The 223,189-nt window shown below is 65.8% G+C and carries 210 protein-coding genes, 4 tRNA genes, 3 pseudogenes and 1 riboswitch (2 of these 218 running past the window's edge); of the genes and pseudogenes, 122 read left to right on the top strand and 95 right to left on the bottom strand.

All coding sequences use genetic code 11. The annotated features are described in order from the left end of the window. The 3 genes from CAL29_RS06410 to CAL29_RS06420 all read left to right on the top strand — a co-directional run. Positions 1-2,184, top strand: the 3' portion of a protein-coding gene (locus CAL29_RS06410; protein ID WP_094852089.1) for a DNA translocase FtsK. It extends 189 nt beyond the left edge of the window; only the last 2,184 of its 2,373 coding nucleotides appear in the window; its start codon lies off the left edge, out of view; it ends in the stop codon at positions 2,182-2,184. Beyond that, positions 2,184-2,846: an outer membrane lipoprotein chaperone LolA gene (gene lolA, locus CAL29_RS06415; protein WP_256977225.1), complete on the top strand. Its 663-nt coding sequence runs from the start codon at positions 2,184-2,186 to the stop codon at positions 2,844-2,846. Before CAL29_RS06410 ends, lolA begins: the two co-directional genes overlap by 1 nt. Positions 2,847-2,919: 73 nt before the next feature. Then, positions 2,920-4,224: a replication-associated recombination protein A gene (locus CAL29_RS06420; RefSeq protein ID WP_094852090.1), complete on the top strand. Its 1,305-nt coding sequence runs from the start codon at positions 2,920-2,922 to the stop codon at positions 4,222-4,224. 63 nt (positions 4,225-4,287) lie between these two features. Here the strand turns inward: CAL29_RS06420 and CAL29_RS06425 are convergent, their stop codons facing one another. Continuing rightward, positions 4,288-4,818, bottom strand: a complete 531-nt coding sequence (locus tag CAL29_RS06425) for a DUF4755 domain-containing protein (RefSeq protein ID WP_094852091.1) — start codon at positions 4,816-4,818, stop codon at positions 4,288-4,290. Positions 4,819-4,915: 97 nt separating this feature from the next. After that, the gene (locus CAL29_RS31245) at positions 4,916-5,455 is read right to left on the bottom strand and encodes a hypothetical protein (RefSeq protein WP_143277621.1); all 540 of its coding nucleotides are present in this window, start codon (positions 5,453-5,455) and stop codon (positions 4,916-4,918) included. 287 nt (positions 5,456-5,742) lie between these two features. On the opposite strand from CAL29_RS31245, the gene CAL29_RS06440 reads away from it, so the two are divergent. Genes CAL29_RS06440 through CAL29_RS06455 form a run of 4 tightly spaced genes read left to right on the top strand, consistent with a single transcriptional unit; the run spans position 5,743 to position 8,862 of the window. Further along, positions 5,743-6,183 carry a hypothetical protein gene (locus CAL29_RS06440; protein WP_094852094.1) on the top strand — a complete coding sequence of 147 codons (441 nt, stop codon included), beginning with the start codon at positions 5,743-5,745 and terminating at the stop codon, positions 6,181-6,183. Continuing rightward, a complete protein-coding gene (locus CAL29_RS06445) occupies positions 6,180-6,827 on the top strand; it encodes an RNA polymerase sigma factor (protein ID WP_143277622.1) in 648 nt (215 codons plus the stop codon). The genes CAL29_RS06440 and CAL29_RS06445 overlap by 4 nt, the downstream gene beginning before the upstream one ends. A 2-nt stretch (positions 6,828-6,829) precedes the next feature. Continuing rightward, positions 6,830-7,540 carry a hypothetical protein gene (locus CAL29_RS06450; protein WP_094852096.1) on the top strand — a complete coding sequence of 237 codons (711 nt, stop codon included), beginning with the start codon at positions 6,830-6,832 and terminating at the stop codon, positions 7,538-7,540. After that, complete coding sequence (locus CAL29_RS06455; protein WP_094852097.1) at positions 7,537-8,862, top strand: caspase family protein; 1,326 nt, start codon at positions 7,537-7,539, stop codon at positions 8,860-8,862. The genes CAL29_RS06450 and CAL29_RS06455 overlap by 4 nt, the downstream gene beginning before the upstream one ends. Before the next feature lie 35 nt (positions 8,863-8,897). Here the strand turns inward: CAL29_RS06455 and CAL29_RS06460 are convergent, their stop codons facing one another. Continuing rightward, positions 8,898-9,722 carry a hypothetical protein gene (locus CAL29_RS06460; protein WP_143277623.1) on the bottom strand — a complete coding sequence of 275 codons (825 nt, stop codon included), beginning with the start codon at positions 9,720-9,722 and terminating at the stop codon, positions 8,898-8,900. A 117-nt stretch (positions 9,723-9,839) separates the two neighbouring features. Between CAL29_RS06460 and CAL29_RS06465 the strand changes: the two genes are divergently transcribed. The 3 genes from CAL29_RS06465 (at position 9,840) to serS (ending at position 14,330) form a co-directional block, all read left to right on the top strand. Continuing rightward, positions 9,840-11,756, top strand: coding sequence for a hypothetical protein (locus CAL29_RS06465; RefSeq protein ID WP_094852099.1), 1,917 nt, complete (start codon positions 9,840-9,842; stop codon positions 11,754-11,756). A 20-nt stretch (positions 11,757-11,776) separates the two neighbouring features. Next, entirely contained in the window at positions 11,777-12,757 is a 981-nt protein-coding gene (locus tag CAL29_RS06470; RefSeq protein WP_143277624.1) for a DUF945 domain-containing protein, read from the top strand. A 232-nt stretch (positions 12,758-12,989) separates the two neighbouring features. After that, a complete protein-coding gene (gene serS, locus CAL29_RS06475; protein WP_094852754.1) occupies positions 12,990-14,330 on the top strand; it encodes a serine--tRNA ligase in 1,341 nt (446 codons plus the stop codon). Between the two features lie 168 nt (positions 14,331-14,498). Here serS and CAL29_RS06480 read toward each other — a convergent pair whose 3' ends face one another. Next, positions 14,499-14,843 carry a virulence factor gene (locus CAL29_RS06480; protein ID WP_094852101.1) on the bottom strand — a complete coding sequence of 115 codons (345 nt, stop codon included), beginning with the start codon at positions 14,841-14,843 and terminating at the stop codon, positions 14,499-14,501. Between the two features lie 465 nt (positions 14,844-15,308). On the opposite strand from CAL29_RS06480, the gene CAL29_RS06485 reads away from it, so the two are divergent. Further along, on the top strand, positions 15,309-15,560 hold the full coding sequence (locus CAL29_RS06485; RefSeq protein WP_094852755.1) for a hypothetical protein: 252 nt from the start codon (positions 15,309-15,311) through the stop codon (positions 15,558-15,560). 59 nt (positions 15,561-15,619) lie between these two features. Continuing rightward, positions 15,620-15,892 (top strand): hypothetical protein, encoded by a 273-nt coding sequence (locus CAL29_RS06490; RefSeq protein ID WP_256977226.1) that lies wholly within the window; start codon positions 15,620-15,622, stop codon positions 15,890-15,892. Between the two features lie 179 nt (positions 15,893-16,071). Here CAL29_RS06490 and CAL29_RS06495 read toward each other — a convergent pair whose 3' ends face one another. The 5 genes from CAL29_RS06495 to CAL29_RS06515 form a co-directional block, all read right to left on the bottom strand. Continuing rightward, positions 16,072-16,767, bottom strand: coding sequence for a molybdate ABC transporter substrate-binding protein (locus tag CAL29_RS06495; protein ID WP_094852103.1), 696 nt, complete (start codon positions 16,765-16,767; stop codon positions 16,072-16,074). Between the two features lie 182 nt (positions 16,768-16,949). Next, on the bottom strand, positions 16,950-19,229 hold the full coding sequence (locus tag CAL29_RS06500) for a xanthine dehydrogenase family protein molybdopterin-binding subunit (protein WP_094852104.1): 2,280 nt from the start codon (positions 19,227-19,229) through the stop codon (positions 16,950-16,952). Next, the gene (locus tag CAL29_RS06505; protein ID WP_094852105.1) at positions 19,213-19,803 is read right to left on the bottom strand and encodes a (2Fe-2S)-binding protein; all 591 of its coding nucleotides are present in this window, start codon (positions 19,801-19,803) and stop codon (positions 19,213-19,215) included. The genes CAL29_RS06500 and CAL29_RS06505 overlap by 17 nt, the downstream gene beginning before the upstream one ends. A gap of 37 nt (positions 19,804-19,840) precedes the next feature. Next, the gene (locus CAL29_RS06510) at positions 19,841-20,878 is read right to left on the bottom strand and encodes a Bug family tripartite tricarboxylate transporter substrate binding protein (RefSeq protein ID WP_094852106.1); all 1,038 of its coding nucleotides are present in this window, start codon (positions 20,876-20,878) and stop codon (positions 19,841-19,843) included. Between the two features lie 141 nt (positions 20,879-21,019). Then, positions 21,020-21,898 carry a fumarylacetoacetate hydrolase family protein gene (locus tag CAL29_RS06515; protein WP_094852107.1) on the bottom strand — a complete coding sequence of 293 codons (879 nt, stop codon included), beginning with the start codon at positions 21,896-21,898 and terminating at the stop codon, positions 21,020-21,022. A 185-nt stretch (positions 21,899-22,083) separates the two neighbouring features. On the opposite strand from CAL29_RS06515, the gene CAL29_RS06520 reads away from it, so the two are divergent. From CAL29_RS06520 to CAL29_RS06535, 4 genes are all read left to right on the top strand, one after another. Beyond that, the gene (locus CAL29_RS06520; protein ID WP_256977227.1) at positions 22,084-22,767 is read left to right on the top strand and encodes a FadR/GntR family transcriptional regulator; all 684 of its coding nucleotides are present in this window, start codon (positions 22,084-22,086) and stop codon (positions 22,765-22,767) included. Between the two features lie 233 nt (positions 22,768-23,000). Beyond that, entirely contained in the window at positions 23,001-23,768 is a 768-nt protein-coding gene (locus CAL29_RS06525; protein ID WP_179283932.1) for a GntR family transcriptional regulator, read from the top strand. Continuing rightward, positions 23,768-24,880 carry a tripartite tricarboxylate transporter substrate binding protein gene (locus CAL29_RS06530; RefSeq protein WP_094852109.1) on the top strand — a complete coding sequence of 371 codons (1,113 nt, stop codon included), beginning with the start codon at positions 23,768-23,770 and terminating at the stop codon, positions 24,878-24,880. The genes CAL29_RS06525 and CAL29_RS06530 overlap by 1 nt, the downstream gene beginning before the upstream one ends. A gap of 96 nt (positions 24,881-24,976) precedes the next feature. Next, a complete protein-coding gene (locus CAL29_RS06535) occupies positions 24,977-25,885 on the top strand; it encodes a polysaccharide deacetylase family protein (protein WP_094852110.1) in 909 nt (302 codons plus the stop codon). A gap of 37 nt (positions 25,886-25,922) precedes the next feature. Here the strand turns inward: CAL29_RS06535 and CAL29_RS06540 are convergent, their stop codons facing one another. The 5 genes from CAL29_RS06540 to CAL29_RS06560 form a co-directional block, all read right to left on the bottom strand. Beyond that, positions 25,923-28,313 carry a phosphoketolase family protein gene (locus CAL29_RS06540; protein ID WP_094852111.1) on the bottom strand — a complete coding sequence of 797 codons (2,391 nt, stop codon included), beginning with the start codon at positions 28,311-28,313 and terminating at the stop codon, positions 25,923-25,925. 108 nt (positions 28,314-28,421) lie between these two features. Next, on the bottom strand, positions 28,422-29,348 hold the full coding sequence (locus CAL29_RS06545; RefSeq protein ID WP_094852112.1) for a 2-deoxy-5-keto-D-gluconate 6-phosphate aldolase domain-containing protein: 927 nt from the start codon (positions 29,346-29,348) through the stop codon (positions 28,422-28,424). Positions 29,349-29,439: 91 nt separating this feature from the next. Then, entirely contained in the window at positions 29,440-30,129 is a 690-nt protein-coding gene (locus CAL29_RS06550; protein WP_256977228.1) for an HAD family hydrolase, read from the bottom strand. A 72-nt stretch (positions 30,130-30,201) separates the two neighbouring features. Next, positions 30,202-33,324 (bottom strand): ATP-binding protein, encoded by a 3,123-nt coding sequence (locus tag CAL29_RS06555; RefSeq protein ID WP_094852113.1) that lies wholly within the window; start codon positions 33,322-33,324, stop codon positions 30,202-30,204. Between the two features lie 5 nt (positions 33,325-33,329). Next, positions 33,330-33,965, bottom strand: a complete 636-nt coding sequence (locus CAL29_RS06560; protein WP_256977229.1) for a response regulator transcription factor — start codon at positions 33,963-33,965, stop codon at positions 33,330-33,332. Between the two features lie 679 nt (positions 33,966-34,644). On the opposite strand from CAL29_RS06560, the gene CAL29_RS06565 reads away from it, so the two are divergent. Next, positions 34,645-34,881: a hypothetical protein gene (locus tag CAL29_RS06565; protein WP_094852114.1), complete on the top strand. Its 237-nt coding sequence runs from the start codon at positions 34,645-34,647 to the stop codon at positions 34,879-34,881. A 37-nt stretch (positions 34,882-34,918) separates the two neighbouring features. Here the strand turns inward: CAL29_RS06565 and CAL29_RS06570 are convergent, their stop codons facing one another. After that, positions 34,919-35,986 carry an aldo/keto reductase gene (locus tag CAL29_RS06570; protein WP_094852115.1) on the bottom strand — a complete coding sequence of 356 codons (1,068 nt, stop codon included), beginning with the start codon at positions 35,984-35,986 and terminating at the stop codon, positions 34,919-34,921. 371 nt (positions 35,987-36,357) lie between these two features. On the opposite strand from CAL29_RS06570, the gene CAL29_RS06575 reads away from it, so the two are divergent. Beyond that, on the top strand, positions 36,358-37,428 hold the full coding sequence (locus tag CAL29_RS06575) for an AraC family transcriptional regulator (protein ID WP_256977230.1): 1,071 nt from the start codon (positions 36,358-36,360) through the stop codon (positions 37,426-37,428). Between the two features lie 84 nt (positions 37,429-37,512). On the opposite strand, the gene CAL29_RS06580 is transcribed toward CAL29_RS06575, so the two are convergent. The 7 genes from CAL29_RS06580 to cyoA are packed head-to-tail and all read right to left on the bottom strand — an operon-like array spanning position 37,513 to position 44,527. Continuing rightward, positions 37,513-38,073 carry a response regulator transcription factor gene (locus CAL29_RS06580; protein WP_094852117.1) on the bottom strand — a complete coding sequence of 187 codons (561 nt, stop codon included), beginning with the start codon at positions 38,071-38,073 and terminating at the stop codon, positions 37,513-37,515. After that, positions 38,063-39,484: an ATP-binding protein gene (locus CAL29_RS06585; RefSeq protein ID WP_094852118.1), complete on the bottom strand. Its 1,422-nt coding sequence runs from the start codon at positions 39,482-39,484 to the stop codon at positions 38,063-38,065. The genes CAL29_RS06580 and CAL29_RS06585 overlap by 11 nt, the downstream gene beginning before the upstream one ends. 40 nt (positions 39,485-39,524) lie before the next feature. Beyond that, on the bottom strand, positions 39,525-40,343 hold the full coding sequence (locus CAL29_RS06590) for an SURF1 family protein (protein ID WP_094852119.1): 819 nt from the start codon (positions 40,341-40,343) through the stop codon (positions 39,525-39,527). A gap of 48 nt (positions 40,344-40,391) precedes the next feature. Beyond that, a complete protein-coding gene (cyoD, locus tag CAL29_RS06595) occupies positions 40,392-40,802 on the bottom strand; it encodes a cytochrome o ubiquinol oxidase subunit IV (protein WP_094852120.1) in 411 nt (136 codons plus the stop codon). Further along, on the bottom strand, positions 40,799-41,434 hold the full coding sequence (cyoC, locus tag CAL29_RS06600; RefSeq protein ID WP_094852121.1) for a cytochrome o ubiquinol oxidase subunit III: 636 nt from the start codon (positions 41,432-41,434) through the stop codon (positions 40,799-40,801). Before cyoC ends, cyoD begins: the two co-directional genes overlap by 4 nt. Beyond that, positions 41,427-43,430 (bottom strand): cytochrome o ubiquinol oxidase subunit I, encoded by a 2,004-nt coding sequence (cyoB, locus tag CAL29_RS06605; RefSeq protein ID WP_094852122.1) that lies wholly within the window; start codon positions 43,428-43,430, stop codon positions 41,427-41,429. The genes cyoC and cyoB overlap by 8 nt, the downstream gene beginning before the upstream one ends. Before the next feature lie 53 nt (positions 43,431-43,483). Further along, positions 43,484-44,527 carry a ubiquinol oxidase subunit II gene (gene cyoA, locus CAL29_RS06610; protein ID WP_094852123.1) on the bottom strand — a complete coding sequence of 348 codons (1,044 nt, stop codon included), beginning with the start codon at positions 44,525-44,527 and terminating at the stop codon, positions 43,484-43,486. A 232-nt stretch (positions 44,528-44,759) separates the two neighbouring features. On the opposite strand from cyoA, the gene CAL29_RS06615 reads away from it, so the two are divergent. Beyond that, positions 44,760-46,040, top strand: coding sequence for an MFS transporter (locus tag CAL29_RS06615; RefSeq protein ID WP_256977300.1), 1,281 nt, complete (start codon positions 44,760-44,762; stop codon positions 46,038-46,040). Between the two features lie 111 nt (positions 46,041-46,151). On the opposite strand, the gene CAL29_RS06620 is transcribed toward CAL29_RS06615, so the two are convergent. The 4 genes from CAL29_RS06620 to CAL29_RS06635 all read right to left on the bottom strand — a co-directional run bounded on the left by CAL29_RS06620 (position 46,152) and on the right by CAL29_RS06635 (position 50,794). Then, complete coding sequence (locus tag CAL29_RS06620) at positions 46,152-46,373, bottom strand: hypothetical protein (protein ID WP_094852124.1); 222 nt, start codon at positions 46,371-46,373, stop codon at positions 46,152-46,154. 126 nt (positions 46,374-46,499) lie between these two features. After that, complete coding sequence (locus CAL29_RS06625) at positions 46,500-48,011, bottom strand: efflux transporter outer membrane subunit (protein ID WP_094852760.1); 1,512 nt, start codon at positions 48,009-48,011, stop codon at positions 46,500-46,502. 16 nt (positions 48,012-48,027) lie between these two features. Beyond that, complete coding sequence (locus CAL29_RS06630; RefSeq protein ID WP_094852125.1) at positions 48,028-49,623, bottom strand: MDR family MFS transporter; 1,596 nt, start codon at positions 49,621-49,623, stop codon at positions 48,028-48,030. Further along, positions 49,616-50,794: an HlyD family secretion protein gene (locus CAL29_RS06635; protein ID WP_094852126.1), complete on the bottom strand. Its 1,179-nt coding sequence runs from the start codon at positions 50,792-50,794 to the stop codon at positions 49,616-49,618. Before CAL29_RS06635 ends, CAL29_RS06630 begins: the two co-directional genes overlap by 8 nt. Before the next feature lie 183 nt (positions 50,795-50,977). Here CAL29_RS06635 and CAL29_RS06640 point away from each other — a divergent pair, with 183 nt between their 5' ends. From CAL29_RS06640 to CAL29_RS06650, 3 genes are all read left to right on the top strand, one after another. Then, the gene (locus tag CAL29_RS06640; RefSeq protein ID WP_256977233.1) at positions 50,978-51,637 is read left to right on the top strand and encodes a CerR family C-terminal domain-containing protein; all 660 of its coding nucleotides are present in this window, start codon (positions 50,978-50,980) and stop codon (positions 51,635-51,637) included. 141 nt (positions 51,638-51,778) lie between these two features. Beyond that, on the top strand, positions 51,779-52,528 hold the full coding sequence (locus tag CAL29_RS06645) for an alpha/beta fold hydrolase (RefSeq protein WP_094852128.1): 750 nt from the start codon (positions 51,779-51,781) through the stop codon (positions 52,526-52,528). A 62-nt stretch (positions 52,529-52,590) separates the two neighbouring features. Then, positions 52,591-53,568 carry a tripartite tricarboxylate transporter substrate binding protein gene (locus CAL29_RS06650; RefSeq protein ID WP_094852129.1) on the top strand — a complete coding sequence of 326 codons (978 nt, stop codon included), beginning with the start codon at positions 52,591-52,593 and terminating at the stop codon, positions 53,566-53,568. Positions 53,569-53,591: 23 nt separating this feature from the next. Here the strand turns inward: CAL29_RS06650 and CAL29_RS06655 are convergent, their stop codons facing one another. The 11 genes from CAL29_RS06655 to CAL29_RS06705 form a co-directional block, all read right to left on the bottom strand. After that, positions 53,592-54,767 carry an SGNH/GDSL hydrolase family protein gene (locus CAL29_RS06655; protein ID WP_094852130.1) on the bottom strand — a complete coding sequence of 392 codons (1,176 nt, stop codon included), beginning with the start codon at positions 54,765-54,767 and terminating at the stop codon, positions 53,592-53,594. A gap of 7 nt (positions 54,768-54,774) precedes the next feature. Then, a complete protein-coding gene (locus CAL29_RS06660) occupies positions 54,775-55,926 on the bottom strand; it encodes a DUF459 domain-containing protein (RefSeq protein ID WP_143277625.1) in 1,152 nt (383 codons plus the stop codon). 7 nt (positions 55,927-55,933) lie between these two features. Continuing rightward, complete coding sequence (locus CAL29_RS06665; protein WP_094852132.1) at positions 55,934-57,448, bottom strand: MBOAT family O-acyltransferase; 1,515 nt, start codon at positions 57,446-57,448, stop codon at positions 55,934-55,936. 276 nt (positions 57,449-57,724) lie between these two features. Further along, the gene (locus CAL29_RS06670) at positions 57,725-58,357 is read right to left on the bottom strand and encodes an ANTAR domain-containing response regulator (RefSeq protein ID WP_094852133.1); all 633 of its coding nucleotides are present in this window, start codon (positions 58,355-58,357) and stop codon (positions 57,725-57,727) included. A 2-nt stretch (positions 58,358-58,359) separates the two neighbouring features. Continuing rightward, the gene (locus CAL29_RS06675) at positions 58,360-59,511 is read right to left on the bottom strand and encodes a transporter substrate-binding domain-containing protein (protein ID WP_094852134.1); all 1,152 of its coding nucleotides are present in this window, start codon (positions 59,509-59,511) and stop codon (positions 58,360-58,362) included. A 102-nt stretch (positions 59,512-59,613) separates the two neighbouring features. Next, the gene (locus tag CAL29_RS06680) at positions 59,614-60,333 is read right to left on the bottom strand and encodes a branched-chain amino acid ABC transporter ATP-binding protein (RefSeq protein WP_094852135.1); all 720 of its coding nucleotides are present in this window, start codon (positions 60,331-60,333) and stop codon (positions 59,614-59,616) included. 4 nt (positions 60,334-60,337) lie between these two features. Continuing rightward, complete coding sequence (locus CAL29_RS06685; protein ID WP_094852136.1) at positions 60,338-62,245, bottom strand: ABC transporter permease subunit; 1,908 nt, start codon at positions 62,243-62,245, stop codon at positions 60,338-60,340. Beyond that, positions 62,238-63,071, bottom strand: a complete 834-nt coding sequence (locus tag CAL29_RS06690) for a branched-chain amino acid ABC transporter permease (protein WP_094852137.1) — start codon at positions 63,069-63,071, stop codon at positions 62,238-62,240. The genes CAL29_RS06685 and CAL29_RS06690 overlap by 8 nt, the downstream gene beginning before the upstream one ends. 100 nt (positions 63,072-63,171) lie before the next feature. Further along, positions 63,172-64,350 (bottom strand): substrate-binding protein, encoded by a 1,179-nt coding sequence (locus tag CAL29_RS06695; protein ID WP_179283933.1) that lies wholly within the window; start codon positions 64,348-64,350, stop codon positions 63,172-63,174. Between the two features lie 134 nt (positions 64,351-64,484). Beyond that, the gene (locus CAL29_RS06700; RefSeq protein ID WP_256977234.1) at positions 64,485-65,387 is read right to left on the bottom strand and encodes a nitrilase family protein; all 903 of its coding nucleotides are present in this window, start codon (positions 65,385-65,387) and stop codon (positions 64,485-64,487) included. A gap of 279 nt (positions 65,388-65,666) precedes the next feature. Then, positions 65,667-66,842: an MFS transporter gene (locus CAL29_RS06705; RefSeq protein WP_094852138.1), complete on the bottom strand. Its 1,176-nt coding sequence runs from the start codon at positions 66,840-66,842 to the stop codon at positions 65,667-65,669. 126 nt (positions 66,843-66,968) lie between these two features. Between CAL29_RS06705 and CAL29_RS06710 the strand changes: the two genes are divergently transcribed. Beyond that, positions 66,969-67,502 (top strand): winged helix-turn-helix transcriptional regulator, encoded by a 534-nt coding sequence (locus CAL29_RS06710; protein WP_094852139.1) that lies wholly within the window; start codon positions 66,969-66,971, stop codon positions 67,500-67,502. A 59-nt stretch (positions 67,503-67,561) separates the two neighbouring features. Beyond that, a complete protein-coding gene (locus CAL29_RS06715) occupies positions 67,562-68,137 on the top strand; it encodes a YceI family protein (protein WP_094852763.1) in 576 nt (191 codons plus the stop codon). A 72-nt stretch (positions 68,138-68,209) separates the two neighbouring features. Here the strand turns inward: CAL29_RS06715 and CAL29_RS06720 are convergent, their stop codons facing one another. Continuing rightward, a complete protein-coding gene (locus CAL29_RS06720) occupies positions 68,210-71,650 on the bottom strand; it encodes an acyl-[ACP]--phospholipid O-acyltransferase (RefSeq protein ID WP_218831816.1) in 3,441 nt (1,146 codons plus the stop codon). A 267-nt stretch (positions 71,651-71,917) separates the two neighbouring features. Between CAL29_RS06720 and CAL29_RS06725 the strand changes: the two genes are divergently transcribed. Continuing rightward, the gene (locus CAL29_RS06725; RefSeq protein ID WP_094852140.1) at positions 71,918-72,538 is read left to right on the top strand and encodes a TetR/AcrR family transcriptional regulator; all 621 of its coding nucleotides are present in this window, start codon (positions 71,918-71,920) and stop codon (positions 72,536-72,538) included. 39 nt (positions 72,539-72,577) lie between these two features. On the opposite strand, the gene CAL29_RS06730 is transcribed toward CAL29_RS06725, so the two are convergent. From CAL29_RS06730 to CAL29_RS06745, 4 genes are all read right to left on the bottom strand, one after another. Next, positions 72,578-73,744, bottom strand: coding sequence for an MFS transporter (locus CAL29_RS06730; protein WP_094852141.1), 1,167 nt, complete (start codon positions 73,742-73,744; stop codon positions 72,578-72,580). A 41-nt stretch (positions 73,745-73,785) separates the two neighbouring features. Further along, positions 73,786-74,271, bottom strand: a complete 486-nt coding sequence (locus tag CAL29_RS06735; protein WP_143277626.1) for a hypothetical protein — start codon at positions 74,269-74,271, stop codon at positions 73,786-73,788. A gap of 73 nt (positions 74,272-74,344) precedes the next feature. Further along, positions 74,345-75,418 carry a hypothetical protein gene (locus CAL29_RS06740; protein ID WP_094852143.1) on the bottom strand — a complete coding sequence of 358 codons (1,074 nt, stop codon included), beginning with the start codon at positions 75,416-75,418 and terminating at the stop codon, positions 74,345-74,347. 75 nt (positions 75,419-75,493) lie between these two features. Continuing rightward, the gene (locus CAL29_RS06745) at positions 75,494-75,889 is read right to left on the bottom strand and encodes a DUF7674 family protein (RefSeq protein ID WP_094852144.1); all 396 of its coding nucleotides are present in this window, start codon (positions 75,887-75,889) and stop codon (positions 75,494-75,496) included. Positions 75,890-76,213: 324 nt separating this feature from the next. Here CAL29_RS06745 and CAL29_RS31250 point away from each other — a divergent pair, with 324 nt between their 5' ends. Beyond that, positions 76,214-76,405 (top strand): hypothetical protein, encoded by a 192-nt coding sequence (locus tag CAL29_RS31250; RefSeq protein ID WP_143277627.1) that lies wholly within the window; start codon positions 76,214-76,216, stop codon positions 76,403-76,405. Further along, the gene (locus tag CAL29_RS06750; protein WP_143277628.1) at positions 76,380-77,108 is read left to right on the top strand and encodes an AbiU2 domain-containing protein; all 729 of its coding nucleotides are present in this window, start codon (positions 76,380-76,382) and stop codon (positions 77,106-77,108) included. The genes CAL29_RS31250 and CAL29_RS06750 overlap by 26 nt, the downstream gene beginning before the upstream one ends. A 66-nt stretch (positions 77,109-77,174) precedes the next feature. Here CAL29_RS06750 and CAL29_RS31255 read toward each other — a convergent pair whose 3' ends face one another. Beyond that, on the bottom strand, positions 77,175-77,525 hold the full coding sequence (locus tag CAL29_RS31255; RefSeq protein ID WP_143277629.1) for a hypothetical protein: 351 nt from the start codon (positions 77,523-77,525) through the stop codon (positions 77,175-77,177). Positions 77,526-78,010: 485 nt separating this feature from the next. Further along, positions 78,011-78,101: transfer RNA gene (locus CAL29_RS06755), tRNA-Ser, on the bottom strand. 737 nt (positions 78,102-78,838) lie between these two features. On the opposite strand from CAL29_RS06755, the gene CAL29_RS06760 reads away from it, so the two are divergent. Both CAL29_RS06760 and yaaA read left to right on the top strand, forming a co-directional pair. Continuing rightward, positions 78,839-79,621, top strand: a complete 783-nt coding sequence (locus tag CAL29_RS06760; protein ID WP_094852146.1) for a 3-hydroxybutyrate dehydrogenase — start codon at positions 78,839-78,841, stop codon at positions 79,619-79,621. Between the two features lie 122 nt (positions 79,622-79,743). Then, the gene (yaaA, locus tag CAL29_RS06765) at positions 79,744-80,520 is read left to right on the top strand and encodes a peroxide stress protein YaaA (RefSeq protein ID WP_094852147.1); all 777 of its coding nucleotides are present in this window, start codon (positions 79,744-79,746) and stop codon (positions 80,518-80,520) included. 10 nt (positions 80,521-80,530) lie between these two features. Here the strand turns inward: yaaA and CAL29_RS06770 are convergent, their stop codons facing one another. Continuing rightward, positions 80,531-82,759: an FUSC family protein gene (locus CAL29_RS06770; protein WP_094852148.1), complete on the bottom strand. Its 2,229-nt coding sequence runs from the start codon at positions 82,757-82,759 to the stop codon at positions 80,531-80,533. Between the two features lie 539 nt (positions 82,760-83,298). Between CAL29_RS06770 and CAL29_RS06775 the strand changes: the two genes are divergently transcribed. The 5 genes from CAL29_RS06775 to pssA all read left to right on the top strand — a co-directional run bounded on the left by CAL29_RS06775 (position 83,299) and on the right by pssA (position 88,505). Next, entirely contained in the window at positions 83,299-85,008 is a 1,710-nt protein-coding gene (locus CAL29_RS06775; RefSeq protein ID WP_094852149.1) for an acetolactate synthase 3 catalytic subunit, read from the top strand. A 9-nt stretch (positions 85,009-85,017) separates the two neighbouring features. Then, entirely contained in the window at positions 85,018-85,509 is a 492-nt protein-coding gene (gene ilvN, locus CAL29_RS06780; RefSeq protein ID WP_057655781.1) for an acetolactate synthase small subunit, read from the top strand. A 92-nt stretch (positions 85,510-85,601) separates the two neighbouring features. Continuing rightward, entirely contained in the window at positions 85,602-86,618 is a 1,017-nt protein-coding gene (gene ilvC / locus CAL29_RS06785; protein ID WP_094852150.1) for a ketol-acid reductoisomerase, read from the top strand. 374 nt (positions 86,619-86,992) lie between these two features. Next, entirely contained in the window at positions 86,993-87,667 is a 675-nt protein-coding gene (locus CAL29_RS06790; protein WP_094852151.1) for a phosphatidylserine decarboxylase, read from the top strand. Positions 87,668-87,722: 55 nt separating this feature from the next. Next, on the top strand, positions 87,723-88,505 hold the full coding sequence (gene pssA, locus CAL29_RS06795; protein WP_094852152.1) for a CDP-diacylglycerol--serine O-phosphatidyltransferase: 783 nt from the start codon (positions 87,723-87,725) through the stop codon (positions 88,503-88,505). Positions 88,506-88,528: 23 nt separating this feature from the next. On the opposite strand, the gene CAL29_RS06800 is transcribed toward pssA, so the two are convergent. Continuing rightward, positions 88,529-89,080, bottom strand: a complete 552-nt coding sequence (locus tag CAL29_RS06800; protein WP_373559700.1) for a hypothetical protein — start codon at positions 89,078-89,080, stop codon at positions 88,529-88,531. Positions 89,081-89,345: 265 nt separating this feature from the next. Between CAL29_RS06800 and rpsO the strand changes: the two genes are divergently transcribed. The 4 genes from rpsO to CAL29_RS06820 all read left to right on the top strand — a co-directional run bounded on the left by rpsO (position 89,346) and on the right by CAL29_RS06820 (position 94,123). Then, a complete protein-coding gene (gene rpsO, locus CAL29_RS06805) occupies positions 89,346-89,615 on the top strand; it encodes a 30S ribosomal protein S15 (protein WP_094852153.1) in 270 nt (89 codons plus the stop codon). 89 nt (positions 89,616-89,704) lie between these two features. Continuing rightward, on the top strand, positions 89,705-91,867 hold the full coding sequence (gene pnp / locus CAL29_RS06810) for a polyribonucleotide nucleotidyltransferase (RefSeq protein WP_094852154.1): 2,163 nt from the start codon (positions 89,705-89,707) through the stop codon (positions 91,865-91,867). Between the two features lie 259 nt (positions 91,868-92,126). Beyond that, positions 92,127-92,864 carry a hypothetical protein gene (locus tag CAL29_RS06815; RefSeq protein WP_373559719.1) on the top strand — a complete coding sequence of 246 codons (738 nt, stop codon included), beginning with the start codon at positions 92,127-92,129 and terminating at the stop codon, positions 92,862-92,864. Between the two features lie 41 nt (positions 92,865-92,905). Next, positions 92,906-94,123 (top strand): threonine ammonia-lyase, encoded by a 1,218-nt coding sequence (locus tag CAL29_RS06820; RefSeq protein ID WP_094852155.1) that lies wholly within the window; start codon positions 92,906-92,908, stop codon positions 94,121-94,123. A gap of 87 nt (positions 94,124-94,210) precedes the next feature. On the opposite strand, the gene CAL29_RS06825 is transcribed toward CAL29_RS06820, so the two are convergent. The 4 genes from CAL29_RS06825 to CAL29_RS06840 all read right to left on the bottom strand — a co-directional run bounded on the left by CAL29_RS06825 (position 94,211) and on the right by CAL29_RS06840 (position 96,915). After that, positions 94,211-94,810, bottom strand: coding sequence for a PIN domain-containing protein (locus CAL29_RS06825; RefSeq protein ID WP_094852767.1), 600 nt, complete (start codon positions 94,808-94,810; stop codon positions 94,211-94,213). A 45-nt stretch (positions 94,811-94,855) separates the two neighbouring features. Continuing rightward, positions 94,856-96,202, bottom strand: coding sequence for an NADP-specific glutamate dehydrogenase (gene gdhA, locus CAL29_RS06830; RefSeq protein WP_094852156.1), 1,347 nt, complete (start codon positions 96,200-96,202; stop codon positions 94,856-94,858). Positions 96,203-96,352: 150 nt separating this feature from the next. Next, on the bottom strand, positions 96,353-96,754 hold the full coding sequence (locus tag CAL29_RS06835) for a hypothetical protein (protein WP_143277630.1): 402 nt from the start codon (positions 96,752-96,754) through the stop codon (positions 96,353-96,355). 76 nt (positions 96,755-96,830) lie between these two features. Further along, positions 96,831-96,915 (bottom strand) — tRNA-Leu (locus CAL29_RS06840). A gap of 236 nt (positions 96,916-97,151) precedes the next feature. Between CAL29_RS06840 and CAL29_RS06845 the strand changes: the two genes are divergently transcribed. Beyond that, positions 97,152-97,239: transfer RNA gene (locus CAL29_RS06845), tRNA-Ser, on the top strand. Between the two features lie 72 nt (positions 97,240-97,311). Here CAL29_RS06845 and CAL29_RS06850 read toward each other — a convergent pair. From CAL29_RS06850 to CAL29_RS06860, 3 genes are all read right to left on the bottom strand, one after another. After that, positions 97,312-97,686: a hypothetical protein gene (locus tag CAL29_RS06850; RefSeq protein ID WP_143277631.1), complete on the bottom strand. Its 375-nt coding sequence runs from the start codon at positions 97,684-97,686 to the stop codon at positions 97,312-97,314. Beyond that, positions 97,667-99,856, bottom strand: coding sequence for a DUF4344 domain-containing metallopeptidase (locus CAL29_RS06855; protein ID WP_094852159.1), 2,190 nt, complete (start codon positions 99,854-99,856; stop codon positions 97,667-97,669). The genes CAL29_RS06850 and CAL29_RS06855 overlap by 20 nt, the downstream gene beginning before the upstream one ends. A 189-nt stretch (positions 99,857-100,045) precedes the next feature. Beyond that, positions 100,046-100,729: a TetR/AcrR family transcriptional regulator gene (locus CAL29_RS06860; RefSeq protein WP_094852160.1), complete on the bottom strand. Its 684-nt coding sequence runs from the start codon at positions 100,727-100,729 to the stop codon at positions 100,046-100,048. Between the two features lie 229 nt (positions 100,730-100,958). Here CAL29_RS06860 and CAL29_RS06865 point away from each other — a divergent pair, with 229 nt between their 5' ends. From CAL29_RS06865 to CAL29_RS06885, 5 genes are read left to right on the top strand one after another with little or no spacing between them, the layout of a single operon-like run. Next, on the top strand, positions 100,959-103,079 hold the full coding sequence (locus tag CAL29_RS06865; RefSeq protein WP_094852161.1) for a hydantoinase/oxoprolinase family protein: 2,121 nt from the start codon (positions 100,959-100,961) through the stop codon (positions 103,077-103,079). Continuing rightward, positions 103,076-104,791 carry a hydantoinase B/oxoprolinase family protein gene (locus CAL29_RS06870; RefSeq protein WP_094852162.1) on the top strand — a complete coding sequence of 572 codons (1,716 nt, stop codon included), beginning with the start codon at positions 103,076-103,078 and terminating at the stop codon, positions 104,789-104,791. Before CAL29_RS06865 ends, CAL29_RS06870 begins: the two co-directional genes overlap by 4 nt. Positions 104,792-104,823: 32 nt before the next feature. Then, on the top strand, positions 104,824-105,819 hold the full coding sequence (locus CAL29_RS06875; protein WP_256977235.1) for an ABC transporter substrate-binding protein: 996 nt from the start codon (positions 104,824-104,826) through the stop codon (positions 105,817-105,819). Between the two features lie 22 nt (positions 105,820-105,841). Next, on the top strand, positions 105,842-106,615 hold the full coding sequence (locus CAL29_RS06880) for an ABC transporter ATP-binding protein (RefSeq protein ID WP_094852164.1): 774 nt from the start codon (positions 105,842-105,844) through the stop codon (positions 106,613-106,615). Positions 106,616-106,627: 12 nt separating this feature from the next. Further along, the gene (locus CAL29_RS06885) at positions 106,628-107,416 is read left to right on the top strand and encodes an ABC transporter permease (RefSeq protein WP_256977236.1); all 789 of its coding nucleotides are present in this window, start codon (positions 106,628-106,630) and stop codon (positions 107,414-107,416) included. A 17-nt stretch (positions 107,417-107,433) separates the two neighbouring features. Here CAL29_RS06885 and CAL29_RS06890 read toward each other — a convergent pair whose 3' ends face one another. Both CAL29_RS06890 and mntP read right to left on the bottom strand, forming a co-directional pair. After that, the gene (locus tag CAL29_RS06890) at positions 107,434-108,495 is read right to left on the bottom strand and encodes an NAD(P)-dependent alcohol dehydrogenase (RefSeq protein ID WP_094852165.1); all 1,062 of its coding nucleotides are present in this window, start codon (positions 108,493-108,495) and stop codon (positions 107,434-107,436) included. A gap of 234 nt (positions 108,496-108,729) precedes the next feature. Then, complete coding sequence (gene mntP / locus CAL29_RS06895) at positions 108,730-109,302, bottom strand: manganese efflux pump MntP (RefSeq protein ID WP_094852166.1); 573 nt, start codon at positions 109,300-109,302, stop codon at positions 108,730-108,732. 50 nt (positions 109,303-109,352) lie between these two features. Next, positions 109,353-109,475: riboswitch (yybP-ykoY riboswitch) on the bottom strand. 252 nt (positions 109,476-109,727) lie between these two features. On the opposite strand from mntP, the gene tpiA reads away from it, so the two are divergent. Further along, positions 109,728-110,492, top strand: a complete 765-nt coding sequence (gene tpiA, locus CAL29_RS06900; RefSeq protein WP_094852167.1) for a triose-phosphate isomerase — start codon at positions 109,728-109,730, stop codon at positions 110,490-110,492. Positions 110,493-110,512: 20 nt separating this feature from the next. Then, entirely contained in the window at positions 110,513-110,983 is a 471-nt protein-coding gene (gene secG / locus CAL29_RS06905) for a preprotein translocase subunit SecG (RefSeq protein WP_094852168.1), read from the top strand. 65 nt (positions 110,984-111,048) lie between these two features. On the opposite strand, the gene CAL29_RS06910 is transcribed toward secG, so the two are convergent. Next, the gene (locus tag CAL29_RS06910) at positions 111,049-111,429 is read right to left on the bottom strand and encodes a carboxymuconolactone decarboxylase family protein (RefSeq protein WP_094852169.1); all 381 of its coding nucleotides are present in this window, start codon (positions 111,427-111,429) and stop codon (positions 111,049-111,051) included. A 20-nt stretch (positions 111,430-111,449) separates the two neighbouring features. Further along, positions 111,450-112,382 carry an NAD(P)-dependent oxidoreductase gene (locus tag CAL29_RS06915; RefSeq protein ID WP_094852170.1) on the bottom strand — a complete coding sequence of 311 codons (933 nt, stop codon included), beginning with the start codon at positions 112,380-112,382 and terminating at the stop codon, positions 111,450-111,452. Here CAL29_RS06915 and CAL29_RS06920 point away from each other — a divergent pair. Further along, complete coding sequence (locus CAL29_RS06920; RefSeq protein WP_094852171.1) at positions 112,381-113,151, top strand: IclR family transcriptional regulator; 771 nt, start codon at positions 112,381-112,383, stop codon at positions 113,149-113,151. The genes CAL29_RS06915 and CAL29_RS06920 overlap by 2 nt on opposite strands. Here CAL29_RS06920 and CAL29_RS06925 read toward each other — a convergent pair whose 3' ends face one another. After that, positions 113,152-114,117 (bottom strand): Bug family tripartite tricarboxylate transporter substrate binding protein, encoded by a 966-nt coding sequence (locus CAL29_RS06925; RefSeq protein ID WP_094852172.1) that lies wholly within the window; start codon positions 114,115-114,117, stop codon positions 113,152-113,154. A 541-nt stretch (positions 114,118-114,658) separates the two neighbouring features. Here CAL29_RS06925 and CAL29_RS06930 point away from each other — a divergent pair. The 7 genes from CAL29_RS06930 (at position 114,659) to CAL29_RS06960 (ending at position 121,212) form a co-directional block, all read left to right on the top strand. Further along, entirely contained in the window at positions 114,659-115,249 is a 591-nt protein-coding gene (locus CAL29_RS06930; protein WP_094852173.1) for a cysteine dioxygenase family protein, read from the top strand. Between the two features lie 14 nt (positions 115,250-115,263). Further along, positions 115,264-116,445: a cystathionine beta-lyase gene (gene metC, locus CAL29_RS06935; RefSeq protein WP_094852174.1), complete on the top strand. Its 1,182-nt coding sequence runs from the start codon at positions 115,264-115,266 to the stop codon at positions 116,443-116,445. Positions 116,446-116,493: 48 nt separating this feature from the next. Beyond that, the gene (locus tag CAL29_RS06940; RefSeq protein WP_373559701.1) at positions 116,494-118,077 is read left to right on the top strand and encodes a rhodanese-like domain-containing protein; all 1,584 of its coding nucleotides are present in this window, start codon (positions 116,494-116,496) and stop codon (positions 118,075-118,077) included. 106 nt (positions 118,078-118,183) lie between these two features. Continuing rightward, the gene (locus CAL29_RS06945; RefSeq protein ID WP_094852176.1) at positions 118,184-119,029 is read left to right on the top strand and encodes a transporter substrate-binding domain-containing protein; all 846 of its coding nucleotides are present in this window, start codon (positions 118,184-118,186) and stop codon (positions 119,027-119,029) included. 41 nt (positions 119,030-119,070) lie between these two features. Beyond that, the gene (locus CAL29_RS06950; protein ID WP_094852769.1) at positions 119,071-119,766 is read left to right on the top strand and encodes an amino acid ABC transporter permease; all 696 of its coding nucleotides are present in this window, start codon (positions 119,071-119,073) and stop codon (positions 119,764-119,766) included. A gap of 3 nt (positions 119,767-119,769) precedes the next feature. Continuing rightward, positions 119,770-120,468, top strand: coding sequence for an amino acid ABC transporter permease (locus tag CAL29_RS06955; protein ID WP_094852177.1), 699 nt, complete (start codon positions 119,770-119,772; stop codon positions 120,466-120,468). A gap of 3 nt (positions 120,469-120,471) precedes the next feature. Further along, positions 120,472-121,212 (top strand): amino acid ABC transporter ATP-binding protein, encoded by a 741-nt coding sequence (locus tag CAL29_RS06960; RefSeq protein ID WP_094852178.1) that lies wholly within the window; start codon positions 120,472-120,474, stop codon positions 121,210-121,212. Between the two features lie 111 nt (positions 121,213-121,323). Here the strand turns inward: CAL29_RS06960 and CAL29_RS06965 are convergent, their stop codons facing one another. Beyond that, positions 121,324-122,196 carry a LysR substrate-binding domain-containing protein gene (locus tag CAL29_RS06965; RefSeq protein WP_094852179.1) on the bottom strand — a complete coding sequence of 291 codons (873 nt, stop codon included), beginning with the start codon at positions 122,194-122,196 and terminating at the stop codon, positions 121,324-121,326. 261 nt (positions 122,197-122,457) lie between these two features. Here CAL29_RS06965 and CAL29_RS06970 point away from each other — a divergent pair. From CAL29_RS06970 to CAL29_RS07010, 9 genes are all read left to right on the top strand, one after another. Beyond that, positions 122,458-122,542: transfer RNA gene (locus tag CAL29_RS06970), tRNA-Leu, on the top strand. A 460-nt stretch (positions 122,543-123,002) separates the two neighbouring features. Next, entirely contained in the window at positions 123,003-123,452 is a 450-nt protein-coding gene (locus tag CAL29_RS06975) for a hypothetical protein (RefSeq protein ID WP_094852180.1), read from the top strand. A gap of 2 nt (positions 123,453-123,454) precedes the next feature. Next, positions 123,455-123,790, top strand: a complete 336-nt coding sequence (locus tag CAL29_RS06980) for a MaoC family dehydratase (protein WP_094852181.1) — start codon at positions 123,455-123,457, stop codon at positions 123,788-123,790. Between the two features lie 41 nt (positions 123,791-123,831). After that, positions 123,832-124,329 carry a MaoC family dehydratase gene (locus CAL29_RS06985; RefSeq protein ID WP_179283934.1) on the top strand — a complete coding sequence of 166 codons (498 nt, stop codon included), beginning with the start codon at positions 123,832-123,834 and terminating at the stop codon, positions 124,327-124,329. Continuing rightward, a complete protein-coding gene (locus CAL29_RS06990) occupies positions 124,313-124,714 on the top strand; it encodes a RidA family protein (RefSeq protein WP_094852183.1) in 402 nt (133 codons plus the stop codon). The genes CAL29_RS06985 and CAL29_RS06990 overlap by 17 nt, the downstream gene beginning before the upstream one ends. Positions 124,715-124,825: 111 nt before the next feature. Next, the gene (locus CAL29_RS06995) at positions 124,826-125,794 is read left to right on the top strand and encodes a Bug family tripartite tricarboxylate transporter substrate binding protein (RefSeq protein WP_256977237.1); all 969 of its coding nucleotides are present in this window, start codon (positions 124,826-124,828) and stop codon (positions 125,792-125,794) included. A gap of 28 nt (positions 125,795-125,822) precedes the next feature. After that, positions 125,823-127,952 carry an acetate--CoA ligase family protein gene (locus tag CAL29_RS07000; RefSeq protein ID WP_094852185.1) on the top strand — a complete coding sequence of 710 codons (2,130 nt, stop codon included), beginning with the start codon at positions 125,823-125,825 and terminating at the stop codon, positions 127,950-127,952. Continuing rightward, positions 127,939-128,769, top strand: coding sequence for an IclR family transcriptional regulator domain-containing protein (locus CAL29_RS07005; protein WP_094852186.1), 831 nt, complete (start codon positions 127,939-127,941; stop codon positions 128,767-128,769). Before CAL29_RS07000 ends, CAL29_RS07005 begins: the two co-directional genes overlap by 14 nt. Continuing rightward, complete coding sequence (locus tag CAL29_RS07010; RefSeq protein ID WP_094852770.1) at positions 128,759-129,814, top strand: NADH:flavin oxidoreductase; 1,056 nt, start codon at positions 128,759-128,761, stop codon at positions 129,812-129,814. Before CAL29_RS07005 ends, CAL29_RS07010 begins: the two co-directional genes overlap by 11 nt. Before the next feature lie 75 nt (positions 129,815-129,889). On the opposite strand, the gene CAL29_RS07015 is transcribed toward CAL29_RS07010, so the two are convergent. Further along, the gene (locus tag CAL29_RS07015; protein ID WP_094852187.1) at positions 129,890-130,351 is read right to left on the bottom strand and encodes a MarR family winged helix-turn-helix transcriptional regulator; all 462 of its coding nucleotides are present in this window, start codon (positions 130,349-130,351) and stop codon (positions 129,890-129,892) included. Between the two features lie 180 nt (positions 130,352-130,531). Here CAL29_RS07015 and aceE point away from each other — a divergent pair, with 180 nt between their 5' ends. Beyond that, entirely contained in the window at positions 130,532-133,219 is a 2,688-nt protein-coding gene (gene aceE, locus CAL29_RS07020) for a pyruvate dehydrogenase (acetyl-transferring), homodimeric type (protein ID WP_256977238.1), read from the top strand. Positions 133,220-133,245: 26 nt separating this feature from the next. On the opposite strand, the gene CAL29_RS07025 is transcribed toward aceE, so the two are convergent. Beyond that, positions 133,246-133,764 carry a lipocalin-like domain-containing protein gene (locus tag CAL29_RS07025; RefSeq protein ID WP_094852189.1) on the bottom strand — a complete coding sequence of 173 codons (519 nt, stop codon included), beginning with the start codon at positions 133,762-133,764 and terminating at the stop codon, positions 133,246-133,248. A gap of 192 nt (positions 133,765-133,956) precedes the next feature. On the opposite strand from CAL29_RS07025, the gene CAL29_RS07030 reads away from it, so the two are divergent. Continuing rightward, positions 133,957-134,811, top strand: coding sequence for a LysR substrate-binding domain-containing protein (locus CAL29_RS07030; RefSeq protein WP_094852190.1), 855 nt, complete (start codon positions 133,957-133,959; stop codon positions 134,809-134,811). An 11-nt stretch (positions 134,812-134,822) separates the two neighbouring features. Here the strand turns inward: CAL29_RS07030 and CAL29_RS07035 are convergent, their stop codons facing one another. Then, positions 134,823-135,527, bottom strand: coding sequence for an aspartate/glutamate racemase family protein (locus tag CAL29_RS07035; protein ID WP_094852191.1), 705 nt, complete (start codon positions 135,525-135,527; stop codon positions 134,823-134,825). A gap of 225 nt (positions 135,528-135,752) precedes the next feature. Here CAL29_RS07035 and CAL29_RS07040 point away from each other — a divergent pair, with 225 nt between their 5' ends. Continuing rightward, on the top strand, positions 135,753-136,379 hold the full coding sequence (locus tag CAL29_RS07040; protein ID WP_094852192.1) for an FMN-dependent NADH-azoreductase: 627 nt from the start codon (positions 135,753-135,755) through the stop codon (positions 136,377-136,379). A gap of 48 nt (positions 136,380-136,427) precedes the next feature. On the opposite strand, the gene CAL29_RS07045 is transcribed toward CAL29_RS07040, so the two are convergent. From CAL29_RS07045 to CAL29_RS07080, 8 genes are all read right to left on the bottom strand, one after another. Continuing rightward, entirely contained in the window at positions 136,428-137,051 is a 624-nt protein-coding gene (locus tag CAL29_RS07045) for a TetR/AcrR family transcriptional regulator (RefSeq protein WP_094852193.1), read from the bottom strand. A gap of 27 nt (positions 137,052-137,078) precedes the next feature. Then, positions 137,079-137,873 carry an SDR family NAD(P)-dependent oxidoreductase gene (locus CAL29_RS07050; RefSeq protein WP_094852194.1) on the bottom strand — a complete coding sequence of 265 codons (795 nt, stop codon included), beginning with the start codon at positions 137,871-137,873 and terminating at the stop codon, positions 137,079-137,081. Position 137,874: 1 nt separating this feature from the next. After that, positions 137,875-138,591 carry a glutathione S-transferase family protein gene (locus CAL29_RS07055; protein ID WP_094852195.1) on the bottom strand — a complete coding sequence of 239 codons (717 nt, stop codon included), beginning with the start codon at positions 138,589-138,591 and terminating at the stop codon, positions 137,875-137,877. Positions 138,592-138,897: 306 nt separating this feature from the next. After that, complete coding sequence (locus tag CAL29_RS07060; RefSeq protein ID WP_094852771.1) at positions 138,898-139,296, bottom strand: RidA family protein; 399 nt, start codon at positions 139,294-139,296, stop codon at positions 138,898-138,900. A gap of 11 nt (positions 139,297-139,307) precedes the next feature. After that, the gene (locus tag CAL29_RS07065; protein WP_094852196.1) at positions 139,308-139,523 is read right to left on the bottom strand and encodes a hypothetical protein; all 216 of its coding nucleotides are present in this window, start codon (positions 139,521-139,523) and stop codon (positions 139,308-139,310) included. A gap of 63 nt (positions 139,524-139,586) precedes the next feature. Then, positions 139,587-142,385, bottom strand: coding sequence for an ATP-dependent Clp protease ATP-binding subunit (locus CAL29_RS07070; RefSeq protein WP_094852197.1), 2,799 nt, complete (start codon positions 142,383-142,385; stop codon positions 139,587-139,589). A 76-nt stretch (positions 142,386-142,461) separates the two neighbouring features. Then, positions 142,462-143,493: a Dyp-type peroxidase gene (locus CAL29_RS07075; RefSeq protein ID WP_094852198.1), complete on the bottom strand. Its 1,032-nt coding sequence runs from the start codon at positions 143,491-143,493 to the stop codon at positions 142,462-142,464. A gap of 289 nt (positions 143,494-143,782) precedes the next feature. Then, positions 143,783-144,697, bottom strand: coding sequence for a LysR family transcriptional regulator (locus CAL29_RS07080; protein WP_094852199.1), 915 nt, complete (start codon positions 144,695-144,697; stop codon positions 143,783-143,785). 113 nt (positions 144,698-144,810) lie between these two features. On the opposite strand from CAL29_RS07080, the gene CAL29_RS07085 reads away from it, so the two are divergent. After that, positions 144,811-145,944, top strand: a complete 1,134-nt coding sequence (locus tag CAL29_RS07085) for a hypothetical protein (protein ID WP_094852200.1) — start codon at positions 144,811-144,813, stop codon at positions 145,942-145,944. Between the two features lie 15 nt (positions 145,945-145,959). Here the strand turns inward: CAL29_RS07085 and CAL29_RS07090 are convergent, their stop codons facing one another. The 4 genes from CAL29_RS07090 to CAL29_RS07105 form a co-directional block, all read right to left on the bottom strand. After that, on the bottom strand, positions 145,960-147,279 hold the full coding sequence (locus CAL29_RS07090) for an MFS transporter (RefSeq protein ID WP_094852201.1): 1,320 nt from the start codon (positions 147,277-147,279) through the stop codon (positions 145,960-145,962). A 203-nt stretch (positions 147,280-147,482) separates the two neighbouring features. Further along, on the bottom strand, positions 147,483-148,328 hold the full coding sequence (locus CAL29_RS07095) for an NAD(P)-dependent oxidoreductase (protein ID WP_094852202.1): 846 nt from the start codon (positions 148,326-148,328) through the stop codon (positions 147,483-147,485). Between the two features lie 8 nt (positions 148,329-148,336). Then, the gene (locus tag CAL29_RS07100; protein WP_094852203.1) at positions 148,337-149,350 is read right to left on the bottom strand and encodes a transketolase family protein; all 1,014 of its coding nucleotides are present in this window, start codon (positions 149,348-149,350) and stop codon (positions 148,337-148,339) included. Continuing rightward, the gene (locus tag CAL29_RS07105) at positions 149,347-150,258 is read right to left on the bottom strand and encodes a transketolase (protein ID WP_094852204.1); all 912 of its coding nucleotides are present in this window, start codon (positions 150,256-150,258) and stop codon (positions 149,347-149,349) included. Before CAL29_RS07105 ends, CAL29_RS07100 begins: the two co-directional genes overlap by 4 nt. A 218-nt stretch (positions 150,259-150,476) precedes the next feature. Here CAL29_RS07105 and CAL29_RS07110 point away from each other — a divergent pair, with 218 nt between their 5' ends. After that, positions 150,477-151,457, top strand: coding sequence for a LysR substrate-binding domain-containing protein (locus CAL29_RS07110; protein WP_094852205.1), 981 nt, complete (start codon positions 150,477-150,479; stop codon positions 151,455-151,457). Between the two features lie 43 nt (positions 151,458-151,500). On the opposite strand, the gene CAL29_RS07115 is transcribed toward CAL29_RS07110, so the two are convergent. The 6 genes from CAL29_RS07115 to CAL29_RS31260 form a co-directional block, all read right to left on the bottom strand. Further along, entirely contained in the window at positions 151,501-152,007 is a 507-nt protein-coding gene (locus CAL29_RS07115) for a YcxB family protein (RefSeq protein ID WP_094852206.1), read from the bottom strand. Between the two features lie 99 nt (positions 152,008-152,106). Then, positions 152,107-153,609 (bottom strand): efflux transporter outer membrane subunit, encoded by a 1,503-nt coding sequence (locus CAL29_RS07120; protein ID WP_094852207.1) that lies wholly within the window; start codon positions 153,607-153,609, stop codon positions 152,107-152,109. Positions 153,610-153,614: 5 nt separating this feature from the next. After that, positions 153,615-156,734, bottom strand: coding sequence for an efflux RND transporter permease subunit (locus CAL29_RS07125; protein WP_094852208.1), 3,120 nt, complete (start codon positions 156,732-156,734; stop codon positions 153,615-153,617). Further along, positions 156,731-159,985, bottom strand: coding sequence for an efflux RND transporter permease subunit (locus CAL29_RS07130; protein WP_094852209.1), 3,255 nt, complete (start codon positions 159,983-159,985; stop codon positions 156,731-156,733). The genes CAL29_RS07125 and CAL29_RS07130 overlap by 4 nt, the downstream gene beginning before the upstream one ends. Positions 159,986-159,988: 3 nt before the next feature. After that, complete coding sequence (locus tag CAL29_RS07135) at positions 159,989-161,248, bottom strand: MdtA/MuxA family multidrug efflux RND transporter periplasmic adaptor subunit (RefSeq protein ID WP_256977239.1); 1,260 nt, start codon at positions 161,246-161,248, stop codon at positions 159,989-159,991. A 494-nt stretch (positions 161,249-161,742) separates the two neighbouring features. Continuing rightward, positions 161,743-161,961: a hypothetical protein gene (locus CAL29_RS31260; RefSeq protein ID WP_143277632.1), complete on the bottom strand. Its 219-nt coding sequence runs from the start codon at positions 161,959-161,961 to the stop codon at positions 161,743-161,745. A gap of 88 nt (positions 161,962-162,049) precedes the next feature. Between CAL29_RS31260 and CAL29_RS07140 the strand changes: the two genes are divergently transcribed. Together CAL29_RS07140 and CAL29_RS07145 are read left to right on the top strand one after the other, a co-directional pair. Further along, positions 162,050-163,249, top strand: coding sequence for a tyrosine-type recombinase/integrase (locus tag CAL29_RS07140; protein WP_094852211.1), 1,200 nt, complete (start codon positions 162,050-162,052; stop codon positions 163,247-163,249). Beyond that, positions 163,246-163,491 (top strand): annotated as a pseudogene (locus CAL29_RS07145) (DUF1016 N-terminal domain-containing protein); the annotation flags it as partial. The gene CAL29_RS07140 and the pseudogene CAL29_RS07145, both read left to right, overlap by 4 nt. Before the next feature lie 1,044 nt (positions 163,492-164,535). Here the strand turns inward: CAL29_RS07145 and CAL29_RS31265 are convergent. Further along, entirely contained in the window at positions 164,536-164,796 is a 261-nt protein-coding gene (locus CAL29_RS31265) for a hypothetical protein (protein ID WP_143277634.1), read from the bottom strand. Between the two features lie 113 nt (positions 164,797-164,909). On the opposite strand from CAL29_RS31265, the gene CAL29_RS07150 reads away from it, so the two are divergent. The 13 genes from CAL29_RS07150 (at position 164,910) to CAL29_RS07205 (ending at position 174,740) form a co-directional block, all read left to right on the top strand. Further along, positions 164,910-166,412, top strand: coding sequence for a helix-turn-helix transcriptional regulator (locus tag CAL29_RS07150; RefSeq protein ID WP_094852212.1), 1,503 nt, complete (start codon positions 164,910-164,912; stop codon positions 166,410-166,412). A gap of 141 nt (positions 166,413-166,553) precedes the next feature. Continuing rightward, positions 166,554-166,742, top strand: a complete 189-nt coding sequence (locus CAL29_RS07155; RefSeq protein WP_094852213.1) for a CsbD family protein — start codon at positions 166,554-166,556, stop codon at positions 166,740-166,742. 81 nt (positions 166,743-166,823) lie between these two features. After that, positions 166,824-167,195, top strand: coding sequence for a hypothetical protein (locus tag CAL29_RS07160; protein ID WP_094852214.1), 372 nt, complete (start codon positions 166,824-166,826; stop codon positions 167,193-167,195). Between the two features lie 26 nt (positions 167,196-167,221). Then, positions 167,222-167,353: an entericidin gene (locus tag CAL29_RS07165; RefSeq protein WP_094852215.1), complete on the top strand. Its 132-nt coding sequence runs from the start codon at positions 167,222-167,224 to the stop codon at positions 167,351-167,353. Positions 167,354-167,547: 194 nt separating this feature from the next. Next, positions 167,548-167,682: a hypothetical protein gene (locus CAL29_RS31970; protein ID WP_256977240.1), complete on the top strand. Its 135-nt coding sequence runs from the start codon at positions 167,548-167,550 to the stop codon at positions 167,680-167,682. 43 nt (positions 167,683-167,725) lie between these two features. Next, positions 167,726-168,625: a hypothetical protein gene (locus CAL29_RS07170; protein WP_094852216.1), complete on the top strand. Its 900-nt coding sequence runs from the start codon at positions 167,726-167,728 to the stop codon at positions 168,623-168,625. Between the two features lie 145 nt (positions 168,626-168,770). Then, positions 168,771-169,775 carry an acyl-CoA dehydrogenase gene (locus tag CAL29_RS07175; protein ID WP_094852217.1) on the top strand — a complete coding sequence of 335 codons (1,005 nt, stop codon included), beginning with the start codon at positions 168,771-168,773 and terminating at the stop codon, positions 169,773-169,775. After that, positions 169,763-169,969, top strand: coding sequence for a PIG-L family deacetylase (locus tag CAL29_RS07180; RefSeq protein ID WP_094852218.1), 207 nt, complete (start codon positions 169,763-169,765; stop codon positions 169,967-169,969). The genes CAL29_RS07175 and CAL29_RS07180 overlap by 13 nt, the downstream gene beginning before the upstream one ends. Before the next feature lie 3 nt (positions 169,970-169,972). After that, the gene (locus CAL29_RS07185) at positions 169,973-170,521 is read left to right on the top strand and encodes a PIG-L deacetylase family protein (RefSeq protein ID WP_094852219.1); all 549 of its coding nucleotides are present in this window, start codon (positions 169,973-169,975) and stop codon (positions 170,519-170,521) included. Beyond that, complete coding sequence (locus CAL29_RS07190) at positions 170,518-171,102, top strand: class I SAM-dependent DNA methyltransferase (RefSeq protein WP_094852220.1); 585 nt, start codon at positions 170,518-170,520, stop codon at positions 171,100-171,102. Before CAL29_RS07185 ends, CAL29_RS07190 begins: the two co-directional genes overlap by 4 nt. After that, a complete protein-coding gene (locus CAL29_RS07195) occupies positions 171,099-171,803 on the top strand; it encodes a glycosyltransferase (protein WP_094852221.1) in 705 nt (234 codons plus the stop codon). The genes CAL29_RS07190 and CAL29_RS07195 overlap by 4 nt, the downstream gene beginning before the upstream one ends. A gap of 12 nt (positions 171,804-171,815) precedes the next feature. Beyond that, positions 171,816-174,209: a catalase gene (locus CAL29_RS07200; RefSeq protein WP_094852222.1), complete on the top strand. Its 2,394-nt coding sequence runs from the start codon at positions 171,816-171,818 to the stop codon at positions 174,207-174,209. A 69-nt stretch (positions 174,210-174,278) separates the two neighbouring features. Continuing rightward, entirely contained in the window at positions 174,279-174,740 is a 462-nt protein-coding gene (locus CAL29_RS07205) for a hemerythrin domain-containing protein (protein ID WP_094852223.1), read from the top strand. Between the two features lie 102 nt (positions 174,741-174,842). Here CAL29_RS07205 and CAL29_RS07210 read toward each other — a convergent pair whose 3' ends face one another. Beyond that, positions 174,843-175,046 (bottom strand): cold-shock protein, encoded by a 204-nt coding sequence (locus CAL29_RS07210; protein WP_094852224.1) that lies wholly within the window; start codon positions 175,044-175,046, stop codon positions 174,843-174,845. Positions 175,047-175,258: 212 nt separating this feature from the next. Between CAL29_RS07210 and CAL29_RS07215 the strand changes: the two genes are divergently transcribed. Both CAL29_RS07215 and CAL29_RS07220 read left to right on the top strand, forming a co-directional pair. Next, a complete protein-coding gene (locus tag CAL29_RS07215; RefSeq protein ID WP_094852225.1) occupies positions 175,259-175,483 on the top strand; it encodes a hypothetical protein in 225 nt (74 codons plus the stop codon). A 30-nt stretch (positions 175,484-175,513) separates the two neighbouring features. Beyond that, complete coding sequence (locus CAL29_RS07220; RefSeq protein WP_094852226.1) at positions 175,514-176,011, top strand: hypothetical protein; 498 nt, start codon at positions 175,514-175,516, stop codon at positions 176,009-176,011. Between the two features lie 12 nt (positions 176,012-176,023). On the opposite strand, the gene CAL29_RS31975 is transcribed toward CAL29_RS07220, so the two are convergent. Continuing rightward, on the bottom strand, positions 176,024-176,197 hold the full coding sequence (locus CAL29_RS31975; protein WP_256977241.1) for a hypothetical protein: 174 nt from the start codon (positions 176,195-176,197) through the stop codon (positions 176,024-176,026). Between the two features lie 335 nt (positions 176,198-176,532). Here CAL29_RS31975 and CAL29_RS07230 point away from each other — a divergent pair. From CAL29_RS07230 to CAL29_RS07280, 9 genes and pseudogenes are all read left to right on the top strand, one after another. After that, positions 176,533-176,879 (top strand): annotated as a pseudogene (locus CAL29_RS07230) (DUF2958 domain-containing protein). Between the two features lie 330 nt (positions 176,880-177,209). Then, positions 177,210-177,989, top strand: coding sequence for a DUF2285 domain-containing protein (locus CAL29_RS07235; RefSeq protein WP_094852227.1), 780 nt, complete (start codon positions 177,210-177,212; stop codon positions 177,987-177,989). A gap of 112 nt (positions 177,990-178,101) precedes the next feature. Continuing rightward, on the top strand, positions 178,102-178,386 hold the full coding sequence (locus tag CAL29_RS07240) for a helix-turn-helix transcriptional regulator (protein WP_094852228.1): 285 nt from the start codon (positions 178,102-178,104) through the stop codon (positions 178,384-178,386). 26 nt (positions 178,387-178,412) lie between these two features. Then, positions 178,413-179,270 (top strand): replication initiator protein A, encoded by an 858-nt coding sequence (locus tag CAL29_RS07245; protein ID WP_094852772.1) that lies wholly within the window; start codon positions 178,413-178,415, stop codon positions 179,268-179,270. A 253-nt stretch (positions 179,271-179,523) separates the two neighbouring features. After that, positions 179,524-180,162, top strand: a complete 639-nt coding sequence (gene parA / locus CAL29_RS07255; protein ID WP_094852229.1) for a ParA family partition ATPase — start codon at positions 179,524-179,526, stop codon at positions 180,160-180,162. Then, the gene (locus CAL29_RS07260; RefSeq protein WP_094852773.1) at positions 180,159-180,443 is read left to right on the top strand and encodes a chromosome partitioning protein ParB; all 285 of its coding nucleotides are present in this window, start codon (positions 180,159-180,161) and stop codon (positions 180,441-180,443) included. The genes parA and CAL29_RS07260 overlap by 4 nt, the downstream gene beginning before the upstream one ends. Beyond that, positions 180,440-180,934: a DUF2840 domain-containing protein gene (locus tag CAL29_RS07265; protein WP_094852230.1), complete on the top strand. Its 495-nt coding sequence runs from the start codon at positions 180,440-180,442 to the stop codon at positions 180,932-180,934. Before CAL29_RS07260 ends, CAL29_RS07265 begins: the two co-directional genes overlap by 4 nt. After that, positions 180,931-181,530, top strand: coding sequence for a S26 family signal peptidase (locus CAL29_RS07270; RefSeq protein ID WP_094852231.1), 600 nt, complete (start codon positions 180,931-180,933; stop codon positions 181,528-181,530). The genes CAL29_RS07265 and CAL29_RS07270 overlap by 4 nt, the downstream gene beginning before the upstream one ends. Before the next feature lie 460 nt (positions 181,531-181,990). Further along, positions 181,991-184,000: a relaxase/mobilization nuclease and DUF3363 domain-containing protein gene (locus CAL29_RS07280; RefSeq protein ID WP_094852233.1), complete on the top strand. Its 2,010-nt coding sequence runs from the start codon at positions 181,991-181,993 to the stop codon at positions 183,998-184,000. A 159-nt stretch (positions 184,001-184,159) separates the two neighbouring features. Here CAL29_RS07280 and CAL29_RS07285 read toward each other — a convergent pair whose 3' ends face one another. Further along, a complete protein-coding gene (locus CAL29_RS07285; protein WP_094852234.1) occupies positions 184,160-185,065 on the bottom strand; it encodes a LysR family transcriptional regulator in 906 nt (301 codons plus the stop codon). 126 nt (positions 185,066-185,191) lie between these two features. On the opposite strand from CAL29_RS07285, the gene CAL29_RS07290 reads away from it, so the two are divergent. From CAL29_RS07290 to CAL29_RS07305, 4 genes are all read left to right on the top strand, one after another. After that, positions 185,192-186,028 carry an SDR family oxidoreductase gene (locus tag CAL29_RS07290; RefSeq protein ID WP_094852235.1) on the top strand — a complete coding sequence of 279 codons (837 nt, stop codon included), beginning with the start codon at positions 185,192-185,194 and terminating at the stop codon, positions 186,026-186,028. A 111-nt stretch (positions 186,029-186,139) separates the two neighbouring features. Further along, positions 186,140-186,664 carry a nuclear transport factor 2 family protein gene (locus CAL29_RS07295; RefSeq protein ID WP_094852236.1) on the top strand — a complete coding sequence of 175 codons (525 nt, stop codon included), beginning with the start codon at positions 186,140-186,142 and terminating at the stop codon, positions 186,662-186,664. A 104-nt stretch (positions 186,665-186,768) separates the two neighbouring features. Then, a complete protein-coding gene (locus tag CAL29_RS07300) occupies positions 186,769-187,608 on the top strand; it encodes an SDR family oxidoreductase (protein WP_094852237.1) in 840 nt (279 codons plus the stop codon). A gap of 65 nt (positions 187,609-187,673) precedes the next feature. Next, positions 187,674-188,504, top strand: a complete 831-nt coding sequence (locus CAL29_RS07305) for an SDR family oxidoreductase (protein WP_094852238.1) — start codon at positions 187,674-187,676, stop codon at positions 188,502-188,504. A gap of 134 nt (positions 188,505-188,638) precedes the next feature. Here CAL29_RS07305 and CAL29_RS07310 read toward each other — a convergent pair whose 3' ends face one another. Further along, positions 188,639-189,544, bottom strand: a complete 906-nt coding sequence (locus CAL29_RS07310) for a LysR family transcriptional regulator (protein ID WP_094852239.1) — start codon at positions 189,542-189,544, stop codon at positions 188,639-188,641. 139 nt (positions 189,545-189,683) lie between these two features. Between CAL29_RS07310 and CAL29_RS07315 the strand changes: the two genes are divergently transcribed. The 17 genes and pseudogenes from CAL29_RS07315 (at position 189,684) to CAL29_RS07395 (ending at position 204,926) form a co-directional block, all read left to right on the top strand. Further along, complete coding sequence (locus CAL29_RS07315) at positions 189,684-190,436, top strand: SDR family oxidoreductase (RefSeq protein WP_094852240.1); 753 nt, start codon at positions 189,684-189,686, stop codon at positions 190,434-190,436. A 30-nt stretch (positions 190,437-190,466) separates the two neighbouring features. Next, positions 190,467-191,141 carry an isochorismatase family cysteine hydrolase gene (locus tag CAL29_RS07320; RefSeq protein WP_256977242.1) on the top strand — a complete coding sequence of 225 codons (675 nt, stop codon included), beginning with the start codon at positions 190,467-190,469 and terminating at the stop codon, positions 191,139-191,141. Between the two features lie 64 nt (positions 191,142-191,205). Continuing rightward, positions 191,206-192,150, top strand: coding sequence for a LysR family transcriptional regulator (locus tag CAL29_RS07325; RefSeq protein WP_094852242.1), 945 nt, complete (start codon positions 191,206-191,208; stop codon positions 192,148-192,150). Then, positions 192,147-192,410 carry an EexN family lipoprotein gene (locus tag CAL29_RS07330; protein ID WP_094852243.1) on the top strand — a complete coding sequence of 88 codons (264 nt, stop codon included), beginning with the start codon at positions 192,147-192,149 and terminating at the stop codon, positions 192,408-192,410. The genes CAL29_RS07325 and CAL29_RS07330 overlap by 4 nt, the downstream gene beginning before the upstream one ends. Before the next feature lie 235 nt (positions 192,411-192,645). Then, positions 192,646-194,643, top strand: coding sequence for a conjugal transfer protein TraG (locus CAL29_RS07335; protein WP_094852244.1), 1,998 nt, complete (start codon positions 192,646-192,648; stop codon positions 194,641-194,643). Further along, positions 194,640-195,104, top strand: a complete 465-nt coding sequence (locus CAL29_RS07340) for a CopG family transcriptional regulator (RefSeq protein WP_094852245.1) — start codon at positions 194,640-194,642, stop codon at positions 195,102-195,104. The genes CAL29_RS07335 and CAL29_RS07340 overlap by 4 nt, the downstream gene beginning before the upstream one ends. Continuing rightward, positions 195,101-196,147 carry a P-type conjugative transfer ATPase TrbB gene (gene trbB, locus CAL29_RS07345; protein WP_094852246.1) on the top strand — a complete coding sequence of 349 codons (1,047 nt, stop codon included), beginning with the start codon at positions 195,101-195,103 and terminating at the stop codon, positions 196,145-196,147. Before CAL29_RS07340 ends, trbB begins: the two co-directional genes overlap by 4 nt. Continuing rightward, a complete protein-coding gene (locus CAL29_RS07350) occupies positions 196,144-196,527 on the top strand; it encodes a TrbC/VirB2 family protein (protein WP_094852247.1) in 384 nt (127 codons plus the stop codon). Before trbB ends, CAL29_RS07350 begins: the two co-directional genes overlap by 4 nt. Next, positions 196,524-196,808 (top strand): VirB3 family type IV secretion system protein, encoded by a 285-nt coding sequence (locus tag CAL29_RS07355; RefSeq protein WP_094852248.1) that lies wholly within the window; start codon positions 196,524-196,526, stop codon positions 196,806-196,808. Before CAL29_RS07350 ends, CAL29_RS07355 begins: the two co-directional genes overlap by 4 nt. A 12-nt stretch (positions 196,809-196,820) precedes the next feature. Then, entirely contained in the window at positions 196,821-199,271 is a 2,451-nt protein-coding gene (gene trbE / locus CAL29_RS07360; RefSeq protein ID WP_094852249.1) for a conjugal transfer protein TrbE, read from the top strand. Continuing rightward, complete coding sequence (trbJ, locus tag CAL29_RS07365; RefSeq protein WP_094852250.1) at positions 199,268-200,005, top strand: P-type conjugative transfer protein TrbJ; 738 nt, start codon at positions 199,268-199,270, stop codon at positions 200,003-200,005. The genes trbE and trbJ overlap by 4 nt, the downstream gene beginning before the upstream one ends. Before the next feature lie 12 nt (positions 200,006-200,017). Next, entirely contained in the window at positions 200,018-200,308 is a 291-nt protein-coding gene (locus CAL29_RS07370) for a hypothetical protein (RefSeq protein WP_094852251.1), read from the top strand. Further along, on the top strand, positions 200,305-201,687 hold the full coding sequence (gene trbL / locus CAL29_RS07375) for a P-type conjugative transfer protein TrbL (RefSeq protein ID WP_094852252.1): 1,383 nt from the start codon (positions 200,305-200,307) through the stop codon (positions 201,685-201,687). Before CAL29_RS07370 ends, trbL begins: the two co-directional genes overlap by 4 nt. A gap of 24 nt (positions 201,688-201,711) precedes the next feature. Beyond that, a complete protein-coding gene (gene trbF / locus CAL29_RS07380) occupies positions 201,712-202,413 on the top strand; it encodes a conjugal transfer protein TrbF (protein WP_094852253.1) in 702 nt (233 codons plus the stop codon). Continuing rightward, on the top strand, positions 202,410-203,402 hold the full coding sequence (gene trbG / locus CAL29_RS07385; RefSeq protein WP_094852254.1) for a P-type conjugative transfer protein TrbG: 993 nt from the start codon (positions 202,410-202,412) through the stop codon (positions 203,400-203,402). Before trbF ends, trbG begins: the two co-directional genes overlap by 4 nt. Positions 203,403-203,404: 2 nt before the next feature. Next, complete coding sequence (locus CAL29_RS07390) at positions 203,405-204,688, top strand: TrbI/VirB10 family protein (RefSeq protein WP_094852255.1); 1,284 nt, start codon at positions 203,405-203,407, stop codon at positions 204,686-204,688. Beyond that, positions 204,685-204,926, top strand: a pseudogene (locus CAL29_RS07395) (DUF2274 domain-containing protein). The gene CAL29_RS07390 and the pseudogene CAL29_RS07395 overlap by 4 nt, the downstream one beginning before the upstream one ends. 267 nt (positions 204,927-205,193) lie before the next feature. On the opposite strand, the gene CAL29_RS07400 reads toward CAL29_RS07395, so the two are convergent. Next, on the bottom strand, positions 205,194-206,165 hold the full coding sequence (locus CAL29_RS07400; RefSeq protein WP_256977243.1) for a Bug family tripartite tricarboxylate transporter substrate binding protein: 972 nt from the start codon (positions 206,163-206,165) through the stop codon (positions 205,194-205,196). A 93-nt stretch (positions 206,166-206,258) separates the two neighbouring features. Next, positions 206,259-207,509 (bottom strand): alpha-hydroxy acid oxidase, encoded by a 1,251-nt coding sequence (locus CAL29_RS07405; protein ID WP_094852776.1) that lies wholly within the window; start codon positions 207,507-207,509, stop codon positions 206,259-206,261. A gap of 93 nt (positions 207,510-207,602) precedes the next feature. Between CAL29_RS07405 and CAL29_RS07410 the strand changes: the two genes are divergently transcribed. The 5 genes from CAL29_RS07410 to CAL29_RS07430 all read left to right on the top strand — a co-directional run bounded on the left by CAL29_RS07410 (position 207,603) and on the right by CAL29_RS07430 (position 211,901). Next, entirely contained in the window at positions 207,603-208,499 is an 897-nt protein-coding gene (locus tag CAL29_RS07410) for a LysR family transcriptional regulator (RefSeq protein WP_094852256.1), read from the top strand. Between the two features lie 192 nt (positions 208,500-208,691). Further along, positions 208,692-209,564: an SAM-dependent methyltransferase TehB gene (tehB, locus tag CAL29_RS07415; RefSeq protein ID WP_218831818.1), complete on the top strand. Its 873-nt coding sequence runs from the start codon at positions 208,692-208,694 to the stop codon at positions 209,562-209,564. Positions 209,565-209,670: 106 nt separating this feature from the next. After that, on the top strand, positions 209,671-210,132 hold the full coding sequence (locus CAL29_RS07420) for a VOC family protein (protein WP_094852257.1): 462 nt from the start codon (positions 209,671-209,673) through the stop codon (positions 210,130-210,132). Positions 210,133-210,289: 157 nt separating this feature from the next. Continuing rightward, positions 210,290-211,471, top strand: coding sequence for a thiolase family protein (locus CAL29_RS07425; RefSeq protein ID WP_256977244.1), 1,182 nt, complete (start codon positions 210,290-210,292; stop codon positions 211,469-211,471). Positions 211,472-211,484: 13 nt separating this feature from the next. Next, on the top strand, positions 211,485-211,901 hold the full coding sequence (locus tag CAL29_RS07430; protein ID WP_094852259.1) for a Zn-ribbon domain-containing OB-fold protein: 417 nt from the start codon (positions 211,485-211,487) through the stop codon (positions 211,899-211,901). A gap of 72 nt (positions 211,902-211,973) precedes the next feature. On the opposite strand, the gene CAL29_RS07435 is transcribed toward CAL29_RS07430, so the two are convergent. The 8 genes from CAL29_RS07435 to CAL29_RS07470 form a co-directional block, all read right to left on the bottom strand. Beyond that, positions 211,974-212,975, bottom strand: a complete 1,002-nt coding sequence (locus CAL29_RS07435) for a Bug family tripartite tricarboxylate transporter substrate binding protein (protein ID WP_094852260.1) — start codon at positions 212,973-212,975, stop codon at positions 211,974-211,976. Positions 212,976-213,129: 154 nt separating this feature from the next. Further along, on the bottom strand, positions 213,130-214,113 hold the full coding sequence (locus tag CAL29_RS07440) for a Bug family tripartite tricarboxylate transporter substrate binding protein (RefSeq protein WP_179283936.1): 984 nt from the start codon (positions 214,111-214,113) through the stop codon (positions 213,130-213,132). A 99-nt stretch (positions 214,114-214,212) separates the two neighbouring features. Beyond that, positions 214,213-215,211, bottom strand: coding sequence for a D-2-hydroxyacid dehydrogenase family protein (locus CAL29_RS07445; RefSeq protein WP_094852262.1), 999 nt, complete (start codon positions 215,209-215,211; stop codon positions 214,213-214,215). A gap of 5 nt (positions 215,212-215,216) precedes the next feature. Further along, a complete protein-coding gene (locus CAL29_RS07450; RefSeq protein WP_094852263.1) occupies positions 215,217-216,578 on the bottom strand; it encodes an MmgE/PrpD family protein in 1,362 nt (453 codons plus the stop codon). Positions 216,579-216,608: 30 nt separating this feature from the next. Beyond that, a complete protein-coding gene (locus CAL29_RS07455) occupies positions 216,609-217,391 on the bottom strand; it encodes an enoyl-CoA hydratase/isomerase family protein (protein ID WP_094852264.1) in 783 nt (260 codons plus the stop codon). 30 nt (positions 217,392-217,421) lie between these two features. Next, positions 217,422-218,642 carry a CaiB/BaiF CoA transferase family protein gene (locus CAL29_RS07460; RefSeq protein ID WP_094852265.1) on the bottom strand — a complete coding sequence of 407 codons (1,221 nt, stop codon included), beginning with the start codon at positions 218,640-218,642 and terminating at the stop codon, positions 217,422-217,424. Next, on the bottom strand, positions 218,639-219,898 hold the full coding sequence (locus tag CAL29_RS07465) for a CaiB/BaiF CoA transferase family protein (RefSeq protein WP_094852266.1): 1,260 nt from the start codon (positions 219,896-219,898) through the stop codon (positions 218,639-218,641). The genes CAL29_RS07460 and CAL29_RS07465 overlap by 4 nt, the downstream gene beginning before the upstream one ends. A 12-nt stretch (positions 219,899-219,910) precedes the next feature. Further along, positions 219,911-221,299: an MmgE/PrpD family protein gene (locus CAL29_RS07470; protein WP_094852267.1), complete on the bottom strand. Its 1,389-nt coding sequence runs from the start codon at positions 221,297-221,299 to the stop codon at positions 219,911-219,913. 321 nt (positions 221,300-221,620) lie between these two features. Between CAL29_RS07470 and CAL29_RS07475 the strand changes: the two genes are divergently transcribed. Then, positions 221,621-222,724, top strand: coding sequence for a mandelate racemase/muconate lactonizing enzyme family protein (locus CAL29_RS07475; RefSeq protein ID WP_179283937.1), 1,104 nt, complete (start codon positions 221,621-221,623; stop codon positions 222,722-222,724). Positions 222,725-222,778: 54 nt separating this feature from the next. Continuing rightward, on the top strand, positions 222,779-223,189 hold the beginning of the coding sequence (locus CAL29_RS07480) for a 2-methylaconitate cis-trans isomerase PrpF family protein (RefSeq protein ID WP_094852778.1). It continues 741 nt past the right edge of the window; only the first 411 of its 1,152 coding nucleotides appear in the window; it begins with the start codon at positions 222,779-222,781; its stop codon lies beyond the right edge, outside the window.

Genomic DNA, 223,189 nt, shown 5'->3' on the forward strand with positions numbered 1-223,189 from the left:
CCGGCCGGCGTCGTCCACAACAAGGGCGGCACGCTGGGCGCCTATCTGTCCGACATCCTGCTCTACCTGTTCGGCTATTCCGCCTGGTGGTGGGTGGTCCTGCTGCTGCATCGCGTGCGCGCCGGCTACCGCCGCCTGGCCAGCCACCTGCGGGTGACCGGCAACGGCGACGCCGAACTGCCGCGCGTGCACTGGGAGCAGGGCCTGGGTTTCGTCTTGTTACTTGTTGGCTCCATGGGCCTGGAAGCCCTGCGCCTTTACACGCACGGCGCGCACCTGCCGGGCGGTTCGGACGGCGGCAACGGCTCCGGCGGCGTGATCGGCCATTCCCTGGCCGGCCTGCTGGCCAATGCCATCGGTTTCACCGGCGGCACCCTGGTCTTCCTGGTGCTGGCGGCCGCCGGCCTCAGCCTGTTCTTCGCCTTCTCCTGGCTGACCGTGGCCGAGCGCCTGGGCGGCGCGATGGAGCGCCTGATCCGCCGCACGCGCGATTCGGTGGCGGCGCGCGAGGACCGCAAGCTGGGCGAAGTGGCCTATGCCGAGCGCAGCGAGCAGGTCGTCGCCAAGCAGGAAAAACTGGTGCACGAGCAGCCGGTGCGCATCGAACCGGCGATCACGGTGGTGCCCAAGTCCGACCGCGTGCAGCGCGAGAAGCAGCAATCGCTGTTCACCGCCGCCGACGTCGGCGAGGAAGGCGACCTGCCGGCCATCGGGCTGCTGGATCCGCCCGCGACCAACCAGGAAACCGTGTCGGCCGAGACCATCGAGTTCACCTCGCGCCTGATCGAGAAGAAACTGGCCGACTTCGGCGTCAGCGTCACGGTGGTGGCGGCGCAGGCGGGCCCGGTCATTACGCGCTACGAAATCGAGCCCGCCACGGGGGTCAAGGGCAGCCAGGTGGTCAACCTGGCCAAGGACCTGGCGCGCGCCCTCAGCCTGGTCAGCATCCGCGTGGTCGAGACCATTCCCGGCAAGAACCTGATGGGGCTGGAGCTGCCCAACCCGCGCCGCCAGACCGTGCGCCTGTCGGAAATCCTGGGCTCGCAGACCTATCACAGCAATTCCTCGGTCGTCACCATGGCGCTGGGCAAGGACATCGCCGGCAATCCCGTGGTGGCCGACCTGGCCAAGATGCCCCACCTGCTGGTGGCCGGGACCACCGGCTCCGGCAAATCGGTGGGGATCAACGCCATGATCCTGTCGCTGCTGTACAAGGCCGACGCCTCGCACACGCGCCTGATCCTGATCGATCCCAAGATGCTCGAAATGAGCGTCTACGAAGGCATTCCCCACCTGCTGGCGCCGGTGGTGACCGACATGCGCCATGCCGCCAACGCGCTGAACTGGTGCGTCGGCGAAATGGAAAAGCGCTACCGCCTGATGAGCAAGATGGGCGTGCGCAACCTGGCGGGCTACAACAGCAAGATCCGCGACGCCATCAAGCGCGAGGAGCCCATCCCCAACCCGTTCTCGCTGACGCCCGACCAGCCCGAGCCGCTGCAGCCGCTACCCACCATCGTGGTGGTCATCGACGAGCTGGCGGACCTGATGATGGTGGTGGGCAAGAAGATCGAAGAGCTCATCGCCCGCCTGGCGCAGAAGGCGCGCGCGGCCGGCATCCATCTGATCCTGGCGACGCAGCGGCCCAGCGTGGACGTGATCACCGGCCTGATCAAGGCCAACATCCCGACCCGCATCGCCTTCCAGGTGTCGTCCAAGATCGACTCGCGGACCATCCTGGACCAGATGGGCGCGGAAACCCTGCTGGGGCAGGGCGACATGCTGTACATGCCGCCGGGCACCGGCCTGCCGGTGCGCGTGCACGGCGCCTTCGTTTCCGATGACGAAGTGCATCGCGTGGTCGAGCACCTGAAGGCGCAGGGCGAGCCGAATTACGTGGACGGCCTGCTGGAAGGCGGCGTCGAGGGCGAGACCGGCGACGGCGGCAGCAGCGTCACCGGCTTCAACGACGCCGAGACCGATCCGATGTACGACCAGGCCTGCGAAGTGGTGCTCAAGCACCGCCGCGCCTCGATTTCGCTGGTGCAGCGCCACCTGCGCATCGGCTACAACCGCGCCGCGCGCCTGTTGGAGCAAATGGAGCACGCGGGCATGGTGTCGCCCATGCAATCCAACGGCAACCGGGAAATCCTGGTGCCGGCATCCGCCAGCGAGGAAGCCTGATGATCCCTTTTATGCAAGTCCGCGCCCGGCGCGGCATGGCGGCATTGGCCCTGGCCTTGGCGCCGGTGCTGGCGCCCGGCGCCGCCTGGGCGGCCAGCGCGCAGGAACAGTTGAAGTCCTTCGTCGCCACGGTGACGTCGGCCAGCGGCAACTTCAGCCAGGTCACCACGGGCGCCGCCGGCGCCCCGGCGGCGCGTCCCAAGCCGCCGCAGACCGGCACCTTTTCCTTCCAGCGCCCCGGCCGTTTCCGCTGGGCGGTGCAGAAGCCGTATGAACAACTGATCGTGTCCGACGGCAAGCAGGTCTACCAGTACGACCCCGACCTGGCCCAGGTCACGGTGCGCAAGGTCGACAAGGCCATCGGCACCTCGCCGGCGGCCATCCTGTTCGGCGAAGGCTCGCTGGAGCAGTCCTTCGACGTCAGCCCGCTGCCGGCCAAGGACGGCCTGGAGTGGCTGCGCGCCAAGCCGCGCAGCAGCGACGCCGGTTTCTCGCGGGTGGACATCGGCTTCAAGGACAACCTGCCCGCGCGCATCGAACTGCTCGACGCCTTCGGGCAGACCACGCGGGTCGACCTTTCCGGCATCACGCCGAATCCGCATCTGAGCGACAAGGACTTCCAGTTCGCCACGCCCAAGGGCGTGGATACGGTCCAGATGTAAGCCGGACGGCGCTGCAGAGCTGACGGAGGGGGTGCACCCCCCTTCCTCGCGCCGCATCTGGTGTAATGGCACGATGAACGATCTTTTCAAGGCCAAGCCTATTCCCCCCCTGGCCGAGGCGTTGCGGCCCAAGACGCTGGACGAGGTGGTCGGCCAGTCGCACCTGCTGGGGCCGGGCAAGCCGCTGCGGCTCTCCTTCGAATCCGGCCGTCCGCACTCGATGATCCTGTGGGGGCCGCCCGGCGTGGGCAAGACCACGCTGGCGCGCCTGACCGCGTCCGCTTTCGACTGCGAATTCATCGCCTTGTCCGCCGTGTTCTCGGGTGTGAAGGACATCCGCGCCGCCATGGACCAGGCCGAGCGCAACCTGAGCCAGCACAAGCGCACCATCCTGTTCGTCGACGAAATCCACCGCTTCAACAAATCGCAGCAGGACGCGTTGCTGCCTTATGCCGAATCGGGCCTGGTGACGCTGATCGGCGCGACCACGGAGAACCCCTCGTTCGAGGTCAACTCGGCGCTGCTGTCGCGCTCCCAGGTCTACGTGCTGAAGTCGCTGACCGAGGACGAATTGAAGCTCCTGGTCGAGAAGGCGCGCGCGCAGGTCCTGTCGCACCTGAACTTCGACGACAAGGCGATCGAGACCCTGGTCGGCTTCGCCGATGGCGACGCGCGCCGCCTGCTCAATCTGCTGGAGCAGACCAGCGCCGCCGCGCAGGCGGCCAACGTGACGGACATCGACGCCGCCTTCATCGAGAACGCGCTGACGCTGAACGCGCGCCGCTTCGACAAGGGGGGCGACAACTTCTACGACCAGATATCGGCCCTGCACAAGTCCGTGCGCGGCTCCAACCCGGACGCCGCGCTGTATTGGCTGAGCCGCATGCTGGACGGCGGCGTCGATCCCAAATACCTGTCGCGGCGCATCGTGCGCATGGCGTGGGAAGACATCGGCCTGGCCGACCCGCGCGCCATGCAGATCGCTAACGACGCGGCGCTCACCTTCGAGCGCCTGGGCAGTCCGGAAGGCGAGCTGGCGCTGGGCCAGGCGGTCATCTACCTGGCGGTGGCGGCCAAGAGCAATGCCGGCTACATGGCGTACAACCAGGCGCGCGCCTTCGTCAAGCAGGACCGCAGCCGCGAAGTGCCGGTCCACCTGCGCAACGCGCCCACCAAGCTCATGAAGGAACTGGGATACGGACACGCCTACCGTTACGCCCACGACGAGCCCAACGCCTATGCGGCCGGCGAGACCTACCTCCCCGACGGCATGCGCGAACCAGGCTGGTACCAGCCCGTGCCACGCGGCCTGGAGATCAAGATCGGCGAGAAACTGGCCTTGCTGCGAAAGTGGGACGAGGACGCGGGCAAGGAATAGGACGGCAGGGCCGCGCGCTTTCCGCGGCCCTGGCCGGGCCGGCCGCCTTGTTTCCCCAACTCATCAGTTCCCGAACACCTGGTTGAGAATTTCGAACCACTTGTCGATCTGCGGCTTTTTCTTGAACCGGATCTGCCAACTGGGATTTTCAATATCCTTGACCGACAGGAACAATCCGGTGCCGTCATCCTGCTGCCGCATTTCCTGCGCCAAGGTGGCGATGTGCTTCCGTCCGCCGATCCCCGGCTCGAAGGTGGCCCATTTGTACGACCTGACGTCCTCCAAGGGGTAGGCCCTGACGTTTGCCAGATTGCATAGGACGATCTTCCCGTTGTTCGTAATGGCGATGCCGGTCAGGTCGGCGAAATCGGCAAACTTCGCGCCGCCACATGAAGCGATCGTGTTTTCGAACCCTTGCTTGTAGCGCCCGCTCGCGACGCGTTTCAAGAGCAGGACGATGGCGAGCGGCAACATGAGCGCGAGGCCGATGGCGAGACCGGCGGCGCCGGCCGAGGCCATGACGACCAGGAGAATCAGTCCGATGAAAAAGGGAAAGAGGGAGAAGAAGAACAGCACCCTGAAGAGAGAACGCATGGTCGAATCCTTGTTTGTTCGGGAGCCGGCAACGGCAAGGCATGCCGCGACGGCCCTGGAGAGAATTACCGCGTGACGCCGTCATTGCCATGCGCGTCTACATCGACACCGCCCATCCGTCCGACCCCTTGATAAAGCGGAACTTGCTGGTGCGTTTCATCTGGCCTAGCGCGGTTTTCATGTCCACCTCCACGTCGCACAGATAAGCGCCGCCGCCTGCGTCGGCGCAGCCGAGCTTCCTTGTCGATTTCAGTTCCGTGCGCATATCGGGGGGCAATTTGCCCGCGATGCTGCTTGCAGCGGCATTGGCCGATTCGACATATCTTTCAAATGCGGCCGTGACATCGCTATCCGAAGGTTCCCCTGAGCAGCCGGCAAGCAACGCAGCCGAGAGCGCGGCGAGCATGGCGTGCGTCATGCGCCCGATTTTCTTGCCGCCGGGCCGTCCCAAGACGGAAAGCCCCCATTGGGGGGCGGCAAGCGGCGCCAGCCGTGTGGCGTGGGGGCATTTCTCGCGGTTGGACGGGAACGGAATCCGGGTGCGCATATCCATCTCTCTCTTTGATTTGTTCGGCGAGGCGGCCACGGAAATCGCCGCTCTCCCTTTGTTATAGAGAGCAGGGGGAAAAGGTTTCATTTTTTTATCTGCCTGAGGCCACGCCGGCGCAGTGCGTGTGGACACGGCTCCGGATACGCGCGGCTGCGCCATCCATGGGAGGGAATACAGAAGTCCGACCGCCGCGCGTTCAAATTTTCTTGAAACCTATGTTTGCCTCGCGACTAGGTAGGAGTACCAGGACGAAAAACGGCCTGACGTCCAGATGGACATCTCATACCGGAACGAGGAAAAAACATGCGTGGCACGATCTTGCGTAGTACCGGCCAGGGCGAAGGCTTCATCGCGGCGGAAGGCCGTCAGTCGCCATGAGCACGACATATACGAAGCGGCTCGCCGCATTCCGGCAGGAACTGCTTGCCTTCCTGGTCGCCCACGGCTATGGTTCGCCTTCCTGCAGCGGGGGGCTCGTGCAGTTCAAGGCCGACGGGCTGACCTTTTGCGTCCTGCTGGACGATGGCGATCCCGAATACGTCCGCATCAGCCTGCCCAATTTCCATTACTGCGATACGATGATCCAGACCCGGCTCGCCGAATTGGTCGCCGCCGATTGCCAGCGCCGTTACAAGCTGGGCGAGTACACCGTCGTCGGCCAATGGGTGTCCGCGCAGGTTCCCCTGTTGATCGACACGCCGGGATTCCTTACCCAGGAACGCCTGTTTCGCTTGACCCAGTCCTTGCGCACCATGGCGCAGGATTTCGTCGAACGCATGAAGGCGCCCGCGGCCGAGCGGGGGTCCCGGCAATGAGGGACCCACAGGAACAGCAACGGCACCGGATCGACAATGTCGCCGCCTTGTTGGAAACCATGCGGCGCGACGAGAAATACGCGCAGTCGCTGCACTATCTGGCTGAAACCCGGATTACCGCGCAACTGCGGCGCAAGTTCTTCAGGGTGCCGCCGGAGTTGGTCGTGGATGCGTTCAACGAGGCTTTCCTCCAATTATTGGGAAGCAAGACGTTCCATGACGATGCCTTCCGGCATAACCAGCCCAGCGCGGGCTGGACGGCGGCGGAACTGGTCACGCATGTGTTCGGCGGCTATCTTTACGTCAGCGCGAGGAACGAACTGACGCGGCTTGCCGGCCTTCTTCGCCAGGGCGACGGCGGCACGTCCGATGAAGAGCCGTTTGCCCTGGAAGAAATCGCGGATGAGACGCTGGCCGGCGATCCCGTGGGCTCGCTCGAGCAAAGCGAATTCCTGAAAAGCGTCCAGGCGTGCATGGAAAAACTCGACGGCCCCGACTATGACGCCCTGCAGATGTATCTGGACCAGGTCCCTATCGCCACTATCGCCGACCAATTGAATGAGACGAGCCCAGGCAATATGAAGACTCGACTGCATCGCATCAGAAAGCGGGTGATCGAATGCGTCCAGCGGAGGCTGCGTTGACCATGTCCGACGAACGTTTGCTAGCCTACCTGTCCGGCGAAATGACGCCGGCGCAACGAGGCGACTTCGAACGGGAGATGGCGCGCGATCCCGCGCTGCGGGCCGCCATGGAGCAGTGGCTGGCGCTGGCGGCCGCGCGTCAATTGGCGCATAACGATCGGGATCGTCCCGCGCGCTTCGAGGCGATCATGCGCCAGGTGCGCGAGCCGGCGCAAACGCAGGCGACGGATGCGGGAACAACGGCAACCGAAGCAGGGGCAACCGGATCACGCGCAAGCGGAACACAGGCAACCGGGACCCAGGCAACCGGGACCCAGGCAACCCGCGGCTGGCTGCGGCGCTTGCTGCTGGGCAGCGGATCGCCTGGACTGGGCTTGCCGCTAGGGTGGGCTACGGCCGCGGTGCTGGCGGCCGTCATGGTCCTCCCGATGTTGTCCCCGTCCGGCGACAGGCCTGGCGACCGACCGCTGACGCGCGGCGCGGAGGCGGCATGCCCGCGCTTGCGCGTCAACTTGCCGGATGACCTGGCCGCCGCGCGCTTGCGCGAAACCCTCACGCAGTATGCGGTGACGGTGGTGTCCGGCCCGGACGCGGACGGCTATTTCGTTTTCGCCGCCAAGCGCGAAAGCTCGTTGCATGACGCCGCGGTCGCGCTGGGCGCTTCGGCGTCGGCGCCGCTGGCCGCGGGCGCTTGTCCGGCGGCCGGGCAATGAGCGCTCGCCGGAATCTGTTGCGCGCCGCCGGGGCGGCGACGCTCGCCGCGTTCCTGCGGCCTCGGCGCGCCATCGCGCAGGCCGTGCGTCCGACGGCGCTGGTGATCGGCAATGCCCGTTATGGCGTTGCCGCCAATGCGCTGCGCAATCCCGCCGGCGACGCCCGCCTCGTTGCCGAGACCTTGCGCCGGCGCGGCATCGATACGACCTTGCTGACCGACCTGACCGTCGAGCAAATGCGCGAGAGCGTGCAGGATTTCGCCCGGCGCAGCCAGGGGGGCGGCATCGCCTTGTTCTATTTCGCGGGCCACGCGGCGGCGGTGGACGGCATCAACTACCTGTTCGGCGTCGATTTACCCGTTCCCCTGGACGCCCTCACGGCCTCGCTGGCGCAACAGCGCGGGTTGAGCCTGCAGAACGTCACGCTGGCGCTGCGCCGCGCCGGCGTGCGCGCGCGACTGCTCGTTATCGACGCTTGCCGCACTGCGTTGACGCGCGGTCCGGCCGCCGGCGGCCTGGCGCGCGCCGTGCCGGCGGGTGGCGAACTGGTGGCATATTCGACCCAGCCGGGCGCGACCGCGGAGGACGGATTCGGCGACGGCGGCCCGCCGCACAGCCCTTATGCGTATTACTTCGCACAGGCGCTGGACGCGGCCGACGGCGGGGCGGCGGTGGAGAATATCTTCAAGCAGTTGACCGCCGACGTGCAGGTGGCGACGTCCTACCGCCAGGTGCCCCATTACGAAAGCAGCCTGGTCGGCACCGTGCGCCTGGCGGCCCTCGAAGACGCCCACACCGTCGCGACGCCGCGGGCGGGCGGCGCGGCCTCCGGTTCGGCGGGGCGGGGCGCCGCCCCCTCGCTGGGGCCGGACCTGATCCGGCGGCGCATGACGGAATGGGAGCGCGAGATCGAATTCGGCGCGCGCTATGTCGACGAGCCCCGCTACGCGGCCTTGCAGGCCAGGGCCAAGGCGGGCGACGTGGTGGCGCTGACCACGCTGGGATTGATCGCGGAGTCCGGCACGCACGGCCAGGCCAATGAAAAGCAGGCGGTCGCCTGGTACCGGCGCGCCGTGCAGCGGGATTTCGTGCCGGCCAAGACCTATCTTGGCGAATTGGTCGCCATGGGGCGCGGCGCGCCCAGGAACTACGGCCAGGCCGAGCGCTTGTTCCAGGAGGCCGCCGGCGCCGGCCATCAACGGGCCGCCCTCGACCTGTTCGACGTGCGCGCCCGCATGGGGCAGGCCCCGGATCCTTCGGACCTGGCGTCGGTGTTCCAGCAGATCATCCGCGACCAGGGCGCGGCCTTGCCGCGCCCGTAAGGCTCGACGCCATGGGCTATATATACCCGTCCGGCCTACTCGTCCTTCATCTTCACCGGGTTGGCCTGATCGGCCTTCAGGCCGGCCGTATTGACCTTGCCGACCGGCGCCTCGATCGCGTCCAGGTCGGCGCCGCCGCCACCGCCGCCCGAGGCCACGGCCGGCGCGGCGACGGCATCCAGGTCGGCGGCGGCCGGGGCGGCCACCGCATCGAGATTGGAGGCGCTGTCGGCGGGTTTGGACGCCGGCTTGCGCGCCGTCCTGACAGGGGCCTTCTTCTTCGCCACGGCGGGCTTGGCCATCGCCAGGGTGCGGGTGTACAGATTGCCGTCCTGGTAGACCAGGATGTAGGGGTCTCCCACGCGCGGTCGGACCGTCTGGCGCGCGGTCCATTGGCCGTTGACCACATTGAAGGCCAGCGGCGCCTCGCAACTGCGATAGCTGTTCTGCCATTTGCGCGACTGGCCGCCCATGACCTGGTAGATGCTGTACACGTGGGCGCAATCGGCCTGCGGCACGTCCAGGGTGATGAGCGTGGCGCCCGCCACGTCGGCCACGTTGGCCACCGTGGGCGCGGCGTTCTTGGGCAGGCCCAGATCCATCACCTTGCGCTGCTGGTACAGCTTGATGTCATAGCTGCCGTCCACGTAGCGGCGCCGCGCCGCGCGCTCGCCGTTGACCGTGAAGGTCTGCTGGTCCTGGGCCAGCACTTCACCGAAGTCCAGGGTCATGTTGCCGTTGCCATTGCTGACGCAGCCCGCCAGGAGCGCGGTCAATCCCGCGGCCGCCGCGGCGATCAGCCGGCGCGCGGCCATGCCGATCGCGCCTCGTTGTTCTGGTACTGCTCCGGTCGTCTGCATGGCTAACCCTTAATAGCGGCGGCATGCCCGCGCACAAATATGCACGAGTGATGCGAATTACATCAAAATGTATAATTGGTGCCGAAGTTTACAAGGTTTAGCGGGGTTGGAGAGGAAATGAAAAAAGTCTGCATGGTCGCCGCCCTGGCGGCCTGCTTTGGCGCACCGGCGGTCCATGCCGAGGCTTATCGCCTGGCCTATTCCAAAGCTGAGAACATCGAGATATTCATCGACCATGCGGGCGCCGCATGGTGCAGCCCGCACCTGGCGCTGCGCGCGGTCTATGGCGGCGCGCCCGACCCGGCCGCGCTGGCCCGCCTGTTGCCCAAGGTGGGCGTGCTGCTGGGCAAGCAATGTCCCCAGGCCGTCGACCTGCGCTGGACGGCGACCGACAAGTCGGGCCGGCTGACCGGGCAGGGCGGTAGCGCCCAAGCTGCCGGTTGGACGCTGCAGGCCGACGCCGCGCCGGCTACGCAGGCGGCGCCCGTGGCCGCCGGCGCCGCGCCGGCGGCAGCCCAGTCCCCCGCCGCGGCTACCGTGCCGCCCTCTCCCGTTGCCGCCGCGCCCGCGGCTCCGGCCCTTGCGCCGGCAACCGCCGCTCAAACCGCCGCCCCGGCTACGCCCGTCGCTCCCGCGACCGCCGCTCCCCAGTCCGTCGCCGCCGCCCCGCCGCCCGCGGCGCCGGCTGCCCCGCAACCCGCGGCGGCCACCGCGCCCCAGGCCGCCGCGTCCGTTGTCCCGCAGTCCTCGGCTCCCGCGTTGGCGGCCCCATCCCCCGCCGCCGTGCCGGCCCCCGTGGCCGCCCGCATCGCCGGCTGGAATCCGCCGGCGCCCGATCAGGTGCTGGCCGGCACCAGGCTGCTCAAGGTCATGCAGGACCAGAATGGCTGCAAGGTCGTTTCCACCTTCAACTTCGGCGACATCCCGCAGAATTACGTGACGCTGAAGTCCGAAGGCCTGGCTTGCGACGCCCAGGGCTATCTCACCGGCAAGGGCAAGCTGCGCCTGGAGCGCTCTGACGGCGCCCGCCTGGGACAGACCGGCGACATCTGGCTGGTGGGCGGTTTTCCCTTCATCAACAACGTCAACGCCTCCCGATTGGCGCATGTCGCCGATAACGGCACGCTCTGGTTCGACCTGGGCGGCGACGGCACGCGTTTCCAATACCTGGCGCGCGGTTCGCGCAGGACTTACGGCAATGGCCTGGATGCGTGGGCGGTGGACCGCATCGACGTGCTGACCACCCAGTCCGATGCCTTCCGCAACGCTGCCGATATCAAGGTGGCCGTGGACCAGGCCTTGCGCGTGGCCGGCACGGTCTTGCCGCAGGGCGGCCAAGTGCGCCTCGTGTTCGCGGACAACTTTGACCGCGGCATCGTCGCCGACAACGGCGACAGCCTGGTCTACATGATCGACGCCAACCGCTCGGTGAGCTGGCGCGGCGACGTGGTCGGCGAATGGCGCTACAACCTGCAGTACGCACAGAACTTCCTGTTCCGCCGCGATGAGCTGGCCGCGCGCAAGAAGCGTGACGAACTGCGCCAGCAGGCCTATCGCGAAAGGGACAACCTGCGCCAGTACGACAACCTGGTGGAGCAGGCCAGGCAGAATGCCGGCGGCATGCTTGCGAATATGCAGCAGAGCCCGCGCTACACGCCCGTGATCGGATCGGAGTACGCCGGGATGATGGAAGGCAGGGCCCGGCCTGTCCGCCTGGTCGTGCATGTCGACGGCGACAAGGACCAGGATGCCGTGCTGGACTGGCCGTACGACATGCGCCTGGTCGGCCAGAAGAATCTGAAGAAGGGTTGGTATCTGGTCTCCGGCCAGACCCGTCTGGACACCGGGCGCAAGGACGACGACGGCCTGCCGCTGACCCTGTTGACCCTGGACAAGAATGCGCCATTTGCCTGCCAGAAGGATGGCTGCGCCGACCTCAACGATCCGCTGGTCGGCGCCCGCATGATGCTGGGCCTGCCCGACTGGACGCCCGAAAAGGCCCGCGAAATCATTCAACAGGCCGAGCAGCCCTGATACCCGACGGACAGAGATAGATGATGAAGCAGAAAAAAGCCCTGGTTGCGGGTGGTGTGGCGGTCGCGCTGGGCGTGATCTGGTTCGGCCTGGGCGCCTACGCGTCCAGCAAGGCCGAGGATCGCCTGGTGGCCTATCTGGACAAGAACGGCCAGCGCGGCAACGTCCAGTGGAAAAGCGTCTCGGCCTCGATCTTCGGTTCGGCCACGATCAAGGAGGTGACCATCGGTCCGCCGGGCAAGCCCATGGCCATGATCGAACGGGTGCGGGTTTCCGACCTGCGCGACGATCGCGACCGCCAGAGCGGCGACGTGGTGCTGGAGAACGCCACGCTGCCCGACGGCAAGAGTCCGCTGGCGCAGTTCGACGTTTTCCTGCAGGCCGGCAAGGCCGACCTGCCGGCGGCGACCTTGAACGTCCGCTGGGATTACCGGCGTGACGACGACAAGGCCGATGTCAGTATCGGATTGCAGCAGCCGCAAGCCTTCAATGTCGATCTGTCCCTGAGCCTCGAACGCCTGGGGCCGGCCACCGCCCTGGTGTCCGATCCCTCGGCGATGGGCGGCATGCTGGTGGGCATCGCTCTTGGCGGCCTGGGCCGGCCGGACCGGGGTTTCGCTGCGCTGGGAGACGTGCGCATCAAGAGCCTCGGCATCAAGTTGAAGGACGACGGCTACGTCCAGCGCAGCATCGCGCTCTACAAGCGCTATGACGTCCCGCTCGTGCCGGGCGAGGGCAGCGCCGGCAAGCAGCGCGACAAGCAGTTCTCCGATTCGGTGAAGGGGTTGCGCACGCTGTGCGAAAAGAAAAAACTGCTGGCCGGCGCCGAGGACAATGACGATGCCTGCAAGGCGCTGGCCAATTTTCTTGGCGGCGACGACAAGACGCTGAAGATCGAGACCAATGCCCGTTCGCCGGTGGCGCTCGCGGAGTTGTGGTCGGTCGACTGGCGCAATTACCAGAAACCGTTGGCCTTGTTCGCGCCGTCGTTGAGCAACTGACGCCGGGCGCGGCAGGCCGGGCGGGCTGGATAGCCGCTGTGGTTCCCGGCCGCGCACCGCCGGGCGAGTAGGGTATCCTCGCCGGGACAGTAAAATCAGCCGGATGGCGGTTTTCGGGCTGTCCCCGCCGCGCGATCCGCGCGTCCGCGCCGAGGCCGACGCCGGCCGCTGGCCAGGGCCCGCCATCGCGGGACCCGCGTCCCGCCTTTCGTTCAACTCACGCTGGATCATCATGCTAGACCCCACTCTGCTGCGCAAGGAACTGCAAACCGTCGTCGACCGGCTGAAGAGCCGTGGCGTCGACTTCGACACGGAACGTTTCAACGCGCTGGAGTCTCGCCGCAAGGCCGTCCAGACCGAGACCGAGTCCTTGCAGGCCAGGCGCAACGCGCTGGCCAAGCAGATCGGCCAGCTCAAGGCGAAGGGCGAGGATGCGTCGGCCGTGATGGCCGAATCGCAGGCCGTGCCGGTGCGCCTGAAGCAACTGGAGGAAGACCTGGCCGAGGTGCAGGGGAGCCTGAACGAATGGCTGATGGCGATTCCCAACCTGCCGCACGCCAGCGTGCCGCAGGGCGGCTCCAGCGACGACAACGTCGAAGTGCGCCGCTGGGTGCCCAAGGCCGGCGCCGACGGCAATCCGGCGCCGCTGGGTTTCGAGGCCAAGGACCACGTCACGCTGGGCGAGCCGCTGGGGCTGGATTTCGATATGGCGGCCAAGCTGTCGGGCGCGCGCTTTTCCTTCATGCGCGGCCCCATTGCCCGCCTGCACCGGGCGCTCGCGCAGTTCATGCTGGACCTGCAGACCAACACGCACGGCTACACGGAATGCTATACGCCGTACATCGTCAATGCCTCGACGCTGTACGGCACCGGCCAGTTGCCCAAGTTCAAGGACGACATGTTCGCGGTCAGCAAGGGCGGCGACGATGACGCCAAGGTCGACGAGCAGGGCAAGAGCTACGTCCGCGAGGACCAGTACCTGATTTCGACTTCCGAGATCACGCTGACCAGCGTGGCGCGCGACAGCATCCTGGCCGACCCCGACCTGCCGCTGCGCCTGACCGCCCATACGCCGTGCTTCCGTTCCGAAGCCGGCAGCGGCGGCCGCGACACCCGCGGGATGATCCGCCAGCACCAGTTCGACAAGGTCGAAATGGTGCAGATCGTCCGTCCCGATACGTCCTATGACGCGCTGGAGCAGATGGTCGGCCACGCCGAAAAGGTATTGCAGTTGCTGGGCCTGCCGTATCGCGTGGTGCTGCTGTGCACCGGCGACATGGGTTTCGGCGCCGCCAAGACCTACGACCTGGAGGTGTGGCTGCCGGCGCAGAACACCTGGCGCGAGATTTCGTCGGTGTCGAACTGCGAGAGCTTCCAGGCCCGCCGCATGCAGGCCCGCTTCCGCAACGCCCAGGGCAAGCCGGAGTTCGTGCACACCCTGAACGGCTCCGGCCTAGCCGTGGGCCGCGCCCTGGTGGCGGTGCTGGAAAACGGCCAGCAGGCCGATGGCAGCATCGTGGTGCCGGAAGTGCTGCGCCCCTATATGGGCGGCGTCGACGTCCTGGGTGGCTGAGCGCCGGCTGCGAGAAGGGGGGGCCTTGGCCTTGGCCCCTGCCCAGCGACAAAAAAAACGCTGCATGGTCGCCCATGCAGCGTTTTTTTGTCCTCTTATCGTCGTGTGCCAGGCCTCGGTGCGGAGGCCTGGCGGGCCATGCGCGGCGCACGGTACGCGCCGCCGCGCTTAGCGGTGCCAGCCCGGGCCGCCACGGTAAGGGCCGGGGCCGCCGTGGTAATAACGGGGCCCGCCACGGTAGCCACCGTGCCACCCGCCGTAGATGACGGGGCCGGGGTAGTAATAGGGACGGGGAGCCACTATCACGGGCGGGGGCGCATATACCGGCGCCGGGGCCACGTAGACGGGAGGCGGGGGCGCCACGTAAACCGGCGCGGGCGCTACATAGGCGGGCGGTCCGACCACCAGCGGCGGCACGCCGATGGCGATGCCGACATCCACTCGCGCCATGGCCGCGCTGGAAATCATCAGGGCGGCGGCCCCCATCCCTGCAATCAGCCAATGCTTTTTCATGATGTACCTACGCTTTGCCGTCTAGCGGCCAAGTTAATAATCAACGGCCTCATTGTCCGTCAAACCACCTCATCTGTACCTTGCAAACTCCACAGAAGTGGCGACAAACCACTACAATTCCCAGGAGAGATTGGGGTTTTTTGTGGTTTTGAGGCTTCTTGAGGATTTGACCGCCGAGGGACGCATCGGGTTCCGAAATCCGGTGAAACAGGTGGGCCATAAAGGGGTGGCGGGCAGTGCTTTTTCATTTTCTTACATATCGGATAATGGACGGAAAGTGGGGGGACCAGAGACGCAAGCAGCGCAGGGCGTCACTCATTTTGAAATTACTGTTCGCTTTTCCTTGCATCTACGCAATAAAGGTGTCGAATCAGGTCGGCACAATCCTGTCCTGACTGATACGCCTCAGCGCCGTCCATGGTGGGAACGGTGGAGCGGTCGGTTCTGCTCCAGGGGAATCGCATCATGAATACTCGAACGGTCAATGGTTTCCGGGTGCGTTGCGCGGTCGAGGCCGTGAATCGCAAGTACCTGATCCAGGTCTGGACGCGCAAGGTCGGCGCCAATGCGCCGGAGAAGTGCTGGCCCTTGATGGACGTGGACGGGCGCGCGTTCTCCAACCAGGACGAAGCGGAGGCGCGTTGCGCCATGCTGTTCAAGGGCATCCGCGGCGTACGCGCCAATGGCGAGCCGGAGTATTCGCGCGGCGCCGCCTGAATCGACACTCCGCATCGTCCCCCTTACACTGCACCCTCGTCCAAGGGAGGGACGGCGGCGTGCAATATGAAAACCTGTACTGGGGCATGGCCACCATCGTGGGCCTGGCCATCGTCGGCGGCGGCCTGTTCGCCGCCGTCTTCCGCAATCGGGCAAATTCCCTGGGCGCTTGCGTGGTCCTGGCCACCCTGAATGCCTGTGGCGTCCTGCATTTCGCCGGCGACGGCCCCGTCGCCGACCAGGCCGTCTTGCTTGCCTGTGCGGCTTTCATGTTCACCCTGGTGATATCCGCGGCGGCGACGCTCGCCATGCGCCGGGTATTGCGGCGTTAGCGAACATCGGAACGTTCTCGCCGGCGCCCGCGTAATGCGTGGGGCCGCGCTTGGCGTGCATGCCGGCATGATGCGCGGCGCCTGATGCGCAGAGTCGCGCTCGGTGCGTAGCCCGCATGATGCGTGGGCGGCGCTCGTTGTGCGCGCTCATGTGCCTTGCGGCGCCTGCTCTGGCACCTTCAGACGCCGAAGCCGCATTCCCTGCGCAAGGATGCCGATCCCGGTTCGCTCAAGGCGCGCACGAATTCCGTTGCCAGCGCGGGCGCGGCGGCGCGGGCGCAGACCGCGGCGGTGTAGACCGTGCTCAAGCCGCAGCCGGACGGCAGGTTGCCGACCAGCGTAACGCCCGGCGTATAGCGGATTTCCGTCACCTGGGTGCAGCCGACCAGCCCCGGCGTGCCGGCCTGGGCCATGGCCGTCATCGCCGCGTTGCCGTTGGGATATTCGTGGATGCGGTCCGCCAGGGCCGCCGTGAGCCCCAGTTTGTCCAGGACGCCGGCGATGTGGATGCCGGCGGTGGACTGGGTCAGGTGCGGGACGTAGAGGCCGGCGCAAGCCAGCAGGGACGCGCGCAGGGCATCGCCGCTGCCGACGTCCACCGGCGGGCTGCCGGCGCAGACCGCCACGCCGGTTTCGACCCGGCCCAGCGGCCGCGCGCTGCCGTCGACCAGATGGCCCTGCCCGCTCAACTGGTCGATGAGGGTCTGCGACAGGATCACCAGGTCGCATGGCGCGCCGGCCAGCAGTTTGTCGCGCATGGCGCCGACCGCGCCGAAGGTGGGCGCCAGCGTGCAGGCATGCGCGGCCTCGAAAGCCGGCCGCAGCCCGTTGACCACCGCTTGCGCGGCGCCGCCGCTGAATAAATGCAGTTCCATCTCTTTCCTTCACGTTTGCCCCGGTCTAGTGGGCGGACCGGGCAGATCTCAAAAAAAGGCCGGGCGCAAGCCTCGGTACTCATCCTGGGCGTAGCGGATCCGGCTTTGCCGGTCCGCCAACGCCGCCCCCTTGAGGGGGCCGCGCGCAGCGCGGTAGGGGGTGGGCCCATTCTGGGGTGGGCCTATCCATCGGCATTCGTTTCCTCATCGTTCATCGCCTGCATGATGCGGTCCGGCGTCAGCGGCATGTCGCGCACGCGCACGCCCAGGGCCTGGGCCACGGCGTTGGCGATGGCCGCGGCGGTGGGCCCCAGGGCCGCTTCGCCGGCGCCCAGCGGCGCGTCGGCGGGCCGGGACACGATGTCGACGCTGACGTGCGGCGCCTGGCTGAAGCGCAGGATAGGATAGCTTTCCCAATCGCCGTCGAGCAGGCGGGTGGCGTCGAAGCGCACGGCTTCCTGCAAGGTCCAGCTCGCCGCCTGCAGGGCGCCCCCTTCGATCTGCTGGCGCACCCCGTCGGGATTGATCGCCAGGCCGACGTCGACCGCGATATGCAAGGCGCGCAAGCGCACCTGGTCGTCCACCTCCACGTGCGCGACCACCGCGCAATACGCGCCGGTGCCCTTGTAGCGGGCGACGCCGCAGCCCCGGCCACGCACGCTGTCGCCGTCCGGCGAGGCGCCGTCCTGGCCCTCGGCGAGGTCGCTGGCCCGCCAGGCCGCGCGCAGCACCGCGGCCATGCGCGGGTCTTCGATGTGCGCCAGCCGATAGTCGCGCGGGTGCATGCCGGCGGCCTGCGCCAGTTCGTCCATGAAGGATTCGATGGCGAAGACGTTGGCGTGGGCGCCGAGCGCGCGCAGGGCGGACGCGCGCAAGGGCACGTCGCGCACGCGGTGGCAGGCCACGTCCACGCGGGCGAAGGCATAGCCGGGCTCGGCATTGCGGTCCATGCCGCCGCCCACGGCGCGCGGCGCGTCGACCGCGTCCAGGCGTGGAAAGGGCGTGGCCAGATGCCAGCTACCGAGCAGCGTGGGCGATGGCGCCCGCCCCGGACGCAAGCCGTGGCCGGGGCTCCAGGCCGCGTGCCTCCAGGCCAGGATGCGGCCGTCGGCGCCGACGTCGGCTTCCAGTTCGACGGCCATCGCCGGTCCCAGCGGAGACCAGTTGAGTTCGTCGGCGCGCGACCATTGCACGCGCACCGGCCGGCCGGGACAGTGGCCGGCCAGCCATGCGGCGTCGTAGGCAACGTCGTCGGCGCCGTTGTGGCCGTAGCAGCCGGCGCCCTGCACGTGCTCGACCACGATGGCGTCTTCGGAACGCCGCAGGGCCAGCGCCAGGTCGCGGCGCAGGTTGTAGATGGCCTGGCTGTGCGTCCATATCTCCAGCCGCGCGCCGTCGTCGCGCGCCAGGGCGCAGGATGGTCCGATGGACGCATGCTTGAGGAAGGGCCGCGAATAGGCGGCGCGCAAGGTGCGGACCGCGGCCGCCGCGCCGGCGCCCACGCCTGGCGCCGGCGCGGCGCCAGGCGAACGGGCTGCCTCGAGGACGGTGGGCGCGATGTCCTGGGCGGCGCGCGGGCTACGCGGCGGTGTGGCGCCGTCGCCTTCGGTCGCGGCAGCCGTGCCGCCGCGCCATTGCAGCGTGTCGCAGGGCAGTGTCTTCAGCCATGCCGGCAGGGCTGCGGCGTCCGGCAGCGTGGCGGGCTCGTCCCAGGTCGCGCCGGCGGCCAGGCGGGCCAGCGCGCGCTCCGCGAGGTCTTCCCGTGCTGCGATGACGCCGGCCAGCGTGCCGTCGCGCGGCACCGCGATCACGCCCGGCCAGGCGGCCACCTCCGTGTCGTCCAGCGCCAGGAGCCGGGCGGCGGGCGAGGGCGGGCGCAGCATGCGTCCGTGCAGCAGGCCGGGCAGCTCGATGTCGTGGATGTAGCGATAGCGGCCATAGACCTTTTCGGCGATGTCGTCGCGCGGCCGCGATCGCCCGACTTCGCGATAGGCGGCGCCGGCCTTGGGGACGACTTGCGGGTCGGCCGGGCAATCCAGCACGGCCGCATCGATTTCCCAATAGCTGCCCAGCCGGTCCGCGCCGTGCAGGAACACGCCGTCCTCCACGCGCAGCGCCCGCGCCGGCAGGCCGTGCGCCGCGGCCACGTGGGTCAGGCACAACGCGCGCGCCTGCGCGCAGACATGGCGCAGCGCCTCGCCCGAGTGCTGGATGGAAAGGCTGCCCGAGGTGACCGCCTCGTCCGGGCTGAGCGCGGTGCGCGGCGGCGCCATGTCGATCCGCGCGAACGCCACGTCCAGTTCCTCGGCGGCGATCTGCGCCAGCGCGGTGCGTATGCCCTGGCCGATTTCGACCTTGCCCGAGCGCACACGTACCCGGCCGGGCGGATCGAAACCCAGCCACGTCGACAGGCGCGGGTTGGCGCGCAGGCTGAAGGGCAGGGCGCTATTGGCGTTGTCCATCGTCGCTGCTCCTGCCCTGGACGGGGGCGTGCGAAGGCGATGCGTCCGCCGCGGCGCGGGCCACCGCGCGCAGGACGCGCGGATGCGTGCCGCACCGGCACAGATTGCGTTCCAGGCCCGCGCGGATCTGCGCCTCGGTCGGATGCGGGCAGCGCCGCAGCAGGGATGCCGCCGCGATGAGCATTCCGGAGGTGCAGTAGCCGCACTGCGCCGCCTGTTCCGCGATGAAGGCGCGCTGCACCGGATGCGGGGCGTCTGCATTGCCCAGCCCTTCGACCGTGAGCACGTCCTTGCCCGCCGCCGACCACATCGGCGTATCGCAGGCGGGGACCGCATGGCCGTCCAGCATCACCATGCAGGCGCCGCACAGGCCCGCGCCGCAGCCGAAATGGCTGGCCTTCAGTCCCAGGTCGTTGCGCAGCACGTCCAGCAGGCTGCGGCCCGCGTCCACGCGCAGGGACAGGGGCCGGCCGTTGACGGTCAACGCGATGGCGTCCGCGTCTCCGCCGGGACCGGCGTCCGAATCCAATCCCGGTCCCGCATTCCGTCCCGCATCCTTGTCCGCTTCGCCCATGATCGTTCCCGCCCGGGTTTCCCGCCGTCCGCCGCGGTCAATCGACCGTGATGTTGGCCGATTTGACGATGGCGCCCCACTTGTCGATGTCCTGCTTGAGAAAGGTCGTGAACTGGGCCGGCGTCATCTTCATCGGCGTCACGCCGCTTTGCGCCCACTCCGAACGGATGTCCGGCTGGTCGGCGATGCGCGAGATGCGTTCGTTCAGGAAGTTCACGACGTCCGGCGGGGTGCCCTTGGGCGCCAGCAGGCCCAGCCATATCGTCGCGGTGTAGCCGGGTACGCCGGCCTCGGCCATGGTGGGCGTATCGGGCAGGACGCTGGAGCGTTCCTTGCCCGTGGTCGCCAGCGCCACCACTTTCCCGGTCCGTATCAGTTCGGTCATGGTGCTGACGGCATCGAACATCATGTCGACCTGGCCGCCCAGCACGTCGGTGCGCGCGCCGCCGCTGCTTTTGTAGGGGATGTGGGCGATGTTGATGCCCGCCATGCTCTTGAACAGTTCGCCGGCCATGTGATACGGCGTGCCGGTGCCGGAGGAGGCGTAATTGAATTTGCCCGGCGACCGCTTGGCTTGCTCGATCAGCTCCTTGACCGACTTGACCGGCAGCCCCGCGCGCACCACCAGCACCAGCGGCGCCTCGTTGACCGGCGCCACGGCGGTGAAGTCCTGCATCAGGTTGTACGGCCGCCTTTTCAACAGCGTTTCGTTCACCGTTTGCGTATTCGACATCATGAGCAGGGTGTAGCCGTCCGGCGCGGCCTTGGCCACGTATTGCGTGCCGATGACCGCGCCGGCGCCGGGCCGGTTCTCCACCACGAAGGACTGGCCGGTTTCCCGGCCCAGGCGCTGCGCCAGCACGCGCGCATAGACGTCGGCGGAGCCGCCGGCGCCGAACGGCACGACGATGGTCACGGGATGGCTGGGATAGGTCTCGGCCCGGGCGGGACCGGGAACGGCGCTCCAGGCCGCGGCGATGACGAGGGCGGCCGCGACGCGGACGCGCGTCAGAGAGGCCACGCGCGCAAAGCCCGTAAAGAGTTTGATGCCCGCAAAGGACGTAAAGGCATTCATCGATTGTCTCCTCACGACCCGCCGGGGCGGCCGTGGTTGGGAACCGGGCACGCCGGTCCGCGTATCCTCGCGCTCGGCGTGCCAGCGGTCATGCGCCGCCTTTTCGGTCAGGGCGGAGCGCGATGCTCCGGATTCCGTTCGTCAGGCCACGGGGTTTTCAAGCACGCCCAGGCCTTCGATTTCGATGCGGATGACGTCGCCCGATTGCACGAAGCGCGGCGGCTTGAAGCCGATGCCCACGCCGGCCGGCGTGCCGGTGGCGATGACGTCGCCCGGCTTCAGTTCGATGCCGGCGGAGATGGTTTCGATCAGCGTGGGAATGTCGAAGATCAGGTCGGCCGTATTGGCGTTCTGGCGCAGTTCCCCATTGACCCAGCATTTCACGCCCAGGCGGGTGGCATCGACCTCGTCGCGCGTGACGAGGTACGGACCCATGGGGCAGAAGCCGTCGAGGGACTTGCCCAGGAACCATTGGCGATGCAGTTTCTGCAAGTCGCGTGCGGTGACGTCGTTGACGATGGTGTAGCCGAAGACGTGATCGAAGGCGTCGGCCTTGCGGATGCCGCGGCCGGCCTTGCCGATCACCACGGCCAGTTCGGCTTCGTAGTCGACCTGCCGCGTGACCTGCTTGTGCGGGGGAATGGCCGCGCCGGGCCCGATCACGGTGGTGGCCGGCTTGGTGAACACCACCGGCGCCTCGGGGGCGTGCTCGCCTTCCTTGGCGCTGCTGTCGAAGCCCGACTTGCTGAATTCGGCGGCGTGTTCGTGGTAGTTCTTGCCGACGCAGAAAATATTGCGGCGGGGTTGGTCGATGGGCGCCAGCAGTTTGACGCCGGACAGCGGTTTGCCCGGGCGCGTGGTGGCCAGTTGCGGGCGCAGGCGGGCGAAATCATGTACCAGTTGGACCATGTCTCCCCGGAAATCGGGCGCCAGCTCGGAGATGGGCCAGAATTGCTGGGATTGCGTGTCGACCAAGGCGATGGCGGAGAGGCCGTCGAGCGCGATGTGGGCGAATTTCATGTCTCGTTGATAATCCAATTGGTTGTGGCAGGGCGTAATTTAGAACCAAAATGGCCCTCCATCAATACAAATTTTGGGCGACAGGATGACCAATTGGTTCATGTTGGGGTAGAATCGCCCAGTCTCGGGGTGTGCGTGAAAGAGGGAGTGCGTCGAACGTGGATGAACGGGTAGCCGGAGCCGCCGTGCGGTCCGAAGGCGCCAGGGAGCTGGCGCGGTATCTGCAAGAGGAAATCGGCGCGGGCCGCTTGCGCGCGGGGGTGAAGCTGCCGCCCGAGCGCGAATTGAGCCTGCGCTTCGGCGCGTCGCGCGGTTCCGTGCGGCGCGTGCTGGCGGATCTTCGCCAGCGCGGCCTGATCCGGCAGTCCGTGGGCAGCGGCACCTTCGTGTCGGAGGAAGCCGAGTCGCTGCTGGGCGCGCCGCCGGCCGCCGTGCCCTGGTTCCACGTGCCGGTCAGCCCCGCCGAATTGATGGAGGCCCGCCGCCTGATCGAACCGCTGCTGCCCCCCATGATCGCGCGCAACGCCACCGCGGCGGACTTCGCGGCCATGCAGCACTGCATCGAGCAGTCCGAGGCCGCGAACACGATCGAAGGTTTCGAACACTGGGACGGGGAATTGCACAAGAGCTTCGCGCTGGCCACGCACAACGCTTTCTTCATGCAGATCCTGGAGCTGACCAACCGCGCGCGCGAGCAGGGCGAGTGGGGACGCCTCAAGCGCAATTCGCTGACCCCGCAGCGCCGCGCGGAATACGAACAGCAGCACCGCGCCATCGTCGATGCGCTGAGGGACCGCGACGCCGCCCAGGCCGCGGCCTTGATGACAGGACACCTGGAGCAGATCCGCCGCAATCTGTTCGGCGAGTGAACGCGCGGCCGGATATTCCACGTCGCCGCGACGCCGCGTCCCGGCCATTTGTATCGAACATCGGTCGAATGTCGACAATCGGGACGGACCCGCCATCGTCCATCTGCCTTGCGCTCGAGAGACACGCTCGACGCGCCGTTATGCCGTTGGACAAGATGCGTAAGCGGAGCTATCCGGTTAAGATTGTCCGGCGTCAAACTTGAAATATTGTAATAATCTTCATACAAATGTCCATGCACACGTTGAGCGCCGGCGTCCCGATGTACCACCAGATTGCACAGGTGTTGCGGCGACGCCTGGAAGCCGGCGATCTGGGCGCCGGCAACCAGATGGCGACGGAACAGGCGCTGTGCGAGGAATTCGGCGTCAGTCGCACCACCGTCAGGCATGCGTTGAGCTACTTGAAGCGCGAAGGCCTGCTTAGCAGCCGCCGCGGCGTCGGCACCCGGCGCGTCGAGGCGGGACCGCGCAAGAAATACGTGCGGTCCACCGGCGATCCCCTGCACGCCACCTTGTCCAGCAAGCCCCGCATCCTGTCGCTGGGCCTGGCGCCGGCGCCGGCGCAAGTGGCGCGCTTCCTGGGGCTGGAAGAGGGCGCCGAGGTTTTCAAGATCGTGCGCATGCACGATCTTGACGGCGAGCCGCTGTCGGTCGTGATCAGCTACATGCCCGCCTATCTGTCCAAGATTTCCCGCAGCGCCATGCAGCGCGAAACGCTGCACGAGATTTTCTGGCACGACTTCGGCCTCAAGGTCGAGAGAAGCGTGCACACCATACGCGTCAGCCGCGCCGATACCGATATCGCCGCGCTCCTGAAGATCGGCCTGGCCGATCCGGTGATGCATATCCAGGCGCAGACCTTCCTGCGCGGCGGCCAGCCGATCCGCTGGACGGAAAACTATTTTTGCGAAGACCGCTACGAGTACACGGCCGAGTTCATCTGGGATGCGCCCGCGCCCCGGCGCAAGACGGCGGCCGCCAAAACCGGGGAAAAAAAGTGATGTTGTCCAAGCTGTTCGGCGTTTTGTTCTCGAAGGCGAAGGCGTCCGCCGCCGCATCTGCACCCGCGTCGTCGCGCAAGTCGTCCTCCGCCTTGCTCCCGCGCGCTGCCGGCCTTTCCCTCCCCGTGCGCAAGCGGCCGCTGCTGGCCGCCTGCCTGGCCGCCGCCGCCGCGATGCCGTTCGCCGCCGGCGCGCAGGCCGCGGATGACGCCGCCGGTTATCCCGACAAGCCCATCCGCATCATCCTGGGCTTCCCCGGCGGCGGCGGCGCCGACGTGCTGCTGCGTTCGGTCACGCCCGGCCTGGCGCAGGAACTGGGCCAGCCCATCATCGTGGATAACCGCCCCGGCGCGGGCGGCAACCTGGCCATGGACGCCGTGGCGCGCGCCGCGCCCGACGGCTATACCCTGTTGATGGGATCGCCGGGCCTGGCGACCAATCCCTTCCTGTACAAGGACCTGCCCTTCGATCCGCTCAAGGACTTCGCGCCCATCGGCATGGTGGGCAGCGTGCAGAACGTGCTGATCGTGCGGCCCTCGCTGCATATCGACACCGTTGCCGACCTGGTGCGCTACGCCAAGGAGCATCCCGGCGTACTGAACGTCGCGTCCTCCGGCAACGGCACCTCCCTGCACCTGGCCGCCGAGCTGTTCAAGCGGGACACGGGCGTGAACATCGTGCACGTGCCCTATCGCGGCGGCCCGCCGGCCATGACGGACCTGCTGGGCGACCGCGTCGACATGATGTTCAACGTGCTGCCGCAGGCGCTGGCGCAGATCAAGGCCGGCAAGCTCAAGGCGCTGGCCGTCACGGCGGCGCAGCGCTCGCCGATGCTGCCGGACGTGCCCACCATGCAGGAAGCGGGCGTGAAGGGCTATACGGCGACCACCTGGAATGGCCTGCTGGCGCCCGCCGGCACGCCCCCGGCCATCGTCGACAAGATCAATGCGGCCTTGCACAAGGTGCTGGCGATGCCCGAGACGAAGAAGCGTTTCGAGGACATGGGCCAGGACGTGGTGATGGACACGCCCGCCGAATTCGGCCGCCTGATCAAGGACGAAACCGTGAAGTGGAAGGCCGTCATCGAGGAAGGCGGGATCAAGGCGCAATAGGGTCCAATGGCGCTGTAAACGCCATGCGGCCATGGCCGGGCAGTCGATGCGCAAGCACCAGGATGCCGCGCGCGATCATGTTGTCAAGGAATACTGATGGAAGCTCGTCGCTACGGTCCCTTTCCCTACATTCCCCAGCCGGCGCGTCCGCCGTTCGCGCTGCCCGGCGGCGCCCGGGTCGCGCTGTGGATCAATCCCAATGTCGAGTATTTCGGCCTCGACGACGTGATGCCGGGCGTGCTCAACGAGCGCATTCCGGCCGCGCACGCCAAGATCCCCAACGTGCGGAACTGGTCGCTGCGCGACTACGGCAACCGGGTCGGGGTCTGGCGCCTGATGGACACGCTCAGCCGCTACGGCATCCGCGCCAGCGCCGCGCTGAACAGCGAGCTGTGCGACCACCATCCCGAGATCATCGAGGAAGCCGTGCGGCGGGGCTGGGAATTCCTGGGGCACGGCATCACCAATGCCATCCGCTTGAACGAGATGCCCGCGGAACAGGAACGCGCGGCCATTTTCCAGATCGTCGAGCGGATCGAGCGCGCGTCGGGCGTGCGGCCGGTCGGCTGGCTGGGCCCGGGCCTGGCCGAGACGTGGAACACGCTGGAGTACCTGTCGGAGGCCGGCATCCGCTACGTTTGCGATTGGGTCAATGACGACCAGCCCTACACCATGACCGTAGGCCGGCCGCCCATGGTCTCGCTGCCGTATTCGGTGCAGACCAACGACGTGCCGGCGTACTTCGACATGAAGATGTCCGTGCCGGAATTCGAGGCCGCGATCAAGCGCACCTTCGACACGCTATACCGCGAGGGCGAAACGTCCGGCCGCGTCATGGCCATCGCCGTGCATCCCTTCGTCACCGGCCTGCCGCACCGCATCGGCGCGCTCGACGCGGCGCTGGAATACATCTGCAAGCACCCCGGCGTCTGGCTCGCCACCGGCCGCGAAATCGTCGAGCATTACCAGCAGAGCGATTTCGCCCAGGCCATGGCGCCCCGCTGAGCGGGGGCCGGCGCCCCTGGGGGCGCCGTTACCGCCCTTACCATACCCAATCGCGGATTTCGGGCTTGTCTATGCCCTCTTCGTGCGCATAGGCCATGTGCTCGATGATGCGGTCGCGCAGCCACTCCTTCACGTGGGCGCCGACCACGTGCAGCTTGGGCACGCGGTCGATGACGTCGATGGCCAGGTGGAAGCGGTCCACCTCGTTGATCATGGCCAGTTCGAAGGGCGTGTTGATGTTGCCGCGCTCCTGGTAGCCATGCACGTGCATGTTGTCGTGATTCGCCCGCCGGTAGGTGAGCTTGTGGACCAGCGACGAATAGGAATGGAAGTTGAAGATCACCGGCTTGTCGCGCGTGAACAGCGAGTCGAAGTCGCGGTCGCTGAGCCCGTGCGGGTGCTCCGTATCGGACACCAGGCGGTAAAGGTCCACCACGTTGACGAAGCGGATCTTCAGCTCGGGGAATTTCTCCTTCAGCAGCTTGGTGGCGGCCAGGGCCTCCATGGTCGCGATATCCCCCGCGCACGCCATCACCACGTCCGGCTCCGCGCCCTGGTCCGTGCTGGCCCATTCCCAGATGCCGATGCCCTTGGTGCAATGGATGGTGGCGCTCTCCATGTCCAGGTACTGCAGGTGCGGCTGCTTGTCGGCGACGATGACGTTGACGTAGTCGCGCGTGCGCAGGCAGTGGTCGGCCACGCTGAGCAGGCAGTTGGCGTCCGGCGGCAGGTAGATGCGCACCACCTCCGGGCTCTTGTTGGCCACCACGTCCAGAAAACCCGGATCCTGGTGGGTGAAGCCGTTATGGTCCTGGCGCCAGACCAGCGAGGTGATCAGCAGGTTGATCGACGGCACCGGCGCGCGCCAGTCCAGTTCGGTCTTGGATTTCTCCAGCCACTTCGCGTGCTGGTTGAACATCGAATCGATGACGTGGACGAAGGCCTCGTAGGTGGCGAAGAAGCCGTGGCGTCCCGTCAGCACGTAGCCTTCGAACCAGCCTTCCAGGGTGTGCTCGCTGAGGATTTCCATGACGCGGCCGTCGGGCGCCAGGTAGCCGCCATCCTCGTCCTGCGGCAGCGTCTGCGCCAGCCAGGTCTTGCCGGTCGCCTCGTACAGGGCGGTCAGCTTGTTGCTGGCGGTCTCGTCCGGGCCGAAGACGCGGAAGTTGGTCATGTTCCGCCGCATGACGTCGCGCAGGAATCCCCCCAATACTGCGGTGGGCGAGACGTAGGACGAGGCCGGCGCGCGCACCGGCACGGCGTAGTCGCGGAAGGGCGGCAGGTCCAGGTCGCGCCGCAGCAGGCCGCCGTTGGCATGGGGATTGGCGCTGATGCGGCGGTCGCCGCGCGGCGCCAGCGCGCGCAGCGCTTCGACAGGGGCGCCGTCGGCGTCGAACAACTCCTCGGGGCGATAGCCGCGCAGCCATTCCTCGACCGCCCGCAGGCTTTGCCGGTTGGTGGCGGGATCGGCCACCGGCACCTGGTGCGCGCGCCAGGAACCTTCCACCTTGTGCCCGTCCACCGTTTTCGGGCCGGTCCAGCCCTTGGGCGAACGCAGGACGATCATGGGCCAGCGCGGCCGCCCGCTCGACCCGCCTTCGCGCGCGCGCTGCTGGATGGCCCGGATTTCATCGATGCAGGCGTCCAGCGTCGCGGCCATCTGCTGGTGCATGCGCGGCGGGTCGTCGCCCTCGACGAAGTAGGGCTTGTAGCCGTAGCCGATGAACAGCGCTTCCAGCTCCTCGTGCGGGATGCGCGCCAGGATGGTGGGATTGGCGATCTTGTAGCCGTTCAGGTGCAGGATGGGTAGCACCGCGCCGTCGCTGACCGGATTGAGGAATTTGTTGGAGTGCCAGGAGGCGGCCAGCGGGCCGGTCTCGGCCTCGCCGTCGCCCACCGCGGTGGCGACGATCAGGTCCGGGTTGTCGAAGGCGGCGCCGTAGGCGTGTGAAAGGCTGTAGCCCAGTTCGCCGCCTTCATGGATGGACCCCGGGGTTTCCGGCGTGCAATGCGAGCCTATGCCGCCCGGGAACGAGAACTTCTGGAACAGCCGCTGCATGCCGGCCTCGTCCAGCGAGCGGTCGGGATAGACCTCCGAATAGCGGCCTTCCAGCCAGGAGCAGGCCAGCGAGGCGGGCGCGCCGTGGCCCGGGCCCGACACGAACAGCACGTTGAGGTCGCGCTGGCGGATCAGGCGGTCGAGGTGGACCAGCATGAAGTTCTGGCCCGGCGACGAGCCCCAGTGGCCGAGCAGGCGGTTCTTCAGGTGTTCGGGCTTGAGCGGCTCGCGCAGCAGCGGATTCGCCCGCAGGTAGATCATGCCCGCCGCCAGATAATTGGCGGCGCGCCAATAGGTGTCCATCAGGCGCAATTCTTCTTCGGACAGGGGGCCTGTCAGGGGTGCCGCTGCGTGACTTGCATCGTTCATCGGACCTACTCCCTTGCATGAGATAAGCGGATAAGCGGATAAGGGGATACGCGGACAAGCGGATATGCGGACGAGCGCATACGCGCCGCCGCGGCCGGGACGGCGGTATCAGGCGGACGCGCCGCGCGCCCGTTCGAAGATCGAGACCCAGCCCGCGTACTGGCCGGCGATGCGCCGCGCCGCATCCTCCCGCGTGGCCTTGCCGGCCTCGAAATCGGCGACGGCGTCGAAGAAACTGGTGCGGCCCACCGCGAAGCCGATGAAGCCCGGCACGCTGGCGGCCGTGGTCAGCCAGTGGCGCACCTTGGCGTCGTCCGCGCCGCGGCCCAATACGATGCAGCCGACCTTGCCGCGGCCGCCGCGGCGCGCCACCTCGACCACCGCGGCGCAGTCGGCGCGCTGGTCCAGGCCCTCGATCTTCCACACCGCGGGCTCGACGCCGGCGTCCTGCAACTCGCGCATGGCCTGCATCATCAGGCGGGGACGCAGTTGCAGGTCGTAGGCATGCTTGTCGCCGCGCACGCTGCTGAGCTGCGCCTGGGTGGCCGGGACCAGCAGTTCGAACATCAGGGGACGGCCCGTCTTCAGGCAATAGCGCGAGAGTTCGGCCAGGCGTCCGGCCTGGCGCTGGTTCATCCCGCTATCGCTGTCTTCCGGGTTGTAGCGCACCAGGACCTTGGCGAAGGCGGGATCGAAGGCTTCGATGTGCGCTGCATAGTCGTCGCCGTATTCGAAGTGGAATTCGTCCGAACCGCTGCGTTCCACCGACAGCGCCGTGACGTAGCCGCGCCGGCGCGCGTCGCGCAGGATGGCCGCGCCGTATTCCTCGTCCACCAGCACGCCCGCGTGGGCGGCGTCGACGTCGCGGTCGCGCGCGCCTTGCAGAAAGCCTTCGTAGATCAGTTGCTTGCTGTCCTCCACCTTGGCCTGCTGTTCCGCGGACAAGGGGGGGACATAGTTGAACATGCCCTTGACGTAGGAGTTGCGATGGTCGAAGGGCAGGAGATAGAGGGGGAGTTCGTAGCCGGGTTGCATGGCGCCTCCGATAGCGGTGTGGGGCGGGAAGGGAAGACCCGCCGGGTGGCCGGACGGGGCGGCAAACGTCATGCCCGTCCGGACGTGTCCGTCATGGCGAGCCTCCCGCCGCCTGGGCGGGCTGCCACCGCGCCAGGGTGCCGATGTGCTCCAGCGCGAGGTCTGGCGGCGGATAGCGCGCGTTGGTGGCCGCGTCGCGGCCGTAGTGGCCCTGCCGCACGAGTATCGTGGTGACGCGGGCGCCCCAGGCCTGCTTGACCGCGGTCAGCAGGGCCAGCTTGTCGTCCACCATGACGTAGTGCCGGGCAGGCTGGGCGCGTTCGATCTGCGACAGCATCTGCTGCTTGTGCACGTAGATGAAAACGCGTTCGTCGACGGCGGCCGCCAGCCCGGCGGCGCGGATCTTGTGCGGCTGGTAGACGGCGTCGCCGTCCGAAAGGATGACCGGCCGGCCCCAGCGCGACAGGTTGCCGATGGCCTCCAGCGCGCCTTCGAACACGGCGTCGGCGAAGGGATATTCCAGAAGGAAACGGGAAATGCCCGGCAGCAGCAGATCGTTGCGGCCCGGCTGGCGCAGCGCCTGCACCGCGCCCAGGTAGTCGGCGTAGCCGAGACGGCCGCGCAGGTCTTCGTACCGCTGCCAATAGTGCTGGTTGCCGTCGGGACCCAGGGTATCGGTCAGGTGGCGGCGCAGGTCGGCCTGCAGGCGGTCGTTGTCGAACAGGGTATTGTCGACGTCGAGCAGGAAGACACGATCGGGGACGGGATTCATCGGCGTCATCGGAGGTATTCCCGGGGTATTCCATTACCGCGCGAAGGGCCATTGTGGCAGAAGTTTCCTTGCCCAGATGTGTCAGATTGCTTGTATCGGGGGCGGACCCGCGGGGGACGCATCCGGCCGCTCGGCCGGGGGCTCCGTGCGCAGCCAGGCCTGCACCGATTCCAGCAGGGCGGCCAGTTGCCGCCGCGCGTCGTCGAGGACGTTCGCGCTGCAAGGCGCGCCGCCGGCGTCGGCCAGCGTCCGCTGGGCTTGCGCGCAGGCGGCCATCAACGCCTGGGCGTCTATCATGCGCGCCACGCCCAGCACCGCATGCACGGCGCCGTCCATGACGCGCGCGTCGCCGCTCTCGGCCGCCGCGGCCAGCGCGCGCGCATCGGCATGCCCGGAACGCAGCAATTCCTCGAACATGGCGCGGTTGCTCGATACGTTCCCGCCGCACAGGTGATCGATGGCGAGCGGATCGAACAGCAGGCCGTCGCGCCACGGCCCCCGCAGCGCCCGCGTGCGCGGAATATGGCTGCGCAGGTGGCGCCGCAAGGTCTCCAGGCCCACCGGCTTGAAGAGGCAGGCATCCATGCCGGACGCGCGGCAGCGCTGGATTTCCTCCTGCCGCGCGTTGGCCGTATAGGCGAAGATCACGCAGCGCGGCTCCTGCGCGGTTTCCGCCGCGCGGATGCGGCGCGCCAGCGCGTGGCCGTCGCCGTGGGCCATGTTGCAGTCCGTCATCACCAGGTCGTAGGCGCCGGGACGCCAGGCGCGCCAGGCCTCGTCGCCGCTGTTGGCCTGCACCACGCGATGGCCCAGGTGTTCCATCTGCTTGCGCAGCAGCAGGCGGTTGGGGGCATTGTCGTCGACGATGAGCACGTGCAGCGACGCCGCGTGCTCCGGCTCGGCGGGGAGGGCGGCGTCGTCCTGTTCCGGTGGCTCCTGGCGCGGCGCCTCCAGCGAAAATCGCACTTCCGTGCCCACGCCCGGCGTGCTGCGCAGGTGGATTTCGCCGCCCATCAATTCCACCAGCCTGCGCGTGATGCACAAGCCCATGCCGGTGCCGCCCAGCGTGCGCGCGCCTTCCCGCGTTTGCGTGAAAGGCTGGAACAGCAGGCGCTGGTCCTCCGCGCCGATGCCCATGCCGGTATCCGCCACCCGCACGTCGATCGCGCAGCGGTCCGCCGACACCAGGCGGGTGTCCAGCCGCAGCTCGACTTGTCCGGCGGCGGTGAACTTGACGGCATTGCTGACGAGATTGGAAAGAATCTGCTTGAAGCGCGTCGGATCGATCAGCACGTGGTCGGGCTGGCCGGGTGGGAGGGTCAGCTTCAGCGCGATGCCCTTGCCGCGCGCGATGCAGTCGAACATCTGCTGCACCGACTCCGCCAGTTGCGCCAGGCTGACGCGTTCGGGCAAGAGCTCCAGGCGGTCCGATTCGATTTTCTCGATATCCAGGATATTGCCCACGATGGCCAGCAGGGCCTGGGTCGATGTATAGGCCACCGTGACGTAGTCCTGCAGGGCGTGCTCGTCGCCCTTCAACGCCAGCTCCAGCATGCCGGAAATGGCGTTCATGGGCGTGCGGATCTCGTGGCTGGCGGTGACCAGGAATTCGGTCTTGGCGCGGTTGGCCGCTTCCGCGAGTTCCTTGGCCGCCTGCAACTCGTTGAGCAGGCGCACGCGGTCGGAAACGTCGATCCAGCCGCCGATGATGCCGGCGATGCCGCCCGAGGAATCGTTGTAGGGCAGCACCCAGTGATGGATGCGCCGGCGCGCCCGGCGCACCAGCCCCTCGCGGTCCGCGAAGATGGCCCGGCCTTCCCGCAGGGCTTCGCTGTAGATGGCCTGGTAGCGCCGTTCGTCCTCGGGGGTGATGAATTCGATGTTCGCTTCCTTCAGCGTCTTGTTCATGACCTGTTCGCGTTGCACCGCGAATTCCTCGAGATAGCGCTGGTTGCAGGCCACCAGCCGGCTTTCCGTGTCGCGCACGTAGATGGCGTAGGGCGTGCCGTTGATCAGCACCCGCATGAATTCGAGCTGGTCGTTGAGGGCGCGTTCGGCGCGCTTGCGCTGGCGTATCTGCCGGCGCAGATAGCCGTTCCACGCCACCAGCAGCAGGGCCAGCACGGTGGCCGCGCCCAGCAGCCGGTGCAATTGGCGGCGATGCGCGCTGGACGGGGCGATCAGCGTCTCCTGCGCCGCGCGCCAGCGCCGGATCAGGGCCGCCGTTTCCGTCGGCGTCAGGCTGGCCAGCGCCTTGTCGACGATGCCGCGCAGCAGCGGCTGGGCCTTGCTCACGGCCAGGCCCAGCCTGCTGGGGTCGCTGGGAAGATGGCCGCCGATGCGCAGCCAACTGGCGTAGCCATGCGCCAGCGCGTACTTGGCGCGCAGCTCCATCAGCACCGCGGCGTCGGCCCAGCCGTTGACGACGGCGTCCAGCGCGGCCTGGTCGCTATCCATGCGCACCAGCATGATTTCCGGGTGATGCTGGGCCAGCCAGGCTTCGCTGCTGCTGCCGGCCACGACGGCCAGGTGCTTGTTGGCCAGGCTGCCGGCGGGCACGTCGGCGCCGGGATGTTCCTGCCGCACCAGCAGCACGTTGCCGTTGGTCACGAGCGGCGCGCTGGTCGCGTAGGCGGGATCGTCGTACATGGCGAGATCGACCGGGGCGAGCAGGTCGAACCGTTGCGCGGGCCAGCGGGCCGGCGCGTTGCGGGCGCCGTCGACGCGCGTGATTTCGATGCGCAGGCCGGTGCGCCGCGCGATCGCCGCCAGGAATTCGTGGACGAGGCCGGGATCGTAGTCGAGCCCCCTGCCGTCCGGCCCCGATCCCGCGGGCTCGGCCAGGGCCGCGCTGATCGAGGGATGCGTCTCGATCCATTGCGCTTCCTCGGCCGTGAGCGGCAGGGGCGGCGCGTCCATGTCCAGCGCATGGAAAGTCCAGCAGCGCAGGTCGTCGGCGTCCGGCTCCGGCACGAACACGCGCGTGATCGACGCGTACAGGATCGAGAGCAGCGTGCCGCCGCCGGACGCCGGCGCGGCGCGCCGGCCGTGCGGCGGCGCAACGGCGCAGTAGGTGTCGTCGATGACCGCGTGGGGTGGCGCCGCGGGCGGCTGGCCGGCGCCGGCGCTACCTTCGCCATGCAGCAGCAAGGCCAGGACCAGGGCCAGGGCCTGCCACAGCCGCGGCCGGTAAGGAACGCGCATCGGCTTCAGACCAGGCCATTGCGGCGCGCCATGTCCGTGAGCTCCAGCAAGGACGTGACGTTGAGTTTCTCGAGCAGGCGCGTCTTGTAGGTGCTGACGGTCTTTTCGCTGAGCATCAGCGTGGCCGCGATGGTCTTGTTCAACGCGCCGCGCGCCAGGTGCTGCAGCACGACGAGTTCGCGGTCCGAGAGCAGGCGTATCAGCGCGGCCTCGCCGCCCGCGCCGTCGGCGGTGGCGCGCAGCGCCACGCTGGGGAAATACGTGTTGCCCTGCATGACGGCCTTGGCGGCGCCGATCAGTTCGGTGAGCTCCTTGCCTTTGTAGACGAAGCCCGCGGCGCCCGCGTGCAGGCATCGCGCGGCGAGGTGTTCGGGGTTCTGCGCGCTGAGGACCACGATGCGCGGGGCGCGTTGTTCGTCGTCGCCGCGCAGGCGCGAGATCACCATCAGTCCATCCATTTTCGGAATGCCGATGTCGAGCACGATGAGATCCGGCCGATGTTGACGGGCTGCGCTCAAGGCGTCGACGCCGGAGCCTGCTTCGGCGACGACCTTCCAGCCGTTCTGTTCGAAAAGGGTCTTGACGGCGAAGCGGATCATGGGATGGTCGTCGACGATCAAGACACTGCCTGCGTTTTGCACGGGTCGTTCCTGTCTGAGGGAAATCGCGGGGCAGTATACGGAGCCTGTCTGGCCCGGCGGATCAGACAGGGCTCATGGGCGTTGCAGAACAGATACTTATTGCGACTGCTTGAAAAATAGATAGTGTCCAAGCGTATCTGTCATGTTCTTGCGGGCATTTTTCAAAAGATAATGCACGCCGTCGCCGTGCTTTCATTCCTTGTCGCGCGCGCAAACAGAAAAGCAAAAAAAAGCCACGGAGGAATGCCTCCGTGGCCCAAACACGTGTGTATCGCCCGAGGAAAGACTTCCGCATCTCCTCCGCGATGGGCGACGGGGAAACGTAGCACCTGCCGCGTTCATGTCGGCGCAAGCGCTGTGTCCAAATGCATCATGGGCGCCGGCGTCCTGCTTTGCTTGAAACCCTGGAACGCCTTATTTGTCGGAACCAAACAAAATTCAATCGAAAAGCGACTGAATGGATGGCTTAAAAACTTGAAACCTCAATGTGGTTCTGTTGCGAAGCTTTGCGCTGTTCGCCGTTTCGTTGGAAGCGCGATGCAAGGTTCCGATTTAAATCCCGTGTCTTCACTAGTGCTACTAGTGCCAAGACCCATCGACTCATGCTATAGAGTGGCTGAGCAAAATATAAGCGGGGGGAGCGATGGAGCTATACGTAGCTGTCGCTGATGGATATCGTTTGGCGCTCGATGTCGAGCGTACGGAGAACGGCGAGTATGTTTGGTTGATTTATATCGCGATGACGCGGGAGGTCGGCAAGGGAACGCTGGTCGATCGCGGCACGCACTATCCCGCGGCGAGCGCCGCGGCGGCGGCTGGAATGCGCGCCTTGGAGCGCTTCGCCGACGAGCAGCGCATCACCGTCATGCGACCGGCGCCGCCGGTCGCGGCGAAGGCGCAACTGGGGTCCGCATGACACGCGTCGTCCTTGCCGATGAGCATGCCGTTAGCCGTTAACGTTCTGTGGTTAGCGTTCGTTCGGCCGCGGCTTTCAACTGATCGCGGCGCACGCCGCCCTGGCGTTCCAGCATCCACCCGGGGTACTCGGCGGGCAGCGCGCTGACGCGGTCCAGCATCGCCAGTTCCTCGCCGCTCAGGCGCAATTGCGTGGCGCCGACGTTGTCGTGCAATTGATCGAGCCGCTTGGCGCCGATGATGACCGTGGTCACCACTTCCTGATGCAGCAGCCACGCCAACGCGACCTGCGCCACCGAGACGTTGCGCGTCTGCGCGATCGCCCGCATGGCGTCGACGCAATCGTAGGCGCGATCGCGGTCGACGGGCGGGAAGTCGAAACTGACACGCCGGCTGCCGCTTTCGGCCTGGGTGTCGCGGCCGTACTTGCCGCTGAGCAGGCCGCCGGCCAGCGGGCTCCACACCATCAGTCCCACGCCTTCGCTCTTGAGCATGGGCACGAGTTCGCGCTCCAGGTCGCGGCCGGCGATGGTGTAGTAGGCCTGCAGGGATTCGAAGCGCGCCAGGCCCAGGCGTTGCGAGATGCCGAGGGCCTTGGCGATCTGCCAGGCGGCCCAGTTGGACACGCCGATGTAGCGGACGTGTCCGTGGCGCACCAGCGTGTCCAGGGCCTCCAGGGTTTCCTCGATGGGCGTGGCGGGATCGAAGCCATGGACCTGGTAGAGATCCAGGTGGTCCAGTTGCAGGCGTTGCAGGCTCTGCTTTACGCTGTCCAGGATGTGATAGCGGGAAAGGCCGCGTGAATTGACGCCGCGCGTGCCGCTCTCGCCGAACACCTTGGTGGCGACGACCACGTTTTCGCGCGGCACCTTGAGATTCTTCAGGGCCTGGCCGGTCAGCATTTCCGAACGGCCGTTGGCATAGACGTTCGCGGTGTCGATGAAGTTGATGCCGGCGTCCAGCGCGGCGCCGACGATGCCGTCCACGTCTTGCTGTTCGAGATTGCCGATCTGGCCCCAGATGCCGTCGGAGCCGCCGAAAGTCATGGTGCCCAGGCATAGTTCCGAAACGAACATGCCGGTGCTGCCGAATTTCCTGTAATGCATGAGTTCAACTCCTGGATGAATCGCGGCGCGGCGCGCGGCAGGGCCGGCGCCGGCGGCGATGGACGGGGGGATAGGGAAGAGGGGGAGGACGTCCAGTATGAGCCCCGCGGCGCATTCGAGGCTGCCCGATCCTGTTGAATTCTTGCCCGATTCTGCAAAGCTTCACAGACAACGCCGTCTGCGCGGTGCCGCGGCGGCGTGAAGGCGATATAGTCTGCGTTGGCGGCCAGCATCGTGGCGCACGTGGTTTCGGTATGGTTTTGCCGCGGCTTCGCTATCGTCCGCAGCGCGCGGCCGACGCCGCCGGTATCCACCGAGGATGCCTAATCCTGCACCATTGTTCGACTCAGCCGTCTTATCCGGGAATGTCCATGGGATCTCACGACCTGCCTTATTCCGCCTTGCCGCCGCTCGATAGCGAGGCGGCCGCGCGGCTGCGCGAAGACGCCGCGCGCCAGGAGCTGGTGGCGCTGGTCGCGCGCCACACCGGCGACCGCCTGGAAGGATCGATGCCGACCGCCGTGCCGGGACTGCACCTGCACCGCCTGATGTGCGAGAGCGGCCCGAGGCACAGCATCCAGAACCCCATCCTCTCGGTCATCGCCCAGGGCGGCAAGCGCCTGCTCGTGGGCGAGGATGTCTTCGAATACGATCCGTTCCACTACATGGTGTCGTCGGTGGACCTGCCGGTGGTCGGCAAGGTGCACGTGGCCAGTCCCACCGAGCCTTACCTGGGACTGCGCGTGGACCTGGACGTGGACGAGATCGGCGCCTTGATCCGCGACGAGCATCTGCCGCCGCCGGGGCCCGCCGAGGCGCCGCGCGGCGTGCACGTGCATCCGCTCGGCGCTTCCATGCTGGACGCGGTGCTGCGGCTGGCGCGCCTGCTCGACACGCCGGCCGATATCGCCATCCTGGCGCCGCTGATCAAGCGCGAGATCCTCTACCGCCTGCTGGTCAACGGGCAGGGCCTGGCCTTGCGGCAGACGGCGCTGCAGGACAGCCATACGCAGCGCATCGCGCGTTCGATCCACCAGATGCGGCAATGCTTTGACCAGCCGCTGCGGGTCGAGGACATGGCGCGCGACGCGCATATGAGCGTGTCGTCCTTCCATCACCACTTCAAGTCGGTGACGTCGATGAGCCCCTTGCAATTCCAGAAGCAGTTGCGCCTGCAGGAAGCGCGGCGCCTGATCTTCATGGGCGATGGCGACGTCGCCGTGGTGGCGCGGCAGGTGGGCTACGAAAGCCCGTCGCAGTTCAGCCGGGAATACAGCCGTCTCTTCGGCACCGCGCCGATGCGCGACAAGCGGCGCTGGCGCATGGAACCGGCGCGGGAATCAACGCGGGAATCAATGCGAGAAGCGGCCCGGGCGTCCGCGCGGGAACCGGCCGGCGAACCAGGCCGGGCGTCTTCCCGCCGGGCCGCCGCGCGCGGATGAACGGATGCGAAGGCGATACGTGAACGGATGCATGAACGGATCCACGATCCGGCCTCTCATCTCTTCACGTCCCTTCATCCCCCTTCATTTCACCCGCTGCTTCTCCAGCTTGCGGGCCAGCGTGCGGCGGTGCATGCCCAGCCGGCGCGCGGTCTCGGAGATGTTGAATCCCGTCTCCGCCAGCATCTCATGGATGCGTTCCCATTCCAGCGTCTTGATGGAAGTGGGCCGCTCCGTGACGCTGACGCCGGTGTCGCCCTCGGCGCGTTCGAAGGCCTGCTCGATGTCGTCGGTGTTCGACGGCTTGGCCAGGTAGTGGCAGGCGCCCAGCTTGATCGCTTCCACCGCGGTGGCGATGCTGGCGTAGCCCGTCAGCACCACGATGGTCATCGCGGGATCGTGGGCGTGCAGGGCCTGCACGCAGGCCAGGCCGGTGGCTTCGCCCTTGAGCTTGAGGTCGACCACGGCATAGCCCGGCGCGTGCTCGCCCAGCAGTTGCTGGACGTTCTCCAGGCTGGTGGCGTGCAGCACCGTATAGCCGCGGCGTTCGAAGGAGCGGCCCAGCGTGCGGGCGAACGCCTCGTCGTCCTCGACGATCAATAGCAGACGGTCGGCATCCGATTGCGTCAACGGCTCAGCTTGCATCGGCCTCTTCCTTGTCCTCGTCCTCGTTCTCGTCATCGTCCAGCGTCAGGGCCGCCAGCGGCAGGGTCAAGGTTACCATCGCGCCGCCCTGGGGCAGGTTGCGGGCCCATACGCGGCCGCCCAGCGTGCGCGCCACGTTGACCACCAGGAACAGGCCCAGGCCGCTGCCAGGGCGCCCCTTGCTCGACTGATAGGGCTTGCCCAGTTGCGCCAGCATGGCCGGCGGGAAGCCCGGCCCCCGATCGGTGACGACCAGGTTGAGATCGGCGCCGACGCGGCTGGCGCGCAGGCCCACCCACTCGGGAGAGGCCTCCAGCGCATTGTCCAGCACGTTGCAGATCATCTGCTTCAGCGCGGAATCGGAAATGATGCGCAGGTCCTGGCCGAAGTCGTTGTGGTAATCCAGCGTGGCGCCGGGCCGGGTGCCGCGCCATTCGGCGATGAGATCGTCCAGGAAGGTGCGCACCGTGGTTTCGACCGGCGCCTCGCCGCGCGCCTCGCCGGCCGACAGCAGGATGCCGCTGACGATGGACTTGCAGCGCAGCACCTGGGTCTGCATTTCGCTGATCTCCTGGCTCAGTTCCGGGTCGTCGGCGAAGGCCGGCATGCGGCGCCAGTCGCCGAGGATCACCGCCAGGGTCGCCAGCGGCGTGCCCAGCTCGTGCGCCGCGCCGGAGGCCAGCAGGCCCATGCGCACGATGTGCTCTTCCTCGGCCGCGCGCTGGCGCAGGTCGGCCAGGTGGGCGTCGCGCGCGCGCAGGTTGTGGCTGATGCGGCTGACGAAGACCACCAGCAGCACGGCGTTGATGGCGAAGCAGACCAGCATGCCCTGGATGTACAGGCTGGCCACGCCGTTGGCATGGTCCAGGGGCAAGGGCAGCGGGCGCGCGGCCAGCGCCAGGCCGCCGATGCAGCACAGCGCCACGGCCACCAGCGTCCACGTGCTCCACGACTTCAGCAGCATGGCGCCCAGCGTGACCTGCAGCAGGTAGAGGAAGACGAAGGGGTTGGTGGCGCCGCCGCTCAGGTACAACTGGGCGGTCAGCATGCCGACGTCCACCAGCATGGAGACGAACAGCTCGCCGTTGGTGACTTCGGGATAGACCCGCAGGCGCAGCACGCTGACGGCATTGAAGGCCACCAGGCAGCCCAGCACGGCCAGCATGTAGTTCAGCGGCAGGCGGACGTCGAAGCCCAGGTAGACGACGTAGATGGTGACCAACTGTCCCAGCGCCGCGATCCAGCGCAACTGGACCAGTTGGTGCATGTTCTTGTGGCCGGTGCTGTCGAAGCGCCGCCGGGCGGCGTCATCCGCCGGCGAGACGGCCGGCGCCGCGCAGGACGCGGGGCCGTCGTCGAGGGACGGGCCCGCCGCGGGGCGGGCGTCGGGGGAGGGATCTGCAGGGGACATCTTCGCAATCTCCATGCGCGCGAAGTTTATCCCTCCGCGCTCAGCGCTCCAAACCGCCGGCCGCGTCCGCGGACGCGCCGCGGCGCCGTTCGTCGCGCGCCACGTAGAACGCGGCGATGACGACCATCAAGGCCAGCCCATACCAGGTGATGGCGTAGACCAGGTGGCTGTTGTGGAACTGGATCACCGTCAGGCCGCCGACCGGCGCCGCGGGGGCGGCATGGGCGTCCGCGTCGGCGTCGACGAAATAGGGCGCCACCTGGCCGGCAGGCAGGCCGCGCGCGGCGGCGATGGCGGCCACGTCGCGCGAGAACCAGCGATCGGCGGCCGGATCGTTCTTGCGCAGGAAGCCGCCGCCGGTTTCGGTGATGCGCAGCAGGCCGGTGACCGGCGGGGCGGCGGGCGCGGGGCGCGCGGCCTGGCGTTGGTCGGCCGGGATATAGCCGCGGTTGACGAGCACGATGCCGCCGTCGGCCAGGCGCAGCGGCGTCAGCACCCAGTAGCCGCTGCCCAGGTCGGTGACCGCCTGGACCAGGGTGTCCTTGCCGTCCAGCCAGGCGCCGTCCAGGCGCACGCGGCGGTATTCGTCGCCGTCGGCGGAGATGCGGGGCCAGTCGGCGGGACCCGGCGCCGGCGTGGGCGCGGCGTGCACGCGCTGGTCGACGCGCGCGATCAGGTCCAGCTTCCAGGCGCGTCGATGGACTTGCCAGGTGCCGAGGGCGCAGAAGACGGAGAACAGCAGCAGGCCGATCAGGGCCAGGCAAACCAGGCCGGTGGTGCTGCGGCGGGGGCGCGGCGAGGATGCCGGCGAGGAGGAGGAGGGAGAAGCCACGGGATGAGCCAGGGGCGGAGGGCCCATATGAAAAAAGCCCCGCCGGCGAGGCCGGCGGGGCTGACAACGATGCGATCAGGACATGCCTTGCATATCGTGCATGTTCATGTGCGGCATCATGTTGACGTTCATGTGGTACATGACCCACAGGGAACCGGCCAGCGTGATGACCACCAGGACGAGGGTGAACATCAGCGCCAGCATGTTCCAGCCGCCTTCCGAACGCGCGTTCATGTGCAGGAAGTAGATCATGTGCACGACGATCTGGATCGCGCCCAGGCCGAGCAGGATCAGGGCGGTGGTGCTGGAGCTCTGGAAGACCTTGCCCATCACCAGCCAGAACGGAATCGCGGTCAGGATGACGGCCAGGACGAAGCCGGTCATGTAGCCGCCGAAGGTGCTGTGGCTGGCGCCGTCGTCGTGGTCGTCGTGGCCGTGGTCGCCATGGCCGTGGGCGTCGTGCGCGGTAGCGGAATGGTTGCTCATGGCAGCACTCCCATCAGGTAGACAAAGGTGAAGACGCCGATCCAGACGACGTCCAGGAAGTGCCAGAACATCGACAGGCACATCAGGCGACGGCGGTTTTCCGGGATCAGGCCATGCTTGCCGACCTGGATCATCAGCGTGATCAGCCAGACGATGCCGAAGGTCACGTGCAGGCCGTGCGTGGCCACCAGGGTGAAGAAGGACGACAGGAAGGCGCTGCGCTGCGGGCCGTTGCCTTCGTGGATCAGGTGGAGGAATTCATAGAGTTCCAGCCCGATGAAGATGGCGCCCAGGATGCCGGTGATCAGCAGCCAGGCCTGCACGGCGCCGATGCGCTGCTTGCGCATTTCGATCATGGCGAAGCCGTAGGTGATCGAGGACAGCAGCAGCATCGACGTGTTGACGGCCACCAGCGGCAGGTCGAACAGCTCGGCGCCGGTCGGACCGCCGGCGTAGCTGCGGCCCAGCACGCCGTAGCAGGCGAACAGGCAGGCGAAGATGAGGCAATCGCTCATCAGGTACACCCAGAAGCCCAGCAAGGTGCCGTTCTGCGGGTGATGGTCTTCGGTGAGATAGAAGTTCAGCTCGCCCGACGCGGCGCCGGGCTGCTTGATGGCGTGTGAATTAGACATGTTTGGCGAGCAGGCGAGTACGTTCGGCTTCGACTTGGGCCACTTCCTCGGCGGGGATGTGGTAGTCGCGCTTGTAGTTGAAGGTGTGGACGATCGCGCCGATGATCAGGGCGGCGAAGGACACCACGGCCAGGAGCCACATGTGCCAGATCATCGCGAAGCCGAACACGGTGCTCAGGCCGGCCAGGATGATGCCGGCGCCGGTGTTGGCGGGCATGTGGATCGGCAGGAAACCTCCCAGCGGGCGCTTGGAGCCGCGCTGCTTCATCTGCCACCAGGCGTCGCCGTCATGGATCTGCGGGGTGAAGGCGAAGTTGTAGTTGGGCGGGGGCGAGGAGGTCGACCATTCCAGCGTGCGGCCGTTCCAGGGATCGCCCGATTCGTCGCGCAGCTTTTCGCGGTTGCGGAAGCTGACGAAGAGCTGGACCAGGAAGCTGCCGATGCCCAGGGCGATCAGCAAGGCGCCGAAGGCGGCGACCTGGAACCAGATCTGCAGCGAGGGATCGTCGAAGTGGTTCAGGCGGCGCGTCACGCCCATCAGGCCCAGGACGTACAGGGGCATGAAGGCGAAGTAGAAGCCGACGAACCAGAACCAGAACGAACACTTGCCCCAGAACGGATCCAGCTTGAAGCCGAAGGCCTTGGGGAACCAGTAGGTGATGCCGGCCATCATGCCGAACAGCACGCCGCCGATGATCACGTTGTGGAAGTGGGCGATCAGGAACAGGCTGTTGTGCAGCACGAAGTCGGCGGGAGGCACGGCCAGCAGCACGCCGGTCATGCCGCCGATCACGAAGGTGACCATGAAGCCCACGGTCCACAGCATCGGCACTTCAAAGCGGATGCGGCCGCGGTACATCGTGAACAACCAGTTGAAAATCTTCGCCCCCGTCGGGATGGAGATGATCATGGTCGTGATGCCGAAGAAGGAGTTGACGCTGGCGCCCGACCCCATCGTGAAGAAGTGGTGCAGCCAGACCAGGTAGGACAGCACGGTGATCACGACCGTGGCGTACACCATGGAGGTGTAGCCGAACAGGCGCTTGCCGCTGTAGGTCGACACGACTTCGGAGAAGATGCCGAAGGCGGGCAGGACCAGGATGTACACCTCGGGGTGGCCCCAGATCCAGATCAGGTTCACGTACATCATCGGGTTGCCGCCGAGATCGTTCGTGAAGAAGTTGGTGCCGACGTAGCGGTCCAGCGACAGCAGGGCCAGCACGGCGGTCAGCACCGGGAAGGCAGCGACGATCAGGACGTTGGTGCACAGCGAGGTCCAGGTGAAGACGGGCATCTTCATCAGGGACATGCCCGGGGCGCGCATCTTGATGATGGTCACCATCAGGTTGATCCCCGATAACAATGTCCCGACCCCCGCCACCTGCAATGCCCAGATGTAGTAGTCGACCCCCACGTCCGGGCTGGCCTGGATGCCCGACAGCGGCGGCATGGCCAGCCAGCCGGTGCGCGCATATTCGCCGACGAACAGCGAAACCATGGTCAGCGCGGCGCCGCCGGTGGTCATCCAGAAGCTGAAGTTGTTGAGGAAGGGGAAGGCCACGTCGCGCGCGCCGATCTGCAGCGGCACGACGTAGTTCATCAGGCCCGTCACCAGCGGCATGGCCACGAAGAAGATCATGATCACGCCGTGGGCGGTGAAGATCTGGTCGTAGTGGTGCGGTGGCAGGTAGCCGGCGTTGTCGCCGAAGGATATGGCCTGCTGCATGCGCATCATGATGGCGTCGCCGAAGCCGCGCAGCAGCATGACGATGGCCAGGACGATGTACATGATCCCGATTTTCTTGTGGTCGATGCTGGTGAACCATTCGCGCCACAGGTAGCCCCAGACCTTGAAGTAGGTCAGGGCGGCGAGCAGCGCCAGGCCGCCCAGCGCGACAACGGCGAACGTTCCGACCAGGATGGGTTCGTGATAAGGGATCGCGTCGAGCGAAAGTCGACCGAATAACAGTTTGGTTATGTCTAGATGATCAGGCATCGTTGTTCCCATAGCGGCGCGCCGCTAGGCGAAAAATCTGTCGGATGGCCGGGTTACAGCACTTTGTTTTCGAGCACGCCGGCGCCGGTGGGGTTGCTGGCGGTGCAGATGCTGCCCAGATACTGGAGGGCGGACACGTCGTTGTTGGCGACGCTGTAACGCCCCTGCAGGCCGGTGTTGGCCCGTTGATCCATGGCCATCTGGTCCTTCAGGCAGGTCTTGCCGCTTTCCACGCACCGGTTCAGGATGGCGTCGTACAGGTCGGCCGCCACCGTGGCGTAGCGTTGCACCGGCACGCGTTCGCTGGGCTTGTCCAGTTCCAGGTAGGTGGGGCGATCCAGCGTGTTGCCGCCGTCGCGCGCCTGTTGCACCCACTTGTCGAAGTCGCCGGCGGGCATGCCGTAGAACTTGAAGTGCATGCCCGAGAAGCCGGCGCCGCTGAAGTTCGCCGACATGCCGTTATACGTGCCCGCCTTGTTGATCACGGCGTGCAGTTGCGTCTCCATGCCCGGCATCGTGTAGATCATGCCGGCCAGGGCGGGCACGAAGAATGCGTTCATCACCGTCGTCGAGGTCAGCTTGAACTGGATCGGGCGGTCGACCGGCGCGGCCAGTTCGTTGACCGTGGCGATGCCCTGCTCCGGGTAGATGAACAGCCACTTCCAGTCCATCGAGACCACTTCGACCACCAGCGGCTTGACGTTGGTGGGCAGCTCACGGCCTTCGGACAGGCGGTCCAGCGGACGGTAGGGATCCAGGCGGTGGGTGCTCACCCAGGTGATCGCGCCGAGGGCGATGATGATGATCAGCGGGGCCGACCAGACCATCAGTTCGATGCGGGTGGAGTGGTTCCATTCCGGGTCGTAATCCGGGTTATTGGCGGCCGCGCGGTAACGATACGCAAACACCAACGTAAGGATTATTACGGGGATGATGATCACCAACATCAGAATCGTGGATATGATGATCAAGTCGCGCTGCTGTACCGCTATGTCCCCTGACGGAGACAGCAGGACGGCATTACAGCCGCCCAACAGGAGGGTAACGGCAAGGAGGGGGAGCAGGAGTAATCCGCGTGGGGGCTTGTTTGGAGGCATTGCGGTGAGACGAGACAAGGGCGCAAATTATGGAAAATAACGCGAAATGTACGCTCATTGATGCGCTGCGGGAAGTGGACATTTTGTCCAACCGTGGTGCATGGCAGAGAGAGCGGTCCGTTCAAGGGCCGGTGCAGTTTAGCTCGAATCGGGAGGCAGCATGATGTCGACAGGTACGCTGGACTACAACGAAACCACACAGTCCGAATTTCAGAGGGACGCCCAGGCAGACATGGGCGGGTACCAGGGACACTCCGACGTCGCGCCGGGCGAGATCGCCATCGGGGTGATCATCGGACGCGCCTCGGAATACTTCGACTTTTTCGTCTACGGGATCGCTTCGGTCCTGGTCTTTCCCCAGGTGTTTTTCCCCTTCCTGCCGCCATTGGACGGCATGTTGGCGGCTTTTGCGCTGTTCTCCTTCGCTTTCATCGCGCGGCCCTTCGGCACGTCGCTGTTCATGGCGATCCAGCGGCGCTGGGGCCGCAGCGTCAAGCTGACCGCGGCGCTGTTCCTGCTGGGCACCGCGACGGCGGGGATTGCATTTGTCCCTAATTATTCTTCATTGGGGACACATGCCATCGTCCTGCTGGCCATCTTCCGGGTGGTGCAAGGGGTGGCGACCGGCGGCGCCTGGGACGGCCTGCCCTCGCTGCTGGCGCTGAACGCGCCCGAGCACAAGCGGGGCTGGTATTCGATGATCGGGCAGCTTGGCGCGCCCATCGGCTTCCTGCTGGCCGGCGGCCTGTTTCTGTACCTGCACAGCACCCTCTCCGCGGACGACTTCCTCGACTGGGGCTGGCGCTATCCCTTCTACGTCGCCTTCGCCATCAACGTGGTGGCGCTGTTCGCCCGCCTGCGGCTGGTGGTGACCGACGAATATACGCGCCTGCTCGAGGAGGGCGAACTGAAGCCGGTGGGCACGCTGGTCATGTTCAAGGGCCAGGGATACAACATCTTCCTGGGCGCCTTCGCCAGCCTGGCCAGCTATGCGCTCTTCCATCTTGTAACCATCTTTCCGCTTTCCTGGCTGTCCCTGCAATCGACGCAGTCGGTCAATTCCATCCTGACGGCGGAAATCATCGGCGGCTTCCTGGGGATCGTCGGTACCATCATCTCGGGCAAGCTGGCCGATAAGTTGGGGCGGCGCAACACCCTGGGCGGGCTGGCCTGCCTGATCGGCGTCTTCGCCCTGTGCACGCCGTGGCTGCTGGAAGGCGGCCCGAGCAGCCAGGATGCCTTCATCATGATCGGCTTCTTCCTGCTGGGCCTGTCCTACGGCCAGGCGGCCGGGACGGTGACGTCGAACTTCACGCGCCAGTTCCGCTACACCGGCGCGGCGTTGACTTCCGACTTCGCCTGGCTGGTGGGAGCTGCCTTCGCGCCGCTGGTGGCCCTGAGCCTGTCTTCCCATTTCGGGGTGGTGGCGGTCAGCGCCTACCTGCTGTCGGGCGTGGTTTGCACCTTGTTGGCGCTGCGCATCAACCGGGCGTTGGAAACGCGGGAAGATTGACGCGGGCTGTATGAAAAAAAGGCGTCCCGGCTTGGCCGGGGCGCCTTTTTTTGCGCTGCAATAAGAAAGCAGAAAGCCGGACAGCCGCCGGCTCGACCTTGATAAATCGTCTTAATAAATAGAGATGGGATCGAACGCCGGGCGCACCGCGCCCAGCCGTGAGAGGAAGCTTTCCCGGTCCCCGCCGGCGCGCACGCTCAGGGACACGCCGGGCGGCGGGTCCAGGCGGGTCGCGCGGGCGCACAGCCAGCCCGCCATGACGACGGCGAGCACGGCGACGCCGTGGTAAAGAATGATCTGGTACCGGAACCGGGCCTTCGACCAGCGATGCATACCGTCTCCCTTGCCCCGGCCGCGGGCCGGGGGTGCTGTGCGGTGCTGCTCTGCTGCTATATAGAAACGTCTCGGGTCCGCCGTGCTTGCGGCGGACTTCGTTTTTTGAGTGGATGACTTCTATATTTAACCCGAGTCGCGGCCGTTCGTCATCGGGGGCTGCCCGGAGGCGGCCCCTTCTTTCCAGCCCAGGCCCAGGCTCTTCTGCAGGGACACGAAGTCGTCCAGCAGCTCGGCCTGGCCGGCTACCACGTCCTGCTGGGCGGCGAATTCGCTGCGCTGGGTGTCCAGCAGGTCGATCAGGGTGGTCGTGCCGGCGCGGTAGCGCTGGCGGGTCAGGTCGGCGGCGCGCTGGGCCGACACCTCGACCTGGCGCAGCCGGTCCAGGTGCTCGCGCTGGTGGCCGTAGCGCGACAAGGCGCCATTGGCGTCCTGCAGGGCTTGCAGCACCGTGTGCGCGTACTTGGCCTCGGCTTCGTCGCGGGCCGCCTCGGCGGCGTGGATGGCGCCCCGGGTGCGGCCGAAATCCAGCAGGTTCCATTGCAGGTAGGGCACGCCCAGCCAGCTACGGTTGCTTTTGCGCAACAGATGCCCCGGCGTGTCGGCGCTGAAGCCCAGGCTGCCGAACAGCGACACCTTGGGGAAAAGATCGGCGGTCTGCTCGCCGATCTGCGCGTTGGCGGAGGCCAGCCGGCGTTCGGCGGCGCGGATGTCGGGGCGCCGCCGCAGCATGGCGGCGGGATCCTCGACCTCGACGGCGGCGGGCAGGGTGGGCAGGTCGCCGATCGGCGCCAGCGCCTGGTCCAGGTCGCCGGGCTCGCGCCCGGTGAGGACCGCCAGGCGGTCCAGCGATTCACTGATCTGCTCGTCCAGCGGGACCAGCGTGGCGCGGGTGGTCTGGACTTGCGTGGTCAGGCGCTCGACGTCCACGTCGGCGGCGGTGCCGGCCGCGCGGCGCTGCAAGGTCAGGTCCAGCATGCGCTGTTGCAGTTCCGCCGAGGCCTGGGCCAGGCGCAGGCGCTGTTGCTGGTCGCGCAGGCCGATGTAGGCCTGCGCCACTTCCGCCGCCAGCGACACCTGCGTGTCCGCGAGGTCGGCGTCCACCGCCTCGGCCTCGGCGGAGGCGGCTTCGACCGCGCGGCGTTTGCCGCCGAAGAGATCCAGTTCCCACGACGCATCGAAACCCGCCGCGTACAGCGTCAAGGGGCCGCCCGTGGTGAGGCCGCTGTCGGGCGCGCTGGTGCGCACCGCCGCGACCGTGGCGGAACTGGTCGGCATCTGGTTGGCCTGCTGCTGCCGCAGTTGCGCGCGCGATTGCCGCAGGCGCGCCTGGGCCGCGTGCACGTCGGGGTTGTGCGCCAGGGCGGCCTCGATCAAGGTATTCAATTGGGCGTCGCCGAGCGCGCGCCACCATTGCGCGGCCGCTGCGCCGGCGAGGACGCCGGCGCCCGCGTCCGGCTGGCGCACGAAGGTCCGCGCCTGCCGGGCTTCGGGCGCGGCGTCCGGCGCGCCGTGGTAATCGGGGCCGACCGCGCAGCCGGCCAGCAGCAGCGAGAGGAACAGGGAAACGGGCCGCAACGACGGCAAGGGCCGGCGGGCAGGCCCCGGCAAGGGCGCGGCGTGGCGGGAAGACTTCATGGCGTTCATTGCGGATTCAATGTCCGGCGGACGGCACCGGGCCGCGTGGGGTTTTCAGCAGCAGGGCCAGCGGGACGCAGGCCAGCAGGGCCAGGGCGAGCAGATAGAAAGTGTCGGAGTAGGTCATGACCGCGGCCTGCTGCTGGATCTGCGCGGCCAGTTGGCCCAGGGCACGCATTTTCGAATAGGCCATGTCGCCGGTCTGGGCGAACCAGTTCGCGGCGCTGGCGGCGATATGGTCCTGGCCGGCGACGGAGTTGGCCGTTAGCGATTCGCGGATGACGTCGGCGTGGTACTTGTTGCGGCGGTCGATGACCACGCCGATCAGCGCCAGGCCGACCGAGCCGCCCAGGTTGCGCGCCATGTTGTACAGGCCGGCCGCATCGCCGGATTCCTCGCGCGTCACCGCGGCCATCGACGCCTGGTTCAGGGGCATCATGCACAGCATCTGGCCGATGCCGCGCAGGAATTGCGAACCGTAGAAATCATGGCCCACCGCCTGCGCGGTCAGGTCGATGTCCAGCAGGCAACTGCCGACGAACAACAGCAGGCCGAGGATGACCAGCACGCGGAAGTCGGCCTTGCCGAGCAGGCGCGGCAGCAGCGGCATCATCAGGAAGGCCGGGATGCCGGACACCAGCATGACGGCGCCGGATTGCTGGGCGTTGTAGCCGGCGATCAGGCTGAGGAACTGCGGCACCAGGTAGGACACCCCGTACAGGCCCGCGCCCACGGCGAAGACGATCAGGATGACGCTGGCGTAGCGGGGATTGCGCAGCAGGCTCAGCCGCACGATGGGCTTGCGCGCGGTGAATTGCGCCACGCCCAGCACGATGAAGCCGATGAAGGACACGATGCTCAGGGTGGTGATCATGGTCGAGTCGAACCAGCGTTCGCGCTGGCCTTCCTCCAGCACCACGGTCAGCGAGCTCAGCGCCACCGACAGGCCGGCGATGCCCAGCCAGTCCGCCTTGATGAATTCGCCCCAGTGCGCTTTTTCCGACGGCAGGCCCAGCAGCAGCAGGGCCACCAGGCCCACGCAGACCGGCAGGTTGACGAAGAAGCACCAGCTCCAGCTTATGTTCTCGGCCAGCCAGCCGCCCGCCACCGGCCCCAGCAGCGGACCCAGCAGCACGATGAGGCCGAACATGGTCATGCCTATCGGCATCTGCTCGCGCGGCAGGCGCGTGCGGATGATGGTCTGCGCGGTGGGAATCATCGCGCCGCCGACGAAGCCCTGGCCGATGCGGCCGATGATCATCTGCGGCAAGGAACTGGACAGGCCGCACATGGCGGAAAACATGGCGAACAGCACGGCGTTGCCGAGCAGGAAGTTGCGCAGGCCGAAGACGCGCGTCAGCCAGGCCGCCAGCGGGATCATGACGATCTCGGACAGCAGGTAGCCGGTGGAAATCCAGGTGCCTTCCGTGCCGGTGGCGCCGATCGAACCCTGGATCTGCGGCAGCGCGGAATTGGTGATGGAGATGTCCAGCGTGGCCATCAGCGCGCCCAGCGCGCCGCCGGCGACGGCGATCCAATCCGCCGCGGTGGCCCGCGCCGGCGGCGGCGCGGGCTGGGATGCGGGCGCGGACAGGGCGGCGGCGTCAGCCATGGCTGTTTTCCGCCGGGGCGGTGGCGCGATTTTCCTCGCGCACCTTCTGTTCGTCGTCGCGGGCGCCGCGCGTGTCGACTTCCGCCGTCACCGACAGTCCCGGCAGCAGCAGGCTGCGCGTGGCCGGGCCCGTATCGATGCGGATGCGCACCGGCACGCGCTGGACGATCTTGGTGAAGTTGCCGGTCGCGTTCTCCGGCGGCAGCAGGGCGAACTGGGAGCCGGTGCCGGGCGCGAAGCTGTCCACCACGCCATGCAGTTCGGTGCCCGGCAAGGCGTCCACGCGCAGGGTGACCGGCTGGTTGACGCGCATGCGGCCGATCTGGGTTTCCTTGAAGTTGGCCACCAGGTAGACGTTCTGCACCGGCACCACCGTCATGGCGCGCGTGCCGGGCTGGACATACTGGCCGACGCGCACGCTGCGGTCGCCGACGCGGCCGGGCTGGGCCGCCCGCACCACGGTGTCCTGCATGTCCAGGTTGGACTGGCGCATGCTGGCGCGCGCGGCCTCGGCCTGGGCGCGGGCCTGGTCGATGCCGGCGGCGGTGACGGCCAGTTGCGCCTGGGCGGCCGCCACGGCGGCGGTGTTGGCGGCCAGGGTGGCCTGCGCCTGGTCGCGGGTGTTGACCAGGTTGGCCAGGCGCTCGCTGGTTTCGGCGCCGCTGGCGGCCAGGGGGCGGTAACGGCGCACTTCGTCCTCGGCGTGCTGGGCGTTCAGCCGCGCCACGCGCTGCTGGGCCTGGGCCTGTTCGAGGCTGGCCTGCTGCTGCCGCAATTCGGCCTGGGCGCGGGCCAGGTCGGCGTCGCGGGCGGCCAAGGTGGCCTTGGCCTGGTCCAGCGCGGCGCGGTACGTGCCGTCATCCAGGCGCAACAGCGGATCGCCGACTTTCACCGTTTGGTTGTCGGCAACGTAGACTTCAGCAACGTAGCCGCTGATCTTGGGGGCCACCGTCACGGCGTCGGCCTGGAGATAGGCGTCGTCGGTGCTTTCGAAGTAGCGTCCCACCAGCCACCAGTGTCCCAGCCAGGCGGCGCCGGCCAGGACGACCAGTCCGGCGCCCGCCAGCAATACCATGCGCTTGCGGGAGGCGCGGCGCGGTCCGGCGGCCGCGGGCGTGGCGGGAGGCACTGCGGGAGGCGCGCCGGGCAAGGTGTCAGCGTTGGTCGACATGAGGGGCGAATAGACGAAAATTTAACGACCGGAAGATTTTTATCGATCGGAAAAAATTTATCAAGTGTTATATTTTTAGAAGTTGTCTGGTTTGTTACGGTTGCGGGAGAAAACAAAATGATCGATGCCAAACGGCCCCGGCGCCCGGCCGCGGGCGGTTACGCCCGGGGGGATGAAACGCGCTTGCGCATCATCGATGCCGCCATCGAGCGCTTCGGCGAGGCGGGTTTCGACGGCGCCTCCACCCGCGATATCGCCCAGCGCGCGGGCGTCAACGCGCCCGCCTTGCAGTATTACTTCGAGAACAAGGAAGGCCTGTACCGGGCTTGCGCGGAACACATCGCGGACGAGACGCTGGCCTTTTTCGAGCCGGTCTCGACGCATGCGCGCCAGGTGCTGGCGGAGAACGGCGACGCCGAGCGCCTGATCGACGCCTTCATCCGCATCCAGGAAACCATCGCCGACAAGATGTTCACGGTCCGGCGCGACCCGGACCCCCGCATGTTCTTCGCCCGCGAGCAGGCGGGGCACGAGCCCGGCATCGCGTCGGAAGTGCTTCAGTGCCGGCTGCGCAAGCCGCTGAACGACCTCTGTGCAGCCTTGCTGGGGCGGCTCACCGGCTGCCCGCCCAACGATCCGCGGAACCTGGTGCGCATGATGAGCCTGAACGGCCAGTTGCTGGTGTTCCACATCGCCCGCCGGACCACCCTGACCTTGTTCGGCTGGAACGACATCGACGCGGAAAAGGCGGAGCTGATCAAGTCCACCGTGCGCGCCCAGACCCGCCAGTTGCTGGAAAGCTGGCACCGGGAAGCGAACAGGAAGGGCGGGGAAGCGGCTTGATGCCGCTGACGGGGATGGCGTTCATGGCGATGAAGACGGGCCGCAAGCGTTAGCTTATCGATATCTTGTATTTGTTCGCGGGGCACGCGGGCCCGAATAATCGACGCTTGTCGATTGTTTTGCCTGTAGCGGGAAGTTCGCATGCCTGTCGTGAATGTCGGTGACACAACCCTGTACTACGAGGATGCCGGCGACGCCGCGCGCCCGGCGATCCTTGCGCTGGCGCCCGGCGGCCTGGATTCGCAAGCCCGTTTCTGGGGCGTCCGCGCCGACGGCCAGCCGCGCAATTTTCCCGATCCCCGGCCGTTCCTGGCGCGGCATTTCCGGCTGATCACGCTGGATCAGCGCAATGCGGGGAATTCTCACGGTCCCTATGCGCGCCCGCTGACGTGGGACGACTATGCCGCCGATCAACTGGGACTGCTCGACCGCCTGGGCATCGAGCGGTTCCATATTCTCGGCGCGTGCATCGGCGGCCCGTTCGGCTTCAAGCTCATCGAGCGCGCCGGCGACCGCGTGGCGTCCTTCGTCGTGCAGGCGACGTCGGGCCTGGACGACCACAACCGCGCGCACTTCGAACAGTCCTTCCGCGACTGGTCGGCGGGCTTCCGGGCGCGTTGGCCCGACGCCGATCCCGACGTGCTGGCGCGGCAATATCAATTGCTGTTCGGCGGGGACTTCATCTTCTCCGTCGACCGGGACTTCGTGGCGTCGGTGACCACGCCGCTGCTGGTCTTGCGCGGCCACGATACGCCGCATCCCGGCGCGATCTCCGACGAAATCCATGCGCTGGCGCGCGATTCGCGCATCGAGGACGCCTGGGAGGGGGAGGAAAACCGCGCCCGCTATCCGGGCCTGCTGCTGGATTTCTTCCACGCGCATTCGACCTGAGGCGCGCCGCCGTTCACCGGTCCATTCCACCGGTTCATTCCCTTACCCGCCAGGAACCCGCCATGTCTTCCGCCTTCAATCGCCGCCGATTCCTCGGCGCGGCGCTGGCCGCCGCCTTGCCCTCCGGTTTTGCCATGCGTGCAGCGCGCGCCGCGTCCCCGACCCGGCTGATCGTGCCCCTGGCTCCCGGCGGCGCCATGGACCTGCTGGCGCGCAAGCTGGGAGAGGCCCTGGGCGCGGCGCTGCAGGCGCCGTTCGTGATCGAGAACCGTCCCGGCGCGGGCGGGAACATCGCCTTCGACTATGTCGCCAAGGCCGATCCCGACGGCGCCACGCTGCTTTTGTCCGGCAGCGCGCTGGTGGCCAACGTCACGCTGATGCCGGGCGTCGCGCGCTACGATCCGGTCAACAGCTTCAGCCCGGTCGGCATGGTCGCCACCAGTCCGCTGGTCATCGTCGTGGCGGGCAATTCGCCCATCGCATCCTGGGCGGATCTCGTCCGGCAGGCCAAGACGCGGGGCGTGACCGTCGGGACGCCGGGTTTCGGCAACGAGCCTCACGTGGCGATCCTCAAGGTGCGCCGGGCCGAAGGCGGCGACTGGCGCGCCATTCCGTACAAGGGCGCCGGCCCGGCGACAGTGGCGGCGATGGCGGGCGAGACCGATGCCGCCGCGGGCGCCTTGCCGGGCATGCTGCCGCATCTGGCGAGCGGCAAGCTGCGCGCCCTGGCGGTCATCCAGGCCCGGCGTTCGCCGCTGGCGCCGGCCATTCCCAGCCTGGTCGAGGCGGGCACCGTGATTCCGTTCAGTCCTTCCTGGTTCGGCTTGCTGGCGCCGGCCGGCACGCCGGCGCCCGTCCTGGATCGCCTCGGCGGCGGATTGCGCGCGCTCTCGCAACAGGACACGTTCCGGGGCCAGCTCAATACCCTGGGTTTCGAGCTGGCGGACAGCAGCGCGCAGGCGTTCGCGCGGCAATTGCGGTCCGACGGCGCGGCCTTGCCCAAGCTGTTGGCGGGGCTGGATCGCGTGCGCCAGGAATAGCGCCGGGGCGCGGCGCTTCTTTCCTATCTGGCGCCGGCCCCGCGCAGGTGCAGCAGGCCGGCCAGCAGGTCGCCGGCGGCGCGCTCATAGCCTTCCTGGCTGAAATGGACGCCGTCCTTGCGGGCGAGCTTCTGGTTGACCCATTTCCGCATCGAGCATCCGCCGCCCATGGCCTGCTGCCAATCCCAGTAGAGCGTGTGTTTCTCCCGGGCGACCGCGCGCTGCGCCTGCTGGACCAGGTTCAGGGACGGCGCGCGCTGGCCGCAGGCGCCGCCCTTGAAGGAGGACAGCGATTCGGGCGCGCCGATGATGAGGATGGCGCTGCGGGGAAATTTCGCGCGCAGGCGATCGACGGCCGTTTCCAGCGTGCGCTGGAAGTCCTGCGGATCCAGGTTGCCCTGGAAGGCTTCGTTGGTGCCGTAGGCGAGCGCGATCAGGTCGGGCTTGCCCAGGGCCAGGTCGTCCATCCAGCCGGCGCGCCAGCGGTCCCACTGCGCCAGTTCGGAGCCATTGATGCCCACCGCGGAGACGATGGCGCCCGGCCGTTCGGCGGTCATCCACCATCCGCCGATGCGGGTATTCGGGCTGCCCTCGGTGGTCACGATGAAGGGCAGGCGGGCGGTGAACGCGGCGTCGGACCAGGACCCGTCGGCGCGTTTGGCCTTGACGTCCTGGACCTCGCTGTCCGCGTCGATGATGTGCAGCGGCGGATCGCCGGCGGCCTGGCTGATCACCATGACGATGCGTTGCCGCGGGCTGTCATCGGACTTGGTCTTGATGGTCAACTGGCCGCCGACGCCGGTGCCGCGCGCGATCATGCCGCCGAAGGGATAGTCGGCCTCGCCGCCGTTGCGGCTGGTGAGCAGTTCCCAGCCTTCTTCCTCATAGCCGACCCGGGCCAGCCGCTGGCCGCTGGCGTACATCGGCATGGCCCAGCCTATGCCGCCGTCGCCCAGCCGCTGTTGCAGCTCGGTGCGCAGGTAGTCGGTGAAATAGTCTCCCGCCGTGTGGGAGTCGCCGATCTGCACCATGTGGAAACCGTCCTGGCGTCCGGCCGAAGTCGTCAGCAAGGCGGCGATGCGGGCCGCGTTCCTGTCGCCGTAGTCGTACAGCGCATGGGCGCGCGCGGCGGGCGCGAGCAGCCCCGCGCCCAGGACCAAGGCGGCAAGCAGGATGCGAGGGCGGAACGTCGAAAGCATGGGCGACTCACTGTGATGAAACCGGTGGCGGCAGGCGCAGCTTATCCAAAATCTGCCCCGCGAGGTATTTCTGTCCGGCGACGGAGAAATGGATGCCGTCGCCGCTGCGCATTTTCGTGGTCTTGCCGTCGAGCACGATGGAATCGCTGTAGCCGACGTTCTCGCCGGGCAGCAGGTGGCGCGTGTCCACGAACACCGCGCCCTGCTTTTCCACTTCGTCCTGCACGACCTGCATCAGCCACAGCATCTGGCCGTCCAGCCTGGCGGCCTTCATGCCCGGGGCGCCTATCCACAAGGTGCTGACGCCCCGGGCGGCATTGGACTGGACGATGCCGGCGATGCGCTGGCGATAGACCGCTTCCCATTCGGGCGTCTTGAAGCGGAGGAATTTGCCGCCTTTGTTGGCGGGGTCCGGCATGTCCCAGGGATCGTTGGGGCCCAGCATGATGACCAGCAGGCGGATGCCGGGATCCTTGAGCAGGGTGCGGGAGATGGTCTCCGGCCAATTGAAGGCGCTCGGATAGGACAGGCCCGTGCTTTGCTTGCTCAGGTCGACGCCCTCGATGCCGTATTGCGTCTTGAGCGTGCGCAGCAGATGGGGCGCGATGCCTTGCATCAGGGAATCGCCGGCCATGAAGACCTTGCCGGGCGGCGCGATCATGAGGTAATTGGCGCGTCTTTCTTCCTCGGCGCGGCGCCGGGCTTCCTGCGCCAGGGCGCGGCTGCGTTCGTCCTGCGCGGCCTGTTCTTCGCGCAGGCGCGCCTCGTCCGCCCGTTGCCGTGCCTCGGCTTCCTGCTTCTGCCGCGCCAGCAGTTCGGCGGCGGCCCGGCGCTGGTTTTCTTCCTCCGCCCTGGCCTCGCGCTCGCGCCGGTAGAAGTCCTCGGTCAGGACGAAATTCCGGTTGGCGTCGTCGGTCAGGCTGGCGGAGCCGGCATCCAGGGACTTGCCGGTGTCGTCGATCGCCCGGTTGAGGCTGGCCCAGATCCGCTGCCCGGATTTCCAGACCCCGCTTTGTTCGAGGACGGCGAGCGGGTAGTCGCGGTGATAGGTCTGCTGATAGTAGATGCCGATGGGCCCCTGCATCAGCCAGAGGGAGGCCAGCGCCAGGAATACCAGCGAAACCAGGGTCGACAGGGATTGTTTGCGCGGGGATGCCATGACGGATTCAGAAATTGGCATACATGAAACCGGGGATGCCGGACGGCGCCAGCAGCACGATCAGGACGAAGCCGGCGAATATCAGCGCCGGGCGCAGCAGGGCGGGAGACCGCGCCAGGCCGCCGGCGCATTGCTCGGGCAGGCGGCGCAGCCGGGGATACAGCAGCCACAGCACCAGCATGGCCATGAGCACGGGCAGCGTCCACGGGCCGATGCGGATGTCATGGACGTTGTGCAGCAGGGCATGGAATAGCGGCGCGAGTTCGCCGAGATCCTGGATGGGGAACAGGATGAAGCAGAAGCACACGAACTGCACGGTCAGGAAGATCGAGAGCGCGCGCGCCGGCAGGCCGAGGCCGGAGACGAAGTCGCGCTTGCGGCCGCCGCCGCGCCATCCCGGGATGCGCGCGAACAGGTTGTCGCCGATATTCAGCAAGACCAGGCCGAGGCCGTGCAGCAGGCCCCACAGGGCGAATTTCAGGAAAAAGCCGTTCCAGCCGTGCCAGATGCCGGACAGGACCATGGCCGCGAGCAGGTTGAATTGCGTGCGCAGGAAGCCGCCGCGGCTGCCGCCCAGCGGGATGTAGAGATAGTCCCGTATCCAGGTGGAAAGGCTGATGTGCCAGCGGTTCCAGAACTCGCGCAGGTTGTGGGCCAGCAGCGGGGCGCGGAAATTGACCGGCAGGCGCAGGCCCAGCAGCAGTCCCATCCCCACCACCAGGTCGCTATAGCCCGAGAAATCGAAGAACAACTGCAGCGTATAGCCCTGGATCGCGGCGAAGATGTCCAGCGAGTGGTATTGGGAGGGATTGGCGAATACGGGCGCCACCACGTGCGCGGCCAGCCAGCCGGATAGCCACCATTTCTTCGCCAGGCCGACCAGGATCAGGCAGAGCGCGAAGGTCGGCGCGATGATGTGCCGGGGCTCGCGCGTCTTGATCTGGTCCAGCGCGTTGCACGGGGCGTCGTCGTAGCCGGTCAGGAGCCTGGCGTCGGTGGCGCGATGGATGGGGCCGGCCGTGACGGTCAGGAACAGGCCGAAGTGGCCCAGCAGTTCCAGCAGGTCCAGCCGCCGCTCGACCTGGATCTCGCCGCGGTAGCAGCCGACCAGGTAGCTGATGCCCTGGAAGGTGTAGTACGACAGGCCCAGCGGCAGCAGCCATTGGTTTTGCAGGTCGACGTCCAGCCCATGATTGGAGAGCAGTTCGGCCAGGGGCACGCGCCAATGCTCGCCGTATTTCCAGAAAATCAGGTTCAGGGCCGCCAGGGCCACCCCCAGCAGCAGCCAGGCCTTGCGCGCGCCCGGCGCGGGGCTGGCGTGGATGGCCTTGGCCAGCAGGTAGACCAGGACGGTGAAAACGACGACGCAGGCGACCACGCGGCCGGAGCCGTAATACCCCAGCAAGGCCAGGCTGGCCAGCGTCAGGAGCGCGTTCTGGATGTCGGGCCTTGGCCGGAAGAGCCAATACAGGAGGAAAAAAACGGGGAATCCCAAGCCGAATTCGATGGATATCAGGCCCACGAAATATTTCTCTTCTTCATCCTGGTTGTGCTTGTCGCTGTCGCTGTCGCCGGCGCCGTTTTCCGGGCGGCGCGGGATTTTGCCCTGTTTTCATGCCGGGCAGCGGCGCGGCGATTGCCCGCGGGGCAAGGCGCGCGTCCGTAAACCGCGCCCGATCACGGGACGGACGGCAGTCTAGCACCGGAAGGCCCCTGTCCGGTACTGCGGGGGCTTGAGGCGGCGGGGGCGGGGCAGTCCCCGTGGTGGGGAAATTCGATAGGGCGCGCGGCGCCCCCCTCAGTCGCGCGGCGGCTTGGGTTTCGCGCCGCCCAGGCCCAGTTTCTCCATGGCCTCGCTGGCTTCCAGGATCATGGCGGCCACCTCGGCCACGCTGACCCGCAGCTTGGTGGCGCGGGCGCGCATGTGCTCGTAGGACTCGCGCTCGCCCAGGTGCTGGTTGTCCATCAGCACGCGCATGGCCTTCTCGATGACGCGCCTGGACTTGATGGTGCCTTCGAGCTTGGCGATCTTGTTCTGCTGGCGATTCTGGAACTGCTTGGCCGAGCGCGCCAGCACCAGCGTGCTCAGGATCCCGGCCGACCGGAAGGGGCGGGTCAGCACCCCATGGGCATTGGTCTTGAGCAGCAGTTTCAGCGTGGTGGGCGTTTCGTATTCGGACAAGGCGATCAGCGTGGCGTCGACCTCGCTGGCGCACCAGGCCGAACTGTTCTGCAGGATCTGGGACACCTGGAAAAAGACCACGTCGGCGCCGGCGGGCGGATGCCCCGGGAACGGCCAGCACAGATGGATGCGGCAGCCGATGCGCTGCAATTGCTCGACCAGCAGGTCGCGGTCCTCGCCGGGCGGGTACACCACGGCGACGGCCACGCTGCGCAGGTCTTCATAGAGGCGGCGAAGACTGGGATCCATGCTTACCTCAGCCAGAATTCGTCCAGACCGAAGGTGGTCAGGTAGGGATCCGGCTTGACGGGTTCGGCGCTCTGCCAGACCACGTCGAAGCGGCCGTCGGGCCGGCACACGCCGATGCGCGGGGTCAGCACGCAATGGTTGTTCTCGGCCAGGATGGACAGCGGACCCTCGGGCGAATCCAGCGTCACGCCATGCGCCGCCTGCACCAGTTTGCGCGTGTCCAGGCTGCCCACCCGTTGCAGGGCGCGCGCGAACAGGTGCACCTGGTTGTACGAGGCCTCGGCATACACGCTGGCCGGCCGGTCGCCGAACCGCGCGTGCCAGCGCTGGAGGAAATAATCGTTGCGCGGGTTCTGCAGCGTATTGAAGTAGGGCGCCGCCGTGATGTGGCCGGTGCAGACCTCGGCGCCGATTTCGCGGACCTCGGATTCGGTGACGGTCAGGCTGGCGATGGGGATGTTCCGCGCATGCAGGCCGACGTCGTGGAAGCGGCGGTAGAAGCGCAGGGCGTCGCTGCCGATCTGCGTGGAAAACACCACGTCGGGGTCCCTGGCCTGTATATCGCGGATGACCTCGTGGATATCGCTGTCGGCGCAGCCCAGCGGCAGGTAGATTTCATCCAGGATCTCGCCGCCGTGGTCCTCGACGGCCTCGCGCAGGATGCGGTTGGTTTCGCGCGGATAGATATAGTCCGCGCCGACCAGGAAAATCCGCTTGCCGCAATGCTGCATCAGGTAGGCGGCCAGTTGCATGCTGCTTTGGTTGGGCGACGCCCCGGTGTAGATGACGTTGGGGGAATACTCGAACCCTTCATACACCGAGGCGTACCACAGCAGCGCGTTGGTGCGCTCGACCGCCGGCAGCATGGCCTTGCGGCAGTGCGAGGTGCAGGCGCCGAAAATGACGTTGATCTCGTCGTCCAGCAACAGGCGGCCGGCCAGGCGCCGGTATTCGTCGGCGTCGCTGCGCGGGTCGTAGGCTATCGGGTCCAGCGCGCGGCCCAGGACGCCTCCCAGGGCGTTGATTTCCTCTATGGCCAGGACGGTGCCGAAAAAATGCTGCGATTCCGTGATGCCGGACACGCCGGTGCGCGAATACAGCACGCCCACGCGCCAGCCTGAGCTGTGGGGAGCGGTAGGAGTAGAGGACGTCATGATTCATTCCAGGGAAAAACGGGGCGGCGCGCGTGTTTCCGCAGCATACCCCGGCGCCGTGCGCTTGCGCGGGCGCGGTGTGCATCGCTGCATCGCCGCGCGTCACACCTTCAGATGCTCGAAGATGCGCGCCGCCGCGTCCGCTTCGCGCACCTGGCCCTCGTCGACGATGCTGCCCTGCTTCAATATCACGTAGCGGTCGGCCACCTTCAGCGCGAAGGCCACGTTCTGCTCGACGATCAGCATGGTGGTGCCGCGGCGTTCGCGTTCCCACAACAGGGCCTGCGCCAGGGTGTCTATGACCGACGGCTGCAATCCTTCGGTGATTTCGTCCAGCAGCAGCAAGGTCGGCTGCATCATCAGCGCGCGCGCCACCAGCAGCATTTTCTGCTCGCCGCCCGAGAGCGTGCCCGCGTGTTGCCGCAGCCGGGTGCGAAACACGGGAAAGACCGCGGTCACGCCGTCGAACCGTTCGTCGAACTGGCCGTCGCTGGCCAGGCCCAGCCGTAGGTTGTCGCGGATGCTCAGGTCCTGGAACAGCGGCTGCTCCTGCGCGGCATAGGCCACGCCGCAGCGCGCGATCTGGTACGGGGGCAGGCGGGTGGCGTCGCGGCCGCCCAGGCGCACGCTGCCGCGTTTCTTGGGCAGGTAGCCCATGATGGTTTTCAGCAGCGTGCTCTTGCCCATGCCGTTCTTGCCCAGCAGGGCGATGGATTCGCCGGGCCGGATGGACAGGGAAACGTCCTGCAGCACGATGGAGGATTTGTAGCCGCTGGCGACTTTGTCGACGTCCAGGGCGTAGGCGGATGCGGATGCGGTCATGCGTTCATGCTCCCTGCGGACGGATGGATGTCGCTGCCGATGTCGCTGCCGACGCCGGATCGGCGTCCGGCGCGTCGTGCTGCCGGGCCTGGCCTTGCAGGCTGCCGGCGTCCGCGCCCATGGCCGTCTGCGCCGTGCCGGCATAGATGGTGCGCACCAATTCCGATTCCACCACTTCCTTGAAACTGCCCTGCATGACGATGCGGCCCTGGTGCAGCACGACGATGCGCGTGGCGACTTCCTGCACGAAGTCCAGGTCGTGTTCGACCAGCAGGCAGCACAGGCCATAGGTGTGCGCCAGCGACGACAGCACCTCGCCGATCTGCGTGCGTTCGGTCTTGGTCAGGCCCGCGGTGGGCTCGTCCAGCAGGATGACGCGCGGCTCCAGCGCCAGCACCATGGCCAGTTCCAGCGCCTGCTGCTCGCCGTGGGACAGGTTGCGCGTCACGGCGTCCAGCTTGCGGTCCAGGCCCGTGGTGCCCAGCACTTCCAGCGCGTAGTCCGGCAAGGCCAGGTCCGGCGCGCGTTTCAGCCAGGATTGCCTGGCGCGCAGCGTGGAGGCGATGCGCAGGCTTTCCGCCACCGTCAGCGTGTCGAACACGTTGGCGTTCTGGAACTTGCGGCCCAGCCCGAAGCGCACGCAGCGGTCCGGGGCGTGGCGGGCGATGTCGTGGCCGCATAGCTGCACGGCGCCCGCCGAGCGCTCCTGGCCGTCGCTGATGCAGCGCATCAGCGTGGTCTTGCCGGCGCCGTTCGGCCCGATCAGGCCCAGCAGCTCGCCGCCGTCGGCGCGCAGGTCTATGCCCTCCAGCACTTTCAGGCTGCCGAAATGCTTGGCGACGCCCTGCATGGCCAAGGCCGCCGCGGCCTGGGCGCCGGCGCCGGCCGCCACCGGCCGCGAACGCAGGGCCGGGGTGGGCGCCGCCGCCGCGCGCCGGCGCAGGGGCGCCAGCAGCAGGGGCAGCAAGCCGCGTGGCAGCAGCAGGATCACGGCGATGAATGCCACGCCCAGGATCAGTTGCCAGACGAACGGCATGCTGCCGCTCAAGTACGACGCGGCGACGTTGATCGCGATGGTGCCCGCGACCGGCCCCCAGATCGTGCCGCGGCCGCCCAGCGCCACCCAGATGATCAGCTCGGTGCCGAACACGAAGCCGGCCAGCTCGGGCGCGACCACGCCGCTGAACGCGCCGTAGCCGAAGCCCGCCGCGCTGGCCACCACGCCGCACACGACCAGCAGCGCGATGCGGATCCGGGCGGTGTTCATGCCAAGGTAGGCGCAGCGCGATTCGTTGTCGCGCAGCGCCACCAGCAGGCGGCCGCCGTCGCTGCGGACCACCACCCAGGCCAGCAGGGCGACGACGGACAGCGACAACGCCGCGATCACGTACCAGGCCTCCAGCGACAGGTCGAAGGTGTCGTAGCCCGTCAGCCCCGAGGACGAGCCGGTGAACGTGCCGCCGGACAAGGCCAGTTGCGTCAGCACGATGGGCAGCACCAGCGAAATCACCGTGGCGAAGAAGGGCGAGGCGCCGCGGTAGAACGACAGCCATCCGGTAATCGCCGCGATGACGGCCGCCGCGCCCAGGGCGGCCGCGAACGCCAGCCAGGCCATGCCGGGCGAGAAACCCAGGTGCGTGAACACCAGGCCGGCGGCATACGCGCCCACGCCGAAGAACGCCGACTGGCCGAAGGTCAGGTAGCCGGTATAGCCCCACAGCAGGTCGACGGTGACGGCGGCGACCGCGAAGAACAGCGCCTTGATCAGGACGTTCAGCAGATAGGTGTCGAACAGCCAGGGGCCGGCGACGGTCAGGACCAGGCAGATCGCCGCCAGCCAGCCCAGTTCGCCGGCGCGGCGCGCGCGGCGTGTGCGGAGGACCGCCGCATCGGAATGGGCGCGTTCAGTCATGGGCGAATCCTTTGGGTCGTATGCGCAAGGTCAGCGCGGCCAGCACGGCGATGGTGACGCCGCCCAGGATGGGGCTGACGAAGGTGCTGACGGCGACCTGGGCGGCGCCGAACACCACGCAGGTCAGCAGCAGGCTGGCCATGGAATGGCCCGACACCATCACCAGCATGAAGGCGCTGATCAGCCACGGCAGGCCCATGTTCGGATCCACGCTGGACAGCGGCGTGATCAACGCGCCCGCCAGCGCGCCCAGGCCCGCGCCCAGGCTGAAGGTCAGGAAGCGGATGCGTTCGGAATGGATGCCCAGCCCCTTGGCCAGGTCCTCGTTCATGATGACGGCGCGGGTCTTCACGCCGAAGCGCGTGCCGTTCAGCAAGCCCGTCATGAGCAGGCACAGGGCCACCGCGATCGGGATCAGCAGCAGCCGGTAGGCGGAATACTCGGTGCCCAGCACCGACAGCGCGCCCCGCACCGGCGAATCCACGAACTGGACTTCGCGGCCGAAGCCGATGGTGATGACCTGGCCGATGACGATGCCCAGGCCCCAGGTGGCCAGGATGGCGTCCAGCGGACGCTTGTACAGCGGACGCACGATCAGCCACTCGACCAGCATGCCCGTGACCACCCCCACGCCCAGCGCCAGCGGCAGGCCGATCCAGGGGTCCAGGCCCAGGCGCGTCGTCACGAAGCTGGCGTAGCTGCCCAGCGTGATGATGGCGCCGTGGGCGAAATTGACGATCTTCATGACCCCGAAGATCATCATTAAGCCGGCGGTGACGATGTACAGCATCGCCGCGGTGCTGAGAATGTCCAGCAACATACCCATGGTGTTCTCCCGCGCGGCGGTTCCGCGGCGGGGCGGCCGGCGGCGCACGATGCGCCCGGCCGGCCCCGCCCGCGGTATGCCGCGTCCAGTCTGGCGATGCTTACTTCAGGTTCGGGCACTGCGCGCCCGGATCGACCTTGTCGAAGGTTTGCAGGATCTTGATCGACCCGTCGGCCTGCACCTGGCCCAGGCGCATCGACAGCGCGGCGTGGCGCTGCCGGTTCATCTGCACCGGACCGCGCGGGCCGTCGAAGGAGACCTGGCTCAGGGCGTCCACGACCTTCTGGCCGTCCACGCCGCCGGCTTTTTCCACCGCCGCCTTGTAGAGGAAAAAGCCTTCGTATTGCGGCTCGGACAGTTCGTTGGCGGTCTTGGCGTCGTTGCCGAACTTCGCCTTCAGGCCATCCAGGTATTTCTTGTTGGCGGCGTTGTCGATGCCGGTGAGGTAGGAGGCCGACATATACATGCCGGTCGCGGTGTCGCCCATGGTCTTGGCCGTGCCTTCGTCGATGGCCAGGTTGCCGTAGGGCATGGTCAGGCCCGCGGCCTTGATCTGCTTGGCCAGGCTGACGTTCGGGCCGCCGCCGGCGGTGGAGCTGATCAAGGCGTCGGGCTGGGCCGAGCGGATCTTGGAAATCACCGTGGTCCAGTCGTTGCCGTCCATGGGCAGGTATTCCTCGCCCACGACCTTGCCGCCTTGTTTTTCGATGTACTTGCGCGTGAAGTCCAGCATGCCGCGGCCGAAGGCGTAGTCGCTGCCCACCAGGAAGAAGGTCTTGGCTTTCTGTTCCTTCATGAAGTGGTCGACGATGGGCGCGACCTGCTGCTCGGGCACCCAGCCGTTGACGTGCATCCACCGGTTGCACGAACGTCCTTCGTAGAACGACGTGTAGATGTACGGCACCTTGCCGCGGTTCACGATGGGCAGCGCGGCGTTGCGGGCGGCGCTGGTTTCCATGGCGATGATGGCGTCGACCTTTTTCTGGAACACCAGCGTGTCGTAGGCTTTCTGCGCGCCCACGGCGCCCGAGCCGTCGTCGGCGATTTCCAGTTCGACCTTGCGGCCCAGGATGCCGCCGGCGGCGTTGATTTCGTCCACGGCCAGTTGCGAGGATTGCACCACCGCGGGCGCCACCACGCTGTTGGCGCCGGACAGTCCGACCGGCACGCCTATGCGTATGGGGTCGGCGGCTTGGGCGGCGGGCATTATGGCGGCATAGGCCGCGGCGAGGGCGGCGGCCGTGACGCCGGCGCGTAGTAGACGGGATACGGATTTCATGGGGTTTCTCCTTGGGGGGGCCGGCAAGGCGCCTGGTTTTGCGTTGAGGGTGGTCTGGGGACGGCGGGGCTGGAACGTGGTTGTCGTGGGTTGCGCGATTGCGGGTGTGGGTACTGGTGCTGGTGCAGGCGTGGTCAGCGCGCCAGGCGGGGGTAGCCGCTGCCCAGCATGAGGTCGTACACGTCGCCGCGGCGGTCGCGCAGCACGTGGTTGAACGCATTGAGCTGTCGTCCGTGACGGGCTTGTTTCAGGTTCACGGCGGCGATCAGGATTTCTTCCTGGTCGTGGCTGGCGGGACCGGCGACGATCCATCCCTGCGATCCCGCGATCAGGCTGCGGCCCACGAAGGGCTGCCCGCGTTCCACGCCGACGCGATCGGCGCAGGCGATGGTCAGGCCATTGCTGTGCGCTGCCGCGATGGCCAGCGAATGCGCCATGGCCGGGCCGTCCGGCGTCTGCCCGGGCATGGGCACCCAGTTCGTCGGCACGGCCACGATGTCCGCGCCCTGCATGGCCTGAAGGCGGAACACCTCGGGAAACCAGCCGTCGTAGCAGATGGCTACGGCCAGCTTGCCGATCTCGGTGTCGAACACGGGCAGGCCCAGGTTGCCGGCTTCGAAGAACAGGTTCTCGTCGCCCCACAGGTGCAGCTTGCGGTAGGTGCCCAGATAGCCCCGCGGGCCGGCGACGATGGCGGCGTTGTACAGCTTGTCGCCGTCGCGTTCGGTGATGCCGGCCACCAGGAAGATGCCCAGGCGCTGGGCCAGCGCGATCCAGGCCTGCGAGGACGGGCCCGTGGGCACGGGTTCGGCCAGCGCATGGGCTTCGTCGCGGCTGGCGAACATATAGCCGGTGTTGGCCAGCTCGGGCAGCACCACCAGCTTGGCGCCGCGCGCGGCGGCTTCTTCGATCAGCGCCGTCGAACGCGCCAGATTGGCCGCCACGTCGCCCATGACGGGGTGCATCTGCACGCAGGCAATGAGGGTGTCCGGATACGCCGGCATGCCGGCATCATGACCGGCGGAAGGATTGTTCATTCGATCTCCAAAAAACGAAAATGCCCCCACGCTGCGCGACTGACGCCGCTTGCTGCCCCCCGAGGGGGCTGTTTGCCTTGGGGCGGCCCGGCGGCAAACAAAAAGCCCTCGACCACGCATATGCGTGAAAGTCGAGGGCTTCTATAGCCAACTGAATGTGGATGCGGCAATTATTGCCGCGAACCTGGGCGCCATGCTGCGCGCAGGTCAATCATGGAGCGAAGTCTAGGGGCCTGGATTGCAAGGGGTCAATACAGGCTAACCCGAAGTTCGACCGTCCTACACCGCCGCCGGCGTGGGCCGCCGGCGGCTGACCGCGGCAATGCGCCGCGCGGCCAGCTCGGCGACGACGAGGGCCACGGCGAGCAGGGCGGCGGCGACATACTCCAGATATTGCGCGCCGGCGGCCGCGATGGTGCCCGCGCCGATGACCCCGGCGGCCGAGACGCCGATATAGGTGCAGGCGGTGTTCAAGCCCAGCAGCACGGGCGCGATGGCCGGCGCCATCGTAACCAGCCGGTGCTGCTGCGGGACCAGCACCCCCCAGCCCGCGCCGCCCCAGATCGCGATCGCCAATGCCGCCGTCCAGGGATTGCCCGTCGTCCAGGGAAACACGGCGATATCGATGACCAGCACGGTCAGCATCGACAACAGCACCTTGCGCGAACCCACGGTGTCGATCAGGCGTCCCGCCACCAGGTTCGTGGCGGTGCCGGCCGCGCCCCAGATCACCAGCAGTGTGCCCAGCATGGCGGCGCTGCCGCCGATGACCGGCTTGAAGACGACGGAGAAGTACGTATAGACCGTGAACAGCCCGCTCATCGCCAGCATCGTCGTGGCCAGGGTCAGGCCGACCCGGCGGTCGGCGAGCGGCGCCAGGCGCTGGCGCAGCGTGACGGCCGGCGGCAGCGGCAGTTCCGGCAGCAGGATCCACACGCCCACGCCGGCCACCGCGCCCAGCAGCGACACGAAGCCCATCGTCCAGCGCCAGTCGCCCAGCCCGCCTATCAGCGCGCCGATGGGCGAGCCCAGGGCCGTGGCGGCGGTAAGGCCCGCGACCACGATGGAGAGCGCCCAGCCGCGGCGCTCGGGCGGCACCAGCATCGTGCCCGCGCCAGTGGCGGTCGGCGAGAACATCGCCGCGCCCAGGCCGGCGAGCACGCGGGTCAGCAGCGCCAGGCCGAAGGTGGGCGCCCACGCCGTGCCCAGATTGGCCGCCACGAAGATGGAGAGCCCGGCCAGCATCAAGCGCTTGCGCGGAACGGCGGCCGCCAAGGCGGCGATGGTGGGCGCCAGCAATGCATAGGCGATGGCGTAGGTGGTGGTCATCTGCCCGGCGGCGCCGATGCCCACGCCGTAGGAACTGGCCAATTGGGGCAGGATGCCCGCGACGACAAAACTGTCGGTTCCCAGGGCGAACATGCCCAGGGCGAGCACGAGGAGGCGGCGATCCATGACGGAGATCCTTTGTGCGGTCGCACAATAAGTTTCGTCACGAAACTATAAACATTAGGGTTTCGTGATGCAACTGTTCTGGCATGGAAAGTTGTGTCATGAAACCTTGGGTGGTAAAAAAACGCCATGTACCGAAAACGCTTTACCGCCATGAATTGCTCGATCGCCCGCGCCCTCGAAGAGGTGGGCGAGTGGTGGAGCTTGCTCATCGTGCGGGAATGCGGCCAGGGCACCGCGCGCTTCGACGAATTCCAGAGCCACCTGGGCATCGCGCGCAACGTGCTGGCCGCGCGCCTGGACCGGCTCATCGAACTCGGCATCGTCGAGCGCTTTCCCCTGGAGGGCCGGGCCAATACGGAGGGCTACCGCCTGACGCCCAAGGGCGACGCCCTGTTTCCGGTGCTGGTGGCGCTGAAGCAGTGGGGGGACGATTGGCTGGACGGCACCTGCCGTCAGCGCCTTGAACTGGTGGAGGAAGGCACCGGGAAACCGGTGGAAAAAATCACCGTCCATGCCGCCGGGGGGCGACCGCTGTCCCGGCAGGACATCCGGTACTTGCCCGGGCCGGACGCGACGGAAGATACGCTGGAATTGATAGAGCGCCGGAACCGGCGGGTGCTGGGCGATCCGCCCGCGCGGGAGGGCGACGACCGGGCATGACGACCGTGGCGCGGAGCGGGTCCGCCGCCACGGAACACATCAATCAGACGGGAGCGAAAATGAAAAAGCTGTATGCCAGCCTTTTGGGCGCCTTTGCCCTGGCCGCGGCGGCGCAAGCCGAGCCGGTGACTTACCAACTGGATCCGGACCACACCTATCCCAGCTTCGAGACCGACCACTTCAACGGCGCCTCCATCTGGCGCGGGAAATTCAAGAAGACCAGCGGCACGGTGGTGCTCGACGCCAAGGCGGGCAAGGGCAGCATCGACGTCGCTGTCGACATGACGTCGATCGACATCGGCCACGACGAGCTGGACGAGCACCTGCGTTCCGACAAGTTCTTCGACGTCGCCCGCTTTCCGCAGGCCACCTTCAAGAGCCAGGACGTCACCTTCAAGAACGGCCGGCCGGTCAGCGCCCGCGGGCAATTCACCTTGCACGGCGTCACGCATCCGCTGACGCTGACCATCGTCTCCTTCAAGTGCTATCAGAACCCCATGCTGAAGAAGGAGGTCTGCGGCACGGAGTCCACCGCGCGTTTCGACCGCGATGCCTATGGCGTGGGCTTCGGCAAGGACTACGGTTTCAAGATGGAGACCGTGCTGCACATCCAGGCGGAAGGCATCCGCCAGTAAAGCGGGGGCAGGGCGTGGCGCCACGCCCTGCCATCGTGGGGGCCAGGTTCGGCCTTTCCGGCCTTTCTGGAATTACGCCTCCGCTTCCGCCTCCTCCTCGTCGGCCTGGGCGGGCGCCTGCGCCGCCATGGCCGTCATCGTCACGTAGTCGAGCTTGCCGGTGCCCAATACCGGCAGCCGCTCCAGTATCCGGATATCGCGCGGGATCATCAGTTCGGTCGCCCCATGCGCGCGGCCCCACTGTTGCAGCGCCTTGGCATTCGCCTCGGGCGCGGTGGTGAACAGCACCAGGGTTTCGCCCTTCTTGGGATCGGGGCGGGTGACCACGGCGTGTTCGAAGCCCGGCCAGCAGGCCGCCGCCTGGTTCTCGACGGCGGGCAGGCTGACCATTTCACCGCCGATCTTGGCGAAGCGCTTGGCCCGTCCGCGGATGGTGATGAAGCCGGCGGCGTCCAGGCTGACGATGTCGCCCGTGTCGTGCCAGCCTTCGGCCGGCGGCTGCAGCACGCCGGGCGCGTCGGCGAGCATGTAGCCGGCCATGACGTTGGGACCGCGCAGGTGGAGCCGCTGGCCGTCGGCGATGCCCGGCACGGTCTCCAGCCGCGTCTCGATCCCGGGCAGCAGGCGTCCGACGCTGCCCACCTTGAAATGCATGGGCGTGTTCACCGCGATCACCGGCGCGCATTCGGTGGCGCCGTAGCCCTCCAGGATGCGCAGGCCGAATTTCTCGGCATAGGCCTTGTGGGTTTCCTCGCGCACCTTCTCCGCGCCGGCGAAGATATAGCGCACCGAATAGAAGTCGTAGCCATGCGCCATGCGCGCGTAGCCCGCGAGAAAGGTGTCGGTGCCGAACAGCACGGTCGCGTTGGCGTCGTAGGCGAGCGCCGGCACCATGCTGTAGTGCAGGGGGCTGGGATACATCACCGTGCGGATGCCGTTGAGCAGCGGCAGCAGCGTGCCGCCGGTCAGGCCGAAGCTGTGGAAAATGGGCAGCGCGTTCAGGATAACGTCGCTGGCGTTGTAGTCGACGCGGGACGCCAACTGCGCGCAGTTCGCCAGCAGGTTGCGGTGCGTAAGCACCACGGCCTTGGGCGTGCCCTCGGAGCCGGAGGTGAACAGGATGGCCGCCGGCGCGTCGGCGCCGATCCTCAGCCTGGCATGGCGGGCGGCGGCGCGCCGGGCGGTCAGCAGCGCCCACAGTTTCTCGATGCCGCCGATGCCGGCGCCCAGGTCCTCCAGCCAGACCACGCGCACGCCATCGCCTTCCAGGGCCTCGACCGCCGCGCCCAGGTTGGCCTGTTCCACGAAGGCGCGCGCGGAAACCACGGTGCGGATGCGCGCCGTGTTGCAGGCCGAACGCATATTGGTCACGCCGGCGGTGAAGTTGAGCATGGCGGGCACGCGGCCGCTGGCCTGGCAGGCGAAGAAGGCCACGACCGCGCCGTTGACGTTGGGCAGCATCACGCCCACCGCCTCGCCGGCCTGGGTGCCGGCCGCCAGGCGCTTGCCCAGGAGCTGCGCGGCGGCGATCAGGCGGTCGTAGGTCAGCGGCTTGCGCTTGACGTCCTCCAGCACCTTCGCCTTGCCGCCGTGGATGGCGCGCGCTTCGCAGAGCGCGCCGAACAGGGTATTGCCGGTGCGCGACGTCGAAAACAGCATGTCGCTCATCTCGTCGTAGAGGCGGCGGCCGGCGGCTTCGCGGTGCTGGCGCGCGGTCAGTCCTTCCTGGATGTGGAAGCGGCGCGGGGCCAGCACGGTCAGCGTGATCTTCGGGAACCAGCGCGAGCGCACCTTCCCCTTCAGGTAGCTGAAGGGCGTGTACTGCGGACCGTCCAGGCGCACCGGAATGATGGGGGCGTCGGCCTTGTCGGCCACCATGCCGGGGCCGTCGAACACCTTCATCAGCGCGCCGGTGACGGTGATGCGTCCTTCGGGAAAGATCACCAGCGTATTGCCCTCGCGCACCGTCTTGATCATCGCCTTGGTCGACATCGGATTGGTCGGGTCGACCGGAAAGGCCTTGAACAGCTTGAGGAAGGGCTTGATCCACCAGGACTGGGCAATGGTGGTGTTGACCGCGAAGGTCGGCTTGCCCGGCAGGAACGCGCCCAGCAGCAGGCCGTCCAGCAGGGAGATATGGTTCACCACCACCACGGCGCGCTCGCCCGGGCGCGGCATGTGCTCCAGCCCCTTGACCTCCACGCGATAGAGCGCGCGCAGCAGCAGGCGGACCAGGTCCTTGAACAGGGTCTCCGGCAGCAGCCAGATCGACACGAAGGCGACCACCAGCGTGGCGCCGCCCAGCACGCCGATGATGCCCGGCACGTCGACGTTGGCGGCCAGCAGTCCCGCCACCGCCAGCACGGCCAGCACGGTGACGCCGGCGTTGACGATGTTGTTGGCGGCGACGACGCGCGAGCACTCGTCGGGCGGGCTCATGACCTGGAGGATCGCGTACAGCGGCACGACGAACATGCCGCCGGCGAAGGCGACGACGCCCAGGTCGATGAGGATGCGCAGCGAGCCTGAGTCCGCCAGGAACTGGCTTACCGACGCATTGGCGGTTTGCGGGGCAAAGCCGCTGGTCGACAGCCACAGGTCGATCAGGCCCAGCGCCATGGCGAGCGCCGAGATCGGCACGTACCGGGCGGAGACCTCGCCCTTCTGCAAGCGGTTGACGGCGATCGAGCCGGCCGCGATCGCCAGCGAGAACACGATCAGGAACAGCGTCGCGACCTCCTGCGAGCAGGCCAGCCTGTCCGAGACCAGCGGCGCGAACTGGGAGACCAGCACCGCGCCCGCCGCGAAGAGCCAACTGATGCCGAGGATGGCCAGCCACACCCCGCGGATGCGGCGGGCGATCGAGAGGATTTCCCAGGTGCTCTTGAAGACGTTCCAGTCGATATGCTGCCGCTCGCCCAACGGGGGGGCCGGCGGCACCGCGAGGCTGGCCGCCAGGCCCAGCACGGCCAGGACCATCAGCACGATGCCGGCCTGGTGGATGGAGATGACGCCGGCCAGCAACTGCCCGGCGAGGATGGCGAGGAAGGTGCCGGCCTCGACCAGCCCGGTCCCGCCCATGAGTTCGTTTTCGGCCAGTTGCTGCGGCAGGATCGAATACTTCACGGGGCCGAACAGGGTGGAGTGCAGCCCCATGCAGAACAGGGCCGTCAGCAGCAGCGGCACGGACAGCAGCCAGAAGCCGGTCAGCGCCAGGCCCATGATGGCGACTTCCGCCGTCTTGATCCAGCGTATCAGCCGCGCCTTGTCGTAGCGGTCGGCCAGTTGGCCGGCGAGGGCGGAAAACAGGAAGTAGGGGAGAATGAAAAGCCCGGTGGCGACCGTGGCGAGCATCTTGGCGCGCGCCGGATCGGCGGCATAGAGCCCGAAGTTCGCCAGGAACAGCAGGGCGTACTTCAATAGATTGTCGTTGAAGGCGCCCAGGAACTGGACCAGGAAGAGGGGGCCGAGGCGGCGCTTGGCCAGCAAGGAAAAATGGGGGGAGTGGGTCATTGTGCTCTCTTACTCAGACGACAAGAGGGGCATGCCTGTTGTTTATTGTTCGCCGGCGGTCTTCTTTCGGAGGGCCGGCTCTTGCTTGCGGAGTGGATAGTGGCACGAAATTGATCGGTGTTCAATAATATTTTGATCAGTGTTCAATAAAATATTGGACAGTGTTCAATTTTGGCCTTATCTTGTCGGCATCGCCGATGTCATCGGCCGATTGTTCCCGATTGTCCCTGATTTCCTTCTATTGCCACCGATTTCCCCCATTTGCCGATGAGCCGCCGATCCGATCACACCCGCGAACAGCTTGCCGAACTCATCGTCCGGGAGGGGCACCAGCTATTGTCCGAGGTCGGCTTCGCCCGTTTTTCGGCGCGCGAGGTGGCCAAGCGCATCGGCTATTCGGTCGGCACGCTCTACAACGTCTTCGGCAGCTACGACGCCCTGATGCTGGCCATCAACGGGCGCACGCTGGATCTCTGGCGGGCGGCCTTGCTGGAGAAACTGGAGCAGGCGAAATCCGGCCGCCTGGAGCAGGCCATCGCCGTGTATTTCGACTTTGCGGCCAGCCATCGCCACGCCTGGGCGGCGCTCTACGATTTCCGCCTGCCCAACGACGTTCCCCTGCCGGCGTCCTATGCCGAGAAACTCGCCGCCGTGACCGGCATCCTGGTGGACGAAATCACCGCCGACCTGCCTGCCCACCGCAAGGCCGAAGGCCCCGGCCTGGCCCGTTCCATATTCGCGACCGTGCACGGCCATTGTTTCTTCGCGCTGAACGGCACTTTCGATTTGCTGGGGGAAACCGATGCGCTCGGGGCCGCGATCGCGCGGGCGCGCGAGGCGATTGCCGGGGTCTCCGGTCGTGGCGATTCGCCGCGCGGGTCGGACTGACACCGCCGGCGCGCTGCCGGTAATTCGATATTTTTTGCCTCAATACGAGTGCGGGCGACGACGTTCCAGGCGCCAGCTATAAAGCGCCACCAGCAGGCCGATGGTGGTCATGCCTGCCGCCATGAGCGGCGCGGGGGACAGGCCTTCCCGGCGACCGAAGAACGGGAGGAGTAACCAGCAGCCGGCAACGCTGCCCAGGCAGGACGCCGCGACGTTGACGGTGGAAGCCAGGACGGGAGCCGCGCCGGCCTTGGCCAGTATGCGTCGCTGTTGCGACGGCGCGAAGGCATAGGCAGCGGCCCCGGACAACGCGTACATGATGGCCACGACCGTCTTGCTATGTATGGCGAGCGCCAGCAGCGCCTGCGTGATTGCTAAAACGGAAAGGCTTGCCACCAGCGTCGGCATCAGGTGCTTGTCGGCCAGTTTGCCGCCATAGAAGTTGCCGATTATCTGGAAGGCGCCGAAGGCCAGCATGACGAACAAGACGGATGAGGGCGCAAACCCGGTCGTCTTGACCAGCAATTCACCGATGGAGAGGGAGGCGATGGCGAGACCGCTGCTGAGCAGCGCCGTCATCGCGAAACTCAGGAGCACTTGCAAACGGCCCAAGGCGCGGATGTTGCCGGACAGGCCTTGGGGCTGCCCATGGCGGCAGGGAGGCACCCACTTGGCGATGGCCATGAACGACGCGGCGCCCAGCGCGGCCATTATCCACACAATGGCTATGCCGCCGTTTATTCCCATCCACCAAAGAAACAGGGGATAGGCGAGTACGCTGCCCAGTATCGGCCCGCTGAATACCAGTGCCAGGGCCGAGGCGTGCTTGCCGGGACAGGCCGATTCGGCTGCGACGATCGAACTCGCGCCGACGTAGAGTATGTAGACGGCGGCATAAAGCATGAAGCTGATGGACAGCATGTCCGCGCTACGGCTCAAGGCGAGTATTGCCAGGCCCAGGCTGAAGATGGCCGACAGTCCCAGCAACACCGTTTTTCGCGCCAGGCGGGTGGTCGATATGGCTATCAGGAGGGAAACCAGCGAGGGAAGGAGCAGATAGACGCTTTGCTCCATAATAACGGCGGGTAGCGAGGCGCCCCGCTCGATACTATTCTCCATTATCGACAAGCCGATAAACGTACCGCTGATGCCGATAATGAATCCGCCGGCGGGCAGCGCCCAAAGCGCAAGAGGCATGTCGTGCATTCCTGGTGGTTGAAAGAAGCGTCGCCGCCCGAAGCCTGCCTTCAATAGTGCCGGCCGGCAAGCCGCCAGAACATCAGGCCCGCGACCGCGCCCGCCGGCAGGAATCCCTGCCACATCTTGAACAGCGCCGCCGCGATATCCGCATTCACATACCGGGAGGGCGTGCCGGTCAGCCTGGGGAGTGCCGTGAGGAAATGCACGCACGCAAGCGCCGCCAACGCGCTGATGGCGATGCCGGCGATGAAATAAAGCAGCCAGGCGCGGATGCGGAATTTTCGAGCCAGGAATGACAGGCCGGCGCAAGGGAGCGCGGTCACCACGATTGCGCTCATCCACGCGGCGACGAAAAGCACGATAAAACCGAGTGAATCGATCCAAAGGGAATCATGCATCCCGGTTTTGGCACGGGGTACCGCGACCAGGCCTATCCAGATCGTGATTATCAAGGTCCCGACCGTTACGCTCGCCAGATAGCTGGGCGCCGTTCGTTCTATCGGCGAGGATGGGAAGGGTTTTTCTCGTCGCATTTTCCAGCAAGGCTTTTGGATCCGGGCTTGGTCAGCGACTCAATTGCGGCTTCCACGGCCCGAAAAATTAACGTTAAAGATCGGGATGCTCGATTCGCTCCCACGCGTTCCCATCGAAGCGAAAAATGTCTTTTTGGCCGACCACCCAGAGGACATCGCCCACGGACTCGGCATGGAAAATGTAGTCGCCGCGCAGCTTCGGCAGTGCAGGCGCGAAGCGGCGGAGTTCGGATGTACCGGTATCCAGCTCGTAAAGTCCGCCAGGGCGCGTGCTCGACGGCAATACGAGTTTCCCGCGATAGGGGGTGATCATATGGAAGAGATTGTGCTGTTTACGCAAGTCGACGGGTGTAAAACCACGCGCATGACTTCCATGCAGCAAAACGCCTTCACGCCCACATACCCAGACACTCTCGGCATGTTCCATGTGGATGCCCGTCAAGGCGGCCTCTTCGAGAGGAACCTCCAGTTCATGTAAGGCGCCGCCATCCCAAAAACAGAGCACGGGCTTCGTGCCTTCCACGCCGCAGACATAGATGGCATCCTCGCGTTGACCGGCGATATCGTGCAGCGACAGGTTCCGCGGTTCCTGGCGTCGGGAGTCCATCAGCCATTGCAGGAAGCCAGGGTCCGTTGTCGGAGGTGCCGTTCTACCCAGCCGTGCATGGGCCTCCGGATCGAAAAGTATCGACTTGGTCAGTAAATGCCAATTGGAGCCGGAGCGAACGTACATCTGTCCTCCATTTCCACATGCGTAAAGCTTATCCCCGATCTGGGATATGGCGGACAGACGGCCTCGGCCTTCGGCATCGTCTACCCAGCTTCCTGCCCCAGTGATTTTTTCCCTGAAGTTGCCTTTCCACCACGCGTGATAGACGTCGCCTTCGGAAGACAGGTAGGTCAGGTAATCCGTCTTCGGATCCACATCCAGGTTTCTGAAGCGCGTTATGTCCTGCAGGTGGAAATCGAAGTCGTCGAAATACCATTGCTCGCCTGGCTTGCCATCGTGCTCGTAACGGAAAAGCCGGGCTTCCGGGTGATGGACATCCCAATCGGAGAGAACGGCGCCGATTACCAGAACATCGGCGGAGCGCGCGCGGGCGCGCGTGAATTCGATCTTGCCGGCCTTGCTTCTAAGGTCTTGCATTGGCGCCTCTTATTGCATCTGCGTCGAACGCATCCAGAGCCTGTTGTGGTTGCCGTAGATATTGCACAGTGCCGCTCAAGATGATTTCCGCGGCCGCGCCGTCTTCGACCGAAAAGCCGCGTTTAGCGACTCCAGCACCTGATCGTCGGCGTGATAGGACATGATTTCGCGCCAATCATTGAACTCGCGCACGCTGATAAGTTCAGGTAGCCGCGCGCGCGTCGCCTCGTCGTCGGCAAGGTGTTCTATGAAGCCCACGGCGACAGCCGTATTCACGTCGGCATTCGGCGCCGCGAGGCAGTAGCGGGCATAGTCCATGATGCGGCGAGCGCGCTGAATGTCGCCGTTTTTCATTGCCTGCTCGAACAACGAACGCAACTCGATCCACGCCGCCATCGGCGACCAGGATTGCTCGATGCGATCGCGCAATTCAGGCACAGCTTCAATGGCCTTGCGCCGCCAGGTACTCATGTTTTTCCACCGTTAAACCTTTCCCATGTGCGCCAACTATAAAACTTCTATCAGGCTTCCCGACGCTTGGGTTCGCATCTTGTTTCAATGCTAACGCCGTCCACGACGAGTCGTCATGTCGAGATTCATCTGTAGTCCAGCGCACGCGACGCTGCAATGGCCGGTGAGCGACACCGGTGCCTCCACGGCTCGCTCAGCCATCTGACCCCAAGCGGGTTTGTCTAGAAAAGGTCAGAGCAAGCTAAATAGGCAACTGCTTTCCAAAGTTAAACCATCCAATTTCTTTGGGGGTACATCAATGTCGACATAGCCAACGAACACGGAATGCCCATCGTGAAGGAGCGGGCAGGGCGTGGAGAAGCACTACGGCACTCAAAACAGGTTGGAAAGCGTATTGCCTATTTCAATAAGCAAACGGCAAAAAAGGAAGATTTAGCTATTACCGTGTGTGGCACACTCTCGTTCAGCCAGCGCAAGCCATGGGGTAAGGATGAATATCTTCGAAATGACGTTTGACCAACGGTTGGAATGTCTGAGGAGCTTAGTGAAGGCGGCGAAAGATGAAATCCTGTTGGTAGTGACATTCCATGAAACATGGAAACCTACCGTTTATGACGAATCGCTGCTTCAGCGCATGGGGAACTCCTATGCAACCCACACCTTTCTTATTATTCGTAGTGCCCTACGTCGTGAAGTGCTACTCGGGCTAATGAGGTTGTGGGACAACAATCGGCAGGCTCTGAGCATGGCCAAGATCGTGGAAATTTTAAAGGACAGATCTTTTTTTGACGCGCTGGTCGCACAACGCGCAGCACATTTCTCCAGGGATTTTGATGCCGCGGCGATGATGAGAGAAGCCCTATTGCCGAAGAGGGACAACGTACTTGAGCTTGTCCGCAGATATCTAAAGGACGGTGGAGGTAGCACTGTACTTGAAAGGCTGAAGACACTGAGAAACCAACACCTTGCTCACAGACAGGTGAGCGAAGGGCAAGCCGAGGCGACCGCCCAAGCGGCGGATGCAGCGGACAGTGAAATCGAAGTGTTCTACGCTGACACTATTGAATTAGTGACTGCACTACTCAGCCTCGTCTTTGGAGAGGCATTCGACATTGGTACTGACACCGCTGGTCTATATCAGCATCATGGAAAATTTTTTTGGGCAGCGGTGCGAGGTGAGCGTACTGAGGGACATCCGAACTACAGGCCGTCGATGTGACGCGGCTTTCCTGCCCAAAGCCGAAACTTGTAGCCGTCAATGGATTGATAGGGCTTGATGCCTAAGTCACGTCGTATGGCGAATAAAAGAGCGGTAAGCCATTCGTCGTGCTTGTCGTCGCCTGTTCGGGTTCGACTGGGCTGTCTCATCCAAGTATCCGCGTAAAGCAAGCAAAACCGATGGCGAACCCACCAGAAAGATATTGTTTGCTGCACTTGCAAATCTGACCTTTTCTTCTGTGGTTGGTGGAGGGCCAACGATGTCGTTTAGTGCCGCCATAAATTCTTTGTAGTGGTCGAGCTTTTGCTTCCTCCACTCAGCTTCCCGCTCTTTCTGCTTCGTGAAGAAAAAAGTGAGCGCGCTGACCATGACCGTACCGGATACGGAGATGATTGCAACAACGACGCTGGCATCCATGGGCTGCTGACTCCGCAATGAGATATTGAGATGTTTTTACTTCGTGATGCCAAGGTCTTTTCGCATTGCAGTTTCCATGGCTACGTCGTGCAGCGGCTTCCTTGTGTCGCCGCAAACGCCGCTTTAACTCTATCTTCTGTTTGGTTGCGTTCATGATAGCGCTCCGAGAATATGGAATGCCCGCGAGTTCAGGAATACAAGCGTGGTGCGTAAGGGGATGGAGGGGAGTGGTGCGATTAGCGGCAGGGCTTTTGAGGTATTGGCACTCGCCGGCGTTGGTGATTGAGATTGCCCATACGACATCTATTTGCTTGATGTCTGTGGCTGCCATGATCTGGCAAAACTCGCTGATGTGGGGGGAGACTTGGGCGATGCGCGCAGCGAGTCGTACGGCGACTTCTTTTAGAGAGGAGACGCCCCTATGAGTGACCACGGAGGAGAATGCTAAGAAAAAAGCCCCTGATAAATCAGGGGCTTAGAATGCTTGGCGGAGAGGGTGGGATTCGAACCCACGGTACGGGGAAACCGTACGCCTGATTTCGAGTCAGGTACATTCGACCACTCTGCCACCTCTCCGGGGTACTGCTGGTTCCAATGACCTCGTGGTCGAGGCAAGGTCACTGTCTTGCTGTCCAAACGAAACGCTTCATAAGCGGTCGGAAAGAACCCGAGCCAGTCGATAAAACAAAATAGTCATTGCTGACTAATTTAATGTCTCGCACGTACGCTACGGATCAACCGTAAGTCCGTGTGGAGCAGCGAAGCTCGCTATTCTAGCAGAGATTTCCTGGAATTAGCTAGTCGAAACGTTCTCCTCATACGATGAGTCTGGAGAGGTGTGTTGTATTCCACCACGAAGGGTGTCTGAGGGGGATGCTGGGTACACCTCTCGCCGAGGGTGGTTACGAGACGAACGGCTCCTAGGCATCCCGGGCCCCAAAGGGTTTCTGGCCGCTTCGGTCAGCGGGCCCACCAGTGGTGCCTGGGACTTGGCGAGAATGCCCGCTCGCCTGCATGTAGGCTGTGTGTCGCCGCTTCAGTTATCCCGCTTCTTCGTCGCATCCATCCGAAATTCGTAGGCAAATTTCGGACAAACAGGATCGGCAAACATTGCTGTTTTTTATATCTCGCCGTGAAGGCCGTGCCGGGTAGCACTTCCGCCTCTGCGCACACCCGCCCGACGCGGCTAAACTCCCGAAGCGGCGGCGGGCTGCCTGTCGCGCCGCGCGACGCCGGCGGGCGGGACAGGCGCCCGGCCGGCGGTTCTTGCCCCCCCCAATCATCATCCCCCTCATGCGCTTAGGAGAATCTTCATGCTCAAAGGAAAAGTAGCGGTCGTCACCGGATCCACCAGCGGCATCGGCTTGGGGATCGCCACGGCGCTGGCCGCGCAGGGGGCGGACGTGGTGCTGAACGGGTTCGGCGACGCCGCCGAGGTCGAGAAGACCCGGGCCGGCTTGGCGCTGGCCCATGGCGTCAAGGCGCTCTACGACGGCGCCGACCTGAGCCGCGGCGAGGCCGTGCGCGGGCTGGTGGAGAACACGGTCAAGCAGCTCGGCCGCATCGACATCATCGTCAACAACGCCGGCATCCAGCACACCTCGCTGATCGAGGATTTCCCCGTCGAGCGCTGGGACGCCATCATCGCCCTGAACCTGTCGGCCGTCTTCCACGGCACGGCGGCCGCCTTGCCGCACATGAAGAAGCAGGGCTGGGGCCGCATCATCAATATCGCATCCGCCCACGGCCTGGTCGGTTCGGCCAACAAGTCGGCCTACGTCGCCGCCAAGCACGGCGTGGTCGGGTTGACCAAGGTGACGGCGCTGGAAACGGCGGGGCAGGGCATCACCGCCAACGCCATCTGCCCGGGCTGGGTGCGCACCGCCCTGGTGGAAAAGCAGATCAGCGCCATCGCCGCGCAGAAAGGCATCAGCCAGGAAGACGCCGCGCGCGAACTGCTGGGCGAGAAGCAGCCTTCGCTGCAGTTCGTCACGCCGGAACAACTGGGCGGCACCGCCGTCTACCTGGCCTCGCCCGCGGCCGAGCAGGTCACCGGGACCACGATCTCGGTCGACGGCGGCTGGACCGCCCGCTGAGGCATCGAGGATACCGAATCGAGGATACCGATCCCGGACATCCATCCGAAATACCTCTCCGCGACGCTAATCATCCAAGCCATCAAAGCTGTCAAACAAAGCAAGAAAAGGAACCCGTTTCCATGCTGTATCTGCTGTCTCCCGCCAAGAAGCTGGACTACGACTCTCCCGTCCAGGTCCAGACCCACACCCAGCCGCTGTTCGTCGACGAGGCCGCCGAGCTGATCAAGGTGCTCAAGACCAAGTCGGCCGACGATATCTCGGCGTTGATGGACCTCAGCCCGGCTTTGTCCGAGCTGAACGTGCGCCGCTACGCCGAGTGGAAGCCCAAGTTCACCCAGGCCAATTCGCGCCAGGCCATACTCGCCTTCAACGGCGACGTCTACGAAGGCCTGCAGGCCGATACGCTGACGCCGGCCCAGTTGGACTGGGCGCAGGAACACGTGGCCATCCTCAGCGGCCTGTACGGCGTGCTGCGGCCGCTGGACCTGATGCAGCCCTACCGCCTGGAAATGGGCACCCGCCTGGAGACCCGCCGCGGCAAGAGCCTGTACGACTTCTGGGGCGCCCGCATCGCCGAATACCTGAACGAACGCCAGGCCGGCGCCAAAAAGCCCATCGTCGTCAACCTGGCTTCCGAGGAATATTTCAAGTCGGTCGACCTGAAGACGCTGCAGGCGCGCGTGGTGCAGTGCGTGTTCCAGGACTGGAAGAACGGCGCTTGGAAGATCATCAGTTTCCACGCCAAGCGCGCGCGCGGCCTGATGGCGCGCTACGCCGTCACGCACAAGGCGGGCACGCCGGAGAAGCTGCAAGGCTTCGACAGCGAAGGCTACGCCTACGCGGCGGAGGCATCGACGCCGGACAAGCTGGTGTTCCGGCGCAAGCTGGAAGGCTGAGCGCCCGGCCTCAGCCCAGCGCCCCGCTTTCCTGCCGGATCATCTGCCCCGCCTTGACCATCAGCTTCAGCGGATACGCCAGGGCGGCCAGGTCTCCCTGTATGTCCAGTTGCTCCGGCAGCGGGGGCACCGGCGGCCGCGCGGGGTCGAGCATGATCACGATGTCCTGCAGCGTTTCCTGGACCGATGGCGGCGGTTCCTCGGCCAGGGTGGACAGCGTGGGCACTGCCGCGGTGGTCTGCGACGCCAGGATGTGGTTCTGTATCAGCAGGTTGTTCAGTTCCGGCACGAACTGCTGGCGCGAGCGCGGCTCGCTGATCATGCGGTAGAACGCTTCGGCGAAATTGCTGAAGGAAATGTGCACGTTCTTGCGGGCCAGGCGCCAGTTCAGGTCGGCTTCTTCTTCCTCCGGCTGGGGCGGCACTTCGGGTTGCGGCCCTTGCACCAGCGCGGCGGTGACGTCGGCCTGGGCGGCCTTGGTCATCTGCTTGTGCCGCAGGACTTCCGCATAGCGCAGGCCGGCGGTCAGGTAGTCGCGGTTGGCGTTGATCGCCGCGCGCGCCAACGGCGCCATGTAGCGCGACTCCCACCATGGGAAGGCATAGCTGCAAAGCGTGGCCACGGCGCAGCCGATCAGCGTGTCCAGGGCGCGTTCGCCGATCACCGCCATCGACACGGTCCCCGGCGAGACGAAGTGAAAGACCAGGACCACGAACAGGGTGTTGAACACCGCGCTGCCCATGTAATTGAGCAGCACCAGGCTGTTGCCCATGATGCAGGCGGCCAGCAGCGCCCCGAACAGGATGGCGGGCTTGTCCGTGAGGTGCAGCAGCACGGCCGCCAGCAGGCAGCCGATCAGGGTGCCCATCAGGCGCCAGCCGTTGCGCTGGCGGGTCAGCGCGAAGCCGGGCTTCATGACGATGACGATGGTCAGGATGATCCAGTAGTTGTGCGCCGAGAACGCCTCCGTCACCCATAGCTCGGTCAGGATCATCGCCAGCGAGGCGGCCAGCGTGACGCGCAGCGCATAACGGAAGTTGGGCGAATCCAGGCGCAGGTTGCTGGTGAGCATGCCCAGGCGGAACTCCTGGCGCGACATGAAGCGCGTCAGCGATTTGTCGATGCGCAGCGCGCTGGTCGGCTTGGCGTCGGGGCTGGCCTGGGTGTGGTCGGCCAGGCGGTCGACGATGCGGCTGGCATTGCGCAGGCGGCGCTGGATCTGCACCAGGACGGCCAGGGTTTCGGGGTCGCGCTCGGCCAGGCCCTGCTGCTTGAGCAGGTCGATCTCGTACTCCATGGCCCGCAGTTCCGCCTTGATGCTGGTGCGGCGGCGGACCTTGTCGTTGCTGGACAGCGCCAGGGCGACGCGGTTCATCTCCAGCGACATCTTGATCAGCGAGTCGTGCATGAACAGCAGGATGTCGTTGCCGGCGAGCGTGCGCCGCAGCACCGCGTAGTCGGTGTGCGTGGCGAACAGCGCGTCCACCAGTTGCAGCATGTCGACGAACATATTCCACACCATCACGCGGCGGCTGTCGCCCGCGCCGCGCCCGCGGGGCAACTGGCGCAGGACCATGTCACGCGCGGCCTGGTGCTTTTCCGTCATGGCGGACTGGCGCTGGATCACGGTGCTGTAGCAGGTGTCCAGGTCCTCGGCCTCGTCGTAGAAGGCGGCGCGCGCCTCCATGTAGTCGGCGGTGGCGAACAGGGCCACCGACATGGCCTGCTGTTCCTCGCGCAGCCAGAAGACGCGGCTGAACGTCAGGCTGAAGGCCAGGTAGAAGAGGGCGCCGCCCAGGGTGCCGGCCGCGTGCAGCAGCACCTCGTTCGGCTGCAGGGGCGAGTGCATGGTCAGGGCCATCACCAGCAGGCCGCCGAAGCCGATCAGGCCGCCGCGCTTGCCGAACACCGTCAGCATGCAATAGGCGAAGCACTGCAGCGTGACCACCGCCCACAGGATGGGGGTGCTGGTCGAGGCGAAGCCGGTGATGATCACCGTGACGGTCGCCACCAGGGCCCCGCCCAGCATCTCGTTGGTGCGGTGGCGCTGCGGGCCGCCGGGCTGGTCGATGATGGAAACGCATTGCGCGCCGAAGGTGGCGACCAGGCCCAGCGTGTACTGGCCGAACAGCACGCCGAGGATCAGGACCGGCAACAGCATCCCCGTGGCCTGCCGCACCCCGCCGAAAAAATAGTGGCTGTAGAGAAATTTGCGGAGGCTGGTGAGGCGCAAATCCATAGGGCGGGCGGGTCCGGGCTTGAGGGTGCGACAAGTATATAGAGAGTGCGGCGCAGCATGGGGCGGGTGCGTCCCCGCAATCGGCGGGGCCCCGGGGCGGCCGGATTGTGTGGCATTTTTACGGCTACGGCCGGATTTTTGCGTCCACGGGCCCCGTCGGCGCCCGATTGATTTGCCAGGGGCCATGCAAACACGGTAAAGTCGCTGGCTCGCACCGGTACGTCATCTCCGGCCGGTGTCGGATGGTCAGCAAGACCGCCGGTCCACCGACCGGCAGCAAGCGCCAGCAGTACCCTGCCATTGGCCGCGCCAAAAGCGTGTAGCCAAGGCTTCCATTTCGATCTCCGGCGTCCATGTGGGCGCATGCACTGCGTTTTAGATGAACGCGTGCCGGATCGGCAGGGCGTTCGGGTGGCGCGGTTCCGTGAACCGCAAAGCGCCGATCGTGTTGCCGCGGCCGGTATCGGGTTCCGCCGTCGCCGTATCCGGGCGAGCGGCATTCCAGGACGTAGGGCCGGAAACAGGGAAAGGAACACAATATGGAACTCAATGGCGCCGACATCGTCGTGCGCTGCCTCGCGGACGAGGGCGTGGAACACGTCTTTGGCTATCCGGGCGGCGCGGTGCTCTATATTTACGACGCAATCTTCAAGCAGGACAAGTTCCAGCACATCCTCGTTCGCCACGAACAGGCTGCCGTGCATGCGGCCGATGCCTATTCGCGTTCGTCGAACAAGACGGGTGTCTGTATCGTCACCAGCGGCCCCGGCGTGACCAACGCGGTCACCGGCATCGCCACGGCCTACATGGATTCCATCCCGATGGTGATCATCAGCGGCCAGGTGCCGACTGCCGCCATCGGCGAGGACGCCTTCCAGGAATGCGATACCGTGGGCATCACGCGTCCCTGCGTGAAGCACAACTTCCTGGTGCGCGACGTCAAGGACCTGGCCGATACGCTGCGCCGCGCCTTCTATATCGCGCGCACCGGCCGTCCCGGCCCCGTGCTGGTCGACATTCCCAAGGACATCACCCTGGCGCCGTGCAAGTACACGCCGCCCAAGGGCGATATCGCCATGCGCTCCTACGCGCCGGTGACCAAGGGCCACCAGGGCCAGATCAAGAAGGCCGTGCAGATGCTGCTGTCGGCCGAGCGTCCCATGGTCTACACCGGCGGCGGCGTCATCCTGTCGGACGCGTCGCAGGAACTGACCCAACTGGTCGACCTGCTGGGCGCGCCCTGCACCAATACCCTGATGGGCCTGGGCGGCCTGCCGGCCAGCCACCCCAGCTTCGTCGGCATGCCCGGCATGCACGGCACCTACGAAGCCAACATGGCGATGCAGCACTGCGACGTGCTGCTGGCCATCGGCGCGCGCTTCGACGACCGCGTCATCGGCAACCCCAAGCATTTCGCGCAGAACCCGCGCAAGATCATCCACATCGATATCGATCCCTCGTCGATCTCGAAGCGGGTGCGGGTGGACGTGCCCATCGTCGGCAACGTCAAGGACGTGCTGGTGGACATGCTGGCGCAGTTCCGCGCGGCCGAGGCCAAGCCGCCGTCGCTGGCCAAGTGGTGGCAGCAGGTCGACGCCTGGCGCGGCAAGGAATGCCTGAAATACGCCGGCTCGGACGAGGTCATCAAGCCGCAGTTCGTGGTCGAGAAATTGTGGGAAGTGACCGGCGGCAACGCCTTCGTCACCTCCGACGTGGGCCAGCACCAGATGTGGGCGGCCCAGTACTACCGTTTCGGCGCGCCGCGCCGCTGGATCAATTCCGGCGGCCTGGGCACCATGGGCGTGGGGTTGCCCTACGCCATGGGCGTGCAGATGGCCAACCCGGGGCAGGACGTCGCGGTGATCACCGGCGAGGCGTCCATCCAGATGAACATCCAGGAGCTGTCGACCTGCCAGCAATACCACCTGACGCCCAAGATCGTGTGCCTGAACAACCGGTTCCTGGGCATGGTGCGGCAGTGGCAGCAGATCGACTACGGCTCGCGCTATTCCGAGTCGTACATGGATTCGCTGCCCGACTTCGTCAAGGTGGCGGAGGCCTATGGCCACGTCGGGCTGCGCATCGAGCGCCCGGCCGACGTCGAACCGGCGCTGCGCGAAGCCTTCAACAAGCACAAGAAGCGGCTGGTCTTCCTGGATTTCATCACCGACCGGACCGAGAACGTGTGGCCCATGGTCAAGGCCGGCCGCGGCCTGACCGAGATGCTGCTCGGCTCGGAAGATCTGTAAGAGGGCGCCATGAAACACGTTATCTCCATCCTGCTCGAGAACGAGCCCGGCGCCTTGTCCCGCGTGGTCGGCCTGTTCTCGGCCCGCGGCTACAACATCGAAACCTTGACCGTGGCGCCCACCGAGGACGACACGCTGTCTCGCATGACCATCGTCACCACGGGGTCGGACGAAGTGATCGAACAGATCACCAAGCACCTGAACCGCCTGGTCGACGTGGTCAAGGTGGTGGACCTGACCGAAGGGGCGCACATCGAACGCGAGCTCATGCTCGTGAAGGTGCGCGCGGTCGGCAAGGAACGCGAGGAAATGAAGCGCATGGCCGACATTTTCCGCGGCCGCATCATCGACGTCACCGACAAGTCCTACACCATCGAACTGACCGGTGTGCAGGAAAAGATCTCGGCCTTCATCGAGGCGCTGGATCGCAGCGCGATTCTCGAAACCGTCCGTACCGGGGTTTCTGGCATCGGACGCGGTGAGCGGGTACTGAAGCTGTAGCACGGCGGAGGCGCCGCCCCGCCGTTGCGGCCAGCCTCCTCTGACCTTTTTGATTTGAACCAGATTTCAATAGATAAATATCGGAGCACCCCATGAAAGTTTTCTACGACAAGGATTGCGATCTCTCCCTCATCAAGGGCCGTACGGTCGCCATCATCGGCTACGGCTCCCAAGGCCACGCCCACGCCCAGAACCTGCATGACTCCGGCGTGAACGTCGTGGTCGGCCTGCGCAAGGGCGGCGCCTCGTGGAACAAGGCCGCCAACGCCGGCCTGAAGGTCCAGGAAGTGGCCGAAGCCGTCAAGGGCGCGGACGTCGTCATGATGCTGCTGCCCGACGAGAACATCGCCAAGGTCTACCGCGACGACGTGCACGCCAACATCAAGGCGGGCGCCGCGCTGGCCTTCGCCCACGGCTTCAACGTGCACTACGGCCAGGTCGTGCCGCGCGACGACATCGACGTCATCATGATCGCCCCCAAGGCCCCCGGCCACACCGTGCGCTCGACCTACGCCCAGGGCGGCGGCGTGCCCCACCTGGTGGCCGTGTACCAGGACAAGTCCGGCGCCGCCCGCGACGTGGCCCTGTCGTACGCCAGCGCCAACGGCGGCGGCCGTGCCGGCATCATCGAGACCAACTTCCGCGAAGAAACCGAAACCGACCTGTTCGGCGAACAGGCCGTGCTGTGCGGCGGCACCGTCGAACTGATCAAGGCCGGTTTCGACACGCTGGTGGAAGCCGGCTACGCGCCCGAAATGGCTTATTTCGAGTGCCTGCACGAGCTCAAGCTGATCGTCGACCTGATCTATGAAGGCGGCATCGCCAACATGAACTACTCGATCTCGAACAACGCCGAATTCGGCGAATACGAGACGGGTCCCAAGATCGTCACGGAAGACACCCGCAAGGCCATGCGCCAGGCCCTGACCGACATCCAGACCGGCGAATACGCCAAGCGCTTCATCCTGGAAAACACGGCCGGCGCCCCGACCCTGACCTCGCGCCGCCGCATCAACGCGGAATCGCAGATCGAAGTGGTCGGCGCCAAGCTGCGCGCCATGATGCCCTGGATCGCCGCCAACAAGCTGGTGGACAAGTCCAAGAACTGATGGACAGCGGGGGGAGGGTACAATCCTTTCCCCGCCACCCGGACCGCGCCTCGCGCGCGGTCCGGGTACAGAATTTGCAACAGGCGGCATGCTCAGGCATGCCGTTTTTTTGCCGCCGGGCCGCCCCCCAAGGAAAAAAACCCCTTTGGGGGGCAGCAAGCGGCGATAGCCGCGCGGCGTGGGGGCCTTTTTTGCCGTTGGGCCCGCCTCGAGGCAAAAACGCCTCTGCGCGGCGTGGGCTTTTTTGCCGTACAGCCGTCCTCGGTCGAGCCATGCGGCGTTGCCGCCGCCCGGCGCAACAGGGCTCTTTCCGTCTCGTCTTGCCAAAGCCCTTGGGGCACAAACGGGGCCATATCGGTTAACCTTCGCCTACGATGAATAAACCCCCTTATCCCCATCCCATCATTGCCCGCGAGGGCTGGCCTTTCCTCGCCGGCGCCGTGGTGATCGCCGTGCTGGTGACCTTCTGGTCGCCCGCCGTCTCGGTGATCTTCTGGATCCTGGCCCTGTTCGTGCTGCAGTTTTTCCGCGATCCGCCGCGCCTGGCGCCGGATTCGGCCAGCGCCGTGCTGTCTCCCGCCGACGGCCGCATCGTCGCGGTGGAAACCGTGCGCGATCCCTATGCCGAGCGCGACGCGCTGAAGATCAGCGTGTTCATGAACGTCTTCAACGTGCACTCCAACCGCGCGCCGGTCGACGGCGAGGTGCTGGACGTGCAATATTTCCCCGGCAAGTTCGTCAACGCCGCGCTGGCCAAGGCCTCGCTGGAGAACGAGCGCAACGCCATGGTGCTGCGCACGCCCGCCGGCCACGTGGTGACCGCCGTGCAGGTGGCCGGCCTGGTGGCCAAGCGCATCCTCTGTTATGCGCGCAAGGCCGACAAGCTCACGCGCGGCCAGCGCTACGGTTTCATCCGTTTCGGTTCGCGGGTCGACGTTTACCTGCCGCCGTCCGCGCGTCCGCGCGTGGCCCTGGGCGACAAGGTCAGCGCCACCAGTTCGGTGCTGGCCGACCTGCCGGCCGCGGTCACGGAGCCGTCCGCGGGCTGAGGCGCCCCGGGGCCCGACGCCATCGCCGTTATCACTGCCATACCAGACGCCTGCCATGCCCAAACTTTCGATGCGCGACGCCGAGAACCGCCACCGCAGCATTTACCTGCTGCCCAACGCGTTCACCACGGCTGCCCTGTTCGCCGGTTTCTACGCCGTGGTGCAGGCCATGAATAACCAGTTCGAGGCCGCCGCCATCGCGATTTTCGCGGCCATGGTCCTGGACGGCATGGACGGCCGCGTCGCGCGGCTGACCAATACCCAATCGGCCTTCGGCGAACAGTACGATTCGCTGTCCGACATGACCTCCTTCGGCGTGGCGCCGGCGCTGGTCATGTACGAATGGATGCTCAACGAGCTGGGGCGCTGGGGGTGGCTGGCCGCCTTCGTCTACGTGGCCGGGGCGGCGCTGCGGCTGGCGCGCTTCAACGCCAACATCGGCGTGGTCGACAAGCGTTTCTTCCAGGGGCTGCCCAGTCCCTCGGCGGCGGCGCTGGTGGCCGGCTTCGTCTGGCTGGCGGTCGACAACAAACTGCCCATCCATGACGCCTTCATGGCGTGGACGGCCTTCGTCGTCACCATGTATGCCGGCATCGCCATGGTCACCAACGTGCCGTTCTACAGCGGCAAGAGCTTCGCCCTGGGCCGCAGCGTGCCGTTCTGGGTGATCCTGGTGGTCGTGGCCGCCTTCGTCTTCGTCTCCAGCGATCCCCCGGTCGTGCTGTTCGGCCTGTTCGTCATCTACGGCGTATCCGGCTGGTTCCTGTTCGCCTGGCGCTGGAGCCGCGCCCGCCGCCTGCAGCGCAGCCGCCTGCGCAACGGCGGCCCGCAGGCCTGATCCCGGGGCCCTGGCCGCCCGGCCTATGGCCACCAGAACAGGCGGCGGTCCTCGTCGTACATGGGGTCCGGTCCCGGATGGTGCCGGGTGACGCGGTCGCCGTTGCGGCCCATGTACACGTACATCAGCGAATTCCAGCTATCGTTTTCACGGTAGCGGTAGGACCACACCACCTGGCGCACGCTGGGCAGGCCGACTTCGTCGATCAGGGCCGGCGGCCCGAATTCGCAGCGCACCCGCTCGGCCGGCCAGTCGCCTTCGTCCAGCAGCTTGAAATGCGCGTCGGTCAGCAGGCGCTCGACGCGGTCGATGTGGCCGTCCGGGCCGACGTTGGCGCCCCATGCATATTGGCCCATCGGCTGTTGCGTCCAGATCACGCGCTGGCGGCCGTCCGGCCGGGTGCAGGTGAAGTTGGGCCGGCCGTAGCTGGCCTCGACCTGGTCCAGCGGCGCGCCGGCGGGCACCTTGGCCGCCATGTCGGCACAGCCCGCCAGGGCCGCCGCGAGGACCAGCGGCAGGAGCCGCCAGGCCGCGGTCCGGCGGCGGGAGGGCGGCGATTCAATCGGGGACGGCATGGGCGATCGCTCGGGCATCGCGGGGCTCCTGGGACCGCAGGGCAGGGCCTGCGGGGAAATACATCGCCGGATGCGGGACAAATCCCGGCTTTCGGCTATAATCCCACGTCTTTCCGGCGTCGAAGTCCGGGAAGCGTGTATTCCAAGGCATACAGTATCTATCTGCAAGACGCATCGGAATCCCGATGCCTGGCTCGTAGTACGAATTATTTTTAACCCACGTCCGGGCGCCTCGGCCCTGACGCATGTTCGAAGAGGTCATTACATGTCCGTCGCTGACATCAAGAAGTCCGATATCGTTGCGCAATTCCAGCGCGCTCAGGGCGATACCGGCTCCCCCGAAGTCCAGGTGGCTCTGCTCACCGCCCGTATCAACGAGCTGACCGGTCACTTCAAGGAACACATGAAGGACCACCATTCGCGCCGCGGTCTGCTGCGCATGGTCAGCCGTCGTCGCAAGCTGCTCGACTACCTCAAGGGCCGCAACCCCGATGCTTATCGCGCTCTGATCGAAAAACTCGGTCTGCGCAAGTGATCGACGGGGTCGGTTCCCCATGACGCAACCGTGGTCGGTGCGACCTTGTCGCAACGGCCACGGTTTTTCATTTGTAAGGAATAACCGTCATGTTCAATAAAGTGACAAAAACGTTCCAGTACGGCCAACACACGGTCGTCCTGGAAACCGGCGAAATCGCCCGCCAGGCTTCCGGCGCCGTCGTCGTGTCGGTTGAAGACACCGTGGTGCTCGCCACGGTCGTCGCCGCCAAGAAAGCCAAGGCCGGCCAGGATTTCTTCCCGCTGACCGTCGACTACATCGAGAAGACCTACGCTGCCGGCCGCATTCCCGGCGGTTTCTTCAAGCGCGAAGGCAAGCCCTCGGAAAAAGAGACGCTAACCTCGCGCCTCATCGACCGTCCGCTGCGCCCGCTGTTCCCGGAAGGTTTCTACAACGATGTGCAGGTGGTGATCCACACCGTCTCGGTCAACCCCGAGATCGATCCTGACATCCCCGCCATGATCGGCGCTTCCGCCGCCCTGGCCATTTCCGGCATCCCCTTCAACGGCCCGATCGGCGCCGCGCGCGTCGGCTACATCGACGGCCAGTACGTGCTGAACCCGACCGCCAGCCAGACCAAGGCCTCGAAGCTGAACCTGGTCGTGGCCGGCACCGAAACCGCCGTGCTGATGGTGGAATCGGAAGCCGACCAACTGTCGGAAGACGTGATGCTGGGCGGCGTGGTCTATGGCCACGAGCAACTGCAGGCCGCCATCAACGCCATCCATGACCTGGTGCGTGACGCCGGCAAGCCCGATTGGGACTGGGCGCCCGCGCCCAAGGACGAGGCCCTGACGGCCGCCGTCGCCGCCGCCGGCCAGGAAGGCCTGGCCGCCGCCTACCAGATCCGCGAAAAGCAGGCCCGCACCGCCAAGCTGCGTGAAGTCTACGCCGACGTGCGCGCCCGCCTGGCCGCGCAAGCGCTGGAGACCGGCGCCGCCGAGCCCGACGGCGTGACCGTGGACAACATCCTGTTCGATATGGAATCGCGCATCGTGCGCAGCCAGATCCTGAACGGCGAACCGCGCATCGACGGCCGCGACACCCGCACCGTGCGTCCGATCAGCGTCCGCCTGGGCGTGCTGCCGCGCGCCCACGGCAGCGCCCTGTTCACCCGCGGTGAAACGCAGGCCCTGGTGGTCGCCACCCTGGGCACCAAGCAGGACGAGCAGATCATCGACGCGTTGATGGGCGAGTACCGCGACCGCTTCATGCTGCACTACAACATGCCGCCCTTCGCCACGGGCGAAACCGGCCGCATCGGCGTGCCCAAGCGCCGCGAAATCGGCCACGGCCGCCTGGCCAAGCGCGCCCTGGTGCCGCTGCTGCCCGAGCCCGAGGACTTCCAGTACACCATCCGCATCGTCTCGGAAATCACCGAGTCCAACGGCTCGTCGTCGATGGCGTCGGTGTGCGGCGGTTCGCTGGCCATGATGGACGCCGGCGTGCCGGTGAAGGATCACGTGGCCGGCGTGGCCATGGGCCTGATCCTGGACAATGGCAAGTTCGCCGTGCTGACCGACATCCTGGGCGACGAGGATCACCTGGGCGACATGGACTTCAAGGTCGCCGGCACCGAGAAGGGCGTCACCGCCCTGCAGATGGACATCAAGATCCAGGGCATCACCAAGGAAATCATGCAGGTCGCGCTGGCGCAGGCCCGCGAAGGCCGCCTGCACATCCTGGGCAAGATGAAGGAAGCCCTGGGCGAGTCGCGCGGCGAGCTGTCGGCGTTCGCGCCGCGCATGCTGACCATCAAGATCAACCCCGAGAAGATCCGCGACGTGATCGGCAAGGGCGGCGCCACCATCCGCGCGCTGACCGAGGAAACCGGCACGCAGATCGACATCTCGGACGACGGCACCATCGTCATCGCCAGCGTGGACGAAGGCCAGGCCAAGGAAGCCCAGCGCCGCATCGTCGAGCTGACCGCCGACGTCGAAGTGGGCCAGGTCTACGACGGCTCGGTGCTGCGCCTGCTGGACTTCGGCGCCATCGTGCAGGTGCTGCCGGGCCGCGACGGCCTGCTGCACATCTCGGAGATCGCCAACTACCGCATCGCCAACATCAACGACGTGTTGAAGGTGGGCCAGGCGGTGCGCGTGAAGGTCATCGAGGCCGACGACAAGGGCCGTCTGCGCCTGTCGATCAAGGCCATCGGCGGCATCGAGCAGCAGCAGAACCAAGCGGCCGCGGAAACGCCGGCCGCCACGGAAACCCCGGCGGGCTGAGCCGCCAGGGAAGTCGTGGACGCATCCCGCGGCCCTGGGCGGCGGGATGCCTGACAGAACGGCGCCTTCGGGCGCCGTTCTGTTTTTCGGGCGCGGCGCGCGCGTTCGCGGCCCGCCGGCTTTTTTGCGGTAAAGTTTTGTCGGCATTGGGATGGCAAGGGGGGCCGGGTGGCGGATGCAAGCATGATCGAGCGTGGGCGGGACGTTGCGCGGGCCTAGCGCCGGCCGGCCGCGCCCGCGCGTGACGGGCGCGGTGCCCCTGGTGTCCAGGACAGCCAGGGCGGCCGCGGCGCTCTCGCTGGCGCTGCTCCTGCCGCTGGCCGGCTGCGTGAGTCCCCAGGCGCCGTCGCGCGACGGCCGCGGGCCGCACGGCGAAGGCATGTCCGCCGACCAGTTCGGCCAGACCGACTTCAATCGCACGGTCACGCTGGAAATACGCGACAACCTCAATAGTCTTTACGCCCTGGCCGACAAACTCTACCGCCGCAATCCGCGCGAATGGCGTAAGTCCGGCATGGCCGACCAGGCGGCCGCCATGGCGCGCCTGCATCACCTGATCGACAACCGCATGCCGCCCGCGGGACTCAGCGGCCTGCGCGACATACAGGTGCTGGCCGTCTCCCTGGATCCCAATTACCAGGGGGACCGGGTGGCCGCCTTCATCTACGGGCTGGCCGACACCATCATCGCGGCGCACAATGGGAAGACCCGGCTCTATGTCGCCGACGTGCTGGACGGCCAGCGGGTCTACAACTCGGCGCGCAACGTCGAGGCGGCCGCCTGGCTGCTGGCCAGCCGGCGCGACGGCGCCGGCAATCCCCTGCTGCTGGCCAATGAAATGAGCGGCGCGACGGTGAACCTGAGCTTCGAGCGCGAGTTCGGCGCCATCATCGGGCGCCTGGACCTGATCGCCAACCTGCTCGGCGAAAACGGCCGCCGCATCGGGATCAATTATGCTCAGGGGCTGCTGTTCTTCAATTTCCTGCCGGTGAGATAAGCCGTTCCGCCGGGTCCTTCCTTCTTCCTCGGGATGCCATCGTGATCGATCTCTCCGATATCCAGACCGCCCGGCAGAATCTCCAGGGACAGGTGCTGAACACGCCGTTCACGCACTCGCGCACCCTGTCCGACATGCTGGGCGCGGAAATCTGGCTGAAGTTCGAGAACCTGCAATTCACCGCCTCTTTCAAGGAACGCGGCGCCTTCAACCGCATGCGCCTGCTGACCGGCGACGAGCGCGCGGCTGGCGTGATCGCCGTCTCGGCGGGCAACCATGCCCAGGGCGTGGCCTATCACGCGCAGCGCATGGGCGTGCCGGCGGTGATCGTGATGCCGCGCTTCACGCCCACGGTGAAAGTGGCGAATACCCGCCGCTACGGCGCCGAGGTGGTGCTGGCGGGAGACACCTTCGACGATGCACAGGCCCACGGCTACACGCTGGCGGCCAGCCGCGGCCTGGTGATGATCCACCCCTACGACGACGCGGCCATCGTCGCCGGGCAGGGCACCATCGCCCTGGAGATGCTGGAGGTTCGCCCGGACCTGGACATGCTGGTCGTGCCCATCGGCGGCGGCGGCCTGATCGGCGGCATCGCCACGGCGGCCAAGGCCCTGCGGCCGGAGATGCAGGTGATCGGCGTGCAGACGGAACGGTTTCCGTCCATGTACGCGGCGCGGACCGGCAAGACCTTGCCCCAGGGGCCGTACACCATCGCCGAAGGGATCGCCGTCAAGTCGCCGGGCCGGATCACGAGCGAGATCGTGGCGCGTCTGGTCGACGACATCCTGCTGGTGAGCGAGAGCGATATCGAGCATGCGATCGTGGTGCTGCTGGAAATCGAGAAAACCGTGGTCGAAGGCGCCGGCGCGGCGGGCCTGGCGGCCTTGCTGCACGCGCAGGCGAACGGGGAGACGCGCTTCATGGACAAGCGCATCGGCCTGGTGCTGACCGGCGGCAATATCGATCCGCTGATGCTGGGCGAGCTGATCGAGCGCGGCATGGTGCGCGCGGGCCGGCTTGCCCGCATCCGGGTCGACATGGGCGACCTGCCGGGCGCGCTGGCGCGGGCCACCTCGCTGATCGCCGAGGCCCAGGCCAATATCACCGAGGTGCATCACCAGCGCGCCTTCACGGCCCTGCCGGTGCGCAGCGTGGAAGTCGATTTCGTGTTGCAGACGCGCGGGCCGGAGCACATCGCCGAGGTCATCGACAGGTTGAACGCGGCGGGATTCACGGCCAGCAATCACGATCGTTGACGCGGGCTGCCGGTCGGCGGTTGTGGGTTGTGGGTTGTGGGTTGGCCGCGGGGCCGGTCGCGTGTTAGCCCGGGGTCAGGCCATCCCTCAGGCCGCCTGCGCGGCCGTCATCAGGCTGCGCAGGCGATGCAGCCGTTCGCGATTCAGCGTCACCGCCAGGGGTTCGGGCTGGCGGCCCGCCGCGACCAGTTGCTCCATGGTCTCCGCCAGGGCGGCGCGCAGCGGTTCGGGATCCTGTTCCCACCAGAAGGACAACAGCCGGTCGGGACTATGGACGTCCATGCCCAGGCGCCGCAGTTCAGAGCGGTTGAAGTCCTTCAGGTTCCACGTCAGCACGCCCGTGGCGGGCGCGACCTGCTCGCCGCAGCGCGCGCGCCACGCCAGGCCGGCGGCGATCACGTGGCGGTCCTTGGGATCGCTGTAGCGCAAGCCCGCTTCGTAGGCGCTGAACTCGCCCGCGTCGGCGTCCGGGAAGCGCGTTTGCATGGCCTGCCAGTCCTGTTCGACCAGGGCGGCCTCGACCTCCCAGATGCGCGCGGCGTTGCGCACCCATTCCTGGCCGATGCGGGCGCTCCAGACCGGCCGGTAGGCGCGCCGGTCGGCCAGCCGCAGCAGCAGCGGACGCAGCACCGAGGACATCAGCACGCAGGCGTCCAGCACCAGCAGGGGCGGGCCGCCGGCCGGCATGGCGCGGCCGGCGATGGGGATGAGGGTGTAGGGCAAAGGGGCGCCTTAGATCACGCCTTGCGCCAGCATGGCGTCGGCGACTTTCACGAAGCCGGCCACGTTGGCGCCGTCGATATAGCTGACGCTGCCGTCCTCGCGCCGGCCGTGCTTGACGCAGGCCGCGTGTATGCCCTGCATGATCAGCAGCAGGCGGGCGTCCACTTCGTCACGGGTCCAGGACAGGCGCATGGAATTCTGGCTCATTTCCAGGCCCGAGGTGGCCACGCCGCCGGCATTCGAGGCCTTGCCGGGCGCGTACAGCACGCCGGCGGCCTCGAAGGCCCGGGCCGCCTCGTTGGTCGACGGCATGTTGGCGCCCTCGGCCACGCACAGCACACCGTTGGCGATCAGGGTCCGGGCGTCGTCCTCGTGCAGTTCGTTCTGGGTGGCGCAGGGCAGCGCCACGTCCACCTTGATGGACCAGGGGCGCTCGCCCGCCAGGAACTGCACGCCGGGCGCCTTGGCGGCATAGTCGCTGACGCGGCCGTAGTGGTGGTTCTTGACGTCCATCAGGATGGCCAGCTTCTCGGCGGTGAAGCCTTCGGGATCGTAGGCGGTGCCCGAGGAGTCGGACACCGTCACGACCTTGGCGCCCAGTTCCATGGCCTTCTCCACCGCGTACTGCGCCACGTTGCCCGAACCGGAGACCGAGACGGTCTTGCCTGCGAAGGACTGGCCGCGCGTGGCCAGCATTTCCTGGGCGAAGTACACGACGCCGTAGCCCGTGGCCTCGGGGCGGATCAGCGAGCCGCCGAACGACAGGCCCTTGCCCGTGAAGACGCTGCCGGCGGTGTTGGACAACTTCTTGTACATGCCGGCCATGTAGCCCACTTCGCGGCCGCCCACCCCCATGTCGCCGGCGGGCACGTCGGTGTCCGGGCCCACGTGGCGGAACAGCTCGGTGACGAAAGCCTGGCAGAAGCGCATCACTTCCGCCGAGCTCTTGCCCTTGGGGTCGAAATCCGAGCCGCCCTTGCCGCCGCCCATGGGCAGCGTGGTCAGCGCATTCTTGAAGGTCTGCTCGAAGGCCAGGAATTTCAGCACCGACTGGTTCACCGAGGGGTGGAAGCGCATGCCGCCCTTGTAAGGGCCGATGGCCATGCTGTGCTGGACGCGGAAGCCGCGGTTGATGTGCACCTGCCCCTTGTCGTCGGTCCAGCTCACGCGGAACTGGATGATGCGCTCGGCCTCGACCAGGCGTTCGAGCAGCGCGCTCTCGGCGTACTTGGGATGCTTCTCGATGAAAGGCCAGAGACTCTCCATGACCTCGGTGACCGCTTGCAGGAATTCGGGCTGGCCGGGGTTGCGGTGCGCGACTTCTTCAAGGAATTGACCGACGGATTGGTATTTCATGGGGCGAGCTCTCCTCTCTTTTATCTAGGTCTAGGTATGCGGGCAGGCGGGAATTATGCCAAAAAGTCATACCCTCCCGCTTTTTGCGGGGTGGGGCGCCGGGCGTTGTGTGGAAGCGCGAGGGGGCATGCCTGCCCCTGGCGCCCGGGTTTATCCGGCGGGTTTGGCCGGCGCGGGGCGTGCCGGCGGGGGCGCCTGTTCAGCCGCCGGCGGCGCGGCGCGCCAGGATTCAGCGGGCCGCGCCAGCGACCCGCCCGCCTGGAACGCCGACAGCATGTTGGAGGTCAGCGAGGCGTTGAACGAAGCGACGCCGAAGATGACCGTGAGCGCCGTCGCGATGCCCGTGGCGATCATGGTCACGGTCAGCGACGAGAACTTCACGTCGAATTTCGCTTCGAGGGCTTCGTAGTTGCGCTGTATCCGCGCGCAGGTGTCTTCGATCCTGTCGACCGTCGCGTCCATATGCGCGATACGCGCGTCCATGCGCGCCTCGTGCGCGGAAAGCTTGCTGTCCAGCTCGTAGCGGCTGACGTAATTCCTCATTCGCGGCATGCGATACCTCCTCGTGGCCAGGCCCGCACGTGAGTAACGCGGGGACGCCGTGGAGTCCGCGGGGAGCGTGCCGGATTGGTGCCCGGAACCGGAATCGAACCGGTACGCCTTGCGGCGGGAGATTTTAAGTCTCCTGTGTCTACCAATTTCACCATCCGGGCGGTGAGGCAAAAGCGCCACCCTATGGGGGACGCCATGCGCGGCGCTGCTTGAGCGAAGCGGGATTGTACCTGCTGTGCGGAGGGGCGCGCCGCGCGGCCGCCAGGGGGCGTTCGTGCCGCGGTTTGCGCCTTGCGGCCAGGGCGCGCGCGGCGCGGCTGGCGGTGAAATCCGATACAATGGCCGCCCTGCAAGGACCGCGGCACGATAGACGCCCCCGCCTTGTCCGGGCGTTGCGGGAAGGATGGCAGAGTGGTCGATTGCACCGGTCTTGAAAACCGGCGACGGGAAACCGTCCGTGGGTTCGAATCCCACTCCTTCCGCCACTTCAGCCCCTGAGTGGGCCTGCGCTTACGCCACCCTACGCCCCATCGTCCTCGCCATCCCGGACCCGGGATTCAAGGAATCGATTCCACCAGGAATTCATACACGGGCATGGGCTCCTTGGCGCCATTCGGGAAAATGAAGTTGTCGCCATGGAGTTTTTCGAACGTTATTCGAAAACGCGAAGCGCGGATGCGGAATTCCCACTCTTCGCCAAGGCCGCCGAATCGCACCTCCGCGAACCGGTCATCGGTCTCGTCCAATAAGGTTCCGTAGAGATCCCACTCCTTGTCCTGGGCCTCATCGTCGTTGAGAAAAATCTCCAGCCGTGGATTGTCCTCTTTCTCGAAGGTGTAGGACAGCTTGAATACGAGTCCGAAAGCATCAGCGTGGTAGGCGTTATGAGGCCCACGCATGATGCTGATTCTCTTAATTGGACGTTCGGGCATTTTCTTTCGGCACGGGACGAAGCGGCAGGCCCGCCGCGTTCCATGCCTCGAGGCCGCCGCGATACCAGAACGTGTTGAGCTTGCCTTCCCCCGAACGCAGCGCGGCATTGTAGGAAGAGCGGTCATTGAGCCCGGTTCCGAAGAAAACGATGGGCAGCTTCGCATCGCCCTGCGCCTTCGAGGAGAGCCATTCCACGAGCCGTTCCTGCATGGTGTCCGTCAGGCTGCCGTCGCGTCCGGTCTCCGGCTCCTGGATGGCGCCGGGGATGGTCTGGTCGCTCCGGCTGGTGTCGATCAGCAGGACCTTGTCGCCCGATTTCAGGAAATCGACCAACTGCGCGGTGGTCACGACGCGCGCGCGCGGATTCGTGGTCGGCGTCGGACCCTTGTAGGGCGCCGGAAACAGGACGAGGGTCGGCGGCGTGCCGAAATCCTTGGCTTCATTGAAATTGCCGGTGGACACCGGGGCGTTCGACGCGTTCGACGGCGCCGGCGCATTCGCCGCGGGCGCCGCGGCGGGGTTCTTGGCGGGCGCGGCGCTGCCGGCCGTGGTCCAGCCGTCGACCGTCTTCATCTCGATGTCGGAAACCATGTCGATCATGGAGCCCAGCAGGTTGTAGCACATGGTGATGCTGGCGTCGTCGTGGCTATACCATGCGTTGATCTCGTCGCAATCGCGATAGACCACGGTCAGCGGCCGCGGCAGCACATAGGTTTTCGAGAGTTCTTCCGCGTTGCTGATCATGCCTTCCGAAAAGGCATCCTTGAAGAATTGGCCGAGCCGGTATTTGGACGGCTCGAATTTCATGGTGATCTTGGCGCCGGGCGCGTTCGCCGGTTGCGTGCCTTCGGGGTGCCACGGGCCTACCCGTGTGTAGGGGGCGAGGATGGTGCGCCAGGCCCGATTCTGCTTGGTGTATTCGCCCTCGCATCGGCTCAGCGTGCGCTCGTCCATGCCGGTGCCTTCGGCGAGATTCTGGAACACCGTGGGGTTGCCGCCGTAGATGACGCAGAAAAAGTTGCGATACCGCTTCAGGTCGGGCGTGTGCTCGTCCTGCCAAGGGGTTTCGCCGCGGCCGCTCGCTTCGCCCAGCTTGCCGCTGTAATACCATTGCAGCGCGCCATAGATGGCGACCTCGCGGCCTATCGTCTCGATGTCCTTGTCGTCGGTCTTGTAGATGGTCGGATCCACCAGATGCAGCGCCGAGAAGATATCGACGGCGTCTTCCTCCGGCCCGGTCGAGGGGAGATCCAGCTCGCCGATCAAGGCGTGGCCGAATTCATGCGTGAAGATGCTTTGCGCGATGCCGAGATAGGCCGCCACGCGGCGTACGGTGGTGCCGTCGAACTGGGGAATGGGGCCGATTCCCTGGTAGCGCTGCTCCATGGCGTTGAGGACCACGCCGGGCGGGTCGCCGGCCTCCTTGTTGCCGGCCTTCCTGGCGGGTTTGGGGGGATCGCCGGCATCCGCGTTGTCGGCCGCCTTCTTGGCCTCCGCCAAGGTCATGGCCTTGAAACCGGAAACGCCGAACATGCCGGTGTCGTAGGCCATGATGCCGACCTGGTCGATCGCCAGCGTGCCCGGTTCCACCGTGCCGACCTTCTTGCCGTTCAAGAAAAACGTGGCGCCGTCGTCGGCTTCGATCAACTGGGCAAAATCGTCGCCGCCGAGTTTTGCCGCCTTGGGCTGGCTGGCGATCTTGACGTTTTTCCCGCGCACGACACAGAAGAGATTCACGTCGGCGGAGGCCGTGACCTCCATCAGACAGAGATCGCCGCTGCTTGTGTTGCGGGTGAGCAGTCCGATGGACGCCGACGGCTGCTTGGAATCGACGGCAAGGCGCGCGGAGACGTAGCGGCCGGCGTCGCCCGCCGCGCCGCGCCCGAGGACCAGCGTTTGTTCGGATTGTTTCGCGTCGTCGTTCTGGAGAACGAACCAGGGGCCCTGTTCACGCGAACTCCATCCCTGGCGCAATTGGGTTTTTTCCGCGCCCCGCAGGGGGCCGAGCGGATCGGGCGTGGCCGCCGAGGCAGGATTCATGCACAGGACCGCAAGCCCCAATGCGAGCGACACCGCGCCGGCGCGCGACATCCGGAAGGCGATTCGTCCCGCGCCCGCATCCCCGTCATTCCGATTCATCGAAACTCTCCCCGGCCCCTCGACCGACATCTGGAATAGAAAAAGGCCCCCCGCGCCGCGCGGCCATGCCGCTTGCAGCCCCCCAAGAGGCTTTCTTATACGCGGGGCGGCCTGTCAGCAAAAAACAGCATATTATCCGCTGCCGGGAGAAATTGCCGCCGGCCTTTCATGCCGGGTCCGGGAAGAGCGGGCCGTGGCCGCGAACCGCCGCCAGCCGATTCACTTCTTCACGTCGCACAAATAGCTGGTGATCATGTCCGACACGTGCTTCACCCGGTTCATGACGCGCTCCTTGGCGCCCAGGTCCACGTCCAGCACATACGACAAGGTATAGCGGTTGGAGAGGGAATAAGACCCGAGGCCGGAAATCGAGACGTAGAGGTCTATCCAGTCCGCGTCCTGCCGGAATACCCCTTTTTCCTTTCCGCGTTCGAGGATGTCGTGCAGCGCGTTGCGCAGCGGATTGAACATGTCGGGAATGACCCTGGACTTCCTGATATGCGCCGCCTTGTGCAGGTTCTCGGTGGAAAGCAGTTGTATGAAGTCCGGCTGGTCGATGAAGTGCTGGACCGTCTTCACCACCAGTTCGCGCATGTCCGCCACCGGGTCCTCGCCCGACAGCGACAGCTCGTTCTGCCGCTCGCGCATCGCGCCGTAGGCCCGCTCCATGACCTCGATGAAAAGCGCTTCCTTGCTGGCGAAGTAGTGATAGACCAGGTTCTTGCTGATCTTGCAGCGGGCCACGATGGCGTCGATGCGCGCGCCGTCGTAGCCGCGGGTGGCGAACTCCTTGCTGGCGACGGCCAGGATCCGTTCGCGCGTCGCCGCGGCATTGCGCGTGCGCCGCGCGCCTTCCTTGTCCGGATTGCCTGTGGCGGCGGGTTTGGTTTTGTCTTTGTTCATCTCGGTTTCTCATGGCGAGTGTACATGCCGGGCTTGCCGAACCTGCTGTAAACCCTGATGCCGCTGTCCTTGACAGGCCCGGCGCCGATTCCATATCGTACTCCTTATTGTACTTACTGGTTAGTTAGTTAAGGCCGATCGCAGGGCCGATTCACAGGGCCGCTGACGGGCCGATCACAAGGCTGGTTCACTTGTACGCCGCGCGCCGCGCGCGTGGCACGGAGAAACGATGGACACTGCATTTCACGCCCGCGCCGGCGTGCGGGTCGGCTGCGATATCGGCGGCACCTTCACGGATATCGTGCTGGCCATGCCGGACGGCCGGCTCTACGTCAACAAGACGTCCACCACGCCCGAGAACCTGGGGCTGGCGATCACCCGGGGCCTCCAGGCCCTGATCGACCAGGCGGGGATCGCGGCGGGCGACATCGCCGAAATCGTCCACGGCACCACCACGGCGTCCAACACGATCCTGCAGAAGGTGGGCGCCCGGACGGCCGTGCTGACCACCGAGGGATTCCGCGACGTGCTGGAGATCGCGCGCATCCGCACGCCCACCATGTTCGACCTGGGCTGGTCCAAGCCGCAGCCGCTGGCGCCGCGCCGCTACCGCCGGGGCATCCGCGAACGCATCGATGCCCAGGGCCGTGTCGTCACCCCGCTCGACGAGGAGCAGCTTCTGCGGGAAGTGGGCGAACTGGCCGGCGAGGGCGTTGCCGCCATCGCCATCTGCTTCCTGAACAGCTACATCAATCCGGCGCACGAACGGCGCGCCAAGGCGCTCATCGAGGCGGCTTTCCCCAGCCTGCTGCTGAGCGTGTCCTGCGACGTGCTGCCGGAGATCAAGGAATACGAGCGCACCAGCACCACGGTGGTCAACGCCTACATACTGCCGGCCATGCGCACCTACCTGGCGCGCTTGAAGGACGACCTGGCCCGCATGGGCGTGACCGCCTCCCTCCAGGTCATGGCGTCCAACGGCGGCATGATGGGGATCGCCTCGGCGACGGAGAAACCGGTGTTCGCGGTGGCCTCCGGCCCGGCGGGCGGCGTGGCCGGCGCGGCGCAGATCGGCGCCCTGAGCGGGGATCGCGACCTGATCGTCTTCGACATGGGCGGCACCACCGCGAAGGCGTCCATCATCGCGGCCGGGACGCCGTCGCTGACCAACGAGTACGAGTTCCGCGACGGCATCAGCGCCCCCAGCCGCTTCATCAAGGGCGGCGGCTACGTGCTGAAGGTGCCGGCCATCGACATCGCCGAGGTCGGCGCCGGCGGCGGCTCCATCGCGGGCATCGACGCCGGCGGCCTGTTGTGCGTGGGGCCGGAGTCGGCGGGCGCCTATCCGGGGCCGGCCTGCTACGGCAACGGCAACGACAGGCCCACGGTGACCGACGCCAATATGGTCCTGGGATACCTGAATCCCAAGGCCCTGGCGGGCGGCAGCCTGGCGGTGAACGCCGAACTCTCCCGTGACGCCATCGCGCGGCACATCGCCGCCCCCTTGAACCTGGACGTCCTGGCGGCGGCCCATGGCATACGGCAGGTGGCCAACGTCAACATGGCGCGGGCCATCCGCGCGGTGACGGTCGAGCGGGGCAGGGATCCGCGCGACATGGCGATGATCGCGTTCGGCGGCGGCGGCCCCCTGCATGCCGTCTCGGTGGCGCGGCTGCTGGGCATCACGCGCGTCATCGCGCCCATCATGGCCGGCGTGTTCTGCTCGGCGGGCATGCTGTCCGCCGACGCGGAGCACAACTTCGTGAAGGCGGTGCTGCGGCGTCTCGACGATTGCGAGCCAGCGGCGCTGGCGGCGATCGCCGACGACCTGCGCGCCCAGGGCCGGGACATCCTGGCCTCCGAAGGGTATGCGAACGCCGCGGTGGAAACCGTCGTCTTCGCCGACGTCCGCTACCTGGGCCAGAGTTCCGAGCTGACGGTGCCCCTGGCGGCCGGCGCTCTCGATGCGAGCGCGCTGGATCGGCTGAAGGACGATTTCAACGCCGAGTATGCGCGCACCTTCGGCTATAGCAGCGACGAGCCGCTGGAGCTGGTGAACATGCGCGTGTCGGCCTACGGCCGCAGCGGCCAGCGCCTGGATTTCGGCCACTGCAAGGTGGACGCCTCCGCGCTGGCCGGCGAATCGGGCGTGCGCATGGTCAGCTTTTCCGCGGACGAGCCGCCCCGCGAGACGCGGCTGGTGCCGCGCGGCGCCTTGACGCGGCAGAAGATGGACGGGCCGCTGATCATCGAGTCCTACGACACGACCATCGTCGTGCCGCCGCGCTGCAGCGCCCACGCCGACGGCGTCGGCAACATCATCATCGACCTGCACCAGGAAACCGCATGAATCCCATCATCGACCCGATTACCTTCGCGGTAGTCAAGAACGCCATGGACGCCATCGTGGACGAAGTGGCCTATACGGTCCTGCGCACCGCCCGCTCGGAGATCGTCAAGGACGTCATGGATTATTCCGCGGCGATCTGCGACCGCCACGGCCAGATGATCGCCCAGGCCAAGACCATCGCGCTGCACCTGGGCGCGATCCCGGAGGCGATGGCTTCGGTGCAGGCCCGCTACGGCGATTCCCTGCGGCCCGGCGACGCGATCATCGTCAACGATCCCTACGACGGCGGGATGCACCTGCCGGACATCTTCATGTTCGTGCCTTTCTTCTACCGGGGCGAACTGGAGGGGTATTGCGTGGTGATCTGCCATCACACGGACGTGGGCGGCCGCGTGCCGGGATCGAACGCCAGCGATTCGACGGAAATCTACCAGGAAGGCCTGCGCATTCCCGTGGTCAAGTTCTATGAGGAAGGGCGCGTCAACGACATCATGGAGCGCGTCATCGCGCGCAATGTGCGCGTGCCCGGCCGGGTGCTGGGCGACCTGCGCGCGCAGTACGCGGCCTGCCAGGTCGGCGTGCGGGAACTGACCTCCCTGCTGGACCGCTACGGCCGCGATTCGGCGCGCGCCTATTTCGCGGAATTGCTGGATTACGCGGAGCGCCTCACCCGCGAGGAGATCCGCCGCTGGCCCAAGGGCACCTACACCTTCCTGGACCATATCGACGACGACGGGCTTTCCCCGGACCCCATCCCGATCAAGGTGGCGGTGACCGTGCACGAAGACCATGTCAGCGTGGACTACACGGGTTCCGCCCCGCAGGTGCGGGCCGCCATCAACTCCACCCTGTCCTACACCAAATCGTGCACCTACCTGAGCGTGCGCTGCGCGCTCAAGGGCGACGTGCCCAACAACGCCGGCGTATTCCGCTGCGTGGACATCTCCGTGCCGGAAGGAACGGTGCTGAATCCCCTGGAGCCGGCCGCCGTCGCGGCGCGCGCGCTGACCGGCTACCGGGTGTTCGACGCCATGCTCGGCGCGCTGGCGCAGGTGGTGCCCGACCGCGTGCCCGCGGCCGGGGAGGGCGGCAACACGGTGGTATGCCTTTCGGGCAAGAGCGACGAGGGCAAGCCCTACATCATCGTCGACATGGTCTGCGGCGCCTGGGGCGGCCGGCCGCAGGCCGACGGCATCGAAGCCATCACCAACGCGTCCCAGAATCTGTCCAATACGCCGGTGGAGACGCTGGAAGCGCAGCATCCGGTCCGCGTCGAAGCCTATGAATTGCTGCCCGATTCCTGCGGGGCGGGACGCTTCCGCGGCGGCCTGGGCATCCGCCGCAGCTATCGGGTGCTGGGCGACGACGTGCTGTTGCAGTTGCGGGCGGACCGGATGAAGTTCCCGCCCTACGGCCTGGGCGGCGGCAAGCCCGCGCGGGCGGCGGCCAATACCCTGCATAGCGGCGAGGACGATATCTCCCTGCCCAGCAAGGTGGGCATGCTGATCCAGCGCAACGACGTGGTCACGCACGACCAGCCCGGCGGCGGCGGCTTCGGCGATCCCTTGCTGCGCGAGGAGGCCGCCATCGAGCAGGATGTCTGGAACCAGAAGTTGACGGCGGAGTACGTGCGGGACCATTACCGCATGGTCGTCGACCCCCGGACCGGAAAAATCGACCGGGCCGCCACGCAGGCGCTGCGGGCGCAATGACCGGAAAGTCCAACCAATTCAAGGGGAACAAAATGAATCGTAGGAAAGCGTTGTCCATGGTGTCCGGGGCGCTTGCGCTGGCGGCGGGCCTGGCCTTGCCGCCGGCGGCGCGGGCCGCCGACAAGCTGCTGGTGCGGCTGGACTTCTCGCCCTGGGGCATGCACGGCGCCATGCACCTGGCGCTCCAGAAAGGTTGGTTCAAGGACGCGGGCCTGGACGTGGAGGTGCAGGACGGCACCGGCACGATCAACACCTTGCAACTGCTGGCGGCGGGGCAGGTGGACGTGGGCCAGGTCGCCCTGGGCACCATGGCGGTCGCCAAGGAAAACGGGCTGGACCTGATGTCCATCGCGGGTTTCGCCCGCACCGGCGACCTGGCCGTGCTGACGGACGAGAAGCTGGGCGTGAAGTCGCCCAAGGACTTGGCCGGCAAGAAAATCGTCTGTTTCACCACCAGCCCCTGGGCGCCGTTCATCGATCCCTTCCTGAAGGTCAATGGCCTGTCGCGGAGCGACGTGAGCGTGGTGATGGTGGCGCCCAGCGCCATGGTCTCCACCTACGCGTCCGGCAATAGCGACGGTCTCATGACGCAGGCGCCGTTCGGCCAGCCCATGGTGCGCAAGACGCGTCCGGCTTCCGCCCTGTTGCTGGCCGACAGCGGCATCTCCTTCCCCAGCTACGGCCTGGTTGCCACGCCCGCGACCATCAAGGGCAAGGGCGAGGCGTTGCGCAAGTTCGTCGCGGTGCAACTGCGCGCCTGGAAATACATCTATGACGGCCACGTCGAGGAGGCGGTCGCCGCCATCGTCGCCGACCGGCCCAATGCCAGGCTGGACCCCGACGTGTTGCGCGAGCAGATCCAGGCCTATCGCCCCTTCTTCGAAAGCCCCGCCAAGCCCGGCCTGGCGTTCGGCATCCAGACCGACGCGGACTGGTCCGCGGCCATCGCCACGCTGGAGAAGACCGGCCAGGTCAAGGCCGGACACGTTCCCGCCGACTACTACACCAACGCCCTGTTGCCGAACTGATATCTGAGCAAGGAGATGCGCCGTGTCCGGGTTCCTGGAAATCGCGCGATTGAACAAGATCTACCGCTCGGACAGCGGCCCCTTGCACGCCTTGCAGGACGTGGCGCTGGACATCGCCGAGGGCGAGTTCGTCAGCATCGTCGGCCCGAGCGGCTGTGGCAAAAGCACGCTGCTCAAATGCATCGCGGGCCTGGAAGGCATCAGCAGCGGCACGCTGAAGCTGCGCGGCAAGCCCATCCTGGAGCCGCCGGAAGACATGGGCGTGGTGTTCCAGCGGGATCTGCTGCTGGAGTGGCGCAACATCCTGGACAACGTGCTGCTGGCGGCGGAATTCCACGACGCGCCGCGGGCCGCGCACGAACCCCGCGCGCGCGAGCTGCTGGACCTGTTCGGGCTGTCCGCGTTCATCGACCGCTATCCGCGCGAGTTGTCCGGCGGCATGCGGCAGCGCGTGTCCATCTGCCGCGCGCTGCTGCTGGATCCGCAACTGCTGCTGATGGACGAGCCCTTCGGCGCGCTGGATCCCTTCACCCGCGACGAGCTGAACGTCGAGTTGCAGCGCGCCTGGATGGCGACCGGCAAGACCGTGGTGTTCATCACGCATTCGGTTTCCGAAGCGGTCTACCTGGGCAGCCGCGTGGTGATGATGGCGCGCGGCCCGGGACGCGTGGCGGAGGTGATCCCCATCGAGCTGGAGCGTCCGCGCGGGCTGGAGGTGCGTGAAACCGCCGGCTTCGCGGGCTACGTATCGCACATCCGGGACACTTTCCGCGGATTGGGCATCTACAAGAATTGAGCGGAGAGCGCCGTGAACCAACTGTGGAAACGCACCATGCGCAGCCGGCAGGCTTTCGCCACGATGCTGGTCCTTTTGATTGTCTGGGAGATCGCGGTGCGGACCCTGGGGATCCGGGAGTTTCTCCTGCCCGCGCCCAGCAAGGTCATCCTCGAATTCTTCAAGCAGCCGGGCTATCTGCTCATGCAGAGCCTGGATACGCTGGGCACGACGCTCGCCGGCTTCGTGCTGGCGGTCGTGCTGGGCGTGGCGGCGGCGATCGGCATCGTCTACTCGCGCTTTCTCGACCGCACCTTGTACTCGCTGCTGGTGGCGATGAACGCGGTGCCCAAGGTGGCGCTGGCGCCGCTGTTCGTGATCTGGCTGGGAACCAGCGCGGCGCCGAAGATCGCCATCGCATTGCTGATCGCCATTTTTCCCATCCTGATCGATACCGTGCTGGGGCTGCGCTCCACCGATCCCGACATGCTGGACATGGCGCGCGTCAATCGCGCGTCGCGCGCCAAGATCCTCTGGAAGATCCGCTTTCCCAACGCCATGCCCAGCCTGCTGGCGGGCATGAAAGTGGGCATCTCGTTCGCGCTGGTCGGCACCATCGTGGGGGAATTCGTCGCCGGCGAGACGGGGCTGGGCCACGTGATCCTGGTGGCGCAGGGCAGCTTCGATACGCCGACGGTCTTCGTCGCGCTGGCCCTGCTCTGCATCCTGGGCGTGCTGCTTTTCAAGGCCATCGAGCTCGCCGAAGAGCGCCTGCTGGGATGGCACGCTTCGCAGCGCGAGCGCCCGGATGCCGCGGTCTGACAGCCCCGCCGTGCCGCCTATTGCTGCTTCAGCGACGCCGAGTCGATCACGAAGCGATACTTCACGTCGCTCTTGAGCATGCGCTCATAGGCCTCGTTGATCTGTTGCACCGGGATCAGCTCGATATCCGAGGTGATGCCGTGCTCGCCGCAGAAGTCCAGCATTTCCTGGGTTTCGGCGATGCCGCCGATCAGCGAACCCGCCAGGCGGCGGCGCTTGAAGATCAGGTTGAAGACCTGGGGAGAGGGATGGTCGTGTTCGGGCACGCCCACCAGCACCATCGTGCCGTCGCGCCGCAGCAGGTTCAGGAAGGGATTGAGATCGTGCTGCGCCGCCACCGTATTGAGGATGAGGTCGAAGCTGTTCGCATGGGCGTTCATCTCGTCGGGATTCCTGGAAATAACGACTTCGCTCGCCCCCAGGCGCTTGCCGTCCTCGATCTTGGACGGCGAGGTGGTGAACAGCACCACGTGCGCGCCCATCGCGGCGGCCAGCTTCACGCCCATGTGGCCGAGGCCGCCCAGGCCCACGATGCCGACCTTCTTGCCGGGCCCCGCGCCCCAGGTGCGCAGCGGCGAATAGGTGGTGATGCCCGCGCACAGCAGCGGCGCCACGCCGGCCAGGTCCAGGTTTCGGGGGATGCTCAGGACATAGGCCTCGTCCACCACCATCTGCGACGAGTAGCCGCCGTAGGTGGTGGCGCCGGTCTGCTTGTCGATGCCGTTGTAGGTCGGCACGAAGCCCGTTTCGCCTTCGCAGTATTGCTCCAGGCCTTCCTTGCAGCTAGGGCAGGCGCGGCAGGAGTCGACCATGCAGCCCACGCCGACGATGTCGCCGATCTTGAACCTGGTGGCCTGCGAGCCGACGGCGGTCACGCGGCCGACGATTTCGTGGCCCGGCACGACGGGGTAGATGGTGTTGCGCCACTCATCGCGCGCCTGGTGCAGGTCCGAATGGCAGACGCCGCAGTACAGCACGTCCAGTTGCACGTCGAATTCGCGCAAGTCGCGGACTTGGTAGTTGAAAGGCGCGAGCGCGGCCTTGGGGCCGGTGGCGCCGAACGCATAAGTGGTGGTCATGGGGGATCTCCGGACAGCGAGAAAAATTGCGAAAACCGTGGAACAGGCGGGACGGCGATGCCGCGCGAGGGTGCGCCGGCTGGCCCGCGCCGCCGAGGTGGGCGCGGGCCGGCGCGCCGCCGTGATCCACGTCAGGGTCAATACTAGGCTGATTCGGCGGGCGGCCGCGTGCCTAAACGAAGCGGATACTTGCCTATTTCTCCGACATTTTTCTCATGGCGGGACAGGCTTTTCTCATTGCGCGTGCAAGTGCTCGAAGAGGATGGAGGCGCCCACGCCGATCAGCACCAGGCCGCCGAAGATTTCCGCGCGCTTGCCGACCAGGCTGCCCAGCACCCGGCCCAGCATCACGCCCACGGTCACCATCAGCAGGGTGGCCAGTCCGATCACCGAGGCGGTGATGAAGATGTTGTTGTCGATGAAAGCGAGGCTGACGCCGACCGCCATCGCGTCGATGCTGGTGGCGAAGCCGGTCAGGGCCAGGTTCCAGAAGGAATGCTTGCGCGGCGGCTGGCTGGCCTTGTCGTCGCGCTGGCCGCGGACGGCGTTGCGTATCATCAGGAGCCCGAGGATGGACAACATGACGAAGGCCAGCCAGTGGTCCCAGTTTTGCACGTACCTGGCGGCCGCCGAGCCGATCAGCCAGCCGATCACCGGGGTAATGGCCTCGATCGCGCCGAAGATCACGCCGGTGCGCAAGGCGTCGCTGAAGCGGGGTTTGTAGAGGCTGGTGCCCTTGCCGATGGCGGCTGCAAAGGCGTCGGTCGACATGGCGAAAGCCAGGAGGAGGGTTGCCGCGAAATTCATAGGGGACGGAGCGCTAGGCCGGGCGACGCATAGATTTCCGCGTGCGCCCGGCTTAGGCACAAGGAAACCCATGGTCTCGCCAGGCCGCTAAGGCTGCCAGCGCCATGGCCGCGGGGCCAAGAATGTTGACGCGGGCGCTTCCGGGGGCGGAAGCCGGCTACTCCCCAAAGTGAAGGGCCAGTTTAGCAGCGGCAGATGACAGCCGGGCGTAAAGATTACGGGGCGCAGGGGGATTCGGGCAAAAGGATGAAGAACGGGATAAGGGCGGGGCGCCTGAGGGACGGGAGCCCGGGGTTCGGCGGGTTCTCCCCAGCATGCCGCCGAACAGGATACAATCACGGGTTTGACCGGGATTTTTCCGGCGGTTTCGTCTTGCCCGACGGCCGTGGATCCGGCCCATTCACCGCTTTGCCTAGCCTATACCTATGACGACCACAGATCGCCAAGCCCCGTCCACCGCCGAGCGCGCGCGTTTGGTGCTGGGTAACTGGAAGATGCACGGCACGCTGGCCGAGAACGCCGCCTTGCTGGCGGCCTTGCGCCAAGGCGTCGCCGGCCATTGCGAAATGGGCGTTTGCGTGCCTTTCCCCTATCTGGCCCAGGCCCAGGCGCTGCTCCAGGGCAGCCCCATCTCCTGGGGCGCGCAGGATATCAGCGTGCATGAGAAGGGCGCCTATACGGGCGAAGTGGCGGGCGCCATGTTGCGGGATTTCGGCTGCCGCTGGGCCCTGGCCGGCCATTCGGAACGCCGCGCCATGCACGGCGAAAGCGATCAACTGGTGGCCGACAAGGCGCGCGCCGCGCTGGCCGCCGGCCTGACGCCGGTGGTCTGCGTCGGCGAGACGCTGGCCGAGCGCGAGGGCGGCAATACGCTGGGCGTCATCGAGCGCCAGCTCGAGCCGGTCCTGGCCCTGGGCGCGGACGCGCTGGCCAAGCTGATCCTGGCCTACGAGCCGGTCTGGGCGATCGGCACGGGCCGCACCGCCACGCCGGAGCAGGCGCAGGAAGTGCATGGCGCCATCCGCGTGGCGCTGCGCGGGCTGGGCGTGCCGCAGGTCCGCATTCTTTACGGCGGCAGCGTCAAGGCGGCCAATGCCGCCACGCTGTTCGCCATGCCCGACATCGACGGCGCCCTGGTGGGCGGCGCGTCGCTGGTGGCCGATGAATTTTTACGCATAGCCGCTGTTTGAACAGCGTTTCGGAGTAAGTGATGTCCTTGATTCAATCGATTTTGATGGTCGTGCAGGTGCTGTCGGCACTGGCCATCATCGTTCTGGTCCTCCTGCAGCAGGGCAAGGGCGCCGATATGGGTTCGGCTTTCGGCAGCGGTTCGGCCGGCAGCCTGTTCGGCGCCTCGGGCGCCGCGAATTTCCTGTCGCGCACCACCAAGTGGGCGGCCGTCGTTTTCTTCGCCACCACCGCGGGCCTGGCCTACGTGACCCACAAGGGCGTGAGTACGCCGGTCGATTCGGGCGTGATGCAGAACTACCAGGCGCCGGCCGATCGTTCCGTGCCGCAGGTGCCGGGCGCCCCGGCGCCCGCCGGCAGCGCGGTTCCCTCGGCCCCGGCCGGCAACGCGCCCGCCGCCCCGGCCAAGCCCGACGCCTCGATTCCGCAGGCGCCGGCTACGCCTGACGCCCCGGCCCCCAGCACGCCGGCCACGCCGGCCCCCGCCAAGTAATACGGCTGGCTCAATACGGGCCGGCTTGATAGGGGCCGCTCCATGCGGCAGGTTTATCCGCGCCACTACGCCAGCAGGCCGCGCTCCCGCAGCACCTCCTCGGCGATGCGCGTGCCTTCCACGCCCGCCGGTATGCCGCAGTAAATGGCCACCTGAAGCAGCACCGCGCGTAGCTCCTCGACGTTGCAGCCGTTATTCAGGGCGCCGCCCAGATGCGTCCTGAGTTCGTGCGTGCGGCCCATGCTGGCGAGCAGGGCCACGACCAGCATGCTGCGCAGTTTGGGCGGCAGGGCCGGATCGCCCCAGACTTCGCCGAAGCAGTATTCGTCGGTCAGGCGGCGCAAGGGCCCGTTGAAGGAATTGGTGCTGTCCACCCGGCGCTGGTAGTACGTTTCGCCCAGCGTGGCGCCGAGGATTTCACGGCCGGTTTCGATGCGAGACTTCATGCTTGCTCCTGGTTCAAGGTCTATCGATCGGCGCTGCCGAACTGGGTCTGGCCCCAGGTTTCATAAAACTGGATGACCCGGGCATAGTCGTCCGCCCCCTTGCCCTGGCCGATGGCGAAGGACAGCATCTGCCGGGCCATGTCGCTGACCCACATAGGCACGCCCATCCGCGCGCCTTCGTCCAGGCACAGCTTCACGTCCTTGTGCAGCAGGTCGGTGGTGAAGCGCATGGGGAAGTCGCGGTGCAATATGCACTGCGGTATCTTCACTTCGGTGGCGAAGCTGCGCCCGCTGGATACGTTGATGATGTCCAGCATGGTTTTCGCGTCCAGCCCCGCCTTGCTGCCCAGCACCAGGCCTTCGAAGCTGGCGAGCGTGGCGGCCGCGCATAACGTGTTGTTGATGATCTTCATCATCTGGCCCTGGCCGGCTTCCTCGCCCAGGTAGAAGATGTTCTTCCCTATGACCCGCAGCAAGGGCCGCGCGCGCTCGTAGGCGTCGGCCTGGCCCGACGCCATGACGGTGAGGGTGCCTTCCTCGGCGCCGCCGGTGCCGCCGCTGACGGGCGCATCCACCAGGCGCATGCCGCGCGCCAGCAGCTTTTCGGCGATGCGCCTGGAGGTCGACGGGCCGGTCGTGGACGTGTCGACGACTAGCCTCGCCGCCTTGCCCGCCGCGACGCCGTCGTCGCCCGTGAGCACCTGCTCGACGATGGCGGGCGTCGGCAGGCTCACCACCACGACCTCGGCCGCGTCCGCCACCGCCCGCACCGATCCGGCCCACGACGCGCCGTGCGATTCGAGCGCCTCGCGCTGGTCGTCGCGGATATCGAAGACCAGCACGTCGTGGCCCGCCTGCGCCAGGCGCCGCGCCATGTGCCGCCCCATATTGCCCAAGCCGATGAATCCTGTCTTTTCCATTTGTTCTCCCTTCCTGGTTATCATCTGCGGCATGGAAAACAAGCTAGTCTCCCTTGTCGCGCGCACACTGGACCTGTTCCAGCTTTTTTCGGACGAGGCCAGGCCTCTGTCCCTGACGGAAATCGCGCGAGGGCTGGACGCTCCCGCCTCCAGCACGCTGGCCCTGCTTCGCACCCTGATCGTCAAGGGCTACCTGTACGAAACGCGCCGGCGCAGCGGCTATTTCCCGACCAGAAAAATGCTGGCGTTATGCCATTCGATCGACAAGGTCGATCCCATCTTCGAAATGACGCATGGTTTCCTGGAAGAGCTGCGCGACGCCACCGAGGAAACCACCACGCTGGCCAAGCTGCGGGATACCGAAGTCATCTATCTCGACGTCGTCCAGTCCCGGCGCTCCATCGTCTACACCGTGGCGATCGGCGACACCCGGGCCATCCACGCGAATTCCCTGGGCAAGGCCATCTTCTCCGCGCTGGCGCCCGAGGAACAGAAATCCCTGCTCGGAAAAATGCAGTGGAACCGCCTCACGCCCGACACCATCGTCGACAAGAAAAAGTTCATGAAGGAAATGGCGGAATCCGCCGAACGGGGCTGGGCCGCCAACGTCAATGAAAGCGTCGCGGGCCTGGCCGCCATCGCGATGCCCTTCCGCCTCGTGTCCGAGTGGTACGCCATCGCGGTCGTCGGCCCCATGGATAGAATGAACCCGCGCTGGTCGGAGCACGTCGAGCATCTCGCCGCCACGCTGTCCAGGTTGAAGGCCGCCGTTTTGCTTCACGAGGGTCGCTCGCCGGGCTGATCATTGGGGCTGGATGCCCGCCACCTGGACCATGCGGCCCCAGGCGACGATTTCCTTGCCGAGAAAATCGCTGAACTCGCCCGGCGTGCTGGCGCGCGGCGTCAGGCCCTGGCTCTTGAAGCGTTCGACCAGGTCCGGGCTGGCGAGCGCCTTGTTCAAGGCCACGGACAGGCGTTGCTGCACGGGCGCGGGCAGGCCCGCGGGACCCACCAGGCCGAACCAGACGATCAACTGGAAATCGTTGGCCCCCACCTCGGCCAGGGCCGGCACGTCCGGCGCCAGCGGGAACCGTTCCTTCGTCGTCACGCCCAGCGCCTTCAGTTTGCCGCCGCGCACCATATTCATGCCGCTCGCGAAATCGGTCAGCGTGGTTTCCACCACGTTGCCGATGATGTCCGTGAGGATCTGCGGCGAGTTCTTATAGGGAATCTCGGCGAACTTCACGCCGCCGGCCCTGGCGAGCATGGCGCCGCCCACCTGCGCGCTGCCCGATGCGTAGGCGTAGGTGACCGATCCCTGGTCGGCGCGGGCCTTCGCGTACAGGTCTTTCAGCGAATTGATCTTCGAACGCGCATCGACCACCAGCACATAGGGCGACTCGGCCACCTTGCCGATGCTGCTGAAATCCTTGGCCGGATCGTAGGGCAGGCGCACGAACATCGACTTGTTGCTGGCGCCGTTCGTGACGCCGACCGACAGCAGCGTATAGCCGTCCGGCGCGGCGTTCACGGCGGCTTGCGTGCCGACGATGCCGCTGGCGCCCGGCTTGTTGTCGATGATGATGGGCTGCCGGAGCTCCTTTTGCAGCTCGACGGCGAGGTCCCGGAAAACGATGTCGGTAAGGCTGCCCGCCGCGAACGGCACCACGATGCGGATCGGCTTGTCGGGATAGGCGCCATGGGCATACAGCGGGACGAGCAGCCCGAGCAGCGCCAGGCCGCGCACCAGCCGGCGTGTGAATTTCATGATTGCACTCCTCCTTGGTGGCCTCGGATCTCTGTCCGAAAGTTTTCCTGTGCAGGAAATTTATTTCTTGCATGGGAATTCTATAGGCCGACGCCGGCATGTCAAGCACTCTCGTTGACGCGGCGCAATGCCATCCCGAGGCGCATTCGGATCCCCAACGCGACGGGCGTGAAGGGACGGATGCGCGCATGGGCTTCGTATAGGGCGGGCGTGCCGGGAAATGGAACGCCGCCCGTTCCCGGCGTTTTCCCCCGACGCGCGATGTTGGGGGATACCCTTAGCGGAAGTGATATTGGGGCGAAGAATGCGCGAATGCGCTGCGGCGCATCATTTTCTTCCCGATTCGCCTGAAAGGCGCATAAACACTGGCTTGGCGGCGGATGCACGCCCCACGGGTATGGGCCGGGCGCATCGATTTTCCCCCGAAATCCATTAGCTCCTCTTATCGAACGCCGCCAAATTTAATTGGATGGCGCGCGTCACGCTCATTAAGGTGTAGTCGATCGAATCCGAATGTCCATCACGAAAGAGGAGTGAGTTCATGACCCAGAAGTCCAAGCCGGGCGCCGCGGAAATCCGCCAAGCCATCGATGAAATCAAATCGTTGTTCGACGCCGAAGGCGAGAGCCGCGAGACGCTTGCCAAGACCATGGACAAGCTGATTTCCCTGGCTTCGCACAAGGAGTGGTGGGGCGCCGAGCACTACCCCGATCCCGCGCCGGAGGAGTTGCAGTCGCGTTACCTGATCAGCGAAAACGACGACAAGAGCTACGCGCTGTACCTGAACGTGATGCGCCCGGGCAAGAAGATCATTCCGCACAACCATACGACCTGGGCGTGTATCGCGGCGGTCGAGGGCGTGGAAACGAACTACGTCTACGAACGCCTGGACGACGGCAGCAAGCCGGGCTACGCCAAGATAGAAGTGGCGCAGACGGTGGTGGTCGAGCCCGGCACCGGCATCGCGCTCATGCCCGAGGACATCCACGCCGTCCGCATCGAAGACGACGGCGTCATCCGCCACCTGCACATGTACGGCCGCGCCCTGGAAACGCTCGACAAGCGCATCGCCTTCGAGACCAAGGACAACACCTACCGCCATATGAACATCGGCATCCAGACCCAACGGTAGGAAGGCGGCGAATCATGGAGGACACGAAAAAGACCAAGGCGGGCCTGTCGACGTCGTTGTTGCGCGCCGGCCGCCCCCATCGCGGCTGGGTGAATACGCCGGTCACGCGCGGCAGCACCTATGTCTTCGACACGGTCGCGCAGTGGAACGATACGCGCCGCAGGCGCGGGGAAGAGCGCCTGCTTTCCTACGGCTCGCGCGGCACGGACAGCACCCATGCGCTGGAAGACGCGCTGGTCGAACTCGAGGGCGGCCACCGGGCGAGGATTTTCCCGACCGGGCTGGCGGCGATCGCCGTGGTCTTCCTCGCGTACCTGAAGGCCGGCGACCACGTGCTGATCACCGACGCCGTCTATGAGCCGGTGCGCCGGCTGTGCGCGGAAAGCCTGGCCCAACTGGGAATCACGCACACCTACTACAGCCCCGACGGTTCCGACCTGGCGGACAAGATCCAGCCCAACACCACGATGATCTACGCCGAGAACCCCGGGTCGTTGACGTATGACATGGTGGATCTTCGCGCCGTCTCGGCGCTGGCGAAGAAGCACGGCTGCCTGCTCGCCGTCGACAACACCTGGGGATCGGGCATCCTGTACCAGCCGCTGGCGCTGGGGGCCGATATTTCCGTCATCGCGGCGACCAAGTATCTGAGCGGGCATTCCGACGTCATGATGGGCACCGTCGTCACCAACGAAGCCGCTTGGCCGGCCATGAACCGCGCCGCGCTCAATTATGGCCAGACGGTGGGGGCGGACGACGCCTACCTGATGCTGCGCGGCCTGCGCACGCTGCCGCTGCGGATGCGCGCGCACCAGGAGAACATGCTGGCCGTGGCGGACTGGCTGAGCCGGGACAAGCGGGTCGCCCGGGTCATGTGCCCGGCGTATGCGGAAGGCGAGGATCGAAAAATCTTCGAACGCGACTTCAAGGGCAGCAACGGGCTGCTATCGGTCGAATTTGCGCCGACGGTTTCCTTGGCGAAAATGGAGGCCATGATCGATGCGCTGGAGTACTTCGGCCTGGGGGCGTCCTGGGGCGGATACGAAAGCCTGGTCGTGCCGATGAACATGCCGGCCGCGCGCTCCCTGTCTTCCTGGAGCGAGCGTGGCGCCATGTGCCGGTTCCATTGCGGCCTGGAAGATGCCGAGGACCTGATCGCCGACCTGCAACGTGCCTTCGACGCGCATCTTTCGTAGCAAGCGCCGGCCGCGGCCGGCGTCATTCCCCTCCGTTGAAGAATGAACATGACCAACAACGTCTACATGAACGTCGAACCCGCCGTGCTCAAGGCATGGCTACACGATGGCGGCGAGATCGCCCTGCTGGACGTGCGCGAGCACGGCCGCTTCGGCGAGGCGCATCTGTTCTACGCCGCCAATACCCCCTACAGCCGCCTCGAATTCGAAGTGCGGCGGCTGGTGCCGCGGATGTCGGCGCGCGTGGTCGTCTACGGCGAGGACAGCGAGGACGCGGCCAAGGCCGCCCGGGCGCTGGCCGCCCTGGGGTACTCGAACGTGCATGTCCTGGAAGGCGGCGTCACGGCCTGGAAAGAGCAGGGCTATGCCTTGTTCGCGGGGGTCAACCTGCCCAGCAAGACGTTCGGCGAACTGGCCGAGCATGAATACCACACGCCGGCGATGAGCGCGGCCGAGCTGAAGCGGCGCATCGGCGCCGGCGAGAACCTCGTGGTCCTGGACGGCCGGCCCTATGCCGAATACCAGAAGATGAGCATTCCCACGGCGATCTGCTGCCCGAACGGCGAGCTGGCCCTGCACGTGCAGGATCTCGCGCCGGACGAAAGCACCACCATCGTGGTGAATTGCGCCGGCCGGACGCGCAGCATCATTGGCGCGCAGACCCTGATCAACCTGGGCGTGAAGAATCCGGTCTACGCGCTGGAGAACGGCACCCAGGGCTGGTTCCTGAACGACTATGCGCTGGACGCCGGCCAGACCCGGCGCCACGCCGCGTCGGCCAGCGGAGCGGCCCTGGCCAAGGCGCGCGAGCGCGCCTCCGAGCTTGCGCGCCGCCTGGGCGTCCAGACCATCGATGCCGAAGCGTGCCGCCGCATGTGCGCCGACGCGGATCGCACCACCTACCTGTTCGACGTGCGCACGCCGGAAGAATACCGGGCCGGCACCTATGCGGGCGCGCTGCATGCGCCCGGCGGCCAGTTGATCCAGGCCACCGACCAGTACGCGGCCACGCGGGGCGCCCGTCTTGTGCTGCTCGATTCCGAAGGGGTGCGCGCGCCGACGGTCGCCGGCTGGCTGTTGCAGTTGGGATGGGAGGTCTACGTGCTGGACACCGGCGGCGCCGAATTGAACGCGCATCCCGCGGCCGGCGCCCCTGCCGCTTCCGGCTTGCCGAAGATCGACGCGGCCAGGCTGCGGGAACGCCGCGACCAGGGCGCCTTGCTGATCGACGTGCGGCCCAGCATGGATTACCGCAAGCAGCATATCGAGGGCGCGCGCTGGAGCATCCGCGAGCTGGCGTCCGCGCTGGACGTCGGCGATTGCCGGCACGTCGTCCTGCTGACGGACGACGAGCGCGTGGCGGAACTCTATGCCAAGGATTTGCGCGTTCCGCAAGGCGCGACGCTTTCCATCGCCGCCGGCGACGCCGCGTCGTGGAAAGCGGCCGGCTTGCCGCTGGTAGCCACGCCGGACACGCCGTCCGACGCGGAATGCATCGATTTCCTGTTCTTCGTCCATGATCGCCACAGCGGCAACAAGGCGGCGGCCATGAAATACCTGGAATGGGAAACGAACCTGGTCAACCAGATAGACGACCGCGAGCGCGCCTCGTACCGGTTCCTGTCCCATTGATCGATATCCCTCGCACGGCCCGGTCGGCTTCTTCCCGCGCATCCCGCGCGGCGAGAGCGGCGACCGGCGCCGCCCTGCGACTCACCACCAAGCAAGGAGTAAAACGATGAAGCGATCCGGCCTTGTAGTCCTGGCTACCGTCATGTTGAGCACCGCCGCTCTCGGCCTGTCCGCCGCCGCGCAGGCCAGGGATTTGAAGACCATCCAGGCGAGCGGGAAACTGGTGTGCGGCACGCAGAACGCGAGTTCGCCCTATGCCTTCCAGGATCCCGAGTCCCGCAAGTTCGTCGGCTACGACGTGGACGTGTGCCAGGCCCTCGCCAAGGGCATGGGCCTGGCGCTGGAGCACCGCGCCATGTCCACGGAAACGCGCATCCCTGAACTGCGCTCCGGACGGGTGGACGTCATCGCCGCCTCGATGGCCTATCTGCCCGAGCGCGCCGAGCAGATCGACTACAGCCTGCAGTACCTGCAGGGGAACATCAAGGTGCTGGTGCGCAAGGACGAGAACATCACCAAGCTGTCGCAACTGGCGGGCAAGCGTGTCTGTGCCAGCAAAGGCTCCAGTTCCGCCGCGATCGCCAGCCGCGTGCTGCCGCAGGCCAAGCTCGTCAACTACCAGGACCTGAACACCTGCTACCTGGGCCTGCAGAACGACAAGGTCGACGCGATCAGCGGCGGCGAGCTGGTCCTGAAGCGATTCGTGGTGGAATCGCGCAAGGGCGGGTCCGAAGCCACCTTGATCGACGAGCCCATCTACACCGAACGCATCGGGCTGGGCGTCGCCAAGGGCAACAAGGAATTGCTCGACGCGTTGAACGATCAACTGGTCAAGCTGGACAAGAGCGGGGAGCTGGACCGGATCTATGCCAAGTGGCTGGGCAAGGATTCCATCTACGGCCTCACCCGTGAATTCAAGGTCGAGCCTGTCGCGTCGTCGTCGTCCAACTGAAGAGGGCAGCGGAAAGCCCGCCCGGGCTTTCCCCGATGCATATGAACCTGGATATTTCTTTTTTGCTGCATGGGCAGTATGCATCCATGCTGCTCGACGGGTTGCGAACGACCTTCACGCTTTTTGCCTTGTCCGCCGTGCTGGGAATGGCGGTCGCCCTCGTGATCGTGGTGTTGCGCGCCATTCCGTTCAAGCCGCTGAACGCGGTGATGGCGGTATTCGTGGAATACCATCGCGACGTGCCGACCGTCGTGCAGATACTGGTGTGGTTCTTCGGCGTGCCCCAGATCCTGCCGCCGGCGGTCAAGGCCTACGTCAACAGCGGCCCGACCGAATTGCTGTTCGCGACCATCGCGCTGGCCCTCAACGTCAGCGCCTACTGGTCGCAGGACATACGCTCCGGCCTGCGGGCCATTCCCGCGGCGCAATTCGAAGCGGCGCGCGCCATGGGATTGGGGTTCTTCTCGGCGATGCGCCACGTCATGCTGCCGCAGGCGCTGCGCATCAGCATTCCGCCCCTGCTCAACCGCTCGCTGATCCTGTTCAAGGACACCAGCCTGGCCATGGTCATCGGCGTGACGGAGCTGACGTACCAGATCAAGAGCATCGACAACCTGACGTTCAGGACGTTCGACGTGCTGGCGTTCGCGACGGTGGTCTACCTGATCTGCTCGCTGACCATCATGTTCCTGGGCCGTTGCTTCGAAAGACGGTTCCCGTCGGCATACAGGGGATAGAAAGTGCTCGAAATCATCCAGAAGTACGGAGTGATGTTCCTGGTGGGAGCCTGGCCGCACGGCCCCGTGGGCGGGCTGGCCGCCACGCTGATCCTGGCGGCGTCGGGCCTGGTGCTGGCATTTCCCCTCGCGGTGCTGCTGGGTTTCGCGCGCATCAGCGACTACAAGGCGCTGCGCTGGTTCGCGGCCGCCTGGGTGGTGGTGCTGCGCGGCGTGCCGCTGATCATGCTGATTTTCTGGGCCTATTTCCTCGTGCCGCTGGTCACCGGCATGACGGTGTCGGTATTCACCACGGCCCTGGTCGCCATCGTCCTGTATGAAAGCGCCTTCCTGGCGGAGATCGTCCGGGCCGGCCTGCAAGGCCTGCCGCGCGGCCAGACCGAAGCGGCCCGTTCGGTGGGCCTGTCCTATTGGCAGTCCATGCGCTACGTCATCCTGCCGCAGGCCCTGGTGAACATGATTCCCTCGCTGGTGAACCAGTTCGTCTCCACCGTCAAGGCGACGTCCATCGTTTACATCATCGGGATGGAAGAGCTGACCTTCGTGGCCAACCAGGTCAACAGCGTCGAATTGACGTCCGCCTTGCAGACCTACATGGTGCTGGCCGGGATCTATTTCCTGGTGTGCCTGACGCTGTCGTACGCGGCGCGCATGGTCGAGGTCCATATCAACAGGCGCCGAGCGGGCCTGGTTCAGGGGTAGAACATGATCGAACTGAAGAACGTCAACAAGTGGTATGGCTCATACCACGCGCTGAACGATGTCAACGGCGTCGTCAACAAGGGCGAGGTGCTGGTGATCTGCGGCCCGTCGGGCTCCGGCAAATCGACGACGATCCGCACGATGAATCGCCTGGAGGAAATCCAGAGCGGCGACATCCTGCTGAGCGGCCGCAGCATCTACGACCCGAAGCAGAACGTCAACGCGCTGCGCGCGTCGATCGGCTTCGTCTTCCAGCAATTCAATCTTTTTCCGCATTATTCGGTCCGGGAAAACATTACCTTGGCCGCCCGCAAGGTATGCGGGATGGGCAAGGGCGAGGCCGACGCGCTGGCCGCCGACCTGCTGGCCAAGGTGGGCCTGGAGAACAAGATCGACGCGATGCCGGGCAACCTGTCGGGCGGGCAGCAGCAGCGGGTGGCCATCGCGCGGGCGCTGGCGCAGCGGCCGCCGGTCATCCTGTTCGACGAGCCCACCAGCGCGCTGGACCCGGAAATGGTGGGCGAGGTGCTGGCCGTCATGAAGCAGCTCGCGTCGGAAGGCATGACGATGGTCGTCGTGACGCATGAAATGGACTTTGCGCGGGAAGTCGCGGACCGGGTGTGGTTCATGGATGCCGGCTGCATCCTGGAAGAGAGCACGCCCGAGGCGTTTTTCACGGCGCCCAAGCATCCGCGCGCGCGCAAGTTCCTCGAGGATGTCTTGCGCCGGTCGGTTACCGCGTGAGTTGCTTAGAGGCGGACGTGGCTGGTGGCGTGCCGGGTTTCGTCCTACTCTGTACTGTCCTGCTGATGGGTGCGAATTTCCGGGACGCGACGCCTGCGTCCTGGGCGATACCTAGGTCTGCTCGGGATGGCCGGTGAGGCCGAGATTGGTCTTGAGGATTTCGTAGACGCGCCGGGGCAGCGTAGGGGCCTTGTCGGGGCGGATCCAGAGAAAGTAATGCACCATGGGCAAGGGCGGCAGGCCTTCCTTCGCGCCCAGGACGCGCATATCGGGCCCCAGCATTTCCACGCTGCGGGCCGTGATGCCCAGCCGGGCCCGCACGGCGGCCTTGATGCCCACCAGATTGGGGGCGGCGTAATGGGCATGCCAGGGGATGCCGGCCTTTTCCAGCGCGTCCAGCGCCAGCCGGCGGAAAATGCTGCGTTCGTCGACCAGCACCAGGGGGATGGACGCGTTCGGGTTGTGGACATAATCCGCGGAACAGATCCACACCGTCGGCGACGAGCGCAGCACCACGCCCTCGAATTCCGGATCGAAGCGTGTCGAGATAATGAGATCGAGCTCGCCGTTGCGCAGCGCGGGGTTCAGGTCCGGGCTTCTGCCCACGCGGATCTCGATATTGATCTGCGGGGAGGAGTTGGCGATCTGCGTGAGGATGGTGGGCAGTATGGTGTCCGCGACATCGTGCGGCGAACCCAGCCGCAGGACGCCTTCCAATTGGGTGTCCTGCATGGCGCGCAAGGCTTCGTCATTGATGGCCAGCATGTGCCGCGCGTAGCGCACCAGCTTCTGGCCTTGGGCCGACAGCAGTTTCTTGCGGCCCTGCTTTTCGAACAGCGGAACGCCCAGCATCGTCTCGAGCCGCTGCATCTGCTGCGTGACCGCGGACTGGGTCTTGTACAGTTGCTCTGCCGCACTTCCGAAGGTCTCGTAATGAGAGATCGCGACCAATGTGCGGAGGCTATCCAGATCGAGAGTACGCAAAACCACCCGCCCAAAGATTGAAAAGTCTGCCTGCCCCTCGGCGTGCATGGCGCACTGGCGGCGCCGTGTGCACGGTGGGGGAAATTATAGTCTCGCGGAGATTGGGGGATTGTCGGTACGGCGGGGGAGGGGGCAGGGCGGCGGCCCTCCTGTGTGGGGAGATTTGAACAGATCGGCGTGCCTGCGGCGACATGACGGCCGGAACCGTGCTAGAATTTCTGACTTTCCAGCGGAAGTTCGGCTGGAAACAAGATTTACCCCGCCGACGTGGTGAAATTGGTAGACACGCTATCTTGAGGGGGTAGTGGCGAAAGCTGTGCGAGTTCGAGTCTCGCCGTCGGCACCAAGAATTTGTCCGGGAATGTCTCGGAAAGCGCAAAAAGCCCGTAAGAATCAATGTCTTACGGGCTTTTTTGTTGTCTGCTCGCTCCGAAGCCGTCCGAGCGGATCCCGCTAGATTCTTTGTTTTGGGCGCCAAGCCAAATCCAAAGCGTGAGCGTCTTCTCGACGCACATCTTGCACAGCCGGACGTTCCCGGCTTCCAGTTCCTTCATTCTCGCCATCAGCGACGCGTCCACGCCGCCGTCCCCGGATCGCAGCTCAGGCTACGCCTGCTGCCGCCCAGGGGCGGCGCTTTTAAGTCGATGGTCCGTGTAAACCCTGGTGGCGGCGGCCGCTTTTGAGTTGTCTTGCCCGGTTTTGTGCGGCTTACGCACATTCCGGGAAAAAATTGTTGAGCCAGATCAACCTACCTAAGCTTCGGTTTCCTCTCCGTCCCATAACCCGAAACTTTCGTAGGTTCTCTCATGACCCGACCCAGCGAAATCAAGCCGCGCGAAGGCTCCGTTCCTGGTACGCCTTACGCCGTGTTTGCCGAAGGCGCGCAGCTTGGCCCCGTCTCGTTCGATATCACGCCCGAGATCGTCCAGGAATACTTCAGCGCCTCCCAGGCCGACCCGTCCCTGTACGTCGTCGATGGCCGCCAGGCTGCCGCGCCGAACGTGATTCTTCCCTACATGACCGTGCCGGTCTACCAGACGTATCCGCCCATCCAGGGCATCGTCATGGCGGAACTGGAAATGAACTGGCACCGCCCCATCTGGGCCGACGAGACCACCCGTGTCACCGCGACCGGAACCATCGTCGGCAAGTTCGAGAAGCGCGGCCGCAAGTACGTGCAATGGCGCGGCGTGTTCGCCGACGACCAAGGCCGGCCGCTCGCCGAACTGCTCAACACCTTCCACGTTCCGGAGTAAGCATGGATCGCAAGCTCGAAATCACCCAGCCCATGATCGACGGCTACGGCCGCATCAACGGCGACAACGACATCATCCACTATGACCACGACTACGCGGTGGAACGCGGCTTTCGTGGCACCCTCCTGCATGGCCCGCACATGACCGCCTTCGCGGCCGATCTGGGCGCCAGGCGCTACGGCAAGGACTGGCTGACCCGCGGGAAGCTGCACACCAAATGGATCGGACCGGTCTGCCCCGGCGACACCTTCGTCGCCGACCTCACCGAAGACGGCGAACTGACCGCCACTTCCGGCGGCAAGACCGTCATGGTGGGCAGCGTGACGCTGGCCGAGTGACCGGCAATCGCCGTACTTCCATGCCCGGCTCCCACCCGCAAATGAACGCCAGCGATCTCGCTGTCGGCGACCACGTTGCCATGCGTGAGATCGCCGTCGACATGGCCGCATTCACGCAGTTCGCCGCTCTCACCGGCGACCGCCATCCTATTCATTACGATGCCGGCTACGCGATCGCCAAGGGCTTCCGCGGCCCGGTGGCGCACGGCCTGCTGCTGCTCTCGCTCAGCGCGCTGGGCGCCACCGATCTGTCGGACAGGCTGCACGAAAGCATGGTGGCGATGACCGGCGTCCAGGCCAGATTTCTCGGTCCGGTCATCGCTGGCGATGTGCTGCGGTTCGACTACACGGTCGCGGCCATACGCCCTCATGCGGACGGGTTGGCCAAGGTCAGCTTCGACGTGACGATCCGCCGTATCGATCCGGCACGGCCGAAGGCAGCGTCCGGCGAAACGCATGCCACCCGGCCCGAAGGCCTGTTCACGCTGGAATTTCTCCTGAAAGATCATCCGAGTCCTTCCCATGCATCCGAACATTGAACCCATCATCCCTGCCGGATCGAGTCCGAAATCCACGTTCTCTCCCGCAGTCCGCGCCGGCGGCTTCATCTACGTCTCTGGGATGACCGCGATGGACGAGAACCGGCAGATCGTCGGTGAAGGCGATATCGCCGCGCAGGCGCGCTTCATCTATACGAAGATCGCCAAGGTGCTGGCGGCGGCCGGCGCCGACATGGGGCACGTCGTCGAGACCGTCGATTACGTGACCACCTTCGAGGGCTACGAGAAGACCGCCGGGGTCCGGCGCGAGGTATTCGGCAATGGGCCGTTTCCCGCTGCCACCGGCGTGAAGGTCTCCGAGCTGGTCAGGCCGGCCGCATTGATCGAGATTCGCGCCATCGCCTACTTGGGCGAGCGCGGATAAGCGCGCCGGGCCTCGACGCTCAAACCGGATCCACCCGCGTGCCGTGCTGAGATCACATAAGGACCATGCACCCACGCATTCCCTGCATTTCCAACTTTCAAGGGGTTTATTGTGCGGAAATCAATATTCACGGCGCTCGCTGCCGTTTCAATCGCCGCGGCTCCCGCCGCCGCGTCAGCGGATACCTATCCCAGCAAGCCGATCACCATCGTTGTTCCGTACGGCGCGGGTGGCACCAATGACATCCTGGCGCGCGCGCTCGCGGCAGGGATTTCGCCGTTGCTGGGGCAATCGGTGATCGTCAGCAACCGCGCGGGCGCGGGCGGCAACCTGGGCGCCGCCTACGTCGCCAACTCGGCGCCCGACGGCTACACCCTGCTGCTCGCGTCCTCGGGCGTGTTCGCCATCAACAAGTGGCTGTACAAGAACCTGCCCTACGATCCCGCGACGCTGGCGCCGGTCATGCTCGCCGGCAAGGTCCCCAACGTGCTCCTGGCCAGCCCGACTTTGCCCGTGAACTCGGAAAAGGAACTGATCGCCTACGCCAAGGAGAATCCGGGAAAACTGAACTTCGCGTCCATGGGCACCGGCACCAGCGGCCACCTCATGTCCGAGCTGTTCAAGCAGCAAGCCGGCATCCAGGCGCAGCACGTTCCGTACAAGGGCAGCACCGCCGCGCTGACCGACATGCTGGGCGGACAGGTGCAGTTGATGTTCGACAACCTGCCCACGGCCCTGCCCCAGGTGAAGTCCGGCAAGCTGCGCGCTTTGGCGGTGTCCACCGAAAAGCGAACGCCCCTGTTGCCCGATGTGCCCACGGTCGCCGAAGCGGGTGTGCCCGGCTTCGAAGCGACGGCATGGTTCGGCGTCGCCGCGCCCGCCGGCACGCCCGCCGATATCATCGCCAAGCTCAACAAGGCCATGGTCAAGGTCATGGAAGACCCCAAGACCAAGGAAATGCTGGAGGCCCAGGGCGTGACATACTCGCCGAACACGGCCGCCGAGTTCGCCGCGTTCATCGCCAGCGAATCGCCCAAGTGGAAAAAGGTCGTCGAGATCTCCGGCGCGACCGCCGATTAACCAGGAATACCGCAGGAAACCCCACGATATGCAAGCCGTAATGCCCGCGCCCGCTCGCGCCCGCGAAGCATGGATAGACGCTGCCCTGAATCCCCGATCGATCGCGATCATCGGCGCGTCCGACAATCCTGACAAGATAGGCGGCCGCCCGATCAAGTACATGCTGCAGCACAAGTACGCGGGCGCGCTCTATCCGGTGAACGCCGCGCGCGAACAGGTCCAGGGCATCCGCGCCTGGCCGGACATCGCCGCGCTGCCGGAGACGCCCGACATGGCGCTGGTCTGCGTCCCGGGCGCCGCGGCGCTGGAGGCCGTCACCCAGTGCAGCCAGCGCGGTGTCAAGGTCTGCATCGTCATTTCCTCGGGCTTCGGCGAGACGGGGGCCGAAGGCCTGGCCGTGCAGCGCCGGATGGCCGAGGTGGCGGCGGCGTCCGGCATGCGTCTGGTTGGTCCCAACAGCCAGGGTCTGGCGAGCTTCGACAGCAATGCCCTGGCGACCTTCGCCACGTTGCTGGGGGAGGTGCCGCCCCAGGATGGCCCGGTAGCGATCGCCAGCCAGAGCGGCGCCATGAGCATGGTGCCCTACGCGTTGCTGCTGGCCCAGGGCATAGGCGTGCGCTACGCCTTCGCCACGGGCAACGAGGCGGATCTGACCGTGGCGGACTTCGCCTGCGCCGCGGCCGAGGATCCGGCCGTGCGACTCATTCTGCTGTATCTGGAAGACCTTGTGGATCCAGACACGCTGACCGAGGCGGCGCGCCTGGCTCGGCAGCGCGGCATCCCCATGCTCGCGCTCAAGGCCGGCGTTTCGGACCGAGGCCAGGCCGCCGCGCTGTCCCACACCGGCGCGGTGGCCACGGAGGATAAGGTGCTGGACGCCTGGTTCCGGCAGAACGGCATCCTGCGTGTCGCGGAGATGCGCAGCCTGGTGCAGGGCGCGCGCTTGCTGCTCAAGCCGCGGCGGCTGAAAGGCCGCCGCGTGGCGGTCTTGAGCAACTCGGGGGCGGCCTGCGTCATGGGGGCGGACGCCGCTGAGCGGCATGGCTTGGACGTACCACCCCTGCCGGACGACGTCAGGCAGACGATTGCGAAACTGCTGCCCAACTTCGCAAGCGCGCAGAATCCCATCGACCTGACCGCGGCGCTGCTGACGAACAACCGGTTCTTCGGCGATGTGTTGCCGCACCTGGCGGGGGATTGCTGCGACGCCCTGTTCATCAGCCTGCCGATGTCCGGCCAAGGCTACGACGCAGAGCAATTCGCCCGCGATACGGCCGCTTTCCAGGCGGATTCGGGCAAACCGGTGGTGCTTGCCTGCCCGCTGCGGCGGACGCGTGAGGTGTTCGAATCCCACGGCGTTGTCGCCTATGAGCATGACGAAGACGCCATGGCCGCTCTGGGGCAACTGGCTGCCGTGTCCGCCTTGCAATCGGAGGCGGGGCGATTGGCGGAGGCTGGGAGCCGCGCGCGCCATCCGGCCGGCGTCCCCGCCGAGACCACCCGCTTCCTCTCGGAGGCCGATAGCCTGGAGCAGCTAGAGGCCATCGGCATTCCCACGGCGCCATGGCGGCTGTGCAAGACGGACGAAGATGTGCGCCTGGCCATGCGCACCCTGGCCCTGCCCGTCGTCATCAAGGCCTGCTCCGCCGACATCCCGCACAAGTCGGAATACGGGCTGGTCAAGCTGGGCATCGGCGATGCTGACGAGGCCTGCGCCATCGCTGGAGAAATGCGCGCGACCTGCGGCAGGTTGGGCAAGTCCCTCGACGGCATCATCGTGGCGTCGATGGTGCGCGGCCGCCGCGAACTGCTGATCGGCGCGCGCTGGGACGAGAAGTTCGGCAGCGTGCTGCTGGTCGGCGATGGCGGGAAATATGTCGAGGCCATGCCGGATGCCGTTACCCTGGTGCAGCCCTTTGACCTGAGCCACGTCCTGCGGCAGCTTCGGACGCTACGCCTGGCGCCGCTGTTCAAGGAAACGCGGGGCGATCCTCCGTTGCCTGTCGAAGCACTCGCACGGCTCGCCGTCGTCGTCGGCAACTGGGTCCAGGCGGAGAATGGCCGCATAATTTCCGTCGACATCAATCCTCTGATGGCCCAGCCGCACGGCGGCCTGGTGGCCGCCGATGCACTGGTCGAGATCAATGGAAGACAGTAAGCACGACGAGTACTTCATCAACAGCCTGGCCAAAGGGCTGGCGGTGATCCAGGCCTTCAACAACGAGGCGCGCGCGCTGACGCTGTCCGAAGCGGCCGCCCGCACGGGGTTGACCCGCGCCGCGGCCAGGCGCGTGCTGCTCACCCTGGTGGAACTGGGCTTCGCATCCCGCCATGGCGACCGCCATTTCGCCTTGACGCCGCGCGTCCTGGCCCTGGGTTACGCCTATCTGTCTTCCATGCCGTTGTGGAGTTTCGCGGAGCCCGTGCTGGAAGGCCTGGTGGCCGATCTGGGCGAGACGTGCAGCATCGCCGCCATGGACGGCCACCAACTTATCTATGTCGTCCGCATTCCCGTGCACCGGACCTTGGTGCAGGATGTGTCGATAGGCTCCCGGATCCCGCTCTACTGCCACTCGGCAGGACGGGTATTGCTGTCGGGCTATACCCCTGAACAACTGGATGACTATCTGGCTCAGGCGAATCTGCTGCCGCTGACGCGCTACACCAACACGGATCGCGCCTCCCTGCGCGCCATCGTCGGCGACGTCCGCCGGCGGGGGTACGCCTGGACGTCCGGGGAAGTGGAGGAGGGGACGTGCGGACTGTCCGTGCCGATCTTCCAGCAGGGCCGGCTGATCGCCGCCCTGAACGTCAGCCGCATGAGCGCCAAGGCCGCCGAAGAAGACTGGCTCACCCGCTACCTGCCCAGCCTGAAACGTGCCGCGGCCCAACTGAGCAGCGCCCTTTCCGTGGAAAAGGCGCCCAAGATCATCCGAAAACTCGCCGACGATGCGGGGCATCAGCATGCAGAATAATTCCTTCCAGGCGCTGGCCCCCCTCTCGCTCGCCGGCCTTCCCTTGCGCAACCGCCTCGCGGTGGCGCCGATGTCCCGCATGCAAGGCTCCCCCGAGGGCCTTCCTTCCCCGGACTGCGCGGCGTATTACGCCCGCTACGCCCGGCACGGGGCTGCGCTGGTCATCACCGAGGCGTTGTACACCGATGAAATCGCGAGCCGCGCCTATTTCAACCAGCCCGGCCTGTCCGTGGACCGTCACGCCGATGCCTGGCGGCCGGTGACGGATGCCGTTCATGCCGAAGGGGCGAAGATATTCGCCCAACTGCAGCACGCAGGGCGGCTGGCCGAACCGGGGCTGAATGGCCTGGTTCTGGGCGCCACGGGCAGACCCGCCGCGGGCAATACATGGCAGACGGAAAGCCCCAACCCGGTGCCGCGCGCCGCGACGGAAGACGACTTGGAGCGGATCGTCTCGGGATTCGCCGACGCGGCCCGTCGGGCCGCCGCCGCCGGCTTCGACGGCATCGAACTGCATGGCGCGCGCGGCTATCTGATCCACGAATCCCTGAATGACGACAACGACCGCGGCGACGGGTGGGGAGGCGCGCTCGACGGACGCATGCGTCTCGCTACGCGCATTCTTGCGGCCGTCAAGGCGGCGTCCGGGGGATTGCCGGTCGGCTTCAACTACTCCATGTATTCCATGGATGATTATGGGTACAAGCCGGGCGCAGGCGTCGTGGAGCTTGAAGCGCTTTTCCGAGGTCTGCGCCGGGCTGGCGCGGACATACTGCACATCAGCACGCGCAGGACACTGCGGCCTGAGCCATGGGGCGAGACCCTGGCCCGGACCGCGGCGCGCTGCGCACCGGGTCCCTTGATTGCCGGTGGGGGGCTGACGACGCTCGACGATTGCGAACAGGTGTTCGCTTTGTCGGAGAGCACGATAGTGGCGCTGGCACGGCCTTTCCTCGCGAACCCGGACTGGATAAGGCGGTCGCTGGCGGGCGAGCCGCTCCGTGCTTATGTGCCTGGCATGGAGCGCGCTGCCCTGATGGCCTGATGCAGCGTGCTATCAAAAAAGGGGGCAAACGCTCAGTAGGTCTGTCACGGGCGGCATCGAGCATGCCGGTCCTCGTCAAGCTTGCGGCGTCCTCGACCGCAGCGACCGGACGATGCCCGCGGCCCGGTCCAGGCCATCAGCGAACTGCCGTTGTTCATCGGCGCTGAACTGGCTCAGGAATACCTCGGCAACCGTGGACTCATAGACTTTCCACATTTTCTTGCGCAGCGCTCGCCCCTCCTTGGTGATGGAGACGTACGACGCGCGCCCGTCTTCCGCCGAGCGGCTGCGCGTGACCAGGCCTTCCTGTTCCAGACGGTCGACCAGCCGCGTCAGGTTGTAGCGCTCTATGGCCAACGTATCGGCCAGCTCATGCATGCGCCGCGTTCCCTCCTGTCCACTCTCCAGCCCCCACAGCGCGTCGTACCAGGCATAAGCCGGAAGTTTTGCCGCGGCCAGACGGCTCTCTACCTCGCGAATGACCAGGCGATGGGTACGCACGAAGGAAAACCAAAGGTCCGTACCGGCAGTCGTCATGGCAAAGTCCTCTCCGTTCAAGTTGCGTTTGCAATTCTAGACCACCGCACTACAATTGCAATTACAACGATTGCAATTGCAATTCTAAAAGAGAACGATGCGTGACTGCGCCGCGCCTGACCGCCTGGATGGCTGATGACAGCCCGCTTCGACACTTCGTCTTTTGTCTGGAGAACCGCGTTGAATCACCCCTATGAATGGGTCGATGTCGATCCTCAGGAAACCCTTGAGTGGCTGGAAGCCCTGGCGGCAGTGGATGCGGTGGAGGGCCGTCCGCGCGCGCATTACCTGATCGACCAATTGGCCGAATCCGATGCCGCGCGGCATGGAGACCCGCACGTCCGGATCAACACCGCTTACGTCAACACGATCCCGCTGGCGCGCCAACCCGCCTACCCCGGCGAACTCGACATCGAGCAGCGCCTGAACGCCTACATCCGCTGGAACGCCATGGTCATGGTGCTGCGCGCGGGCAAGCACTCCAACGTCGGCGGCCACATTGCCACCTACCAATCGGCCGCGGTGCTCTACGACGTGGGGTTCAATCACTTTTTCCGCGGCCGCAGCGAGACGTTCGGCGGAGACATGGTCTATATCCAGGGCCATTCCGCGCCCGGCATCTATGCGCGCGCCTATCTGGAAGGCCGGATCACCGAATCGCAATTGGACAATTTCCGTCGGGAGGCAGGCGGCGAGGGGCTGTCGTCCTATCCTCATCCCCGCCTGATGCCGGACTTCTGGCAGTTCCCCACGGTTTCAATGGGCCTCGGCCCGCTGACCGCCGCCTATCAGGCCAGGTTCATGCGTTATCTCGAATACCGCGGGCTGCTGGAGCATCAGGGCCGCAAGGTATGGGCCTTCCTGGGCGATGGCGAGATGGACCAGCCGGAGTCGTTGGCGGCCATTTCCGTCGCCGGACGCGAGCGGCTCGACAATCTGATATTCGTCGTGAACTGCAATTTGCAACGGCTGGACGGACCGGTCCGCGGCAATGCCAAGATCGTGCAGGAACTCGAAGCCACATTCCTGGCCGCGGGCTGGAATGTCATCAAGGTGCTGTGGGCCAGCGGCTGGGACGATCTGCTGGCGCGCGATGACAGCGGTCGTTTGCGTCAGCGAATGATGGAATGCGTGGACGGCGAATACCAGACCTTCAAATCCCAGAACGGCGCCTATGTGCGGGAACACTTCTTCGGCAAGTACCCGGAATTGCTGGCGTTGGTCGCGCACCTGTCGGACGATCAGATATGGGCGCTGACACGCGGCGGCCACGATCCGGAAAAGGTCTACGCGGCTTATGCACGGGCGGTCGGCACCAAGGGCCGGCCGACGGTGATATTGGCCAAGACGGTCAAGGGGTACGGCATGGGCGAGGCCGGCGAGGGCCAGAACATCAATCACCAGTTGAAGAAGATGAGCGCCGACGCGGTGCGAGCCTTCCGCGACCGCTTCTCGTTGCCGGTCCGCGACGATCAGTTGGAGGAGATGCCCTATCTGAAACCCGAGCCCGGCAGCGAGGAAGCCCGGTATTTCGCGCGGCGCCGCGCCACGCTGGGCGGTTATGTCCCGGCCCGTTCGGGGAAAGTGGCGCCGCTGCCGATCCCGCCGTTGAGCGCCTTTTCCGCGCAGCTCAAGGACAGCGGCGAGCGCGGCGTATCGACCACCATGTCTTTCGTGCGCATCCTCGCGACGCTGCTCAAGGACCCCACCTTGGGCAAGCTGATCATCCCTATCGTGCCCGACGAATCGCGCACCTTCGGCATGGAAGGCCTGTTCCGCCAGATCGGCATCCATTCCTACCTGGGACAACTTTATACGCCCCAGGATGCAGGACAATTGAGCTATTACAAGGAAGCCAAGGACGGCCAGATATTGCAGGAAGGCATCAACGAGGCCGGCGCGATCGCCTCGTGGATCGCGGCGGGAACGGCCTACAGCAATCATGGCCTGCCGGCCATTCCCTTCTACATTTTCTATTCGATGTTCGGCTTGCAGCGGGTGGGCGATCTGGCCTGGGCCGCCGGCGACGCGCGCACACGCGGCTTCCTGCTGGGCGCCACGTCGGGCCGTACGACCCTGATGGGTGAGGGCTTGCAGCACGATGACGGCCACAGCCATGTGCTGTCCTCCGTCATCCCGAACTGCATTTCCTACGATCCCACCTATGCCTACGAGCTTGCCGTCATCATTCAGGATGGCCTGCGCCGCATGTACGCGGAACAGGAAGATATCTATTACTACATCACCCTGCTCAATGAGAATTACCCGAACCCGGCGCTCCCCGAAGGCAGCGAAGCGGGCATTCTCAAGGGGTTGTACCTGCTGCGCGATGGCGGCAAGCATCAGGAGCAACCGAGATCCGGCGACACGCCTCATGTCCAGTTGATGGGAAGCGGCGCCATCCTGCGCGAAGTGATCGCCGCGGCGGAACTGCTGGCTCAGGATTTCGGCGTCTCCAGCGATGTCTGGAGCGCGACCAGCCTCACCGAGTTGCGCCGGGACGGATTGGCCGCGGAACGCTGGAATATGCTGCATGCCGAGGACGAGCCGCGTGTGCCGTATGTGCAGCAATGCCTGGCGGGCCGGAGGGGCCCGGTCGTGGTGGCTACCGACTATATGAAGATCGTCGGCGACCAGATCCGGCCTTTCGTCGATGACCGGCGATTCTTCAGCCTGGGCACCGATGGTTACGGCCGTTCGGATACGCGCGAATCACTACGCGCCTTCTTCGAGGTGGATCGTCATTTCATCGTATTGGCAGCGCTCAAGGCGCTGGCCAGCGATGGAGAGATTCCGCGTTCCAAGGTGACGGAGGCGATCCGTCGCTATGGGATCGACACGGAGAAGCTCGATCCCACGACGGTCTAGCGCGCCGCGAATGCCGGAAAGGGGACTCAATCCAGCCGGCGCCATATCGAGATCGGCACGTCTCCGTTAGGCCGCGGCGTTACGCGGTAGCTCAGGGTCTTCCCATTCAATTCATAGCTTCTTTTCTGCTCCTCTCCCTCCCAGTTCGGAAAAGACGCGCTTTGGATGTGGAAGACCAAGGTGCCTTTGGACGAATCGACGCTGACGGTTCCAAAGTGCGTACTGGACCCCATGACGGCCGCCTTGTATTCAACCGGCGTAGCCGCCCCCTTGTCGGGCGACGCGAAACGCGGACGTTCCGACTTGAAGATCTGCAGCGAATAGCGTCCCTGGGCGTCCACGATCAATAATCCCTTGGGTGCGGCGCCGTAGTCGCGGCCCCTCGACCCGTCGGGATGCTGGACGTCCGCGGCAACCAAGGTCCACGTTCCTGCGATGGATGAGGCGGCGTTCGATGTTTTGGCGAGCGCATCTTCTGCCGATAATGAAGCCGTCGCGAGCAGGACACCGACGATACCGAGCTTGATCAATGAAGGTTGACGCATACTTTCTCCGGGAAAAGACGATGAATACGCCTGTGCACCTGACGCCGGGTTGAAGCATCGATGTGCCAGGCATGAGCGCAAGCGTTCGATGCTTGCGGCATTGAATGATAGGTATCGGGCAGGGGAGGTGGATGCGATAATTCAGCACCCTTGATTCAGAAAAACCGCATCGTGGCCTTACCGAATCTTGATATGGATGCCTTGCGCACCTTCCTGGCCGCCCACAAGACGGGCAGCCTGATCCGCGCCGCGGACCAGATCGGCCGATCCCAGTCGGCCGTCAGCCAGCAGATGCGAAAGTTGGAGACCCAGGTCGGGCAGTCGCTCTTCCAGCGGCATGGCCGCGGCTTGATCCTGACGGATGCCGGCGAGCAAGTCCTTTCCTATGCCCGCCGCATTCTTGAACTCAATGATGAAGTGATTCGGGCCTTGCGTAGCGCATCGATCGAAGGCAGCGTGCGCTTCGGTCTTCCCGGCGACTTCGCGGAGACCTGGCTGCCTGCCGCGCTGGGAGAGTTCAAGAAAGCGCACGCGGCAGTGCGCGTGGAGGTATCCGTCGAAGGGAACGGCGCCTTGCTGGAGCGATTGGACCGCGGCGAACTCGATCTCGTCCTGGCAATGGGCCACCGGACCCGTGCGGACGCCGAACACATCGCAACCTTGCCGATGACGTGGATTGGCTCGGCCGACAGCGAGATCGTGATAAAGCCAGGCCGTCCCCTGGACCTGGCACTGTACAAACCTCCCTGCTTCTTTCGCCGCGCCGGGCTGGCGGCCTTGGACGATGCCAACATCGCGTGGCGGCTGGCGTATAGCACCGCCAGCCTGAGCAGTCTTTGGTCAGGCGTGGCGGCGGGGCTGGGCATTACCTTGAGAACCGGTGCCGGTTTGCCTCCCACATTGAGGCGGCTCGACGAGCGGGACGGCCTGCCGTCTCTGCCGGTCGTCGACCTGTGTCTGCACGGCGGGGGCCGGGAGAACACGCCCGCGCTGGCACGCTTGCGAGAAGTGGTGATCGAGAGCGCCCTGGCAAATTTGCCGTCGTGATCGCCGTGAATCTATGGGCGCTGTCCCAACGCGAACGACACCGCGGCGTCCACGTGTATGTCCACGGAATCGAAACCGGGTAGCGGAAGCGCGTCGACTTGCAGGATCATGCCGATTTCGGTGCAGCCGAAGATCACGGAATCGGCGCCCCGGGCCCGCGCTTTCTCGATGAAGGCGATCAACTTGGCGCGCGAGCTATCCAGGACATTCCCCCGGCTCAGCTCGTCGAAGATGATGCCGTTCAGCACCGCTCTGTCATTCTCGTCGGGGACGAGGATCTCGATCCCGTGGGACTGCATGCGCGTTTGATAGAAACCGTCTTCCATCGTGTAGCGCGTAGCCAGGAGCAAGGGCTTTGCATAGCCCGCCGACCGCAAGGTACGCGCCGTTTCGTCGACGATGTGGATGAACGGCAGCGGCGTAGCCTGCGCAACCGTATCCGCGACCAGGTGCATGGTCACGGCGCAGATCATGACGCAATCCGCGCCGCCATCGCGCAGTTGCTCCGCCACGCGGGCCAGATAGCGCGCCGCATCGTCCCAGCGGCCCGCCTTCTGCATATCGACGATGTCCTGGAAGTTCACGGAGGCAAGCAATATGTCAGCCGAATTCAAGCCGCCGAGCGCGCGGGCAACGGCTTCGTTGATCTTGCGGTAGTAGATCGCCGAGCCTTCGAAACTCATCCCGCCGATCAAACCGATTCTCTTCAGATTCATGCTGGTTTCCTGACATCTGGACGAAGGCAATTTTATTCGCGACACGGACATCGCGATGGCGATGCTTGAGCCCGGGTTTGATTGCATATACAATCATTGTAATTGCAATCCTACGGCCGCAAGGAGGATTGCGCAAGTTTCCTTGCATGATGGCGCCATGCGCCGGTTCCGCCTCGCGCCGATCTCGCGCATGAGCACAGGCGAGGCGCTTTATGGAAGAACGGCATGCGTGTCCTGAATATCATCTCTTCTCCTCGCCGCGAGAACTCGGCGTCGATTGCCGTCGCCGATGCCTTTATCGCCGCATACCGAACTACCGATCGCACGATCGAGGTGGATACGCTGAACGTCTGGGACGAGGATCTGCCGGACTTCGACAGCGAAGCCATCGGCGCGAAATACAAGGGCGTGTCGAAAGCGCCGCTGAACGACACGGAGTCGGCGGTGTGGGGGCGGATACAGTCCCTCGTCAAGCGTTTTCAGGCAGCGGATCGGATCGTCATCGGCGTGCCGATGTGGAATTTCGGCTACCCGTACAAGCTCAAGCAACTGATCGATCTGGTGAGCCAGCGGAACATGCTGTTCACTTTCGACGGCAAGAACTACGGCTCGATGCTCGATATTCCCCGGGCCCTGGTCATTCACGTTCGGGGGCAGAGTGGCGAGTCAGGCATGGCTATCGACAATCCCGGGTTCACGTATCAGGCCGATTACATTGCGTTCTGGCTGAAGTTCATCGGCGTGGGCGAGGTTAGAACCCTGGTGATTGAACACACCTGGAACGCCGCCAGGGCGCCGGAAGCCATCGAGCGGGGAAGATCCGCGGCCATCGCCATGGCCGCGGCGTTCTGATGCTGGAAAGTGCCGGCGCCAGCATGTCAGGGGGCGGAGCAAGCGGTCCTATCGCGCCCGTCCTCTACCGTTTGGCCGGGTGGGGCCGGAGGCATCCAGCATCGCCAGCGCGGGCCGCACGAGCCCCCGCAGTAATTCAGGTTCGGGACGGGCGCGCGCGAGCACGCGCAACCCCATCAGCAGGCCCAGCAGCATGCGGGCGAGGTCTTCGGCCGGTTGCCGGTCGTTGATTTCACCGCTGTCCTGGCCCGCCCTGACGCAGCGTAGGAAGAACGCTTCCATGTCGCGCAGGACGTCCTTCAATGCGTCGCGGAACTCCGGATCGTGCGGGGCCAGTTCCAGCGCCGAATTCACGATCATGCAACCCTTGCGCTGCTCGTCGGCCAGCGACAACGCGATGATCTCGTTGAAAAAGGCGTCAATGGCCGCGCGCGGCGCGAGCTGTGTCTCGAATCGCTTGACTCGGTCGCAGAACCCGCGCTGTACGTAGTGGTCCAGCGCCTTTTTGTACAGCAGCCGCTTGTCACCGAAGGCGTTGTACAGGCTGGGCCCCGAAATGGACATGGCATCGGCCAGGTCGCGCACGGAGGTCGCTTCGTATCCCCGCGCCCAGAAACACTGGATCGCGGCGTCGAGCGCGGCGGCTTCGTCAAACTCCTTCGGGCGTGCCATCGTGGTTCCTCGTTGCGCGCGGGCGCATCACAGCGCGCTGTGATCCTTCACCGCGGCCTCGAGCGCGCTCTTGAGGCTCAGGAATCGTGCATCCACCGCGGCGGGGTCGGTGCGGTTGAGCGCGATCATCTGCGCTCGCGCCTCGCCGCCGCGGATCACCTCGAACGCATCCGTCTCGATGCCCGCGACGATGGCCGCCGCCACCGCTTCGGCCGGCTCGCGCGAGAACCCCAGTTCCGGCCCCGCGCGGTTCGAGCGCATCATCGGCGTGTCCGTCCCGCCGGGGTAGGCGGTCAGCACGTGGATGCCTTCGCCCTTGAGCTCGCGCCGCAACGCTTCGCCGAAATGCGCCAGGCCGGCTTTCACCGCGGCGTAAGTGGCATAGAACGGGGCGCTCACCAGGGCAATACCCGACGCAATGTTCACCACCATGGCGTCGCCGCTGGTCCGCAGCGCGCCCAGGGTGGATTGCGTGAGCAGGATAGGCGCGAGCAGATCGACCGCCACCATCTGCTCGATATCGGCCGGTGACGTGCGTTCCAGCCGGCCTGCCCGCACGCCGCCCGCATTGTTGACGAGGAGGTCCAGGCCTCCCAGCCATTTCAGGGCCTCTTCGAGCGTAGCGGTACGCCCTTCGGCAGTGCTCACGTCCGCGCATGCCGCGGCAGCCGATGGCAGGCGGCGCAAGGCGTCGTCGAGCGCGGCTTGACGCCGGCCAGTGATGAAGACCTTGGCGCCGCGCGCGATCAGCGCCTGCGCCAATGCGAAGCCGATGCCGCTGGATCCGCCGGTGATAAGGACGCGCTTGCCTTGCAGTTGCATGTCAGGCTCCTTTCCCGGCGGCAGGAGGATAGTTGGAGGGGAACAGCGCGCGCTTGGTCTCTTCGTCGTTGACCGTCTTGAACGCATGGCGCTTCGCAAGCGCCCGCGCACGCGCGACGGCCGGCCGGGCGTCCACGCCGGCGAACCAGCGCTGCAATTCGGGAAACGGCGCCAGTGGCGTGTCCGCGCCCTTGCGCACGCGGGAGGCGCGGTCGATCCAGCCCCAGGCCGAGATGTCGGCGATGGTGTACTGATCGCCCACGATGAAGTCATGGCCCGCCAGGTGATCGTTCAGAACCTGGTAGTGCCGATCGGCTTCGCGACGGTAGCGGTTGACCGCATAGTCCAGTCCCTCGGGCGCCGCATACTGGAAATGCACGGCTTGCCCCGAGAAGGGACCCAGTCCGGACGCGATGAAAAGCAACCAGGACAACAGTTCGGGGCGATCTTCGGGTCTGCCGAGCAACAGCCCCGACTTCTCCGCCAGGTAGATCAGGATCGCCGTCGAGTCGAACACCCTGGCCTCCCGGCCGCCGGGGCCATCGGTGTCGATGATGGCCGGTACCTTGCCGTTGGGATTGATGGCGCGAAATGCCGCCGTGTGCTGCTCGCCCTTGCTCGTGTCGACCGGTATGGCCTCATAGGGCATGCCGGTCTCTTCGAGAAAGAGCGCGACCTTTGCGGGGTTGGGCGTCGGATGGAAATAGAACTGGATCATGATGGAAGCCTCGTCGCGGGGGGAGTCGATGGAGACGATTCAGTTGCGGGCGCGGGGGATGACCTGCGGCCGACCCAGGCGAAACCGCATGGCCGCCGGAGGGGCGGGACGCGGCGGGTGACAACCATTCTATATCGATCGTTCTAAAATGGACAAGGCGCACCGGCCCGGAGGCCGGTTGGTTATTTCATCGTGGCGATGGAAGCCGCATCGGTGCGATGGGGAAGCGCTGCCGGCGCGGCAAACTGGACCGGGAGTGCCACGCCCGGAATCATTCCTTTTCTTCTTGACCGGCCGAACGCCCACTCAGTCCAGCACCGCCTCCGCCTCTATCAGGATCAGCCATTCCGGCAACGCCAGCCCGGCGACGACGATCCACGAGGATGGCGGGGGATTGGCGGGAAAGCGCCGATGCAGTTCGCCGGCGACCTGTCCCACGTCTTCACGGACCGTCTCGCACAGGTACAGCCGCAGCAGGACGAGCTGGTCCATCGTGCCGCCCGCGGCGGCCAGGACGCGTTCGACGTTGGCGAGCGCGGCCTCGGTCTGGCCTTGCAGGCCGGTGTCGACAGTGCGTCCATGGACGTCGACGGCGGCCTGGCCGGATACGATCACGCGGCGGGCGCCGGTGGCGATGCATCCCTGGCTATAGCCGTATTGCGCCGTGTCCAACACGGTGTCGGGGTTCACGAGTATCCTGCCCATGGCTTTCTCCATCAATCGCCCAGTTCCTGGAAGGCGTGGCCATTGGCCTCCAGCTCCCGGAGAATATCGGGCGGTAGTTCGCTCTGCCACACGTGGCCTGAAAACTGCCACTGTTTCGCATCCGCCAGGTCCGGCAGTCCCGCTGCCTTGCGGACGTACAGCCCGAGGGTGGGCTTGGCGAGATTGATATAGAAGTCGAATTCCTGCTGGGTTGGGCTTTGTTGCATGATGCGCCTCCTTCCGATGTCCGGGCATCCAGGCCTTCGCGCCGCTCACGCGCCAAGGTTGTCCTAAGGGTTGTGCGACGGCTCGGCGTCCTTCGCGTCCGCCGAATCCCGCGGTTTGGTCCCGCGTGCCTTCGACTTCTTTGCCTTGGCCGCATCGCCGGCGGGAGCCGGGGCCGCCTCTTCCGGCGCCGGGGGCTTTGCCACCGGCGTCAGGGTGACGCGGTTCGATGCCTTGTCGAAGGCCACGTCCACCGTATCGCCGGACTTGATCTTGTCACCCAGGATCTCCTTGGCCAACCGGGTTTCCAGCTCCTGGCGGATCTGGCGCTTGAGCTCACGCGCGCCGAATTCGGGCTGGTAGCCCACGTCCGCCAGATGATCGACCAAGCCATCCTGGATCTTGAGGGCAATGTCCTGCGCTGCCGCGGTCCGCACCACCCTTTGCAACTGGATCTGGACGATGGCGCGTATGTTTTCGCGCGACAGGCTGTGGAAGACGATCACCTCGTCGATGCGGTTCAGGAACTCGGGGCGGAAGTGTCCTTTCAGCACGCCCATGAGCTTTTCGCGGATGTCCTTTTCGGAGGCGCGATTCTTCTCGGTCTTTTCCAGGTTGTCCATGATGATGGACGCGCCGAGATTGCTGGTCGCGATGATGATGGTGTTGCTGAAGTCGACCACGCGCCCCTTGCCGTCGGTCAGCCGGCCGTCGTCGAAGACCTGCAGCAGCACGTTGTTCACGTCCGGATGCGCCTTCTCTATTTCGTCCAGCAGGATCACGCTGTAGGGGCGGCGGCGCACGCGCTCGGTCAACTGGCCGCCTTCGTCGTAGCCCACGTAGCCCGGCGGCGCGCCGATCAGCCGCGCCACGGCATGCCGCTCCATGTATTCGGACATGTCGATGCGCACGACCGCCTGTTCGTCGCCGAACACGGATTCCGCCAGCGCCTTGGCCAGTTCGGTCTTGCCCACGCCGGTCGGGCCCAGGAACAGGAAGGTGGCGATGGGCCGATTCGCCTGGCCCAGCCCCGCGCGCGACAGGCGCACCGCGTCGCTGACCGCGACGACGGCCTCGTCCTGGCCGACCACGCGCTCGCGCAGCTTGTCTTCCATCTGCACGAGCTTCTGGCGTTCTTCCTGGGTCAGTTCGGTCACGGGAATGCCGGTGAGGCGCGACACGACTTCGGCGATCGAGGCGACCGTGACTTCCAGCGTCTCCGAGCCGGTCTTGCGCTGCCAGGCCTCGGTCTGCTCGTCCAGGCGCGCCTGTTTTTCCTTGATGCGCTCTTCGAAGCCCTTGGCCTCGTCGAAGCGCTTGCGTGACGAGGCATAGTCCTGCTCGCGCTTGAGCTGGGCGATTTCCGCCTCCAGCTCCTGCATGTCCGCCGGCCGCGAGGTCGACTGGATCCTGACGCGCGCGGCCGCCTGGTCGACCAGGTCGATTGCCTTGTCGGGCAGATAGCGGGACGTGATGTAGCGGTCGGACAGCTCGGCGGCCGCGGTGAAGGCGTCGTCGGCGAAGGTGACCTGGTGGTGCGCTTCCAGTTTGTCGCGCAGGCCGCGCAGGATGACGATGGTCTGTTCCACGGTCGGCTCGGGCACCAGCACCGGCTGGAAGCGCCGTTCGAGCGCCGCGTCCTTCTCGATGTGCTTCTGGTATTCGTTGAGCGTGGTGGCGCCGATCAGGCTCAGCTCGCCGCGCGCCAGTGCGGGCTTGAGCACGTTGGCGATATCCAGGCCGCCTTCGCCGCCGCCTTGCCCCGCGCCCACGATCGTATGCAGCTCGTCGATGAAGACGATCAGCTCGCTCTGCTTGGCGGTGATCTCGTCGATCAGTTGCTTGGCGCGTTCCTCGAACTCGCCGCGGTACTTGGCCCCGGCCACCATGGAATTGATGTTGATCTCCACCAGGCGCTTGCCGCGCAGGTTCTCGGGCACGTCGTCGTTGACGATGCGCTGCGCCAGGCCTTCCACGATGGCGGTCTTGCCGACGCCGGGCTCCCCGATCAGCACCGGGTTGTTCTTCTTGCGCCGGGCCAGGACCTCGATGGTGCTTTCGATTTCCTGCGCGCGGCCCAGCACGGGATCGAGCTTGCCCTGCCGCGCCATTGCGGTCAGGTCGCGGCCGAACTTGTCTAGCGTGGGAGTGCCCGTCGGGGTGTCGACCCGGCCGTCCTCGGCGCCCTTGCCGACGACCTTGACGACCTTCTGGCGCAAGGCTTCCGGCGTGACGCCGTATTTCTTGAGCAGCGCGCCGGCGATGCTGTCGGGCACCGAGGCCAGCCCGATGAGCACGTGCTCCGGGCCGACATAGGAGTGACCCAGCTCGTTCGAGGCCTGGAAGGCATACTGGAAGGCCTTTTTCAGGCGCGGCGACACCTTCAACTGGTCCGCCGAGACTGCCTTGCCGGCATCGCCTTTCTTCGCGTGCTCGTCGATATAGGCCTTGATATCCTGCGGCGCGAGTTTCAATTCCTTGAGCAGCGCGGAGACGACGTCGGTGTCGGCGAGCACGTACAGGACGTGCTCGGTATCGAGCTCCGTGCGATGCATCTCGACGGCCTTTTCCGCCGCGCGTTGCAGCAGTTCCAGCGTCTGCTGGCTGAACGCGTCGGTCACGTCCACGGACTCCCTGGGCACGGACGCCGACAGGTCCGGCTCGGCCGCGCCGCCGAATCCGCCGAGCAGTCCCGGCAAGTTTCCGCCCAGCAAGGAATCGAATGGATTCAGCATGCTTTGGTGGCGCATCAACTGGCGGTAGTGATAGTCGCAGATGGCCATCGTCTTGCGCTCGCCATCCTGCACCACCGTCACCTGGGCCACCGCGGGCCGGGCATTACATATTTCGCAGAGAGCAGCCATGATCAGTCCGTCCTTCCAGAAGGTAAGGGGTAGGCGCCGGCCAAGCCATGCGGGATACGATTCGGGCTCGTTTCCGTCAGGGCGTCGATATTCGCGAGGCGTCCGGCGAGGATCGCGAAGGCCCCGCCCCGGTCCCGGCTTCGCCAGGGGCCGTCGCGGGGGTGGATGACGAGACGGCTTCGGGCGTCACGTCATCGAGGAACGAGGTGGTCGGTACAAAGTACAGCGATCCGGTGACGGCCCGACTGACGTCGAGCAAGCGGTCGTAGTTGCCGGGCGGGTTGCCGACGAACATGTTCTCGAGCATCCGCTCGATGCGCGCCGGAGACCGGGCATAGCCGATGAAGTAGGTGCCGGCCTCGCCCGTGCCGATATCGCCGAAAGGCATGTTGTCGCGCAGGATCTGCAATTGCTCGCCGTTCTCTTCGATATTGGTGAGCACATTGTGCGCGTAGCTGGGCTTGTCCTCTTCAGCCAGCTCGATGTCCGAGAGTTTATTCCTGCCGACGATCTTTTCCTGGTGTTCGACCGGGATCGTGTTCCATTTGGCGAGGTCGTGCAGATATTTCTGGACGATGACATAGCTGCCGCCGGTGAAGGCAGCATCTTCATCGCCGATCAGGGTGGCGTCGACGGCGGCCTGGTCCACCGGATTCTCCGTTCCGTCGACGAAGCCCAGCAGATCGCGATCGTCGAAGTACTTGAACCCCTGTACCGTGTCGGCCACCGTCGCGGCGCCGGCAAGGCGCTTCATGATGTTGGCGCCGAGTTCGTAGCACAGGTCCATGCGCGCGGCGCGGATGTGGAACATCAGGTCGCCCGGGGTGGCGGGGGCATGATGGACGCCGCGGATCTCCTTGAAGGGATGCAGGTCCTTCGGCCGCGGCGCGCCGAAGAGGCGGTCCCAGGCCGCGGAGCCGATTCCCAGCACACAGGAGAGCCTGCCGCCGGTCGCGCGAAAACCGACGCCTCGGACCAGCGAGGAGAGATCGGCACAGAGCCCGCGCACGGCGGTCTCCGCGGCCGTGCCGGCGTCGATGGTCACGACCAGGAAGATGGCGGCGCTCGTCAGTTTGGTGTCGACGGCTTGGGATGCGATGGAAGGCACTCGGGCTCCTTGAATGGACGTTACGTCGGAATGGCTTTCCGGGCAGGATATCCCGCTTTGGGCGCCGGATACAGGGGATATGGAAGCTTTGCCGGGGGGGCCTCCGTGGGGCCGCGGAAAGGTTGCGGCCCTCTTGAAAAAAGCCCCCACGCCGCGCGGCTTGCGCCGCTTGCTGCCCCCCGAGGGGGCGTTTTTACCTTGGGGCGGCCCGGCGGTAAAAAAGAAGGATGCCGCCCGCGGCCCGGCCAGGTCTAATCGTTTTCTCGAAACTCTTGATAATCTACGGTTATCAAACTTTCCGGGCCAGCGCCTGGTTGAGGATGGCCTCCAGATCCAATTGGCTTGCGATCTGCCAGGCGGCCTGGGATAGGGCGGGCTGCGCGTCGCGGCGTAGCCGGACGAGGCACACGTTCTCGGCGTGTTCGGGAGTGATCAGGTGCGCCCGGAGACCGGCGCCTTCGTACTGGGTCGGCAGGGCGCTCAAGGGCATGATGCTGAAAGCCCGGCCGCTCAGGCATTCGACCAGCAGCACGCGCAGGTCGTTGGTCTGCAGCACCACGCGCGGGGTGACCTCCAGGGCGTCGAAAAGGCCGTCCAGGGTCTGGCGGTTCTGCATGTCCGGGCTGAGCAGGCACAGCGGGAGCTGAGCGACTTCCGCCCAATCCAACTGGTGCGGCAGGGAGGCCTGCTCGCTGGCGATCAGGACATAGCGCTCCGAGAACAGCGGCATTACGTCGTAGTTGCCGTCATTGGCGACCGACCGGTCATAGAGGATGCCCAGTTGGATGTCCTGGGCTTTCAGGCGGCGAAGAATTTCCGGGGTGCTGAGGGAGGTGACCTCCAGCGTCAACTGCGGCAGGATTTCGCGGTACTCCGCGCTGAGCAGCGTGGCGGCGTGGTTGGCGGTGGGAATCACGCCGATGGCCAGGTGGCCGCGCGGCACGCTGCGCACCAGGTCGGCTTCCTGCCGCAGGCCTTCCAGGGAGGCGAGAACCTGCCGGACCCACTGGATGACGCGTTCGCCCTCCGGCGTGATCCCTTCGAAGGTCCGGTTGCGCTTGACGATGGTGATGCCGAGCTCGCGCTCCAGCTCCCGTATGCCGTTGGACAGCGCCGGCTGCGACACATGGCAGCTTTCCGCGGCACGGCCGAAGTGCCGGTGCTTGTCCAATGCAATGAGATAGGTGAGCTGGCGGATGAACATTCACGGCCTCGGCATGTCGGGTGGGCGTTCGTACTTTTTGCCGAATTCTACGGTTGCCAAAAATTATCTTAATATGGATAATTATCATAGCTTAGATAATTTTGGATGATGCGATGAAGCTCACCGACCTGTGGCATTTTCCCCGGCCCACGCTGGCGCGCTCGTATCTCGCGGCGCTGGACTCGGGGATCGTGTCTTCCCTGACGATTTTTGCCCCTCGCCGTACCGGAAAGACCGCGTTCCTGCGGCATGACCTGACGCCCGCGGCGCAGGAAGCGGGTTACCTGGTCGTCTATGTCGATCTGTGGCAGACGCGGCAAACGCCTGGCGCGGCCTTGCTGCATTCGTTGGAGACGGCCCAGGCGCCAAGCATGCTGGCCGGCAAGTTGAAATCCCGGCTGACGCCTTCGATCAAAGCCATCAAGGGCAAGGCCTCGATGGGACCCGGTGCGGTGGAAGGAAGCATCGAGTTGGGGGATGCGAAGGCCAAGGATGCTACCGAAATGGCGCTGCGGCTGGACGATCTGCTGGGTCGACTGACCGCTATCCAACCGATTTTGCTGCTGATCGATGAAGCCCAGTCCCTGGGACGAAGCGGAGAGGGCGAGGATGTGGCCCGGGCGCTGCGGACCGCCCTGACCAAATACAGCAAGAGCCTGCGCCTGGTTTTTACCGGCTCGTCCCGTACCCAGCTCGGCCATGTGTTCACGGACACCAGGGCTCCCCTGTATTCCGCGGCCCACCCATTGCAGGACTTTCCCCTGCTGGACGACGGCTTCGTCGCCTTCGTCGTCGACAAGTTCTCGGCGTCTACCGGCCGCACGCTGGATGTGGACCGCAGCCGGGTCGCATTCGAGCAATTCCACCGTCGCCCCGAGCCGCTGCTTGAAGTGGCCGTCACGCTGATGATGCAGCCGGGGATGGATTTCGATGATGCGGTCGCGCTCCAGCTAGAAAAGCTGGCGAAGGCGGAGAATCATGCGTCGACCTGGGAAAGGCTGAGCGCGTTGGAGCGACTGTTGATCAAGGAGTTCGCGCGCAACCCTGCCGCGAAACCTTTCACGCGTAGCGCGCTGGCAGCGTTCAACAAGCAATTGGGTGTTGAAACGCTCGGCACGTCCCAACTGCAAAAAGCGTTGGGACGCCTGGACGAGAAAGACATCGTCTCGAAGTCTCCTCGCGGCGTCTACGAGTTCGAGAACGAGAATTTCGCCGCATGGGTACGGAACCTGGCCGACGCGCCCTGAAATTGCCGAGCTTGGTCAGGCAGCGGCGCGGCGTTGGGTGGGGGATTTCATGGGGTCCTTGGCCACGGCGGGGGCGGTTTCGGGCATGGTCAGCGCGCAGGCCGTGGAGATTATGCCGAGTGCGGAGAACATGAGCGCGGGGCCGATCCAGCCGAACGCGCCGTAGACGGCGGTGGCGGCGATGGGCAGCAGGCCCGCGACCACGGACGCGCCGTTGTAGCCGAGGGAGATGCCGGACGAACGGACATTGGCGGGAAACTGCTCCGAGAACCAGCTCGACTCGACGGCGAAGATCGGGTCATGCGAGAGCAGCAGCGAGAGCGCCACGGCGACGATCACCATGACGCCGGCCCCCGTGTTGATCAGCATGAACATCGGGATGCCGAACAGGATCGTGAAGATCGAACCCAGCAGGAACACCGGACGGCGGCCGATCTTGTCCGACACCGCGCCATAGACGAGATGGCTGATCAGGCCGATCGCCGAGCCGATCAACGTTCCCCACAGGATCTGCTTGGTCGTGGAAACGTGCGCGAGCGCGACATACGACAGCATGAAACTGGTGGTGAGGTAGTAGCCGCCGGTTTCGGCCATGCGCAGTCCCATGATCTTCAGGATGGCGCGCCAATCGGTGCGGATCACTTCCAGCGCCGGCTGCCTCACGATCTTGTTTTCCGCCTTGACTGCCTCGAATGCCGGCGATTCCGCGACGGAGAGCCGGATGAAGATGCCGATGCCCACCATCACGATGGAGACCAGGAAGGGAACGCGCCAGATCCAGTTTCCCTCGAACAGTTCGGCCGATGCGAGGAAGGCGCCGTTGGCGAGCAGCAAGCCCAGCGGAATGCCCAGTTGAGGCACCGCGCCGAAGAAGCCGCGGCGGTTTTCCGGCGCGTGTTCGCACGCCATCAGCACCGCGCCACCCCATTCGGCGCCGAAGCCGATGCCCTGGACCATGCGCAGGATGATCAGGCCGATGGGCGCGAGAATGCCCGCCTGTTCATAGGTGGGCAGGGCGCCTATCAGCACCGTTGCGATGCCCATGGCGACGAGTGACCAGAACAGCACGGCCTTGCGGCCGAACTTGTCGCCGAAATGACCGGCCAGGTAGCCGCCGAACGGACGCATCAGGAAGCCGACGGCGAGCGTGGCGAACGAGGCCAGAATGCCGACCAGCGGGTTGTCGGTGTGGAAAAAGATCTTGCCGAAAAATGCGGCGGCGGCCGTCCCGTAGATGAAGAAGTCATAGCTTTCGACGGCCGATCCTATCATCGACGCGAACGCGACTTTCAACGGTTTGCCGTCCGCGGCGGGGGCGTGTGCTTGCGTGTTCATGAGTAAGTCTCCTTTCTTATATTTGCGCTATCCGGGATCCGGGATCCGCGATTCGCTTCGTGCGGCCCGGTTGAACCGGAGGCCGGGCGGCTTGCCCGGCGACGGTTTTCGGCCGGACGGAAAATCTCCGCCGGTGCGCGAACCGTGCAAGGCGTCGCCCCGACAAGGGGGCGACACCCATGCGATGCGATCCGGCGGATCGCTTATTTCCAGGTTTCGATGACGCGGCTGTCGTCGCGGAGACCCAGCCCCGCGTTCGCTGCCTCGTGATACCGTGCGTTGGCCAGCGCCAGCAGCGGCACGTCGGCGCCGCAACTGGCCGCGGCGCTTGCCACCAGGTCGCTGTCTTTCACGAAGATGTTGATCGCGCTGGTGACTTCGACGTCCGTGCCCTTCAGCATGCGCGGACCGCGATCCGACAGCATCCACGAGCCGGCCGCGCCTTTCTCGACCAGTTCCAGCACGTTGGCCGGATCCAGGCCGAGCGAGCGGGCGAGGTTCAGCGCTTCCGCGGCGGCCACGATGTGCACCGAGCACAAATGCTGGTTCACGACCTTGATGGCCTGGCCGTCGCCCAGGTTCTCGCCCACGATGCGGACGGCGCCCATTGCTTCTAGCACCGGGCGCACGGCTTCGATCTCGGCGCCCGCGCCGGAAGCGAAGATGACCAGTTGGCCCGTTTTCGCGCGCGCCACGCCGCCGGTGACCGGCGCGTCCACCACGACGGCGCCTGCCTTGCGCAGACGGTCGCCTTGTTCGCGGATGCTGTCCGGACCGACCGTCGACATGACGATCCAGCGCTGTCCCTTGACCGTGCCCTCCACGCTGTCCAAGAGCGAGGCAAGTTGCCCCGGCGTGGCGACCATTGCCACGACGATATCGGCGCGCGGCGCGCCGGCGAATGAGTCCGCGGCCGGCAGGTCCTGCTGTTTTGCGGCGGCGAGCGCGTTCGGCGAGAGGTCGACGCCCGTTACGATGTGACCCGCGTCCCGGATGCGCAATGCCATCGGCAGGCCGATCGCACCGATCCCAATGAAAGTGACGTTCATGTTGCGTCCTACCCGATCCATTGTTTGATGTTTTCAACCATGACCGCGCTCGAGATTCCATAGCGGTCATGCAGCGTCGGCAGCGCGCCCGCGTCGAGGAAGCGGTCGGGCAGGGCGATCTGGCGGAATTCGGGCGTCACGCGGGCGCGCATCAGCGTGCTGGCCACGGCTTCCCCGAGGCCGCCGACCGCGCTATGGTTTTCCGCGACGATCACGAGGCGGCCCGGCTTGCTGCATTGCTCGATGATCGTGGCTTCGTCGAGCGGCTTGATGGTCGGCACGTGCAGCACGCCGACGCTTGCCGAGCCGTCGTCCAGCAGCTTCGCGGTTTCCAGGGCGCGCATCGTCATGATGCCGCTCGAAATGACGAGTACGTCCTTGCCGTCGCGCAGCAGCTTCGCCTTGCCGAGCTCGAACGTGTAGTCGTAGTCGTCCAGCACCGCCGGCACCTTGCCGCGCAGCAGGCGCATGTACACCGGACCATCGTGCGCGGCGATGGCGCCCACGGCCTGTTCGGTGTCGATGGCATCGCACGGATCCACGATGGTCATGCCCGGAATGCCGCGCATCATCGCGATGTCTTCCGTGGCCTGGTGGCTGGGCCCGTAGCCGGTGGTCAGGCCCGGAAGCGCCGCGCAGATCTTCACGTTCAGATGTTCTTCGGCGATCACCTGGTGAATGAAGTCGTACGCGCGGCGCGTGGCGAACACGGCGTACGTCGTGGCGAACGGGATGAAGCCTTCCTTCGCCATGCCGCCCGCCGCGCCCATGAGCAGTTGCTCGGCCATGCCCATCTGGAAGAAGCGCTGCGGATGCGCTTGCGCGAAGATATGAAGGTCCGTGTATTTCGAAAGATCCGCCGTCATGCCGACGATATTCCGGCGCACGTCCGCTTCGGCCGCGAGCGCGTGCCCGAACGGCGCGGGTTGCGTGCGCTGGCCTTCGCCGGCGATCGACGCGATCATCGCCGAGGTCGTGAGACGCGGCTTTTTTTCCATCGTTTTTTCGATCGCGTTGCTCATCGTGCTGCTCCTTGTGTTGCTCCGTGCGCTGCGCCTTGCGCCTGCTTTTCCGCATGCAGCCGGTCGAGGACGTCGATCGCGTGCTGCCATTCGTCCGCCTCGACACGAATGAAGTGGTTCTTCTCGCGGGTTTCGAGGAAGGGCACGCCCTTGCCCATCAGCGTGTCGCACAGGATCACGCGGGGTTTGGCTTGCGCGAGACGACGGCAGCGGTCGAAGGCTTCGACCACTGTGGGCAGGTCGTTGCCGTCGACGCGTTCCACGTGCCAGCCGAACGACGCCCATTTGTCCGCGAGCGGCTCGAAACCCAGCACTTCGTGGGAGACGCCGTCGGCCTGCTGGCGGTTGATGTCGACGATGGCGATGAGGTTGCCCAGCTTGTGATGGGCGGCGGACATGGCGGCTTCCCAGGTCGCGCCTTCGTCGAGTTCGCCGTCCGACATCGAGTTGTAGACGAACGCGGGATTGTTCTTCAGGCGCAGGCCCAGCGCCACGCCGACGGCGATCGTCAGGCCCTGGCCGAGCGAACCGCCGGACATTTCCATGCCGGGCGTATAGGTGGCCATGCCGGACATCGGCAGGCGGCTGTCGTCCGAACCGTAGGTTTCCAGTTCTTCTTCGGGGATGATCTTCGCTTCGATCAGCGCGGCATAGAACGCGATGGCGTAGTGGCCGTGCGAGAGCAGGAAGCGGTCGCGGCCTTCCCATTCGGGCTCGTCCGGGCGGAAGGTCATGGCGTGGGCGTAAGCCGTGGCGAGTACGTCCGCGTAGCCTAGCGCCTGGCCGATGTAGCCCTGGCCTTGCACTTCGCCCATCCGGAGCGCGTAGCGGCGGATGCGGTATGCGGCGTCGGCGAGTTTCGCCAGTGTCGAGCCAGCCTGGGGACTGGCTTCGAGAGTCGTTGTCATGGTCGTTTCCTGGAGGGATGCGAAATCACTTCGACAACCGCTTGCATGAATCCTGTCTCCTGGCGGCCCGGGTGGGCCGCTCGAGCGTCCGCTCGCGTTCCATGCACGATTGCAGTTCAACAATCGACGGTGTGGGTTCGAAGTGGTGTTACTGTATATGCGGCTTTTTGCCCATGACAAAAGAAAATATTGCAGCAGCTCGTGAACTGAATTCATCAATGAACGATTTGAACCTGCGGAAGGTGCCGCTCCCGTTCGTGCGCATTTTCGAGGCGGCCGGGCGTTCGGCTTCCTTTGCCGTCGCGGCGCGCGAGTTGAACCTTTCCCCCAGCGCGGTCAGCCATTCCGTGCGCAAGCTCGAGGAAATGGTCGGCTTGCGGCTCTTCGAGCGCAGCACGCGCGAAGTCAGGCTGACCCGCGAGGGCGCAATCCTGCTGGAGTACGTGCAGCGCGGTATCGACGAAATCCAGCGTGGCTTCGCCATGGTGAAAAGCGAGCAGGCCATCCCATTGCGATTGCATACGGCGCCGAGCTTTGCCACGCAGTGGCTGCTTCCACGCCTGGCCGGCTTCGTTCGGGAGCATCCGAACATCGACCTGCGTTTTTCCGCCAGCACCGAATACGCCCGTTTCGACGACGATTTCGATCTCGACATCGTGTACGGCGAACCCACGCCATCGCCGCACGAAAAGATTCCGCTCGCGGTGGAGGGGCTCGCGCCGCTGTGCTCGCCCGAGCTCGCGCAGCGCATCCGCGTGCCCGAGGACCTGTATCTGCAGCCGTTGATCCAGTGCGAAGTCCAGCTTTTCCAGTGGAAAGGCTGGTTCGAGACCAACCACCTTGCGCCGCCGACGCACTACGGATTGCGGTTCGACCGCAGTTCCATGGCGATCGCGGCGGCGACCGACGGACTCGGCGTCGTGCTCGAATCCACCTTGCTGGCGGAACGGGAGCTGAATCGTGGCGCCCTGGTCCGGCCCCTTGCCGGCTGCACGCGGGAGCTGGAGTATGTCGGCCATTACCTGGTCCATCCCCGGCGCCGCCACCGCCACGAGTCGTTCGAGACCTTCAAGCGCTGGCTGCTACGCGAACTCCGGGTGGACGTCTACGCGGGAGCGTCGCCGGCGGAAGCGCCCGAAGCCGCTTCGGACAGGGGGGATCAAGACCAGGATGCGGCGAGCCTCGGTCCGGGCGGCTAGCACGGGCGGGCAAGGCGCGCTGCGCTTGTGCCGCGGATTGTCGTCAGACGGGCCGCGCGGGCGCCGCGCCGATCCTGGCGCGCACAAATGCCAGCGCATCGTCCGGAAGCGCGGCGGTCGGAAAGGTCATGAATTGACCCGGCCCCATGAAGAGTATCCAGTAGCCCGGCCTCTCCCAGATTTCCATGAACGCGGACCAGGCCAGCCGGCTCGCGCCCAGTTCGGAACGGATGTCCAGGCCATCCTCCCGTAGCGCAATCTCGGCCGTGGGTGTGGACATGCGGTGGAATTGGCCGACGGTGTTGCGATAGTGCGCCAACCACATCGTCAGGAGAAAAATCGGTGGCAACAAGGCGCCAACCGCCAGCGCGCCGACGACCCAGTCGCGATCGCCGTTGACCAGCAAAAAGGCCAATACGGCAATCATGAGAATTTCGAGGGTCCACAGCAATTTCTGTCCGGCGATCCCGCGCCTCCAGAGATAGGTGCGCACGGCATCGCGCACTATGTTCTCCGTATACCTGACTTGGTAAGTGGTGGTGGATGTCATGACTGTTCGCTAGTGAAGACGCGGAAAGAATGGACGGGGTCACACACACTTCACCGCCGGAAACGCGGCGCGCAGGGATGCGCACGCCGCGGGCCGAAATCATTTGCCTTGCGCCGTCCCCGGCGCTTCTTGCTCCACGCTTGCCGGCAGCGTGGGATTCGTGCCGTTCCAGCCCCCGCCCAGCGCCACGATCAATTGCACGCTGGTGGTCAATTGGGTCCCTTTCAACTGCCACAGGCTTTGCTGCGCGCTGAGGCTGGTGGCTTCGGTGGTTGCCACGTCCAGATAGTCGATCATGCCTTCGTCATACTGGTCGCGGGTGACGCGCGCCGATTCGATGGCAGCCTCGGCCGCTCGCTGCTGCGAGGCCAGTTCGCCATCCAGGATGCGCAGCTTGGCGAGATAGTCCTCCACCTCGCCCAAGGCGGTCAGCACGGTCTGGCGATAGCCGGCGACGGCGGCGTCGTAGCTGGCGCGCGCCTGGGCCACCTGGGCCTGCGTGGCGCCGAAGTCGAACAGGGTCTGGCTGAAGGACGGGCCGATGGACCAGAAACGGTAAGGCACGGTGAACAGCTTGTGCGCGCTGCTGTTCTCGAAGCCCCCGCTGGCGCTCAGCGTCAGGTCGGGGAAATAGGCCGCGATCGCCACGCCGATGGCGGCGTTGGCGGAAGCCACCGCGCGTTCGGCGGCCGCGATGTCCGGCCGCCGTTCCAGCAGGGTGGACGCCAGCCCCACCGGGATGTCGGGCAGGCGCAGCGCCGTGCCGGTGGCGCGCGGCAGGCTGAAGGCGGCCGGCGCCTTGCCGATCAGGATGGCGATGGCGTGCTCGTACTGCGCGCGCTGCCAGGCCAGGTCCTGCACCGATGCCTTGGCGGACTCGAGCTGGTTCCGCGCCTGCGCGACGTCCGCGCGCGAGACCTGGCTGTCGGCGTACTTGTTCTCGATGACCCGCAGGTATTGCGCATAGGCCCGTATGGTCTGCTCGTACAGATCGATGCGCTCGTCGAGAATGCGCAGCGAGAAATAGTCCTGCGCGAGAGAGGACTGCGCGCTCAGCACCGCGTTGACCAGGTCGGCCAGGCTGGCCTGGGCGCTGGCCTGTTGTTCCTCATAGGTGCGGCGCAGCTTGCCCCACAGGTCCAGTTCCCAGCTCAGGCCGAGCGAGGCGGACACTTCGTTGGAAACGCGGGCGCCCGAGGCGCTGCTGCTGGTGCCGGTGGCGTAGCTGCCGCTGCCCGAGCCGCTGCGGGTGCCGCTCACCGTCCCCGTCAAGGTCGGAAAGAAGCCGGCCCGCGCCTGGCTGACCAGCGCCTGGGCCTGCGCGTACTGCGCGGCATACTGGGCGACGTTCTGGTTGGAAATCTCCACCTGCGGCATCAGCGCGTCCAGCGTCGGATCGCCGTAGCGCGTCCACCAGGCGGCGCGCGGCTGGTCGTCGCTTGGCGTGGCGGGTTTCCAGCCCGCGGCTTCCTTGTAGGCGACGGGCATGTCGACCGTCGGACGGCGGTAGTCGGGGCCGACGGTGCAGCCGGTGGCCGCCAGGGCCAGCAGGCAGGCCAGGGCCAGCGGGCGCAGGCGGGCGGTGAGGAGGGGCGCGGGCATGGCGGTCAGTTCTCGCGGGCGGGGTCGGGGGCGCGGCGGCCGAGCCAGGAGCGCCTGGCGGCGGCGCCCAGGCGATCCAGGTACACGTAGACGACGGGCGTGGTGTAGAGCGTCAGGAGCTGGCTGAGCGCCAGGCCCCCGCAGATGGCCAGGCCCAGGGGGCGTCGCAGCCCGGCGTCGCCGCCGGTCTGCAATACCATGGGCAGCGCGCCGAAAAAGGCGGCGAGCGTGGTCATCAGGATGGGGCGCAGGCGCATGCGGCAGGCTTCCAGGATGGCCTGTTCGGGCGGCAGCTTGCGTTCGCGCTCGGCGTGCAGGGCGAAGTCGATCATCAGGATGGCGTTCTTCTTGACGATGCCGATCAGCAGCAGGATGCCGATCAGGGCGATGACCGTCAGTTGCGTGCCGGTGGCCAGCAACAGCAGCAGCGCGCCCACGCCGGCCGAGGGCAGGGTGGAAAGGATGGTGATCGGATGGATCCAGCTCTCGTAGAGCATGCCCAGGACGATGTACACCGCCAGCAGCGCCGCCGCGATCAGCCAGGGCATGCTGGCGACCAGCGACTCGTAGGCCTTGGCCGTGCCTTGCAGGCTCCCGTGCACGGTAGTGGGCAGCCCCAGGCCGACGACCGCCGCGTCGATGGCGGCCTTGGCCTGCTCCAGCGAGACGCCGTCGGCCAGGTTGAAAGCGATGGTCGAGGTGGCCATCTGGTTCTGGTGCGCCACCGACAGGGGCGCGTTGCCGCTTTCCACGCGCGCGAAGGCCGACAGCGGAACGGCGTCGCCGTCGCCATTGAGCACGAACAACTGGTCCAGCACGGCTGGCGTCTGGGTGTAGGCGGGCGCCAGGCCGAGAATGGTGTAGTACTGGTTCAGCGTCTGGTACTGGGTGGCGATCTGGCGTTGGCTGAAGGCGTTGTTGAGGAAGGTGTCGATGTCCTCCACGTTCAGGCCGTGGCGCCGCGCGGCCTGGCGGTCGATGACCAGCTTGACTTCCTGGCCGCCGCTCTGGGCGTCGCTGTCCACGCTGGTCAGTTGCGGCAGCTTGCGCAGCACGGCGTAGACCTTGGGCGTCCAGGCGCGCAGGGTGTCGAGGTCGTCGGATTGCAGGCTGTACTGATAGGCGGCGTTGGCGCTGCGGCCGCCGATGTGCAGGTCCTGGCCGGCCATGAGGAACAGCGAGGCGCCCGGCACGCCCGCGGCCTGGCGGGTGAGCCGGTTGGCGACCTGCGTGGCGGCGTCGCTGCGTTCGCTGCTGTCCTTCAGGCGCACGAAGAAGTTGCCGGTGTTGCGCGAGCCGAAGCCGCCGCCGCCGGTGGCCGACAGCACCGCCTCGACGTCCGGATCCTGCTGGATCAGCTTGCTGAAGGCCAGCAGCTTGGGATGCAGCGCCTGGAAGGACGTATTCTGGTCGGCGCGCATCTGGCCCATCAGCATGCCGGTGTCCTGGTCGGGAAAGAAGCCTTTCTGCACGACCGTGTACAGGAACAGGTTGAACGCCACCGTCAGGACCAGGCTGAAGAGCGTCAGGCGCTTGTGCCGCATCACCCAGGCCAGGCTGGCGGCGTAGCTTCGCGCCACCCATTCCAGGGTGCGCTCGATGGCGCGGTACAGGCGGTTGTCGGTGGCCGGCGGCGCGTCCGCCGGCCGCGGCCGCAGCAGGCGCGCGCACAGCATGGGCGTCAGCGTGAGCGATATCAGCATGGACAGCAGCAGCGACACCGACAACGTCACGGCGAATTCACGGAACAGGCGGCCGACGATGCTGCCCATGAGCAGCAGGGGAATGAAGACGGCGATCAGCGACACCGTCATCGACAGCACGGTGAAGCCGACTTCCTTGCTGCCTTGCAGCGTCGCCTCCATGGGGCTGGCGCCTTCCTCCAGGTGCCGGCTGATGTTCTCCAGGACGACGATGGCGTCGTCCACCACGAAGCCGGTGGAGATGATCAGCGCCATCAGCGAAAGCGTGTCCAGGCTGTAGCCCAGCAGGTACATGGCCGAGCAGGTGCCGATCAGCGAGATCGGCAGGGCCACGGCGGGGATGAGCACGGCGCGGGCATTGCGCAGGAAGGTGAACACCACGGCGATCACCAGCAGGATGGAGATCGCCAGCGTGGCCTCGGTTTCGCGCAGCGAGTCGCGGATGGTGGGCGACCGGTCCATGGCCACGCTCAGGCTGACGCCGGCGGGCAGCATTTCCTGGAGAATCGGCATCTGGGCCTTGATCGCGTCGATGGTCGCCAGCATATTGGCGCCCGACGAGCGCGTCACGCCCATGATGACGGCGGGCTGGCTGTTGTAGTAGCCGGCCACGTACAGGTCCTGCACCGAGTCGTAGACGCGCGCCACGTCCGACAGTTTCACCGCCGCGCCGTTGCGGTAGCTGATCACCAGGCCTTGGTAGTCGCTGGCCCGGGTCAACTGGCCGTTGCCGTCGATCCACCAGTGCAGGTCGTCGCCCGACAGCTCGCCCTTGGGCAGATTGGTGGTGGCGTTGGCCACGGCCGCGCGCACCGTGTCCAGCGAGATGCCGTATTGGGAGAGCTGCTGGGGCTGCAATTCGATGCGCACCGCCGGCAGCGCGCTGCCCAGCAGCGACACCTCGCCCACGCCCTGCACCTGGGCGATGCGCTGTTGCAGCTTGCTGGACGCCAGGTCGTACAGTTGGCCCTTGTCCAGCGTGTTGGAGGTGAGCGCCAGCAGCAGGATGGGCGCGTCGGACGGATTGGCCTTGCGGTAGGTGGGCAGCGTTTTCATGCTGCTGGGCAGCAGGCTGCGCGCGGCATTGATGGCGGCCTGCACGTCGCGGGCGGCGCCGTCGATGTCGCGGTCCAGGTCGAACTGGATGATGATGCTGCTCGATCCCTGCGAGCTGGTCGAGGTCATTTCGGTGATGCCGGCGATCTGCCCCATGGCGCGCTCCAGCGGCGCGGCCACCGTCGCCGCCATGGTCTCCGGGCTGGCCCCCGCGAGGCTGGCCTGCACCAGGATGGTGGGGAAGTCCACCTGCGGCAGCGGCGCGACGGGCAGCATGCGGTAGGCCAGCGCGCCCAGCAGCGTCAGCGCCAGGCTCAACAGCAGCGTGGCGACGGGCCGCAGGATGAAGGGGCGCGACAGGTTCATGCCGGCCCGCTCCGGTCAGCCGCGGGCGCGCCGTGCCAGCGCCGCTTGACGGACGCGCTGAGCCGGTCGAACAACAGATAGATCACCGGCGTGGTGAACAGCGTGAGCAGTTGGCTGAACAGCAGGCCGCCGACGATGACCAGGCCCAGCGGGCGGCGCAGCTCCGCGCCCGAGCCGGTGGCCAGCATCAACGGCACCGCGCCCAGCAGCGCCGCCATGGTGGTCATCAGGATGGGCCGGAAGCGCAGCAGGCAGGCCTGCTGGATGGCCTCGCGCGCGGACTTGCCCTCATGCTGCGCCTGAAGGGCGAAGTCGATCATCATGATGGCGTTCTTCTTGACGATGCCGATCAGCAGGATCACGCCGATCAGCGCGATCAGGCTGAAGTCCGACCCCGTCAGCAGCAGCGCCAGCAGGGCGCCGATGGCCGCCGAGGGCAGGGTCGACAGCACCGTCACCGGGTGCACCCAGCTTTCGTACAGCACGCCCAGCACGATGTACATGGTGATCACCGCCGCCAGGATCAGCCACGGCGTATTGCTGGTGGAGGTCGTGAACGCCTGCGCCGCGCCCTGGTAGCGCAGCATGATGGTGTCGGGCATGCCGATGTCCCGCACGGCTTGCGTGACGGCCTCGCGCGCGTTTTCCAGGGACTGGCCCGAAGCGAGGTTGAACGACAGCGTCGCCGCCGGCGTCTGGTTCAGGCGCGCGCGGACCTGGTAGCCGACGCGTTCCTCGATCCGGGCGATGTTGCTCAGGCGCACCATGGCGGTATTGCCGGACGTCGTGCCGGTGGAGGTGCTGCCGCTGGTGCTGGTGGTAGTCGTGGTCGTGCTGCTGCCGGTCCCGCTGGCCGAGCTGCTGGAGGACGAACTGCTGGAGGACGAACTGCTGGAGGACGAACTGCTGCCCGACCCGCCGGCATTGGCCAGGTAGAGATGCTGGAAGGCCGCCGGGTCCAGGCGATAGCGCGGATCCACTTCCAGCACCACGCGGTACTGGTTGGCCTGCGTGAAGATGGTGGACACCAGCCGCTGGCCGTAGGCGTTGTACAGCGCGGTATCGACGTCGGAGGCCGTCAGGCCGTAGCGCGCGGCGGCCGCGCGGTCGATGTTGACGTAGGCCACCGGGCTGCTGTTTTGCAGATTGTTCGTCACCTCGCGCAATTCCGGCCGCTTGGCCAGCGCCGCGGTCAGGCGCGGCGCCCAGGTCTCCAGGTCGGCCTGCGTGGGCGTATCCAGGGTCAGTTGATATTGGCTGGGCGTGACCTGGTCGTCCACGCTCAGGTCCTGGCTGGCGGTCAGGTACAGCGTGATGCCGGGCACTTGCGTCGCCGCCGCGCGCAACCGCTCGATCACGGCCGGCGCGCGGTCGTCCCGCTCGGAAAACGGCTTGAGCTCGATCTGCAGGCGGCCGTTGCTGAGCGAGGTGTTGTTGGCGCCGTCCACCCCGACGATGGAGGAGATCGTCTGCACGGCGGGATCCTGTAGCAGCACGGCCGTCAGCGCCTGCTGGCGGCGCGACATTTCCGCGAAAGACAGGTTTTGCGGCGCGGTGGTGATGCCTTGCAACTGTCCCGTATCCTGCTGCGGGAAGAAGCCCTTGGGCACGGCCAGGTAGAGCAGGCCGGTGAACACCAGCGTGGCCGCCGCCACCAGCAGCGTCAGGCGCGTATGCGCCAGCACCCAGACCAGGGCGCGTTCGTAGGCATGCAGCAGGCGTTCGAAGCCGGCGCCGCTCCAGCGCGCGAAGCGGCCTTCCTGCTCCGGCGGCGTGTGGCGCAGCAGGTAGGCGCAGAGCATGGGCGTGAGCGTCAGCGACACCAGCATCGACACCAGGATGGACACCGCCAGGGTGATGGAGAATTCGCGGAACAGGCGGCCCACCACGTCGCTCATGAACAGCAGGGGGATGAGCACCGCGATCAGCGAGAAGGTCAGCGAGATGATGGTGAAGCCGATTTCGCGCGAGCCCTTGAACGCCGCTTCCATGGGCGCATCGCCGTCTTCCAGGTGGCGCTGGATGTTCTCCACCACCACGATGGCGTCGTCTATGACGAAGCCGGTGGCGATGGTGAGCGCCATCAGCGTCAGGTTGTTCAGCGAGAAGCCGGCCAGGTACATCACGCCGAACGTGCCGACCAGCGACAGCGGCACGGCCACGCTGGGGATCAGCGTGGCCGAGACGGTGCGCAGGAAAAGGAAGGACACCATGACCACCAGCGCCACCGACAGCATCAGTTCGAATTGCACGTCGGCGATGGAGGCGCGGATGGTCTGGGTGCGGTCGGCCAGCACTTCCAGCTTGACCGCGCCCGGCAGGCTCTGCTGCAAGGTCGGCAGGATGGCCTTGATGCTGTCCACCACCTGCACCACGTTGGCGCCGGGCTGGCGCTGGATGTTGACCACGATGGCGGGCTTGTTGCCGGCCCAGGCGGCCTGGTAGAGGTTTTCCGGGGCCTGGTCGATGGTGGCGACATCGCGCAGCAGCAGGGCCTTGCCGTCCTCGTAGGCCACCACCAGGCCGCCGTATTCGGCGGCGTCGTGCAACTGGTCGTTGGCGTCGATGGTGACCGAGTGGTCGGGGCCGTCGAAGCCGCCCTTGGAGCCGTTGACGTTGCTGTTGTTGATGACGGTATAGACATCCGCCAGCGTCAGGCCGTGCGCGGCGAGGGCGTCGGGATTGGCGCGCACGCGGATCGCCATCTGCTGGCCGCCGGCCAGGCTGACCAGGCCGACGCCGGAGACCTGCGACAGCTTGAGCGCCACGCGCGTGTTGACCAGGTCCTGCACCTGGGTCAGGGGCAGGGAATCGGAGGTGGCGGCCAGCGTCAGCACCGCCGTGTCCGCCGGATTCACCTTCTTATAGGTGGGCGGGTTGGGCAAGGCCGACGGCAGCAGGTTGTTGGCGGCGTTGATGGCCGCCTGCACTTCCTGCTCGGCCACGTCCAGCGACAGGTCCAGGTTGAATTTCAGCGTGATGACCGAGGCGCCGCCCGAACTGGTGGAGTACATCTGCGCCAGCCCGGCCATCTGGCCCAGTTGCCGCTCCAGCGGCGCGGTCACCGCGCTGGTCATGACCTCGGGCCCGGCGCCCGGGTACAGCGTGGTGACCTGGATGGTCGGGTAATCCACTTGCGGCAGGGCCGAGATCGACAGCGTGCGATAAGCGAACATGCCGCTTAGCAATACCGCGATCATCAGCAGCAGCGTCGCCACGGGCCGCCGGATGAACAGGCTGGACGGGTTCATGCGTCAGTGTCCCGGGGGGCCGGCGCGCCGGCTCGACGCATTCTGCAGTTCGGCGGCATCGACCTTCTGGGGCTGCACCACCTTTACCTTGCTGCCGTCGCTCAGCGAATCGACCCCTTGCGTGACCACGCGCGCGCCGGCCTGCACCCCCTGGGCGATGACGATGCGCCCGTCCTCGGCCGTCGGGCCCGTGGTGATCGCCTGGCGCTTGACGGTATCGTCGGCGCCGATGACGAACACGAACTTGCCCGTGTCGCTCAACTGCACCGCCGCGGCCGGCGCCAGCACCGCGTTCTTCAGGGTATCGACCTGCAGGCGGACGTTGACGAACTGGTTGGGGTAGAGCGCGTCGTCGGTGTTGTCGAACAGCGCCTTGAGCTGCACGCTGCCGGTGCTGGTGTCGATTTCGTTGCTGATGAACTGCACCCGGCCGGTGGCGACGGGCTGGCTGCCCTGCTGGTCCAGCGCCGTCACGGGCAGGGCGCGGCCCTGGCGCAGCGGCGTCAGCACGGATTTGAGATTGCCCTGCGGGATGCTGAAGGTGACGGCGATGGGATGGGTCTGGGTGATGGTGACGATGCCGCCGGTATCGCTGGAATGGACCATATTGCCGGGGTCGACCTGGCGCAGGCCGACGTAGCCGGCGACGGGCGCGGTGATGCGGCCGTAGTCGATATTGAGCTGGGCCGTCTGGATCTGGCCCTTGGCGGACTTGACCGCCCCCTCGTACTGGCGCGCCGTGGCCCGCTGGGTGTCCAGGTCCTGTCGCGCCAGCGAATCCTTGGCGTAGAGCCGTTCATAGCGCGCCAGGGTGAGCTGGGCGTTGGCCAGCAGGGCCTGGTTCTCGGCCAGGGTGCCCTGGTACTGGGCGAGTTCGGCCTGGTAGGGGCGGGTGTCGATCTGCGCCAGCAACTGGCCTTGCTCGACGTACTGGCCCTCGGTGAAGTACACCGCCTCCAGATGGCCGTCGATGCGGCTGGTGACGGTGACGCTGGCGTTGGGAACCACGGTGCCCAGCGCGGTGAGCGTGACGGGGACGTCGGCGCTGGCGGTGCTGCCCGCCTGCACCGGCGTGGCGTTGTCGAAGGCCGGCATGGGGCGCCCGCCGAGGCGGGCATGCAGGACATAGGCGGCGATGACGAGGAGGAGGACGATGATGGCCGCGGCAATCCATCTTTTTCGGCGGCGGGGCGGCAAGGTTGACGATTTCGCGGTCATTTGAGACGGGTCGGGGACCTGGAGCGCCAGGGAACTCGGAGCCATGGGCTGATGCGGACGGCATCGCTGCGCGTCCGCGGCCGGGCGGAACTAATCAGAAGGTGCGCCGCATGGAGTCCGGGGCAAGACACTTGAAGGAATTCGCCACGCGCGGACGGCCGGTGCTGGCACACGCGCGTGCCATTGTGCCATTTCGGTTGCTTACAACTACGCAGCAATCGCGAATGACCGGCTTTCCGCGCTGGCCGGAGCAGGCTTACTGCCTGCCGGGTTGCCCGCCAGGGCCGGGCTGTCGTTCGGCGCCCCGGTCCGGATCGCCCCTCGGACCATGGTCATGATCCGGTGGAAAGATGCAGCCGCCTAGCGAGACAAGCATGGCGACGACCACGGCAAGCTTTGTCATGAAATATCCTTCAGGGATGGGCCCCTTGGCCTGGGATACGAATAATGCCAAGGGGCGAAGGGATTATGCTGACTTCCCCTGACATGGACGTAACTGGATATAACATCGCATGCGATGATGCCGTGGTCCGCGTCGCTCAATCCAGCTTGGCGCCGGAGCTTTCCACCAAGGCGCGCCATTTTTTGCCGCCGGGCCGCTCCCAAGGCAAAAAAGCCCCCTCGGGGGGCAGCAAGCGGCGTAGCCGCGCGGCGTGGGGGCCTTTTTTTGTTTCACGATGACTCCAGCCCGGTAGTTCGCTGGACTGCGCCGTAGCTCGATACAGCAGGTTTATCAATAGCTTACGCGCGTCCATCATATGCCGGTGCTTTCTGAAAGTTGACCCGGTTCTCCCTCGCGCCGCTCCTATCTGGCTCCTGGAATCCGGGTCGTTCCGAGGAGTCATCATGGCAAAGATCAAGCTCACCAAGACCGCCGTGGAGGCGGCCCAGCCCCAGGCCAAGGATGTTGAACTGCGGGATACCGTGGTGCCCGGCTTCCTGTGCAAGATTACCCCGACGGGCCGCCGGGTGTTCATGCTCCAGTACCGCACGAACTCCGGCCAGCCCCGTAAGCCCTCGTTGGGGCTGCACAGGGAGCTGACCGTCGAACAGGCACGAGTCAAGGCACAGGACTGGCTGGCCGAGGTTCGCCGGGGCGGCGACCCCGGCGGCGCCAAGGCCGAGGCGCGCAAGGCGCCCACGATGGCCGAGTTGTGCAAGAAGTTCATGGAGGACTACTCCAAGAAGCGCAACAAGCCCAGCACGCAGGACGGCTATCAGGGCGTCATCAACCGCAACATCATCCCGCTGCTGGGCCGCAAGAAGGTGCATGACGTGAAGCGGCCCGACATTGCCGGGCTGATGGAGAAGCTGGCCTACAAGCCGACCGAGGCGAACAAGACCTTCGGCGTGCTGCGCAAGATGTTCAACCTGGCCGAAGTTTGGGGCTACCGCCCGGACGGCACGAATCCGTGCCGCCACGTCCCGATGTACCCGCCGGGCAAGGAAACCCGGCTCATCGTGGATGAGGAAATGGTGCGGATCTTCCGCCAGTTGGAGAAGCTGGAGGCGGAAGGGCTGGAGAACTACGTCATCCCGCTGGCGATACGGCTGCAATTCGAGTTTGCCGCCCGGCGCTCCGAAATCTGCCCGCTCGAATGGAGCTGGCTGGACTTCGAGAATCGGCGGGTGGTGTGGCCCGACAGCAAGGTCGGCGGCATTTCCAAGCCCATGAGCGAGGAAGCCTTTCGGCTGCTTTCGACGACGCCGCGCCGAGAAGGCTGCCCCTACGTCCTGCCGTCGCCCAACGATCCGACCAAGCACCTGACCTTTGGCGAGCACTATGGCGGCTGGTGCCGAGTGCTCAAGGCCGCCGGCGTCCCGCACGTCGGCACGCACGGCATCCGCCATCGCTCGACCACCGACATTGCCAATTCGGGCGTACCGACGAAGGTAGGCATGAAGCTGACGGGCCACAAGACCGTGGCGATGTTCATGCACTACGTCCATACCGAGGATAAGCCGGTGCGCGATGCCGCCGAGTTGGTGGCCAGCCGGCGCCAGGCCATCACTGGCGCGCGGTACCCGGCGGAGACCTTGGCATGAGCAAGCGCAAGGCGTCCATCGCGTCACCCGCAGCGCCTTCGGAGCTGCTGGGCGACATTCGGGCACTGATCGAGGTGTCGCGACAGTGTGCCGCCTTGGCGGTCAATGCGGAACTGACTCTGCTGTTCTGGCGCGTCGGCCATCGCATCCATACGGAAGTGCTGGCCGGGCAGCGGGCCGGCTATGGCGAAGAAATCCTGCCGACCCTGACCGGAAAGCAAGGCCGCTCCCTCTCCAACAGCAGCCGGTGCCAGGTAGGTGTGCAGCAAGCGCCAGCGCGCCTGAGTCAGCGATACGCAAGGCGGGCCCTGCCCATTCCGTAAGGGAAGAGCGAATAGCGAACCTGGAGAACCGCGACCGGCACAGGCCGGGGACGCGCGCGGGGATCTATCTAGTCGTGACCGCAGGAATCGGTGCATATTGAACACTAGGAGATGCGTCGCATGGACACCGATTTCGCGCCCCGCATCCGACGAAGCTGCTCGTTCGCGTCTCCGCCTCCAGGCCGTTCAGCCTGCCGCTTTTCACACTCGGCGCGCACCATCAGCCGGTGCCGGCGAATCCGAAGCGCACTGGCGCGCCTAGAGTCCGGATGACGTCCCGGTTTCGACCGTAGGCCTGAGTGTCGGCCACCATTCGTTCGAAGACGAACAGACGTACACGCTACCCGAGCCAGTGGTCAAGGCCGAAACCCGCTACCCGACTTGCTACGTCAATCGGGACATAGCCGCGTCCGGGCCTGATGCCGTCGGTTGCCGTACTCGCACAGCCATGTAGCAAGGCCCACGCGAGGCCACTGCGGCCCGGGTGCTGGCCGCTCAAGGCGACGACCTGACGCGCTAAAGCAAGGTGTCAACGATGAATCATACCCCGATGCCGCAGGTCAAGCTGGATGAACTAGAGGGCTGCTCGAGCGCGCCGCCTACATGCCCACGACAGCCGTCGCACAACCGACGCTGACGAGGCTGCGCGCCGAAGCGGCCGAGCTGGGTGCACAAACCCCCGATCCATATTTCCGGGACAGGCTGTCCAAGGCCATTCGATACACGGAAGATGCCGCTGGCCACGTCCGCTGCCCCCTTAGGATCGACCAGGCCGCCGCGCGTCGGATTCCCCTGGGTCCGGCTTAAGACGCTTCACAGGTTCGGCCGATTGTCCTCCAGGCGGCAAGGAGGCCAGCACCTGCGCATTGGCGGCTGGCCCGCGGTATGCTCGATCGGATCAGGCTTGGCCGCGACTGCCTTGACGGCAATCCCGGCCACCTCTAGCGCACATATCGCAGTGCATCAAGCCTGTGGTTGCGGCATCCGATCCGGTTCATTCGGCGATGTCGGGTGGCCCGGCTCGGTTCGATCCGGCTGGGACGGTTGACCCGGGACGGGCGGCCGCTGCGCGGGCGCGTCCTTGCCGGGTACGGTGCCCGGCGCCTGGTCCGGACGGTTCGGATCGGTACGGCCGGGCATGCCGTTCTGGTCACCATGTTGCTGGTTCATGTTCGTGAATATCTCCTGATGGTTGTAGAGCGCAGCATTGCGCTGCACCCACATCCTAAATATCGGCCCGCAAGCCCGACAGATCACGTCTTACCGATTTTTCTAGTAAATTTCGCTTATCCGTCCGGGGTATGCTCCCGATCGTCAATCTCATATTCGGAGCAGCGATGAAACAGGTATCCACCGTCTTCACCACGGAACGCCGGCATCTTCTGGAGATCATCGACGGGCTGATCGAAGGCATCATCCTTCTCGACATGGACCGGCATATCGCTTGGGCCAACGACACCGCCCTGTCCATGCATGGCGCCGCCGAACTTTCCGAACTGGGCGGCACGGCTTCGGGTTATCGCAAGCGCTTCACTCTGCGATACCGCAACCAGCGCAAACTGCTGGCCGGCCAGTATCCCATGTACCGCGCGCTGGCCGCAGAACCCTTCAAGGACATGGTGATGGAGGTCACCTGCGCGCACGACCCGGATTTCTATCGGGTGCATCAGGCCAGGAGTCTGGTTCTCAACGATGCGCAGGGCCAGCCCGAAGGGGTGGTGCTGGTGCTGCTGGACGTCACCGAACGCTATGGCGCCGAGGAGCGCTTCGAGAAGACGTTCAACGCCAACCCGGCTCCGGCCGTCATCTGCTCGCTGGATGACATGCGCTACGTCAAGGTAAACCAGGGCTTTTTGCAGATGACGGGCTACGAGCGCCAGCATGTCCTCGATCATCGCTTCGAGGAAATTGACATCCTCGGGGATTCACCCGCGAGGCAGAATGCCGAGGAGCGCCTGACGGAACGCCGCACCATCACGCAGATGGAAACCTGCATACCGTTGCCGGATGGCACGGACAAACTGGTCGTCGTGGCGGGCCAGCCGATAGAGGTCGGCGAGGCCGAATGCATGCTTTTTACCTTCAACGACCTGGAGCCGCGGCGCAAGGCGGAAAGCGCGTTGCGCTACAGCGAAGAACGCTTCTCGAAAGCTTTCCGGCTGGCGCCCGTGCCCATGGTGCTGAGTACGCCGCAAGGCAGTGTGCTGGAGGTCAATGATGCCTTCGTCGACACGACAGGCTATACGCTGGATGCGCTGGGCGAGGAGAATGCGCTGGCGAGCCTGAGCACCGAACCCGGCCTGTACGAGCCGACGCTGGCCACGCTGAAGGAGGGCACGGGAGTGCGCAACCGGGAGTTCAAGCTGCGCACCCACGACGGCTTGGTGCTGGACTGCCTGGTGTCGGCCGAACCCGTCGTCATCCAGGACCAGTCCTGTATCTTGGGCGTCATCCAGGACATCACCGAGCGCAAGCGCAGCGAGACCGAGCTGATGGCCGCCATCGAAGCCGTCATGCAGGACACTTCCTGGTTCAGCCAGACCGTGATCGAAAAACTGGCCCAGATCCGCCAGCCGCGCGGCGCGTCCAGCGCGGGAGCCGAACTGGCCGACCTGACGCCCCGCGAACGCGAGATCCTGGGCCTGGTATGCCAGGGTCTGAGCGATCCCGATATCGCAAAGACCTTGAGCGTTTCCCGCCATACGGTGCGCAACCACGTCGCTTCGCTCTACAGCAAGCTCCAGGTAAATCGGCGCAGCGCCGCCATCGTCTGGGCGAGGGAGCGCGGAATCGTCGGGCACGAAAAACCTTCGCGCGCCCGGCGCTCGACCAACCGGTAATTAACTACTAGAAAAAATAGTATTTCCTTCGCTTTTGGCGATTGGTGGCACTTCCTATAGTGCGGACATCCGGAACCGCTTCGCAGCTGAGCTCGACGCGATTTGCTGGGTATTCCTGAACACACAAGCAAGGAGACCATCATGGACAACGACCGCATCAAAGGCGTCGCGAAGGAAGTCAAGGGCACCATCAAGGAAGCTGCCGGCAAGGTGACCGGCAACCGCCAGACTGAAGCCGAGGGCAAGGTCGAAAAGACCGTCGGCAAGGTCCAGCGCAACGTCGGCGAGGCCAAGGACGAGGCTCGCGACGCGCTGAACGGCAAGAAGTAAGTCCCCGAAAGTTCATCGAACCCGCACGTCATGGCACACACGTGCCGACGTGCCCCTGTGTCGTGCCTATAGGAGAAGACCATGACGAAACGAACCTCGACCCTGCTGGCCGCCCTGACTCTGTTCCTGGGCGCGGGCGCACTGCCCGCGCATGCGCAATCCAGCGCGGTCATGACGTCCGACCAGATCGACGCCCGCTATGACGCGGCCAAGAAGCAATGCGACGCCATGCGCGGCGATCAGAAGGACGTCTGCCTCAAGCAAGCCGAAGCCGACAAGGACACGGCACAAGCCCAGGCCAAGGCAGGCAAGGAAAAGGCGGAAGCTGACCATGACGCCGCCAAGGTCCGCCGCGATGCCGATTACGACGTAGCGATGAAGAAGTGCGACACCTTGTCGGGTGATGCCCAAGACAAGTGCGAAGCCGACGCCAAGACGCGCTACGGTAAATAAGCGTTTGCCCCATAAGGGGACACTTCATGAAAAACCAAACACGAGTCCTGAAAGTCGCGCCGCTGGCGACGTGCGTGCTGGCTGGCTGCAATACCATCCACGGGGCCGACAAGGATATCGAGCGCGGCGGAGAAAACATCCAAGAGCAGGCTCGATAACGGCGGTTGCGAACCCGACGTACGACCCGCCCCGTGCGGGTCGTCTCTACCTTTTCGCCAACGATTGCATGGCGGGGATACAAAGCCGACCCAACCGTTGCAAATCATTGCAGTGGAATAACTTTGTTAAAAACCGAAACTTGCGGAAAATTCGGTCAAGTGTACTTTGAATATAGAAGTGTCGGATCGGCGTCGTGAGTTTCGTATCGGATATGCCTGCCATGGCGCCGGAACACTCTCAACAAGGAGATATCATGCGATCCATCCTTTTATGGCTGCTGGGCGTGCCGATTCCCATCATCATCCTTATTGCCCTTTTCTGGCACTGATTTTTCAAGTGCATGTGACGTCAACCAAGAAAAAGGAAATGTCATGCAGAATACCCAGCCTGTTACGCCTGTTTATTCCCATCACGTCGGCGGGACGGAAGCCGCCCGTTCGGCGGTTTCATGGGGTGCCGTCATTGCCGGCGCTGTGATCGCGGCCGCCGTGTCCGCCATGCTGGTGACGGGTGGAACCGGCCTCGGTTTCCTGTCGATGTCCCCCTGGCGCGACGACGGCGCGTCCGGCTCGGCGCTGGCCATCGGTTCTATCATTTGGCTGTTCGTCACGCAGATCATCGCGTATGGCGTGGCAGGCTATGTCGCGGGCCGGTTGCGTACCAAGTGGACCGACGCCGCCAGAGACGAGATCTATTTCCGCGATACTGCCCATGGCTTCCTGGTCTGGGCACTGAGCGCGGTGGTCGGCCTGGTGCTGCTGGGCTCCACCCTTGCCTCCGTCGTGTCGGGCACGGCCAAGGCCGGGGCCGCGCTCGCGGGAGCCGGCGCCGGCGCCGTGACGGCCGTGGCCGGCCAGGCCGCGCAGGCGGGCGCGGACCACGTTTCTCTCGACTACTTCACCGACACCCTGCTGCGTCCGAACGATCCATCGGCGTCTCCCGGCCAGGGCGACGCCCGGCGGGAAGTCTCGCGCATCCTTACGCGCAGCATCGCCACCGGCCAGTTGTCTGACGCCGATCAGGCGTACCTGGTCAAGCTGGTGGCGCAGCGTGCAGGCGTGGACGAGGCGACCGCGCAGCAGCGGCTCGTACAGGTCCAGGAGCAGACCAAGCAAGCCGCGCAGCAAGCCGAGCAGAAGGCTCGCGAAGCGTCAGACGCCGCGCGCAAGGCTGCGGCCGCTTTCTCACTGTGGGCGTTCGCATCGCTACTGATCGGGGCATTCGTCGCCAGTTTCGCAGCGACGATCGGCGGCCGCGCACGCGATCGCTGAGTTTGTCGAAATCGTGGTCGGGAACCACCGGCCGGTGCCGGCGGCATTCCCGCCGGCGGCTTCGACAGCCTTCTCTTTTGGTCATCCCGCGCTTGAGTTCCAAACCATGAGAGCGACATCATCCCTGTCCGCACACCTGCCCTGCATGGATCTGCGCATACTGCTGAACGATGCAGCACGCTCGCACGACGTCTATGCCTTGCTCCGGTTGCTGATTGACGCCGGTTACGGCGACCTGCCCTTGCCGGGATCGGGTCGCACGCTGAAACGCTGGCAGACGCTGGCCACGGTCGCCGAGCATGATCTGTCATTAGCCAAGCTCTTCGAAAGTCATGCGGATGCATGGGCCATCCTGCACGAACTCCATCAGGCCCATCACTGTCAAGCGGGCCATTTGTGGGCCGTTTGGTGTGCCGAGCCTACCGACAAGCGCGTGTCTGCCGTCGCGGCAGACGCAGACAGTGCGATTGAACTAAAGGGTACCAAAGCCTGGTGCTCCGGAGCCGCGCATGTCAGTCACGCCCTGGTCAGCGTGTGGGACGACCAGCACCGACCCCGCCTGGCCGCAGTGGCCCTGGATCAACCGTCGATCCATGTAACCGAAGACGGCTGGCGCGCGGTCGGCATGGCTGGCACGGCCAGTGTGGACGTGGCGTTCAACGCGGCGCAGGCGCAGTGGGTCGGGGGACCAGACGCCTACGTAGAGCGTCCCGGATTCCAGCACGGCGCGGCCGGCCTCGCGGCCTGCTGGTACGGCGCCGCGTGCGCCATCGCCGAAGAGGTGCGCAAAGCGGCGCGACAGCGTGCGGACGATCCTCATCGCCTGGCCCACCTCGGCGCCATCGACGTGGCGCTCGTTCAGGCTCGCAGCCAACTGCGGGGAGCCGCGGCCGAAATCGATGCCAACCCGGATGGTGGCTGCGAACATGCCGTGCGCCGCGCGCGCCTGGCTGTCGAGTCGGCGGTGGAAACGCTGCTTCACAGGGCACCACGCGCCGTAGGCGCAGGCCCGATGTGCAAGGCCCCGCGTTTTGCCCGCATGATGGCGGATCTGCCCGTATTCATTCGCCAGAGCCATGCGGAGCGCGATCTGGCGGCGCACGGTAAGGCCGTGTCAGAACAAGGGCAGGAGGCGTCATGGACGCTGTGAACGATCGCGCCATCCTGGGTGAAGGCACGCCGGAATCGACCTGGCAGCATGGATTCCGGTGCCATCCGACGCCGGTCAACAACGCCGCCGACCTGGTTCGAGACAGTCGCACCATACATATCGTTGCCCCGCACCCGGACGATGAGATCCTGGGGTGCGCCGGCATCATCCGGCAATTGGCGCGCCCGGGTTAGACCGTGCGGATTTGGGCGGTCACCGACAGCGAGGCCAGCCACGCGGGGTCTGCTTTCTGGGCGCCCGACGCATTGGCGATCGCACGCACGCGCGAAAGCGAATGCGCGCTGGGCCTTCTTGGAGTTGATATCGCCCGCACGCGGCTGGCCATCCCGGACGGAGACGTCACGCAACATGAGGACGATCTGGCAGCACATCTCGCGACGTCGTTTTCCCATGGCGACATTGTCATCGCGCCGTGGCGCCTAGATGGCCATCCGGATCACGAAGCCACCGCGCGAGCCGGCCTGTGGGCTTCGAAGGCTCAGGGCTGCCAGTTTCTTGAGGTTCCCATATGGGGCTGGCATTGGGCCGATCCGGTACGCGGGGATTTCCCGTGGGACCGCGCAGTACGCGTTGCCCTTAGCCGGGCGGATCTACAGGCCAAAGCCCGTGCCATCCAGGCATTCCGCAGCCAGTTGGAGCCAGATCCCAGCACCGGCTTCCCAGCCATCCTGCCTGACTTTGTGCTGGTCCGCTTTCATCGTTCCTTCGAGGTGGTGCTTCGATGACGGACTTTGATGCCCTCTACCGTAGCGATCCAGACCCCTGGTCCGTGGCGAGTTCCTGGTACGAACGTCGCAAGCGCGGCCTGCTGATGGCCGCTCTGCCGCGAGAGCGCTATCGCCACGCGCTCGAACTGGGCTGCGGCACGGGCGAGATGACTCGTCTGCTGGCCTTGCGCTGCGCCACGTTGCATGCCGTGGATGGTTCAGCCGCCGCCATCGCGTTATGCGGAAAGGCCATAGCCGCCGATGGATTATCGAATGTGCGGCTATCCATTCTGCAACTGCCGCACGACTGGCCGGTCCAGCAAGACGAATCCGCCGACCTGATCGTGGTATCCGAACTGGCCTATTACTTTCCCGACGCCCAGCTCAACGAATTTCTTCGTTGTTGCATGCATCGTCTCGCTCCAGCAGGAGAATGGGTGATGTGCCACTTCCGGCGAGACTTTCACGATCGGGTGCAAGCCACTGGTCTTCTGCACCGGGCGGTCGGCCGCCTGCCCGGTCTGCGCCGCATCGTTGCGCACGAGGACGAAGCATTTCTCCTAGACGTATGGCGCAAGGACGATGGAGCCTCGGCATGATAGGCGTATGCATTCCCGCGCACAACGAAGCATGCTCCATAGGCCGCTGCCTGACATCCGTAATGCGGGCGGCACACCATGCCTCGCTGGGGGACGAAACCGTGCATATCGTCGTCGTCCTGGACGCCTGTACCGACGGCACGCTCGCGCAAGCGAGCCAATGGCCCGTTACGTGCCTGACGGTGCATTGCCGCAATGTCGGCCTTGCCCGCACCGCAGGCGCCCGGTACTTGCTCGACGCTGGTGCGCGGTGGCTGGCCTTTACCGATGCGGATACGGTTGTCTCCGCAAGCTGGCTGGCCGACCAATTGTCCTTGAATGCGTCGGTGGTCTGCGGCACGGTAAGCATCGACGACTGGAGCTGCCACGGCCCGCACGCGGACCGGGCACGCGACGCCTTCCGGGCGACCTATCAGGACAGGGACGGGCACCGCCATGTGCACGGCGCCAACCTGGGCATCGATGCCTGCGCGTACCGGCAGGTCGGCGGCTTCGAAGCCCTCGCCTGCAGCGAAGACCAGGCGCTGGTGGATCGCCTGGAAGGCGCCGGGGTCTCCATCGCCTGGACCGCTCGGCCGCGCGTGACCACCAGCGCGCGTCCATTTTCCCGGGTCAATGGCGGTTTCGCATCCGCTTTGCGCCAGGCTTGGTCGGCGGACGGCCGGGTATCTTTCCCTGATGTTCCTCCCAACCTGTCTTAAAAGGAGCAGACTATGGCAACACGCAAGCGACAGTCGGCCAAACGCCCACAGCAGCCCGCGGTGGACTCGGCCTATTTCAATTCGGACAGCGCGCCGGCCCTGCCGCCCGCACCGTCCGCCTCCCAGCCGGCCTTGAAGCAGGCCCGCGCGGTGGGGGAAACGGTGGACGGCATGCCTGCCAATGTCAACAAGGCTGCAGAGTATGGGCCGCAGGCGGCGCATCCGCCGGTCGGGGCCACGGTCGAGCCACCGGATGCTGCCGTCACGGCCAGCACCCTGTCGGAAAAGAACAGCTCGGCCAAGACAGGCGCCAAGGCAATCATCGGCGTCAACGCCGCAAGTGGCGAACTGCCACGCGTACGCGCCGACGCCGGCGGTCAGGCCATGACGACCAACCAGGGCGTTCCCGTGGCGGACAACCAGAGTTCGCTCAAGGCGGGTCTGCGCGGGCCGGCACTGCTCAAGGACTTCATCCTGCGCGAGAAGATCACCCATTTCGACCACGAGCGCATCCCGGAGCGCATCGTGCATGCCCGGGGCTCGGCCGCGCACGGCTATTTCGAATGCTACGAGCCCTTGACCGACCTGACCTGTGCGTCCTTGTTCGCCGAGGCGGGCAAGCGCACGCCGGTCTTCGTGCGCTTCTCCACGGTGGCCGGCGAGCGCGGCTCAAAGGACACGGCGCGCGACGTGCGCGGCTTCGCGGTCAAGTTCTATACCGACCAGGGCAATTGGGACCTGGTCGGCAACAATATTCCGGTGTTCTTCATCCAGGACGCCATGAAGTTCCCCGATCTCGTACACGCGGTCAAGCCCGAACCCCACCACGGCATGCCGCAGGCGGCCTCCGCCCACGATACCTTCTGGGATTTCATTTCCCTGATGCCCGAATCGATCCACACCATCATGTGGGTGATGTCCGACCGAGGCATTCCGCGCAGCTATCGCATGATGCAAGGCTTCGGGGTCCACACCTTCCGCTTCGTCGACGCCGAAGGTGCCTCCAAGCTCGTCAAGTTCCACTGGAACCCCAAGCAGGGAACGCATTCCCATGTATGGGACGAGGCAGTCAAGATATCCGGAGCCGATCCGGATTTCCACCGCCGCGATCTGTGGGAAACCATCGAGGCAGGCGAATACCCGGAATGGGAACTGGGCGTACAGGTTCTGGACGAGGCCCAGGCCGACCAGCTCAGCTTCGACGTGCTGGATGCGACCAAGCTCATTCCCGAGGAGCTCGTGCCCGTCAAGCCCATCGGCCGCATGGTACTGAACCGCAATCCGGACAATTTCTTCGCCGAGACCGAGCAAGTCGCCTTCTGCACTGCGCACGTCGTGCCGGGCATCGACTTCACCAATGATCCGCTACTGGCCGGTCGCATTCATTCCTACGTGGATACCCAGATCTCGCGGCTGGGCGGTCCGAACTTCCATGAACTGCCGATCAACGCGCCGCTGGCGCCCGTGCACAACAACCAGCGCGACGGCATGCACCGCCAGGCCATCCACCGCGGACGGGTGGCCTACGAACCCAATTCCTTGGCCGGTGGTTGCCCGTTCCAGGCAGGGAAGATGGGATTCATGCCCTTTCCCGAACCAGTCGCCGCCGACGAGCTGCGCGGAAAACCGGAGAAGTTTGCCGAACACTATAACCAGGCCGCGCTGTTCTACGAAAGCCAGGCCGACCACGAGAAGCAGCACATCATCGAAGCCTTTTCGTTCGAGCTGAGCAAGGTGACCGTGCCCGGCATCCGCCGGCGCACCGTCGCCATGCTGCGCAATGTCTCGGATGAACTGGCCCAGACGGTGGCAGCGAATCTCGGCATGCCCGAGGTGCCGGAGCCCCTGCCGCGGGCGACGGATGCAACCGTCAAGCCGGAAGTCACGAGATCCAAGTTCTTGTCCCTGCTGGCCCGCCCGGGAGACGGCGGCATCCATACCCGCAAGATCGCCATCATGGCGGCCGATGGCGTGGACGCCCCGGTGATCGGACAGGTGGCGCAAGCCCTGATTGGCGAAGGCGCGGTCGTGCGCGTGGTCGGCCAGCACGTAGGGCTGCTGGAAGCCGCCGGCGGCGACACCATGGACGCCGATGCCTCGTTCAAGAACAGCCCCTCGCCCTTGTTCGACGCCGTGGTCGTGCCCGACGGCGCCAAGGCCGTCGATGCGCTGTGCCTGGACGGCATGGCGCTGGAATTCGTGCGCGATGCCTTCCGGCACTGCAAGGCACTCATGGCCATCGGCGAGGGCGCGAGGCTGCTGGCGCATGCCGGCATTCCTACCGACGACCCGGACACCGGGCTGGTAGTGGCTGCGCGGGCGGAAAAATCCGCCATTGCAGCGTTCATTGCCGCCGTGCAACAGCATCGTCACCCGGTACGCCAATCAGACCCGCCGGTCGTGTGACGGCGGCATGCGCCGGCTGCCGGCGCATGCCGCAATTGCCATTTTCCTGACAACTTGAGGACCTCGACGATGCCAGCCAACACTATCTACGAAGCCTTGCGGGAAAGCCATGACATCCAGCGCGCCCTGTGCACGAAACTGGTCCGGGCGGCCCCACACGGCAACCGCCGCCGGGAGATCTACCGGGAACTCAAAATCGAGCTTGCGGCCCATGCCGCGGCAGAAGAGCGATATCTCTATGCTCCGATCCTGATGGATGACATGGGCCTGGACTCCTCGCGCCACGCCTTGTCCGAGCATCACGAGATCGACGAATGCGTGGAGGAGCTGGGCAAGGCCGATGCGCAGGGCGGAAGCTGGCTGGCCAAGGCCAGAAAGCTGTCGGAAGAGGTGCGCCATCACCTGCGGGAAGAAGAGAAGAAATTCTTCCAGGTGTCGGGCAAGATCCTGACCGACGCGCAGAAAAGCCGTCTGGCCCGGCTGTATCTGAAAGACTACCAGCGCATGAAGACGGTCCTGGCGCAGCAGTGAATGCCGCAGGTCCAGGCGCGTCACGTCCTATGAAAACAAACAAGCCCTCGCAAGAGGGCTTGTTTGTCGAAGGCTGCGGCGCATGGGCGCCGCGCCTCCTGTTTACAGCCGCGTGATCTTGGTAGCTTGGGGGCCTTTGGCACCCTGCCGGGCGATGTAGCTGACGCGCTGGTTCTCTTCGAGCGACTTGTAACCGCCACCCTGGATTTCGGAGAAATGCTCGAACAGATCCTTGCCTCCGCCCTCGGGCATGATGAAGCCAAAGCCCTTATCGGCGTTGAACCATTTGACGATACCGGTTTCCATGGAGATTCCTCGATGAAAGAGGGGCTCATGCCCCGAATCGAGACGATCAAGGAAGGACTAGGACAATTCATGGCGTACTGCTCGACTCGCACACAACCGCAGAAATCGCAACACTTGAAGATCTGCGGACGCTGTGATGCCTATGCAGGCCTGCGTCAAGCGTTATTGTGCAAGGATAGCGCATCCCCAGTTACATTGTCCCCCGCACGCGGATGAACAGCACCGAGCCGTCTGCCGATCCTGTATTCACCGAGCTTCTGTGCCATGCGATCAGCGTGCGCAAGTTCTCGCCTCAACTCGGCGTCGAGTGCCGACTTTGGGACATGCCGTCGACCGGCGCAGTTGTCCGCTGTGTCATCGAAGCGCGCGCCGCGCTGGAGTACATCCCCTTCTCGGAGATTTCAGACAAGGCGCTTACCTTCCGTATGCTGATCTAGCAGCTCCACGCCAAGAAACGCCACTCGAAAATGCTGCACGCCATTCAACACGCCATTGAATCGAGCGATCCACGCGCGGCCGAGATCCACGCGGACGTGCAGGTATTGACCAAGGAAACGCAGGCGCATTCCTGGCGGTCCAAGATCGGCAAGCACCTTCACCAGCGCATCCGTGCCGGCGATGCCCCGGCTTTCCTGCTCTCGCAAAAGGAATTGAATGCCGCCAACGGGGTGAAACACGAGTATCACCTCGCGGCGACCATGATGCTTTCCCAATATGTCCACACGCTGCCCATGTCCGTGCAGCAGCTTGTCGAATTTCAGGCAGACACCCCGCAAGCAAGAAACATGAGCGCCCTGCCGATTCAATACAGCATGGGTTTTCTTACCCGAGCCATCACACGCATGAGGGCGGCCTTTCCGCATGGCCGGCCGGCGCTCACGGCCCAGCAGTCCCGCATCTTTGAGAGTTGGAAAACCGTGATCGAAAACGGTGTGCGCGTCCCAACTGCGCCGACGCAAGGGTAGCCAACGGCCTGACTACATCTTGTTCAGTTCGGCTTCGAGTACGGCGCAAACATCCATCAGTGCGTCGAAGGATATGGCATCGCCCACCATCAATTCGTCCGCCAACGTGCCCGCATAGTCCTTGGCAAGCGCCTCTCGGGCCTCGCGTTCGGGAACGATTTTCAAATGCCCAGTGACGGCCGCCATGTAGTCGATCACCTGGCCGCCGACACCCTTCCATGAAGAAGAACGACCTGTGGCGGGCGACGGCCTGGGCCACCGCCCGGGCGGCCATGACGGTGGCGAAGTGCGGGCTTTAGGCAACCGCGGCAAGGTCGTTTCACCTGTTTTGTTTCTTTACTGAAATCCACATCGGCGGCTTTCTTCAAAAGCGGAAAGCCTGATTCATGTCTTTTCTGGCTTCCACGCATGCGATTCCGCGTTTTTACTCTTCTGTGGAAGTGTCGGCTTGCGCCTCTGTACTTGCGTGGGAAGGGAAGACAAGCGGCTATACGAATTCGGGTATCGGCAGGAACGTAGCCATGACGACGCTCATCACCGACGACGATCGCATCCGCTTGCTGGCCAACGGTCAGGTCAGCGCAGACGGGCAAGACACCGACCCACTGCCGGTTGTGCTCTTGTTCACGCCAGATGGGAACCTGGCCTGGCTTCTGGCCTCGCTTGACCCCGCAGACGGTTCACCGCTTATGGCCTGATCGATTTGGGGCTGGGCATGCCTGCCTTGGGCACAGTGAAACTGTCCGACTTGGCATCCATCGTCGGCCCGCGCAAGCAGCCCGTGATGCGTGATGGTTACTGCCTGCCGACGCGTCGGCTGTCGGACTATCTTCGACTGGCCGAAGCAAACGGCGCGATTCCGGATTGAACCTCCACGGCCAAGCCGGGCGCATTCAGTCTATCCCGGTCTGGTCTGTGACCTGTACAGTCTGAATCGGCACTCTTGCACCGAGGCGGTGCGAGTCTGCCGCAAACAGTCATGATCTTTGGCGCGGGCTGCGGCATAGTATGGCGATACCGCGCACCATTTTCGGGTTGCGCGGTCGTCGCATTCGGACGGACCACGCAACGCTTCGGAGCCAATCGGTCTTGACACTGCCAGTTTACCCAGCCATCCATGACGGTTTGCCGATGACGCCGTAGTTTGCCTCCTTCACGCCCGTGGCGACGTTCCTGCTATCCGACAGGAGGTTGAGTCATGGCAGAGCCGAGCGCCGAACACCTTGAGCATTGGTATCCGGCCGCCGCGTATCTTTACACGCTGCATCTCGATGGCCCGGCCTTGGCTTGGGAGTACTTGCGCCGCAATCCTGTTTACCGGCTCGACTGGATGCGCCGTCGCCGCCGACCGGACGCGGCGCAGGCTTGGGGACTGCGCTTGCTGGAAGACCCGAGCCTAGACGCGCGGGACGCGCATCCGGTCTGGTTTCTCGATGACGATGCCGTGGTGCAGCTCTACCCAGATACTGATCCGCCGCCCGATGCGGTGGTGTTCGAGTTCTGGCGCATTTCAGGCACCAAACATCTGATCCACGATGGCAAACGCCTGATGCTGGTGTCGCACTGGCCCGGCTGCTGCCTGCGGCTCGCGCTCGGGCCGGGCCTGGAAGACGGCATGGCCTACCTCTACGCCATCCGTGCCTGCGCCACGCCCTGCGCGCGCTATCGCGCGCTCGCGGCCGAACTGGATGCCCTGGCCGCCGCCACGGTTGCCGCGCCTGCGGCGGCGGCCCGCTCCCGGCCCACGCCGGCCACGGTGCTGGAGCTGCACACCTTGCAGGCGCTCGACGCGACCCTGGCGGGCGCGTCCTTGCGCGAAGTCGCCGAAGGACTGTTCGGCGTGGATGCCGTCGCGGCCGACTGGCACAAGGACAGCGCCTTGCGTGCCCGCGTGCGGCGGCTGGTACGCCGTGGCGAGGCGCTGATGCGCGGCGGCTATCGCAGCCTGGCGCAGCTTCCGCCAGTTGCATCGCAGTAAGGGGGGACGTTTTGCAGTCCCTGCAATTCGTCCCTTAGCAAGAAGCCCCTCTTTCTTGAAAGTGCCTCTATCCGGCCGCGTGGTGTGGCCGGGCTTGATGGAGGTACTTCCCATGCGACCTGCTCCCTTGCGGCCAGCCGCCGCTGTTGTTGCTGCGCCCGCGCAGCCCCAACGCTACCTGACCAACGACGAAGCCGCCGGCTACCTGCGCCTGTCGCCGCGCACGCTGGAGAAACAGCGCGTGATCGGCGGCGGGCCGAAGTTTCGCAAGTTTGGCCGCCGCGTCATGTATGCCGTGAGCGACCTCGACGCCTGGGCCGACCAGCGCAGCTACGAGGCGACTTCCGACCCGGAATATGCCGAGCGGCATGCGGGCGACTACCGTGACGGCCGCTGATTTCTGGCTCGCCGGTGGCCATCGCCATGTCCAGCCCATCGCTGCCCCTGCGGCAGCGACCTGTGCAGCAGCGGGAACAGCTCGACCTGTTCCGCGCGCTGCCGGGCGACATGGCGCCGCGCGACAGCCAGGACTTGATGGCCTTTCCGTTCTTCTCGCTGGCGAAGTCGCGGCGCACGACGCCGATCGACTTCCGCGCCGGCGGCATCACCATCAGCGTGGAGGGTACGGCCGAGCACGGCATCGCCACGATCTGGGATGCCGACATCTTGATCTGGGCCGCCAGCCAGATCGTGGAAGCCCGCGATGCGGGCATCCCGACCTCGCGGCTGATGCAGGTGCGTCCATACGAAATCTTGCGTTTTATCGGGCGCGGTGCGTCGCTGCGCGACTACCAGCGCCTCAAAGCGGCCCTGGATCGCCTGCAATCGACCACGGTGGCCACGTCCATCCGCGAGACAACAGGCCGGCGCCTGCATCGCTTCTCGTGGATCAACGAGTGGAAGGAGCTCGCCGACGCCAGCGGCACGCCGCTGGGCATCGAGCTGATCCTGCCGGACTGGTTCTATGCGGGCGTGGTGGACGCCGCCCTGGTGCTGACCATCGACCCGACGTACTTCCGGCTGACCGGCGGCATCGAACGCTGGCTGTACCGGCTGGTGCGCAAGCACGGCGGCAAGCAGGAACATGGCTGGCAGTTCGACTTCCAGCACCTGTACCGCAAGTCAGGCAGCGTGGCGCGCTTCTACGACTTCGCCGCCGACCTGCGCGCCCTGGTGGCACGGCAGTCGTTGCCCGGCTACGTCCTGGGCATCGAGCGGATACCCGGCGAGAAAACCGAACTGCTGACCTTTCGGCCCGTGCCGCCCACGGCACGGGGATAAGTCTGGGAAAACCTGTTAATTCACTCGTGCTATCAGGCAACAGGAGGCTCGTGCTATCAGGCAACAAATCCTCGTGCTATCAGGCAACAAAATCGGCCGCAAACCCTTGCCAGCATTGGGTTTCGCCGCCCTCTAACATTCCTAACTTAAATTCTCTAACTTTTAGTAGGAGCGCGCCGTTTCGGTGGACAACCGCCCAACGGCACCAAACGCAGAAGCGGAAGACCGGCTTTCCAGCAAGGAGGGCCGCGCCATGATCCTCGCTCTGCTCAACCAGAAAGGCGGCGTCGGCAAAACCACGCTCGCCACCCACATCGCGGGCGAGCTGGCGATGCGCGGCCAGCATATCGTCCTGCTCGATGCCGACCCGCAGGGTTCATCGCTGGATTGGACGCAGCGCAGAAGCCAGCAAGGCTTGCCACGGCTGTTCAGCGCCGTGGGCCTGGCCCGCGAAACGCTGCATCAGGAAGCGCCAGAACTCGCCAGGCGAGCCGATCACGTCATCATCGACGGCCCGCCGCGCATCGCCGCCTTGGCGCGCTCCGCGTTGCTGGCGGCCGAGCGCGTGCTGATCCCGGTGCAGCCCAGCCCCTACGACCTTTGGGCCAGCTCGGAAATGGTTTCACTGATCCGAGAAGCCCAGGTCTTCCGGCCTGCGCTGCGCGCGGCCTTCGTCATCAACCGGCGCGTCAGCACCACCATCATCGGCCGTGAGGCGCGGCAATCGCTCGCCGAACAGCCGCTGCCTGCACTGCGCTCGGAAGTGCATCAGCGCATCGTGTTCGCCGATAGCGTGGCCGCTGGCCGGCTCGCACGCGAGACAGCGCCCGACAGTGCCGCAGCCCGCGAAATCACCGCCCTGGTGGACGAACTGCTGCGATGGCCGACATGACAGCGAAGCAGCCACCCAATAACAAGCGAATGGGTAAGCGCGTCGGCATCGGCGCACGTCCGCCCGCGAATCCGCACGCCGAGGCGTGGATTCGCCAGGGCGATGCCGATGCATTGGGCAAAGGCGACCTCTACACGGCCCGCCTCACGCTCGACGTGACGCCGGCCATGCGGGCGCGCATCAAGGTGTCGGCCTTCACGCAAGGCGTGACCGTGGCCGACCTGCTGCGCGCCCTGCTGGAGCGGGAGTTTCCCGATCACCGCAGGGAGAACACACCATGACCGCATCCGCTTTGCCTGCCGCGAACGTGGCGCCGGCTGCGCCTCCGCATTCGCTTTCGGCACTCGCCGGACAGGCCGGCAACGTGCCGCTGACGCGCGTTTCACTGGCCTACATCGAGGCCCGTTTCAAGCTCTATCTGCGCTTCGGTGAACCGGCGCGCACGCTCCAGCTCGACCGCTGGCGGCGCTGCGCGGTGTTTCTGCCGGGCGCGATGCTATGCCGCATCCGCTGGCAGGCCAACGACTACGGAACGATTCGCTGGCAGCTCATGGTGATGCAGACCGCCACGCCGCTCGATGCCGTGCAGCGCATCACTGGCGTGCAGCCGGGCGCACGCCTGCTGCTGCACGCCGAAGGCGATGCCAACGTGCGTGCCGTGCTGGAACGCATCGACGCTATTGAGGCGCTGGGCATCGCCGCCATCGACGTGTCGCCCGAATACACCGCCGAGCGGCACGCCGCCTGGCTGGCCGGGAGGGTGCTGCCATGACCGCTGACTCCACCACGGCACGCATACCCGAAATCGCGCCGCGTCCTCGCTCGCGCCTGCGCGCTCGCATCGTGCTGGCGGGCTTCGCCGCCGTCGGCCTCTCTGCGCTGGTCTGGGGGGCTTTCGTGTCGCCTCTGCCGCGTCTGACCTACAACCCGTCCGACAGCGTGGCGGTCGGCTGGTATCGCATCGACCCGTTCGACGGTCGCGCCGCCTCGCTGCCACGTCCGTTGTCCGTGGGCAGCATCGTGCTGGTGCCGCCGCCGACTACGGCTGCCGCGCTGGCTGCGCAGCGCGGCTACCTGCCGACGCGCGTGCCGCTGCTCAAACGTGTGGGCGCAGTTGCGCCGCAACACGTCTGCATCGTCGCCGGTCAGGTACGCATCGACGGCGTTCCTTCGGCCGCCGTGCTGCCCGCCGACCGGCTGGGCCGGGCGCTGCCGTCCGTGCAGCTCTGCCGTCGCATCGAACCGGGCGAGCTGTTCCTGTTGAGCGTGACCAATCCGGCATCGTTCGACAGCCGGTATTTCGGGCCGGTCAGCGCGTCCGCCGTGATCGGCGTCGCGCACCCGATCTGGCTGGAGACACGCCCATGATGGCCGCCGCTTCGCTGCACGTCGCCGTGCATCCCATCGTGCCATCGGGCGTGTCGATCCAGTGGCTTTCCGCATGTCGTCGCGCGTGCAGCGCGGGCGCATTCGCGCCGCGCTTCGCGCAACATCCGGCGCAGCCGTCCAACGTGCAGGCGTCTTGCCTCGAACGTGCCCGGCCTGCGGTCCCCGGCGTGTCCATCTGCGCGTTCGCCGGCGGGCTGGCTGCGGGTGCAGCAGCGCCGCCGGGCCGCCGACGCCCGGAGCAACAGCGAGGGGCAAAGGCGGAAGGCAAGACAAAAGGACGCGGCACCGGGCCGCGTCGAAAGCCTGTCTGCACATGGGGGTGGCACGGCACGGAGCGGCTTCGCCGCCGTGCCGCTTGGGGCGCGAGGCCCGCGCCAATGCAGGCATCTCCGCGTGCTTCGCACGACCGGACATGCCGTAGCTTGCGGGGAGCGCAACCATGACCGACCGCCGCGACGACGATTTCCGCGTGCGTCCCAGCGCCCCGAAGAACCGGGGCAAGGGTCAGGGCCAGAGCTTCGTTTCCAAGGTGCTCAAGCAGGCTGGCAAGGCCAGCGGCGGCAAGTCCTCGATGCGCCATTCCGCCGCGTCCGGTGGCCAGGGCCAGCGCGCAGGCCAGCGGCCCGGCTCGCGCCTGGGGCGCGGCCATACGGCGGCGCGTTTCGCCGGGGCGAAGCTGACGCCCATGTCTCGGCGCGTGACGATCAAGACCCTGCTGGTCAATCAACGCAATGCCAGCCCGCAGTCGCTCGCCAAGCATCTGCGCTACATCGAGCGCGATGGCGCCGGCCGTGATGGCGAACCTGGGCGGGCCTACGGGCCGCAGACCGACGAAGCCGACCTCGATGCCTTCAAGGAGCGGGCCGCCAACGACCGGCACCATTTCCGCTTCATCGTCTCCCCGGAGGACGGCGCCGAACTGGACGACCTGCGCACCTATACCCGGCATCTGGTGAACCGGATGGAAGCCGACCTGGGGACGCGGCTGGATTGGGTGGCGGTCGATCACTGGAACACCGACAACCCGCATACCCACTTAATCGTGCGCGGACGCGACGACACCGGCAAAGACCTCATCATCGCGGGCGACTACATCGCCCACGGCTTCCGCCATCGGGCCGCCGAGCTGGCGACGGAATGGCTGGGGCCGCGCACCGAACTGGAGATCCAGCAGACCTTGCAGCACGAGGTGGAACAGGAGCGGTGGACGAGCCTCGACCGCACGTTGCAGCGCGAGGCCGGCGAGGATGGCCGGGTGCAGATCGAACGCTTCAACGAACCCTGGCTGCAACGCCAGCGCCTGCTGCTGATCGGCCGCCTGCAACGCTTGCAGCGCCTGGGCCTGGCCGACGAGACGCAGCCCGGCACCTGGGCGGTTCACGCCGATACCGAGAAGACCTTGCGCGCCCTGGGCGAGCGTGGCGACATCATCCGCACCATGCAGCGGGCCATGAGCGGCCAGCCGCGCGAGCTGGCGGTGTTCGAGCCGGGCCAGAACGGCGATGGAAGCGGCCGCACCATCATTGGCCGCGTCGCCGCAAAGGGGCTGGCCGACGAGCTGTACGACCGAGGCTATTTGGTCATCGACGGCGTGGACGGCAAGGCCCACTACGTCGCGTTGAACGCCCGCGACGAGCTGGCGAACTACCCCACCGGCGCGGTGGTGGAGGTACGCGGTTCCGCCGAGGTGCGGGCTGCCGACAAGAACATCGTCACGCTGGCGAGCGATGGCCTGTACCGTGCAGATCATCACCTGGCCATCGAGCAGGGCCGGGCCACGCCCGGACGCGACCCGCAGGAGGTTGTCGCCGCCCACGTCCGGCGGCTGGAAGCCCTGCGCCGGGCCGGCATCGTGGAGCGCGTGGCCGAAGGGCTATGGAAGGTGCCGGACGACCTGGCCGAACGTGGCCGCCAGTACGACGCGCAGCGGCTGGGTGGCGTGGCGGTGGAGCTGAAATCGCACCTGCCGATCGAACGGCAGGCCCGTGCGATCGGCGCAACTTGGCTAGACCAACAGCTGATTGGCGGCAGCCGGGGATTGAGCAACCTGGGCTTTGGTGGCGACGCCAAACAAGCCTTGCAGCAGCGTGCCGATTTCCTGGCCGAACAGGGGTTGGCTGAGCGTCGGGGCCAGCGCGTGATTCTCGCCCGGAACCTGTTAGGGACGCTGCGCAATCGCGAAGTGGCGAAGGCCGCACAGGACATTGCCACCGAAACCAGCCTGGAGCATCGGCCAGTGGCCGACGGGCAGCGCGTGGCCGGCATCTATCGGCGCAGCGTCATGCTCGCCAGTGGTCGCTACGCGATGCTCGATGACGGCATGGGTTTCAGCCTGGTGCCTTGGCGGCCGGTGATCGAACAGCGGCTAGGGCAGCAAATCGCCGCTACAGTGCGCGGTGGCAGGGTGTCTTGGGAAATCGGGCGCCGTCTTGATCCTTCGATCAGTTAGTTGTCCGAAGATGAAACGGCCCTTGGAATATCCACGGTGAGCGTAGTCTTTGTTCGCTCCTCAAAGCTGTGCTGTCCGACGTATGTCCGCTTGCTTCGTTCATGCAGGACGATGCCGAGGGCAATCACCCGTTCGTTCCGCAGTTTCTTGAGATTCCATCTACTTGAACCCCAGCCCTTTCCGCTTCGCCATGTCAATGAATGCACGAAGCTTGGGTTGCGCTTGGGTTCTGGCCGGAAAATAGAGGTGCAGCCCGGTGGTCGGGCGGATGTAATCTCGCAACACCGACTGGAGACGACCCATCGCCAGATCCTCAGCCGCCTCAAGGTCGGCCACATAGGCGAGGCCCAATCCCTGGCGAGCGAACGACAACAATGATGCGCGTTCATTGACAACGATCCGTCCCGTCATGTCCACGATGAAGTCGCGGCCTCGTCGGTTGAACTCCCACCGGTGTCGTTGTCCTGACGTGACGAAGCGATAGAGGATGCCTTCATGCTGAGTCAATTCCTCGGGCTTCCGAGGCCGGCCAGCCCGCGCGAAGTAAGCAGGCGAACCAACCACAGACCAACAGAGTTCGGGCGTGAGCTTCACGGCGACCATATCCTTCTCAACCGTCTCCCCCAGGCGAATTCCCGCGTCATAAAGCCCGCTCGCAAGATCCACCGTTCCCTCGTCGATCGACAGTTCCAACGTGACATCGGGATAGGCGCGGCAGTACTCCGGAACAATCGGCTCAACGAGCAGCATCATGGCGGTGCGCGTCATGGTCAGACGTAGGGTGCCTGTCGGGCGGGTTTGATAGTTCGACAGGTGTACCAGCGCATCGCCTATTTCAGCGGCGGCCGGCTTCAGACGCTCGAACAGCGCCGCACCGGGCTCCGTCAAGACGACGCTACGCGTTGTTCGCTGGAACAACACGACGCCGTGCCGCTGTTCAAGCTGCTGGATGGCCTTGCTGACCGCGGTGGATGAGATGTTCAAATCGAGCGCTGCCCGCGTGAAACTCAAATGTTTAGCGACGGAAAGGAACGGAATGATCCCGTCGAGCTGATCCTTTTCCATAGGGCAATTACAAACCTCAGGTTGATAAGTCATCCCATTTTAAGCAGTTTTTCAGTCCAATCGTGCGATGTAACATCGATTCTCATCGCGCGGCAATTGGCGCTCAACTGCAAGGAGGATGGAGATATGACCGTCCGTACCTGGTTTATCACAGGCGTGAACAGAGGCTTCGGCCGACTGATGACGGAACAGCTTCTGGAGCGCGGCGACCGCGTTGCAGGCACTGCCCGTAAGATGGATTCGCTGATCGATCTGAAAGAAAGATATGGCGAGCAGCTTTGGCTTCACTCGCTTGATCTGACCGATACGCTTGCGATTCGCGGCGTCGTCGATGCGGCGTTTGCCCATTTCGGTCGTATCGACGTTGTGGTCAACAATGCCGGCTACGGTCTGTTCGGTGCGGCAGAAGAAGTGTTGGAAGAGCAGATCGCCCATCAGATCAGCACCAACCTTGTCGGATCGATCCAGGTCGTTCGTACGGTTGTGCCGCACCTGCGCTCGCAAGGCGGTGGACGCATCCTGCAAATATCGAGCATGGGTGGTCAGATCGCTCTCCCGGGCCTATCGCTCTACCACGCGACGAAGTGGGGTATCGAAGGATTCTTCGAATCCACCATCCAGGACATCGCCCCGTTCAACATTCAGGTCACGCTCGTCGAGCCAGGAAGCGCTCGCACGAACTTCGCGTTCGCGAGCGCCGTAATGCCGAAGGCCGTGAGCGCCTACGACCAGACCCCCGCCGGAGACACCCGCCGGATCATCGAAGGCGGCGGATATCAGCCGAAAGTCGATCCTGAGAAGGTCGTCCGCGAGATTCTCGCCTCGGTCGAGCGAGAGCCCGCCCCCAAACGTCTCGTTCTCGGGGTGGACGCCTATACGTTGATCAGCGAGGCACTCAAAGACCGTTTGGCGGCGCTGGAAGCGCAGAAGGACATCGCCTTATCTGTGGACTTCGACGACTAGGGCAGCACCGATGGCGGCCAAGACACGCTGATCGGCTTCTTTTCCGGGCAGAGACACCAAGGCCGGAGCATTTCGCCTCAGCATCTGCGTCATTCAATAAGGAACTTCACAATGAACATGATCGACAAGGGGCGCCGCAGTGCCCTGTCCATTGGAGCCGCTGCTGCTCTATTCGCACTGTTCTCCGCACCCTCGGCGATGGCCCAAAGTGGATCGGATGTAACTGCCTCGAATAAACAGAAAGTCGAAGCAGCGCTCACGGCTTGGAGTAACGGCGGCAATGTCCTGGGCGTTCTCTCCAATGAGATCAAGTGGACGGTTCTCGGCGATTCACTCATCGCGGGGACGACGGTTGGAATGGATGAGCTGAACGCCAAGATCAACATTCCCTTTGGCGCTCGATTTGCGCATTCAACTGAAAAATTCCGTCCGGTCGAGATCAAGGGCATCTATGGCGATGGCGACATGGTGATCGCGCAGTTCGTGGGACGAGGAATCGCTAACGATGGCAAGCCCTACGTCAACAACTACGCCTGGTTTCTCAAAATGAAGGACGGCTTGGTTATCGAAGGGACAGCGTTTTTCGACGCCGTTAGATTCAATGATCTCTGGACGCGCGTACCTGTCAGCAATTAACGGCATCTCCACCTTCGTCCCAACTTCCTGATTGCATCGCCCAGCGGTTCCCATCAAGGCGATGGCTGCACGCCGTTCGTTGCAATAACCGCAAGGAGATAACTATGACCATTCGCACCTGGTTCATCACGGGCGTGAGCAGTGGCTTTGGCCGACTGATGACGGAGCAACTACTGGAGCGCGGCGACCGCGTTGCCGGTACTGCCCGCAAGATGGAGTCGTTGCTCGACCTGAAAGAAAAATATGGCGAGCAGCTTTGGCTCGAATCGCTTGATCTGACTGACACGCCAGCCGTCCGCAGCGTCGTCAATGCAGCCTTCGCCCACTTCGGCCGCATCGATGTCATCGTCAACAATGCCGGGTACGGCTTGGTCGGTGCCGCCGAAGAACTGCTGGATGAGCAGATCATCCACCAGCTCAACACCAATGTCGTGGGATCGATCCAGGTGGTGCGCGCGGCATTGCCGCATCTGCGTGCCCAAGGGGGCGGCAGGATCATGCAGCTTTCCAGCATGGGCGGACAGTGGGCGATGCCGGGGCTCTCGCTTTACCACGCGTCGAAGTGGGCGATGGAGGGCTTCTTCGAATCCGCCAGCCTCGATATTGCGCCATTCAATATCCAGACGACGCTTGTCGAGCCGGGCAGCGCGCGTACCGAATTCGCCGCGAACAGTGCCGCCATTGCACCAGCCCTGGACGCCTATGCGCAAACTCCGGCCGGCGCGGTGCGGCGCGTCATCGAACCGGGCTTCAGAGGCCAGCCGGGAGACCCTGTGAAGATGGTGCAAGCCATGATCGCCTCGGTCGATCAGACACCCGCACCGAAACGCTTGGCGTTGGGTTCCGATGCCTTCCAGAACATCAAGGCGGCCTTGACCGAGCGACTCGCTTCCTTGGAGGCACAAAAGGACATTGCCGTCAGCACTGACTTTCCGGTTGCCTGAAATACCGCTCGCTGACCAACCAGAAACACCCATCTTTCGGCTCATAAATACCAATTGGATTCCCCATGACTCAGAAAACATGGTTCATCACCGGCACCTCTCGCGGCTTCGGCCGGATATGGGCCGAAGCCGCCTTGGCGCGAGGCGACAAGGTAGTGGCAACCGCGCGTCGTCTTGAAACCTTGGAGCCATTGGTCGAAACCTATGGAGACGCCGTGCTGCCGCTCCAACTCGACGTCACCGACCGGCAAGCCGCTTTCGCAGCCATCAACCGGGCCAAGGAGCACTTTGGCCACCTCGACGTCGTTATCAACAACGCCGGCTTTGGCCTGAGCGGTGCCATCGAGGAAGTCGGTGAAGCCGATGCGCGAGTCCAGATCGAGACGAACGTGTTTGGCGCCCTTTGGGTCACCCAGGCCGCGTTGCCGATCATGCGCGAGCAGAAAGGCGGCCACATCCTCTCCGTCTCCAGCATTGGCGGCATTGTCACCTTTCCGACCCTCGGCCTGTACCACGCATCCAAGTGGGCGCTCGAAGGCATGATGGACGCGCTGTCCCAAGAGGTCAGCGACCTGGGAATCAAGGTGACCCTGATCGAACCGGGCGGCTATGCCACCGACTTCGTAGACCCTTCGTCCATGAAGTTCTCGCCTTCGCTGGAAGTCTACGACGAGGTACGCAAGCAGCTTGCCGCGTCATTTTTGCCCGAAACCGTGGGCAATCCGCAGGCGACGGCGCAGGCGATCTTGCAGGTCGTCGACGCTCCCGAACCGCCGCTGCGCATTTTCCTGGGCAGCTACCCGCTTCCCTTGGCTCGCCAGCGCTACGAGGAGCGTCTTGCCAACTGGGAAAAGTGGGCGGAAGTCTCGAATTCGGCCCAGGGGAAACCGGCCTGACTAAGGCTACGCGGAACGCGCGAACGATCGTGCGCGCGTTCGGCTCGGTATCCACGTGGGCGATAAGTCATCCACCATGGATGAAACAGACACCCATCGGTGATTGGCTTGGCTTTGAGCCGCTGCAATCACGATTACACCCTCGCAGGCGCTCCCACGTTGAGTGCCGGTATGTGGGTAAACGCTTCTGCGATGAAGTCCATGAAGGCAATCGCGCGCTTTGGCAGAAGGCGGTTGGCGACGTACAAGATTTGGATAGGCACCGGGGGGGCTTCGTAGCCGCCCAACAGAAGTTTCAGGTTGCCGTTCCTCAGTCCATCCTCGAACAGCCACCTTGGCCCGTGCGCGATGCCTATCCCAGTGTTCACCGCTTCCTGTACTGCCTGCGGCGAATTGACCCGAAGCCGGCCCGAAATAGGTACTTCGGAATCACGGAAGTGCCAGGTACTGCCCGACGACAGCAACGTATAGACAATGCAATCATGCCCGAGCAGGTCGTCAGGCCCGCGCGGCACACCGTGACGGGCCAGGTAGGTGGCACTGGCGACGCATACCCGCTCGAACATGCCGATACGTCGGGCTCGCAGGGCACTGTCCTCAAGGTGACCGATGCGGATCGCCAGCTCGGCACCTTCATCGACCAAGTTCACGTAGCGATCGCCGATCTGGAGATCCAACGCCAAGCCGGAAAAACGCGCCAAGAAGGCGGGCACTTGCGGCAGCACGAACGCATGGGCCAGCGCGGTAGGACAGGCGACACGCAGCAGCCCCGTGGGTTCTGCCTCATCGCGCAGGGAAGACTCCGACTCCGCTACGGCATCGAGTATTCGCCGCGCCTCCGCGTAGTAACGCTCGCCTTCCGGCGTCAATGCGAGCCGGCGTGTGGTTCGCAGCAACAGCCTGGTCTGGAGGTGCTCCTCCAACGCAGCCACGTACCGACTCACATTGGGCTGCCCCAAGCCCAAGTCGCGCGCCGCAGCAGAAAAGCTCCCAGTTTCCACCGCCCGGGCAAAGCAGGTCATCAGGAGAAAGCGATCCAAGTACTGCCTCCGATATTTATGCAGTTACAGCATGGATTATATGCAGGCGGCCTATCTTATCGGATTTTGTGCATAGGTTCATGCTTGCATTGTCGGCAGCACATTCGCTGTTCGCAGTATCACTACTAGGAGCGTCCTCATGTCCCGCTTGCAAGGCAAACGTACTCTTATCACTGGCGGTACTTCCGGCATTGGCCTGGAAACCGCGAAACAATTTCTGGCCGAAGGCGCGCGTGTCGTCGTCACAGGGAACAACCCCGACAGTATCGCCAAGGCCAGGACGGAGCTAGGCTCCGAGGTGCTTGTGGTGCGCGCCGATTCGGCCGACATCACCGCGCAGCGCAAGCTCGCCGAAACCGTCAAGGCGCACTATGGCCAGCTCGATGTCGCCTTCCTCAACGCTGGCGTGTCCGTCTGGCTGCCGATCGAGGAATGGACAGAGGAGATGTTCGACCGCTCCTTCGACATCAACGTCAAGGGGCCGTACTTCCTGATCCAGGCACTGCTGCCGGTGTTCACCAACCCGGCATCGGTCGTGCTCAACACGTCGATCAACGCCCATGTCGGCGCAGAGCGTTCGTCGATATATGCTGCCACCAAGGCCGCATTCCTGAATATGTCGAAGACGTTATCGAGCGAATTGCTCGGACGCGGTATCCGCGTCAACGCGGTCAGCCCCGGCCCCGTCGAAACGCCGCTGTACGACAAGCTGGGCATTCCCGCCGCCTACCGAGAACAGGTCAACAAGGACATCGCCGCCAGCATTCCTTTCGGCCGCTTCGGCACCCCCGAAGAAGTGGCCAAGGCCGTGCTGTACCTGGCTTCCGACGAGTCCAGGTGGACGGTCGGCGCCGAAATCATCGTCGATGGCGGTCGCACGCTCAACGGCTGACGGAACACGCACATTACGGAGTACATCCCTGTGAAATCCCTCATTAGCGGTCTTCTGGCCGTGGTTCTCTTCACTGCATCGCTTGCTTCGATGTCCGCTTCCGCGCAGACCGTCCAGACACGCAAGAGCGCACTGATCTTGATCGAGTTTCAGAATGACTGGATGGCGCCGACCGGCGGCATCAACAGTCAATTCAAGGATCGCCAGCAGTTCGACGAATCGGTCGCCAATTCCAGGAAGGTGTTAGCCGAAGCCCGTCGCCGTCATATGGAAGTGATTTACGTCACCATGACCCTCGATCCTTCCTACAAGGTGCTCGGTCAGGCGAAGTATGGTCTGCGCGAAATGATGCCGAAGTACAAATCCTTCCTTGGCAAGCAGGCCGACATTTTCCCGGGCTTCGAACCGATCGACGGAGAGTATGTGATTCGCGAGCGTACCGGCAGCAGCGGCTTTGCCGGCACCACGCTCGACAGCTATCTGCGCAACAACCACATCGAAGACATCTATCTCATGGGCTATTCGCTGCGTCAGTGCGTGGAATCGACGCTGCGGAACGCGCACGACCTGGGCTACAACACCAGCGTCATCTATGACGCTTCCGCAGCCTTCACACGGGAACAGCAGACCTCATTCGTGAAGGAGATCGCCCCCTTTTACGGCAATGCCATAACGGCTAATGATTTCATCAAGTCTGCAAACTGAGAAAAGGAAACGCCCCGAGCCTTCATGGGGCGTTTCCCGTTGATCTGCATAGGAACTTGAATCGATGGAGCTACGCCATTTGCGTTGTTTCCTCGCAGTGGCCGAAGAACTCCACTTCGCCCGAGCTGCCGAGAAGTTGCACATTGAGCAGTCTCCGCTGTCACGGGCAATCAAGGAGTTGGAAGAGGAACTGGGGGTTCAACTTTTCTTCCGAACGACGCGAAGCACCCGCCTAACTCAGGCCGGCAAGTTGTTTCTGGAGCACGTGCCGCGCGTCTTCGCCGCCTTGGAGCAGGCGCGCGATAGCGTGAAGGCTGCCGCTAATGGTTTCCATGGCCAGTTGCGAGTCGCTCTGTCGGATGGCATTGCGCCTTCGCGCTTTTCAAGCTTCCTGGCATTGTGCAGACAAGAGGAACCAGAGGTAGAAATTCGTCTTTCCGAAGTGCCGCTGTCACACCAAATTAAAGGACTGTGCAACGACATGTATGACGTGGGGTTTGCACAGTCGGATGAGGTTGGTGATGGACTCATCGCAGAACCCGTATGGAGCGAGCCCTTGATGGTAGCGGTGCCCGCGCGACATCCCCTATTGACCTATAAGCATTTGCCGCTGAAGGAAGTGCTACGTTATCCATTGGTGCTTGGCGATCCACAGGCATGCGAGGGCCATGCACGGCAAATCGAGCGCGTGCTGCGTCGAGTGGATCAGGAACCGTTGATTGCTGAAAGGGTTTCCTCCACCGACCTGATGATGGCGTTGGTATCGGCGGGTTTCGCTTTGGGACTGGCCGGTGCTTCACAGATCGCCGCTAGCCGTGAACCTGGCGTAGTGGCACGACCATTGGCCGGCCGTTCGCCAGTGCTCACCACCTATCTGTTGCGTTTAGACAGCGAGCCTTCGGAGACACTTGTTCGCTTCATCCAAAGGGTCAACGCCATCGAATCCACCTTACGCAAAAGTTCTACTTTGCCACCGGAACCCGATACGTCGGAGGAAACCAAGCCATGAAGAAGACCATCCCGTTTCTGCTGGCCGTAGCACTGACGGCCTGCGGCCAGTCCGAGACACCTCAAAGGACTAACCTGCCGACCGTTGAGGAGCTGGCATCCAACCCTGAGCGGCTTAAAGAGCTGCGCCAGCAATGCAGGCTGGAACGCGCGAAGCTGGGCGACGAGCTATGCAACCGGGTAGCTGAAGCCACACGCAAGCGGTTCTACGGCGACGGCACGGTGCCCTATACGCCGCAGGAGAGCCCGCCCAAGTTCTGATCGTCGGTGCATCGCCACGAATCTCCCGATTTCTTGCTCGACACGCCGCAATGCGCCTTCGCTTGCGGCGTTTTTTCTGCCTGCGCCCCTGCGCGAAATCTTGCTTTTTTCTCGACCTTTCTTCCGATAACGGTCTTTGACCGGCACCGACCCGGCACTGATCCTCGCGCTATGCGGCACGTACTTATGCCGCGTGTGAGCGAGGAATCAGCGCAGGAGAAATCGGAGGGCAGTCATGCAAAGTCAGGGCGTGCTGTTCGGGCAGATCGCCGCTGTTTTCAGCATCGTGATCGCCGGCGTATGGAGTGCAACGCAATGGACAGCGGCCGCCCTCGGACATCAAGTACGCCTTGGCTCGCCCTGGTTCGACTTCTTTGGCACGCCGGTCTATCACCCTTGGCGGCTTTTTGAATGGTGGTTCTTCTTCGATGCCTACGCGCCGCATGTATTCGACATAGGCGGTGCGATTGCGGGTGGCAGCGGCCTGGTGGCCGTGGTGGTCGCCATCGCCATGTCGGTGTGGCGCTCGCGGCAATCGCGCCTAGTCACGACCTATGGCTCGGCACGTTGGGCCAATACCGCCGACATTCGCAAGGCCGGGCTGATGCAGTCTGCCGGCGTCTTTCTCGGCCTGCATGACGGACAGTACCTGCGCCATGAAGGCCCGGAACACGTCCTGACGTTCGCGCCCACGCGCTCGGGCAAAGGCGTGGGCCTGGTGGTGCCGACCTTGCTGTCCTGGCCTGCATCGGCAGTGATCCACGACATCAAGGGCGAGAACTGGCAGATCACCGCCGGCTGGCGCTCACACTTCTCGCATTGCCTGCTGTTCAACCCCACCGATGCGAAGTCAGCCGCGTACAACCCGCTGCTGGAAGTGCGGCGCGGCGCGCATGAAGTGCGCGACGTGCAGAACATCGCGGACATTCTCGTTGACCCCGAAGGCGCGCTGGAGAAGCGCAATCACTGGGAGAAGACCAGCCATGCGCTGCTGGTCGGCGCCATCTTGCATGTGCTCTACGCCGGCGAAGACAAGACACTGCGCGGCGTCGCCAACTTCCTCAGTGACCCGGCGTGCCCGTTCGAGCTGACGCTGCACCGGATGATGACGACGCGCCATCTCGGTGACGCGCCGCATCCTGTTGTCGCGTCCGCCGCGCGCGAAGTGCTCAACAAGTCGGACAACGAGCGGTCTGGCGTGCTGTCCACGGCCATGTCGTTCCTCGGCCTGTACCGCGACCCGACGGTGGCCGAAGTCACGTCGCGCTGCGACTGGCGCATCGCCGACCTGATCGCGTCCGAATCACCTGTGTCGCTGTACCTGGTCGTGCCGCCGTCCGACATCAGCCGCACGAAACCGCTGGTGCGGCTGATCCTCAACCAGATCGGCCGACGCCTGACCGAATCGCTTGACGGCAGCGATGGCATCGCGCGCCGTCACAAGCTGCTGCTGATGCTCGATGAATTCCCGGCGCTGGGCCGGCTCGATTTCTTCGAGACGGCTTTGGCGTTCATGGCCGGCTACGGCATCCGCAGTTTCCTGATCGCGCAGTCGCTCAACCAGATCGACAAAGCCTATGGTCAGAACCATTCCATCCTCGACAACTGCCATGTCCGGGTGACGTTCGCCACCAACGACGAGCGCACCGCCAAGCGCATCTCAGAGACGCTGGGTACCGCCACCGAACTGCGGGCGCAGCGCAACTACGCCGGTCACCGTCTCGCGCCGTGGCTCGGGCACCTGATGGTGTCGCGGCAGGAAACCGCCCGCCCGCTGCTGACGCCGGGCGAAGTGATGCAACTCCCACCCGATGAATCAGTGGTGATGGTGTCCAGCGTCGCGCCGATCAAGGCCAAGAAGCTGCGCTACTACGCCGACGCCAATTTCAAGCAGCGCGTGCTGCCGCCGCCCGCGCTGGCGGCCGGGCAGTACGCCGACGTGCCACCGGCCCGCGCCGACGACTGGAGCGGCCTAGCGATCCCGGCCGTGCGCGCCGCATCAGCCACGGCCTCCGCCGATGACCTGGGCGGCACCGACGACGGCGGCCCGCGCCGCCAACCCGAACTCTCCGAATCCGTCGCTTACGACCCCGAACTGGATGCGCCCGATGACCTAGCGCTGCTCGATGACGACGACGACCTGCCGCTGCCGCTCCCAGGCCAGCTTGACTCGGCCATGCAGCGCACGGCGCGGCTGGCCTCTCTCGACCCCAACGACGGAATCGACTTATGAGCCAATACCGCCTCAATCTTTTTATCCAACACGAGCACGCCAAGCGGCTGGAAGAACTCGCCGCCAAGAAAGGCGTCTCGAAATCCAGCATCGTCGCGGCGGCGCTGGCGTCCTGGCTGTCGCCGGACGCGGGTGACCAGCGCGAGGCCGCCATCGCCAAGCGGCTGGATCGGCTGTCGCGGCAGGCCGAACGCCTGGAGCGCGACCAGAACATCCAGATCGAAACGTTGGCGCTGTTCATCCGCTACTTCCTGACCGTCAGCACCCCGGTGCCCGAGGCGCATCAGGACGCCGCCCGTGCCCAGGGCAAGGCGCGTTTCGAGCAATTCATCGAACAGCTCGGCAGGCACCTGCTGCGCGGCCGGAGCCTGGTGCGCGACGTGGTGGAAGAACTGCATCCCGACCCGATGCGGATGGATGACGCGGCGGCGCTGGCTGAAGCGCAGGAGCGTGCCTCATGAGCGCCGTTGCGCAGATCCCGCCCGAGCCGCGTTCGTCGGCCACCACTTCACAGGATCGCCGCATCCAGATGCTGCGCACGGCAATGGGGCCACTGATCGCCGCCGCGCTCGAAGACCCGGACGTTATGGAAATCATGCTTAACCCCGACCGCACCCTATGGGTGGATCGGTTGTCGTCGGGCCGCGCGCCGCTGGGCGTGGAACTGCCCGAAGCCGATGGCGAACGCATCATTCGCCTGGTGGCCGCGCATGTCGGCGCGGAGGTGCATCGCGGTCAACCGCTCCTGACGGCCGAGCTGCCCGAGACGGGCGAGCGTTTCGAGGGCATCTTGCCGCCGGCCGCGCCGGGGCCAGCGTTCGCGCTGCGCAAGCGGGCCGTGAGCATCATCGGCCTGGATCGCTATGTGGCCGACGGCATCCTGACCGCCGGGCAGGCGGACTTCCTGCGCCGCGCCGTGCGCGAGCGCCAGAACATCCTGATCGCCGGCGGCACCAGCACCGGCAAGACCACGCTGGCGAACGCGCTGCTGGCCGAAATCGCCGCCACCGGCGACCGCGTGCTGGTGCTCGAAGACACCATCGAGCTGCAATGCGCCGCCCGCGACCATGTGCCGCTGCGCACGCGGGCCGGCGTGGTGTCGATGCAGGAACTGGTGCGCGCCACGATGCGCCTGCGCCCCGACCGCGTGATCGTCGGCGAGGTGCGCGGCGGCGAGGCGCTGGACTTGGTGAAGGTGTGGGGCACCGGCCATCCGGGTGGCATCGCCACCATTCACGCGGGTTCCGCGCTGGGCGCGCTGCTGCGCCTGGAGCAACTGATTCTTGAAGTGGCGGTGAATCCGCCGCGCGCGTTGATCGCCGAGGCCATCAACGTCGTCATCCACATCGCCGGGCGTGGCCGCAAGCGCCACGTCGAAAGCATCGCCCGCGTCGTCGGCTTCGACGGCGTGGGCTATCGCATGGCGGATGCGCTGGAAACGCCGTTTCCCGAGCTGCCGTCAGTTTCTTCCCCGTCCCCTGAACCCTCTGGAGAACTGCCATGACGCAGATGCACATTCATGCTTTCCGCATTTCCGTAAATCCGGCTTCGGCCTTCGCGCGCCTGCGGCGTCTGGCCGCGCCGGCGCAGCACGGCCTGCTGCTGGCCGCCATCATGCTGATGACCGCCGGTACGGCGAAGGCCGCCGGTTCCTCGATGCCCTGGGAAGGCCCGCTGACCTCGATCCTCGAATCCATCCAGGGGCCGGTGGCGCGCATCGTTGCGGTCATCATCATTATTTCCACCGGCCTGGCGCTGGCCTTCGGCGATACCAGCGGCGGCTTCCGCAAGCTGATCCAGATCGTGTTCGGCCTGTCCATCGCGTTCGCCGCGTCCTCGTTCTTCCTGTCGTTCTTCTCGTTCTCCGGTGGGGCCGTCGTATGAGCACCGCCAACGAAGGAGCGCCGGGCTTCGCGTCCGGCTTCGAGATCCCGCTGCATCGCTCACTCACCGAGCCGATCCTGATGGGCGGTGCGCCGCGCACCGTGGCGATCGCCAACGGCACGCTGGCCGCCGCCGTCGGGCTGGGCCTGCAACTGTGGATTCCCGGTGTTGTGCTCTGGATCGTCGGCCATTCGCTGGCGGTCTGGGGCGCGCGCGTCGATCCGCAGTTCATGCAGGTCTTCGCCCGGCACATCAAGCACAAACCGCTGCTAGACGTGTAGGGGGAACGCCGCATGCTGAACCTTGCCGAATACCGCCAACGCCCGGCGCTGCTGGCCGACTGGTTGCCCTGGGCCGGCCTGATCGCGTCGGGCGTCGTCTTGAACAAGGACGGCTCTTTCCAACGCACGGCGCGCTTTCGCGGGCCTGATCTGGACAGCGCCACGCAGGGCGAACTGATCGCCACGTCGGCGCGGCTGAACAACGCACTGCGCCGGCTGGGTTCGGGCTGGGCCTTGTTCATCGAGGCCGAGCGCCGGCCGGCGGCGGACTATCCACACTCCGACTTTCCCGAGCCGCTGTCCTGGCTCGTGGACGAGGAACGCCGCGCCGCCTTCGAGGAATCGGGGCATCATTTCGAGAGCGCCTATCACCTGACGCTGGCTTACCTGCCGCCCGAGGAATCGCGTGCCCGCGCAGCCAAGCTGCTCTACGAGAACGCGCCCGGCGACGGTGTGGACTGGCGCGGCCGGCTCGATGCCTTCGTGGCGGAAACCGATCGTGTCTTCGACTTGCTCGATGGCGTAATGCCGGAAATCGCCTGGCTCAATGACGCCGAGACGCTGACCTACCTGCACGCCACGGTGTCCACGCGGCGCTACCGCGTGGGCGTACCCGAACAGCCGTTCCACATCGACGCGCTGCTGGCCGACTCCGCGCTGGTCGGCGGCCTGGCACCGACGCTGGGTGACCAGAACCTGCGCGTGGTGTCGGTGCGGGGCTTTCCGACTTCCACCTGGCCGGGCCTGCTGGACGACCTAAACCGCCTGGGCTTTGGCTACCGCTGGAGCACGCGCTTTCTCTGCCTGGACAAGGCCGAAGCAGAAAAAGAGCTGGGCCGCCTGCGCCGCCAGTGGTTCGCCAAGCGCAAGAACGTGGTGGCGTTGCTGCGCGAAACCATCTTCCAGCAGGAAAGCCCGCTGGTCGATACCGACGCCAACAACAAGGCAGCGGACGCGGACGCCGCCATGCAGGAGCTGGGCAGCGATCAGGTTTCCTTCGGCTACTTGACGGCGACCGTCACCGTCATGGACGCGGACGCCGCCGTAGCCGACGAGAAGCTGCGCATGGTGGAGCGCGTCATCCAGGGCCGGGGCTTCGTGACCATTCCCGAAACCCTCAATGCCGTGGATGCCTGGCTGTCCTCAATCCCCGGCAACGCCTATGCGAACGTGCGCCAGCCCATCGTCTCGACGCTGAACCTGGCGCACATGATGCCGCTGTCCTCCGTATGGGCCGGGCCGGAGAAGAACGACCACCTGGACGGCCCGCCGTTGATCGTTACCCGCACCGATGGCGCCACGCCTTTCCGGCTGGTGACGCACATCGGCGACGTAGGCCACACACTGGTGGCCGGCCCGACCGGCATGGGCAAGTCGGTGTTGCTTGCCATTCTGGTGCAGCAATTCCGCCGTTATCGCGGCTCGCGCGTGTTCGCCTTCGATATGGGCCGCTCGATGCGCGCCACCATCCTGGGCCTGGGCGGCGAGCACTATGACCTGGGTGCCGATGGCGGGATTGCCTTCCAGCCGCTCGCGCGTATCGACCGGGAAAGCTATCGCTCCTGGGCGGGGGAATGGGTGGAAGGCCGCCTGCTGCATGAGGGCGTGACGGTCGGCCCGGACGAGAAGGCGGTCATCTGGTCGGCGCTGGGCAGCTTGGCCGGGGCGCCTGTTGAGCAGCGCACGTTGACCGGGTTCTCGGTACTGCTGCAATCGAACGCGCTACGGCAGGCACTTGCGCCCTATGTGCTCGGTGGCGCGCACGGCAAGCTGCTGGACGCGGACACCGATCGTCTCGGCTTCGGTGACGTGCAGGGCTTCGAGATGGAAGAACTGATGCACAGCCCCGCCGCCGTGCAAGCGGTGCTGCGCTACCTGTTCGCCCGCTTCGATGAGCGTTTCGACGGTGCGCCCACGCTGCTGATTCTCGATGAGGCGTGGCTGTTCCTCGATGAGCCGTCTTTCGCCGCGCGCATCCGTCAGTGGTTGAAGACGCTGCGCAAGAAAAACGTGTCGGTGATCTTCGCCACGCAGTCGCTCGCCGACATCAAGGATTCGAGCATTGCGCCCGCGATCATCGAGAGCTGCCCGAGTCGAATCTTTCTCCCCAATCCGCAGGCCACGGAGCCGCAGATTCGCACGATCTACGAGGGCTTCGGCCTCAACAGCCGGCAAATCGAGATCGTCGCCACCGCCCAGCCTAAGCGCGACTATTACTACCAATCGCGCCTCGGCAATCGCCTGTTCGACCTCGACCTGGGGCCGGCCGCGCTCGCGTTCGCGGGCGCATCCACACCGCAAGACCAGCGCGACATCGACCGCGTGCTGACGCAGGCCGGCGCACCCGGCTTCGCCGGCGCGTGGCTGCGCCATCGCGGCCTCGACTGGGCCGCCGACCTGCTGCCGTCCTCACCAGAGGCGGCTTCTTTCCTTTCCCAACCACGACAGGAGAACCAGCCATGAAGATCCGTGCGCTTTCCGTAACGCTTGCCGCCGCGCTGGCTGGCTCGCTGATGCTCGCCCAGCCGGCGGCGGCCATCACCGTATTCGACCCGTCCAACTTCGTGCAGAACACGCTGACCGCCGTTCGCACGCTGGAGCAGATCAACAACCAGATCAATCAACTGCAAAACGAGGCGCAGATGCTGATGAACCAGGCGCGCAATCTGGCGAGCATGGACTTCAACATCGTCAACCGCCTGCGTTCGACGCTCGCCACCACCGAACGCCTGATCGCCGAGGCGCAGGGACTGGCCTACGACGTGCAGAGCATGGACGCTACGTTCTCGCGCCTGTACCCGGAGCAGTACGCCGCCACCGTCAGCGGCGACCGCATGGCGCAGGACGCCCGCGAGCGTTGGAAGAACACCCTCGACGGCCTGCACACCGCGATGCGGATGCAGGCGCAGGTGTCGCAGAACCTGACGCAAGACGAAAGCGCGCTCGCCGATCTGGTCAGCCAGAGCCAATCGGCGACCGGCGCCTTGCAGGCGCAGCAGGCGACCAACCAGCTTCTTGCCTTGCAGGCCAAGCAGTCTATCCAGGCGCAGCAGCTCCAGATCACGCAAGACCGCGCCGCGTCGCTGGAACTGGCGCGGCAGGCGGCGGCTACCGAGCGCGCCCGCGAAGTGCGGCGGCGCTTCCTCGGCACCGGCACGTCCTACACGCCGCAGCGTGTGGATTTCTATTCCAACTGACGGGAGACGGTCATGCGACACGCTTCCGTCCTGCTGACCGTGCTGCTGGCCGCTTGCGGCCAGCAGTCGGCCGAGAGTCTAGCCGATGCTTTGGCCGCAGATCCCGTGCGGCTCAAGGCGTTGCGTGCGCAGTGCGCGGCCGACCGGCAGGCCGTGGGCGAAGACGACTGCCGCGCCGCCGCCGACGCCTTCCGCCGGCGCTTCTTCTCCGGCCAAGCCGGGCCGAACGAATACCGGACGCTGGCCGAGCTGCCGCCGATTCCGGCGAGCTTCGATGAACCCATTGGAGAGGACGCGCCATGAACGACGTGACCATCATCGACCGCTTCCTCGATACGTTCTCGCGCTACATCGACTCCGGGTTCGGCTTGCTGCAAGGCGAAGTGGCGTTCCTGACGGCCACGCTGATCGTCATCGACATGACCATCGCCGGCTTGTATTGGGCCATGAGCCACGCCACCGGCCAGGGCGAGGACGTGATCGCCAAGCTGCTGCGCAAGGTGCTCTACGTCGGTGCCTTCGCCTACATCATCGGCAACTTCAACTGGCTGGCCGGCATCGTCTTCCGCTCGTTCGCCGGGCTGGGCCTGACGGCCACCGGCTCGACCATGACGATGGAGAACTTCCTGCAACCGGGGCGGCTGGCGAAGACCGGCATCGATGCGGGTGCGCCGATTCTGGAGCAGATCGGCGACATGGCGGGCTTCCCCGAAGTCTTCGTGAACATCGACCCCATCGTGGTGATGTTCCTCGCCTGGCTCACCGTCATCCTGTGTTTCTTCGTGCTGGCGATCCAGCTTTTCATCACGTTGATCGAGTTCAAGCTGACCACGCTGGCCGGCTTCGTGCTGGTGCCGTTCGCGCTTTGGAACAAGACCTCGTTTCTCGCTGAAAAGGTGCTCGGCAACGTGGTGTCGTCGGGCATCAAGGTCTTGGTGCTGGCCGTCATCGTCGGCATCGGCTCGGGGCTGTTTGCGGAGTTCCAGGTTCACCCCGCCGAACCCTCCATCGACCACGCCCTTGTCGTGATGCTGGCCTCGCTCGCGCTGCTGGCGCTGGGCATCTATGGGCCGGGCATCGCAACCGGCCTGGTGTCCGGTGCGCCGCAGCTCGGCGCAGGCGCGATGGCCGGTGCCGCTGTCGGTGCCGCTGGCACGGCCGTTGCCATCGGCGCCGCAGCGACCGGCGTGGGCGGTGCGGTCATGGCCGGGGCGCGCATGGCGCCGGCTGCCGCCAAGCTGGCCGGTAGCGGTGCGCGGGCCGCCGCTTCGACGGCCAGCAGCGCCCGGTCGGCATTCCAGGCCGGTTCCAGTGCTGCGGGCGGCGGAGCCAAGGGTGCAATGGCCGGCTTGGGCAATGTCGCCAAGACCGGCGCGCAGGCTGCCGGGCGCAGCGCCGCGTCCGGTGCTTCTGGTGCTGCGCAGAAGATGACCGGCTCTTTCCGTGCTGGATGGAACAGCACAGAGGCCGGTGGCGGCGCTGCGTCCGGTGCAGTTGGCTCCGGACAGGCGGCCGCAGGCGAAGCCGCCAGCTCGCAGAAGCAAGAGCAGCCCGCCTGGGCCAAGCGGATGCACCGCCGCCAGCAGATCACCCATGCCGCGACCACTGCCGCCCACACGCTGCGCGGCGGCGACGGTGGCGGCTCCGGGCAAGGCCCGAGCCTGCGCGGCTCCGACGATTAAAGCGATTCACAAGGAGAACTGACCATGCGATTCAAACGACCGCAGGTGCGCTATGCCGACACGCCGCAACCTGCCACCCCGTATCAAGCCGCCGCGCAGGTGTGGGACGAGCGTATCGGCTCAGCCCGCGTACAGGCCAAGAACTGGCGACTGATGGCCTTCGGCTGCCTGGGATTGGCACTGATACTGGCAGGCGACCGAGTTTGGCACTCCACGCAATCCCTGGTGACGCCCTACGTGGTCGAGGTGGAGAAGGATCATGTGCGCGCTGTGGGCGAGGCAATCACTCCATACAAGCCCACGGATGCGCAGATCGCCTACCACCTGACGCACTTCGTCACGCTAGTGCGCTCCCTGTCCATCGACCCCATCGTGGTGCGGCAGAACTGGCTCGATGCCTACGACTACACCACCGACAAGGGCGCGGCCGTGCTCAACGACTACGCGAGCAAGAACGATCCGTTCACCCGCGTCGGCCGCGAGTCGGTGACGGTGCAGATCACCAGCGTTACGCGCGCCAGCGATGCCTCGTTCAACGTCCGTTGGACGGAGCAGCGGTTCGTCAATGGCGCACCCGCTGGCACCGAACGCTGGAACGCCGTGCTTTCCACCGTCCTGCAAACCCCACGCACCGAACAGCGCCTGCGCAAGAACCCGCTGGGCATCTACGTCAACGGCCTGTCGTGGAGCCGCGAACTGGATTCTTCCGAAGGAGCCAAGCCATGAACCTGCCTTTCCGCTTTTACGCTTTCGTGCTGACGCTCGCGGCCCTGTCGGGCTGCGCCTCGCAGGGCAAGCCGCCGCCGACCATCTCGCTCGATGAGCCGGTGCAGGCACAGCCGCTGCCCGAACCGCCCAAACCGGTGGAAGTCGTCGCCGTGCCCGAGCCGCTGGCGCTGCCGGCGCAGTTGAAGCCGCTGCCGGAGGTGGACGAGGCCACGCCCGCGCCGGAGCCGGCCGACGAGAAGGTGCGCGTCTCGCGCGCCAATGCCGAGGCGCGTATCGCGCCAACCCGCGAGGGCTACGTCAATGCGATCCAAGTGTGGCCGTACAGCGACGGCGCGTTGTATCAGGTCTATGCCGCGCCGGGGCGTGTCACCGTGGTTTCGCTCCAGCCCGGCGAGGAACTTGTGACCGTCGCCGCTGGCGATACTGTGCGCTGGATCGTTGGCGACACGTCCAGCGGCAGCGGCGAGGCGCTGCGCGTCAACGTGCTAGTCAAGCCCACCCGATCGGGCCTGAAAACCAATCTGGTCATCACCACCAGTCGCCGGACGTACCTGCTGGAACTGACCTCGACCGAAAAGGCATGGATGGCCTCGGTGTCATGGGACTACCCGAAAGATCGGATGCTGGCCTTGCATCGCCAGACACAGGCGGCAAGCGCCGCCGCGCCGGTCGATACCGGCTTGTCGCTGGAGAAGATCCGCTTCCGCTACGCGGTGTCGGGCAGCAATCCGCCGTGGAAGCCGCTGCGCGCCTTCGATGACGGCGAGAAGGTCTACATCCAGTTCCCGCCGGGCATTGCCCAGGGCGAGCTGCCGCCGTTATTCGTCATCGGAGCACAGGGCGACGGGCAACTGGTGAACTACCGCTTCCGCTCGCCGTACTACATCGTGGATCGGCTGTTCGGTGCGGCCGAACTGCGCCTGGGCGGTGATGGTGGTGACGTGGTGCGGATCGAGCGCACTGACGGCGTGGCGCGGAGGAACTGACAATGAGCCAGGACGACACTCCCGACCTCGCCGCGCCGCAGGCGGCAGGCAAGATCGCGCCCGAGACGGTGGCGCTGCGCGCCCAGCCGCGCCCGGTCACGCGCCTGAACCGGCGCACGTTGGCCATCCTCGCCGGCGGCCTGTCAGTCGCCGTGCTCGGCGCGCTGATGTGGTCGCTGCAACCGCAGCGGCGTGGTGCTGGTGAGCAGACCGAGCTTTACAACGTCGACCGCGTCTCCAAGTCTGAAGGGCTGGATGCGCTGCCGGCGGACTACTCCAAGCTGCCGCCGGCCTTGCCGCCCACGGTGCCCGAACTGGGGCCGCCGCTGCCGGGCGATCTTGGCCCGGCCATCGTCAAGTCGCAGCAGCCAGCGACGGCCGCCTATGCGGCCCCTGGAAACGACCCGAACGATGCGCTGCGCAAGGAAGCCGAAGCGGCCGCGGGTTCATCGGTGTTCTTCCGCTCTGGCACGCAGAAGGCCGCGCCGGTGGCGCAGTCGCAGGCGGCCGCCGCGCCGGGCTTCGCCGCCAATGCGGCGTTCGACCCGATGGCTGCCGGGCCGGCCTCCACGGCGGCGCAGCCTGCTGACCCGGCGGCGATACAGAACCGGCAAGACCAGAAGGAGGCGTTCCAAAAAGCCGGAACCACGGAAACCCGTAATTCCGGCACCCTGACGCCGCCGGCTTCGCCGTATCAGGTGATGGCCGGGACGGTCATCGCCGGTGCGCTGGTGACGGGCATCAAGTCGGATTTGCCGGGCGACGTGATCGCCACGGTGACGGAGCCGGTCTATGACACGGCTACCGGGCGCTTCCTGCTGATCCCGCAGGGTTCACGCATCCTGGGCCGTTACAACAGCCAGGTCAGCTACGGACAAAGCCGCGTGCAGGTGGTGTGGAACCGGATCATCCTGCCCGACACGTCTTCGCTGACGCTCGACAACCTGGTCGGAGCCGACCCGGCCGGCTATGCCGGGCTGGAAGACGACGTGGACTACCACTGGGGCCGCATCTTCGCCGGCGCAGCGTTGACCACACTGCTGGGCGTCGGCGCCGAGCTGGCCGCGCCGGAGAACCGCCAGGATGGCGACCGCATCATCATCGCCGGGCGCGACAGCGCGCAGGACAGCATCAACCAGGTCGGCCAGGAGATGACCCGGCGCAACATGAACATCCAGCCGACGCTGACCGAGCGGCCGGGCCTGCCGGTTCGCATCATCGCCAACCGCGACTTGGTGCTGCGGCCCTACCAGCCGTTGTTCTTCAACAAGGGGACTTCACGATGACGACGCGCAAGCTGCGGCTCGGGCCGCTACCAAAACGGAATCCACGAAGCTGACCTTTGCCTGCCCAGCCAGCCTCAAAGCCGACCTCGATCACTACGCCGCGCTGCACGCGCAGGCGTATGGCGAGGCGGTCGATGCCGTGACGCTGATCCCGCACATGCTGGAGGCGTTCATCGCCGGCGATCGGGGATTCAGGAAGGGAGGCGCTGCCAAAGCCGCGCCGCCGAAGCCAGGCTGACGATGCCGCTTCCCCTTGTCGGCCATCCCTCGAACGCGCAGCCCAAGGCTGCGCGTTCGTCGTTCTGGAGAGCTGCGGCCGATTGGACTATGATGAAAAATAAGCCCGTCATCTGCTGGCAATCATCCCCCGATGCAGCACGCTCCGGCTTTCTACCGCGACGCTCTCATGTGGCTCCTAGCCCACAACGCCGCAGCTCCGCAAAGCGGCCCAGAGTAGAGCTAACCCCGCGTCCCATATAGACTTCCAGCCATCCGGCCGGTTTCACTAAACGCTTGACACCGGCCCTTTTTTGATTTCCGACGCCACGAAATCCCGCAGGACGTCCGGGCCGCCGGGCGTCAGGTCGATGGAGCGGTCCGCGAAATAACGTTTTTCCTGCGGATCGGCCAAGCCATCGAGGATGGCGGCGCTGAGCTTTTGCACGATCGCCTCCGGCGTCCGCGCGGGGGCGAACACGGCGTGCCAGGTGGCCATGCTGTACCCGGGCGCCACGCTTTCCGCGATCGTCGGCACGTTCGGCAGGGACGCCAGCCTATGGTCGCTGGTGACGCCCAGGGCGAGCAGCTTGCCGGACTGGATGTGCGGCAGCGCGTTGGGCGCATTCTCGAACATCGCGTCCAGGTGCCCGCCCAGCAAATCGTTCATGGCGCCCACGCTGCCCTTGTAGGGAATGTGGGTCAGGTCCGTATGGGTCATGGACTTGAACAGCTCCCCGGCCAGGTGCAGCGAGGAGCCGTTGCCGGCGGAGCCGAACTGGATCGCGCCGGGATGGCTCCTGGCGTACGCGGTGAATTCCCGGATGTCCTTCACGGGCAGCTTCTCGGGATTGATCACGAGGATCATGGCGCTGGAGCCGATCAGGGCGATGGGCGCGAAATCCTTCACGGGGTCGTAGGGCAGCTTGGGATACAGGCTGACGTTGATCGCATGCGTGCTGATCGAACCGGCGACCAGCGTGTACCCGTCGGGCGGGGCCTTGGCGACGAAGTTCGTCCCGATGACGCCGCCCGCGCCGACCTTGTTTTCCACGATCACCGACTGCCCCAGGCTCTGGCCCAGGTGCTGGCCCACGCGGCGGGCGATGACGTCCACCGGCGAGCCGGCCGGGTACGGTGCAATGTAGGTGATCGGGCGGGTGGGCCAGGGCGCCGCCTGGGCATGTGCGTCGAGCATGCCGGCGAAAGGCAGGCACAGCGCGGTCAGGCAGGCTTGCCGCCGGCGCAGGGATACGGTCATGGTTGTCTCCGGGAAAATGCGGTTGTCGTTTAATTGTTTTCTTTCGGTTTCGATGCCTGAGGAGGGATCAAACCGGTGGCGGGGAAACGCCGCTCATGGCCGTACCCGGCGGCGCAAGTGCCGGGGACCCAGGTCGGCGGGGTTCAGCACCCCCAGCAGGCTCATGTTGCGCACCATTTCCGTGACGAGGATGCCGATGGCGTGCGTGATGCCGGCCTGGCCGCCCACGGCGCCGGCGTAGTTGAAGGGCCGGCCCACGAAGACGAATTTCGCGCCCAGCGCCATCGCCATCAGCACGTCGCCGCCGCGGCGGACGCCGCCGTCCATCATGACGGCATAGTCCGGTCCGACGGCCGCGACGATCTCGGGCAAGGCCCGCAGCGGCGCGATCGCGCCGTCGAGCTGCCGTCCGCCGTGATTGGAGACGATGATGCCGTCGGCGCCCATGTCGCGCGCCAGCACCGCGTCTTCCGGCGAGAGGATGCCCTTGATGATGAAGCGGCCGCCCCAGCGCTGCCGCATTTCCGCGATGTGCGCCCAGCTCAGGTGGTTGCGCGCCCCGAACTCGCGCATGACGTTCCTGGCGATGATGGGCGCGCCGCGCTGGGCGTGCGAGTTCTCGAAGTGAGGCATGCCATGCCGCAGCAGCGTCTTCAGCATGGTGCCCAGCAGCCAGCGCGGATGGGTGATGCCGTCCCATGCCAGCCGCGGGCCGGGGCGCAGCGGCGTGGAGAAGCGGGCGCGGATATTGTTTTCCCGGTTGCCGGACACGGCGACGTCGGCGGTGACCACCAGGGTCTTGAAGCCGGCCGCCTTCACGCGGTCGACCAGGGCGGCGATGCGGGCCGGTTCGCCGGGCACATAGGCCTGGAACCAGGCGCGGGGATTGGCGGCCGCCACGTCCTCCATGCGGATCAGCGACGAGCCGCTCATGATGGCGGGGATGCCCGCCGCGGCGGCCGCCCGGGTCTGGATCAGGTCGCCCCGATAGGCCGACAGGGCGCTGATGCCCATGGGCGCGATGCCGACCGGCGCGGCCCACTGCTCGCCGAACAAGGTCGTCGTCAGGTTGCGCCTGGAGGTGTCGTTGAAAACGCGGGTCACCCAGTCATGGTCGGCGAAGGCGTCCTCGCTGCCCCGCAATGCGCGGTCGGTCTCGCAGCCGCCGCTGATGTAGGCGAAGATGGGCGCGGGCAGGTGACGCCGCGCCGCGTCCTCGAAGTCCGCCAGGGACAGCACGCGTTGCAGGCGGCGCGGCACGTGCCAGCCGCCAGCGGCCGACGGCTTGCGCGGCGCGGTATGGCTGGCGATGGGGTAGTCCTGGATGCGGAGCTCGGTTTGCATGATGGGCGCCAAAAGGGAAGCTACGGATGCTAGAACGGAACTCGCAAGCAATGGGCGATAATTCGTCGATCGACATGTGAGTATTTCTTGACAATGAAGCTTCAATACCTCGCCACGCTGTCCGCCGTCGTCGCGCGCGGCAACCTGACGGCCGCGGCCGAGCAGGTCAACCTGACGCGCAGCGCGGTCAGCTTGCAGATGAAGCAGTTGGAGGCTTGGTTCGGACAGCCGCTGTTCGACCGCTCCGGGCGCAACGTCAAGCCGACCGCCTTCGCGCGCGAGGTCGTGCGCACGGTCGACAGGTCCATGGCGGAGCTGGAGGCCTTGCGCCGCCACACGGACAGCGCGCCGGCCGGGCGGGTGCGCCTGGGCATCACGGATTCTGCGCAGACCACCTTGCTGCCGCTGGCGTTCACCGACCTGCTGCGGCGCGCGCCCAAGGTGGAGCTGCACATCGAACGGGGATCCACGCCGCTCCTGCTGGACGCGTTGAAGGCGGGAAGGATAGACGTGGCGGTGCTGATACGCCCGCCCACGGGCGGTTCGCGCCGCTTGCTGTGGACCGAACTGCTCGACGAGGAGATGGTGCTGGTCGTGCCGCGCTCGCTGCGCCCGGCGCCGCCCGCGCAGATCCTGCGCGAGCAGCCGTGGATCCGCTTCGATCGCGAGCTGGTGGCCGGGCGCATGGCCGCGCAGTACGTCGAGAAGCGGGTGCCCCATTGCCATGCGCTGGTGGAGATCGCCGGCATCGATGCCATCGTCGCGCTGGTGGGCGCCGGGGTCGGCGTCTCGGTGCTGCCGCGCCTGCGTCCCGAGCATCTGCAGGCGCATGCCGTGCGCGAGATCGCCCTGGGTCCCGACGCCCCGATCCGCAGGATGGCCATGGTCCGCCGCAAGGCCGACGGCGATCATCGCCTGCTGGATCTCGTCGAGTCCGCGTTCCAGGAGGCGGCCGGGAAACTGCGGAATGGGGCGGGGCGGGCCTGGTGAGCCAGGGCGGCGGGGATGCGCGGCGGGCTATCATGATCGTGTTTACCCGGGGTCTGGCGTTTGGCGTCCATGAGCGCCGGTTCGATGCAAGGGTCGTTCATTCTTGCGTGAAGGAATCTTGCGCGAGGCGAGGCGAGACGGGACACGGCTGCCTTGCGGGAAGGGAGCCCTGATCCCGCGACTGGAGGAGGCATGATGGATGAACTGCGTTGCTACAAGACGATGCCGGTGTGGAACGCCCAGACGCTGCCCGAGGCATTCCGCCGCCGCCACAACACCCAGGCGGGCACCTGGGCGCGGTTGTCGGTCCTGAAGGGCTGGCTGGATTTCGAGCTGATGGACGAGCAGGGCGCGGTGACCGCGAAGATCCATTGCACGCCGTCGAGCCCGCCGCCGCGCATCGAGCCGCGGCAGTGGCATCGCATCGGGGAGGTCAGCGCCGACGTCGAATGCCAGTTGTCGTTCCATTGCCTGCCGGAAGACTATTTCGCCAAGAGGCATGGCCTCACGCGCACGCATTCCGAAGTCATCGAGGCGGCGGCGGTAGTGGTGCCCGGCCGGGCGCTCGACCTGGGCTGCGGCAACGGGCGCAACGCGCTGTACCTGGCCATGCGGGGGTTCACCGTGGACGCGTGGGACAAGGATGTCGAAAGAGTGGCCAACCTGCGGCGCATCGCCGCGGAAGAGGGGTTGATGGGCATTCAAGCGCGGCAGGTCGACCTCGAGGACGTCGCCATCGAAGGCGCCTACGACTTCATTCTCTCGACGGTCGTCCTGATGTTCCTGCGGTCGGCGGCCGCCGCGGCGCTGATCGGCCGGATGCAGGACGCGACGGTCCCCGGCGGCTGCAATCTCATCGTGACGGCCATGGACACGGCGGATTGTCCCTGCCCGGTGCCGTTCCCCTGCACCTTCGGCTTCGGCGAATTGAGCGGCCGCTACCAGGGCTGGGAGCTGCTCAAGTACAACGAGCTTCATGGTTCGCTGCACAAGACGGACGCCGAGGGCAAGCCCATCGTCTTGCGGTTTGCGACGCTGCTGGCCAGGAAGCCGCGAGCCTCCTGACGGCTGGGCAGGCCATTTCGGGGACGCCTCTCGTCTTCCATTGCAACGCGCGCGCGGAAGGCTTACCGTGGGACAGATACTTGCCACGGGTCAAGGAGGTGATGTCATGAATGACGATTTTCATCGTCCCACATTCGGGAGCGCGGTCTTTTACGAAGATCCCCGGGCCGCCATGGAATGGCTGGAGAACGCCTTCGGTTTCGCGCGCAACATGGTGATCAGCGACCAGGACGGAAAACTGGTCCATGCCGAGATGCGATTCGGCGACGGCTACATCACGCTGGGCCCGAAATGGGCCGATTTCGTGGACATTCCCGCCTCGATCGGCGGGAAGAACACGCAGATCATCCATACCCACCTCGATAGCGATATCGACGCGCATTATGCGCGCGCCAAGGCGGCGGGCGCGGAGATATTGCAGGCGCCGGAAGACCAGTTCTACGGAGACCGGACCTATCGCGCCCGCGATCCCGGCGGACACGTGTGGACGTTCTCGCAAACCGTGCGCCACGTGTCGCGCGAGGACGCGGAGCAGGCCAGCGGGCTGAAGATCGAGGGTTGGCATTGAAGCCCTTCCCATGAGGGATACGCATGATCGCTGCGCGCGGCGCGGAATTTCATATCCTGGACTGGTAGTCCCGCTATTCGGCACTTCCCCTCTCGCATAATGGCATCGATGGCGACGTCTACGTGCGCCGATGTCCATATTCCGGGAGACACACGAGGTGACAGCGAAGACTTTGGATACGAATACGGCGGGAATCTCCGCCGTCGTGGGGGTCGGGCACACCGACTGGGTCCAGGACTATCGCCGCGTGCGCGACGGCGAGAAGCCGTTCGACTCGAACGGCTATGCGGCGCTGGCCTTCAAGCGCGCGCTGGAGGATGCGGGGCTGAAGCGGGAAGACGTCGACGGGCTCATCGTCGGGCCCACGACGGCCTACGAGCGCATGGGCGAAATCCTCAATATCGATCCCCGGTGGGGAGGCCAGGCGGATGCCGTGCAGGCGGTATTCCAGGCCGTCATGGCCATCAAGTCCGGCATGGCGGAGGTCGTGGCGCTGGTGTACGGCAACGACCAGCGTTCGGCCGCCGTCCAATACGGCGGCCCCGAGGCGATGGGGGGCGGTTCTTTCCTTTCCTATGTCTATCACAGTCCCTGGGGCCTGACCTCGCAGGGCGCGCTCTACGCCCTGATGTTCCAGCGCTACAAGGCGCTGCACGGTTTATCGGACCGCGACCTGGGCCAGGTCGCCGTGGGCCAGCGGCAGTGGGCCAGCCTGAACCCGAATGCCATCATGCGGGACAAGCCCCTGTCCCTCGACGAGTATCTGGCCGTGAAGTACATCGCCGAGCCCTTGCGCATGAACGACTATTGCCTCATCAACGATGGCGGCGTGGCGCTCATCGTCATGGAGGCCAGCCGCGCCCGCAAGCATCACGCGGAGAAGGCCGTGACCATACACGGGCTGGGGCGCAGCGACCTCAATCACCATGCGACCAGCCTGGGGCCGCGCCTGGTGGATTTCTATCTTCCCGCGCAACAGGGCGCCGCGGCGCAGGCTTTCGGGGCCGCCGGCATCGGTCCGCAGGATATCGATATATTGCTCGTCTACGACAGTTTCAGCCCGCACATCTTCTTCGCGCTGGAGGGCTTCGGCTACTGCCCGCCGGGCGAAGCGGCGCGCTTCATCGCCGAGCAGGGCATCGGCGTGGGCGGGAAGCTGCCGGTGAACACGCATGGCGGCCATCTGTCGGAGTCCTACATGCAGGGATGGAGCCACCAGATCGAGGCGGTGCGCCAGGTGCGCGGAGGACTGGGGAAACGTCAGGTTCCGGATTGCCGCTACGTGCAGTACGCATCGGACGTGGCCGGCAAGGCCATGTCGATCATCTACGGACGTTGAGGAGTGTCCTGACATGAGCGAAAGCAAGATCGAAAAGAAGAAGTCGCCGCGCCTGTACTCTCCTTACGACGCGCCGATGTGGGAAAGCATCCAGGCGGGCGAGATGAAACTGCAGCGCTGCCCGGAATCCGGCGAGTTCCGCTATCCGCCCGGCCCCATGTGTCCTGTCAGCATGAGCATGGAGTACGAGTGGACGCCCATTTCCGGGCAGGCCTCCATCGTGTCCTGGACCGTGTTCCATCGCCAATACCTGCCCGCCTATCCGGCGCCCCACCTGGTGGTGGCGGTACGCCTGCGGGAAGGGCCCATCATGGTGTCCTACATGGATCACGAGGAGATCGGGCGGATCGCGCTCGATGCCCCGGTGCGCATGGTGTACGCGGACCACCCGGACGGCTACCGCGTGCCGAAGTTCACCCTGGACAACTGAGGCCGGCGGGCGGCGCCGCCTCGGCAGGCCGCCCGTTCCCCCCTGATCCCGCCCACGGGCGAAGCCGGTTGCTCAGCCTATCGGTATGCCGGCGCGTTCGATCAGTTCGCGCCACTTGGCGACCTCGGCGGCCAGGAAGCCGCCGAATTGCTCGGGCGTGCCGCCGACCGGCGTGGACCCGTCCGCCTCCAGGCGCTTCTGGATCTCCGGCAGCTTCAGGACGGCGTTCAGCGTGGCGTTGAGCTCGTCGACGATGGGGCGGGGCGTGCGGGCGGGCACGGCCAGGCCGTACCAGGACTGGACGTCATAGCCATTTACCCCCTGTTCCTGCATGGTGGGAACGTTCGGCATGGCCGGCGACCGCCGTGGCGAGGTGACGGCCAGCAGCCGCAACTGGCCGGAAGCGATATAGCTCTTGGACTGGTTCAGGCTGGTGAACATCATGTCGATGTTGCCGGCCATGACGTCCATCATGGCCTGGGCGCCGCCCTTGTAGGGCACATGCGTCAGCTTGATTCCCGCCAGCGTCGACAACAGTTCGCCGCAAAGGTGTATCAAGCCGCCCACGCCGGAAGACCCGAAGGTGATCGAATTCGGCTTCTGCCTGGCCAGGTCGATCAGTTCGCGCACCGAATTGACCGGCAGGCCCGGGCGAACGACCAGGATATAAGGCTGCACCGCCAGTTCGATCAGCGGCGCGAAATCCTTCAGGAGATCGTAGGCCTGTTTCTTCCCCTGGAGCGTGACGTTCACCGAATGGCTGGCGGTGAACATGCACCAGTAGTAGCCGTCGGGCGCCGCGCGCGCGACCACGTCCGCGCCTATCGTGCCGTTGGCGCCGCTGCGGTTCTCCACCACCACGGCCTGGCCCAGCGCATCGCCGGCCTTCTGCGCGATGGCGCGGCCGACGATGTCGGTGCCGCCGCCGGGTTCGAACGGAATCATCAGCCGTATCGCGCGGGTGGGGAAGGCCGATTCCGTGTCCGCTTGCGCGGCCCGGGTTGCACGCGCCGCCAGCGCAAGCCCGGTGGCCGCCAGGCCTGCCTTGGCCAGATTCCTTCTGCATAGATCCATGCTGTCTCCTTGCCGCCGCGAGGCCGGCGCGGGATTGCCCGTCCATCGCTTGTCCTTTGCTTGTCTTTTGTTTGCCCCGTTTGCCGGGCGTTATCGCCGCCCGGCGCCGCGCGCCGGGGCAGCGGCGCGGCGTATCCTGCCTCGCAGGCCGGTCCTACTCCGCCTTGATGCCGGCCTTCGCGATGACCTCGCGCCACTTGGCGATTTCCGCCTGCAGGAAGCGGCCCGCCGCCTCCGGCGTGGTCGCCGCCGGCTCGCCGCCGTCGGCCTCGATCGCCTGCCTGACCTTGGGGCTGTCCAGCGCCGCGCGCACCGCGGCGTTCAATTTATCGATGACGTCGCGCGGCACGCGCGCGGGCGCCCACGCGCCGTACCAGGAATATGTCGAATAGCCCGGCACGCCGCTTTCCGAAATGGCCGGCACTTCCGGCAATATCCGCGTGCGCGTCAGGCTGGAGACGCCGATCGCGTGCAGGGCGCCCGCATGGATGAATTGAACGACGGCCGGCGTGGTGCCGAACAGCAGGTCGATGCGGCCGCCGCGCAGATCGTTCATCGCGGGGCCGGACCCCTTGTACGAGATGTGCGTAAGCTTCACGCCGGCCATGAGCTGGAACAGCTCGCCCGCGAGATGCCCGCCGCTGCCGACGCCCGGCGAACCGAAAGTGAGCGCGCCCGGCGCCGCCTTGGCCTTTGCCAGCAATTGCGCCACCGTGAGGGCGCCCAGGTGGCTGGACGACACCAGGACGTAAGGCACTTTGCTGAAGAGGCTGACGGGCTGGAGGTCTTTCAGCGGATCGAACTTCATATCGTGCCGCAACGAGGGATCGATGGACAGCGATGGCGTGCCGGTCAGCAGGGTATAGCCGTCCGGGGCGGCGCGCACCACGGTCATCATGCCGATGGTGCCGCTGCCCCCGCTCTGGTTCTCCACCACGACGGCCTGGCCCAGCACGTGGCCCATCTCGATGGCGACGAGCCGCGACACGGCATCCGTGCCCCCGCCGGGCGCCAGGGGCACGATGAGCCGCAAGGAGCGCGACGGAAACGCGTCGTCGCGTTGCGCTCGCGCCAGGCCCGGCCACGCCGTGCACGCCGCGGTGGCGGCGGAGAGCGCGATAAACGATCGTCTGTCCATGATGTCTCCTCCTTGGCTTCGCCGGCCTCGGCGCGACGCGACGCTCCGCATGGCCGTCCGCGGCCACCGGAAGGGCGTCGATGAAAAAGCGGGCTTGCGCTACTCCACCACTTGGCCGCTCAGGCGCGGTTGCTCCGCCGTCAGCACGCGAAGCGGCTTGCCGTCCAGCCAGGCCATGACGTTCTCGACGGTCGCGGCGTAGAACGGCGCGAGCAGCTCGCGCACGGTGTATCCCAGATGCGGCGTCAGGATGACGTTGTCCATGGCGCGGAGCGGATCGTGGCGCGGCAGCGGTTCGACGTCGAAGGTGTCCAGCGCGGCGCCGGCGATGCGGCGCCGCCGCAAGGCTTCCACCAGCGCCTCGCGGTCCACCAGGGCGCCGCGCGCCGTATTGACCAGGAAGGCGGTCGTCTTCATGCAGCCGAGCTCCCGGGCGCCGACGATATGCCGGGTGCGCTCGCTCAGGACCAGATGCAGGCTGACGAAGTCGCTGCGCCGGAACAGCTCCTCCTTTTCCACGCGCGCGACGTTCAGCGCCCGCGCGGTTTCCTCGGTCAGGTTCTGGCTCCAGGCGATGACCTTCATGCCGAAGGCATGCGCGACCGGCGCCATGTGGCTGCCCAGGCGTCCCAGGCCGACCAGTCCCAGCGTCCGCGTGGCCAGGGACATGCCGACCGTGCGCTGCCATCCGCCTTGCCGCATGTTTTCCGCTTCGCCGGGGATGTTTCTCGCCAGGGCCAGGATCAGGCCCCAGGCCAGTTCCGCCGTGGCGAACTGGCCCGCGGCCGAGCGCCGCGTGCAGGATACCGTGATGCCCAGGCGGCCGGCCGCGTCGAAATCGAGCGTCCGGTTGTGGGGGCCGGTGACCGCGATGAACTTCAGCCTCGGCAGCCTCTCCAGCAACGTCCCGGGCAGGGCCATGCGCTCGCGCGTGAGGCAGATCGCATCGAAGTCGCGCAAGGCCCGCGCCGCCTCGTCCTCCGGCAGGTGTTCGTCGAAGACCACGACGTCGCAGCGCTCGCGCACCGCGTCCCAATCGGCCAGTTGCAGCGCCAGGTTCTGGTAGTCGTCCAGGATGGCGACGCGCGGCTTGTCCATGGCCTTCACTCCTTTGCCGCGGCCGCGGCCACCACCTGGCTCACGTCCGGCACGCGATCCAGATCGCGCAGCAGGCCCAGCAACCGGCGCGCGCGTTCATCGTCCAGGCCGCGCCGCGCGCAATCCATGAACTTCGCCTCGTGCTGGGCGGCGTCCATGGGATTGCCGCGAGAGCCGGGCGCATGATGGACGCGCAGTTCGTGCCGCCCTTGCCGCGTCGTTATCGTGACGTCCACGAAGACCGGCGCGCCGGCCTCGAAATCGCCCGGCCGCAGCCGGTAGCGGCTGGCCTTGCGCATCAGGCGGCGCACCTCGGGCCGCGCCACCATGGCGTCGGTGAACGTATCGAAGCCGATTTCTCCGTCCATGAAGGCGGCGGCCGCGGTGTATTCCATGCTGAACTTGCCTTCCAGTCCGCTGGCGGGCTCGCGGTCGATCAGCGCCGCGTCATTGCCGGGGAGGTAGCCGAAGGTCATGCTTTCGATGTCTTCCGCGCGCAAGCCCTGCGATTCGCGCAAGGCGAATATGCCGGTCAGGCCGCGGTGCGTGCCGTAGCAGCAGGGCCAGCGCTTGACGTTGACGCCGGGATCCAGGAGATCCCAGGGCTTGCCCAGGCGGCCCGCCAATTCCTCAGGCGCGATCCGGTCCGCGCCGCCGTAGGTGTCCAGCACGCTGTTCGGGCCTTCGAGGATGCGCGGGTCCGCCGTCATGCCGGTCTTGGCCATCCAGGCCGCGAGCACGCCCGCGCGCGCGGCCTGTCCCACGTGGAAGGGCTTGGCCATGGAGCCGAAGTTGCGCACCAGGCCGCCCATCTGCGCCGCCGCCAGCCCCCAGGCATGGCAGAGCTGCGCCGCATCCAGCCCCCATAGCCGCGCGCAGGCCGCGGCGCAGGCGTAGACGCCGATGGTGCTGGTGCTGTGCCAGCCGCGCAGGTAATGCTCGTCGCCGAAGGCGCGCCCGAACTTGCCGGCGATTTCATTGGCGAGCGCGTACGCCGCCAGCAATTGCTCGCCCGATGCGTGCACGAATTCGCCCACGGCCAGGGCGGCGGCGACGACGGCGGCGCTGGGATGGCCGTGCAGGGTTACCATGCTGTCGTCGAAATCGAGGGCATGGGCGGCGATGCCGTTGGCGAAGGCCGCTTCCGGCACCGCCGTGCGCAGGCCGTGGCCCCAAAGGCCGGCTTGCGGCGCCGCGCTTATCTCCCGCGCCCAGCGCGCCGCGATGGCGCTGACCGGCTCGTCGCGGCCGGCCAGCGCCACGCCGAAGGTGTCGATGACGGCATCGCGAGCGCGCGCCATGACCTCGGCGGGAATCGCCGATACCGGCGTATCCACGACAAAGCGTGCGAATTGTTCCGTGGGCATGTCTCTCCTCCTGTCGGCCGCGCGGGCGCTTCAGCGCCCCTTGAACCGCGGCTTGCGCTTTTCCGCGAACGCCTTGCGTCCTTCGATGCGGTCGTCGCTGTTGTAGAGCAGTCCGAACAGGCTGCGCTCCACGTCGATCGCATGCGACAGCGGCATGTCTTCTCCCTGCCGCACCATGCGCTTGACGGCGCGAACGGACAGCGGCGCGTTGGCCGCGATGGCCAGGGCGATTTCGCGCGCCTCGGCCAACAGGCGGTCGCGGGCGACCACCTTGCTCACCAGGCCCATGCGCAGGGCCTCGGCGGCGTCGGTCCGGGCGCCGGTCAGCAGCATGAGCATGGCGTCGGAGCGGCCGACATAGCGGGGCAGGCGGACCGAGCCGCCCGCGCCCGGCATGCTGCCGACCTTGACTTCGGGCAGGGCGAATTGCGCGTCGTCCGTGCAGATACGTATGTCGCACGCCAGCGCCAGCTCCATGCCGCCGCCCAGCGCGTAGCCGTTGATGGCGGCGATCAGGGGCTTGTCGGTGTTCAGGTTGGCGATGAGCGATCCGCTGCCGGCGCCGCCGCCCAGGAGTTGCTGGGCGGCCGATTCGCCGGACGGCAGCGTCTTCTTCAAGTCCGAACCGGTGCAGAAGGCGCGGTCTCCCGCGCCCGTGACGATGGCCACGCGGATCTCGTCGTCCTGGCGCAGCCTGTCCCACGCCGCGTGCAGCAGGCCGCGCATTTCCGGGTCCACGGCGTTCATCGCCTCGGGCCGGTTGAGGACCACGGTGGCGATATGGTCCTCGACGGAGATTTCAACGGAACTCATGGTTTCTTCCTCTTGTCCTCGGTCTTGTCCTCAACGCAGCACGCCGTCTTCGGTCAGGCGGGCGATCTCCGCTTCGTCCAGGCCCAGCAGCGTGCGGCATATTTCGTGGGTGTGCTGTCCCAGCAATGGCGCGGGGCGCGCCTGTCCCGCCGGGCTGCGGGCATTGCGGAAAGGCTGCGCGTTGTAGAGCGAAGGGCCCATCTCCGGATGGTCCAGCGTCAGCCAGTGGCCGCGATGCCGCAACTGGGGATCCTCGATGACGTCGGCGGCCGTGCTGACCCGTCCCGCGGGAACGCCATGCGCCTGCAAGGCCAGCACCAGCGCTTCGACGCCATGGCCGGCGGTCTCGGCGTTCAGCCTTTCCTCGACTTCATCGACGTTCGCCAGCCGGCCGCTGGTCGTGGCCAGCCGGGCGTCGTTCATCCAGGCGGGCGCGCCGAGCGCGGCGGCCAGTCCGCGCCACTGGGCGTCGGTCATGACCGCGATCGCGATCCAGCGATCGTCGCCGGCGCAGCGGAATACGCCGTGCGGCGCGGCTTGTTCGTGCCGGTTGCCACGGGGCTGGGGCACGTGCCCGTTGGCCGTGTATTCGAGCACCGCCGGTCCGAGCAGGGCGACCGTGGGCTCGGTCTGCGCCATGTCGATGCGCTGGCCTTCGCCGGTGCGGCGGCGGTGCCGCAGCGCGGCCAGGACGGCGAAGGTCGCGTGGCAGGGATTGGGGATGTGGTCCGGGTAGTTCGTGCCGGTGCCCGCGGGTTCCCGGCCCGGCAAGCCCGTGAGCTGCTGGATGCCCGTCACGGCCGCCATCGTGGCGCCGTAGCCGAGGTAGTGTTTCTGCGGGCCGGTGGATCCCTGCATGGACATCGCCAGGTAGACGATGTCTTCCTTGACCGCGCGCACCGCGTCGTAGCCGAGGCCGAAGCGCTCCATCACGCCCGGGGTGAAGTTGTTGGCGACGATGTCGCTTTGCCGGATCAGGCGGAAGACCAGGTCCAGCGCGCGCGGGTGCTTCATGTTCAGCGTGAGGCTGCGCTTGCTGGAGTTCCGGTCGGCGAAGTAGCCGCTGCGATTGACGCCCTTGACGCCGTCCTTATAGGGCGCGGCGAGGCGCAGCGAGTCCACGCGGTCGGCGCTTTCGATCTTGATGACTTCCGCCCCGGCGTCGGCCAGGATCTTGGTGGTGTAGGAACCGGCGCCTATCCAGGTGAAGTCCGTCACGCGGACGCCGGTCAAGGGAAGGTGCTGCGTCATCGGATTTCCTCCGCCGGACGGTGCGAGGATGGAAGGTCCCGGGCGGCGGCGCCCAGGAGCTGCGCGTTGTGCTGGCCGGGCAGGGGAGCCGGGCCTTGGAGCGCCCAAGGGGTGCGCGCCAGGCGGTAAGGCGCGCCGGGCATGCGGATATCTTCCGGCCATCCGGGCTGGCGGACCTCCACGAAATAATCCCGCGACGCCAATTGGGGGCTGGCAACGAGGTCGTCCACCGCGTTCACCGCCGCGGCGGGCACGTGGCGGTCCTGGGCGGCCGCATACAGATAGGCCTTGGTTTTCGTTCGCGCCCAGGTGCCGAAGACTTCCATGAAAATGCGCTTCGCCTCGTCTGTCTGGAGGTATGCGGTCTCGCGCCATTCGTCGCCCGCGAGGCGTTCGACGTCAGGGACGCCTTCTTTCTTGAACCAGTCGATGGTGCGGTCCCAGAACCGGTTGGCGCCGATGCCGCCGGCCATCATGTAGACGTGGCCGTCCGCGCATTCGTACACCCCGGTGCCGGCGAAGCGCTGCAGGCCTGCCGTGCGGCGGCGCAGCGTGCCTTCCAGTTCATAGAATTGCACGGCGTTCTCCATGGCGAGCACCATGCATTCCTGGATGGAGACGTCCACATGGTCGCCCTGGCCGGTCGCTTCGGCGTGGGTCAGCGCGAGCATGCTGGCGACCGCGCCGAACATGCTGCCGCAGGAATAGGCCTGGTTGCCGTACGCGCCGATGGGAGGGCCGTCGGGATAGCCGCCCAGGTACAGGAATCCGCCGGTCGCCATGCACACCAGGTCCTCGGCTTCCTGCGCGCTATAGGGGCCCGTCTGGCCGTAGGGCGTGATGCTCGTCATGACCAGCGCCGGATTCAGGGCCGACAGCGCTTCGTAGCCGCAGCCGAGTTCCGCTAGCCGGCCGGGCCAGCCGCCTTCGATCACCAACTGCGCGCCGGCCGCCAGTCGATGCAGGGCGGCACGCCCCTCGTCCGTCTGGAGATCCAGGGTCACGGACTTCTTGCCGCCGTTCAGATAGACGAAGGACAGGCTGCGCAGCGGCTGCGTCGCGGCATCGGCGAGCGTGTGCAGGAACGGCCCGGTCTGCCGCGTATGCGCGCCGCCCGGCGGCTCGACCAGGATGACTTCGGCGCCCAGGTCCGCGAACATCTTGCCGCAATACTGGACGGCGGGACCGGCGATCTCGATGACGCGGACGCCGGATAGCGCGCCTCGGGAAGACGCTACAGAAGATTCGATAGTCATTGGTCCGGTCCGTCAGTGATGCAGCAGGCCCACGATATCGGCGACGCTGCCGGCCTTCTCCAGCGCGCGCAGGGCGTCGAATGCCTGCCTGGCGATTCCGGACGCGATCCGGGCATGCACCGCGCAGTCGTCGAACTTCGCCTCGATGTCGGCCCAGGTCAGTTCGCGCGATGGATGGCCCGGCGCCTTGTAGATACGGATGGCGTCTCGCTTGCCGTTGCGCAGGAAGACCTCCACGTCGACGAAGCCGCGGCCGCCGGAGCTGCGGGTGTCGAATAGCGGATCGTCGTCGCGGCACGATTCGTCCTCGTAGGCGTGGATCTTCTTCAGCAGCTCGCGGATCTCCGGGCGCCGCACCGCCTCGTCGGTGAACGTGCCGATCGTATAGCGGCCGTCGAGCACGCCGGCCGCGAGCGAATACTGCAGGCTGAACTTGCCTTCCAGTCCCGTCGCGGGTTCCGGATAGGTCAGGACCAGCATGCCGCCCGGGGGCATGCGGCATTCGAGTTTCACGACGTCGTCGGCCGTGAATCCGTGCTTTTCGCGCAGCGTCAGGACGCCGTCCATGCCGCGGTGCGACGCATAGCAGCAGGCGAATTTTTTCAGGGCGATGCCGGGATCGACCAGGATGCCGGGCCCGTCCAGGGCGGCGACGGCGACCTCGGGGTCCGACGCCTCCACGCCATAGGCCGCGTAGAAACCGGCCTTGGCTTCGAGGATATCGGGCGCCGCGGTGAATCCGCACAGCGCCAGCCTGACGGCCTGCAAGGCGTTGCGCGCGGCCAGGCCGGTATGCAGCGGTTTGGTCATGGTGCCGAAGTTGCGCCGCAGGCCGCTGGCCATGGAGGCGGCGATGCCCAGCGCCATCCGGGTCTGGTCCTCGTCCAGGCGCCTCGCCTTCGCCATGGCGGCTACGCCGGAGAAGGTGGCCAGCGTCCCGGTGCCGTGATAGCCGCGGCCGTAGTGGCCCACCGTGATGCCCTGGGCGATGCGCGCGCCGACCTCGATGCCGATGACGTAAGCCTCCACGAATTCGCGGCCGGTCAACGGGTGATCCGGCAGATCGGCGAGCAGGGCGGCGACGATGATGGCGCTGGGGTGGGCCGGCATCATCGACAGGACGTCGTCGAAATCCAGCGCATGGCCGAAAGTGCCGTTGACGAGGGCGGCCATTTCGGCGGTGGCCCGCCGGTCCGTGCCGAGGATGGGCGCGTCTCCCGCGGCGGGGCTCATGCCGAGATAGCGCATGAGGGGTTCCTCGACCTCGCTGTCGGCGCCGGCGAGAATCACCGCGAAGGTGTCGACGATGACCTTCTTCGCCTTGTCCACGGTCTCGGGCGGAAAGTCGTCCAGGCGTCGTTGGGCCACGACGCGCGCCATCGCTTGGGTCAGTCCTGTCATCTGTCTCTCATATCGTCGTTATGCCGGGGAGCAGGTCGTCCCCCCTGATGCGTACCGCCGGATGATAAGACCTCATTCCCGCTGGTCCCGGCGTTCGGGAACGCCTTGAAGTCCACGATGTGGGAATGCGTGGAATTGTCAGCCATTTGTAGGTTGAGTAATGACATTCCCACATCGTGGAACAAGCCGATGCGCAAATCGCGGGCAGGCGCGCGGCGGGTCGCTAGACTACGCGTCACGAGAACGACGGTCGGCGCGTCACGGGGACACGACGCGAGTGTCATGCCCCGCCGACGGACAGCAATATTCAGGAGACAGGACGTGAAGATCGAGCGCGTGGAAGCTATTCCTTTTCGAATTCCACTGAAGAAGGCATCCCGCTGGGGCGCGCATGGCAAGCGCGATGCGCAGGATCACGTGCTGATCCGGATTTATGCCGACGGCGTGGTGGGGACCGCGGAGGCGCCTGCCCGTCCCACTATTTATGGGGAAACCCAGCGGTCCATCGTCCATATCGTGCGCGATGTGCTCGGACCCATGCTGGTGGGGCGCGATGCGCTGGATCGCGAGGGCTACCAGGCCGCGCTGGCCGCCATCCCCTGGAATCCGACCGCGAAGGCCGCGCTGGACACGGCCTTGCACGACGTCGCCGCCCAGTCGCTGAAAGTCAGCCTCGCCCGCCTGCTCGGCGGCAGCGTCAAGCCCGTCGAGGTCAGTTGGATGCTCAGCCTGAACTTCGACAACGACGAGGAGTTCGTCCAGGAAGCGCTGAAGGTCCGCGACCAGTATGGGATACAGGCGTTCAAGATCAAGGCCGGCGCCGACCCGGCGGGCGACATCCAGCGCCTGCGCATGCTGCGCGAGGCGCTGGGCGACCAGGCGCTGCTCTTCATCGACGCCAACCAGCTCTACACCCCTGACGTGGCCATCCGCACCATCAACGCCATGGCCGAGTACGGACTGGCCATGGCCGAGGAGCCCGTCGCCGTCGGCCTGGGCGCCTATCGCAAGAAAGTCGCCGACGCGACCAGCGTGCCCATCCTGGCCGACGACAGCGTGTTCTCGCTGACCGACGTCCGGCGTGAACTGCAGGACGGCGCCATCGGCGTCATGGGCATCAAGATCGCGCGCACCGGCATGTACGAATCGACGCGCATCGTGCATATGGCCGAAGGGTACGGCTTGCCGTGCTGGATCGGTTCCCAGGGGGTGTCCGGGGTGGGCGCGGTGGCCAGCGCGCATTTCGCCGCGGCATTCCGCGCCGTCACGTATCCCGCCGATTTGTCCACCCCGCTGAAGCAGGAAGACGATCTGCTGGCCCGGCCCATCGACATCCGCGACGGCAAGCTGCACGTCCTGGACGCGCCGGGCATCGGCGCCGAGGTCGACCCCGACAAGCTTGCCCGCTATCGCCTGGATTGGTAAGCCTCCCGCGGCTGCCAAGCCGGCTTGCCGATTTTCCATAGGACCCGGTTCATCATGACGACCCATCAAATACGTTCATCGCGCCAACGCGGCGTGCGCTGCGTGATCCTGCGCGGCGGCACCAGCAAAGGCATCTATTTCCACGACCGCGACCTGCCGGCCGACGCGAAGGAGCGGGACAAGGTGCTGCTGGCCGCCATGGGCAGCCCGGACCCGCGCCAGATCGACGGCCTGGGCGGCGCCGACAATCTCACCAGCAAGATCGTCATCGTCGGCAAGAGCGACCGCCCCGACGCCGACGTGGACTACACCTTCGGCCAGGTCGGCATCGACCTGCCCTATGTGTCCTATTCCGCCAACTGCGGCAATCTCTCGGCGGGCGTCGGCGTGTTCGCCATCGAGGAAGGCCTGGTGGAACCGGTGCATCCGGTGACCCGCGTGCGCATCTTCAATACCAATACCCGG

The organism is Bordetella genomosp. 10, from assembly GCF_002261225.1.
In the GTDB taxonomy this organism is placed as follows: Bacteria; Pseudomonadota; Gammaproteobacteria; order Burkholderiales; family Burkholderiaceae_B; genus Bordetella_C.

What these genes read in the sequence shown, in the direction of transcription:
- CAL29_RS07140 (WP_094852211.1), top strand. Translation starts at nt 162,050, where the DNA reads ATGGCAAAGATCAAGCTCACCAAGACCGCCGTGGAGGCGGCCCAGCCC.
- CAL29_RS06950 (WP_094852769.1), top strand. Translation starts at nt 119,071, where the DNA reads ATGAACCTGGATATTTCTTTTTTGCTGCATGGGCAGTATGCATCCATG.
- CAL29_RS07370 (WP_094852251.1), top strand. Translation starts at nt 200,018, where the DNA reads ATGCGACACGCTTCCGTCCTGCTGACCGTGCTGCTGGCCGCTTGCGGC.
- CAL29_RS07440 (WP_179283936.1), bottom strand. Translation starts at nt 214,113, where the DNA reads ATGGACAGACGATCGTTTATCGCGCTCTCCGCCGCCACCGCGGCGTGC.
- CAL29_RS06945 (WP_094852176.1), top strand. Translation starts at nt 118,184, where the DNA reads ATGAAGCGATCCGGCCTTGTAGTCCTGGCTACCGTCATGTTGAGCACC.
- CAL29_RS06555 (WP_094852113.1), bottom strand. Translation starts at nt 33,324, where the DNA reads ATGCGCGTTCCTTACCGGCCGCGGCTGTGGCAGGCCCTGGCCCTGGTC.
- CAL29_RS07135 (WP_256977239.1), bottom strand. Translation starts at nt 161,248, where the DNA reads ATGGCTCCGAGTTCCCTGGCGCTCCAGGTCCCCGACCCGTCTCAAATG.
- CAL29_RS07450 (WP_094852263.1), bottom strand. Translation starts at nt 216,578, where the DNA reads ATGCCCACGGAACAATTCGCACGCTTTGTCGTGGATACGCCGGTATCG.
- CAL29_RS06960 (WP_094852178.1), top strand. Translation starts at nt 120,472, where the DNA reads ATGATCGAACTGAAGAACGTCAACAAGTGGTATGGCTCATACCACGCG.
- CAL29_RS07300 (WP_094852237.1), top strand. Translation starts at nt 186,769, where the DNA reads ATGACCATTCGCACCTGGTTCATCACGGGCGTGAGCAGTGGCTTTGGC.
- CAL29_RS06725 (WP_094852140.1), top strand. Translation starts at nt 71,918, where the DNA reads ATGAGCCGCCGATCCGATCACACCCGCGAACAGCTTGCCGAACTCATC.
- CAL29_RS06500 (WP_094852104.1), bottom strand. Translation starts at nt 19,229, where the DNA reads ATGGACAACGCCAATAGCGCCCTGCCCTTCAGCCTGCGCGCCAACCCG.
- CAL29_RS07110 (WP_094852205.1), top strand. Translation starts at nt 150,477, where the DNA reads ATGAACGATTTGAACCTGCGGAAGGTGCCGCTCCCGTTCGTGCGCATT.
- CAL29_RS07160 (WP_094852214.1), top strand. Translation starts at nt 166,824, where the DNA reads ATGACGAAACGAACCTCGACCCTGCTGGCCGCCCTGACTCTGTTCCTG.
- CAL29_RS07200 (WP_094852222.1), top strand. Translation starts at nt 171,816, where the DNA reads ATGGCAACACGCAAGCGACAGTCGGCCAAACGCCCACAGCAGCCCGCG.
- CAL29_RS06990 (WP_094852183.1), top strand. Translation starts at nt 124,313, where the DNA reads ATGCATCCGAACATTGAACCCATCATCCCTGCCGGATCGAGTCCGAAA.
- CAL29_RS06980 (WP_094852181.1), top strand. Translation starts at nt 123,455, where the DNA reads ATGGATCGCAAGCTCGAAATCACCCAGCCCATGATCGACGGCTACGGC.
- CAL29_RS07405 (WP_094852776.1), bottom strand. Translation starts at nt 207,509, where the DNA reads ATGCAAACCGAGCTCCGCATCCAGGACTACCCCATCGCCAGCCATACC.
- mntP (WP_094852166.1), bottom strand. Translation starts at nt 109,302, where the DNA reads ATGAATTTCGCGGCAACCCTCCTCCTGGCTTTCGCCATGTCGACCGAC.
- CAL29_RS07315 (WP_094852240.1), top strand. Translation starts at nt 189,684, where the DNA reads ATGTCCCGCTTGCAAGGCAAACGTACTCTTATCACTGGCGGTACTTCC.
- CAL29_RS06550 (WP_256977228.1), bottom strand. Translation starts at nt 30,129, where the DNA reads ATGACGCCGATGAATCCCGTCCCCGATCGTGTCTTCCTGCTCGACGTC.
- CAL29_RS06925 (WP_094852172.1), bottom strand. Translation starts at nt 114,117, where the DNA reads ATGAAATTCACACGCCGGCTGGTGCGCGGCCTGGCGCTGCTCGGGCTG.
- CAL29_RS06455 (WP_094852097.1), top strand. Translation starts at nt 7,537, where the DNA reads ATGAGCGCTCGCCGGAATCTGTTGCGCGCCGCCGGGGCGGCGACGCTC.
- CAL29_RS07470 (WP_094852267.1), bottom strand. Translation starts at nt 221,299, where the DNA reads ATGACAGGACTGACCCAAGCGATGGCGCGCGTCGTGGCCCAACGACGC.
- CAL29_RS07410 (WP_094852256.1), top strand. Translation starts at nt 207,603, where the DNA reads ATGAAGCTTCAATACCTCGCCACGCTGTCCGCCGTCGTCGCGCGCGGC.
- CAL29_RS06860 (WP_094852160.1), bottom strand. Translation starts at nt 100,729, where the DNA reads ATGAACAAAGACAAAACCAAACCCGCCGCCACAGGCAATCCGGACAAG.
- CAL29_RS06915 (WP_094852170.1), bottom strand. Translation starts at nt 112,382, where the DNA reads ATGCCGCAGATGATAACCAGGAAGGGAGAACAAATGGAAAAGACAGGA.
- CAL29_RS06535 (WP_094852110.1), top strand. Translation starts at nt 24,977, where the DNA reads ATGGAAGCTCGTCGCTACGGTCCCTTTCCCTACATTCCCCAGCCGGCG.
- CAL29_RS06865 (WP_094852161.1), top strand. Translation starts at nt 100,959, where the DNA reads ATGGACACTGCATTTCACGCCCGCGCCGGCGTGCGGGTCGGCTGCGAT.
- CAL29_RS06505 (WP_094852105.1), bottom strand. Translation starts at nt 19,803, where the DNA reads ATGGGCGAAGCGGACAAGGATGCGGGACGGAATGCGGGACCGGGATTG.
- CAL29_RS06685 (WP_094852136.1), bottom strand. Translation starts at nt 62,245, where the DNA reads ATGACTGAACGCGCCCATTCCGATGCGGCGGTCCTCCGCACACGCCGC.
- CAL29_RS06440 (WP_094852094.1), top strand. Translation starts at nt 5,743, where the DNA reads ATGAGCACGACATATACGAAGCGGCTCGCCGCATTCCGGCAGGAACTG.
- CAL29_RS06985 (WP_179283934.1), top strand. Translation starts at nt 123,832, where the DNA reads ATGAACGCCAGCGATCTCGCTGTCGGCGACCACGTTGCCATGCGTGAG.
- cyoA (WP_094852123.1), bottom strand. Translation starts at nt 44,527, where the DNA reads ATGCCTCCAAACAAGCCCCCACGCGGATTACTCCTGCTCCCCCTCCTT.
- rpsO (WP_094852153.1), top strand. Translation starts at nt 89,346, where the DNA reads ATGTCCGTCGCTGACATCAAGAAGTCCGATATCGTTGCGCAATTCCAG.
- CAL29_RS07100 (WP_094852203.1), bottom strand. Translation starts at nt 149,350, where the DNA reads ATGAGCAACGCGATCGAAAAAACGATGGAAAAAAAGCCGCGTCTCACG.
- CAL29_RS06630 (WP_094852125.1), bottom strand. Translation starts at nt 49,623, where the DNA reads ATGGCTGACGCCGCCGCCCTGTCCGCGCCCGCATCCCAGCCCGCGCCG.
- trbJ (WP_094852250.1), top strand. Translation starts at nt 199,268, where the DNA reads ATGAAGATCCGTGCGCTTTCCGTAACGCTTGCCGCCGCGCTGGCTGGC.
- tpiA (WP_094852167.1), top strand. Translation starts at nt 109,728, where the DNA reads ATGACGACCACAGATCGCCAAGCCCCGTCCACCGCCGAGCGCGCGCGT.
- trbL (WP_094852252.1), top strand. Translation starts at nt 200,305, where the DNA reads ATGAACGACGTGACCATCATCGACCGCTTCCTCGATACGTTCTCGCGC.
- CAL29_RS07215 (WP_094852225.1), top strand. Translation starts at nt 175,259, where the DNA reads ATGAACAGCACCGAGCCGTCTGCCGATCCTGTATTCACCGAGCTTCTG.
- CAL29_RS06695 (WP_179283933.1), bottom strand. Translation starts at nt 64,350, where the DNA reads ATGAAATCCGTATCCCGTCTACTACGCGCCGGCGTCACGGCCGCCGCC.
- CAL29_RS06730 (WP_094852141.1), bottom strand. Translation starts at nt 73,744, where the DNA reads ATGCACGACATGCCTCTTGCGCTTTGGGCGCTGCCCGCCGGCGGATTC.
- CAL29_RS07015 (WP_094852187.1), bottom strand. Translation starts at nt 130,351, where the DNA reads ATGACGACTGCCGGTACGGACCTTTGGTTTTCCTTCGTGCGTACCCAT.
- CAL29_RS07350 (WP_094852247.1), top strand. Translation starts at nt 196,144, where the DNA reads ATGACGCAGATGCACATTCATGCTTTCCGCATTTCCGTAAATCCGGCT.
- CAL29_RS06645 (WP_094852128.1), top strand. Translation starts at nt 51,779, where the DNA reads ATGCCTGTCGTGAATGTCGGTGACACAACCCTGTACTACGAGGATGCC.
- trbG (WP_094852254.1), top strand. Translation starts at nt 202,410, where the DNA reads ATGAACCTGCCTTTCCGCTTTTACGCTTTCGTGCTGACGCTCGCGGCC.
- CAL29_RS06920 (WP_094852171.1), top strand. Translation starts at nt 112,381, where the DNA reads ATGGAAAACAAGCTAGTCTCCCTTGTCGCGCGCACACTGGACCTGTTC.
- CAL29_RS07150 (WP_094852212.1), top strand. Translation starts at nt 164,910, where the DNA reads ATGAAACAGGTATCCACCGTCTTCACCACGGAACGCCGGCATCTTCTG.
- CAL29_RS06760 (WP_094852146.1), top strand. Translation starts at nt 78,839, where the DNA reads ATGCTCAAAGGAAAAGTAGCGGTCGTCACCGGATCCACCAGCGGCATC.
- CAL29_RS31245 (WP_143277621.1), bottom strand. Translation starts at nt 5,455, where the DNA reads ATGAAACCTTTTCCCCCTGCTCTCTATAACAAAGGGAGAGCGGCGATT.
- CAL29_RS07290 (WP_094852235.1), top strand. Translation starts at nt 185,192, where the DNA reads ATGACCGTCCGTACCTGGTTTATCACAGGCGTGAACAGAGGCTTCGGC.
- CAL29_RS07005 (WP_094852186.1), top strand. Translation starts at nt 127,939, where the DNA reads ATGGAAGACAGTAAGCACGACGAGTACTTCATCAACAGCCTGGCCAAA.
- CAL29_RS06690 (WP_094852137.1), bottom strand. Translation starts at nt 63,071, where the DNA reads ATGGGTATGTTGCTGGACATTCTCAGCACCGCGGCGATGCTGTACATC.
- CAL29_RS06615 (WP_256977300.1), top strand. Translation starts at nt 44,760, where the DNA reads ATGGGCGGGTACCAGGGACACTCCGACGTCGCGCCGGGCGAGATCGCC.
- CAL29_RS06790 (WP_094852151.1), top strand. Translation starts at nt 86,993, where the DNA reads ATGAATAAACCCCCTTATCCCCATCCCATCATTGCCCGCGAGGGCTGG.
- CAL29_RS07085 (WP_094852200.1), top strand. Translation starts at nt 144,811, where the DNA reads ATGAAGCTCACCGACCTGTGGCATTTTCCCCGGCCCACGCTGGCGCGC.
- CAL29_RS06715 (WP_094852763.1), top strand. Translation starts at nt 67,562, where the DNA reads ATGAAAAAGCTGTATGCCAGCCTTTTGGGCGCCTTTGCCCTGGCCGCG.
- CAL29_RS06460 (WP_143277623.1), bottom strand. Translation starts at nt 9,722, where the DNA reads ATGCAGACGACCGGAGCAGTACCAGAACAACGAGGCGCGATCGGCATG.
- CAL29_RS07080 (WP_094852199.1), bottom strand. Translation starts at nt 144,697, where the DNA reads ATGTTCATCCGCCAGCTCACCTATCTCATTGCATTGGACAAGCACCGG.
- CAL29_RS06495 (WP_094852103.1), bottom strand. Translation starts at nt 16,767, where the DNA reads ATGGAACTGCATTTATTCAGCGGCGGCGCCGCGCAAGCGGTGGTCAAC.
- secG (WP_094852168.1), top strand. Translation starts at nt 110,513, where the DNA reads ATGTCCTTGATTCAATCGATTTTGATGGTCGTGCAGGTGCTGTCGGCA.
- CAL29_RS07430 (WP_094852259.1), top strand. Translation starts at nt 211,485, where the DNA reads ATGAGCGAAAGCAAGATCGAAAAGAAGAAGTCGCCGCGCCTGTACTCT.
- CAL29_RS07270 (WP_094852231.1), top strand. Translation starts at nt 180,931, where the DNA reads ATGACCGCTGACTCCACCACGGCACGCATACCCGAAATCGCGCCGCGT.
- CAL29_RS07280 (WP_094852233.1), top strand. Translation starts at nt 181,991, where the DNA reads ATGACCGACCGCCGCGACGACGATTTCCGCGTGCGTCCCAGCGCCCCG.
- CAL29_RS07010 (WP_094852770.1), top strand. Translation starts at nt 128,759, where the DNA reads ATGCAGAATAATTCCTTCCAGGCGCTGGCCCCCCTCTCGCTCGCCGGC.
- tehB (WP_218831818.1), top strand. Translation starts at nt 208,692, where the DNA reads ATGATGGATGAACTGCGTTGCTACAAGACGATGCCGGTGTGGAACGCC.
- CAL29_RS06775 (WP_094852149.1), top strand. Translation starts at nt 83,299, where the DNA reads ATGGAACTCAATGGCGCCGACATCGTCGTGCGCTGCCTCGCGGACGAG.
- CAL29_RS06660 (WP_143277625.1), bottom strand. Translation starts at nt 55,926, where the DNA reads ATGGCATCCCCGCGCAAACAATCCCTGTCGACCCTGGTTTCGCTGGTA.
- CAL29_RS06975 (WP_094852180.1), top strand. Translation starts at nt 123,003, where the DNA reads ATGACCCGACCCAGCGAAATCAAGCCGCGCGAAGGCTCCGTTCCTGGT.
- CAL29_RS06870 (WP_094852162.1), top strand. Translation starts at nt 103,076, where the DNA reads ATGAATCCCATCATCGACCCGATTACCTTCGCGGTAGTCAAGAACGCC.
- metC (WP_094852174.1), top strand. Translation starts at nt 115,264, where the DNA reads ATGGAGGACACGAAAAAGACCAAGGCGGGCCTGTCGACGTCGTTGTTG.
- CAL29_RS06590 (WP_094852119.1), bottom strand. Translation starts at nt 40,343, where the DNA reads ATGGGCCCTCCGCCCCTGGCTCATCCCGTGGCTTCTCCCTCCTCCTCC.
- CAL29_RS06940 (WP_373559701.1), top strand. Translation starts at nt 116,494, where the DNA reads ATGACCAACAACGTCTACATGAACGTCGAACCCGCCGTGCTCAAGGCA.
- pssA (WP_094852152.1), top strand. Translation starts at nt 87,723, where the DNA reads ATGCCCAAACTTTCGATGCGCGACGCCGAGAACCGCCACCGCAGCATT.
- CAL29_RS07335 (WP_094852244.1), top strand. Translation starts at nt 192,646, where the DNA reads ATGCAAAGTCAGGGCGTGCTGTTCGGGCAGATCGCCGCTGTTTTCAGC.
- CAL29_RS06510 (WP_094852106.1), bottom strand. Translation starts at nt 20,878, where the DNA reads ATGAATGCCTTTACGTCCTTTGCGGGCATCAAACTCTTTACGGGCTTT.
- CAL29_RS06445 (WP_143277622.1), top strand. Translation starts at nt 6,180, where the DNA reads ATGAGGGACCCACAGGAACAGCAACGGCACCGGATCGACAATGTCGCC.
- CAL29_RS07355 (WP_094852248.1), top strand. Translation starts at nt 196,524, where the DNA reads ATGAGCACCGCCAACGAAGGAGCGCCGGGCTTCGCGTCCGGCTTCGAG.
- CAL29_RS07205 (WP_094852223.1), top strand. Translation starts at nt 174,279, where the DNA reads ATGCCAGCCAACACTATCTACGAAGCCTTGCGGGAAAGCCATGACATC.
- CAL29_RS07195 (WP_094852221.1), top strand. Translation starts at nt 171,099, where the DNA reads ATGATAGGCGTATGCATTCCCGCGCACAACGAAGCATGCTCCATAGGC.
- CAL29_RS07050 (WP_094852194.1), bottom strand. Translation starts at nt 137,873, where the DNA reads ATGCAACTGCAAGGCAAGCGCGTCCTTATCACCGGCGGATCCAGCGGC.
- CAL29_RS06740 (WP_094852143.1), bottom strand. Translation starts at nt 75,418, where the DNA reads ATGCAAGACCTTAGAAGCAAGGCCGGCAAGATCGAATTCACGCGCGCC.
- CAL29_RS07120 (WP_094852207.1), bottom strand. Translation starts at nt 153,609, where the DNA reads ATGCCCGCGCCCCTCCTCACCGCCCGCCTGCGCCCGCTGGCCCTGGCC.
- CAL29_RS07060 (WP_094852771.1), bottom strand. Translation starts at nt 139,296, where the DNA reads ATGGGCAGGATACTCGTGAACCCCGACACCGTGTTGGACACGGCGCAA.
- CAL29_RS07125 (WP_094852208.1), bottom strand. Translation starts at nt 156,734, where the DNA reads ATGAACCTGTCGCGCCCCTTCATCCTGCGGCCCGTCGCCACGCTGCTG.
- CAL29_RS06855 (WP_094852159.1), bottom strand. Translation starts at nt 99,856, where the DNA reads ATGTCGGTCGAGGGGCCGGGGAGAGTTTCGATGAATCGGAATGACGGG.
- CAL29_RS06585 (WP_094852118.1), bottom strand. Translation starts at nt 39,484, where the DNA reads ATGTCCCCTGCAGATCCCTCCCCCGACGCCCGCCCCGCGGCGGGCCCG.
- CAL29_RS06525 (WP_179283932.1), top strand. Translation starts at nt 23,001, where the DNA reads ATGCACACGTTGAGCGCCGGCGTCCCGATGTACCACCAGATTGCACAG.
- CAL29_RS07115 (WP_094852206.1), bottom strand. Translation starts at nt 152,007, where the DNA reads ATGACATCCACCACCACTTACCAAGTCAGGTATACGGAGAACATAGTG.
- cyoB (WP_094852122.1), bottom strand. Translation starts at nt 43,430, where the DNA reads ATGCCTGATCATCTAGACATAACCAAACTGTTATTCGGTCGACTTTCG.
- CAL29_RS07035 (WP_094852191.1), bottom strand. Translation starts at nt 135,527, where the DNA reads ATGAATCTGAAGAGAATCGGTTTGATCGGCGGGATGAGTTTCGAAGGC.
- CAL29_RS06850 (WP_143277631.1), bottom strand. Translation starts at nt 97,686, where the DNA reads ATGCCCGAACGTCCAATTAAGAGAATCAGCATCATGCGTGGGCCTCAT.
- CAL29_RS07040 (WP_094852192.1), top strand. Translation starts at nt 135,753, where the DNA reads ATGCGTGTCCTGAATATCATCTCTTCTCCTCGCCGCGAGAACTCGGCG.
- CAL29_RS07435 (WP_094852260.1), bottom strand. Translation starts at nt 212,975, where the DNA reads ATGGATCTATGCAGAAGGAATCTGGCCAAGGCAGGCCTGGCGGCCACC.
- CAL29_RS06680 (WP_094852135.1), bottom strand. Translation starts at nt 60,333, where the DNA reads ATGACCGCATCCGCATCCGCCTACGCCCTGGACGTCGACAAAGTCGCC.
- CAL29_RS06580 (WP_094852117.1), bottom strand. Translation starts at nt 38,073, where the DNA reads ATGCAAGCTGAGCCGTTGACGCAATCGGATGCCGACCGTCTGCTATTG.
- ilvN (WP_057655781.1), top strand. Translation starts at nt 85,018, where the DNA reads ATGAAACACGTTATCTCCATCCTGCTCGAGAACGAGCCCGGCGCCTTG.
- CAL29_RS07045 (WP_094852193.1), bottom strand. Translation starts at nt 137,051, where the DNA reads ATGGCACGCCCGAAGGAGTTTGACGAAGCCGCCGCGCTCGACGCCGCG.
- CAL29_RS06450 (WP_094852096.1), top strand. Translation starts at nt 6,830, where the DNA reads ATGTCCGACGAACGTTTGCTAGCCTACCTGTCCGGCGAAATGACGCCG.
- CAL29_RS06480 (WP_094852101.1), bottom strand. Translation starts at nt 14,843, where the DNA reads ATGAAAAAGCATTGGCTGATTGCAGGGATGGGGGCCGCCGCCCTGATG.
- CAL29_RS07165 (WP_094852215.1), top strand. Translation starts at nt 167,222, where the DNA reads ATGAAAAACCAAACACGAGTCCTGAAAGTCGCGCCGCTGGCGACGTGC.
- CAL29_RS06575 (WP_256977230.1), top strand. Translation starts at nt 36,358, where the DNA reads ATGGGATCTCACGACCTGCCTTATTCCGCCTTGCCGCCGCTCGATAGC.
- CAL29_RS07285 (WP_094852234.1), bottom strand. Translation starts at nt 185,065, where the DNA reads ATGGAAAAGGATCAGCTCGACGGGATCATTCCGTTCCTTTCCGTCGCT.
- CAL29_RS31975 (WP_256977241.1), bottom strand. Translation starts at nt 176,197, where the DNA reads ATGGCGGCCGTCACTGGGCATTTGAAAATCGTTCCCGAACGCGAGGCC.
- CAL29_RS07055 (WP_094852195.1), bottom strand. Translation starts at nt 138,591, where the DNA reads ATGATCCAGTTCTATTTCCATCCGACGCCCAACCCCGCAAAGGTCGCG.
- CAL29_RS06540 (WP_094852111.1), bottom strand. Translation starts at nt 28,313, where the DNA reads ATGAACGATGCAAGTCACGCAGCGGCACCCCTGACAGGCCCCCTGTCC.
- CAL29_RS06655 (WP_094852130.1), bottom strand. Translation starts at nt 54,767, where the DNA reads ATGCTTTCGACGTTCCGCCCTCGCATCCTGCTTGCCGCCTTGGTCCTG.
- CAL29_RS07065 (WP_094852196.1), bottom strand. Translation starts at nt 139,523, where the DNA reads ATGCAACAAAGCCCAACCCAGCAGGAATTCGACTTCTATATCAATCTC.
- CAL29_RS07170 (WP_094852216.1), top strand. Translation starts at nt 167,726, where the DNA reads ATGCAGAATACCCAGCCTGTTACGCCTGTTTATTCCCATCACGTCGGC.
- CAL29_RS06835 (WP_143277630.1), bottom strand. Translation starts at nt 96,754, where the DNA reads ATGCCGCGAATGAGGAATTACGTCAGCCGCTACGAGCTGGACAGCAAG.
- CAL29_RS31255 (WP_143277629.1), bottom strand. Translation starts at nt 77,525, where the DNA reads ATGGATGCCAGCGTCGTTGTTGCAATCATCTCCGTATCCGGTACGGTC.
- CAL29_RS06635 (WP_094852126.1), bottom strand. Translation starts at nt 50,794, where the DNA reads ATGTCGACCAACGCTGACACCTTGCCCGGCGCGCCTCCCGCAGTGCCT.
- CAL29_RS06710 (WP_094852139.1), top strand. Translation starts at nt 66,969, where the DNA reads ATGTACCGAAAACGCTTTACCGCCATGAATTGCTCGATCGCCCGCGCC.
- CAL29_RS06625 (WP_094852760.1), bottom strand. Translation starts at nt 48,011, where the DNA reads ATGAAGTCTTCCCGCCACGCCGCGCCCTTGCCGGGGCCTGCCCGCCGG.
- CAL29_RS07210 (WP_094852224.1), bottom strand. Translation starts at nt 175,046, where the DNA reads ATGGAAACCGGTATCGTCAAATGGTTCAACGCCGATAAGGGCTTTGGC.
- cyoD (WP_094852120.1), bottom strand. Translation starts at nt 40,802, where the DNA reads ATGAGCAACCATTCCGCTACCGCGCACGACGCCCACGGCCATGGCGAC.
- CAL29_RS06470 (WP_143277624.1), top strand. Translation starts at nt 11,777, where the DNA reads ATGATGAAGCAGAAAAAAGCCCTGGTTGCGGGTGGTGTGGCGGTCGCG.
- CAL29_RS07105 (WP_094852204.1), bottom strand. Translation starts at nt 150,258, where the DNA reads ATGACAACGACTCTCGAAGCCAGTCCCCAGGCTGGCTCGACACTGGCG.
- CAL29_RS06735 (WP_143277626.1), bottom strand. Translation starts at nt 74,271, where the DNA reads ATGCGACGAGAAAAACCCTTCCCATCCTCGCCGATAGAACGAACGGCG.
- cyoC (WP_094852121.1), bottom strand. Translation starts at nt 41,434, where the DNA reads ATGTCTAATTCACACGCCATCAAGCAGCCCGGCGCCGCGTCGGGCGAG.
- pnp (WP_094852154.1), top strand. Translation starts at nt 89,705, where the DNA reads ATGTTCAATAAAGTGACAAAAACGTTCCAGTACGGCCAACACACGGTC.
- CAL29_RS07465 (WP_094852266.1), bottom strand. Translation starts at nt 219,898, where the DNA reads ATGACTATCGAATCTTCTGTAGCGTCTTCCCGAGGCGCGCTATCCGGC.
- CAL29_RS06705 (WP_094852138.1), bottom strand. Translation starts at nt 66,842, where the DNA reads ATGGATCGCCGCCTCCTCGTGCTCGCCCTGGGCATGTTCGCCCTGGGA.
- CAL29_RS07265 (WP_094852230.1), top strand. Translation starts at nt 180,440, where the DNA reads ATGACCGCATCCGCTTTGCCTGCCGCGAACGTGGCGCCGGCTGCGCCT.
- CAL29_RS07330 (WP_094852243.1), top strand. Translation starts at nt 192,147, where the DNA reads ATGAAGAAGACCATCCCGTTTCTGCTGGCCGTAGCACTGACGGCCTGC.
- CAL29_RS07420 (WP_094852257.1), top strand. Translation starts at nt 209,671, where the DNA reads ATGAATGACGATTTTCATCGTCCCACATTCGGGAGCGCGGTCTTTTAC.
- CAL29_RS06745 (WP_094852144.1), bottom strand. Translation starts at nt 75,889, where the DNA reads ATGAGTACCTGGCGGCGCAAGGCCATTGAAGCTGTGCCTGAATTGCGC.
- CAL29_RS06650 (WP_094852129.1), top strand. Translation starts at nt 52,591, where the DNA reads ATGTCTTCCGCCTTCAATCGCCGCCGATTCCTCGGCGCGGCGCTGGCC.
- CAL29_RS07175 (WP_094852217.1), top strand. Translation starts at nt 168,771, where the DNA reads ATGGATCTGCGCATACTGCTGAACGATGCAGCACGCTCGCACGACGTC.
- CAL29_RS06930 (WP_094852173.1), top strand. Translation starts at nt 114,659, where the DNA reads ATGACCCAGAAGTCCAAGCCGGGCGCCGCGGAAATCCGCCAAGCCATC.
- CAL29_RS07220 (WP_094852226.1), top strand. Translation starts at nt 175,514, where the DNA reads ATGCTGCACGCCATTCAACACGCCATTGAATCGAGCGATCCACGCGCG.
- CAL29_RS07070 (WP_094852197.1), bottom strand. Translation starts at nt 142,385, where the DNA reads ATGGCTGCTCTCTGCGAAATATGTAATGCCCGGCCCGCGGTGGCCCAG.
- CAL29_RS06515 (WP_094852107.1), bottom strand. Translation starts at nt 21,898, where the DNA reads ATGAAATTCGCCCACATCGCGCTCGACGGCCTCTCCGCCATCGCCTTG.
- CAL29_RS06770 (WP_094852148.1), bottom strand. Translation starts at nt 82,759, where the DNA reads ATGGATTTGCGCCTCACCAGCCTCCGCAAATTTCTCTACAGCCACTAT.
- CAL29_RS31250 (WP_143277627.1), top strand. Translation starts at nt 76,214, where the DNA reads ATGCCCATCGTGAAGGAGCGGGCAGGGCGTGGAGAAGCACTACGGCAC.
- CAL29_RS06570 (WP_094852115.1), bottom strand. Translation starts at nt 35,986, where the DNA reads ATGCATTACAGGAAATTCGGCAGCACCGGCATGTTCGTTTCGGAACTA.
- CAL29_RS06800 (WP_373559700.1), bottom strand. Translation starts at nt 89,080, where the DNA reads ATGCCGTCCCCGATTGAATCGCCGCCCTCCCGCCGCCGGACCGCGGCC.
- CAL29_RS06675 (WP_094852134.1), bottom strand. Translation starts at nt 59,511, where the DNA reads ATGACGTCCTCTACTCCTACCGCTCCCCACAGCTCAGGCTGGCGCGTG.
- CAL29_RS07240 (WP_094852228.1), top strand. Translation starts at nt 178,102, where the DNA reads ATGCGACCTGCTCCCTTGCGGCCAGCCGCCGCTGTTGTTGCTGCGCCC.
- parA (WP_094852229.1), top strand. Translation starts at nt 179,524, where the DNA reads ATGATCCTCGCTCTGCTCAACCAGAAAGGCGGCGTCGGCAAAACCACG.
- CAL29_RS06750 (WP_143277628.1), top strand. Translation starts at nt 76,380, where the DNA reads ATGAATATCTTCGAAATGACGTTTGACCAACGGTTGGAATGTCTGAGG.
- CAL29_RS06420 (WP_094852090.1), top strand. Translation starts at nt 2,920, where the DNA reads ATGAACGATCTTTTCAAGGCCAAGCCTATTCCCCCCCTGGCCGAGGCG.
- yaaA (WP_094852147.1), top strand. Translation starts at nt 79,744, where the DNA reads ATGCTGTATCTGCTGTCTCCCGCCAAGAAGCTGGACTACGACTCTCCC.
- CAL29_RS06720 (WP_218831816.1), bottom strand. Translation starts at nt 71,650, where the DNA reads ATGACCCACTCCCCCCATTTTTCCTTGCTGGCCAAGCGCCGCCTCGGC.
- CAL29_RS07460 (WP_094852265.1), bottom strand. Translation starts at nt 218,642, where the DNA reads ATGACGCAGCACCTTCCCTTGACCGGCGTCCGCGTGACGGACTTCACC.
- CAL29_RS07245 (WP_094852772.1), top strand. Translation starts at nt 178,413, where the DNA reads ATGTCCAGCCCATCGCTGCCCCTGCGGCAGCGACCTGTGCAGCAGCGG.
- CAL29_RS07130 (WP_094852209.1), bottom strand. Translation starts at nt 159,985, where the DNA reads ATGAACCCGTCCAGCCTGTTCATCCGGCGGCCCGTGGCGACGCTGCTG.
- CAL29_RS07305 (WP_094852238.1), top strand. Translation starts at nt 187,674, where the DNA reads ATGACTCAGAAAACATGGTTCATCACCGGCACCTCTCGCGGCTTCGGC.
- CAL29_RS06825 (WP_094852767.1), bottom strand. Translation starts at nt 94,810, where the DNA reads ATGCCGGCCGGCGGCCCGCCCCTGCTGGTGCTGGACGCCTGCGTGCTG.
- CAL29_RS07295 (WP_094852236.1), top strand. Translation starts at nt 186,140, where the DNA reads ATGAACATGATCGACAAGGGGCGCCGCAGTGCCCTGTCCATTGGAGCC.
- CAL29_RS07095 (WP_094852202.1), bottom strand. Translation starts at nt 148,328, where the DNA reads ATGAACGTCACTTTCATTGGGATCGGTGCGATCGGCCTGCCGATGGCA.
- CAL29_RS31260 (WP_143277632.1), bottom strand. Translation starts at nt 161,961, where the DNA reads ATGATGGACGCGCGTAAGCTATTGATAAACCTGCTGTATCGAGCTACG.
- CAL29_RS07390 (WP_094852255.1), top strand. Translation starts at nt 203,405, where the DNA reads ATGAGCCAGGACGACACTCCCGACCTCGCCGCGCCGCAGGCGGCAGGC.
- CAL29_RS07455 (WP_094852264.1), bottom strand. Translation starts at nt 217,391, where the DNA reads ATGAGTTCCGTTGAAATCTCCGTCGAGGACCATATCGCCACCGTGGTC.
- CAL29_RS07000 (WP_094852185.1), top strand. Translation starts at nt 125,823, where the DNA reads ATGCAAGCCGTAATGCCCGCGCCCGCTCGCGCCCGCGAAGCATGGATA.
- CAL29_RS06670 (WP_094852133.1), bottom strand. Translation starts at nt 58,357, where the DNA reads ATGGATCCCAGTCTTCGCCGCCTCTATGAAGACCTGCGCAGCGTGGCC.
- trbF (WP_094852253.1), top strand. Translation starts at nt 201,712, where the DNA reads ATGCGATTCAAACGACCGCAGGTGCGCTATGCCGACACGCCGCAACCT.
- CAL29_RS07325 (WP_094852242.1), top strand. Translation starts at nt 191,206, where the DNA reads ATGGAGCTACGCCATTTGCGTTGTTTCCTCGCAGTGGCCGAAGAACTC.
- CAL29_RS07155 (WP_094852213.1), top strand. Translation starts at nt 166,554, where the DNA reads ATGGACAACGACCGCATCAAAGGCGTCGCGAAGGAAGTCAAGGGCACC.
- CAL29_RS06620 (WP_094852124.1), bottom strand. Translation starts at nt 46,373, where the DNA reads ATGCATCGCTGGTCGAAGGCCCGGTTCCGGTACCAGATCATTCTTTAC.
- CAL29_RS07025 (WP_094852189.1), bottom strand. Translation starts at nt 133,764, where the DNA reads ATGCGTCAACCTTCATTGATCAAGCTCGGTATCGTCGGTGTCCTGCTC.
- CAL29_RS06485 (WP_094852755.1), top strand. Translation starts at nt 15,309, where the DNA reads ATGAATACTCGAACGGTCAATGGTTTCCGGGTGCGTTGCGCGGTCGAG.
- CAL29_RS06545 (WP_094852112.1), bottom strand. Translation starts at nt 29,348, where the DNA reads ATGCAACCCGGCTACGAACTCCCCCTCTATCTCCTGCCCTTCGACCAT.
- CAL29_RS06700 (WP_256977234.1), bottom strand. Translation starts at nt 65,387, where the DNA reads ATGAACAATCCTTCCGCCGGTCATGATGCCGGCATGCCGGCGTATCCG.
- CAL29_RS07260 (WP_094852773.1), top strand. Translation starts at nt 180,159, where the DNA reads ATGACAGCGAAGCAGCCACCCAATAACAAGCGAATGGGTAAGCGCGTC.
- CAL29_RS07445 (WP_094852262.1), bottom strand. Translation starts at nt 215,211, where the DNA reads ATGGACAAGCCGCGCGTCGCCATCCTGGACGACTACCAGAACCTGGCG.
- CAL29_RS06465 (WP_094852099.1), top strand. Translation starts at nt 9,840, where the DNA reads ATGAAAAAAGTCTGCATGGTCGCCGCCCTGGCGGCCTGCTTTGGCGCA.
- CAL29_RS07340 (WP_094852245.1), top strand. Translation starts at nt 194,640, where the DNA reads ATGAGCCAATACCGCCTCAATCTTTTTATCCAACACGAGCACGCCAAG.
- CAL29_RS06910 (WP_094852169.1), bottom strand. Translation starts at nt 111,429, where the DNA reads ATGAAGTCTCGCATCGAAACCGGCCGTGAAATCCTCGGCGCCACGCTG.
- serS (WP_094852754.1), top strand. Translation starts at nt 12,990, where the DNA reads ATGCTAGACCCCACTCTGCTGCGCAAGGAACTGCAAACCGTCGTCGAC.
- lolA (WP_256977225.1), top strand. Translation starts at nt 2,184, where the DNA reads ATGATCCCTTTTATGCAAGTCCGCGCCCGGCGCGGCATGGCGGCATTG.
- gdhA (WP_094852156.1), bottom strand. Translation starts at nt 96,202, where the DNA reads ATGAAATACCAATCCGTCGGTCAATTCCTTGAAGAAGTCGCGCACCGC.
- ilvC (WP_094852150.1), top strand. Translation starts at nt 85,602, where the DNA reads ATGAAAGTTTTCTACGACAAGGATTGCGATCTCTCCCTCATCAAGGGC.
- trbE (WP_094852249.1), top strand. Translation starts at nt 196,821, where the DNA reads ATGCTGAACCTTGCCGAATACCGCCAACGCCCGGCGCTGCTGGCCGAC.
- CAL29_RS07180 (WP_094852218.1), top strand. Translation starts at nt 169,763, where the DNA reads ATGGACGCTGTGAACGATCGCGCCATCCTGGGTGAAGGCACGCCGGAA.
- CAL29_RS31265 (WP_143277634.1), bottom strand. Translation starts at nt 164,796, where the DNA reads ATGTGGGTGCAGCGCAATGCTGCGCTCTACAACCATCAGGAGATATTC.
- trbB (WP_094852246.1), top strand. Translation starts at nt 195,101, where the DNA reads ATGAGCGCCGTTGCGCAGATCCCGCCCGAGCCGCGTTCGTCGGCCACC.
- CAL29_RS06425 (WP_094852091.1), bottom strand. Translation starts at nt 4,818, where the DNA reads ATGCGTTCTCTCTTCAGGGTGCTGTTCTTCTTCTCCCTCTTTCCCTTT.
- CAL29_RS07090 (WP_094852201.1), bottom strand. Translation starts at nt 147,279, where the DNA reads ATGAACACGCAAGCACACGCCCCCGCCGCGGACGGCAAACCGTTGAAA.
- CAL29_RS07235 (WP_094852227.1), top strand. Translation starts at nt 177,210, where the DNA reads ATGGCAGAGCCGAGCGCCGAACACCTTGAGCATTGGTATCCGGCCGCC.
- CAL29_RS06875 (WP_256977235.1), top strand. Translation starts at nt 104,824, where the DNA reads ATGAATCGTAGGAAAGCGTTGTCCATGGTGTCCGGGGCGCTTGCGCTG.
- CAL29_RS07030 (WP_094852190.1), top strand. Translation starts at nt 133,957, where the DNA reads ATGGATGCCTTGCGCACCTTCCTGGCCGCCCACAAGACGGGCAGCCTG.
- CAL29_RS07400 (WP_256977243.1), bottom strand. Translation starts at nt 206,165, where the DNA reads ATGACCGTATCCCTGCGCCGGCGGCAAGCCTGCCTGACCGCGCTGTGC.
- CAL29_RS07190 (WP_094852220.1), top strand. Translation starts at nt 170,518, where the DNA reads ATGACGGACTTTGATGCCCTCTACCGTAGCGATCCAGACCCCTGGTCC.
- CAL29_RS06890 (WP_094852165.1), bottom strand. Translation starts at nt 108,495, where the DNA reads ATGACCACCACTTATGCGTTCGGCGCCACCGGCCCCAAGGCCGCGCTC.
- CAL29_RS06530 (WP_094852109.1), top strand. Translation starts at nt 23,768, where the DNA reads ATGTTGTCCAAGCTGTTCGGCGTTTTGTTCTCGAAGGCGAAGGCGTCC.